This window comes from Anabaena sphaerica FACHB-251 (assembly GCF_014696825.1).
Taxonomy (GTDB): domain Bacteria; phylum Cyanobacteriota; class Cyanobacteriia; order Cyanobacteriales; family Nostocaceae; genus RDYJ01.
The window spans coordinates 346,030-576,715 of record NZ_JACJQU010000002.1 but is presented as its reverse complement, the minus strand read 5'-3'; the positions used below and the strand labels follow the sequence as shown (position 1 = coordinate 576,715).

Below are 230,686 nucleotides of genomic sequence, written 5' to 3'. Positions count from 1 at the left end.
AGGATGCTATTGCTGGGGCTGTGCGGGAGGCGGTGTTGAGGAATGCGTGGTAATGATGTAGTTTTAAAGCCTGTGTTTCAAGTAATTTTACGGAATAATTGGGGCGAATTTGAGGGAAAAGTCAATATTGCGCCTATTGAGTCAGGGAATTTGCAGGTGCATTGGTACAAAGGTAATGTTTTACTAGATAAAAGTAAACGTTCTTTAGAAGGCGTACTAGACTATAACGCCGTAGTACACCTGAAAAAAACTAAGTTAAATATTACAGATTGGAGACAAGTATGTTAGGTGCGATCGCAGGTGATATTATTGGCTCAGTGTATGAGTTTGACAATATAAAAACTAAGGACTTTCCCCTTTTCGACGATAGATGTCATTTCACAGATGATACAGTGTTAACCCTGGCGGTTGCTGAAGTTATTCTCAATGCCGACGAATTCCCGGACAAAACCAAATATATTGATAAATTCCAATATATTCAGCAATTCAAATCTTATTACGGTGAATATCCCCATGCTAGTTATGGCGGTCATTTTATGCAGTGGGCAAATTCCAGTAGTACCGAGCCATACAATAGTTGGGGTAACGGTTCAGCGATGCGGGTTAGTCCGATAGCATCGGCGTTTGATGACCTAAATATTGTCTTGGAAGAAGCCCGACATAGTGCGGAAGTTACTCATAATCATCCTGAAGGCATCAAAGGCGCACAAGCAACAGCCGCATCTATCTTTTTAGCCCGTACTGGCTATGATAAAACTACCATCAAATCTTATATCCAAAATACTTTTGGTTATAACTTAGAGCAAACCTTAGACCAAATTAGACCTAATTATGAATATGATATGTCCTGTCAAGGTTCTGTTCCTCAAGCTATTATTGCTTTTTTAGAATCAATTGATTTTGAAGATGCAATTCGTAATGCTATTTCTATTGGTGGGGATAGTGACACTATTGCTTGTATTACAGGTGGTATTGCCGAAGCATTTTATGGTGGGGTTCCAGAGTATATTGCTGAATGGATATTCACTAAATTAGATGATCATCTTTGGACTATTACCGACAAATTCATGTCTCAATATTATGCCTAAACCATAGCATTCCTATTTGATTTATCTATTCAAAATAGGCAAAAGACAGTGAATAATAAACCGCGATAACTAATAACTGATCTGGCTGGAAATAGAGTTTTATATATCATTTTATGATCCTACCAGGTAACACAAAAAACTACCATTTTTGCATTGAGGTAACAAAGTGTCTGCAACTATTCTCACAGACATGGATTTAGAAACTGCGATTGCTCGTCATCCTTTGACGATCGCACCGAATGCCTGTGTAGTGGAAGCTATCACATTAATGAGTGCAGGTGGTACAACCTGCTCCTATACCTGCAAAATTGATGCTCAACTAGAACTATTACTGGCTCCTTCTCAAAGTAGTTGCGTACTGGTTTTAGAAGATAAGCGGCTGGTGGGGATTGTCACTGAACGGGATCTCGTGAGACTGAGTGCTACAGAACGTAACCTATCAGATTTAACCATCGCTGAAGTTATGGTGTCTCCAGTGATCACCCTGCAAGCTTCAGAATTCACCAACCTCTTTGTGCCACTGAGCATATTTCAGCAGCATCATGTTCGCCATTTGCCCTTAGTAGATGAGCAGGGAAAAGTGCTAGGATTGCTCACCCATGACAGTTTGCGACAACTATTACGCCCTATTGACCTGTTACATCTGCGTGTAGCATCAGAAGTCATGACACCAGAAGTGGTTCACACCCAACCCACCACTACCATCGTTGAAGTAACTCAATTATTGACGGCAAATCAGGTTAGTTCAGTAGTGATTGTAGCAGACGATGAGCATCACCCGATTCCCATAGGAATTATTACCGAGCGCGATATAGTCCAGTTTTTAGCCTTAGAGCTAGATTTTGCCACCATACAGGCACAGACCGTCATGAGTACCCCTGTGTTTTCTGTGCGGGGAGATATTTCCCTCTGGTCAGTGCGGATGTTGATGCAAGAACGACAAATTAATCGGTTAGTAGTGACAGACGAGAAAAATAGGTTATTAGGCATTGTCACCCAAACCAGTTTGTTAAATGTGCTGAATCCGATGGAAATCTACCGCATGGTAGAAACCCTAGAAGAAAAAGTATCCCGATTGGAGTCTGAGAAACTAGAGTTACTGCAAGCCCGCAATACCGAACTAGAACGCCAGGTAAAACAGCGTACCGCCGCATTAGAGACGCAAGTACAACGGGAACGGTTGCTCACCCAAATTTCCACTCAAATTAGGTCTTCCTTGAACTTACAGGAAATACTCAGCACAGCCGTTACAGAAGTACGGGGATTCTTAAAGTGCGATCGCATCATTGTATATCAGTTTGAGCCAGATTGGAGCGGTATCGTTGTGGCCGAGTCTTTAGGTGAAGGTTGGACTGCATCTATCGCCCATCGCATTGAAGATCCCTGTTTTCAGAAGCAAGCTGTAGAACTGTATGGCTCAGGGCGGACTATCGCCATTGATAATATCCATAAATCCGGGTATGCAGAATGTCACGTGCAACTTTTAGAGCAATATCAGATAAAAGCCAATCTAGTTGTACCAATTTTGGTTTCTGGACAGTTGTGGGGATTGTTAATCGGGCATCACTGTACAGATTATCGCCACTGGAATGCTACCGACTTGACTTTGTTGGAAGAGATCGGCATCCAACTAGCGATTGCCATTCAACAAGGCACTGTTTACCAAGCAGCACAAACCCAAATAGCACAACGACAAAAAGCAGAAGTAGCCCTGCGGGACAGCGAAGAGAAGTTTCGACAGTTTGCAGAAAACAGTCACGGAGTCATGTTACTCCGTCAGGTAGACTCTGGAGAGTTACTCTATGTGAACCCTGCCTACGAGGAAATCTGGGGGCAAAGCTGCCAGAGTCTCTATCAAGATTCTGACTCCTGGATGACTGTTCTCCACCCGGATGATCAGGAGCGCATCCATGCTGCCCATCAAGCCACCGACGGACAGGGATTATTTCATCAAGAATACCGCATTATTCAACCCGATGGTTCGATTCGTTGGATATGGGGACGATGTTTCCCCATCAAGGATAGCTCTGGGCAGGTTTACCGCATTGCCGCAATGGCTGAGGATATTACTGAACAAAAGCAAACCGAACTTGCTCTACGCCAAAGTCAATCCCGATTAGCCGAAGCCCAACGGGTAGCCAAGATTGGCAATTGGGAATTTGACATTGAAACCGGGAAAATTACCTGGTCTGCGGAACTATTCCGCATTTTAGGACGTGATCCTTCCCTGGGAGAACCAACTTACCTAGAAAACCTGCAACTTTACCATCCAGAGGATGCCGAAAAACTCCACCAAGCAGTGCAATGGGCAATTTATCAAGGAGAACCTTATCAACTACTGCTGAGAGCATACCAGCCTGATGGGTCTTTTCGGTTCATGGAGGCTGTTGCTAGAGCCGAACTCAATAATCAAGGACTGGTTAAACGGTTGTTTGGCACTGTACAGGATGTTAATGAGCGTGTCCAGGTAGAAAGAGCATTAGCACAGTTAAACCAAGAACTAGAAATCAAGGTTGAACAGCGAACGGCCGCACTGCAAGAGATGAATACGGCCATGCAAAATGCCGTTGAGGGAATCTCACGATTAGACACACAGGGACGTTATCTCTCTGTCAATCCTGCCTATGCCAGTCTGTGTGGCTATGAACCCCAGGAAATGATCGGCATGATGTGGGAGCTAACCTTTCATCCAGAAGACATTGCCAGCATGGAAGCAGCTTATCAGCAAATGCTGAAAACGGGCAAAGTGGAAGCAGAAGCCAGGGGGATACGCAAAGATGGGACAATTTTTTATCAGCAACTGACAATGATTTCTGCCTATAACGAGCAAGGGGAATTCATTGGCCATCACTGCTTCATGAAAGATGTGAGTGAGCGCAAACAAGCTGAACTAGCCCTCAAAGAAAGCCAGCAATTTATTCAACAAATTGCTGAAGCATCACCCAACATTCTCTATCTCTATGACATCCAAGAACAGCGTAATGTCTACGTTAACCGCGAAATTGCTACTATCTTAGGTTACACCCCGGAAGAGATTCAGGCAATGGGATCAAACTTCTTCCAAAATGTCATGCACCCTGATGACCTGATCCAATTACCAGCCCAAAATGCTCGATTAAATGCTATTCAGGATGGGGAAATTTTAGAATTTGAATATCGAATGCAACACGCCAATGGGGAGTGGCGTTGGCTTTATAGTCGGGATTCTGTGTTTAAGCGAGATGATAGGGGCAAAGTTAAGCTGACAATCGGTACAGCCCAGGATATTACCGAACGCAAACAAGCCGAACTGGAAAATCAACTCCTCAAAGAACGAATGCAATTTATCCTCTCCTCCAGTCCGGCGATTATCTATACCTGTAAACCATCAGGTGACTTTAGGGCAACTTTCATCAGTGAGAATATTCAGAGCATTCTCGGTTATACAACAGCAGAATTTATGGAAGAATCAGGCTTCTGGGCTAACCACATTCACCCAGAAGACAAAGCTGGAGTTTTTGCCAAATTACCCAACCTGTTGGAGCAGGGGTATCATGTGTATGAGTACCGTTTTCTCCACAAGAACGGTCATTACCTGTGGATGCGGGATGAACAACGGGTAGTGCGAAACTATGAGGGAGTAATAATTGAGATTGTGGGTTATTTTGCCGATATCAGCGACCGCAAACGTCTAGAACAAGAACAAAACCGACTGATTGCCATCCTAGAAGCCTCAACCGATTACATTGGTATAACCGACGCATCTGGTAAGGTACTCTGGAATAACCGAGAGTTTAGACGACTCTGGAATCTGGATAGCAATGCTTCCGTTAAAGATAAACATATTCCTAATTACCATCCCCAATGGGCGCTAAAATTGGTATTAGAAGCAGGATTACCAGGAGCGATCGCTAATGGCACTTGGGTGGGAGAAACCGCATTGCTAAACGCCCAGGGAGAAGAAATTCCTGTATCCCAATTGATCATCGCCCATAAATCTCCCCAGGGAGAGGTCGAATTTTTCTCAACTATTCTGCGTGATATACGGACTCGCAAGGAATACGAACAAAGATTAGAACTTTCCAATGCTGAACTCACCCGTGCTACCCGCCTCAAAGATGAGTTTCTTGCCAACATGAGTCACGAACTCCGCACCCCCCTTAACGCTATTCTGGGTCTATCAGAAGGCTTACAGGAGGAGGTATTTGGAATCCTCAATGAACGCCAGAAACAGTCCCTCTCAACCATTGAACGCAGCGGGAGACACCTGCTAGAGTTGATTAACGATATCCTGGATGTCTCGAAGATCGAAGCTGGCAAGCTAGAACTGAAGATGGACTCCGTTTCCGTTATCCAACTGTGCAACTCCAGTTTGTCCTTCGTCAAACAACAGGCAATGCAGAAAAGCATTCAACTTAGAACTGCTTTTCAAGAAGACTTTGGAGAAATCATTGTCGATGAACGACGGATGCGGCAGGTATTAATTAACTTGCTCAATAATGCCGTCAAATTTACGCCCTCTGGTGGTAAGGTGACGCTGGCTGTTCATCTGGAACATCTAGAAGTCTGTCAAGCAGATGAAGGTTGTCCTTCAGGTCAGCCGGATTTTCTCTATTCCCTCTGCTTTTCCGTCATTGACACAGGTATTGGTATTGCCCCCGCAGATATGGATAAACTCTTTCAGCCCTTTATGCAAATTGAAAGTAGTCTAAATCGCAAGTATGCAGGTACAGGTTTAGGACTGACCTTAGTTAAGCAAATAGTCGAACTGCATGGTGCTTTCATCAGTATCAGTAGCGAACTTGGCAAAGGCAGTTGTTTTACTGTGCGCTTACCCTATATCCCCAAACGGACTGGAATCCCCACTTTATCCCAATTTCCCACCACCATAGAGCAACTGGGGCAGACTGATATCACCAAATTCCTGAATTCAACCGTCACAGCGGAACCAGTCACCAAGCCACCAATGATTCTACTAGCAGAGGATAATTTGGCCAACATTGATGCCCTCTCGAGCTATCTTGAAGCTCGCGGCTATCAGCTGATTCTGGCGAACAATGGACACCAAGCGATCGCCAAAGCTAACTCTCAAACCCCTGATTTGATTCTCATGGATATCCAGATGCCAGAGATGGACGGTTTAGAAGCAATGCGTCAAATTCGTGCTAATCCTCAACTGGTATCAATTCCCATTATTGCCCTGACAGCATTAGCTATGCCTGGTGATCAGGAAAAATGTCTCCAAGCTGGTGCAAACGAGTATTTAACTAAACCCGTGAAACTAAAACAACTAGCGGAAATGATCCAAAAACTTTTGAAAAACAATAGTTCAGGAGTTTAGAGGGGGCAGGAGGCAGGAGGCAGGGGGCAGGGGGAAGTTAATAACCCAATAGACCTCTCCGGAAATATGGTAGAGACGTTCCGGCGGAACGTCTCTACAAGGGTTTCAAAGCACGCACATTTAATTACCGGAGATGTCTAATGACCAATGACCAATTACCACAAACGCAGATTTAACTATTACGCCGTAAGTCCCCCACTGAATTTGGTACTCCGAATCAGTGGCGGGATATAAGGGACAAGCATGAGAAAAACAAGTCAGTGTGGGTAGTTCACTCATAGTCATAATCTGTTTCATATATCTCAACATCTAGTGAAACCCCAGTATCAGATAAGTCAAAAGTATCATCTGTGAGGCGAATAATTTCCCCAGAGAAAAAATCTGCCAAACTTTTAGCTGCCTTTGCTACTTCATCATTATCCCAAGTTGATACAGGTGCTTGTGATATAGGTCTTGGTGATATAGGTGCTTGACTTGGTGGAGGTGCAAAGTTTTGTACTGGGTCTGTGTTGGTGACTATAGGCTCAATTTTTGGTGGTGGTTGGGTGGGTTGTGGTACTGGTGCTGGCTGTTGTGATACTGGTTGTGGTGCTGGTGCTGGAACTGGCTGGTGATAAATGGGTGTCGTCGGTGGTTGCGGAACACGAGTAGAATCCTGTGGGGGAGGATTTCTTCTGGCTGTGGTAGAAGTTGATGAAGTTGCTTTTTCCAAATTTACTTGGATTTCACGCTGAAAAGTTTGGTGAAAAGCAGTTGTAATTATCGGCAGATCAGATTTGCCCTTCTCATACCATGCCTGTTTAATAGCAATACGAGCAAAAGCGCCATCAAAATCCAGAAGTTGGCTCATTTGACGTAGCATTTCCCTCCTTGATGGTGGTTGAAGATTAGCAAGTACCTGTTGCCAAATCTGAGTTAAGTCATACTGTGATCCTGCCACAACTTCCTGTACGGGTGCTGTAGGTGTTGTCTCTGGTGGCGGAGGAGTATAAACAGGTTCTGGGGTAGGTGCAGATACTGTATTAGGCGTTGAATTATGATTTTGTTGGTTATTATAAGCTGCTGGAGGTGGTGATACTGTATTGGGCGTTAAATTATGATTTTGTTGGTTATTATAAGCTGCTGGAGGTGGTGATACTGGAGAATTGTAATTTGGTTGGCTATAAGCCTGTGGGGGTGAAGATGCTGCTGGGTAAGGAAGTGGAGATACCGCAGGTGTATTGACTGCTTGCGGGACACTAGGCGCTTGTGGCTGAATATTTGCACTGGGTAATAAGCCGAGTAATGTGACTTCTAGCCACAAACGCGGCTGAGTGGTGTTTTTTAGTTGGAGTTCTGCTGTTCTTAAATGTTGCTGTCCGCGCAGAATAGTAGTGATATCTAACCTGTGGCCAAAGTTAACTAATGTTGTCCAGGTTTGTTGAGTACAAGCAACTAAATCTTGACGGTTTGGGGCTGTTTTGGCAATGAGTAAATCTCGGTAGAAGGCGGCAAAATTTTGGAGAATTGTCAGGGGTTCCCGTCCCCGATCTAGGATTTGCCGGGTAGCATCTAATACTACTTCGGAATTATCTTGAGCGATCGCATCTAATAAAGCCAACAAATCTTTTTCACTTACTGAACCCACCAAATCCCACACTTGATCGGGTGAGACTTCCCCAGGAAATAAAGCTAGTTGATCAAGTAAACTTTCCGCATCTCGCAATCCTCCCTGTGCAATTTGTGCTACCAAGGTGAGGGCATCCAGCGCAATACTGATGTTTTCTTTAGAGGCGATCGCACCTAAATGTTTGACCATCGCTTCTAACTGAATGCGTCTAAAATCAAATCTTTGACAGCGAGAAATAATTGTTGGTAATACTCGCTGGGGGTCGGTTGTGGCTAGGACAAAAACAACGTGCTTCGGTGGTTCTTCTAATGTTTTCAGTAACGCATTAAACGCAGCGGTACTGAGCATATGACATTCATCTATCACATAAACCTTATACCGACACTGCACCGGGGCAAACTGTGCTTTTTCGATCAATTCGCGGATGTTATCAACACCAGTATTACTAGCAGCGTCAATTTCAATCACATCCAGGGAATAGCCTTTAGTAATGCCTTGACAAATATCGCAAACGCCACAAGGTTCAGCGGTTGGCTTGTCACTTTTAAGACAATTTAAAGATTTAGCCAAAATCCGGGCGCTAGAAGTTTTACCCGTACCTCTGGGGCCAGTAAACAAATAGGCAGGGGCGATTTTTGAGGAGCTAATTGCATTAGTAAGAGTAGTAGCGATCGCCTCTTGTCCCACTAGTTCAGCAAAACTCTTGGGGCGATACTTGTGGTGTAGGGGTTCGTAAGACATGGAGACTAATCGGTTAACAGTGAACAGTTAACAGTTAACAGTTAACAGTTATGGAGTATCACCACCATTCGATTTTGGGGTCTCACTATTTTAACAACTCATGGCAGTTTCCTTTGGGAAATAAATTCTCTAAATATATTTACAGAAAAATTAAAATAATTGAGGTAGCTTTTTACTCAATAATCAAAAGGCAGAATTTGATTAATTCTCCTCATCTCCCCAACTCCCCAATATGGTCACGGACATCGCTAAAATTTTAATAGGCAACACTCAATGGTGCAGCAGATGCTCAAGCGGGTAATTCAGTGGCTGAAAAGATTGTTTCAGGGTTTGTTTGGTAGTAAACAAAGTCCTGTAAAAAAGAATGTGGAAAAAACAGTAGCACCTCCCCTAAGTGATACGGATCTAGAATTTCTGTTTACAGAACTTTTAGCAGGAGTTCATCAAGCGAGAGGCCAGGCTTGGGCGCAAAACTGGTTACATAAACTTGAGCATCGCGTCAGCACTCAACGCTGGCTAGATTGGCTAAATCGATTTGGGGAGAGATTACTAGCATCCAAAAAACCTAATAACGAATTAGCGGCACGGTTAGTACAGTTTGGTGAGTTGGGCGTTGGTGAAGTTGGCGACTTGGCATATGAAATTGGGATGCAATTGTTGACGCGCACCCAAGGTGAACCGATTTGGGAATATGACGGACCAGATGCTGTCAGCGAAATTACCCCTGATGAAAATTTACCAGAGGAAGAATACCAAACTGTGACTTGGGATGAATTATTGGTGATGTTGCAGGAGAATGAGAACTTGCGCCAGCAAATTACCCAAGATTTGGGAATTGAAACTGATGATCCACAAATAATTATTCAGACACTGATCAATCAATCACAGGCATTTAGTGAATCGTCTCCCCCGGAAAATTGAGAGGAACAGCCGCAGTAATTTCTGTTTACTGATAAAGTTTTGTATAGTTTTTGCGGCTAGATCAACGCATTCCCAACTTAATTGATTAGTCTGTTAGGTAATTAATGATTTTTTTTGACACAACGATGGCTACAATCTAGGAGAAAGAAAATCCAAGAATGTGGCAAATGCTCAGGTGGCTATTGCAGTGGCTTAACAAGTTTTTCAATTATTCCTTTGACAGTCGTCGGACACATGATGCCGACGGCGCGAAGGGATATGAGACCCTAGAGTCTCTACCGGAATTAACCAACGTGGATCTGGAAGTGTTGTTTAACGAGTTGCTTGAAGGTGTACATCAAGCGCGGGGACAACAATGGGCGCTGAAGTATTTGCAGCGGATGGAACCCCGGATTACTGTTGAGCGTTGGATCGATTGGCTGCTGATATTTGGTGAAAAATTGCTGTCTTCACCTGCGCCAAATAGTCAGATCGCAACGCGAATGGTAAAACTGGGCGAACTAAATATAGGCAAAGTTGGTGAACTTGCCTATGAAATTGGCATCCAGTTATTAAGCCGTGAGTTCTTAGCCCAAAGGCATGAGGAAAATCTACAACCAGCAGAGGTGGCAGCCACACCACCAGCAGAACCAGTCTTAAACACTCCGGGACAACAATTGCTGCGGGATTTGGGTGAACAATTATGGGAGCATGATCACCAAGAGCGTGTAAATATCCAGCCAGTATCGATCAGCTTGGAGGAGTCATGGACAAGTAACCTACAACAGTTGAGTTATCAGGATGCAGAGGCATCTGAGGCTGTCATTTATGAGTATGCAGGGGAAGATAACCTGGGGACTTTTGAGGAGGAGGTAGAGCAAGTTTTAGCATCTCCTTTGGCAGAAAATTGGGATCAGTCCTTGGCTAATTTGGAGCCGAAGGTTGCACAAACTCTAGATGAGTTGGTGGTGAGGTTAGAACAAAGTAACAATCTAGTCCAGCAACTTGCTTCGGAACTGGCACTGCGTGATCAACGCCAAACAATTATTCCACGACCTGCTTTTCAACTGACTGTCACTAATCAGGCACAAGTATGGTTTTACCAAGGTTTACAACAAGCTAAATCTGGTGATTTGTTGGGGGCGCTGGCTTTTTACAATCAAGCAACTAAACTGCAACCAGAATCTGCCGAATATTGGTTTAATCAAGGTTTGGCTCTGTTTCACTTACAAAGGTTTGAGGAAGCGATCGCTGCTTATGACCAAGCTATTGGTCTCAAACCAGATTTCTCTAAAGCTTGGTACAATCGAGGGGGAGTTCTCGGCGAGTTTGGGGACTTTGATGAGGCGATCGCTTCTTTTGATAAAGCTATAGAATTTAAACCGGACTACCAAGAAGCTTGGGCTAGTCGCGGTTTGGCAATGCTGAAGTTAGGGCTAATCTGGGAAGCTATTTCTAGTTATGACCAAGCTTTGAATTTACAACCCCAAGATCAGGAAACCTGGTATTACCGGGGGGTAGCACTGGGGGTAGTTGAGCAGTTTGAAGATGCGATCGCCTCCTATGACCAAGCTTTAGAAATTCAACCTGATTATCACGAAGTTTGGATTGACCGGGGTGTAGTCTTATTTAACCTCAAACACTGGTCAGAAGCCATTGCATCTTGGGATCAAGCCCTTGCTATTCAACCTGACTTTTACTTAGCTTGGTATAACCGAGGCATTGCCTTAGAAAATTTAGGCAGACGAGAAGAATCTATTAGTTCCTATCAACAAGCCATAAATATTAAACCTGATTTTCACCTCGCTTGGTACAATCAAGCTGTAGCCCTGTTTTATTTAGACAGATTGGCAGAAGCCATTTCTTGCTATGACAGCGCCTTAGAAATCAAACTCGATTACTGGGAAGCTTGGCTTGGTCGTGGTTGGGCAGTGGGAAATGTAGTTAATAACAAAGCGTCTCTGAGTATACCCAGTAGCATAGCTACATCCAATCCTGCACTCAATCAGCGTGGCTATGAGGGCAAATTAGCCACTTATGAAGAAGGGTTAAAATATCTCCGCCCAGATACCCACCCGGAAGGTTGGGGAAGATTGCATTTAGCACTTGGGAATACACACTACGAACATGGTAAAAAACAAACCATACCTCGTTATTTTTGGCAAAAAGCTATATCTGAGTATCAACAGGCACTATTAACCCTCACAGCCGAAGATTTTGCAGAATTGCACCTGGATGTTTTGCAATCCCTAACCAAAGTGCTGATTGGTTTAGGACAAACATTAGCAGCACAGGAATTACAACAACAAGGTCTAGATTTATTACAACAGTTACTTAATCAAATAACTCGCCCTGAACAAAGTAAAAAACAACTAGCTTTGAAATTTGCAGGATTGAAACAATTAGGAGTTGATTTAGCTGTAGATACAGGTGATTTAGTAGAAGCTTGGGAAATTGCTGAACATTCTAAAAATACCTGTTTAAGATTACTGCTTTCTGGTTGGAGTGATGAAATTTATTCTTCCAACTATCAAGCTATTCAACAACTACTCAATTCTACAACTGCTGTTATTTATTGGCATCTTAGCCCTGTTGCCTTACACACCTTCATTATTAAATATGAAGCCCCATCACCCATACTTTTATTAACACCCATACAAGATATAGGAGGCATCCCTGAAGCAGTACAGCGCCTAGTTGAATTTGAAAATTGGCTAGAAGTTTGGCAAAAAGAATATCAGGAATATCGCCAAAATCAAGACCTAGAAAATCACTGCCATCATTCCTGGTGGTTGGATATACAACAAAGGTTATTACAACTGCAAAACATCCTCAATATTTCCACAATTATTCAGGAACTTGAAGGTATTACCAACCTGATTTTAATTCCCCATCGTGATTTACACAAATTACCCATTCACGCCCTTTTCCCTCTTAATCAGGAGAATTTACTAAATTACACCATCAATTATCTCCCCAGTATTCAAATAGGACTGGAATTAAAAACTGATAGGTTATCAAATTGGCAACAGCAACAATTTCTCAGTGTTGAAAATATAGAACACGCAGCTAATGAGGAAATAAAATTTGCTGACTTTGCAGCAACAATTGTGAGAAAGATGTTTAATAATGCCCAACGCATCCAAGGTTCACAAGCTACAAAAGATAATTTAGAAAATGCCTTATCCACAAATTACAACATCTTGCATTTTACGGGTCACGCTATCAATAATTTAAGTGAAGTTCAAAAATCTGCGTTGGTTTTGGCAGGTGAAGATAAATTGACTTTAGCAGAAATCAGTCAACATACTTTTAGTAATTACAATCTGGTTACTCTGACAAATTCCGAGAATGTTAGTAATAATAATCAGAATATCAGCGGTGAATATGTAGGTTTAGCAACTGGGTTACTCCGTGGGGGTGTTCCTTATGTGTTGAGTACACTTTGGCCAGTTGAATCATCTGCTACGGCTTTAGTCATTATCGAGTTTTACCGCAGATTACTTTTCCATCAATCACCAGTAACTGCTTTATCTGAAGCTACAACATGGTTAAAAAATCTAACTGTTGCGGAACTAATCACATGGTATGAAGACTTACTGACTAATCTGCATCCAGAGGATTCTAGACTGAGGAATTATGTAACGATGCAAGTTGATAATAATAGAAAATTATCACCTCACACACAGCCTTATAATCATCCTTACTATTGGGCAGCATTTATCATCTCAGGATGTGATTACCCATTAGCAAATTAAGGTGTAGAGACGTTGTATGTAACATCTCTACAATGTTATCTATTGGGAATATGTGGAATTTTTCAAAGCATTTTATCATACTAAGTAGGTAGGCACAAATAAACCTAACTATGTAACAAAATGTAAAATCATCAAAACCCTTGCGGTTGCTTCACTCCGCTACGCTCCGTTCGCAATGACATACCTTGAAATTTTCCCGCCTACCTACTTATTTCTTTTCAAGAAGCACAAGCAAAAGCCGCAGCAATGTTAACAACAGTGGGGTTAGGAGAAAGATTGAATTATTATCCTGATCATCTTTCTGGGGGACAAAAACAACGGGTAGCGATTACCTCCGGTACGCTACGCGAACGCACGTGCTTTGGTACTTCATCCCAAGTTAGTTTTAGCAGATGAACCGACAGCAGCTTTAGATAGTAAGTCTGGTAGAGATGTGGTTAATTTAATGCAGCAATTAGCAAAAGAACAAGGTTGTACTATTTTGTTAGTTACTCATGATCATCGGATTTTAGATATTGCAGGTCGGATTGTAAAAATGGAAGATGGATATTTGCTAACTTAGTGATTAAATACCAACAATATTTTCAGAACTACGAATTATAAAACCCTAATTATTGAGGGTGTTAATGCTAATAGTATCAATACGGCATGATATTAACCATTATTAACCATTATTTTAACTATTTCCTAGCTATTTCTTAATATTGCTGAGATAACCTGATTATGGATACAAAAATTCACAGCAAATAAGTAGGAATGCGGTTGTTTTTTAGCACGCATTAGAAATCGCTGTACATAAAACACAATCTTTAAGGATATTCATGGCTGCTACAATTCTTAATCCCGGTGATATTGCGATTATTGGTTACATCACTAATGGTATTCCTGATGTATTTTCATTCGTAAACTTCGTACCAATTAGTGCAGGTACAGTAATTTATTTCACTGATAATGGTTGGACTGGTACAGGTTTTAGAGGTTCATCTGCAACTGACGGTGATGGTAATGAAAATCTAATTCAATTTATAGCTAACAGTGATATTGCTGCTGGTACGGTTATTAGTAGCATTGATATTTCTGCTGATTTTAATTGGACAAAAACAGGGCAAATTGGTACTACTACCGCAGGTAGCTATAATGACCTGTCTTTTAGTCAATCTGGAGAACAAATAGCCGCATTTCAATCTACCAATACATCTAACCCGATGAATTCGGGAATTACAGGTATATATCAAATTGATAACACTGCTACTTTTGAAGATGCGACCAGTTCCACAAGCGGGAGTGTAATTACAGGATTATCTCAAGATAGTAACACCGCAGTTTTATTCAATAGTTCTGCTACTTATGCCGCTTTTAATCTCAACACTTTAAGCAGTGGAACAAAAAATGACTGGATAGCAGCAATTAATAATTCAGCAAATTGGACTTTTAATAATTCTGGAACTGCTTTACCAACTAATAGTATTAGCATTTCTAGTGGTGTAATTAACCCAGTTGCAACTGATCTTTTCATTTCCGAATATGTTGAAGGTAGCAGCTTTAATAAGGCTATAGAAATTTTTAATGGCACAGGTGCAGCGATAGATTTAGCTGCAAGTGGTTATAAACTTGAATTCTATTTCAATGGCAATACAAATCCAGGAACAACTATTAACTTAACAGGGACAGTTGCTAATGGTGATGTATTTGTTGTGGCTGATAATGATGCTGTTGCCGCTATTTTAGCAGTTACAGATCAACAATCGACTAGTAACTTTTTTAATGGTGATGATGCGATCGCTCTCAAGAAAGGTGATATTATCATTGATGTAATTGGTCAAGTTGGATTTGACCCCGGTAGTGAATGGGGAAGCGAATTAATTAGTACAGCAGATAATATAATACGCCGCAAATCAAATATCATTGCTGGAGATACTAATCCTAACGATGCTTTCAACCCTTCTATAGAATGGGAAGGCTTTACTCAAGATACTTTTAATGGATTAGGTAGCCACACAATCGGCGGAGGTGGACAACCTACACCAACTCTAAATTTAACAATTACTCCTGATAATTTCTCAGAAATTGCAGGAGTAAATGCAGCCACAGGTACAATTACTCGCACAGGTGATACAAATAACGCCTTGACTGTCACCTTAAATAGTAACGACACCACAGAAGCAACAGTTGCAACCACAGTAATTATTGCTGCTGGACAAAATAACGCCACCTTTGCGGTCAATGCTGTAGATGATGCTGTGGTAGATGGTTCTCAAAATGTGACCATTACAGCAACTGCAACTGGCTTTATTGATGTTACCGCTGATGTCACAGTTACAGATGATGAATTTGCTATTACCAAAATTCATGATATTCAAGGTAATGCTACAACTTTCAATGCTGCTTTTGGTGGAATTCAAACCATAGAGGGTATTGTTGTTAGTGCTTTCCTTGGTGCTTCTCAACTCAACGGCTTTTATGTCCAAGAAGAAGATGCAGATGCTGATGGTGACTCTACAACCTCAGAAGCTATCTTTGTTTATGATCCTACAGGCTTATTTTCTGGTAACGTTGGTGATCAAGTCCGCATTACCGGAACCGTAGGAGAATTTACCAGCACCAGCAGCGGTATTAGCAGCAGCTTAACTCAACTTTCGAGTTTAACCAATGTTGTAAATTTAGGTGCTAACAACTTACCCACTGTTACTAATATTCAGTTTCCTGTTACTAGCATTGCAGACTTAGAAAGCTATGAAGGAATGCTAGTTAATGTGAGTGCGGGAACTGGTGATTTAACAGTTACTGAACATTTTCAATTAGGTCGTTTTGGCCAAGTTGTACTTTCCGCAATCGGTGCTAGTAATCAACTTGGTACAGATGGCAGACTAGAACAATATACTCAATTTAATGCTCCTAGTGTCAGTGGATATGCTGCTTATCTAGAAGAGATTGCTAACCGTCGCATTATCCTTGATGATGGTCGTTCTACTCAAAACCCTGACCCGATTTTATTCGGTCGTGGTGGTAATCCTCTCAGTGCTACCAACACCTTACGCGGTGGTGACACAGTATCTAGCGTCACTGGAGTTTTAGACCAGCGTTTTGAAGGTTATCGCATTCAAACTTCCACAGGTGTTAACTTTACACCAGCTAATTCTCGTCCAGAAACAGCACCGGATGTAGGTGGTACAATCAAAGTTGCTAGTTTCAACGTTCTCAACTTCTTTAATGGGAATGGTACTGGTGGTGGTTTCCCTACTTCACGGGGTGCAGATACCTCCGCAGAATTCACACGTCAACGAGACAAAATTATCCAAGCCATTATCAACTCTGGGACTGATGTTCTCGGATTAATGGAAATAGAAAATGATGGTTATGGTTCTACCAGTGCGATTCAAGATTTAGTTAATGGACTCAATGACGTTGCTGGTGCGGGAACTTATGCTTTTATCAATCCGGGGATTTCCCAACTAGGAACTGATGAAATTGCGGTGGGGATGATTTACAAACCCGGTCAAGTTACTCCCATTGGTTCAGCAGTGACAGTAGCTAACGGTTTCGGACAAGGAGCATTTGATAATAATAACCGCAAACCTCTAGCGCAGACTTTCTCACAAAACTCGACTGGTGAACAATTTACAGCCGTTGTTAATCACTTTAAATCTAAAGGTTCAAGTGCTGGAGGTGTGGGTGATGCTGATGCGGGAGATGGTCAAGGTTTATCTAATGGTACTCGTACCCGTGCATCTGAAGATTTAGCTGCATGGTTAGCGACAAACCCCACAGGTACATCTGACTCTGATTACTTGATTTTAGGCGACCTCAACGCCTATGCTCAAGAAGATCCGTTGACAACTCTGGCAAATGCAGGATATACCAATCTGCTTGCTGATACCTCTTATTCTTACGTCTTTAATGGACAGTGGGGTTCTTTGGATCATGCTTTAGCTACTGGCAGTTTAGCAGCACAGGTGACGGGGGCGGAAAAATGGCATATTAACGCCGATGAACCAAATGTTTTAGACTATAACACTGAGTTTAAATCAGGAGGACAACAAACCAGTTTATATAATCCTGATCAATTCCGTGCTTCTGACCATGATCCGGTTATTGTAGGATTGAATCTCTACACTGCTCAAAATCCCACTAACATTAACCTCAGTGAAAGTAGTGTAAGTGAAAATGTTCCTGTTGGTACTGTAGTAGGAACTTTCACAACTATTGATCCTAATTTGAATGATTCCCATACTTACAGTTTAGTAACTGGAAACGGAAGCACTGATAATGGTGCATTTACGATTAGCAATAACCAACTTTTGCTCAATGTTTCTCCAGATTTTGAGTCTCAGTCTAGTTACAGTATTCGCGTGCGGACTACTGACCAAAGTAATTTGATTTACGAGCAGGAATTGACTGTTACCATTAACGATGTTGATGATACGCCTTCAGGTTTAACTATCATTGGTTCTCATCGTGCTGATATTCTCATCGGTCGTCAAGATGATGATAGGATTTCAGGACTTAATGGTAATGATATTATTTTGGGACTCAATGGTAGCGATCGCATCAATGGTGGTCATGGTAAAGATATTCTCGTCGGTGGTAATGATGCAGATTTCTTTATCTATCAGGATTTTAGTGATTCAATTTTAGGAAAGAGTGATCTAATTCATGATTTTAACCCGGAAGAGGGCGATGGCGTTCCGCCCACCGGAGGTGATCGCATTGTCCTAAATAATCTACCCACAGCCGTATTCAATGCTGGGATTTTGTCAAGAAAGACTTATTCTACCTTGGGTGCAGCCCTTGATGCTGTTTATACTGATGTTGATCCCAACACTCTGGGAAATCAAGCATTAGATGTCAATCAAGCGGTATTCTTAGGTTGGAATCAAAAAACTTATCTGTCAGTTAATGATGGCTTGACTGGTTTTAATGCCAATAGTGACTTGTTGATTCAGCTGTTAGGAAAACTGGATACCGTGACTACTGAAACATTAACACCCAATAATTACTTCACTGTTTAATTTCTAATTAAAACTCCACACCTCAAAGTGAGTGTGTGGAGTTTTGTGATTGAAACTAAACTAAAACTTGCGCTTTTTCTTCTTCAAGTTTGACCTTAGCTTCTGCTTTCAGAAACTCAGCAACTTGAGCTTCAATTTCATCCCGCACAATTTGACGGTATTCCAAAAAATGCTCAATTTGAGCGCAAACAGATAAATAACTACTAATACCACCAGGATTATGTTTGTACATATTCCACAAATTGCGCCAAAATTGCCAACGGGTATTACGTAATGCACCTTGTCGCCAGCAAATAGTTAACAACGCCCGCAATACTTTCCAATTCACTTGTTTTTTCGCACGTTTGCCTTTTTTTGGATAAGTTGCTTCACCTAAAATGCGGAAGTGACGATAAGCACGGTCTAAAAATCGTGATGGTTCGTATAGTTCCCAAAACGCTTCTACATATTCACTAGCAATTTCTTCTAAAGGCCGTGTAGGGACAAAATTCATCAATGTGGTTTGATTGATATTGGCAGATTTACTGCGGAGTCGGTTTTCCTTTTCTAATCTATGCCACAATGCTGTATCAGGTAAGGCTTGCAGCATACTAAATAAAGCGGTGGGAATTGATGTTTGTTCCACAAATTTAACGATTCTTCTCCCAGCACCTGTTTTTTCGCCATCAAAACCAATAATAAAACCTGCCATGACTCTCAACCCGGAGCGTGTAATTTTATGTACAGCTTCGCTGAGGGAATCTCGCGTATTTTGGAATTTTTGCGTAAAAGCCAGGCTTTCTTCGTCTGGGGTTTCAATTCCCAAGAACACAGACCCGAAATTACATCTTACCATTGCATCCATCAATTCTTGGTCTTGGGCTAAATCAACGGAAGCTTCTGTTGCAAAAGAGAAAGGATAATGATGTGCAACCATCCAAGGTTGGAGTTCTTTCAGGAATAATTTGACGTTGCGTTTATTGCCGATGAAATTATCATCTACCATGAAAATACTGCGTCGCCAACCTAATTCGTAAAGATAATCAAGTTCTGCGAGGAGTTGCGCTGGTGTTTTGGTGCGGGGTTTGCGACCATAGAGGACGATAATATCACAGAATTCACACTGGAAGGGACAGCCACGGGAAAACTGCACCGACATTTCCGCGTAAGCATCAAATTCCAGCAAGTCAAAACGCGGAATGGGAGTGGTGCTAACATCTGGTTTTTCACCACCAGAGCGAAACATCCCTGAAGACTCACCACGGGAAATTGCATCTATAAATAATGGTAGGGTGATTTCTCCCTCATCCAAAATCAAATAATCTGCACCCACGTCTGTGACTTCGTTGGGTAATGCTGTCGGGTAAGGACCACCTACTGCGACACGCTTACCGCGCCGTTTTGCTTCTTGAATCTGTGCAAGCAAATCCTCTTTCTGCACAATCATCGCTGATAAAATTACCAAATCCGCCCAAGCCCATTCTGCTTCTGTGATTTGGCGAATATTCCGGTCTACTAGCTTAAAATTCCATTCTTGGGGTAAAATAGCCGCTACTGTCACCAAGCCCAGAGGTGGTAACATTGCCTTTCTATCTAGCAAAGCCAGGGTTTTTTCAAATGACCAAAAACTTTTGGGAAATAGCGGATATACAAGTAAAACATTCATTATCTTAATGGCAAATCTGAATTTTGCTGATGGGTTTATTTTCAACCAAGACTGAAAAACGTTGTTAATTGTTCATGTTACAGATAATAATATCTGAAATTCGGTCAAAAATAATGTCAAAGCGATGTGATACAATATAATACAATAACAAGAAAATTAATTTCTCGTCATAGCAATTATGACTTATAACGACGTAATTACACAGATAGGAAACAACTAGACCTATTTCTGAGTTATGGGAGAGAATTGAAAGTGAATAATATAAACTCTATCTCAATTATTATAAATAAATATAAAAAAATGTTGGTTTTCCTATTGTCAACCCAACCTACTTAAAAGTTATTTGTTATATTTATCAAATATCTAAATCCATCTTTATTTGCACTCCCACTTCTTTTTGTTTTTCAGCACTTTTTACAACTTCATAACTTAAACGAATATTTAATCTTTGGTTATTTTCAATAATATCTTGAACTGTGATTATCTGAATTTTATCACAACTATGACTCATGTATTTACTCTGATAAAAACCAGCAGATTTGGCAGTTTTAAGCATTTCTTTAGTAGGAATTTCTAAAGTTATAAATATTGCTATACTGGCATTTTCTAGCGTCATTGTTCCTAATAAATCTCGGATATCTCCTGATTTTACTTTTCCAGATTTTACTTGAAAAATTACCTTCTCTGGTTCATTTTTATCACCTTGGAAATAAACAATTCCATCTACTCCTTTATCTGCACCTTTTTTAGTATTAATGACTGCTCGGTTATTAGTATAAGTTAAGATTGCCCATTTTTCAAACTCTTTACGGGTGCGATCATCTACTTTATTTGCTAATGCTCTTGCGCTTTCTATATCTTTAGGAATACCATGCAGTTTTATAGTATCTAAAACTCCTTTACCAAAGCTATCTTCCAATCTTTTTAAGACTAAACTAATACTTTGATAAGTTATATCTATTCTTATCCATTGTCGATCTAATTTTTGACAAACTGCAACGGTTGTACCACATCCACAATAGGCATCTAATACTATATCATTTTCATTAGAACTGGCTTTAATTATTCTTTCTAATAATGATTCTGGTTTCTGTGTTGGATAACCTAGTCTTTCTTTTGCAGAAGGATTAAGAGCTTGAATATCTATCCACCAATCATTAGGTAAAACACCTTTATCTAAATAGTATCTGTATTCTTTACCATTTTTAATATTTCTTTGATATTTATGACCAAATTCATCTTCCAAAACAGGTTCGTGCATAGTGGAAGTATCTCTTTTCAGTCTAACTAAATTATCATTAAATAATCTGTTTTTTGATTTACAATAATATAAAATTGTATCGTGTTTTCTAGGATAAAAATTATTCGATCTCCCACCAGTTTCATAACACCAAATAATTTCATTAATTGAATCTCCACCATTAGGGCAAAAAACAGCATCTAAGACTAACTTTAAATAATGACTTGCAGTAGGATCACAATGTAAATAAAAACTTCCTGTGGGTTTCAAAACTCGATGAATTTCTGTTATCCTTAAAGTCATACTTACTAAATAAGCTAGTAAACTTCCTTTTCCTAAAACATTACTTAAACCTGTAATTAAAGCAATACATTGTTGAGTAAATAAACTATGATAATTAGTAGTAATTTCATCTATTCCATGAATAGCGTGATCATCCCATTCCCAAGTATCAATAAATGCTTGAGCTTGTGCTTTATCTTCTGAACCAATATTGTTATAAATTTGATTGTAATTACGTTTAGAATTAAAAGGAGGATCAATATAACACAAGTCAACAGACTCATCTTTTATATAACGTCTTAAAACTTCTAAATTGTCTCCATAATAAAGTTGATTAACCAGTGTTTTCATCAAATGATTTAACTTGACTACACCTTGATTAATCATTTTTATACTAAATTACTTTTTTGTCATACCTGAAAATCCTTGATATTACTTGATAGTTTATTAAAAAGTATTAAGTAAATACCTGAAAAAACCTGATAATCTGAAAACCAATTGAGTTATAATAGCTAAAAGTATTGACAAATCTAAGTTTTATGACTGTTACAGAAATTTTACAATTTGTAGATAATTTAGTATTTACTAAGACTGATAAACATTTAGATGATCTTCAACAAAAGATAATTGAAGAACTTTTTAAAGGTAAAACTTATAAGCAAATTGCAAATATTTATGATTATGATGAAGGTTATATTGGTGATGAAAGCAGGAAGTTATTTAAGATTTTGTCGGAATCCTTAAATGAAGATATTAAAAAAAATAATTTTTGTTCTACATTAGAAAGGGTATATATTAAATCATCTCCAAATTCTTTAAATATTTATAATATACATGGCAATAATAATAGTTTTTATCATACAAAAACATCAGATCAACCTAATAAAAAATATCAAGAAAGTAATATAAATACTCAATCTAAACCTGCTTACCATGATTTAACTTTAGCACCTAAAATTCATAATTTTTATGGACGAAAAAAAGACTTAGAATATTTATCTAATTGGATATTAAATCAACACACTCCTTTGATCTCTGTTTTAGGATTATCTGGGATTGGTAAAACAACCATAGTTAAAAGATTTGTTGATATAAATTTACAACAATTTGAAGTTATTATTTGGAGAAGTTTAAAATTCCCTAAATCCCTAAATTTACTTATTGATGATTTATTGAATGTTTGTAAACAAGAACCCAAAGAAATTATAGATGATAAATTAAAGCAATTATTTGATATTCTTAAAGATAAAAGATGTTTAATTATTTTAGATGATTTAGAAAATATCTTTATTCATCGTCAATATTCAGGAAAATATAAACATGAACATCAAGATTATCAAACCTTCCTGCAAATGATTACAGTAATAGAACATCAAAGCTCTATCATTTTAATTAGTCAGGAAAAATGCCAAGAAATGATATCTCTAGACAGTGAACTTTATCCTAGTCATTGTTTAGAATTATCAGGATTAGGTGATGCAGCTACAGAAATATTAAAAAATCAAGGATTGAAAAATCAGGAAGTTTGGTTAGAATTAATCAACTTATATGAAACTCATCCTAAATATTTACACTATATCAGCATCTTAATTAAAGATGTATTTCAAGGTGAAGTTTCTGAATTTCTCCAAGAAAGATGTTTGATATTAACAGAAGATATTAAATCTCAACTTGATGTAATGTGGATGAAATTAACAGATGTGGAAAAACAAATTATGGTGAAAATTAGTCAACAAGATCAACCTGTATCTAGAAATGGTCTCAAAGCATCCTTATCATTATCATCAACCGATATAATTAACGGATTACAGTCATTAACGAGAAGATTTTTATTAACCAAATTAGAAAGTGATGAAAAATTATTTCATCTCTCCCCCATTTTGAGAGAATATTGTAAGTATTCAGTAATGGAGTGATAAGATCCCCGACTTCTTTTATTATCGTGTCAATAAATTGTGAATTGATGACAGAAGTCGGGGATCTGGGTATCAACAAATTTTCTAGCTGAATACATATACTTTTAAACTATCAAACAACAATTTTCATTCTTATTATACTCTTATTTTTCTCCTTTTCTTCCTTAGCGACTTTGCTCCTTAGTGTCTTTGCGCGAAACCAAATCAATAATCAGATAATTAACTATCCTAGATCAAGAACAAAACCGCTAAAATAGTACCCTAAAGAAAAATCATCAAAAATGGTAATATGACCACAGCCACACCCGTAAAAACAGAATACGAAGCAATAATCGGTTTAGAAACCCACTGTCAACTCAGCACCAACACCAAAATCTTCTCCAACAGTTCCACCGCATTTGGTGCTGATCCCAACACCAACATTGACCCGGTGTGTATGGGTTTACCTGGAGTTTTACCCGTACTCAACGCCAAAGTCTTAGAATATGCAGTCAAAGCAGGTTTAGCATTAAATTGTCAAATCGCTAGATATAGCAAATTTGACCGTAAACAGTATTTTTATCCTGATTTACCCAAAAACTATCAAATTTCTCAATATGACTTACCCATAGCCGAACACGGTTGGATAGAGATTGAATTAGTAGATGATGCTGGCAACCCAACCCGCAAACGCATTGGTATTACCCGTCTGCACATGGAAGAAGATGCGGGAAAACTCGTACACGCAGGAAGTGAAAGGCTTTCCGGTTCTAGTTATTCTCTCGTAGACTATAACCGCGCAGGTGTTCCGTTGGTCGAAATTGTTTCTGAACCTGATTTGCGTACTGGACAAGAAGCGGCTGAATATGCCCAAGAATTACGCCGGATTGTACGGTATCTTGGTGTCAGTGATGGCAATATGCAAGAAGGATCTCTGCGTTGCGATGTGAATATTTCCGTTCGTCCTGTGGGAAGAAAGGAATTTGGGACGAAGGTAGAAATCAAAAATATGAACTCCTTCAGCGCCATCCAAAAAGCGATAGACTATGAAATTGAGCGCCAAATTGCTGCAATTGAAGCTGGAGAAAGGATAGTTCAAGAAACTCGTCTTTGGGAAGAAGGTTCACAACGTACTAGCAGTATGCGGGTTAAAGAAGGTTCTAGCGATTATCGTTACTTTCCCGAACCTGATTTAGCGCCTATCGAAGTTACTGATGTAGAGTTAGAAACTTGGAAAAGTGAATTACCAGAATTACCCGCGCAAAAACGCCATCGTTATGAAAGCGAGTTGGGACTTTCTGCCTATGATACACGAGTCTTGACAGAAGATAGTTCGGTAGCTGAATATTTTGAAAGTGCCATAGATGCTGGTGCAAATCCCAAAGCTGCTGCTAACTGGATCACTCAAGATATCGCTGCTTATCTGAATAAGCAAAAACTCACCATTTCCGAAATTGCACTGACTCCTGTTAATCTTGCAGATGTAATTACTCGCATTGAAACTGGTAAAATTAGCAATGCTCAAGCTAAGGAAAAACTAGCAGATTTACTAAGTGGTGTTTCTCCTGAAAAAGCTTTTGCAGGTCAGGAATTAATTAGTGATCCTACCGTACTAGAACCCATTATTGATCAAGTCCTAGAAGAAAACCCCCAACAACTAGAAAAGTATCGTGGTGGTAATGTAAACCTCAAAGGTTTCTTTGTGGGACAAGTGCTGAAAAAGACAAATAAACGTGCTGATCCTAAACTGACTAATGAGTTAGTTGAAAAGAAACTTAACGCAAATTAGCGTAAAACCACTTTATAGCAAGGAACTCAAGTTCCTTGCTAATAGCTAAAGTCATCTAAAAGATGACTAAATAATCTCAATACTATAGCAACGGACAAGGCAGTTAGGATGCTACAACTTAAACACTAGAATACTTTTAACACTGTCACCTGTTCCCTGTCACCTACTATATGTTAATTTGATGAAATCCTTAAACTTGGGTTGACAAAACATTACCTAAAAGTGTATTGTGAGACACCCAAAAAAGAAAAAAATTTGGTTAAATTTCATCAAAAAATTCTCAAAAAGGGGCTTCACCCCTCACGCTAAAAATGTTATACTGTGATAAGTAGATGCACCCTGATGATTTGGAGAGCTATTCAATGGCTCTCTTTTTTAGTTTTTTTTTACTCAGTAATAATACAGCTATTGAGTTTAATATGCGTTTGGAAGCCAAATTAATTCCCATCTGGTGCAAGATTGTCATGAACAGATAAACTCACAATAAGAAGAAATAGGCGATATATATAGTTGTGGGGGAAGATTATGGCAGACTGGCAAGAAATTACTGGTGGTGTCACAGCAGTGAGGGGATATCGAGCAGCGGGAATTACAGCTGGACTCAAACCTTCGGGATTGCCGGATTTAGCGTTAATATTATCAGATGTGGATGCGATCGCTGCTGGTGTATTCACCACTAGCCACGTTAAAGCCGCTTGTGTGGACTATTGCCGTCAACGCTTACAAGCCAAGCATAGCGCCAGAGCCATACTTTGTAACGCTGGCCAAGCCAACGCAGCCACAGGTAGTCAAGGTATGAAAGATGCGCTAGAAAGTGCAGACTTATTAGCCAAAGAATTGGGTATTTCCCCGGAAGCTATTTTACTGGCTTCTACTGGTGTAATTGGTCAAAGAATTAAAATGGATGCTTTGCGGGGTGGTATACCCAAGCTAGTAGCCGCACTTTCAGAAGATGGATCGGATGCAGCCGCAGGAGCAATTATTACCACAGATTTAGTCACAAAATCCATTGCTCTAGAAACAAGTATAGGCGATCGCCCCGTGCGAATTGGTGGCATTGCCAAAGGTTCAGGGATGATACATCCTAACATGGCCACCATGCTGGCATTTGTCACCTGTGATGCTGCTGTTTCCTCCACCCTGTGGCAACAAATGTTAACACGAGCAGCAGATAGAAGTTTCAATTCCATCACCGTTGATGGTGATACCAGCACCAATGATAGCTTAATTGCCCTAGCTAACGGTGAATCTCGCACCCCAGCAATTACGGAAATGGGTCCAGAAGCCGAGAAATTAGAGGCGATGTTAACAGCAGTATGCCAGCATTTAGCCAAAGCGATCGCTCGTGATGGTGAAGGTGCAACCTGTTTAGTAGAAGTGCAAGTCAGTGGTGCAAACGATGAAACCGCAGCAAGACAAATCGCCAAAACCATTGCAGGGTCTTCTTTAGTTAAATCTGCAATCTTTGGCCGTGATCCCAACTGGGGAAGAATTGCTGGTGCTGCTGGCCGTGCAGGAGTAGCCTTTGAACAGGATAACCTGCAAATTAAAATCGGAGATTTTCTCCTGATGGAAAATGGTCAACCTTTACCTTTTGATAAAGCATCTGTTAGTGCATATTTAAAACAAGCCGCCGCAGGTGCTTATCTGAAAGAGGATACAGTATTAATTTCCGTTAGCATCGGTAACGGTCACGGAACAGGTCAAGCTTGGGGTTGTGATTTGACTTACGACTACGTGAAAATTAACGCTGATTATACAACTTAGTTTAAAGCCCCCCTTTTTAAAGGAATAACAGTTTTAAAACCCCCCTTTTTAAGGGAGTGCAGACCGTTAAAGCCCCCCTTTTTAAGGGGGGTTGGGGGGATCAAACTTTAACTTTTATTGTTTACTATTGATCCAATCTTCTCCACCAGGTAACTCTATTAACATCTGTGTTACAGCCGCAGATAAATTTTTAGCAACATGAGAATAAGTTAAATCTAAAAATTTCAATGCAGTTTGAATCAATTCATTTCTATTGACAATTTCTGATAGTTTAAATTGACTATATGCACCATTAAAAACTTCCTCACTAGCATCAGCGATCGCATCTTCAATCACTTCTTCTAAAATTAAATTTTCCCATTCATCACGATTCACATAATAGGATTTTTTATTTTCCTTGAGATTCACCTTTTGAATTTCTCTAATAGAATTACGAATAGAGCTTACCCAAGAATTAGTTAGTCTCTGTTCAACTTGATTTTTAATCAAATGAAGCAGCAGAATTCTTAGATAAGATTCAATATTACGCAAAATAGCTTGTTTACTCATCCCCTCTAACTCATCCACAATTGCCAAAGCATCTGCATAGCGTTTCTCGATGATGCTTGTTCTCAGGTCTACTAATTCTTGAGTCATTTTAATTAACCTCAACCTAAAAACTATCTTAGTAAGAATTCAGGAGTCAGGCTTCGCCGTGAGCGTCAGCCGAACGGAGTCAGGAGTCAGAATTTTTAATGAATCAGTGGATGATCAAATAGTGAGTTTAGATGTAAACTTAAAAACCTAACTGCTGACCGCTGTTTCTCAGATGCTTACCTTTCTAATCCTAATTATATAATCAGTTGCCAGTTATTTAATTTTGACTTTTGACCTTCCCTTGTATCACCTGTAGACTACCACCAGCATATAAAATAGGTTCACCGACATCAAACCCATTTTCTCTTAACAAACCAGGTAAATCAGTTTTCAATAGCTCCCAAGCCGTTTCAGTTTCAAACAACCAGAAAAACACCAACAACCCAGGCCAAAATAAGGGATTTGTGGGAGGATGAAAATCCACCAAAGTAAACACTCCCCCTGGCTTTAATACCCGATGAACCTCTTGAATGATTTTTCTTAATTGTTCAGGTTGCATTTCATGTAAAGCCGCGCTAGTATGCACAACATCAAAAGAATTATCTGCAAAAGGCATATCCTCCGCGAACGCTTCCACATAAGTAGCATTAGGCACATTATTTTTTGCCCGTTGTAAAGATAATGGGGAAGCATCCAAACCTGTAACATTTTGTGATAATTTCACCAAAAAATCCGTCGCTTGACCACTACCACAGCATAAATCTAGAATTTTAGTATCTGAGTGCAGCGTTAAGCCTTGCAAAGCAAGTTGGCGGAAACGCCCTTCACCACCCACACTCAGGGCTGCTAACTGGGAGATGCCATCATATAGCCATTGATAGCGGTAACTCAAGTCTCTAAAAATTGTTGCCATTGCATCTTTCCTGCTGATAAAGCTTTATATTTAATTAAAGATATATTGTTAACATTAGTAAAAAAATTGTAAGGATTGGGGGAAAGTAACTGCTATGGGTCGTGTAGGCGTATTATTACTCAATCTCGGTGGACCTGATAAATTAGAAGATGTCGGTCCATTCTTATATAACCTGTTTTCTGATCCAGAAATTATTCGCCTACCATTTCGATGGATGCAAAAACCTCTAGCTTGGTTTATTGCGACGCGGCGCACGAAAACATCTCAAGAAAATTATAAGCATATTGGCGGGGGTTCACCACTGCGGCGCATTACCGAAGAGCAAGGGGAAGCCTTAAAAGCACAACTGGATGCAATGGGTAAAGCAGCGAATATCTATGTGGGAATGCGTTATTGGCATCCATACACAGAAGAAGCGATCGCTCAACTCGCACAAGATCACATTGAAAAGTTGGTAATTCTGCCACTTTACCCCCAATTTTCTATCAGTACCAGTGGTTCTAGCTTCCGGCTGTTAGAAAAGCTTTGGCAGGAAAATCCCCAGCTTCAGCCCCTTGAATATACCGTCATTCCCTCGTGGTACAAACAACCGGGCTACTTGCAAGCAATGGCAGAACTAATCATTGAGCAACTTAATCAATTTCCTAATCCTGATCAGGCACACATCTTCTTTAGCGCCCACGGCGTTCCTAAAAGCTATGTTATCGAAGCCGGAGACCCTTATCAGCAAGAAATTGAGGAATGTACTCAGTTGATCATGCAAACCCTCAACCGCCCCAATCCCCACACATTAGCTTATCAAAGTCGTGTTGGTCCTGTAGAATGGCTGCAACCTTATACTGAGGATGCCCTGAAAGAACTGGGTGCAAAAGGTGTTAAAGATTTGGTAGTTGTGCCGATCAGTTTTGTTTCTGAACACATCGAAACACTGCAAGAAATTGATATTGAATATCGGGAAATAGCTGAAGAAGCAGGAATTCACAACTTCCGACGTGCTGCTGCTCCCAACACTCATCCGGTATTTATTAAAGCACTGGCAGACTTGGTGAATGAGTCTTTAGAAAAACCTAACCTCAAACTCTCCCAAGTTACCCAGATGAAGAAAAGGGTAAAAATGTATCCTCAAGAGCGTTGGGAATGGGGTTTGACAACTAGCGCCGAAGTCTGGAATGGTAGAATTGCCATGTTAGGTTTTATCGCCTTGATCATCGAAATAGTAACCGGTCGGGGCTTACTCCATGCCATAGGGCTTTTACAGTAGGTTACAGGTTATAGGTTACAGAAAGAAATTAACCTATTCCCCATTCCCTATTCCCTATTCTGGCGATTTTCCCAGTACCACTGATACCACTGTTTAGCACTACGAATTGCCAACCAGAGGAGGGTTAAAGCAATTAATCCTCCTTGCCAGGGGGCATCGAGAGCAAAAAGTACCAGTACAATACATAAGCTATCTTGAAGAAAAACTGCCCACAAGGGCAAGCCACGCAAGCGATAAAACCAACCTAACTGAACTAGCTGGAGTACCAAAGCCAACAAACCGCCAATTAAGGCAATTATCCAACTTGGCAATTCTGTTGCCGATGCTACAGCTAACCCCATAATTGCTCCTACTATGGGAGACAAAAATAATTGCACCAATTGTAATATTCTCTGCCCACCGAACTTTTTGGAAGCAAATAGCTCAAATAGTGACCAACTGGTAAATAAAGCGAGTAAAACATAGGGTGAAATACGTGATAAAACGGGAACTTGAGACCAGAGATTACTGCCTTGTAACAGGCCAATGATTAGCAAGGGTGTACCTAATCTCATTCCTGCTGCGGCTCCCGCAGACAATGCGGCAAGGATTTCAATCATGGAAATATCCCAGTATTAATAAATGAACAAAGGGAGGTTATGAATATTTAGTCTTTCTGGAAATAGTTTTTGTACAAAATTGACATTAATCACTGTGTTCATAATAGATACTAAGACACCCCATTGATACTTTATATAAACAGTTGTAGTCTATAGTTCTAAGGTTTGGGTAGATTTAATAGCGTTTTTCAGTCTAATGAAGTACACACCAATTTATTCTCTGTTCCCTAAAACTAAAAAACTTTGTACCTCACTAGCATGGGAACTGCTATAACAGCAAGTTTAAATTTTCCATTTCTGGGAATAAACCAGAAAATTTGTCATGAAGACAGTAATTTGTTTTGTAATAAAGTATTATAAAATACAAACTATATGACATAAGTTTTGATGAGGATGTGGGGACAATACTTGTCGGTTAAGCTCAAAACAATGAAATTATGTAGGTTGGGTTGAAGAACGTATTCCTTCGGGACACTACGTGTTTGCAAAGCGTGCTGTAAGCATACACATAGTATGCCGAAGCCATAACCCAACATTTGCAAGGGTTTGTTGGGTTTCACTTTGTAGCCTACGGGATCTTGCTACAACCCAACCTACTAAAATCCTTAACCGAACAGTATTGGATTAGGGATAGCATTAGAAGCGTGGTGTTTCACTTCTAGTTCGACTCCTAACTCCTGAATTTTAAATTCCCAATCGTTGATAAACCTGATCTAAATGTCTGAGATGTTGCTGTGGATCAAAACAGGCATCTATTTCTGCTGCTGACAACTTTTGAGTAACACGGGGATCTTTGCTAATCAAATCGCGGAAATTGCCTTCCGGTTTGTTCCAAGCAGTGTGGGCGCTTTGTTGAACAATCGCGTAAGCTTCTTCACGGTTAAGTCCTTTGTCGATTAAAGTCAACAGAACTTTTTGGCTGAAAACTACGCCACCATAGCAGTTGAGATTCCGTTCCATGTTCTGGGGATAAACCAGCAGATTTGTCACCAAGTCGGTGATTTCATGCATCATAAAGTGAGTTAAAATGCAAGCATCTGGTAAAACTACCCGTTCTACGGAACTGTGAGAAATATCTCTCTCGTGCCATAAAGCGACGTTTTCTAAAGCTGCACCTGCATGACTTCTCACCAGTCGCGCCATCCCCGTGAGTCTTTCTGACCGGATGGGGTTGCGTTTGTGCGGCATGGCACTGGAACCTTTTTGACCTTTGGCAAAGAATTCTTCAACTTCCAAAACGTCGGTTTTTTGGAGATTGCGGATTTCTACAGCAAAGCGTTCAATGGATGCGGCAACCAGGGCTAACTGCTGCACATAATCGGCATGAATATCGCGGGAAATAACCTGTGTTGAGGCAGTATCGGGTTTGAGTCCGAGTTTTTGACAGGCGATCGCTTCTACACGAGGTTCGATATTCGCATAGGTTCCCACCGCCCCGGAAATCTTACCTACAGCTATAGTTCCCCGGAGGATTCGTAAGCGTTCTTGGTGTCGCAACACTTCTGCTAACCACCCGGCCAACTTAAAGCCAAAAGTCATGGGTTCAGCGTGAATACCATGCGATCGCCCAATCATCACAGTATAACGATGTTCTCTGGCCTTGTTGCGAATTGCCTGTATTAAATCTTCTAATCGTTGCAACAAGATATCCAAACTAGCGACTAATTGCAGTGCTAAAGCCGTATCCAGCACATCCGAACTAGTTAAACCCAGGTGAATATAACGTCCAGCATCACCTACATATTCATTGACATTTGTCAAGAATGCAATCATATCATGGCGAACTTCCGCCTCAATTTCCAGCACCCGCTTCGGGTCAAAATTCGCCTTGGCTTTAATTTCCGCCACCGCTTCTGAAGGAATGTAGCCTAATTCTGCCTGGGCTTCACAAACAGCAATTTCTACTTGTAGCCAGGTTTGTAGCTTATAGGCTTCGCTCCACAGATTGCCCATTTCGGGCAAAGTATAACGCTCAATCACATTCGGGCATATAATACAACCGTCATATTTTACATTTTAATTAGAGTATCTAATTCAATAGTTGTGGGGAATAGGCAATAGGTGATAGGGAATGGAAAACTCCTTGACCAACAACTATCAGTTTAATATCCTGCTTACTAAGCATTATTACGTAAGTATGCGTTGAAACGGATTTTAAATTCAGTGAAACAACGATGGCTTATTTAGTGTTAGCTAGAGAAAATAATTACAGCTTTAAAAAAATTATACTAAATCCATTCTTCGGGAAAAGGGATTACTACAAAGGAATTGATATGGCAAAAAGTGAGTCCTCTGTGCAGTTTGATGGTATAGAGCTATTACACTTATACCACCAAAATCCTTCTATTAAACTGCGTAACCAACTGGTAGAGATACATAAGGGTTTAGTACGGAAGATGGCTTATAAGTTTATACATCTATGTCATGAACCTTATGAAGATTTAGAACAAATTGGTTATTTTGGGTTAATAAGGGCTATTGAACGGTTCAATCCTAACCACGGATATGCCTTCAGTTCCTTTGCCGTACCTTATATTCGCGGTGAAATATTGCATTTTTTGCGCGATCGCTCTACTTTACTCAAGATCCCCCGACGTTGGCAAGAACTTTACAATGAGGGGCAAAAAATTCGTAAAGAATTAACATCTTCTTTAGGCCGTCCTGCCAAAGATACGGACATTGCGGGCAAACTTCATATTTCTTTACAAGAATGGCAAGAATGCAAATTAGCGAATCAAAACCGGATGCCTTTGAGTTTAGATGCTACTCCAGGGAACTATGTTGATTATCAAATCACTTTGGGTGATTTGCTTCCCTGTCCCCGTAGCACTATGCTTCAGCAACAAGAGGAAGAAAGACTGCAACTACAAGGGGCCATGAGTATGTTAGATGATAAACCCCGCATGGCGGTTGAGTTGATACTGGTAAATGAATTTACCCGCAAGGATGCGGCTAAGAAAATTGGTGCTAGTCCGATGACAGTCACGCGGTATCTGCACAAAGGTATTCAAGATTTGATTTGCTATTTGCAACCACAACCTGAGTCAGAGGTGCTGAGTGCTTAATTATTCTTCATCTGAATCAGGATTTACAAGATTAAAGGATGAACAGGATTTGTTTTCATCGTCACATCCTGTAAATATTTCAATCCTCAAAATCCTGATTCTGACAATATATACTATATACTATCTAGGTTTTATCTAGGTTTTATCTAGGTTTTATCGAAAAAATTGGATCTAAAACCGGACTTCGTCCCGCTACGCTAACGCCTTTTCAGGCAAAAAGTCTTTGGAGCGGGGTATAAATCCCCGTTTCAAAAACTGCCTCCTGCCTCCGTTAATACACATTAAAAATTAGCAAAACTAGATCCCCGACTTCTTTTTTGATCCTGTAAATAAATTATAATTTGGTGTCAGAAGTCGGGGATCTATCTATTGATGTTAGTGACAGAATTCCTGTAACTTTAGGTCAAGTTCGTTCTTGGTCTGTGCCAAAATAATCATGAATTAGAATCAGGATTTACAAGATTAGAGGATGAAGAGGATTTATTTTCACCTTCACATTCTGTAAATCCTTAAATCCTCAACATCCTGATTCTGATCATAGACTACTTTGATTTTATATCAGCGATCGCTCCTCTAGTCATAGCAGCAATTGCTTTATCAGTCGCTTTCGGTAAGTGATAATATTTACCTCCGGCTGTCTTAGCTAATTCCTTCGCAAAACCAGTAGAGACAAACTTACTTTCCGTATCAATTACGAGTAATTGCATACCGGAAGCCCGAATTCTCCCCGCAATATCTAGTAATTCGGCTTTAATATCAGGCTTTTCTCCTGGTTCCTGGGGTTCACCTAAAGAACGAGCTAAAGGAATATTACCCCGTCCATCAGTAATTGCCACGATAACAACCTGACCAATATCTCCACCCATTTGAGCATTTATCCCCACTCGCACCGCTTGAGTTAAACCATGTGCTAAAGGTGAACCACCACCACAAGGTAATCTTTCTAACCGATTTTTAGCTAAAGCAATGGAACGGGTAGGAGGTAATAAAACTTCTGCTTGTTCACCCCGGAAAGGAATTAAAGATATTTGATCACGATTTTGATAAGCTTCGGTTAAAAGCTGCATGACCGCACCCTTAGCAGATTGCATTCGGTTTAAAGCCATTGAACCTGAAGCATCAACCACAAACACCACTAAAGCGCCGGCTTTTCTCACCAACCGCTTAGAACGGATATCTCCCTGTTCGACAATGACTTTTTTATCTGGTTGTCTAGCTCGTCGTGCTTTTTGATACGGTGCTGCGGCTCGCAATGTGGCATCTACGGCTATACGTCGTGCTTTACCTTTAGGGATCATCGGCTTGATGTAACGTCCCCTGTCGTCTGAGAAGATAATACTGCGACTACCAGATTTACCTTGCCGTTGTGCCATCTGGGTAAAATAAAGCACTTCAGGATCAAGGATTACCCCTTCAGGATCAAAGATAAACTCTTCGGGAATATCAGGTGGTTCTTGCTGTTCCTGTTCTTCCTGTTGTTCTTCCTGTTCTTCTTGTTCTTCTTCTTGCTGTTCTTCTGAGTCGTCTTGACTTTGGGGTGGTGGGGGAGGTGGTGGTGGTTGGTCTGGTGGTGGGGTTTGAACTATCGTTGTTCTAGGAACTATGACTAATTCTACAGCGCGACGCAAGTCTTCAGCGTTGACGGTGTTGCGTCCTTCTAAAGCTGCTGCGGCTTTTGCAACGCGTACCGAAAATAATTCTGCGCGATGTCCTTCCACACCACCACGAATAGCTTCATTGACAAGATAGGTAATTTGTTCTTGGGTGATGGTGACTTCTTTTAACCATTCCCGTGCGAGGAGAATTTGAGTTTTGAGTGAGTCGATGTCTTCGCTGTATTGTTGCAGGAATTCTGTGGGAGACTTAGAATAAGCGATCGCCTGTTCTACTGCTTGAACCCTTTGATCTAAACCCAGAACTCCATCTGCTGAAAGTGCGATCGCAATTCTATCAAGTAAATGCTCTCTTAACGCTCCTTCCTCCGGGTTGTAAGTCGCAATAAACAACGGTTTACAAGGATGTTGAAAGCTGATCCCTTCCCGTTCAATTTGGTTGCGTCCGTCAGATAATACAGCTAAAAGTTGATTACTAATTTGGTCATCTAATAAATTAATTTCATCCACATACAAAACACCTCGGTTAGCTGTGGCCAGTAACCCTGGTTGAAATACCGTATCACCCTGTTTAACCGACTGTTCCACATCCACAGAACCTAAAAGTCGGTCTTCTGTTACACCAAGGGGGATTTGTACAAAAGGTGCAGGGATAATTTCTGTTTCTATCTCCTGTCTTTCCTCAGCCAAGAGTTGATCATCCCATTCTTCCGGGTGGTTCGGGTCACAGTTGCTAAGTGAATCTTTAACAACTTCAATAGGTGGTAATAAAGCGTGAATGGCACGCGCCATCACAGATTTAGCCGTACCGCGACGGCCTGCAATTACCACACCCCCCAAAGCGGGATCTACTGCTGTTAATAGCAAAGCTATTTTAATTGCTTCTTGACCGACTACAGCCGTCAGCGGAAAAGCAGTCATTGTCGGGGTAATAGTAGGCGCGGGCATTGTTTCTTTAATAGTTATTATATTGTTAGCATAGCAATTTCTGGTGCATTTTTATCTATAAAGTCTGCACACACAGATTTTTAACGCAGGTATACCTCCTGATTACGGAATTATTTATTATGACGAGAATCAAAGTTTTAATTATTGAACATGCTAAGTTAACTACGGCAAAAATTAAAGAAATCATCAATAGGAGCAATATTTTAGAAATCATAGAAGCTAAAGATGGACAAACAGGTATAGAATTATTAACTGAAAATGCTGATAATCTTGCTTTGATTATAGTTGGTTTGTATCTACCTAAAATTAACGGTAAATATGTAATTGAATATATCTAGAATCATAAAAATTTATATTTTATTCCTTTAATTATTATGCTTCAATCAGACCCTCATGACTTATATGAAACATTGAAAGATCAAGAATTAGTGCAAAGAATCATTGAGAAAACTGGCAATTTTGGTGTTTTAATCAAACCTTTTACTAATGAGCAGTTTCGTATAGCATTAAAAGAGGCAATTGATAAAAGAACAAAAGTGCAATAATATGATTTTTTAAACGAATTGCAGACGCAAAAAGAACACCGATAAAAGATTTTTAGAAATATAAAAAATAAATTTTTCCAAAAGGAGTGATTCATGGATATTATCCAAACTAAACGCTTGACTTTAGAAGAATATCATCAACTTATATAAATAGGCTTTTTTCATGATAATGATCAGATTCAATTAATCAATGGAGAAATTTAGGACTTACGCAAGATTGAACTCAAAACCTGATTCTTGCGTAGGGGTAATTCATGAATTACCCCTACTTCCGTTCTGTTTTGCGTAAGTCCTGAAATTATAGAAATGGTCTCAACAGGTAGAGCGAATGAAACCTGTTTGCATAGATTGTTGGGAGAACTTCGCACACTTGTAGGAAACAAAGCAACTTTGCAATCTCAAGCTCCTATTACTCTACCACAAAAAAGCGAACCAGAACCAGATTTTGCTATTATCAACAATCGTGATGATCATTATTTATCTGCTCATCCCACACCTGATAGGGTGTGGAATGTAGTGAAGAAGATCATTCTTTTTCCGATACCCTACACCCTAGTTTTGTAATCTAACCAAACTGACTTGACGGTATTGAAGATTCGACAATCTTAGTTGAGGTCAGACTAACCCTGTTTTGCAAATGTGCTTTATAGTAGCGGCTAGTCAGATAATTGTTCAACACTTTGTCCATTGAACTGAGAATTTTTGCTGCTACTTTGGAAAACAGGCTACCAAAGGGCAATTTATTAGTTAGGGCAGCAATAATTGTTCTATTGCGTCGCCATCCTAACCGTTGATACTTTCTTTTAAAATAATCATCTTCCGTCAGATTCCATTTATCACGTAAGCGTTGGAGACTTGCTAATTCCCAAGCATCACTCCAGCGCAGCATATAGAAATGCAAATCTGTTGATTCCAGGGGTGGGCCAGCTACATAAGTAACGAGAGAATCTGGCTCCAAGTAAATCTCACCCCCAGCTTCAGCTACCTGGATACACAAATCAACGTGTTCTTTAGTATTCAATAATCCTTCATCCAGCAGCCCAATTTTTTGAAATATCTGCGTGCGTACAATCATGCAGTGGAACTCAGCTAAACCAGTTTTGACACGTTGTAGTGTGGATTCTACTTCTGCTACCGGTCGGCCTTGCTTATAAATTTTTTCAATTATTTTTCTTCTCGTTGTCTTGCCTTTCGTTTCCACGACAATGCCAGATTCTCCACCCGCACAATGTACTTCTGTGTGTATAGGTGTTCCTTGACAAACGAGAGGGCTAACTACTGTGGCTCCCGTTTCTTCAGCACACTGTACCAATTTCTCCAGCCAACCAGGGGTGACTACTACATCGTTATCAATGAAAACCACATACTTACTGTTAACTTGGCGCAGACCGATGTTTCTAGCGTGGTTTGGGCAGAGATAGTAATCACAGCGGATTAATTGGAATTGTTTTTCAATTGCTTGTGCTGCTAGATAGTCTTTGATATGAGATGGTGAACCTCCATCAATATAAATTAAATGAAAGGGGTATTCAGTATGCTCGTAGATGCTTTCCAACGATTCTTTAGTATAGCTAAAACGTTCCCTTGGGGCAACAACAATCGTCACTTCCGATTCTATAGTAGATGACTTTTCCATTTTGGGCATTTGGTCTCAATATGCAATCTATTCTGTTTGTGTGAAAGCCATCAAACATGAATATTTCCTATGTGGTCTTTTCATGTTTATATAGCAGTCATCTGTCATTTAGGGATTATGGTTTAATAATCTATTTATCAAGTTAGAGACAAGTCTACTTGATATAGATTATCTGCATCTGGTATTTGTAAGCGAGTCACTGCGGAAAAAAATGAGTGTTTACAATTAATTGCTTTGTATCATATAAAGACCACACTCTCATATATGCCTTTGGTATGAATTTTTTCATGAGTTAGTAATTTCTCGGTTTGTCCGATACCTGTTCAACAACCTATATTTATCAATTTCCTATTTTATTATTCTGTCAAGGCATAAGCCCTAAATGAGGATTTTTTGAAATTTTCAACCCAAAAAGACCAATAAAAATAACATTCTAAAAATTTCTAACTCACCTAAATCTATCCTGAGACGGATTGAAATTAAATACTTATACTATTTTAATAATTTAGTGCCGTATCATAATTTCAAATTCTTACGCAATGCTACGGTTAGTATATACATCTGAGGAAAGTTCGTTAAATTACCTCGGCGTACGATGCTGTTATGAAAATTTGACTTTCCTGACTAAGATAATGCTTACCAAGCATACTTGTGAGGATGGTTGCAAACACTAGTATCAACAAGGTATGGCCAGTCAAATGAAGTTATTATTAGTATCTACATCGGGTGGACATTTTTCCACCATGCAAGGCTTAAAATCTTTTTGGCATCAACATGAAAGAGTCTGGATAACAGATCGCAAACCGGATACAGAAGTTCTTCTTGAAAATAAAGAAAGAGTTAATTGGTTGCCTTATCAAGCTCCAAGAGATGTAATAGCTTTGCTCAGAAATATGCCGTCAGTATTCAGAATTATTTTTTCTGAAAAGCCAGATTTAGTTATTTCTACAGGAGCAAGTCTGGCTGTTGGTTTTGCTTTTGTGGCTAAGTTACTTGGGGTCAGATTTATTTACATCGAGAGTATTTCTCGCGCACAAGAGTTAAGCCTAAGTGGTAAGTTAGTTTATCCTTTTTGTCATGAATTTTATGTTCAATGGCCAAACTTATGCAACAAGTACGCAAAAGCCCAATACAGAGGCATAGTTTATCATAGTTAACATAATTAAGAATTCAGTCAACCTCTGTGAACAACCATTTGAAAGCTAATGATTACTATAACCTTTGGTACTATTCCTTATCATTTTGATAGAGCAGTTAATTGGATATCAATATTGGTAGAAAAAGGTGTGATTTCAGAACCATTAGTAGTTCAATATGGGATAACTGATACAAGTTTATTACAAAATTACCCACAAATTTCTTTGTATTCAATAGTCTCCTCTAGGGAAATGGAAAAATTGGTAGAGAAGTCTCGCTTAGTTATTTCCCATGCTGGCCAAGGTTCTACTAGATTTCTCTCTGAGAAAAAATCATCATTTGTTTTAATGCCTCGACTTGCTACTTATGGAGAACATATTGACGATCACCAGTTGTTGTTTGCTCAATCGGTTGAACCATTAGGTGTCAAACATTGCTTGTCTTTAGAAAGTCTGGAAGAAGCAATAGTAAATCCGCCCTTGCCTTTAACGAAGCCTTTGTTCAATGAGCCAAAATTATCTGATTATCTTTCAGGAATATATTCATGATTCAACATTCATGAGCAAGCTAATTTTGGCAAAAGCTAAATTCTCCACTTTTATCAACTACTTGAGCAGGAACATTAGGTTAATTGAAGCAATATGAATATGTTGATCCCTATTGCGCTGAGGCACTGGAAACCATTACTAGCCTTGAATCTATTTGTAGTGGTAATTGCTGGTTACGCTATGATCACTTCAAAACCTAAATGGCAGGCTAAAGCTCAACTCATTGTACCTAACTCCAGCAGTGATTTAAATGCCAATTTAGGAAAATTAGGAAATGTGAACGATCAAGGTGTTCAGTTTTCTCAACAACTTAATCCGTTAAATATTCTGAGTTCCATTATCAAGAGCAATGAAGCCATCAATCGAGTCAGGGAGTCTGATCCTGAAAAAGATGAGTATCCCCGATTGGATTTATATCAAGATCTATTTGAAGTTTCTCCCGAAGGGGAATCTACCATCATTTCTATTATGGCCCAAGGCTCTACACCCGAATTAGCGGAACAGAGGACTAAAGCTCTTATAGATGTGTTTCAGCAACGTTTAAATGAACTACGTCAAAATAACGCTCAACAGCGATCGCAATTTTTAGAAAAAGAAGTTCAACAAGCACTGGATAACTATAAAAAAGCGCAAACAGCACTAGCTAAGTTTAAAAACTCATCTGGATTAGTTAGTAGCGAAACACAAGCTAATGAAATTACCAAAAGTATTAGTGGGCTAAAAACTCTGCAAGCACAAACTCTTTCTCAAGCACAGTCTCGCAAGCAGGAAGCAGCGGTTTTATCAGCCAAACTTGGTTTAACACCAGTTAAGGCCGTTCAGTCCTTAAAGTTAAAAGAAAATAAAGATTATCAGTATATTCAGCAAAAGATAACTGAAATTGAAGTAGCTTTAGCAGATACACAGACTAAATACTTACCCAGCCATCCGACAGTTATTAGTTTATTAGAGCAGCGGCAGAAACTAGTAAATATACAACAACAGACTTTGAATCAAGCTGCTACTGAAAAGACTCGTAATTTGGTAGTAGATAACAAAATAGGTGAAGACTCAGCATCATTAATACAGCAATTAATTATTGCAGAAAGTCAAGCTAGTGGGTTGCAAACTCAAGCAAATTATTTAGGAAGCCAAATTAATCGGTTCATCGCTGAATTAAACGCCTTTCCCATCAAACAAGCTCGGTTGAATGCACTCCAACAACAGTTAGATATTGCAGAAGGTGTTTATAACGGTGTAGTCGCAAGGATAAAAGAGAGCCAACTAAATGCTTTTAGTGCTTATCCCAGCGTACAAGTTTTGGATGCACCAAGAATCGGTTCTAAGCCAATTGGTGGAGGAAAACGGATTATTGCTTTAGGGGTAATTTTGGCTTCAGGTTTTGGGAGTATAGCTTTAGCTCTGTGGTTAGAAAGTCGTAATCCTTTACTTAGCACCAGAGATCTGCAAACAGTTAATATTCCCGTTCTCATCAGTATTCCCCGCTTTAAAAATTTCTTACCAAATAACGATCCGAGATTAGATACAGCTATCGAATATCAACGGTTAGCTTCAGCTATCAGCATGATATCTTTACCCAATAATCGCTTGCTAATTAGTAGCGCCACTCAGGGGGAAGGGAAAACTACTGTCACAATGGGATTAGCCATAGCATTAAACTCTCTTGGTTTTCGGATTTTAGTTGTTGATGCAGATGTGCATAAAAACCAGTTAAGTAAGCGACTGGGGATAAATATCAATAATTCCCAAGAATTAGAATCTACACCAATTTCTGTGCGTCCCAATATTGATTTACAGAGGATAATGCCTGCATCTGAAAATATCAATAAATTCATTGCTCGTGGCAGCTTTGAAAAGGCTTTAAATCTGGCACAAACACACAATAAATATGACTATGTTTTAATTGATAGCCCGCCCTTGAGCCTAACGAATGAGGCTTTATTCATGACACAAGTTGTAAATAATGTCTTGCTTGTCGTCTCACCGGGAAATAGCTATCGCAACCCTTTCAACGACAGTATTAATCAGCTTAAAAGGCATCAAACTCAGATTGTTGGCCTAGTTGTTAATGGTGTCGAAACACAACACGAAGGCTATCTTTACGAACAACAAATTACTGAGGTAGGCTGATGCGATTGTCACCAAGCTCATGCCAACCTAAAGCTAAGAGCGGCTTATTTAATGGAATTTGGCTTAACTGGGAAGCTCTTTCCCAAGCAGAGCGTGTTTATGCAACTGGTATTGTACTCATTCCTTTATGGTGGATTTGGGGATGGAGCTATTTATTGCTATTACTTGCTTGCGGTGTACTTGTTTATGAATATCGTCAAAAAGGCAGAATTGAATTAAAACCCCCTCATCCCCTCATAATCTTTTTATTTGCTCACAGTGCCTATGGAATAATTGTCAAAATATTGTATGGCTCTGCTCATCCCCATGTAACTTTCAATACTAGAGATTTTACAGGCACGTTAAACGATTTTATCGCGCCAGCTATCCTTATTTGGTACATCATCAGCAAACGCATTCGGGTGCGCCCTCAAGTTGTTGCTTGGGCATTTTCTGTGCTTGTAATTACGATGCTGTTATTTTGGGTAGTGATTTTTTTTGGATGGCGTGAAGCTGAGTTCAATCCACCCCGCAGTATATTTGCGACTTTAACTGGTAAAGGTGCAGAATTTGTCTTTGGTGCAGGTGGTATTAACTATTTACGACCTTACAGAACTGGAGATATTTCAATTGCTGGTTTTGCCCGTTACTTTTTCTTCTTTCCTACACCGGAAGCTTTATCAGTAGTTTTAATCTTTATCAACCTCTTGGCACTGGATATTAAAAATCGCTTGTGGAAATTTTTACTTCTCGTGCCTGGAATCTTCTTGCTGTTGTTAAGCGGTACTCGTTCCGCTTGGGTGGCACTAACTTTGGTTATGGGAGTGCGATTCTTACTGACAACCGGTAAAGTTTGGGGGAAAAGGTTCATCTTTGCCTTAATTGCTATTATCAGTTTTGTTACTCTCTGTCTTCCTCCGGTAACAAATATTATTTTGGATACTTATAACAATAGCGCCAAAGCTACAGCAGAGTATCGGGGTGATTCAACTGATGTGAGAAGTGAAATCTACAAACGAACTATCAAAGAAATTCAAAATAGTTCAGATATTCAATTTGTATTTGGTTTTGTCGAAGAGGGAGAATCGGTATTACCAGGTTACGAACCTGCCAAAGTAGGAAGCCACAGTTTATATTTAGGCTCGCTACTCTACCGTCGGGGAATATTTGGTACAGCGATTTTTGCGGGGTATTGGCTTTCTTTAATACATTATATTTATCAAACCCGTGTTGGTAGACCTCACGCACCGTTATTATTTTTTTTGGCCTTGAGCTTAACTTTTTTTGTGATGTCGTTGGAAGCAGTCTTGATGCCAATGATATTAGTTGCTGTAGGAACAGGTGAACACAAGCCCAAACTAAATTGGCGCAAAACTTTGACGTTTAATGAGGTAGTATGACTACACTACAAGCATCAGAAAAAAACGGATATAATCAGGTTTTTCCCCTAGTTAGTGTAATTATTACTAACTATAATTATGGTCGCTTTTTGCGACAATCGATTGAAAGTGTATTTCAGCAAACTTATCGTAATTTTGAAATCATAGTTGTAGACGATGGCTCTACAGATAATTCTAGAGACATCATAGAGTCGTATGGCGATCGCTTAATTGCCGTATTTCAAGAAAACGCTGGCATGAGTGCCTCTCGCAATGCCGGATATGCTAAGTCTACAGGTGAAATTGTCTGTTTTTTGGATGCAGATGACTATTACCATCCAGAGAAATTACAAAAAGTAGTATCTAGCTTTCTATCCCATCCTGAATGGGTGATGGTTGGTCATCGTTGGACTTGTGTGAATGGAGAAAGTGTACCAGTTGGTAGCAGTGCTTCTGACCGTATGAGTCGAGGAGATGTTAAACCTCTGCTATTGAAATGGGGAAAATATGCCTCTGCAATTACTTCAGCTTCTGCTTATCGCCGTAACGCTTTAGAAAAAGTGATGCCATCAAGAGGTAATATGGGCATTGATACTTATTTAAATGCCTCACTTCCTTTTTATGGAGAAGTAGGGGGAATTAACGAAAATTTAATGTTTTATCGGATACACGGAAAAAATATCCGCGCCCACAGCGATAATATTGACCGTCTAATTAAGCAGCGAGAAGCGATCGCCAACTTTATTAATCAAAGTGCCGAAAATCAAGGCTTAACAGCAAGGTTTGACTTACAACGAGATGCTGATTACCGCACCTATAAAGCCATTGAGAAAGGAGGTGCATCTTGGAGTGAACTCCTAGCGATTATTTGGCTATCAATTCGAGAAGCGATCGCAATTCGTCGCAGTCCCAAAGATACCTTAATCCGACTATTATCTCGAACTATATCCGCTGTTCCCGGACAAGGTATTTTGGTATTGCGCTATGGCTTACGAGGGTATATAAGTTACAAATTCTCCAGTAAACAACCCAAATACTCTAATTAGGCAGTTATTTTTATGAACACACATCCAGAAAAGCAACTTTTAATATTACCCGGCGCTCAAAATACATTGGGTGGAGCTTTAACTTATCTCACTACAATGATCCAAGGGTGTAAACAAATTGGCAAAGCAGCAAACTTAAAAGTTTTAGCTTGGGCAGATTCATTACTATATGAATATATGAAAAAAGCAGGATTAGAAGAATATTTACAAGTAATTCCTGCTGAGAATAAGCAAGAATTTGTTAAAAAAGCATTGCAATGGGTAGATAAGCAGCCTAGAAATTTTCCCCTGTTGTTGGAAAATTGTATTGAACGCAAGTTAATTCCGATTCTAATATTGGCTGCACCAAAATTACGTTACCGTCGTCCAGTTTATTTTACTTTTCATGATTTAGGCTTATCTCATAACCCTTTGGGATTTTTAGCCAGAAAAATCGCCTTTGCTTTACTTAATCCTGGAGCTATTTGCAATTCTAATTATACTGCCAGACACATTAAACACTTTACACCCAATATTAAGGGAATTTTGTATCCCCCCGTTAATGCTGAGAAATTTAATAACAAGCCTTCTAACTCTCAACCCCCAAAAGCCTTACAAACGCTCTTAAAAACTGGTGTAAAGTTAATCCTCATACCCAGCCGCATTAAACTTTCAGGAGATATGAATGATAAAAATTTATTTGCTTTATTACCAGTTTTAGCTCAACTAAAAGCCAAAGGTCATAATTATCATGCTGTGATCGTAGGTGAAGATAAAACAACCAATCATATCGCTAGTCGCCTTTTATATGGAGAAGCACAAATATTACGTGTAGGCGATAGATTCTCTATTGTTCCGCCAACTTTTGAAATAGAAAATTATTATAAATATGCTGATGTTGTTGTTTCTTTAGCACCAAGAGAACCTTTTGGACTAACAGTAGTAGAAGCAATAGCCTGTGGTGTACCAGTTGTTGGCAGTAATACAGGAGGAATTGCCGAAATCTTAAGCCACTTTGCACCGCAATGGACTGTTGATCCTCAAAATCCTTCTCAGGTGGCAGATGTAATTATTAATGCTGTGGAAAATCCCAGCACTGCTTATACTATCAAAAAAGCTCAAAATTGGGTGAAAAAAGAGTGTTCGTTAATAGCTTGCGCCCAAAAAGTTATGGAAATAACAGGTATGTATAGCTTGAGAGATGAAATTCAAGACATACAGTATATTGCAGCTAAATCAAGTACAAGTACAAAATTTAGTTAGACAACCACACACGACGAGGGTTTTACCGTTGTTCGAGTAATAATTAGGAAAAATTTAAACCTTGATGTATCAACAAGTTTTGTCAGCAGAATCAACAATCCAAAAGTCCGATAAATTATCAAAAATACTCGTAATTTCGCGGGCTTTTTTTCCCAAAGAAGGAGGAATCGAAGAGTATGTCTATAATCGCTGTCTCCAAGATCCTCAACAAGTCATTGTCTTAGCATCTAGTTATCCGGGAGATAAAGCCTTTGATCAAGAACAAGCTTTTGCAGTATATCGTTGGTTCCTGCCTACAATTCCTGGTAAATTAGGGAGTTTAATTAAGCAGATATTTAACATGATAGGGTCTTTCTTTCTGGCTATTGGACTCTATTTTCGTTACCGCTACCACTATATTGAATGGGGACATGGTTATGATTTTCCCTCGCTGTTATTGCTGACTTATCTATTACCTGTTAAGTGCTTTGTTTACCTGCACGGTGACGATTTGTTGTGTCCTTTGAAAAATCCTGTCTTCCGTTCTCTGTTTTCATTGACATTGAAACGATCAGCAGGAATTGTCTGCAACAGTGCCTTTACCTGTGATTACCTCAAACAAAACTTTAAAATCAACACACCCACTTACATAATTAACCCAACTGTCAGACCGCAAAAGTTTGGGATTCAAACTCCTGAAGATATCCATCCTGAAGCGCGTTCCCAAGTGCTGCAAAAATACGGCATTCCTGAAACAGCTATAGTCATTCTTTCAGTCGGTCGTTTAGTTAACCGCAAAGGATTTGATCGCATTCTTAAATCTTTACCTCATTTGTTAGCTGAAGGATTAGATGTTCACTACCTGATTGCTGGTAGGGGAGTAATGGAATCAGAACTTAGACTCCTATCCCAGAGTTTAGGAATAAAAAAACGGGTGCATTTTGCCGGATACGTTCCTGATACAGAATTAGCAGAATATTATCTAGCCTGTGACATATTTGCTATGATTACCTTTTTTGATACTCAAGATGCAAGTATTGAAGGATTTGGTATTGTTTATCGAGAAGCTGGTTTTTTTGGTAAACCTGTAATTGCTGCACGCATTGGTGGAGTTGTTGATGCAGTACATCACGAAGAAAACGGGCTTTTGGTAGATTCTAATTCACCCGATGAAATAGTTAATGCTTTCAGCCGATTGTGCCAAGACCCGCAATTGCGAGCCAAATTAGGGGAAAAAGGCAGAGAAATCGCCAAGGAACAAACACCCCATTCCTCTATATATAAATAGCAATTTGAGGTTTATGTCCGGTAAAAATACCACCACAAAAATAGCCAAAAGTGGACTCTGGTTGACAGCTAGTTATGCAATCAGTAGAGTTGCCCAATTAATTGCCCAAATATGTTTAGCACGGCTTTTATCGCCTGAAGATTTTGGTGTTTGGGCAATGGTCTTGGTGGTGACAATTTTGACTGATTTGTTTCAAGATAATGCCACTGCGGCTGTACTCATTCAACGGGGTTTAGAAGATAAAAAACTTGTTGATGCTGTTTATAGCTTAGGTGTGAATATTTCTATATTCATGTTTGTTGTTCAAGCCTTGATAGGTTTACCAATTTCTTGGTTTTTTCAACAACCAGTGCTATTTCCATTAATTGCCTGTGTCTCTTTTAAGTTTGTGATTAATGCGGGAACTGGTACTCGTGCGGCTATACTCCAGCGACAAATGAAGTTTCGAGAGATAGCAATTTCTAATATTGGTAATGGCATCGCCAGAATGTGTGGCACATTAATTTTGGCTGCCTTTGGGTTTGGTGTATGGTCTTTTGCAGGAGGTGAGATATGCAAAGCAATAGTTGATGCTGCTTTAAAACGGTTGTATTGCCGTTACGATTGCACCTATCACTTTTTTCCAGATCAGCAAGCAGTGCGTGAGGTGTGGAGTTTTACAAGTAGTTTAATTGGCATTAATTTAGCAGTCTATGCTAATACCAATGGAGATAATTTCTTAATTGGTAAATTGTTGGGAGCGCAATCTTTGGGTTTTTACAACCTAGCATATCAGTTGGCCATGCTGCCTGCATTTGCTCTATCCCAGATTAACAAAATTAACTTTTCAGTTCTATCACAGCGGGATGATGAGGGAAAAAAATCTTATCTGCGCCAAATGCTCGAATACTACGCCTTATTTTATGCACCAATCTACAGTCTTGGTTTTGTAGTTGCTCCTTGGATTATTCCCTTAGTTTATGGTTCCCAATGGCTAGGAGCGGTTCCTATATTTCAAATAGTGCTAATTTTTGCCTATGCTAGGGGCTTTATGTCAATTTTGGGAACTACTTTAAATGCCCTCAACCAACCTAGAACTAATGCAGTAATCAACTTGGCTTTGGTTCCCCTATCTCTACCTTCTTTCTTCATTGGTGCAAAATTAGGGGGAACAGTAGGTGTAGCGATCGCTGTTGCTATTGTCATGGGTATAGGAGCAACAATTTGGTTTTGGTTTGCTACTTGTCGCGCTGCTAAATGGAATGTGGCAACATTAGCAAGCCCTGTAATTTTACCAACGGTTGCAGCCATTTTTTCGGCTGGGATAGTTATTTTCTCGACTGCTTCTCTAACTTTGCAGATGCAAATTGTACTGCAACCTTTACTCGTAATTTTAATTAATGCTTTTCTGGTCTCTATTTTATCTAAAGGAAGAGTTCCACGCAAAGTCCTGAAACTCATCAAAGAAACCCTGATATCTAAAACTAAATCTGTTAAAACTTAGCCTAGATTCTTACATAAGTTTGAATTTAGATTAATTATTATTTTTATTGTTCAAATTTTATGAGGTAAACACCAATATGAAAATAGCATTTTTTGTTGGAGAATTTCCATTACTATCAGAGTCATTCATTTTAAATCAGTTAACTGGTTTAATTGACCGAGGACATGAAGTTTTTATCTATTCTCTCTATGGCAAACCAAGCAATCTTTCTAAACTACATCCAAATGTAGAAAAATATCAATTGATTGAACGTACTTACTATTGTCCTAAAATTCCTAAAAATTATCTTTTACGCTTATTAAAAGGAATAGGGTTGGTTTTGGCAAATTTCCCCAAATCCCCTTTGATGTTATTGCAATTAATCAACATCTTTAAATATGGAAAACAAGCTGCCTCATTGAATTTACTTTATCAGGCTATTCCTTTAATAGGACAAGCAGCATCTTATGATATTATTCATTGTCAATTTGGCACTTATGGTCTCAGTGGACGGGTTTTTCGCCAACTAGGTCTGATTCAGGGAAAGATCGTTACAACTTTTAGAGGTAAAGATATTAGTAGAGATATTAAAAAATACGGTGATAACTTGTATGAACAGCTTTTTCAAGAAGGAGAATATTTTTTTACTAATTGTGAATTCTTTAGACAGCGTGTATTGAAGTTAGGCTGTGATGAAAATAAAATTGTGGTTCATGGTTCCGGGATTGACTGCAATAAATTTTCTTTTACTCCTCGTAATTTAGCTGCTGGTGAACACATAAAAATTGCTACCATTGGACGCTTAACAGAGAAAAAAGGGATAAAATATTGTATTGAGGCTATTGCTCAAGTAGTAAAAGATTATCCGCATTTGGAATATAACATTATTGGCGATGGTAATTTAAAAGAAGACTTAGAACAACTAATTGAAAATTTGAATTTGCAATCCGTTGTTAAATTGCTGGGAAGTAAACAGCAGAAAGAAATCATTGATATTCTCAATCAATCCCATCTTTTTATTGCCACGAGTATCACAGCTAAAGATGGCGATCAAGATGCACCTGTTAACACATTAAAAGAAGCAATGGCAATGGGTTTACCAGTAATTAGCACATGGCATGGGGGTATCCCTGAACTGGTGGAAGATGGTGTATCAGGTTTTCTAGTTGGTGAAGGAGATTCAGAAGCGATCGCTCAAAGTTTGCTTTATCTGATTGAACATCCCGAAAACTGGACACAGATGGGTCACGCAGGTAGAACAAGGGTAGAAAAAAAATACAATATGCAACACCTTAATGATGAACTAGTGAAAATCTATCAGCACCTTTTATGAAACAACTACGAACCTGGAAATTATTAATATTGTTGTTCCTAGTAACAATATCTATCATCTTCTTTATCTCTGCCTATCAGGATAAAAAGCAGAAACAAATATCGATTGAATTAGCTTCGTATCAAACTCAAAACACAAATTTACCGACAAATCTCACCTTGCGTAACATCGCTGGACTGGTAGGAATGAAGATGGGAACCTCTGTGTTAATAAAACCACTACGTAATGATCCAAAGTATCGGGAAATATTAAGCCGAGAATTTAACCTGCTCACCCCAGAAAATTCCCTGAAATTTGGTTCATTAAGTCCAGAAAGAGGTAAGTATAATTTTGATGCTGCTGATGAGATTGTTGATTTTGCCCAGAAGCATAAGATGCAGATACATGGACAGACTTTAGTTTGGTATCGTAATCTGCCAGATTGGCTTGAAAATGCACAATGGTCTCGTGAAGAGGCAATGGATATATTAAAGCAACACATTTATACTGTTGTGAACCGTTATCGGGACCAAATATCTTCCTGGGATGTAGTTAATGAAGCCATTAATCAAAAAGGAACTTTAAGAGGTTCATTTTGGCTAGATAAAATTGGGGAAGACTATATTGAAATGGCATTTCGCTGGGCAAATGAAGCTGATCCCAATGCTCGTTTATTTTACAACGACCATGAAGGAGAAGAACTAGGAATAAAATCTGATGGTATCTACAAGTTAGTCAAAGAATTACGCCAAAAAAATGTTCCGATTCATGGGGTTGGGTTTCAGATGCACACTAGCATCAAAACCAGACCAGATATAAAAGCAGTTGCTGCTAATATTAAACGTTTAGGAGAATTGGGCTTAGAAGTCACAATTACAGAAATGGATGTGAAAATTGGTGATGATAAACGACCATTATCAGATAAATTAACATCCCAAGCTAACATCTATCAAGATATAGCTAATGTTTGCTTACAAGCCCCTAATTGTAATACTTTAACAACTTGGGGATTATCAGATAATTTTTCTTGGATTCCTATATATTTTAAGCATCCTGATGCTCCCCTACTATTTGATCAATCTTACAAACCTAAACCAGCTTATTTTGCTGTTTTCAGAGCTTTTAGAAATTATTACCGTAACCAAACTAACTAAATAGGTAAAAAGATAAAATATAGGGACATAAACTGCATGAATACGTCTTTTGATATATCTAAGAATGGTGTAAATGGATTCGGGCGATTATTTTTTCTTGACTTTCTCAAAGCAATAAGTATTGCTGCGGTTGTTTCATATCATTCTACTTTTCTACCTCGCTCTAGTTATGAGTCAAGTGCTTTGCTTTTAGATATTATTTTTACTCCCTTAAGATTTTGTGTACCTATAATACTGACGATTTCTTTTATTCTATTAGAACGTGAATTTATTACTAAACCTGAAGAAAATATTTGGAAGTTAATTAAAAAGCGTTTGACAAGATTGCTAATTCCGGCTACATTTTGGTTTAGTCTTGCTGCCATACTAAAAATAGGGACAGGCAATTCTTTAACCAAAATTAGTATAGATATTTTGACCGGAGAAATATTCACAGGCTCATACTATTTTCTTGTGATATTTCAATTGTTGGTTTTGTTCGGAATTCTTAGAAAACAATTAAATAAACCTGCAAAATTAGCTGTATTTTGCTTGCTTCAGATAATAGTTTATATAACACTATATTCTGCATTGCGTGGCAATTTAAGCTCTGACATTATCTCAATATTAAGAATTATCAATCGCCCTTTAATAATTTATTGGTTTATCTATATAGCTTTTGGAGTGTTGATATACAAAAATATTTATGTTTTAGACAAAATCTCCAATAAAATACCTTTTATAGCCAAATTAGCCATCATTATAGCTACTTCATTGCTAATGATTGCTGAATACAGTTACTTAGGTAAGTTAACCGAAGGCAAGATTCCTCCTTTTGATTACTTGATATATTCTTGTATGCTCAGTGTCCCTGGAATGTTCATATGTTTTATTAATATTGAAGAGAATAAAATTTCCTCATTAGTGAGAAATATAGTTTATTTATTATCTAAATATAGCCTGGGAATTTTTTGCTTGAATGGAATTTTTAGCCAAATATTTTTATCTTTTGGTAGTAAAATATTTAGAGAATTCCAATTCAATCTTATCGAAGTTTTGGTGTTTAGATTAGTGGGTTGGATATTCTTACTATCAGTTTGTTTAGGAGTTTCTGTAGTTATTGACAAATTAGGATTCAAAAAATTAGTTTGTTAATAACATTTTCAGGGGCGACGAAATAGGCTGAAAAGCTTTGTAAGTAAAGCGTGTAAGGTTTTGTGGTAGAAAAAGATAGGTCTCTGATTTGCAACAAGGTCAATAAGATTGAAAATGTTACCTGTATTCTACCAACACCACCTAAAAATTCAATCGAGTGTAGCAGAATATCTGTCTTCTTTGTCTTTTACCCCTTTGAGGTTGGCAAATGTGCCTGGATTTACCAGTTCATATGATGTCCGGCAAATTAACCTGAATATGTCATTGCGAGTAGAACGTTCACGTATCCCTGACGGGAGGCGTATGACTCCTACGTCGTCACGCCAGCTATAGCCATAGTCTGCCGAAGGCATAGTAAAACTACGCAATGTCAAGGTTTTTGGGATTGCTTCCCTACGCTTGCAATGACGGTTATTTGAACAGACATGATATCAATCAACCTTGATTCTATCTCTTCACTTGCCGGAGCAGGTAGGCTGAATCGATGCCGAAAGTCTAGATTACCTTGTTTTTTCTGTGGTTTACTCATGGCTTTTTTCAACACCCTTGTGTTATAGCAGAAGGCAAGAGGCACTCTGCAAAAGGCAAAAGTAAAACCCTTGCCATCACTGAGTTTGAGCTTTCAAGACTGTCCTAACCGCCTTGTCCACTGCTATAACTTCTACCATTGAGTTTCTCTCTGTGGACACAAATCCATTTTTCTTAACTTGACACCAATGGCAAGATGCCCACCCTTCCATTAAATTCACAAATAAGATAAGAATAAAATGCACAAACTTCTCATATTCCATAACGAAAAACTCCTCCGTCAAGCACTCACCCATCGTTCCTATGTCAACGAAAACCCAGGAGAAGGAGAACACAACGAACGCTTAGAATTTCTCGGTGATGCTATTCTCAACTTTATCAGTGGACAATATCTTTATCGTCGTCATCCCGAAAAAGGAGAAGATGAATTAACTCGTCTTCGTTCTGCATTAGTAGAAGAAAAACAACTAGCAAAATTTGCTCTAGAAGTAGGTTTAGACTTTAGAATGCGATTAGGAAAAGGAACAATTAGAGATGGAGGTTTTCAAAATCCTAACTTACTGAGTAGCACCTTTGAAGCCGTAGTTGGTGCATATTATTTAGATAATAATTGTGATGTTGAACCACTCCGCGCTATTATTGAACCATTATTTAATTCCGTCTCAGACCTAATTGTAGAACCTCGTTCCAATGTAGATTCTAAAAATCGCTTTCAGGAATGGGTACAAAGGGAAATTGGTGCAAATCCTCCGAAATATGTAACAGAACAAATAGGCGGACCCTCTCATGCACCAGAATTTATCGCTAAAGTATTAGTAGAGGGTAAAGAATACGGAGAAGCCAAAGGAAAGAATAAAAAAGAAGCAGAAAAGGCTGCGGCGGAGGATGCGTTAGCTAAATTGAAAAAACGAGGTTTATTGTAAGAATTCAGTAGTCAGGAGTCTGAAGTCAGAATATTTTTGGGTAACAAAAATATAGAGAAGCCAGTTTTTCAAAAAATTAGCAAAAATAACTCAAAAAATCGGATTTATACTCAATTCGTAATTCTGTATGTTGAATCATTGCTAATCTTAAGAGATATGTCTAACGTACAGTACAAAATCATTATAACTCCTTGATTTCAGTAGTGAAGTAACTAATTTTTATTTTCACTACTGATGTTATTACTGTTAATCAATGTTAGATTTTCGCTGTTACTATTAATTGTGAGTAAGTCAGCCTAATCCAACGTATCAGAGTCAACAGCGTTGGAACGGAGGAACCAAGTTATGGGGCGTATTTTTGTCTTGATGGTTTAATAAATTTCCAACTAAATGTTAGAAAATAAACCAAAATCGAGCAAAAAGGGGTATCTCTCAACCCTAGTCCGTCAGCTAACTTCGTAGGCATTGAGAGGAGACTGAAGAGACAGCATTTTGATAATGTTTTGATCTCATCAGTGTCCAAGGCTGGTACTGCTCAGTTTCAGTGTATCTGTACTGAACTCTGTTGAGGTTACAATATGATTTTACAACTGAATTTAGCTGCAATCTTTGCAGTTACTGGACAATTTGCGTGGAAAAAAGCAAAACCCATCATTTTTCGAGATGAGTTTTTATTACCTGTTGTGGGGTTTTCGGGAATAATTATCCTGTGGTGGATAGTAGCACTTGCTAATCGTGAATTAATGCCTACACCACCTGAAGCTTTAATTGCTAATCTTGACTACATCTTAAATCCCTTTTATGAACGAGGTCCCGGTAACTTAGGAATTGGTTGGTTATTATTAGCCAGTTTACGGCGGGTAATATTAGGTTTTGGGTTAGGTGCATTAGTAGCAATTCCCTTGGGCTTTTTAATTGGGATGTCTAAACCAGCAATGCTGGCTTTTAATCCTATTATTCAGATATTTAAACCAGTCTCACCCCTGGCTTGGTTGCCTATCTCTTTAGCTATCTTCAATTTGGCAGACCCTTCAGCTATTTTTGTGATTTTCATTACTTCCCTTTGGCCAACTATTATTAATACAGCCTTGGGAGTTTCTAGCGTTTCCAAAGATTATTTAGATGTGGCGCAGGTGTTGGAAATGCCACGTTGGCGGCAGATGATCAAAATTATTTGGCCTGCCAGTTTGCCCTATATTTTTACAGGTTTGCGAATTAGTTTAGGTATTGCTTGGTTGGTAATTGTGGCTGTAGAAATGTTGACGGGTGGTGTGGGAATTGGGTTTTTTGTTTGGGATGAATGGAGTCGTTTAAATCTCAGTTCTGTATTTTTGGCTGTGTTTGTAATTGGCTTAACTGGCTTGGTTTTAGATTATGCTGTGGGCAAACTTCAAGAATTTGTTACCCATCGTCCAGGAAGTGTGAAGTAAAAGGGAACAGGGAACAGTGAAAACGGCAAACATTTAGTCAAAGCGATGACAGGCAAGATGCCTGTCCCACATTGAGAGAGAAAACTGATACTAATTTGCAAAATGATTTCAAAATATGGAAGCTTACAAAGCTTATCCATTAAATTTTGCATCATCCAAAATCAAAAATCCAAAATCCAAAATTGTAGACAATTATGAATGAAAATAATTGGACTCGCAGAGATTTTATTAAGGGAATAGGTTTAACTACTGCGGGAATAGCTTTGTCATCCTGTGGGAAATATGGTGATAAGTCTGTTAAAGGACTGACAGAAGCAGCTTTAGCTGTGGAACCTGTAGTTAGACCCCAAGATTTAGAAAAACCCGATATTACTGTTGGTTATGTTCCTGTTAATGATTGTGCGCCATTTGCGATCGCTTGGAAAAAAGGTTTCTTCCGCAAATATGGTTTAAATGTCAAACTCAACCGCGAAGCTAGTTGGGGAAACTCCCGCGACGGGTTGATTTTTGGTCGTCTCGATGCTGCACCTGTGGTATCCGGCGCTGTCACCAACGCCCGAATAGGTGCAGAAGGTGCGCGTCATGCCCCCTTATGTGCAGCAATGACCATACACCGACATGGTAACGCCATGACCATGAACAAAGAGATGTGGGACTTTGGGATACGTCCTTGGTACGAATATCAACAAAAATATGGTGATGGTGCTTTAGAAGCCTTTGGAAGAGATTTTCGCGGCTATTTTAACCAACAACCCCCAGAAAAGAAAATTTGGGCGGTAGTTTTGAGTTCGGCTATTTATGAATACTTTGTCCGCTATTTATCCGCCGCTGCTGGTGTAGACCCCTTCAAGGAATTTCGGGTTATCATTGTTTCCCCACCGCAAATGGTGACAAACATGAGAATTGGCTCTATGCAAGCTTACATGGTAGCCGAACCTTGGAACACCAGAGCAATTACAGGTAACGAAGGCATTGGTTTTACTTTCGCTCAAGGTAAAGAAATTTGGCAAGGACACCCAGATAGACTGCTGGGAGTAATGGAATCTTTCATTAACAATTATCCCAAAACCTACCGTTCTTTGGTGAAAGCGATGATTGAAGCTTGTCAGTATTGCAGTCAACCTGAAAACCGCCAAGAAGTAGCACAATTATTAACAGAAATATCCTTTACTGGGGCAAAACCAAAACAGAAAAATGAGCCTTTAACTAAGTTAACTTCTCCGGGAATTGTTGGCAATTATAACTATGGTGGTTTTGATGGCAAAGACCGCACTATCAAAGCAGATGATACGACCATTTTCTATGATATTCTTGACAGTATTCCCCACGAAATAGGAGAACATTCAACATTTTTATGGCGTTCTCGAAGTATTTGGTTAATGACTCAAGCTGCCCGTTGGGGACAAATCAAAGAAATTCCTAAAAATGCCAATCAAGTAGCCGAAAAAGGGTGGCGAACAGATTTATATCGGGATATAGCCGCAGAAATGGGAATTCAATGTCCCAAGGATGATTATAAAGTTGAACCACCAGAAGTCTTTATAGATAAAAAAGGATTTGATCCTAGTGATCCTGTAGGTTATCTAAACAGTTTTGCCATCAAAGCAAATGCTCCCACTCGTTTTTTCATGTCTTAATTTTCACGATTCAATCTTCTCTCGTTCCCAGTCTCTGACTGGGAATGCTATCACAAAGGCTCCGCCTTCAATAAATTTAGAGGCAGAGCCTTCTAGAATTCATTCCCATACAGAGTATGGGAAAAAGACAATATTTACGCTCCAAAATTTCACTAATTCAGGAATATTTAATCATGCAATATACCTCCTTCTCAAACGAGTCTTATCAAGAAGTTAAGCCACATCATGGATTTCTAGAAATTGAAAATTTGGTTAAGTCTTATCCGACACCAGACAAAGGAGATGCTGTCGTCTTAGAGGGCGTTAATCTGACAATTGGTGCAGATGAGTATATTTCTGTAATCGGTCATTCTGGTTGTGGAAAATCAACATTACTGAAGATTATCGGTGGGTTTCAAAAAGCTACATCAGGCTCAGTCCGCTTAGATGGGAAAGAAATCCGCAAACCAGGTGCAGAGAGGATGATGGTATTTCAAAATTATTCTTTGTTACCTTGGTTAACTGTGCGCGAAAATATCCGTTTAGCTGTGGATGAAGTGCTAAAAAATGCTAATCGTGCCGAAAGAATTAGCGTTGTCAATGAACATTTGGCAATGGTAAACTTAACAGCGGCTGCCGATAAGTATCCCGATGAAATTTCTGGAGGTATGAAACAAAGAGTAGGTATTGCTAGAGCTTTGGCAATTCGTCCCCAAATGTTATTAATGGATGAACCTTTTGGGGCTTTGGATGCCTTAACTCGCGGAAAATTGCAGCGTCAGGTATTGGATATCTGGGAAAATCATCGTCAAGCAGTAATGATGATTACCCATGATGTTGATGAAGCAATTTATATGTCTGATCGCATTGTATTAATGACTAATGGACCATGCGCTACTATCGGAGAAATTCTCCAAGTTCCGTTTAAACGCCCACGCGATCGCAGTGCAATTCGCAATTCTAAAGAATACTTTGAACTCCGTAATCACGCTCTAAATTTTCTAGACCGCTACTTTAATTCAGATGAGTGACTTAACGAAGGCAGGAGGCAGGAGGCCTTTTTTGTAACGGGGATTTATGCCCCACTCCAAAAACTTTGGACGAAGTCCGGTTTTAGACCAGATTATTTCGATAAATTTAAGACTTACGCATAGAGAAGACGATAAATCAATAGTTTGCTCTGGGTATAGGGCAATAAAAAATCACCTATGCGCTATGCCCTATTCCTGCCTTCAATTCATCATCCATTTGCGTAAGTCCTGAAATGATGATTTGATGGGTATACAATTTTGGAAATATAAGCTACAATTCAAAAAGTGAAAAGTTGAGATTTTGAACATCTTGACTTTTCACTTTTAAATTTCGCAAAACTCTGTGGGTAGCCTAATTCAAATTCATGAAAGCTGGATTTGGAGCGGAGGAACCAAATAAATGGGGCTAATCTTAATTGAGAGATACCTTCCAGTCTTAGCCCGTCAGCTAACTCCGTCGGCAATGGAAGGAACCCCCAAAACCTTGGCTGTAATAGCAGTTGTTATTGGGGTTTCCTTAATCAATTGGAGATTTTTGATTAATGGTTTTAGATGGCAGATCAATCTAAAATCCCAAATCTAAAATCCAAAATTGTAATCCCTGCTTCTCATTGATTATTCGTTTCAAGGGAGAGAAGTTAAAGCTGTGAAAGTTAAGCCATTGTTAGCCCGTTTGCAAAGTGCCATTGGTCGATATGACCTGATCGAGCAAATGGTATTACTACCTGATCCTCAAAAATGCGTTAGTGAAAAAGATTCACAAGCAAAATCCCTCACTTTAATGGTTGGCTATGATGCTTCACCTAATAGTCATACAGCCTTAGATATTGCTTTTTGTATTGCTCATCAAACCCATTTAGCTACGAATATTAAAGTCAATGTACAGGCTGTTTATGTAATAGAAGAACAGTCCATTAGTTATTCTCATCGTAACTTAAGTTTGCCCCCAAAGCAGCTTGCTTTAGAATATCCAGATTGTGAAAAACAGCAATCCAATACACTGGTATTAACTCAACCAAAACCAGATTTAATGAGCAATTCATGGCCAGATAAAGCAGATAAAATTCTTTGGCAAGCCAAAAGTTTAGGCCATGAATGGCAGAGCTATTTTAAATCTCATCTGCGGTTTGGCAACTTAGCCACTGAGTTGAAAAAAGTCGTAGAATTAGAAGCTGCTGATGTTCTAGTTTTAGGTTGTCAATCTAGCCATCATCCTTTGATTGATAGTTTAGCCAATGATTTTCCTTGTGCTGTGTTAGGTATTCCCAGTTGTCTTGATTAATCACAAGAAAATTGCAGACATAGATTTTTAACGCCCATACACTAATCATAAATTCCTAAGTCGCCTATAGTAAATATAGGTGACTTTTGGCTGATTTTCAATCAATAACATTATCACGGAGAATCGTATGGAAAACTGGCAAGCTATCCTGAGTGTCATCACATTTATTACTGTCATTATTGTCATCATGACAGAATGGGTTGATTTGACAGTCGCGGCTCTCTTGGGGGCATTAATATTAGTGTTTACTAATATCATGACTTTACCAGAAGCCGTTGGTTATATTGGTAAAAGTTATGGAACTTTGGGTTTATTTTTTGGAGTAATGGTGTTAGTTAGGGCATTTGAACCGACTAATATCTTTAGTTATATAGCGACACAAATAGTTATTCTTGCTCAAGGAAGTGGCAAAAAATTACTATTAGGTATAGTGGCATTAGTTACGCCAATTTGTGCTGTTTTACCCAACGCTACTACAGTAATGTTATTAGCCCCGTTAATTCCCCCAATGGCAGAAGAAATAGGCGTTAATTTTGTGCCTTTATTAATTTTGATGGTGTTTGTTGCTAACAGTGCAGGATTATTGACTTTAGTAGGAGACCCAGCCACATTTATTGTTGGTGATGCTGTAAATATTAGCTTCATAGATTATTTAGGAAAATTGAGTTTCGGGGGAGTAATTGCTATTGCCACTGTTGTAGTAACACTACCAATTTTATTTAGAAAGATTTGGAATACAAACCTAGATAATCTAGCAGAATTACCCCATCCACAAATCAATCATCCACGAGTTTTAATAGTGGGTGCATTTATTGTAGCTTTTGTGTTGATATTTTTCGTGATTGGCGAATCTTTACCAATACCTATTTCCCCGGCTGCGGTGGCTTTGTTAGGTGCAGCGTTAGCTTTATTACTAGCTCACAAAAGCAGAATTGATTCAGTTCATAATATATTGCGAGATGTAGATTGGAGTACCTTAATATTTTTCATGAGCATTTTTGTGTTAATTGGTGGATTAGATAAAACAGGAGTTATTAAAGGTCTGTCAGGTATTTTGGGGATTATTTTGGGTAAAAATATTTTGCTGGGTTCCCTAGTTTTGTTATTTGTGGTGGGGATATTATCGAGTGTTGTACCTAATATTCCTTTAGTGGTAGCAATGGTTCCTTTACTTAAACAGTATCTTGTGAATGTGGGATTAGCACCAGCAGAGATTTTAGCAGCAGATTTTCAAGGACAGTTTCCCCCAGAAGTTTTACCGCTGTTTTATGCCATGATGTTTGGCGCAACTTTGGGAGGAAATGGTACTTTGGTAGGAGCATCTTCTAATATTGTCGCTGCTGGTATTGCTGAACAGCATGGTAAAAGAATTTCGTTTAAAACTTTTCTACATTATGGTGTCCCAATAACGTTATTGCAGCTTGTAACTTCGGCATTGTATGTGTTGCTACGTTTTTTACTTTGAGTTATGAGGCATTCGGAAAGAACATCATAGCAATTTTCAGGTAAATGAACCATGAAGATAGTTCCAAAAAGCATAGACAAATATCTCATGCCATTAGTTTGCCGGGAATAACTCCGACTTTCTCGTACTACAACGCCACGCCACTTGCTACAACGGTGGGAACCCCCGCAACGCAGTGGCTCCTAAATTTATTGATGAAAAACAAAAAAAATATATATTTAGAGACGCGCAGCGCCAGAAATACTAAGTCCATATTAAATCCCCTAAATTTATTGATGGGGATTACCTCCTGCCTCCTTAATTTTCGTTACCTCGTAGAAACAGGATATCCAATCAGTGATGGTTGGAATCACCCCCGTTCAACGGGGGTGAAGATGTCAAGTTAATATCTCAAGAAGTGTAGAACGTCACGGAGAACGCTATAGCCAGCTAAATCCCAAAGTAGGTAGGCTAAAAATCCAATCATTGCCAAGCGTCCATTCCACAATTCTGCTTGAGGATTCCAGCCAAAAATAAAGGCGTTACGATCTACACCATTATAGGCTTTAGCAACAGGTGTTATATCGGTAGTTGAGCGAGTTTCCATTTTTGATCTCCAAAATTAAATGAGTTTGCGGTTTTGAATCTTTTGTCCTAAACAACTTAATGCTTTACTTTAGTGTAACTTCTGCACACAAACCTGTTTTATGCCTACAGGTACAAACTAGTGGCACTTCTTATGGACGATAATTAGAAAGCTATTGACGCAGACAAATCCACCTTGAGAGGGTGACAAAAATCATAATTATAAATAAATGTAAAGTCGGTGTAAAAATCTTGAATTAATAGAATCAGATAAACGAAAACTTCCCCTAAAGAATAGCAATATTTATATTAATAAATAAGCTCAAGTTTAGATAAATTTACAATAAAAATATCTGCAAATTCTATCTAACGTTATATAAGTCTTTCCCACCTTAGATGGATGCTATGATCGCCCAATTTCTTGGATTCTGAAGGCTGGACGAGTTGCATATTGACATAGATACAACTAAATTTCATTTCACAACTTTAAACTTAGAGGCAGGAAATACAAATTATGCACGAACTGTACAAACATTTATGGTGGATGGCACAAATACCTGTAAACACCCCCAACGTCACACCAGCACAGGCATCTGTTGTCACCTCTGGCCCACGCTTTTTTGTGGCTTTACTTTCAGGTGTGATTCTGGCTTTTGCTTTCCAATTAGTCTTAACAAATCTCTCGATTGCTGCGGGTATTTCTTATCTGGGGCGACCATCGGAGTCAGATGAAGTTGAGAGTTTGGGCGGTACGATTCGCAAAATCGGTACGAGTGTGGGGATTTGGACAGTAGTTACGGTAACACTGGCTTTATTAATCGCTTGTTTCTTGGCTGTAAAATTAAGTCTATTAATTTTAGACCCCAGATTAGGAGCGATTTTAGGTTTAGTAATTTGGGGGGCATATTTCTTATTACTAATGTGGGTGAGTACTACTACTGTAGGTTCTTTAATTGGCTCAGTTGTCAATACTGCCACTTCCAGTTTTCAGGCGATTATGGGGACAGCCACAGCTGCTTTGGGCGCTAAGGCTGTGAATCAGCAAGTAGTAGCTACTGCCGAAGCGGCTGCATCTGCGGTGCGGCGGGAATTAGGAAGTGGCATTGACCCGGTAAGTATTCGCAGTAACATAGAAGATTACATTGAGAAGTTACGTCCACCGGAAGTTGATCTTTCTCGGTTGCGGTCTGAATTTGAAAGGTTACTCAATGAACCCCAATTTAAAGCTATAGCCAGCCGTACAGACCTGGGCAAGATTGATCGCCAGAGATTTCTGGATTTGGTTAGCAGTCGCACTGACTTGTCTAAAAAAGATGTAAATCGCATTGCGGAAACTTTACACAATGTCTGGCAACAGGTGGTGAGTCAGCAAGCACCAACAACAAACCCCGTGGGTGAATTGGTTGACTATCTCAAATCTCTTCCGCCAGGACAGACAAAAACAGATGAACTGAATGCCAAACTTGACCAACTAGTTGCAGAAGTTCACTCTGGCAAAGAAGCAGAACAACAGCAAAAGCCCGGTGTTCTTCAACAGACAATATCAGCATTGACTGGAGTGGTCTTGGGTCGAGCAGATTTGTCAGACTGGGATGTGGAAACTATTTTGCGTTCCCTGACTAATGTCAAAGACAAAGTAACAAAACAAGTTACACAACAACCTTATAGTCCCATTCGTGCCGATATTGAAAATTACTTGCTAAATACTTATGCTTGGCAACTAGGTTCAGAGAAAATTGTTCAGGAATTTCGGGATGTTATTTATGACCCGGCTGCTGACCCTGGTGCGGTGCGTAGGGAATTAGAGAAAATTACCCGTCAGGATTTGGTAAATATTCTCCAAGCTAAGGGATTGTTAACTCAAGCACAAATTCAGCAAACTGTTGACCAATTGCTAACGGTACGGGATGAGGTGTTAATCACAGTTACCGCTGCTGAAGAAAAAGAAATTGTCCAAGATTTGCAACGTCAAATTGAAACTTATCTGGTGGTTACTCCCAAAGCGGATTTGACACCGGAAGGGATTGAGCGAGATTTTAAACCTCTGTTAGCAGATCCTGATGCAGATTATGCAACTCTGTCGCGGCGACTGGCACAGGTGAACAGGGAACAGATGGGGGAAATTCTGTTAGAGCGAAATGATATTCAAGAGAGGGAATTAGACCCGATTTTGGATGAGTTGGAAATGCAGCGCGATCGCACTTTGGTTGAAACTCTGGGCATCGCCAAACAGGCAAAATATCAAGCTGAAAGTCTGTGGCTCAATGTAGAGTCCTATCTGCGTAATACAGGCAAGGCAGAATTAAACCCCGATACTATCCGTGCTGACCTGAAAAAACTCCTAGAAGATCCCCAAGCCGGAATGCTTGCTGTGCGGTCCCGCTTGTCTCGCTTTGACAGAGATACTTTGGTCAAGTTGCTCAGTCAACGTCAGGATTTGACTGAACAACAAGTTAATCAAATTATTGATGTGGTGGAAGAAGGATGGCATAGTATTCTCCACACACCGCAACTGGTGAAGGAAAAGGCGCAGGAACAATATGACTCTGTTACTGCCACTATCACAGATTACCTGCGCCGGACTGGTAAGGAGGAATTGAATCCTGAAGGGATTCAGCGCGATTTGACGAGGTTGTTTGCAAATCCTAAACAGGGAGCGATTGCCCTCCGTCGCCGTTTATCACAGATCGACCGGGATACTTTGGTTCAGTTGCTCAGTCAGCGTCAAGATTTGAGCGAGGAGCAAGTTAATCAAACTATTGAGGCTGTGCAGACATCAATTAAAAATATTGTTCTTGCACCCCGCCGTCTTGCAACCCGTACACAACAACGGGTACAAAATTTCCAAACTTATCTGCAAGAATATTTACGGTATACGGGCAAAGAAGAATTGAACCCCGAAGCTATTAAGCGCGATATCCATTTATTGTTGCACGATCCACGGGTGGGGATGGAAAGTTTGAGCGATCGTCTTTCACATTTTGACCGGGGAACAATTATCGCCCTGCTGAAAATTCGGGAAGATATAACTGATCAAGAAGCAGGTAGGATTGCAGACAATATCATCTCCGTGCGTGACCAATTTGTGGAACAGGTGCGGGATATTCAACGGCGCATCCAAGATGTAATTGAGGGAATTTTTGCCAATATTCGCAATTATCTCAATTCTTTTGAGCGACCGGAACTTAATTATGATGGCATTAAGCACGATGTGCGTCAGTTATTTGACGATCCCCAGGCAGGATTTGAGTCCTTGCGCGATCGCCTCTCATCCTTCAATCGTGATACTTTAGTCGCCATTTTGAGTTCACGTGAAGATATCTCAGAGGCAGATGCTAATGGCATTATTGACCAAATCGAACGCGCCCGTAATGGTGTATTACAACGAGCGGAACGTCTACAACATGAAGCTCAACGTCGCCTAGAAGAGATGAAACATCAGGCACAGCGCCAAGCAGAAGAAACGCGGAAAGCGGCTGCTAATGCAGCTTGGTGGTTGTTTGCGACAGCAGTTATTTCCGGGATTTTTGCGGCTTTAGGAGGTGCGATCGCTGTCGTGCTGGTTTAGAGTTATCAATTATCTCTGCTACATTTTTTACCTCCCAACTGGGAGTTTTTTTTTGATTGATAATTCAACAAATAAAGCAAATAAAGCGATCGCTAATTAACATTTGTAGGATTTTCCTTGTCTTCTGCCCAATTTATCGGATTTTTGACAATGTACTGACGAATATTATTTAATGCTTCCTCATTGCGGATAATATGTTCATGATAATTAAGTTGCCAAATCACACTTCCTTTAGCTTTATTGATTCGATTAATTTGGCGTGTAGAAACAGATTTATAATTTTGAATTATTGCAGCCAAAGATTGTGGTTTTGTGCCATTAATTTTAATTGTTTTACCTGTAGGGGCGAAGCATTGGCTCGATAAATTTTGTTGTTGTTGAAAATCTTGATTTGCCAATGCTTCGCCCTCCGCATTAGAATTATTAACTATGATAATAATCCCATGCAAATGATTGGGCATTATTACAAATTCATCTAACTCTACATTTTGAAAATGCCGAGGAATAGATAACCAAGAACCCCTTGCTATTTCACCATTTGTATTTAATTTCATTTCACTATCTACAATTTCACCAAATAAACAATTACGTTGATGGGTGCAAATAGTGACAAAATATGCGCCCTGTTGAGAATAGTCGTATCCTTTTAATCGGATGGAACGGCGGTGGTGAATGTCGGGATTATAGGGCATAAATTAAATTCCTTTTCATAATGGGGAAGGGTGAAGCATTCGCCAATATAGGTGATCTGTTTGTTCCATATTTTTCTGGGGAAGGGTGAAGCATTCGCCAATATAGATGATCGATTTGTTCCATATTTTTATCGTGCGAATGCTTCACCCCTACAGGAATTATGAATTATGAATTATGAATTACCTTTTCACCATTCGCATCAAAGCCGCACCTGTCACCAATCCTGCAAATTGTCCCCAATAACCAAGATTAGTCACACCACCAGAAATATTTAAACTGCCAATTCCATAAAATAACTGCTGGATAAACCACCAAAATAAATACAAAAATGCTGGAATTTCTACGGGAATAAAGACAATAATTAAAGGTAAAATCGAATCAATTTTAACTTTAGGAAACTTCATCATATAAGCTCCTAAAATAGATGCGATCGCCCCATTAGCGCCAATCACTGGTATACTTAACTTAGGTTCCATGAAAATTTGGATCATTCCCGCAAAAACCCCAGCAGCTAAGTAAAGCAATAAATATCTTTGTTGTCCCAAAATTCTTTCTACCGTCTTCCCAAAAACCCATAAAAATAAGAGATTACCCAGTATTTGACTAAAACTACTATGTACAAACAGCGATAATGGTAGAGCAATTAACCGCCAAAATACAACTATCCAAGCCGCTGAATTATAAAAAATAGCATTTGCGATCGCTATATTAGTTTGTTCGGGAATGATGCCCCAACTATTGACAAAATTACCTAACTGTCCACTTACATCTAGTTTTAGTTCCCAGCAAAATATAGCAAGATTAATGCCAATTAACCAATAAGTAATAATTGGTTTTTTCCAACTATAAAAGTTATCACTAATAGGAATCATAGTAATTCATAATTCATAATTCATAATTCATAGTTCGTAACCGATAATTACCAATGATCAGTTACTACCCAGTCACCAGTCACCAGTCACCAGTCACCAGTCCCCAGTCCCCAACCTCCTGTGGCAAGATGTAATGAAGTAATATTACACTCAACTTAGCAACCGAGATGATAGGAAACACACTTGTTGGAAGATACCAGATTATCAGCCACCTGGGAGGAGGGGGATTTGGCGAAACTTACGTTGCTTATGATACCCATTTACCTGGTTCACCCAAGTGTGTTGTCAAAAAACTCAAGCCTCAGTCCAGTAATGCAGCAACCTTGGAAATAGCTAGACGACTATTTGATACTGAAGCGCAGGTTTTGTACAAATTAGGAACTCATAAGCATATTCCCCAGCTTTTAGCGTACTTTGAGGAAGATGCCGAATTTTATCTTGTTCAAGAATTCATTCCCAGTCATGACCTCTCTCAAGAGTTATCACCAGGAAAAACCCTCAGTCAAGATCAGGTAATTTCTCTATTACAAGAAATTTTGGAAATTTTAGACTTTGTGCATCAACAAAAGGTAATTCACCGTGATGTTAACCCACGCAATATCCTCAGACGTGACCAAGATGGCAAATTAATTTTAATTGATTTTGGTGCAGTTAAAGAAATCACTACACAAGTAATTACTCCCGCAGGTGAAACTCAAGCTACTATCGCTATTGGCACACCTGGTTATATTCCTGGAGAACAAGCCCAAGGAACACCAAAATTAAGCAGTGATATTTATGCTTTGGGAATTATTGCCATTCAAGCACTCACTGGATTATCACCTCACCAATTAGACAAAGATGCTGATAATAATGAAATTATTTGGCGTGAGCATACCACAGTCACGCCAGAATTTGCCGAATTTTTAGATAAAATGGTTTGTTATGATTTTCGTCAACGTTATGCTTCAGCAACGGTCGCATTAAAAGCACTGCAAGAATTAAATAAACCGCTCTCTGGAACAATTGTTTTCAGTCCTCCTGCTCCACTTAATCATATCAAACCTCAACAATCTCAAAAATCTCTATTTATCAAATTAGCATTAGGAATATTTTTAATAGGGATGGGGGGAATCGCTTCAATATATATCTTTAATAAAATCAATACTAATAACGCAGGCGATTTATATAACCAAGGCAATACGCTTTTGCAATTACATCGCTATGAAGATGCACTGGCAGTTTACGAAAAGGCAGTGAATATTAAACCAGATTATTTTCAAGGATGGTATGGTCAAGGTAAAGCATTATTTGAATTGAAAAAATATCAAGAAGCATTAACAGCTTATGATAAAGCCATCCAAATCAAACCAGATTATTTAGAAGCTTGGATTGGTAGAGGTTTTGCTTTGGCAAGTTTACAGCAATATGCTGAAGCAATTTCAGCTTTTGATAAAGCCTTACAAATAAAAGATGATTTTCCATCTGTGTGGAATGCTAAAGGTGATGCTTTCAGAAATTTAAGACAATACGATAATGCTATTAAGTCTTATGAGCAAGCAATTGAATTGCAACCGGATAATTATGAATCTTGGTATAAAAAAGGGTTTTCTTTCCAAAATACCAAACAATATGATGATGCAATTACAGCTTATGCAAAAGCAGTAGAGTTAAAACCAGACTATACCTCAGCTTTATATAATTTGGGTAATTCATTAGTAAATTTAAACCGCTATGAAGATGCGTTAAAAGCATATAGTCAAGTATTACAGTATCAGCCCAGTCATTATCAATCTTGGTTCTCTAGAGGTAATATCTTGGTGACGTTAAGACGATATCCAGAAGCAATTGACTCTTTTAAGGAAGTGATTAAATATAATTCAGGTAACTACCAAGCTTGGTATAGTTTGGGATGGTCACTACACCAAAGTCAACGTTATGGAGAAGCAATAGATTCTTATAATCAAGCCATTTCTTTAAAAGAAAATGATTATCAGGCATGGTATAATTTAGGTAACTCGCAATATATTTTACAAAAATATGCAGATGCTTTTGCATCTTATAATAAGGCAGTTCGTTATAAAAAAAACCACCCCGAAAGTTGGTATAGTAGGGGAAATGCTTTATTAAATTTAAAACGATATCAAGAAGCTATAACATCTTATGAACAAGCTATTAAATATAAACCCGATTACCCACAAGCAATAGAAGCCCTCAAAGAGGCGGAAAATCAAATACAACCGGAAAAATCTCGCCCCATCATTGTACCAACTTTGCGAATGCCTAGTTGATTGAAACACTTACTTACAAAATCAAATGGTGTTAATTAATTGAACCATTAACTAAGTAAGAATATTTGCTTCTTGTGGGTAATCTGGTGACAGAAAATATGCGGTTTTAGTATCTGAGTCTATCTGACTAAATCTAGTGGGTTGCTTGACAAAAGAAACTCTTTTGAGTGTGACCATTTCTTGCAGCTTCTCTCGGATCTGTTGCTTTTCCTGATACTCCTTGATTTTGATTTTAGCTTGAGGATAAACATCAGTATCTTCGGGAATCTTTTCGATAAATTTGATTGCACTAGCAAAGTCATTTATTAAAGCTTTACGGTAAGCTGAATGTAGAAAATACTCGGCTCTAATTTGCCGTTTTTGATTGTATTCAGCTAGTTTTTGTTTGACTATAGCACCAGCAGAACTCTCAGAAGGAATTTGGCGCAGATATTCTAAAGCAGCAGAAAAATCTTTGTGTTCTGCGCTGGCGTAAGCTTGGTTTAACAAAGTGCGTGTTTTTGCTTCTATGTTAGTTTGTGTTTTTTCAATTAGTTGTTCTCTTTTAGAACGCCAATATGAAGTGTAGGGAATTTGCGGAACAGCACTCATGGCATCTGATAAATTACCTTCATCTAATGCTTGTTCAGCCACTAAATAATTTTCTGTATCAGCGTGCCATTGCTTTTGCCATTCTGCAATTGTATCTTGAGCCTCTGGATATACGTTGCTATAGGAGGGAATTGATTTAGCTAAACTAATTGCTTTTTCTAAATTCCCGCTTTGATATTCTGTTATTGCGTCAGATAAAGTTGCTGTTTCTGAGTAAGTTTGAGAATTAGTAGCTAAAGAATAAACTCCCAAGCTAACGACCAAAGAATTAATCGTTATTCCCCATCGCATTCCTGCTAATAATGGGTCTAATTTTGTCTTTTTATCTTCAACAGTTTTTTTGACAGCAATGGGAGACGTTGCTGTAACACTTGCTGCTGCTCGATGTTTCCAGGTTATGTGTTTGAATACCCACAGTGCTTCACTGGCAGACTGAAATCGTTCTTGGTAATTATAGCGAATCATTTGGCTGATAAAAACAGCTAGATATTCGTCAATTTCAGTATCTCCACAATTCCAAGGAATGTCATTGTTAGCAGGATCAATTTTTAATTGCAGAGGTGCTAACCCTGTTAAACCTTGGAGTGCAATCATTCCCAAAGCATAAATGTCACTATTGGGTTGTGTTTGACCTAAAAATTGTTCTGGTGGGATGTAACCCAATGAAGTCACGGGAATTTGGGAAATGGGCAATTCGGAATCAGTGCTAAAGTCAATTGGCTGAATTGAGCCAAAATCAATTAGCACTAATTTACCATCACTAGTACGTCTAATTAAGTTTTCTGGTTTGATATCACAGTGGATAAAACCTTGAGAATGAACAAATTCGAGAATACCTAAAGCATCTTCGAGAAATGTCATCGCTTCCTTTGTACTCCACTTACTTCTCCTCTTTTGATTTTTCTTTAATTCCACAGATAAGGGCTGTCCTGAAATATATTCCTGCACCAAGTAAAACTGTTCATTTTCTTCAAAACAGGTGATAAGTTCAGGAATTTGGTCATGTTTTCCTAAATGCTTGAGGGTTTCGGTTTCGGTAAGAAAGCGCAATCTCAGGTAGTCAAAGTAGGAATTAGATTGATAGTTGTTGATTTTTAACTGTTTGACAACATATCTGGGTCTTTCTGGGTAGTCTACATCTTTGGTGTCTTCAGCAACATAAGTTTGCCCAAATACCCCTGCACCAAGGCTTTGAACAATTTGGTAACGACCTTGCAATAGCTGTCTGACGATTTGCTGGCTCATAAGTTCCTTACTGAGACATTTCTTACATTAGTTGTTACCTACCTTTTCAGAATTTCCTTCCTCTTTCCGGAATACTGAGAAATAATTCTTTGTAACTTTAAATTAGAGTTACTTTAATAAACCCCTGCTTTTCAATCTCAATAACTGTTCAAAAACAGCCCATACTAACGTAATATTCAGCTTTTACAGGTTTTTTCTGTTTAAGAACCAAATTGAAGAAGCCGTCAAATAAAATACATCAAATTCATGCTGATTTATAGAATGGATAAAAGCATTTTTTACGTATTTATAACTAAGCTAAAGTGATATTAATTATAATTACATGAAGGGGGTTTGAGGTAGCATGGGTCTGAGGTATTAGGGGTTTGAGGTATCAGGGGTTTGAGGTATTAGGGGTCTAAGGTAGTAAGGTAAGGCACGGAAGGGTTTAGATAGGTTTTGTGCAAAAATAAAAAAGTGATAAGTTACCAGAGCGATCGTGGTTCGCATACTGGCTTAATTAGCTACATCAATATCTCAATCAATTTGGGAATTTTGATTGATGAATTCTTATTGAGTTGATAAATAAATTTAAAGGTTTAAAGTTATGACAGCTTGTACCTCTGGTTATATCTCTGGGATGCTGTTGGTGTCCAGAGACTAGGAACCTCAGGGTGATGGGGTGATGGGAAGAAAATAAATAATTAGGACTTACGAATTACGAATTACCCTTCATATTTCTTTACATTTTTGTGTTCTCTTCGTGATCCTCAAAAGTGTTTGTTAACGGTTTGACGACTTTAGCGATCGCTTCTTGGATAAATACTTTGATAAACTCATCTCGGCGGTTGATCTGAAACTGTTGCTGTACTACTTCCGTCATCCCCCCATCACCCCAATCTTGATCATGGCGAAAATATTCAATAAAGCTTTTGCCGGCAATGCGCGTTAAATAAGCTGCTGTCACTCCTTGAATAGCCCGACCAATAATAAAAGTACCAACATTAAGTTGCAACGCCGTCGAGAGTAATTCAATTGCGCCCTTGACAATACCTAAGCCAGCAATAGTTTTTCCTAAAGATAAGGCTAATTCTCGCCCCCGTTCCATATTCAAATCACAACCGTAAACTTTGCCAATTTCTACCACCATTTGGGCATTAACTGCCGCTGTGGCTAGTAAATCGACAACTGGTAAAGGAGTGACAGATACTACACCAGCCCCAATCCATTGATAACGGTCAACAATCTTATCAGCTTGACGGCGACGCTGGGAATCAATTAATTTTCGGGCTTCTTCCCCTAAGCGTAGAGATTGCAAGAGAATATTATCTGCAACTAAATCTTCACCTTCAGCCCGTAAAATAGCGGCCATGCGTCGTAACAGGGGAATAATATCTGGTTCTGGCTGGAAGGTTTCACCGGTTTCTAATTGTGCGGGTTGGGGATTGGCAGTGATCGCCACTACATCATTACTAGCAATAAAATCCCGTACCCGGTGACGCAACTTGGCCAAGATGGTTTCTTGATCGTCTTCTGTATATAAATCTGTTTTATTGAGAACCAAGAGCGATCGCTTACCAATTTCTGCCAACCCTTTGAGCGGCTCATATTCAGAACGCCGTAAATCATTATCTACCACAAATAACAGCAAATCCGCTTCTGTCGCCAAAGCCCTAGCGAGTTGTTCCCGTTCCGTTCCTGCTACCCCCGCTTCTAAAATTCCGGGCGTATCCGTAATTAAAATTTTCCGTTCTAATCCCTTTAACCGCAAACAATAGGTTTCCCCCACCTGAGTTGTACCCATTGGCGCATTCACTTGGCCGACTATCCGCCCCATAATCGCATTCACCAGGGAAGTTTTGCCAGCACTCCCCGTCCCAAACACCACTACTTGAATTTCCCCCCGTGCTAAATTCGCCTCAATTTCCTGAGTGCGACTCAATAAAGCTTGACGGGTCACTTCATCTTGAATTTGCGCTACCTGTTGACGCACAGCGTGGAGAGTGCTAGAAGCTGCATCAGATTTAGCCGCAGGAATTTGAGCAGGAGTAACTCGTCTGCGATTACGGCGCGATTGCTGCTCACCAGATTTCAGAACCAACACATAATAGATAAAGGCCGCAACCAATCCTGCCAACAGTACAATCAGCAGTAACAGCAGCAGATTTCCTAATAGGGGAGAATAGGATAACTGGTAATAAAGCCGAGAGAGCGAATCAATCAGCCATAGGGCTAACCCCAAAATGATAATCAGACCAACAATGAGCGTGACTAGGCGAGGCAGAGGCATGAATAACAAAAATGAGAGGATATGAAGTAGGCAGATGCTTCTGATCTTAATAGCCGTCATCAACTACGTACACCAGAACGCATGAAAATCTCTTTAAGAGCAGCCTAATTACCAGTAAACCACCCCCTACGAATGAAAGAAACTCCTCCTTCCCTATTCCCTATTTAGTACAAAAAGACAAATTTTGCTAAACTAAGACTCAGTTTGTGTTTAATGTTCCCGTTCCCTTAAATCAATAAACAGTGACAAGTTTTACAAGTGATAACTGTTAACTGTTTAATGACTGGCTGCTGAATTCCCTGTTTTTCATCAAAACCTTCCTCATGGAAAAGTTCAACGGCGAGTTGCACAATGAATTTAAAATCTGAAGTAATGCCTTTTAAATGGTTGCGAAAATTATTCCAGCGACTGAGTATTAGGCAAAAAATTGTTTGTGGGTATGGTTTATCCCTGGGAATCGCGATTTTGGGAACAACGGGCGGCTTAATAATAGGCGATCGCTACTACCAAGCTGCTAGAATCAATATGATATTGGCCGATGAAGAAGGAGCTTTGCTCAGTAGTTTGCAAGGAGTGTTGTTGGAAATCCAGGTTCATCAGCAAGAGCTAGTACCTAATTTAAGTCAGCAGCAAGATTTGCAATATACTACAGATCTAACGGAATTTCAGAAGCATTGCCAAGAATTTGAAACTTTGTTTTCTCGCTTGAAGGAATTTAGCCTCATCGAATCGCAATATAATTTGCAGATTCTGATCAACAAACATGAGAGTAAAATCACAGAATATTTCCAGAAACTCAAGGATTTAAACAGGCAAATTTCTCAACTTCGTCTCCAAGCAGGAGGATTAGCAAAAGCGCAACTGTTAATTTTGGGGTTTCATCAAAGTCAAGCCGCACAGAACTTTTTTGTATTTTGCCATGATTTAACTGATTTCGCCAAAGCCGTTAGTACAAGCCAGGAACAAGCTGATATAGCCCAAAATCAGGCGGCAACAATACAAGCACAAATTATTATTGCTAGTATGCTACTTTCAGTCTCTATTGCGCTCATTCTAGCTCTATACACTAGTACAATCATTGCTAGTCCCATTAATGCAGTCACGAATATTGCCCAAAGAGTTACCAAAGAAGCTAATTTTGAATTGCAAGCACCTGTCACCACAAAAGACGAAATTGGTATTTTAGCTGTTGCCTTAAACCAGCTAATTCAACAAGTGAAAAGCCTTTTAGAAATCCAACAAGCTGAAGCCCAAACCCAACTCATTCAAAGTGAAAAAATGTCAAGTTTGGGACGGATGTTAGCTGGTGTAGCTCATGAAATTAATAATCCTGTCAACTTTATTTCTGGTAATTTAGTACACGCCCAAACATATATTGATGATTTATTAAAACTACTGAAAACATACAAAGAAACAATTCCTGAGCCACCTGATGAAGTCCTAGCGGTAGCTGAAGAAATTGATTTAGAGTTTCTGGAAACTGATCTGCCAAAAATATTAAACTCAATGACACTGGGAACTGAACGCACGCGAGAAATTGTCCGCAGTTTAAAAAACTTCTCTCGTTTAGATGAAGGAGGAAGCAAATTAGTAGATTTGCATCCTTGTATTGATAGTACATTATTGATTTTAAATAGTCGCATAAAAAATAGTATTAAACTTGTTCGCAACTATGGAGAGATACCCTTGCTTCCCGGTTACATGAGTTTACTCTATCAAGTATTTATGAATATCCTCAGTAATGCCATTGATGCCTTAGAAGAAAAATCTCAGAGTCATCCGCAATTTTCACCAGAAATCACCATTATTACAGAATGCTCGTGTAATGATTGGGTAGTGGTGCGAATTGCAGATAATGGATCGGGAATTAGCCCAGAAAATCAAAGCAAGATATTTGAAACCTTTTTCACCACTAAACCACGAGGTATTGGTACAGGCTTAGGTTTAGCCATTACTCATCAAATTGTGGTAGAAAAACATAGAGGTAAAATCAGTTGCCATTCTGAGTTAAATCAAGGTACAGAATTTGCGATCGCTCTACCAATTCATGGAGAAAAAACCTAATGGGACTTTTTGATCAAATTCTTGGTTCAGTTGCTAATTCCAATCAACCAGGTGGTTTGGGTAAACTGGTAAGTATTGCCAACACCATCCAGCAAATAAGTAATAATACTGGTACAGATACCTCAACTATGCAATCTGTTTTGTCAGTAGTTGGTAAACAGGTGCATTCATCTTTGCAAGAAAAGCAAGCTAACGAAGGAACAGAAGCAGTCCAAGGCTTTGTTAATCAATTTGCTGGAACTTCTCCCGATTCTCAAGCTGTCAGTTCCCTATTTTCCCCAGCTATTCAACAACAAGTAGCGGAAATTGCAGCCCAACGCACAGGTTTAGATGCGGGAATGATTCAACAATTACTACCTACTTTAGTACCTTTAGTTCTTAATTTCTTGCAATCTGGCGGAAATCCATTATTGAATAAATTCCTTGATACTGATGGTGATGGGGATCTTGATATTGCTGATGCTATTAAGTTAGCTAGTCGGTTTTTAGGAAGGTAATTAATTAGTTATCAGTTATCAGTTATCAGATGTTACTGTTAGCTGTTAACTGATAACTATTGATTGACTAAGAGAGCATAAACAGTAAACTACGTTTCAGCAAGCTTTACACTTTTTAAATCCCCTTTTGGAAATAAATAGTTTTTATTAATTTTACATGGAAATATCAAAATCATGTCTAACACAGAGTAATAAAGTGTGGCTAATGGGATTTTTTAATCACAAATGGAAATAGCTGTTTTGATACCTTTTTTCTGACTGAGGGTATAACTTTATTTTACTTGATTCTGTGAAAATTTTGCAGGGACTGTCACAATGTCACAATAATGAAAATAACAGCTTGGAGTCATTATCCGTGAACTCTCCTACCACCACACCTGCACAAACTCAAAACCGCAAAGCAGATCATATCCGCATCTGTCTAGAGGAAGATGTCCAATGTCAGCAAGTCACTACAGGACTAGAACGCTATCGTTTTACCCATTGTTGCTTACCGGAATGCGATCGCCACGATATTGATATCAGCACTACTTTTTTAGGAAAAAGGCTCAACGCACCTTTGTTAATCTCCTCCATGACCGGGGGAACAGAACGCGCAGGAATCATTAACCGTCGTTTGGCAGAAGTGGCGCAACAATATAAACTAGCGATGGGTGTAGGTTCTCAGCGTGTGGCATTGGAAAAACCTCAAGTTGCTGATACTTTCGCTATTCGCAAATATGCCCCCGATGTGCTTTTATTTGCCAACTTGGGCGCAGTGCAACTCAATTATCAATGTGGGGTTGATGAATGTCTGCGAATTATTGATATTTTAGAAGCTGATGCGTTGATTTTACACATTAACCCCCTGCAAGAATTCATTCAACCGAGAGGTGATACAAATTTCCGGGAATTGTTTGACAAAATAGCTAACTTATGCAGTAAATTACCAGTACCTGTAATTGCTAAAGAAGTAGGTAATGGCATTTCTGCGACAATGGCAGAAAAACTCATATCTGTGGGAATACAGGCCATTGATGTAGCTGGTGCTGGTGGGACATCTTGGGCGTTAGTGGAAAGCGAAAGAGCAGAAACATCTTTGCAGCGACGCTTGGGAAGAACTTTTGCTGATTGGGGTATACCGACAGCAGAGTGTATTACCAGTATTCGCGCTCAGTTACCCCAAATACCTTTAATTGCTTCTGGGGGGTTACGTCATGGGTTAGATGTGGCTAAAGCGATCGCTCTCGGTGCAGATATCGCTGGTTTAGCAATGCCCTTCCTGCAAGCCGCAGATGTATCAGAAACTGCGCTGCAAGAGTTGACAGAGGTATTAATGGCCGAAATCACTACCGTATTATTCTGTACTGGTAACAGAACTTTGTATCAGTTAAAGCAATCTGACAGTTTGCAACGTATACAATAAAAGTAACATAGATTGTCCTTCGTCAGTCATTGGTTTTTTAACTAATGACTCATGACTAATGACTAATGACCAAAATGACTAATAACTAATAACTAATGACTAACTTTCTTAAACAAACTTTTGCTAGTTTAATTGGTAGCCTACTAGGATTGACTATTTTTGCTGGGGTCGGTACTTTAGGCTTATTGTTCCTGGTTATCGCTGCTGCTACTTCTAAAGATACCGGTCCACAAGTCAAAGATAAATCTATGCTGGTTTTTGACTTGTCAATGAAAATCACCGACAGTCAACCCAGTTCCAGTGATTTTCTGCAAAAAACCTTAGCAGGAGTCGATGAAGATAGAATCACACTCCGCAAAGTTATAGAAACTGTGGAAAAAGCAGAACGCGATCCGCGCATTGTGGGTATTTACATAGATGCTACCAAGTCAGGTGCAGCCAGTGGCCTCGGTTATGCTTCCCTGAAAGAAATTCGCCAAGCTTTAGATAAATTCCGTGCTTCTGGTAAAAAGATTGTCGCATACAGCACAGACTGGAATGAACGGGAATATTATCTCAGTTCAGTAGCTAATAATATTGTACTCAATCCTGTAGGACTGATGGAAATCAACGGTTTGAGTTCACAACCGATGTTTTTAGCGGGAGCATTGCAGAAATACGGCATTGGTGTTCAGGTGGTGCGGGTAGGAAAATTTAAGGGAGCAGTAGAACCGTTTATTCTCGATAAGCTAAGTCCCGAAAATCGCCAACAAACCCAGAAATTATTAGATGATGTGTGGGGAGAGTGGCGGACTACTGTCGGTGCAAGCCGGAAAATTCCACCGCAAAAGTTGCAAGCGATCGCAAATAGTCAAGCTATTTTAGAAGCTAACACAGCTAAAAGCAATGGTTTAGTAGATCAGGTGGCTTACCAGGATCAAGTAGTCGCTGACCTGAAAAAATTAACTGCTAGTGATAAAGACGATAAAAGCTTCCGGCAAATTAACATTACTGATTATGCTGAAGTACCTGGTAAATCAATGGGTGTAGAACGCAAATCAGAAAATAAAATTGCCGTTGTTTATGCAGAAGGGGAAATAGTCGATGGTAAAGGAGAAGATGGACAAATAGGAGGCGATCGCTTTGCGAAAATCTTCAACAAAATCCGCCAAGATGAAGATGTTAAATCTGTGGTTTTAAGAATTAACAGCCCTGGTGGTAGCGCCACCGCATCGGAAATCATTCAGCGAGAAATCAAATTAACTCGACAAGCCAAACCAGTCATCGTTTCCATGGGTGATGTAGCTGCTTCTGGTGGTTATTGGATAGCCAGTGATTCTAATCGCATTTTTGCCGAACCTAACACAATTACAGGTTCTATCGGTGTATTTGGTGTATTATTCAATGGTCAAAAATTAGCCAATAATAATGGCATCACCTGGGATACAGTCAAAACCTCCCAATATGCAGATAATCAAACTGTTGCCCGTCCGAAATCACCCCAAGAATTAGCACTTTATCAACGCAGTGTTAACCGTATTTATAATATGTTTATCAATAAAGTTGCCCAAGGTCGAAAACTACCACAACAAAAAGTAGCCGAAATTGCCCAAGGTCGAGTTTGGTCAGGTGCAGCCGCGAAACAAATAGGTTTAGTTGATGAAATTGGTGGTTTGAATGTTGCGCTTGAATATGCAGCTAAACAAGCAAAATTAGGCAATGATTGGGAAGTGCAGGAATATCCGCAAGTTACTAGCTTAGAAGAACGTTTCTTTGGCAGAAAACTACAAGTAGCCCAAGGAAAATTAGGAATTGAAAAAACTCAAATCCAACCAGCTAACCCGCTTTTAGCAGAATTTGAGAAATTACAACAGGAAATTTCTATTTTGAACAAAATGAACGATCCTCAAGGCATTTACGCCCGTTTACCTTTTAATCTGAAAATTGACTAAGAAGGTAGGGGACTGGGGACTGGGGACTGGGGACTGGGGACTGGGGACTGGGGACTGGGTAATCAATTTTGTTATTCCCAATCACCAATCACCAATCACCAATCACCAATCACGAAAATAGTGTAAAGTAGTTGGAAACCCTAATTCACTTCTCTACTTTACACATCCATCTATGGATAGAAAAACGAGACGCTTGTTACTCCTTGTTGTTTCCTGTAGTGTATCTGGTGTCATTTTAGGCGGAACTTCTAGTTGGGCAGAAAGTAAAATGTGTTTGCGTGCTGATACAATTAGCAGCGAATGTCTGATCCAAAACCCAGCACAAAGAACTATTCAAGGCATGAGTACGGGATTATTAGCCGGGGCTGGGGCTGCTTTTGGTGCAGCCTGGAACCTACATCACCAAGACTAAAAGCGATAATTGCGATCGCCTATCCACATACTTGTTGGTACAGCATTACCTTGAGGATCTACTTTCACTTTAACAACTATCGGTGTTCTACGTCCATCTCGGTTTTGCTGTGCTTGCGACAAATCATTATTAATCAGCTGTCTTTGTTCTTCAGAAACGTAATAATTTTCCAACCCGTAGTTAATCAGCCCATCTTGATAATTACCCTTTAAAGCTACCTGATTATTGGGTAAATACATCGGTCGATCACTACTCACACGCACTGGCCGCCAAGCAGCGGGAAGACCACGATTAAAAGACTGTTGTTCTTGCAAAATCACATATAAGGTGCTTCCTTGATTTATTCTGCCATTTCTCAGAGAATTTTGTGTTACCCAATCTCTCCAACCGGTTAATCTTCTCAAAGTTTCGCTGCGGGAGATATTATAATCAAACGACAAAGAAGACCCCTGCAACAAATTATTAGAATATGCAGGTATAGTTTGCAAAACAACTGTCTTACCAGTCATTTCTGTATACATCGCTTGACTTGGAACTGCCAAAATTAGACCAATTTGCACCATTAGGGGTGCTATTAACCGCCAAATCGGTAACGGTTGATTAGCTTTCTGTTCAGTCGCTATTAAGTAATCACGAAAAGTTAACTTCTCAGAAAACTCTTTTTCTGGAGTTAAGGTTCTATTTTGTTCAGGTGAATTATTTGTCATGATAAGTAATAGGTGATTGGTAATTCAATTTTGGATTTTGGATTTTGGATTGTATTTAGTTAGCACAATCTAAAATCTAAAACCTAAAATCTACAATGACTAATAGGATTTTTAACGCAGAGATTTAATATATCTGTTAATTCTAACTGCACGGCTTCTCTACTGTTTCTTAACCGCAGTACGTTCATGGAAGCGACGTTCAAACCAAAGACCCGCAGAAATCAGACCCGAACCGCACAATACAAACACCAATGATCTAAACAATAAATCGGTGTCGTACTCTAGCACCCGGCTAATAATTTGCAGGATGAATAATAGCATACCACACCAAAAAGAGACTCTGTTAGTTAACTTCAATCCTTCTTGAATCAATCCCCAAGCTAAAGTTATCAACAGGACATTGAAAACAAAAATACCGAGTTCAGTAATCCGACCGATAGCTTGATGCCAAAAAGGTACGATCACAATAAAACTCAGAAAAATACTAATCACAGTGATAGTAAAAAATACATCCCTCCGGTTGGGATGACGATGACGAAACAGAAATAACCATTGCAGCACTGCCAAACCGCTGAGAATTCCTAAATCAATTATTGGCAGAGATTGAAATACATTCGAGACATTGGTTGGTGAATTACCATAACCATAACTAAAAGATTGCCATTGCCAACGGAAAGACAATAAATAAAAGACTACTGCAAAACACCCCAACGCCAAATTACGGGCTATAGGTTGAAATAACCTATAATTAACTGTTGGGAACAACAAATCATCATAACTCCAAAATAATGCAGGTGGGAGTGCTAAAGCAAAAGAAGCCACCCAAGGAATTACATCAGAAAAAGTTAGCAATGGTAAAGGGTTGAGATTGTATTGCAAAGAAAGAGTAAAAGCGATCGCAGCTAATACAAAAATCACTCGTGAACGACAAATATACGCCAAAGGCACAAACAACAACCAGGAAATTAACGGCGTATGTCGCACCGCTAAACGCGCCCAATTAAAATCACTAGTAGAAGACCAAAACTCTCTGAGTCCAAACCAATAGCCAATTTGTAGTAGGATAATAGCCAAAACCCCCAAAGAACTTAAGGATAGACTATAAGCCATCACTAAAACACCAAACCCCCAAGCCAAAAACAACTGCGAAGCTGAACCGCTAATATTGAATATTTGCGCCATCAGCATTAAAGTTGCCCCTAAAATCAAAGCACTGAGAATTAGTAACGCTTCTCCTAATAAACGTTTGCTGCGTTGTGGTTTTTTACCTTCCCCCTTAGCAAGAGTAGGTTCTCTCCAAGTCAAAAAACCAGTGATAGCAGTAGACAAAAACAAACTCATCAACAAGATAAATTTGACTTCTCTTGACCATGTTTGCCAATTTGCTGCTACAAAGATAATGACACCTAAAATTAAAAGTAAACCACCGACCGCAATGGCTATTAACCCAGAACTTTCTTTTGCAGCCGCTTCTATTTTGTTAAATTGATAACGGTCTGCTATTTGCTGGTATTGAGAAGAACTAATAAGTCCTTCATCCCGCCAACGTTGTGCTTCTTGGCGTAATTTTTGCGGAAAATTATCTAAGATCATGACCTCTCCGTTGCAATGGGTTAATTTAACAACTGTCAAAACACGGTTAGCTTCTAGCCAAAGGCCAGAAGCCGCGCTGGACGCGCTTTACAAACGCAATTCTCAATGGTGGTCATTATCTTTTCAGTATGCAGCCAAATACATTGATTGCACTGTTCTGGTGTAACAGTTTCAATACTGTGCTAATTAGCTAAAATTACCCAATTTCTGAATATGGAAAAGCCTTCAAATTTATTACTTAAAGTTGCCCGTCGTTTATTTGATGATGCAGATGAACAAGCAAAGTTTATTGCAGCGTTAGTTAATCCTAAATCTTTTTCACCTTCTATTCTTTGGTGCCAAGACAAGCCTGAAGTTTCACCTTTTGCAGTAGAAATACCAACATCTTGGCAACCAGAATTTGTAGACCGTTTACACATTGGAGAAAAACCCGGTCAACATCCCCTACATCAACAAGGATATTTTTATTGTTTAGATTTTTCTTCTGTATTTGCTGCTTCTGTTTTGTTAACAATTAATCAACCAGTACCTTTAGTGTTTGATATGTGCGCTGCACCAGGGGGTAAGAGTGTGTTTGCTTGGAAAGCGTTACAACCTGATTTACTGATTAGTAATGAAGTGATTGGTAAACGTTTAGGGATGTTAATTTCTAATTTAAAACGTTGCCAAATTCAACCTAGTAGGGTAGTAAATCGAGATTCTAGTATTTTTGCAGAGATGTTTGCAGAATCTAGTAATTTAGTCTTGGTTGATGCACCTTGTACTGGGCAATCTTTACTAGCTAAAGGCGAAAAAGTACCAGGTTGTTTTCATCATACAGCAATTAATAAAAGTGCCAATCGCCAAAAACGGATTATTGCTAATTCGGCGCAAATTGTCGCACCTCAAGGTTATTTGGCTTATATGACTTGCACCTACTCACCTGAAGAAAATGAGCAGGTTTGTGAATGGTTGTTAGAAAGATTTCCCCAATTTCAAGCTGTGGAAGTTAGTCATTTATCAAAATATCAATCACATTTAACAAGCATCCCTTGTTATCGGATGTTTCCGCAGGATGGTTTGGGTGCAGGAGCGTTTACAGTGCTGTTTAAAAATACTGCTGAAGGAGAGATGAAAGAGGTAAATTTAGACGCTATACTTTCTATGTGTAAATATGATAGTTTTACAAAAACCTGATAGATTAGTTCCTATTCTCGTTCCCATACTCAGTATGGGAATGAATTCTGGAAGACTCTGCCTTACTTTAAAGTCGAGGCAGAGCCTCTATCCAGGCATTCCCTGTCTGAGACTGGGAACGAGACAAATCTCATTTTTTATCTGTAAAAAATCTATGTCAACCCCAACTCTGGGATCGAAATTTTGGTGGTGGGTATTTGCCACAACTATTGGCTTTGTTATTGGCTTTTTTCTGGGTTTGTTTTCTAGTTTACTGGCGATATACACTTCTTTATCTGCAATTTCAGGTTTTTGGGGTGGTGCATTGGGTGGTTTATGTGTGGGTATTGCCCAAAAGTTGGTTTTACGCAAGAAAGTATCTGCTAAATGGATATTAGCCACAAGTTTTGGTTTCAGCATTGGTTGTGGGATAGGTGGACTAATAATTGCCAGCACTTCAATACGTCATAATTCCATTATTGGACCAATTTTAGGCATGGTCAGCGGCATAATTTCCCTAAGTTTTGCCCAAGCACGAACTATGGGATGGCAGAAAAACAAGACTATCAAATGGTTAATTGCCACTACTCTCGGTGTTACAGTGGGCGCAGGTACAGGAGCATTAGCTTGTATTCTCGCTGGTGTTATTGCTGGGCAAATATTCAGAGGAGGTTTAGACACTCTAGGGACAGTTTTGCTTGCAGCCACAGTGGCAGGTAGTATGGTGAGTGGATTAACTTACGGTGGCATTACTGGTTTATTTCTGATTAAATTATTGCCAAATTCTCATAATTCACCATAATCCAGTTTTTAGACCTAAAATTGCCAATATTCGGATTTTAAACTAAGTTCATTAAGATCAGACGAGAATAAACAAAGTTTAATCAAGATAGCGTCTTGTTTCCACAAAAATGCGATTTTTAGGGATGATAGGATGCGATCGCTGATATTTATTCCTTGTATAATGTAATCAATATTCTATAGAGTCAGGAGAAATTTTTATGCTGACCACTGATACTAACAAACAATTATATGAACAAGATTTTTACTTATGGATACAAACTACTGTCAAACTTCTGAGAGAAGGAAAACTTGAACAATTAGATATTGAGAATTTGATTGAAGAAATTGATAGTATGGGACGGAGTGAAAAGAAAGAGTTGAAAACTCGCTTAATAGTTTTAATTGAACATTTATTAAAACTGCAATATTGGACAGAAGAAAAAGATTATAATGCTAGAGGTTGGCGTAATACTGTTGTTGAGCAAAGACGACAAATAGCTTATACTCTTGCAGACAGTCCCAGCTTAAAATCTGTTTTAAATGACATATTTTTAGATTGTTATACAGATGCTAGAAATGATACCCTCAGAAAATATCAACTTCCTTATGAGTTATTTCCTGAAGAGTCACCATTTTCTTTCGTTGATGTTCTGAATGCAGATTTTATCCCATAAATTAGATAGATAAATTACTTAATCATCGTGAAAACAGATACAATTTTCCCTAGTTTATTTTAAGCAATAAATTTACATCCCGTGAAGTTAAACAACTGGCTTTTCGCTGAGGCTTAGATGGTTTATTTTTCCCAACTACCAAAGAGCCAATTTTGGGAGCATCCCAAATTTGTAAGTTGATAAATTACCCGCTAGGTATTAGTAACTTGTCTTTTATTAAGCAGTTTTATTTTATGTATGATTGGGATAATGTTGATTATACACTAGTTTCTATTTATAGTTTATTTAAGTAAATATACAGAATTTTGGGAATTTATTAGGGCTACTATAAATAAGTAATTTAGTTCTTACTATTAGCACCTAGCTCAGAAAAAATTGGGGTACTTCCAGAAAACCCAGAAATACCCCAATCTTAAAAACTGATTAACTACTATGCAAAAGCAGCAGTTCTCACATCGTTATTTCCGAGAATTTCTTGCAATTCATCAGCATCAACGGTTTCTTTATCAATCAACATTTGAGCAATTTCATCCAAAATGTGGCGGTTGTTAACCAGCACTTCTTTCGCACGAATGTAAGCTACATCCACTAATTTACGAACTTCTTCATCAATTGCAGCGGCTGTTTCTTCGGAAAAGTCACGCTCAGACATGATATCTCTGCCTAAGAACATATTACCTTGTTGACGACCCAAAGCCACGGGGCCCAAGCGATCGCTCATCCCAAAACGAGTGATCATTTGTCTAGCAACTCGCGCTACTTGTTGTAAGTCGTTAGAAGCACCTGTAGTTACTTCTTCTTCACCAAAGATAATCTCTTCAGCTAAACGACCACCCAAAGCTACAGCCATCTGATTTTCCAGATAAGCACGGCTGTATAAACCTGTATCCATGCGGTCTTCGCTAGGAGTAAACCAAGTCAAACCACCAGCACGACCACGGGGAATAATGCTAATCTTTTGTACAGGGTCATAGTCAGGCATTAAAGCACCAACTAAAGCGTGACCAGCTTCGTGATAAGCGACCAAGGTTTTACGCTTTTCGCTCATTACGCGGTCTTTCTTCTCTGGTCCTGCTAGTACCCGGTCAATAGCATCGTTAATTTCATCCATCGAAATTTCGGTTAAATTCCGACGTGCTGCTAAAATTGCGGCTTCGTTCAACAGGTTAGATAAATCTGCACCGGTGAAACCAGGAGTACGACGAGCGATTTTATCCAAGTCCACATCTTTAGATAAGGTTTTACCCCGTGCGTGAACTTTGAGAATTTCGCTGCGTCCACCGTAGTCGGGACGGTCTACGACAACTTGACGGTCAAAACGACCGGGACGCAATAAAGCTGCATCAAGTACGTCAGGACGGTTGGTAGCAGCAATGATGATGATACCTGTGTTACCTTCAAAACCATCCATTTCGGTGAGTAACTGGTTGAGGGTTTGTTCCCGTTCGTCGTTACCACCACCTAAACCAGCACCCCGTTGACGACCTACTGCGTCAATTTCATCGATGAAGACGATACAGGGAGCGTTGGTTTTAGCTTGCTCAAATAAATCGCGGACGCGGGAAGCACCCACACCAACGAACATTTCTACAAACTCAGAACCGGAGATTGAGAAGAAGGGTACACCAGCTTCTCCAGCTACCGCACGTGCGAGGAGGGTTTTACCAGTACCAGGAGGGCCAACTAACAATACACCTTTAGGAATTTTTGCACCAACGGCGGTAAAGCGATCGGCGTTTTTCAAAAAGTCTACAACTTCGTTTAATTCCAGTTTGGCTTGGTCAATACCCGCCACATCGCCAAAGGTAACTTGGGTTTGGGGTTCCATTTGCACTCTGGCTTTAGATTTACCAAAGTTCATGGCTTGGCTACCAGGACCGCTTTGAGCGCGACGGAGGAGGAAAAATAAGCCAACCAGAAGTAATACAGGGAAGAATAAGCTGCTCAGTGCTTTAAACCAAAATCCCTCGTCGGTTTGGGGTAATACTGCAATATCAACACCTTTAGTTGTCAGAGTATTGATTAAGTCTGGATCGTTAACTAGGGTGACGCGCTTTTTATTTGCGTCGTATTTGGGTGTCACAATTGCTGTAGAACGATCTGAACTCAGACTGACTCTTTCTACTCTGTCTTGTTTAACTTGTTGAATAAATTCACTGTAGCGCCATGTTTCTACTTGAGGGGGTTGGTTGTCAAAAAACGCAGTCCCTAAAGCAATTACTACAATAAACAGCAGTGCATACAGCCCCGCATTTCTCCATCTTTTATTCACTGAGGTCTATCCTCCTGTATATTTTGTGCGTTAGTGTAAGGTCTCTAAAATAAGAGAGGGCTTTATGAGAATTATGTTAACTTATCTTAAGATATACCAAAATGGCGCTCCTGTCATGGTAGAAATAATCCTTTAAGTTCTAAAAAACAAGGATGCTTAGGATTATATTCTAACGAGCCTGTGGGCTGATGTACGGTATGGATGGGAATTATCTCTACAACGCTGTTAGTGTAGGCGATCGCTGCAAATTCTTTGACTAGCTGTGGTGTCCAAGGTTCTTGCTGGACGGTAATTTGATGGTTTTGCAGATGTTTAATGATGTGCGATCGCTCTATTCCTGGTAAAATTCCTACTTCTAAGGGTGGTGTCCACCAATGGCCATCTTTCCATCCCCAAAGATTACCTGTGCTGGTTTCTAGCCAATTTCCCTCACTATCTATTAAAATCGCTTCTTCGGCTTTTACAGCTTGAACAATATTTCTTGCTAACCAAGGACTCAAGTAATTGCCGGTTTTATGGTTGGGGAGAGAACGAGCAAATTCTGGCTTGGTAAGCGCAGCAACTATACCATGATTTTGCTTTTGGGTCAAGTTTTCTGGTAATAATCTGCCTGTGATCCATTCTCTACCATCGGGAAAAATAGTAATTCTGATCACGGGAAAGTGTTGTAAAAGAATTTGTGCGCCATGGCGCACAAAATGCCAATCTGGTTCTGGCCAACCGAAGGTTTGTAAACTAAATTTCAGACGGGAACAATGTGCCTGCCAGTTAGTTAAACTATGATCAAGGGAATGATCATAAACTCTTAAGGTTGTAAAAACTGTAGCCCCATAAATCAAACCTGGATCATTAATATCTAATTCCAGTTTTTGCGATTCGATTAATTTACCACAATACCAATACATAAAGGGGAATGGGGACTGGGGACTGGGGAGAGAGGGAGAGAGGGAGATGGGGAGAGAGGGAGATGGGGAGAATAAATAATTATCTGTTCCCTGTTCCCTGTTCCCTGTTCCTATTTCCTGACAACTGAAATTTAATCTTTTTCAGGTAAAGTTACAGCAGGTACTCCATCATCGTTAATAACTACTTTACCGCCGAGATTTTCAATTTCTTTAATTGCCCGTTTGCGAGTTTTGTCATCTACATTATTTTGTAGAACCATTGTCCAGGTAGCAATGCGGGCGAACTTACTATCAGGGTTTCTTTGGAGAAATTCAGCAGTTTTTTGGGAAATATAAACTATATTTTTACTTTCTGGATCATCATGTTGACTAGCCCATTCTGCTGCTTTGAGGAAGGAATTTCTAGCGGCTTGGGAATCACCTAAAAATAATAACTCGTCTGTGCCTTTATAACGCCAGATATAATAAGATTTTTCTGGTAGGGTAGGAGATAGGGATCTTAAGCCTTTATCTATTAATGTAATAGTCCTTTCTGGCATCCCTGCATATAAAGAACTGCTGACAGAAAGATGAAGATAAGCTTCTAAAAATTTGGGGTCGTGTTTAAGTATGATTTCAAAAAATTCTGGACTTAAACTAAAACCGATTTTCTCTCGGACTTCATTATCACCAAAGTATTGCAAAAAATCAATGTATACCCAATCAGCAATGAGGTTATCATAACTAAAACTGGGTATTTCTTGGAGTAACCCTAGACGTAAACCTTCTTTTTGCTGGTCTTTTTCTAGAGTTTCTACAGACATAGATTGTTTGCTGGTTAGCAATTTTTGTAGTCTGGGGTATTGACTGAAGCTGATTCCTAAGATGCAGAAACAAGCTACCAAAGGGGTAATCAAAAATTCACGAGATAGCAACATATTCAGAAATTCAAAATGACATTTTTTACAAAAAAAGGGAACAGGGAACAGGGAACAGGGAACAGGGAACAGGGAACAGATAAGAAACTTTAGTTTTGAGTTTAAAGCTCAGTCAAAAAAAAAGATTTATTTTGAGATGCGTAACACGAAAAAAAACAGTGTCATTATTTTACTCTCATGTTCTTAAACATGAGTTTTTTCTGTTCCGTCTGAATTTTTTTACTTCTGTAATAACTGCCAACATTGTTGAGCGATCGCCCAATCTTCTTGTGTGTGTATAACTAATACTCTAACATTGGATTCAGGAGTAGCAATATCTACATTAATTAACTGTTGTTGATTTTTTTCAGAGTCTATTTTCAGTCCTAAAAATTCCCAAGCCTCACAAGCCGCTTGTCTTATTAATGAGGATTTTTCTCCGACTCCAGCAGTAAATACTAACACATCTAATCCCCCAAGACTAGCCAGCATAGAACCGATACCAGCCCGCAAACGATGTACGTAAATATCCCATGCTAGTTTAGCGCGATAATTACCTTGGTAAATTGCTTCCATGACTTGAGGTAAATCACTGGAAACGCCCGAAATTCCCCGCAAGCCAGAAGCTTTATTTAAAACATAATCTAAGCTTTCTGCTGAGTAATCAGATTGACGCAACAGATAAATTAAAATCCCAGGATCAATGGAACCGCAACGACTTCCCATCATTAAACCATCTAGGGGTGTAAATCCCATCGTTGTATCAATACTGCGACCATCTTTAATTGCTGCTAAAGAACAACCGTTACCTAAATGGCAAGTAATTAAGCGCAGAGACGTTAAATCTTGACCGAGAATTTGCGCTGCACGATTAGCACAGTATTGGTGACTGATACCATGAAAGCCATAGCGACGAATACCTTGCTCTACCCATTCGTAGGGACCAGGATAGATGGCGGCTGCATCAGGTAAAGTGCTATGAAAGCCAGTATCAAATACTGCCACTTGTTTAACACTTCCCAAGCTTTGCTCAATGGCTTCTATGCCATCTACAGCGCCTGGATTATGTGCTGGGGCTAGGGTAGAAAGACGAGCGATCGCTTTTTTAACATCTTCAGTAATTATCACACTATTGCGGTAATCTTGTCCACCATGTACCACCCGATGTCCGACCACATCAATTTCTGATAACTGACCAATCACCTTAGTAGCACCACGAGTCAGAGTATACAACATATAGGCTACGTGTGCTTTGCGGGAGTCACCATAAATGGATTCTTGCAGTACCTCACCAGTCGCTGTTTTTACCTCAATTTCCGCCACACCCCGGTCTTGAGTCCAGTTAACTTTCCCTTCCCAAAGAGGTTGTGGTGCTTGCTGGGGAAGAGTGTCATCTGTAATTTCATACAGACAACTTTTTTGGCTACTAGATCCGGCATTTAATACTAAGATTTTCATAGGATAATGGGAAACATAACCTGGTTTGATGATGTCATGATTTTACAGTTGCTGATAAAAGTCTGCCACCGGGTAGAAAAAATTTCTTCTTGAAAATAATTACATTCCCATTATGATATTTAAGCAAAATTTAAACTTCTAATACCTAGATCACCGACTTATCAAATAAGTCGGTGATGTGAATTTTTACAATTTCAACTTTTCTCCCCGAATAGAATAATCTAACAATTCCATTGGGTGCATAACTGAAATATTTTTACCCTGCAAATATTTACTAATTTGCAAACTACAACCAGGGTTAGGAGAAGCAATTAACTCAGCACCAGTATTGATTAAATTCTGCGCTTTTTGTTTACCTAATTCTTCAGCAATTTCGGGTTGCAGCATATTATAAACACCTGCACTACCACAACACAAAGCCGCATCTATTGGTTCTCTTAAGGTGACACCGGGAATTTTTCTTAATAACTGACGGGGTTGAATACTAATTTTTTGACCATGCAATAAATGACAAGCATCTTGATAAACCAAGGTTAAATTTTTATCAGTTAACGGTGAAAGTTCAGCAGTTAAACCCACATTAATTAAAAACTCTTGTGCATCTTTTACCTTTGCTGCAAATGCTTTGGCTTTTTCGGCATATTCTGGATCATCAGCTAAAATGTGACCATATTCTTTTAAAGTATGACCACAACCGGCAGCATTGATAATCACAAAATCCACATTTGTATCAGCAAAACTATCAATCATTTGTCTTGCTAAAGCTTTCGCTTGTTCGGTTTGTCCTTGGTGTTCAGGAAGTGCAGCACAACAACCTTGAGATTTAGGAATTACCACCTCACAACCATTTGCAGTTAAAACCCGCACCGTTGCTTCATTCACAGGAGAGAAAAACAGACGTTGCACACATCCCAAAATTACACCAACACGATATCTTTTTTCACCCTGTGCAGGAATGATATCTGGTAAATTATCCTGAAAAGATTTAACAGTAATTTCCGGGAGAATAGATTCCATAGCTGCTAACCGGGGAGATATAGCTTTGATTAACCCAGTAGCACGTAATAACTTAGAAACACCCAACTTTTGATAAACGAATAAAGGCAAAAGTAAAATTCTTAAAACATCAGGATTAGGAAACAGAGAAAAAATTAACTGCCGAATTAACTTATCAGAAAAACTGCGATTATAATTTCTCTCAACCTGATGACGAGTTGCTGAAATCAACTTATCATACTGCACACCAGAAGGACAAGTTGACACACAAGCAAGACAACCCAAACAAGAATCAAAATGTTCAACAGTTGCCGTATTTAAAGCAATTTCCCCCTCATTAATAGCATCCATTAAATAGATACGACCCCTGGGTGAATCCATCTCCTTACCTAACACCCGATAACTAGGACAAGTAGAAAGACAAAACCCACAATGAACACAACTATCAATCAACTTTGGGTCAGGAGGATGACTAGCATCAAACCCCTTTAAATTCTTAATACTAGCAGTATTATTAACAGCACCATCTGAAACTTGCATTTCTTCTTCCCCTCTTTCTTCGTGTTCTTCGTGTCTTTGTGGTATGCGCTGCGCGCACGCTACGCGAACGTTATTCTTAAATATTAAATCCCACCCACAAACCGACCAGGACTTAAAATATAACTACCATCAAACTGTTCTTTAATCCCCCGCATAATATGTAAAGCATTACCATTATAACCCCAAATATCCAACTTTTCTTTTATCTCCACAGGTGCAGATAAAACACTTAAAAAACCAGAATTAGCTTGACAAAAATCACGCAATTTCAAAACCTGGTCTTGATTTTCTAACCGCACCAAACCTAAACCGCTACTGAGATGAATTAAACCGAATTTAATCTGATTTATTATCTCTACCGCAGCAGTTGGTAATACTCCTATTTTGCCAGTAATTTCTGAAATATTCCCAGAAGAATGTATTCTTTCTGGTAATTGTTGCCATAGATTAGCTTCATTTTCTGCGGCATAAATTTCTAATTTTAAACCCAATTTTTGCCCAATTGATACAAGTCGATTTGACTGTTCCTGCACACTTCCGCTAATACTTTGAAAACGGACAATTAAAGCAATTCCGTTACCTAAACCTAAATCAGAAACTAATTGATTTGATATTAAATCTGCTTGAGTTGGTGTTAACTCAGAACTTTGAAGAATTTTAGCAGCTTGGGATATTGCTTCAGCTTTACCAGTTAATATTACTGTTGCGGATGTTTCCGGTAAAGGATAAACTCGAAAAGTGACTTGGCTGATAATTCCTAATGTACCGTAAGCACCGGTGAACAATTTCATCAAGTCGTAACCAGCAACATTTTTTACTACCCTTCCTCCAGCTTTGGCTATTTGTCCATCAGCACGGATAAAAGTTATACCTAAAAGTTGGTCACGTACACCGCCATAACGTTGACGCATAGAACCTGTATCAGCAGTAGCTACAATACCGCCAATGGTAGCAAAATGGGGGAAGCTCGGAGCAAGGGCTAATGTTTGCCGAGATTTGGCTAAAATTTCCTGAATTTCGCCAAATTTCATCCCAGCTTCGACGGTGACAGTTAAATCACCTACAGCGTGGTCTATGAGTTGGTTAATACGTTCTGTACTGATAATAATATCAATATTTTTACTTAAACCACCCCAGTTGAGTTTACTTCCACTACCGCAGGGAAGAACACGCCATTTATTGCGGTTAGCGGTGGCCATGACTGCGGCTAGTTCTGCTTGGCTGTGGGGATATACGATACAACTGGGATGGCTTTTGGTGTCCATCGCTGGTTGGATGCGTTGTTGCTGACTGGGTTCGAGTTTTTGCCAAGGTAAGACAGCGTTTTCTGTGTTGATAATAGATGCTATGGTAGAGGCGATCGCATTCATTGGTTTGTTTTCCTATCCTCCTTATTAATGTACTGGTTAATTTAACAAAAAATGCACACATAAAGAGGAAGGAGGTAAACTAATGTTAGGGAAACCTAGATGGTGTTTAGATCCCCGACTTCTTGCCTATATCTATCATTTATTCACATCAATTATCTCAGAAGTCAAACATCCTCTAAATCAGGTTCAACACCAAGCGCACGGAGTTGGGCTATTAATCTTTCTGTTTTTTGTCTTTCTTGTTCAGCTTTTTGTCGTTCCTGTTCAGCTTTTTGGCGTTCTTCTTCTGCGGGAGTTAACACCCAATTACTATCTTTATCATACCAACGTAACCAAGGCATATTCACATTTTTGTAACTGCCCTGCCAAACTCCCAAACCTAATTCTAATTCAGGAATCCAAAAACGAAAATCTGATAAGTTTACTTCATTATAACGAGCGCCAGTTAACTGAAACATTCTAAATTCAGATTTATAACGATCAAAGATGGCGTAATAGGGTACTCTTAAAATTTGTTCGTAAACTTCCCATTTACCAGGAGGTTTTTCTACATCTCGCAATGTTTGACCTAAATCTTCTTTTTCTGTTCCTGGTGATAGTAATTCAACGACAATATAAGGATTTACTGCTTCTTGCCATACTACATAACTTAAACGTAAATCTTTATTTTCATATAAATATGGTACACCTAAAACCGCAAACCAATCTGGGCGTTTATACCAAATTGGATGTCGAGCATCATAATATAAATTCATATCACTAGCTGTAAATATTTGGTCGCTAGGATAGTTAGGGGGGCGAAATGTGTCTGCTAGTAATTGTGGTTGTAGTAAATGAAATTGATCTGGCAAACCTTTCTCATCCGAGTCCTCGCTAGGAAGATCATACATTGTTGGTAATGTTTCTTTAGGGGAAAGTGGTGGATCTGTTTGATACATTATTGATAATCCTAAAGATAGAATTTCTATTTCTATTATGTAGTAATATGATTTGGTTTATAAAATGGTAGCGACTGTTTTAAATATTCGGTTTTGTGGGGGAGAAAGTTTTGTTTATTGAGAATTTACAAGAATCAAATCTTCCTAATCATGAATTGACCCATCTGGCATTATAGCTCCTTTGAGTATCGCTCCTGTGAGGTCGGCTTCTGCAAGATCAGCTTCTGCAAGATAAGCTTGTACGAGGTTGGCTCCTTTGAGTATGGATTTTGTGAGGTTAGCTTGTGTAAGATTGGCTCTAAAAAGGTACGCTCCTGTAAGGTTAACTTCCTTGAGGTACGCTCCTGTGAGGTCGGCTTCTTTGAGGTACGCTCCTGTGAGGTTGGCTTGTTTGAGTATGGATTTTGTGAGCTTGGCTGCTACGAGGTTGGCTCCTGTAAGGTCAGCTTTTATGAGCTTGGCTTCTATGATATCGGCTCCTGTAAGGTAGGCTCCTATGAGGTAGGCTCCTGTGAGGCAAGCTCCTGTGAGGCAAGCTCCTATGAGGAAGGCTCCTGTGAGGTCGGCTCCTGTGAAATCGGCTCCTGTGAGGTTGGCTTCTATGATATCGGCTCCTGTGAGGTTGGCTCCTATGAGGTTGGCGTTACTAATATCAACATTAGTTAAATTAAGTCTCTTCTTTTCTGGATCTGGGTGTATACGTTCTCCAATTACAGTGAGACACGCTTGAATATCAAGCCTAAGTTTTGGTAATTTTTCTATATCTTCTTGACCTTTTAACTTATCTTCTTTTTTAACAGGTGCATACTCACGGACAAAAGCCGTAAGAACCTCCATAATTGTCCATTGGTCTTGTTCTGAATCTCTAGCAATTCTCTCTAAAGTATAAATCGCCCCTAATCTGACTTCAATTTTTTCACTCGCAAGCTGTTCTATGGCTTTAGCAAAGCGTTCTGTAATTTGCTTGTCTTCTGATATTTTTAAGTTGTGAAGTGCAATTTCAGCATTTTTATTTGCAGCGATCGCACTTTCTTCCATAGCATAAGCTCGTTTAGCAGCAAAGTAAATATTTATAAATACTGCAATTCCACCAATAAATAAACCAGCAGTCTTTAAAATTTCAATGATGTATTCATATTTTTCTTTTACAAATTCTGTCCTCTCAGTAGTTAAAATCATGAAAATTGAATAAATTGTAACTAAAAAAGGTATAGAAGTAATGAATACCACAACAGCAATAATTCTATTTCTTGTGATATTGTTTATATCATCGTTGAACATAATCTTAGTTTTAACACCTGGATAAAAATATATTAGAAATAATAGTTCCCAGTATCAAGACTGGGAATATTATAATATTTCAAAATTCCCTAAATTTCACTTTCTTAAATTCAGCCATCCCATATAATCAGGATGACTATAGATGAAAGTTATTTTATTTTTCAGGAATCGCTGATAATAAGCACCGTAAAGCCCGATTTACTGCTTCTGATGTTTGAAAAATTTCAGCCACATCAGGATCAAGAATGACAGTAATTCTCTTTTCTGAAGTTGACGCAAAACGATTAGGACGGGCTTGGCTATAATCAAAATTATATTCTGGTAATAAATCATCTGATTCAAAGGAGTTTTGCTCAACGGATGGTGTTTTGTTCATAATCTTGTCGTTCTTTTTTAGTGGTTAAACGAGAACTGAAAATACGGATAACATTTTTATTTCTTTCGGTAAAACAAACTAGAAGCAAGCGATTTTGAGTAGAATAACCAATAATAATTTCTCTTTGTTCACCAAAAGAATGAACCGGATCATCAAATATCAAAGCAAACGGATCATCAAATACTGTCTTTGCTTCCTCAAAATTTACTCCATGTTTATCAAAATTTATTTGTGCTTTTTTATCATCCCATTCAAATTCTAACTTCATATAAATTAGAAGACAAATTAGAAATTATTATCTGCGTTTATTATAGGCGATCACTCTCTATTCTGCAAAACTATAACAGTAATAGCACCCAAAATATACAGCTTTTAGTAACTTTATAAATCTTATAAAAAAATATCCCCTACTATTGACAAACGTAGAGGATTTGAGTATTAACACATTTGAGCAATTTTACACATTCAATGGTTGTCTAGTTTTCGCCGGTTGATAATGTTCATTACTTTCAACTGGTACAGGTTTAACAACTTCTTTCCCTGTAATTAATCTCGCGCCACGATTGCGGGTAAAATAACTCCACAACCATTGAATCATCACTACTAATTTGTTATCAAATTCAATCAGGAAGTAGATATGAATAAATAACCAGAAGAACCAAGCAAAGAAACCTCTGAGTTTGATAAATCCTAAGTCAACAACTGCGGCGTGTTGCCCAATCATTGCTAAACTGCCTCTATCCACATATTTAAATTGTGGTAGGGTTTCACCTTTCAGGCGCTTTTGAATTAGTTTGGCTACATATTCCCCTTCTTGCATCGCTACTGGTGCAACACCAGGTAAGGGTTTATCATTTTGATGGGCAAAATTTGCTAAGTCACCAACTACAAATATGTTGGGATGTCCTTTAATGCTTAGGTCTGGTTCAACGATAACACGACCTGCGCGATCGCTCTCAACTCCAGTCTTTTCTGTTAAGATTTTCCCCATCGCTGAGGCTTTTACACCCGCTGCCCATAATACAGTTTTAGCAGCAATTTCTTTCACATCATCACCTTGTTTGATCGTAACAATATCATTTTCAATATGTGTTACTAAGGTTTTGGTTTGCACATCAACACCCAAAGCCTTTAATGATGCTTCCGCTGTTTGCGACAATTCCGGTGCGAAGGGTGGAAGAACTCGATCTAAACCTTCTAACAGTAAAACTCTGGTTTCTGAGGTGTCAATTTTGCGGAAGTCTTCTTTGAGGGTTTTGGTTGCTAATTCTGCGATCGCACCCGCCAATTCTACCCCAGTTGGACCACCACCCACAATTACAAAAGTTAATAAAGCCTGACGTTTTACCGGATCAGTTTCCTTTTCTGCTGCTTCAAAGGCCATGAAAATCCGCCGACGCATTTCAATAGCGTCTTCCACAGTCTTCAACCCAGGTGCAAACTCTTCCCAGTTATCCTTACCAAAATATGAATGCTTCGCACCTGTCGCTACAATTAAAGTATCATAAGGTACAGCTTCACTACCCACCATGACCTTTTGCGCTGTAGGGTCAATATCATTCACTTCACCCAACAATACTGATGTATTTTTGCTCTTGCTGAGGACAGAACGCAATGGAGAAGAAATATCCGCTGGAGACAAAGCACCTGTAGCTACTTGGTACAGAAGTGGTTGAAATAGATGGAAGTTGCGTTTATCTATTAGCGTCACATTGACATTAGCCTTGGATAAAGCTTTTGCTGCATATAGTCCACCAAAGCCACCACCAATGATAACTACCTGATGTGGTGGGTTATTGTCATGTAAATCAACCATAAGAAATGTTTCCTTGTATTACAGGTGCTGTAACTATTCTTAACACTTTTGTATCAAAATTGTCACATTTTTTTCTGTTTATCTTGAACTTCTTAAAAAAAAATTAAAGTAGCGAATAGAACAGGTGAATGGGGACTAGGGACTGGGGACAGGTGACAGGTGACAGTAATAAGGTAAGAGGTTAAGAGAAAAAATTTATCCCCAGTTCCCAATCCCCAATCCCCAATCCCCTATCCCCAATTTGCGGTACAATCATAAATCTGCCAATTTTATAACAACCTTTGTGAACAGGAGATGCTTCTATGGCGCGTATGTATTATGATGAAGATGCTAATTTGGATCTTTTAGCGGGAAAAACCGTTGCTATTATTGGTTATGGTTCACAAGGTCATGCCCACGCGCTGAATCTAAAAGACAGTGGTGTAAATGTCATTGTCGGACTATATCCGGGCAGTAAGTCCACAGCAAAAGCCGAAGCTGCTGGTTTGACTGTAAAAAATGTAGCTGATGCTGCTAAAGCTGCTGACTTCATCATGATTTTGTTACCTGATGAAGTGCAGAAAACAATTTACAAAAACGAGATTGAACCAAACTTAGAAGCAGGTAACGTTTTAGCTTTTGCACATGGTTTTAATATCCACTTTGCACAGGTTGTTCCCCCTGCTGACGTTGATGTGGTGATGGTAGCACCCAAAGGACCAGGGCATTTAGTCCGTCGGACTTATGAACAAGGTCAAGGTGTACCTGCGTTATTTGCAGTATATCAAGATGCTACTGGTAAGGCACGCGATCGCGCAATGGCTTATGCTAGAGGTATCGGTGGTACACGCGCTGGTATTCTGGAAACAACATTCCGCGAAGAAACCGAAACCGATTTGTTTGGTGAACAAGCAGTATTGTGTGGTGGTTTAAGTGCTTTAATTAAAGCCGGTTTTGAAACTTTGGTTGAAGCAGGTTATCAACCAGAATTAGCATATTTTGAATGTCTGCATGAAGTCAAATTAATCGTTGACTTAGTTGTAGAAGGTGGTTTAGCCACCATGCGCGATAGTATTTCTAATACTGCGGAATATGGTGATTATACTCGTGGTCCAAGAGTTGTTACTGCTGAAACTAAAGCCGAGATGAAGAAGATTCTCAGCGAAATTCAATCTGGACAATTTGCGCGGGAATTTGTGTTAGAAAACCAAGCTGGTAAACCTGGTTTCACAGCTATGCGTCGTCAAGAAGCTGAACATCCTATTGAGGAAGTTGGTAAAGATTTACGCGCTATGTTTAGCTGGTTGAAAAAAGCTTAATTCTTGGTAGTTAAAGAGGTAATTGGTGGTTTTTTAATTACCAATGACCTCTGAAACTATTTTTTATTAAATGAACTACATCTAGCTTTTGTTTCGCGCAAAGATAGAAAGGAGCAAAGGCGCAAAGGAAGAAGGAAGTATCTGGGGTGATATTTTTTAACAATCAACACATTTTTAATATTTTAAATTTATTCAATTTCCCAGTCTTCTAATTGTAATTCTGGAATACGTGAAAATTCTCTGGTATTGTGTGTCACTAATATTAAATTGTGAGCTAAAGCAATGGCAGCAATTTGTAAATCATAAGCTCATATGGGTGTTCCTTGAGCAGTAATTTGAGCGCGAATATTACCGAAAATTGCAGCAGCTTGATCATCAAAAGGTAAGGATTGATAATGATCAAGAAATGATTTTTGTCTTTGCCGTATGCGTGTAGGATTATTACTTTTCATTGCACCATAAAAAATTTCTGCTTTGACTACAGAACACACAGCTATATCTTGAATCGGTACTGATAAAATGCGATCGCTAATAGATGCGGAGCGTCCATTCAAGTACATTACACAAACATTAGTATCAATTAGGTAAAGCATTTACTAATCAAATGCTCCTTTCAGTTTTTCATCTAGGTTGTCGAAAATACCTTCATCATCAATGATGATAGGATCATCAGCGCAAATTCCATATAGTGATGCTAGAGATGGTTTTTCAGTTTTCTGTATTGGTTGATAAACAATGATTACTTCTACATCTGTATCTTGAATTTGCGGTAAAGATATATGTAGCATTCCATCATGACCAACATGAGATTTTATTGTCATACTTTGCATAGTCAATTTTTCTCCCTAAATTCTGATTATCCTCATTTGATTATACACAATTAATTTTTTCTTGTTCCCAGTTGCAGACTTTTCTTGTTCCTAGTCTCTGACTGGGAATACAATTTAAGAGTCTCTGACTCTAGTTTACAAACAAGGTAGAATCTTGTTAAGTTCATTCCCATACAGAGTATGGGAACGAGAAACGAGAAAATCTTTTATAAAATTCATTCCCATGCAGAGTATGGTAAAGAGAAACTGTAAATTAACTCAACCGCTGTTTTAACCACAAAGCTAATAAAGGTAAAGCTAAACGATAACCTTGTTCAGCACTGTAAATTAAACCTTTGTGTTGTAACCCAGTTAAAGCACCTTGCAAACTTCCACCTCTAGAAAGTCCATGTTTTTGAATATATTCTTTACTTTGCGGTTTATCTGTAGGATCAACAGCTAAAGATTCTAAAAGATGTATCTGACTTGCTGGTAGTAACATTAATAAAGATTCATAAGTTATAGATAAATCTTTGAGCATTCCTTCAATTACTTGTTGTACTTCTTGTTCGGTAATTAACCCTTGATGATGCTGCAAAGTTGATAACCTGCGAATTAATGCCATAGCATCACCAATATTTCCCTGAACTGCATCTAACAATATTTGCAATGCGTTTGAATGAGGATCAAATTTGAGGTTTTCTGTATGCAGAATCTCTCTTATCCACAATGCTAAAACATCTTTAGCTAAAGGAGCTAATTGAATTGTTTCTATAGAATATCTATGCTCATCTTGATGGTGAATTGTTTCACCAATTGTCGCCAACAAAACATAACTAACATAAGGATTGGCTTTAACTTCTTTTCTAAAAGTTGATTCCCATAAATTATTGCGATCCCAAGAACGAATATGGGGGAAACTTTGCAAAATCAAAATAATTCGCTGATCTAAATTATCAGCCATCATTTGCAATAATTTAAGCAATATTGTAAATGCTTGCCATAGTTGTTGTTGATTCAGAGAACGTAATAATTTAAGTTTACTTTCAGCATTAAAAATAAAAAATTCACTTGCAGTTTGTTTAACCCAAGTTTCAATTTTTTTTGCTTCCCAATTTTGGCTAATCGCTTCTGCTAGTAATTGTACAAATCTTTCCCCATCTGTAGCGCGAATACAGTCTATCTCCAAAACCACCGCACCAACTTCCTGCGCTGCAACCCTCACTAAAGTCCGTCTTCCACTTCCCGGTACTCCAGTAATCAGCAAATCACCATCCTGGGCAAGTATATCTACAATACGCTGAAATTCTAAGGAACGTCCAATTAATTGTAAAGAAGTAGATAAATCGAAATTCACAGGTTTATCGTCTTTATTAGTAGTTCGCGCTGTTAGGGAAAGCATAAATCATTAACTGTAATTATGATTATCATTAGATAAATTTAGTGCTTTTGTGTGATTAGCACTAAAGTTTCGTGCTAATAATAGTATAGCACTTTAGACAACTGAAAAAAAAACCTAATATCCAGATCCCCAGTTTCGTAAAGAAGCCGGGGATACATCCCCTATCCCTTATTTAATAAGTAATTCCCGTGTTAGAAGCGTGCGTACTGGCAACAATATTATGCGGTTTTTTCGGCATCATCCTGAAAAAAAACCTGGTGATGAAGATTGTTTCGATGGATGTGATGAGTACGGGGGTGATTGCTTTTTATGTACTAATTGCATCACGAGAGGGTTTATTTACTCCCATTCTTGATGAGGTAAAAAAAGTAGCTTATGCTGATCCCGTTCCCCAGGCGGTGATTTTGACAGCGATAGTCATCGGTTTTTCGATTCAGGCTTTGATGCTAGTTGGTGTCATGAAGTTAGCAAGGGATAATCCCACATTAGAAAGCAGCGAGATTGAGAAGAACAACACGCCATGAATACTATTACCATTGCTTGGATTGCGATTCCATTTTTTCTAGGGTTCCTCATTTTTTTAGTCCCCAAACTTAACCGACATTTGACACTTTGGGGGGCTATTGCTTCCGCTGCTTATGCAGTGCAACTATTTCTAGAACCATCACCTCTAAACCTGAATTTACTTGACAGTTTCGGAATCACATTAGTAGCTGATCAATTAAGCGCCTACTTTATTTTAACAAATGCCCTGGTTACGGCTGCGGTAATTATTTACTGTTGGAATAGTGAAAAAACAGCTTTTTTCTATGCCCAAACTATTATTGTACATGGTAGTTTAAATGCTGCCTTTATTTGTGCAGATTTTGTCAGTTTATATGTAGCTTTAGAAGTCAGCGGCATTGCAGCTTTTTTATTAATTGCTTATCCTCGCAGCGATCGCTCAATTTGGGTAGGTTTACGCTATCTATTTATTAGCAACACTGCCATGTTGTTTTACCTGGTTGGTGCAGTGTTAGTTTATCAAACACATCATTCTTTTAGTTTTGCAGGTTTAAAGGGATCACCACCAGAAGCATTAGCATTAATTTTTCTCGGATTATTAGTAAAAGCTGGGATTTTTGTATCGGGATTATGGCTACCTTTAACACATTCAGAATCAGAAACGCCAGTTTCTGCGTTGCTTTCAGGAGTTGTGGTTAAAGCCAGTGTTTTACCTTTGTTGCGTTGTGCTGCCATTTCTGAAGAAATTGATTTTATAGTCAGAATTTTAGGAGTAGGAACAGCTTTAATGGGTGTATCCTATGCCGTTTTAGAAAAAGATACAAAACGGATGTTGGCTTTTCATACTATTTCCCAGTTAGGCTTTATTTTGGCTGCACCTGCGGTAGGTGGATTTTATGCGCTGACTCATGGACTGGTGAAGTCGTCTTTATTTTTGACTGCGGGTTCTTTACCCAGTCGCAATTTTAAAGAACTGCAATATAAACCTATTAATACAAAAATTTGGATACCTTTAGTTACCGCTAGTTTATCAATTTCTGGATTTCCTTTGTTGGCAGGTTTTGGGGCAAAGGTGTTAACCATGAAAAATATAGAATCTTGGCAAGTTATCGCCATGAATATTGCTGCTGTAGGCACAGCTATATCCTTTGCAAAATTCATCTTTTTACCCCATAAAAAAGACGAAGAACAAAAAGTAAAACCCGGTTTTTGGTTAGCAGTGATATTCTTGCTGACTGGTTTAGTTGTGGCAAATGTTGTCTATTTCCAGGCTTATAACGTTGCTGATATTATCAAAGCAATTCTAACTATCGCCATCGGTTGGTTAGCATATCATTTAATTTTTAAACAGTTAGCAATCTATCTACCCCGTGTATTTGAAGAATTTGATCATTTGGTTGGTGTAATGAGTTTGACTTTAATCCTGCTATTTTGGATGGCATTTGCATGATTGGACATTTGGTATTACGACTATCAATTTGGTTTTTACTCACCTCTGATGTGAGTTTGATAAATATTATCATCGGCGTAGCTATTGCTATTCTCTTACCACGTGGTTACACATCAAGGGAAAAATTAACAGAATGGTTCAAAGTTATCAGTCAAATCTTGGTTGCAATTTTAGTGGCTTATAAGGAAGCATTTGAAATAATATTGCGTCCCCATAAGCAAGAAGAAATCATCATGGAAACAGTGAAGCTGAAGCGTTCTCCCCTTCTAGTTTTCATAGATATATTTCTCATTACTTTTACACCTAAAACCATAGTTGTCAAACACCACGAAGAAGAAGGATCTTATGAAGTCCACTACATTAAACCTAGAGGTAAATAATCATGAATTTAGAAATAGTTTTAATCGCCATGATTGCAGCTTTGCTCATTCCCATTTATGAAGCTTGGAAAACAGATGATACTTGGCAGATGATGTTAGCTTTTGGCAGTGCTTCTAGCAAATCAGCCATCATGATTTTAGTCATTTCCGTTTTGCGTGATGATTGGATGATAGGTGTAGTAGCAGCAATTATGTTGAGTGTTGGCAATGCCGGCTTCATGTTATTAGCACATATTTTAAGAAGGTTAAATGAAGCATGATTAATATTATTAGTTATACCTTAATAGGTATTGGTATCTTCTTTTGGTTTTGGGGAACATCTCATTTAGTCAGTAACAAATCAGTATTGTTTAAATTACACGGCCTTTCTGTTGCTGATACATTGGGTTCGATGCTGATTATTGTCGGACTATTACTAAAAATCCCCAGTGAATGGCCATTACTGGTTTTGGGACTTATTTCCTTAGCAATTTGGAATACCATGCTTGGTTATGTAATAGCATATTGTTCAACTGAAGAGGCGAAAAATGAATGATTCTTATCTTTATCTAATTATTGCTTTGTTACCCTTAACTGCGGGGATGTTAGTAGCTCAAGTTAACCCCTATCATGCGTTAGTTTTGCGCGGGGTATTGGGTGCAATAGCAGCACTGGTAGATGCAGTTTTAGGGGCGGCAGATGTAGCTTTAACAGAAGCATTAATGGGAACAATGTTATCTATAACTCTCTATGCAATCGCTGTTCGTTCATCCTTAGTTTTGCGTTTGGGTGTGATTGAAAATCAGTCAATAGAAAACAATCAAGATAGCAGTTTTGAAGAACTTATCAACGACTTTCGCAGCATTTTCAAAAAACATTATATGCGTCTTGAACTCGTACCTTATAACAGTAACCAGTGTTTGCAAAAGGCGTTAACGGAAAAAGAAGTTCATGCTACCTGTGCGCCATTAGCAGCAAATAATCAAACACAGGAAACTTACCAAACTGCGATTCGAGTACAGCGCATCTATAAAATCATAGAAAGCGAACTTTCATCACCAAACACCAGTTTAAACTATGTCAATGTTTTAGATTCAGGGGAGAAGCATTTATGAAATGGGTTTACATTTTAGCGGGAATAGCATTGTTTGTAAAAATGCTGATTATGTCTGATTCAGCACCAGACTTAGCAGCTATTTCTATTACGGAAACAGTGGTTAAAGAAAGTGGTGTTGTCAATGCGGTATCAGGTATTATTTTCCGCAATCGTTTATATGATACTATTTTTGAAGTGATTGTATTTACAATTGCGATTCTGGGATGTAGTTTTTTATTAGCTAATGAAAATCCATCCTGCACTATTTATCAATTCAAAGATCAACCATCCATAATTTTAGCTCGTTTGGGGGCGACAATTGCAGCGTTAGTAGGAATTGAATTAGCAATTAGAGGACATTTAAGCCCTGGTGGTGGTTTTGCTGCGGGTGTAGCTGGTGGAACAGCAATAGGTTTAATAGCAATTACTTCATCCTATCAATGGATGCAGGATATTTACCAACGTTATCACGCTGCAATTTGGGAGAAGGTTTCAGTGTTGGTTTTTATCGTTTTATCAGTGATAACTTTGTCGGGATTAGAGTTACCACATGGGGAGTTAGGGGCGTTATTTAGTGGGGGAATTTTGCCGATATTAAATATTATCGTTGCTGTGAAGGTGGCGCTAGGTTCTTGGGCGGTAGTTTTGATTTTTATTCGTTATCGAGGTTTATTGTAGTTTTGAGGGGTTTCGCGCAGAGACGCAGAGGAGCAAAGGCGCGAAGGAAGAAATACATTAACTCAAAATGAAATTACCACTCTCTTCTACGGATTTTGAACATGAATAAACTGATGGTTAATTCTTAATTACGAATTACGAATTTATCTTGCAATTTCGCTACCATTTCCGCACGGGCAGAAACTTCTAATTTTTTAAACATTCTTTTCAATGCTTGTTTAACAGTATTTTGGGTAATCCAAAGTTTAACCGCGATTTCCCCATTTGTTAAACCTTGGGCGACTAATTCCGCAATTTCTAATTCCCTGGCTGTGAGGGGACAGCTAACGGCAGATTGAAGGGTTTTAGGTTTTGCTCGGAGGGTGGCTATTTTTGCTGATAAATGAATACATAAAGCACTTAAATCAGCTAAATCATTAGCATTAAAAGGAGGGTTTCCGGGGTCACGGGCAAAGTTGAGAGTTCCTACTAACCGACCATCACAAACTATCGGTCCAGTCATAACGTGTTCGTGACGGGTACAAAAATTTTTCCAGTCTTCTGGTGATAAGATTAATTGCTCATGGGTAGGGGCGTGACGTTCTACAACATAGCGGCCGATGGGATTAGCTTCTAAGCATACCGCAGGAATTTCGGGAATTTCTACTGATGTTAATAACTCGTTATCTAGAAAAGAAATACCCCAATGCTGCACGCCAAAATGGTCGCATAAGCTGTCCATCAGAGCCTGTTGTAATTCTTGCTCAGTTTCAACATTAGCGATCGCTTCAAAAATGGCGTGGAGTGTTTTAGTCATAAGAGTACCCAGTTGGGGACTATGCGAACTGCGATAATTACCTCTATCCTAATATCATCAACGATAAAACGCTATTATCACTTGTAGCCAGAGGACAAGCATCATGACAGTTACTCAAATCTCTGCCCAAGAACTTTTCCGGGCTGCTTATGAAAACCGTTACACTTGGGATGAAAATTTCCCCGGTTACACCGCAGATATCACTTATAAATATGATGGCCAAGTGTTCACTGGCAAAATTCGTATTGACGCTAATCTCAAATGGGAAGTTACGGGAGTAGAAGACGAAGCCGCCAAAAAATCTATTGACAGCCAAACTTGGGAAATTGCTGTTCACCGTGTCCGTCGCACCTTTGAACAAACTCATGGCGAAAATACTTTTAGCTATGGAGAAACTGATGAAACTGGGGCTGTAGAAATTATCCTTGGTGGAAAATCAACAGGTGATAAATATAAAGTTCGTAACGATGTAGTGACTCTTGTTCATCGTCATATTCATGGAGTTGTTGTGACTATTAACACTTTCAGCATTCACGAAACTGGGGCAGGATATCTATCTCACACCTATGATGCTGTATATCATGACCCCAAAACCAATGTTCAAAAAGGCGGTCGGAGTGAGTTTACAGATGAATATGAAAAGGTAGGGAATTATTACATTCTCAACCGTCGGGAAATTCGCACTGAAACAAATGGAAATGTCTCTATCCAAGAGTTTCTTTTCTCTAATCTGGAATTGTTAGGCTAGATTTTTGAATAGGAAATAATTAGCGATCGCTCTGACTTATGTAGGGGTAATTCATGAATTACCCCTACTTCCGTTCCTTTTTGCGTAAGTCCTGTTATTACTTTGATTCATCAGTTCCTGAAATATTCTTAAACCTTCATCCACACCTTGATTAAGATCCATAAATCTAAACGCAGAAGCCGCTAAATAAGAGGAGTTTTGCTCAAAAGCAATCCAATTTCGCTGCACAACTTCCGCAGCAGCACCAGTAGTATTAGAACCTGCAAATATATCCAAAACTATATCTCCTGGGTCTGTGAGAAAATCAATAAAAAATGCAGGTAATTTTTGCGGAAACCTCGCAGGATGGGGCTTAATTCCCACAGCTTTACAAAGCTGCATATAGCGAGAATTGCTTTCTGTATTGGGAATTTGTAATAAATTAGCAGGAATTGCACCTCCATTATCATTAGCAAAAGCTGAACTAATTTCATGTCCGGAAGGACGTTCTTTAGGTTTATAATATTTTTCAGGATTAGCTTGTAGCTTTTTCATCCTGTCAGAATAAGGAACAAGTACCTTACTGACATTAGCTTTCGGAAAATCAGTTTTTGACAACCACCAAATAGTATTAACTGCATCCTTAGCGCGAATTTTGCGTTTATTTACCCATTCAATTGGTGAAGGTAACTTAGAAGGATTATACCAAAAAAATTCCTCAGCTAAACGAAAATCTAACTCATCACATAATTTTATTAAAATGCGATAATTATAGAGGGAACGCACAGGACGTTTACTTTGATATGCTCCCCCTAAATCTATAACAAAACTTCCTTCAGGTTTGAGAACTCTATAGACTTTTTTACAGAAAGTAAATAGCCAATCTACATATTCTTCCTGTTCAACATTACCATAACTTTTTTCCCGTTGTAATGCAAAAGGGGGAGAAGTCATCACTAAATCAATAGAGTCTGTTTCTAACTTATCTAATAATTCCAAAGAATCTCCCACATAAGCAGAACCATAATCTGTGCTGTATAAAGGCTTTTCCAACAAAATAGATGCCATTTTCAAGAACTAGAATCAATTAATCAACTTGTGAATATTATCCTCCCAATTTGCACCATCAAAAGGTACAATTTCAAAATTATCTATCACATCCCCATCTAAACACCGCACATTTACATCAATACAATCAGGATGACTACGAGGAATATAAAAAGCATGAATTCCGCAAACTTGACAAAATTTATGTTTTGCAACACCCGTATTAAATTGATAGGTTTTCAAAACATCCTCACCTTGCAACAAAGTAAATTTATCTTGAGGAACAATTAAATGTAAAAATCCCTTTTTAGCACAAATTGAACAATTACAGTCATCAACTTTGTGGTTATCAACCACCACCCGAAAACGTACCGTCCCACAGTGACAACCACCTTCATAAGTCACAGTTTTATTAAAATTATTCATATTTTTTATCCTTCTTTATCTGCGTCTATCTGCGTGCATCTGCGTTTAATTATTCAAGATACTTAGATAATAACCCAATAAAAACCCCAGGCGTTTCCAAATGTGGTAAAATCCCAGTATCAGCTATACCTTGAAAATCTCTAATCGCATTTTTATTTAAACTTGCTAATCTTCGTCCTAATTGAATTTTAGTAAATTGTGCTTCTTCACCCCAGAAAAACACAGTCGAAACTTTCAATTGTTGAATATATAAACTCAAATCAAAATAAAGATCACCTCGTAAAAATGCCAAAGCTGAAAACTTCGCATTAGGTTGTTGTGCAGAATATAAATAAGCTTCCACAATTTCTTGAGTCAATCTTTCAGATTTAGCAAAAAGGAAACTTTGTAAAAAATTACTCACAGCAACTTCATTTTCCGCACCCAAACCATAAATCAAATTATCCAAAAAAGGCATATTAATTACTGAAAGCGGTAATCTCCTACCAGCACCCTGTCCAAAATCATCAAACCCAGAGGGAGAAACTAAAAACAATTCTTTAAATATTCCCGGTTGAGAAATAGCAAGACGAATAGCAAAAGCAGCAGTTAAAGAAGAAGCTACCACCGTCACAGGTTGATCACAAGTTCGGTGAATAAACTCACTAATAGTAGTCAAATAATCTTGAACTTGGTAATCTCGTACCGGATGCTCAGATTCTCCCCAACCAATCAAATCTGGTGCTAAAATGCGGTATTCATTTGCAAAAGCTGGATAAACTTTAGACCATTCATAAGCAGAAGCACCACCGCCAAAATTATGTAAAAATAATAAGGGTGGTAATTTTTCAAGTTCAGAAATATCCCAAGGTTCACTTATCTGGGTATAATAAACCATTGAACCCAAAGATGTATTAATGACCTTTTGACCAAAACCAGGAGGTTGAAATTTAAGCATATAATCTCTATCAATTATGAATTATGAATTAGAAAGATTATCTTTGGTAACTGGTACAAGTTGACTGAGGTTATCGGGATTAATATTGTAAATAGTTCCAAACCCAATCACAAAACGTCCCTTAGTGGGAGTGAGTTGAAAAATTCTAAAATCAGCTAAACTGCGGAACATTTCAATAACTTCACCAAAACGCACTTGAAATTGTTCAACAATTTGATTCCATTTATCAGTTTCCCTCTCAATTAAATTAGCTGTACAATAAAAATTTAATCGACGACGGGCAAAAATATTGGGAGCTTTAGCTTCATCTTCAATCAATAAAATACTGACATAAGGATTAGCATGAATATTAGCAGTGTGACTAGCTAAACCACTAACATAAATGTAGATATTTTTAAATTCATCCATCACAAAAGGAGTATAACTAGCGTTAGGCATTCCCTCTTCATTCACTGTACTAATCATAATACTGGCAACTTCTTGAGGAAATTGCTCATACTCAGCTTGAATTTTTTCCAGTTGGCTCATAACAAGTAATTTCCTATTTAGTTTTTACTATCTGATTATAATATAAAATTGCTACAATTAAAATAGAGTACACTATACTAGTTACGAAATAATTATGACTGAAAAAAATCGTTCTCAATGGGACTTGTGCAGATTCATCAAAACTCTCACCTACTTTGAAGTATTTCCTGTCCTGAACTGGGTACAAAATATATTTCAAAGTCGTCCTGAAAATCATCAAAATCAACCAAATGGGGGAAGCAAAATGGGTGTAATTCTAGTAGCGGGTGCAACTGGTGGAGTTGGTAAACGAGTCGTACAAAGATTGTTAGCACAGGGTTACAAAGTCCGCTGTTTAGTCCGAGATATTGATAAAGCGCGGTCAACTCTTGGTAATGATGTTGACTTAGTAGTGGGAGATATTACCAAACCGGAAACCTTGAATAACTTAGTGATGAGTAATATTCAAGCTGTTGTTTGTTGTACAGCAGTGCGTGTTCAACCAGTGGAAGGAGACACACCTGATAGAGCTAAATATAATCAAGGTGTGAAATTTTATCAACCAGAAATAGTAGGAGACACACCAGAAAATGTAGAATATAAAGGAGTCAAAAATTTAGTAACAGCAGCAAAAAGATATTTATCAAACACAGGTGAAAAAACAATATTTGACTTTACCCAACCATCAGAGGAATTAAAAAATATTTGGGGTGCTTTGGATGATGTAGTTATGGGTGGAGTTAGTTCGAGCAATTTTCACATATTAGAAAAAACAGCTTTATTTGCTGGTAATGTTTCCACTGCAAATTCTGGAGGTTTTGCATCGGTAAGAACCAAGAATTTTTCACCAGCAATTAATTTATCAGGTTTTACAGGTGTGAAATTGCGCGTTAAAGGTGATGGACAACGCTATAAAATCTTTTTAAGAACTGAAACAGCATGGGATGGAGTTGGTTACAGTTATTCTTTTGATACTGTAGCTAATTCATGGATAGATATTACCATTCCCTTTGCTAATTTAACACCTGTTTTTAGAGCAAAAACTGTGAAAGATTCTCCAGAGATAGATAAAAATAAAGTTTGTTCATTTCAATTAATGTTGAGTAAATTTGAATATGATGGGGATTTAAATCCTAAATTTCATCCTGGTGGTTTTTCATTAGAACTAGAATCAATCAAAGCTTATGGTGGTGAAGCTTTACCCCAATTTGTTTTAGTTAGTTCTGCTGGTGTAACTCGTCCCGGAAGACCAGGAATTAATTTAGATGAAGAACCTCCAGCAGTGAGATTAAACGACCAATTAGGAGGGATTTTAACGTGGAAGTTAAAAGGGGAAGATAGTTTAAGAGAAAGCGGAATACCTTATACAATTATTCGACCTTGTGCTTTAACTGAAGAAGCAGGAGGTAAAGAGTTAATATTTGAGCAAGGTGATAACATCAGAGGTAAAGTTAGCCGTAATGATATTGCTGAACTTTGCGTTCAATCCCTCAAACAACCAAAAGCGCGTAATATAACTTTGGAAGTAAAACAGGGAGAAAATGATGTTAATTCTATTAATTGGGAACAGTTATTTTCTAGTTTACAACCTGATAAATAAGTGGTAGCTAACCAATCAAGAAAATGTGGAAAAAATTATTGTTTTCTGGGGTTGTAGTGATAATTCTGTGGAGTAGTATTGTATCTCATCCCGCTTCTTCACAGCAAGTAGATTTTCGGGTTAATAACCTAGAATCTGACTTTCGTCGTTTAGAGTTACGATTGAATCAAATAGAATTATTACTGCGTCAAAATCCCCAGATTCCATCCTCTAGAATTCCTGAGACTCCCTCAAAGCCTCAAATTTATAGACGGAATTTATCACAGTCGGAACGGGATAAAATGTTTGATAGATTATCAACTTTAGTTGTTGAATTAAAGCAGCAAGTTAATGATTTAGAAAAGCGGGTTACTCAACTAGAGTCGGGTAAGTAAGAATATATAGTTATTTTCCATGAGATTTTCTCCTAATGGTAATCCACTGCTTTTAACCGCGAATAGGGCTTGTAGCACAGCACCAATTCAAAATTACCTCTCCAACTTTCTCCCACTCTTGACGCATATCTTTATCAATTATGTTAGCAATATGTTTGGGTTCTTTTTGATTGAGTTCATTAATAGCATCTTCTAATATATTATCTCCAAAACCAAATGAAATTGGGCAATTAATACATTTCTCTTTTTTCTCTTTTTGTTCTTTTTCTTTCTTACTACAAGACCAGTTATTGTGACACCATGAGTCTATACGATTGGAAATATCAGGAATTTCTGGAAGTCTTTCTTTCCAATAATCTTTAATATCAGAATTTTTTGCCCTGACTATTTTCTCTAAGCGAGTACCATTTTTTATATCTAAAAATTTTTGTAAGTCCTTCACAGAACTTGTTTCAATAGCTTCAAGAATAGCCAAAGATTTTTGTCTATAACTATTATTTGCTGAACATAAATTATCTAATATTGATTTAGGTATCAAATTTTCAATTTCATGCAAATCAAGAATGATACTTTCTCTAAGAAGATATTTAGGATCATCTTTAATAATTTTTGCTGTTCCACCAATCTCTCCATTAGGTGCAATTCTATCACTGTCCGCAATACACAGGCAAATATTTTCTCTTGCTTGCTGAATCCTAGTATATTCATCACCAATTGTACTGCCACCAGCACCTCTAGGGCTATATTTTAATATTACTGGGATGTTATTCCATACACAATAAACCTTAGCTATTATTTCATAGAAAGTAGCATCATTATTATTTTCACATAGTAATATAGTTGGCTGAATTTTTACTGAATCATTGAAAAATTTTGGAGGAACTTTAATTACTTGCTTACCTGAATAATTAAATAATTGAGGTTCAGTACAAGAGTTAGTCACTTCAATATATTTTGTAACAGCAGAAAGATATAATTTAAAATATTCATATTTGTCTAATAGTTTTTGATAAATCTCCCTTGTAGACTTACTTAAATCAGTACACTTAGAAATTTTCTGTAAAGTATTTCTATCTCCAATCAGTATATGTTTACCTTCGCGTCGAGTAAGTGCAAGTAGTTCCAATGCGGTAACAGTATCTTGAGCCAAAGAGCTTTGGTTTTCATTATTTATTACGGAGCTATCAATTCTAATTAGCATTAGACACTCTCCATATTAAAAAACCCTAATGGCCAATTCATAAGATATCCTTCAGAGTCAAAATGAGAGTTTCTAATTGTTATTTCCCCTGATTGATATGATGGCTCGAATAAAACTATATTGATATCGTCGGGAGAAATTTTTTTATCGTCAATCAGATGTCCAAGTCTGTTAATTAGCACCTCACTATGTGTTTCAATAATTAACCGCAGATCAATATTATTATCCTTAGCTGCTTTAATTGCAGCAACTAAAGCATCTGTAAGACTTCCTTGCAAACGAGGATGAAGATGTAACTCTGGTTGTTCAATAGCATAAGTTACAGTTCCTTTATTTCTTTGATAAAAACCTAGATCAGATTTATGTTTTGTTGAGGAGCTTAAAAACCATAATTGAGTAATAATAGGAAGAATTTGAGAAAAACCAAAGCCAGTATCAGCAATATTAAGTTCCTTATCTGAATCCTTGGAACGTATTTTGAGGGAGATATGACCGAGACTAGATTCAATTGACGGTTGAAATCCAAAGTAACTCAAAGTCCAATCTGAAAAATTCTGCATTTCTGAATCTTTGAGATTATGCAAAAACATTGTGAGATTACGTCCTTGATAATCTACTTCATCAACAGCTAAATCTTGAGTTCGGTAATATCGCTCCGCAGTAGCTCTTACTGGACCCATATAGTTAACCTGTCTTGAAAAGTTAGTCAGCATATCATCACATTTTTCAATGAGCGAAGGAACTATATTTGCAATAATTAAATCTCGCAAATTTTTAAAATCTTTTGTTTGAGTTGTCCATTTTTTTGTTTTTCTCTTCCAACCATTACCTGCAAATTTATTTTCTTGAATATCCTTTAGCATGGTTTCCGAGTCACTAAGACCCAATGAGAGTGCAATTTTAAGAATAGTTTCCGAAGATGTATAGTGGTGAGCAGTATCTTGTATATTTTTTATTAATACTTCAAATAACCCCGTAAACGGGCGCAAACGCGATATAACTGGACGTTCAGAAGGAGAAAATAATTCTAAATTTGACTCTTTTTTTTTAAATTCAGTAATAATTGGTAAAAAGGATCTATTATTAAAATTTTTGGTAATATATTTATTGCTATAATCTAAAATATTAAGAGAATTAACTTTGAAATTTGATACACTTTCATCTTCATTAAATTCCAACTCAACATTGGAATCCTTAAACTGTAAAATTAATTTACTAGCCCTTGTATTTTCTTTTTTATTATCTGCTGATACTTCCAATGTCAGATATATATCCAAGCTATTTAATATTCTTATTTCTCTGGTAAAGAAACTATTATATATCGGTATTGGAAAAACACGAGAATTATCTGCTTCAAGTGTAAATTTAAAAGAGAATGCAATAGTATTTTCTGCTCCAGTTTGATGAGCATCATGAAAGTTACCAAAATCAACAAGACGACCATACCAAAGTATGGGTCCAGTTGTCCGAGACTCTATACTCTGTTTTAGTAAAGGAAAAAACCGCAAAAAGGTACTCTTTCCTGAACTGTTTTGACCAAGAAAAACAGTTAAAGGCTTTATCTGAACATAACCAGTATCAGAAAGACAACGTAATCTTTCAATTCTAATAGCATCCATTGAGATAACGAGACTAATAATTATGTGCTAATATATACGATATCACAGATGTATATATAGTCAAATATTTACCATTCAAAGCTTACTACATCTTAAACTGCTGGTATAGCTATTACTACTATTATATAGAGTAACCATAAATGAGCGATCGCTTGACAAACACAACCAAACTTAATTAACATCAAATTAGATGCTAATTAAACTTACGACCATGATTAACCTTGCCAAAGATATACATTCCCTCACCGAATTTAAGCGTAATACCACTGAATTTATACAACAGATTAAAAAAACACAACACCCCTTAGTTTTAACTGTCAACGGAAAAGCCGAGTTAGTGGTTCAAGATGCAGAGTCTTATCAAGAACTTTTAGAAGCTGCTGAATTAGTAGAAACCTTAAAAGGTATTAAACTTGGACTAGAACAAATGCAGCGTGGTGAAGGTAAAAAAGCCGAAGATTTCTTTAATGAATTTTTTAATAAAATTGCAATCCAACAAAAGTTTTGATTAATGTTGGAGTTTCTTATCCGTTTTTAGCCTTAATTAATTATAACCATGCCTTACAGTGATTTTACACTTAAAAAAGTCCGCCAAGATTTAGCAATTACTATCCATGAAGGAGGAAGATTTTTTCCAGACATTCCTCCCGTAGAAGCAGATGATTTATTACGTCAAGAACTAGAGGATGGTCTACCATTGGTACTTGCACGGGGTAGCGAAAAAGCGCGTTCCGAATGGATTATTAGCCCTGTATTAACAGCAGTGAGAAGATTATTAAATCGTCAAGTAAGCCTGTTTTCTGGAGAAGATTTTACTGTTGATCCCAACCTGGGACTTAATGGTATTTGTGACTTTCTGATTAGTAAATCACCCACTCAATTAGAAATTCAAGCTCCAGTTATTATCATTATAGAAGCAAAAAAAGAAAATCTTAATGGTGGTTTAGGTCAGTGTATAGCAGAAATGGTAGCTGCTCAAAAATTTAATGTTGCTAATAATATAAATGTTCCTACTATTTTCGGTTCTGTCACCAGTGGAACAGCTTGGAAATTTTTAAAATTGGATGGTAATTCAGTGACTATTGATATTACTGAATATCCATTACCGCCAGTTGAGCCAATTTTAGGATTTTTGCTGTGGATGTTATCACCAAATTCAGGAAATAATTAAAAATAATTAATAACTATAAATAATATTCTACCAACCAAAATCCTGTAAATCTTCAAATCCTGGATATCCTGATATGGCTACGCAACGCTACGCTATAAGACAATAAAAATAAGGACACAGCATTGCTGTGTCCCTACAAATTCCCAATTTATCGGAATAAATTAAACCCTTACTTCATCACCTCAGCCATCTTCACTTTATCCAACTTGAGAATCAAAACCCCCAAAGGTGGTAAACACAAATCCAGCGAATAAGGACGATTATGCAAAGACCAATCATCAGTCCATTTACCGCCTAAATTGCCCATATTGCTACCGCCATACTGACGAGCATCACTATTGAACAACTCAGTATAAAATCCCTTCTCAGGTACACCGATGCGATAATGAGAATGAGGTTGAGGTGTAAAATTACAAACCACAATCAAGAATTCATCAGAATCCTTAGCACGACGGACAAAAGCAACTACACTGTGACGGTTATCGCTACAATCAATCCATTCAAATCCTTCCCGCGCAAAATCCTGAGTATACAAAGCAGGTTCAGAACGGTAAATATGGTTAATATCTTTGAAAAAGGCTTTTAACTGTTGATGTGGTTCAAACTCATGTAGTTGCCATTCCAAATCTGCCCAAACATTCCACTCACTCCACTGGCCAAACTCCATGCTCATAAACATGGTTTTCTTACCAGGGTGAGTAAACATATAAGCGAATAAAGCCCGGACGTTAGCTAACTTCTGCCATTTATCACCGGGCATTTTTCCGATGATATTGCTCTTACCATGTACAACTTCATCATGAGACAATGCCAACATGAAGTTTTCGCTGTGGTTATACCACATACTAAAAGTCACATTGTTTTGATGGAATTGACGGAACCAAGGGTCCATGCTGAAGTAGTCCAACATATCGTGCATCCAACCCATGTTCCACTTCAGGTTAAATCCTAGACCACCTGTATAGGTAGGCCAAGATACCATAGGCCAAGAAGTAGACTCTTCCGCAATGGAAAGCACACCGGGAAAATAACTAAAGATGTTGTGATTTACTTGACGTAAAAAATCCGCAGCTTCTAAATTTTCTCTACCACCATACTGATTAGGCAACCATTCCCCTGCTTCACGACAATAGTCGTTGTAGAGCATGGAAGCTACCGCATCAACACGAATTCCGTCAATGTGGTATTTATCAAACCAGAACAGAGCATTAGCTACTAAGAAATTCCTAACTTCGTTACGGGAATAGTTAAATACTAAAGTTCCCCATTCCTTATGTTCGCCTTTGCGGGGGTCAGCGTGTTCATAAAGGTGAGTACCATCAAAGAAAGCTAAACCATGTCCATCTTTGGGGAAGTGACCCGGAACCCAATCTACCAGTACACCAATGCCATGTTCGTGACATTGGTCAACAAAATACATGAAGTCTTCAGGGCTGCCAAAGCGGGAAGTAGGAGCATAGTAACCTGTGACTTGATAACCCCAAGAACCATCAAAGGGATGCTCGGCAATGGGTAGCAATTCTATATGGGTATATCCCAAGTCTTTGACATAGGGGATTAGTTTGGCAGCTAATTCCCGATATGTTAGAAAACGCGCACCGGTTTTAAGTTCAGAAACGATGACGACTGGTTCCGTCTCCCCGTTGGGTAATTTAGCTGGTTCTTCACTAGCAGCGTGTAACCAAGAACCTAAATGGACTTCATAAACGGAAATTGGTTGGGTGAGGGGGTCGGTGTGTCTCCTTGTTTCCATCCAATTTTCATCGTTCCAACTATAAGTTGTTAAGTCGGTGACAATAGATGCTGTTTTGGGACGTGGTTCTTGCTGGAAACCGTAGGGATCGGATTTTTCGTAAATGTGTCCTTCAAAATTTTTGATCTCATATTTGTAATGCTCTCCCACACCGATTTCTGGGATAAATAATTCCCAAACGCCGGTATGTCCTTTCCGCATCTGGTGTTTGCGTCCATCCCAAAGGTTAAAATCTCCTAAAAGAGAAACGTTGCGAGCATTAGGGGCCCAAACCGCAAAATAAACACCTTTGACACCGTCTACTTCTGTGAGGTGCGCTCCCAGTTTCTCATAAATGCGGTGATGATTTCCTTCTGCGAACAAGTGTAAGTCAAAATCAGTTACTCCAGGAGAACGGAAGGCGTAAGGATCATAAGTGACGCGCTCGTGTTCCCCTTCTTTAATCCGCAATTGATAGTTGTTAAGTTCTGCTGTTTCTATGATGCATTCAAAAAAGTGGGGATCATGCACCGTCATCATGGGGTATTCTTTGCGTTCTTCAGGAACTACTACCCATGCTGCGCTGGCATTTGGTAGGTAGGCGCGCACAGCCCAGACTTTCTTACCTTCCCGTTCTATGAGATGTGAACCAAGCACTTCAAACGGATCATGATGCTGATTCCAAATGATGCGATTAACCTGCTCAGGAGCGATCGTGCTGATGGACATGAAGCTACCTACGTTAAATAAGGTGATTAACTAAATTGAGTTTTTAAGAACTATATATATTCTTTACATTTATTTGCATTTTTGTCGTCACGGTTATCCTACATCAGAATGTATCTTATTGGGGAATAGAGATTGGGGACTGGGGATTGGGGACTGGGGATTGGGAACTGGGAAAAGGCAAAAGGCAAGAGAAAGAAAGACAATATTTCTCTCCCTCTGCGACTCTGCTCCTCTGTCCCCCTTGCCTCTTCTACCTTCTAAATACCTAAAAACGGAAAAATCTGTAGTAATGCTTTACGTAACTTTAGCAGGAACACTTGTTCTCGGATTTGAGCATTGAGTTTTGGTGGGGGACTCGTTTGCAGATGTGCTTGTAGTTCTGCGTATTCAGCAGCAGTTAAGGGTTTACCATCAATGGGCGATCGCGCGATCGTAATCATCTCTGTCCGCAATATCTCCTCTGGTATATCCTCCACTGGGGGTAATGCCATCACCTTTGTTCCCCAATAGCTACCAACCACCACTAAAATAACGGTACTAATACTCAAAATCGTCAATAATATTACTTTTCGTTTTTTCATTCTCCCCTGCTCTCCTGCTCCCCTGCTCCCCATCTCAGTTTAGTCCTGGTGGTAGTGCTTCACCACACAATTGATGAATCTGCACAATGCGCTCAAACAACCAAGAATATCTCTGACGGTATTGAGGAATAAGTGCTAAGGGACTCAGCAAGGCAGCTGCGCTAATATCTGCCACGCTTAAACGTTCACCCACTAAATAGTCACTTTTTTGCCAGCGGTTAGATAATTCTGTCAAAGCAATTACTAACCTGTTAGTAGCTAATTCTACATTAGCATTGTTGATACCATACTGTTTCCTGACTACACCAATCACTATCTGACTGGATAATGAGGGATCGATTTGTTTGCCTTCACCAGCACGAAAGTGATAATATACAAACCTTGTTGCCGTACCAATGCTTTCATCTAACCAGTCTTCGAGCATCAAAGCCTCAGTTTGCTGTTCCTGGCTGGTTAAAAATAATGAAGGTTCTGGTTGATAAGATTCTAAGAATTTTAAAATTTGGGTAGAGTCGCCAATCGCTTGCGGTTGTCCCTCGATTTGGGGCAACAAAACAGGCAAGGTCGTTAAACCGGTTAATGGCTTCACTTTGAGGATGTGCAAGCCAGGATTCAGATTTTCTACCTTGTAATCAATTCGCTTATAACCTAGCGCCAGACGGGCTTTGCGACAATAATGAGATGTACTAAATTGCAGTAGCAACATAAAGCTACTTTCCCAGTGGGGCAGTTGTTTGTTAGCTTAAATTAATATATGGAGACTGAGATACGGTATAAACTGGTTTTCTTCTTCTAAAAACAATCTGTCAAAACCACAAGCGGAGCGATTCGATTTGATCAGAGTCGATTCGCTCCGCTTTAGGTCTCATTGTCCTGCCAAGAAGGCTATTTAATTATTATTCCCGTTCTCAGAGGACTGCTGCTTGGAGTTGATGCCTGATCAAATTATGTGATAGCGATGTAGTGAGTATCGCTATCCTAAATAGATTAGGGAGTCTTAGTCGGAGTAGCAGTAGGGGTCGCAGCAGGGGTCGCAGCAGGGGTCGCAGCAGGGGTCGCTTCTGGTGGTGTAGTAGCCGCAGCAGGGGTAGTACCAGTGTCAGTTGGCTCACCCGCTGCTGGTGCAGCCGGAGTAGTAGTAGAAGTACCAGCAGGCTCACCACCACCTTCACAAGCTCCGAGCATGGTAGCCAGACTTAACATGAGAGCCAAACCAAAGATTTTTGTTTTCATAACTCCTCTTTCACCAATAAAGGCCATACTAAAAGATTGCGCCTGTTGAATACGATAGCTTATTTGTTGATTTTTGTTAAATCTTTGAGATTAGAAATTTCAAATGGATGTTTGGTTTTAATCGATATTTGGCAAATCACCCATGATTGCTGCTTCCCCTGCTGCCTGAATATTAAGTAACCAAAGTTGCTTTTATTACAGTGGTGGCAAGATGGTGGGGAGTTGGCGTTAGGTATTGCTTCTGATCGCTACACATTGCCATAATTTTAGATAAGTAGGTCGGCATTCAAAATTGTCGTTATGACAAGGCAGGAGGCAAGAGGTGTTTAGACAACTTTACTTTTTGTTACATACTTCGGTTTTTTCGCGCCTTTCTACTTATTAACCTTAAATACAATATCTATCATTTCCCACAATTATGGCTGTTGCCCGCAAATCAGTTGTTTCTACAAAAAGTTCTTGGTTCAGGCGAAATTCTGCCCCAACGCTGGATCAGCAACGCTCTAGGAAGCTGTTAACAAATATGCAAACCACCTCTATACCGGCCAGTGCATCCACAGTAGTGCGCCCTAGAAGAGAACGTAATTCCACCACAAATTTATCAAATTCCCTGGTCAATGAGGCAGTAATATCGACCTTAGAGAAAAAGTCTGGACAACAAACATCCTCAAACATTCACAGGCAGTCTAATGAACATCTACCCATGATGTCTACTGCTGGGGCTGCACCTATGTGGTTGCTACGCTTGCACACTGTCTATCGTTATTCGTCAGTTACGGCATTTTTGTTTGTGGCTGCAACACTAGTGGTTTATGGTTGGACTGTCTATTCCCAAGAGCTTTGGAGTCAAGCCTACCGCACGCTACAAAGTCTACAACGTCATGAGCGTCAGTTGACGACAACCAATGCAACACTGACCAGTAAAATGGCCCAAGAGGCAGAAGAACCAGGAGCAGGACTGGTATCACCAACTCCAGGGGGGACAATTTTCTTGCCACCGACATCCCATAGTCCTGGTTCAGCATCCTCAACTACAATTTCCAATTCAGAAGCGCAGCCCCAAACTTCCTCGCCACTGGGATATTAAAATCAACAGTTGTGGGGAACTCTTAACAGGGAACAGGAAGATGGGGCTTTGGTGTCAACTTAACGTAAAAGCCTTATAAAAACTGGGTTTCATTCTTCTTGTTCCCATGCTCTGTATGGGAATAAGTTCTAGAAGGCTCTGCCTTCAATGACAGTAGAGGCAGAGCCTCTGTAATAGCATTCCCAGTCAGAGACGGGGAACGAGATAGTAGGTTTTATATAACGGATATTTATAATAATGTATTACCCTCTGCCTTTTGCCTCTTGCCTCTTGCCTTTTGCCACTGACAACCAACAACTGACACAGGACAACTCCAATGCAGAAGTCACCCAGCAGAACGAAATTAAGAAATTTGCAGAATTTAGAATTCACAAGGCAGCGGAAGTTTTCCAAACAAGCTGTTGGGAATGGTTCTTCTAAAACTCAAGCTCAAGCGCCAAATCTTAAGTCTCGACTGTTGATAGTTTGGGGTATCCTCCTTGCTGCTGGAGTGGGGTTGGCTTTCAATTTGTATCGCCTGCAAATTATCGAGGGTTCAAAACTTGCTCAAAAGGCAAGAAACCAGCAAATGGTGAACTTGCGTCCTTTTATGCCCCGTCGTCCAGTGGTTGATCGCAATAACAATATATTAGCCATCGACCGTCCAGTGTATACTTTGTACGCCCATCCCAAGCTATTTGATAAGTCTAATGAGGAGATGGCGCGGCAACTTGCACCTATTCTCAATAAAGATGCAGGTAACTTAGTAAGAACATTTGAAAGCAAAAAAAGTGGGATTCTGCTTGCTAATAGTGTTTCCGAAAATATTGCCGATCGCTTGATTTCATTCCGCTTGAATGGCTTGGAGTTCATTCAAAAATATTCCCGTTTCTACCCTCAAGATGATTTGGTTGCTAATGTAGTGGGCTATGTTAACCTTGATCGGCGCGGTCAGGCAGGGGTTGAATATAGTCAGGAGAAGCTGCTAGAACGCTCTGGACAAACGGTGCGTCTCAGTCGGGCTGGTAATGGCGCACTGATGCCAAATCATGCACCAGAAGGATTTTTGCATTTTGATGATTTGAAATTACAGCTGACTATTGATAACCGCTTACAACGGGCAGCCCGGACTGCGCTCAAAGAACAGATAGAAAAGTTCCAGGCCAAACGCGGGGCGGTAATTGTTATGGATGCCACGGATGGTTCATTACTGGCCTTGGTTTCTCAGCCTACCTATAATGGAAATGAATATTCCAAAGCAGATATTTCACTGTTTAAAAATTGGACAGTCGCGGATCTTTATGAACCAGGTTCAACTTTTAAGCCTTTGAATGTGGCGATCGCTCTGGAAAATGGTGCTATCAAACCAGATGATACATTTAATGACCCAGGTACTATGAAAGTTGCTGACCGCACGATCAAAAATGCGGAAAGGAACGCTTACAGACGACTTAACATTGCTCAAATTTTACAAACTTCTAGCAACGTTGGTATGGTACAAATTATCCAACGAATGAAGCCCACACTATATTACAACTGGTTAGAAAAACTGGGACTAGGGCAAAAAGTTGATACAGATTTGCCCTTTGAAGTCGGTGGTCGTCTCAAAAGTCAAGAAGAATTTCTGTCCTCAACTATAGAACCAGCAACTACCTCTTTTGGTCAAGGCTTTTCTCTTACTCCGTTACAGCTAGTACAAATGCACGGCGCTTTAGCTAACGGCGGTAAACTGGTAACACCACACGTAGTCCAAGGGTTGATTGATAGCCAAGGTAAAATTCACTATTCTCGCACTCTACCAACACCACGCCAAATTTTCTCCAGCACCACTACCCAAAAGGTAGTAGAGATGATGGAAACTGTTGTTTCAAAAGGCTCAGGTAAAGCATCACAAATTAACGGATACAGTATTGCTGGTAAAACAGGCACAGCCCAAAAAGCCAGTCCTAACGGTGGATACATTCCCGGAGCCAGAATTACTAGCTTTGTGGGTATTGTGCCAGCAGAAGCTCCCCGTTATGTAGTTTTGGCAATTGTAGATGAGCCAAAAGGAGAAAATGCCTATGGTGGAACGGTGGCAGCACCCATTGTTAAATCTGTAATAGAGGTACTTATACCAATGCAAAAGATTGCCCCCAGTAACAAGGTGACAGGTGACAGGGAAGGGAGCAGGGGAGTAGGGGAGCAGGGGAGCAGGGGACGCTAATAACCCAATTACCAATTACCAATTACCAATTACCTGCCATAAGTTCTTTTGAGTGTTTCTTCAATTGAACCTAGATTTTCAAACATTTCAATTAGTTGATGAGATTTGGTTTTTCGATGTTCCAGAATCACTTTTAGTGGGGCTAAAAATGCAATATCTGGGTCATTTCTTAGGGCAACTTCAGCAGCTTGCAAAATCTTATGTGCATTCAGAAAAATATCTTCATTTTCAAATCCTGCTTGGGCTGAAATTTGGTGCAAAGCTGCATCAGGTATAATAGCTCTACCCTCTAAAGTTTCATCTAAAGCTAGACCTTTTAATAATGCCAGTAACCCTGCATAAATCGAAAAATCATCACAACTGTCACAGGCTTTAAATTCGATTCGTCCTACTTCCGCAGGGATGCGGGCAATTTTCGTTAATGAAGGGACACTTTTAATTAGTTGCTCTTGTTTTTCTACAAACACTAATGTTGCTGATCTTTTTCCGGTTCTGATAAATGTCCTGACTGACAAACCTTTCCATAAACCGCCATTATAAAAAGGAGAACTGTAACTAAAAGGAACAATAAAAGGACTGTAATAAGTCAGCTTTTTGCCAATATCAATTACATCTCCACTAGGTAAATCTGCTATGGAAATATTTAAATCTGGACCATAGGAAACCATGTAAATATGAGCAGTTTGTTCATCTGGGTAAGCTTGGAATTGCCGAATTTCAAAATCATTTAATGGTGGTTGGGGTTCAAAAATGCCAGTATAGGGATTAAAGCTTACTAAAACAGGTGAAAATCCAAAACTAGCAGCTACCTCACGCAGTAAAGAAAAACTTGCTGTTAATTCATCAATTGCGCCTTGAATAGTAGAATGTATAGTAGTTCTGATTTCGATGCCTTTAGCTAGACAATCGATTACCTCTTCTGAATCAGCAAATCTTTCAAATCCCTCAATATACCATCGCTTCTTTTTAATGCCAGCATCACCAACCCTTAATTGTGGGTAGTCATTGGGGTATAGAGGTAATTTGTCAACTATTTGCTGAAAATCGGCAAATTTTGTACAAGAGAAATCAGCAAACTTTCCTTCATGGTTAAGGAAAGCAACTTCATGTTCAATCCCGAAAAAAAACATATCGTAAATAGAAAGAATTCTCAATAATCCTTGTCAGAGGGATTGTAACGCAAAACTGACGATTAAGGTAGTTTAGTAATGATTCAGAAAATCTTGAGGCGTGAGTTATTATGACAAGTGGTGTTCAAAACCCTTACAGTAGCGAACAAGTTGCGGTTTGGTTACGTGGACTACTAACTATTGCTTGGGCTGATGGTAATTTTGATGCCCAAGAACAGGAGTTAATTAACAGCATTACCAAGGATGAATTAGCCCCTGGTATTGACTGGAATTCTTTAGAGATAATTACACCAGAGGAATTAGCTGCTGTGTTGGGTAAAGGTACACCAGCGGCGGAAAATTTCTTGCGGACAGCGGTGATGGTAGCGATCGCAGATGGAATATATTCTGCCAGCGAAGAAGAGATTTTGCAACGGTTTTGTCAAGTTTTGGAACTAGACACAAAAGCCCTAACAGTCCTAAGTCACACCATAGAAGATATAGAACAAGGACAAGACCTTACTGTACAGCCACCAGATATACTTCATCCGATGAGGGACTGGTTAGATGGGTTGGAAATTCATGATCCCAGAGTTGCCAGATTTTTGTGTAAAATGATTCCTTCCCAGTGTCCCTTTGAAAGAGATGTCACTTTATTCGGACGGAAAATAGTTCACATTCCGCCGATGTGCAAAATTAACCCACTCTATGAACAATTAGTAGGTTTACGCTTTCGCGCTCTTTCCTACCTTGCTGATGACTGCGGTGAGGATGTTTCACCATATATTTAGTCATTAGTCATTAGTTATTAGTCATTAGTCATTAGTTATTAGTTGGGTGAGATAATGGGGAGTGGGAGGTTTCAGGAATTACGGGTATATCAGCTTTCATAAAAATTAGCTGATGACATTTGGAAAATCGTTAACCAATGGGAGTCATTACCGCAAAATACATTAGGTAAACAGATCATCCGTTCAGCAGATAGCATTGGTGCAAATATAGCAGAAGGTGTGGGAAGAGGGAGTTATCAAGACAATCGGCGATTCATTAGAATAGCAAGAGGGTCATTATATGAAACTCAACACTGGCTAAGACGAGCATATAGCCGTAACCTGTTAACGGATAAACAGGTAAACACACTAAAACCTACCATTAATGACTTAGCACCCCAATTAAACGCCTATCTAAACTCAATCGGTAAACGTCCAAAAGAAGAATAACCAATGACCAATGACCAATAGACCTCTCCGGAAATATGGTAGAGACGTTCCGCCGGAACGTCTCTACAAGGGTTTCAAACCACGCACATTTAATTACCGGAGATGTCTAATGACCAATGACCAATAACTAATGACTAAATTATGCAATTTATCGACCAATCAGTAATTGAAGTTGAAGCAGGTAAAGGTGGCGATGGTATCGTCGCCTTCCGCAGAGAGAAATATGTACCAGCAGGCGGTCCTTCTGGTGGAAATGGAGGAAAAGGCGGTTCTGTCATTTTTGTGGCTGATAGCAACCTCCAAACCTTATTGGACTTTCGATACAAACATCTGTTTAAAGCAGAAAACGGAGAACGTGGAGGTCCAAATAATTGCACCGGTGCGGGTGGAAAGGATTTAATTATCGAAGTTCCCTGTGGTACTGCTGTGTATGATGCGGGAACGAGTGCTTTACTATGCGATTTAGTTACACCGGGACAAGTTTTTCGAGTTGCTGAAGGTGGTAAAGGTGGACTGGGAAATCAACATTTTTTGAGTAACCGCAACCGCGTCCCAGAATATGCACTTCCTGGTTTAGAAGGAGAAAAGAAGGTATTACGTTTAGAGTTGAAATTGTTAGCGGAAGTAGGAATTATCGGTTTACCAAATGCTGGTAAATCAACTTTAATTTCTTCTTTATCAGCCGCACGTCCGAAAATCGCTGATTATCCTTTTACTACTCTCATTCCTAATTTGGGTGTAGTTAGAAAACCCACGGGTGATGGTACAGTTTTTGCCGATATTCCCGGTTTAATTGAAGGTGCTTCTCATGGTGCGGGTTTAGGTCATGATTTTTTACGTCACATTGAACGCACAAGGGTTTTATTACACCTAATTGATGCGACAAGTGAAGATGTCATCGCTGATTTCCATACTATTCAAGAAGAACTTAAAGCTTATGGACGGGGTTTAGCTAAACGTCCGCAAATTTTAGCTTTGAATAAAATTGACGCGGTTGATAGGGAAACAGTTGATTTGGAGGCTTTAGCTACTCAATTAAATCATCTTGCTTTAGCGCCTGTTTTCATAATTTCGGCTGTAACTCGCACTGGTTTAGATCCGATGATGCAGGAAATTTGGCGAATTTTAGATGAAGTTAATGCGCTGGAAGCTGCGGAGGTTGCGGTTTAATTGATGGGTTGATTTTGTTGATTTAATTCATGATCGTTATCGTTGTCCCTTACGAACCATTCCTAGTCCATACAAGTACAATTCAGTAACTGCATAGACGCGAGGAGGCGGATCTTTGGGACGAGAACGTTCTGTCAAAATACCAGCTTCAACCATATCCTTAATGTGAAGTGCTAATTCACCATCCTGCACTTTCCATATTTCAGCTAAACGATTTTCATCAATAGGAGAGCGTTCACCTTGAAGTCTGTCTAGAAAGTTTTTCAGTTCAGGATATTCATTCCTGACCTCAGCTACACGCTGCTGGGAAACATTAGGAAAAGCATTAATTAAAGCTTTTGGACGCAAAGTTATTTCTGAGACGTGTTCGGAAAATCGTTTTTCAATTTTGACAGCTTCTTCTAAAAGTAATATTAAACTGCGTGGAAAACAGTTTTTTTGACCATCTGCAATACGAGTTCTAACCCAGTTATAAGTATAGGCTTTATTACCACTGCCCATGCGTTCACCCCACAGGGGATAAAGACTTTGGCGCAATTGTTCCAGCACAATTATATCTAATCTTTCAGCAGTAAGTCCTCCTAAAGATTTGCTTAGAGATGGGGAACTTTTAAGAGCTTGACGGAGTACAAGTCGCCAGAGATCAGCTTCCTCCCAACGTAATTCTAGTGAACGTCCGCTGTAATGTCCTGTATTAGTAAAGTTAAATTGCTTCCAAATATCTTCACGTAAAAATATTTTAGGGACAATTTGTTTGAGATTTGTACCACTTTCTAACCACCATGCCAGCAAAGCTTCTAGAGATCTTCTGCGTCGAGCATAATCTTCTGGGCTAGAACCAAAACCTGCATCTAGTTCATCATATAATAGCCATACTACTTGATTTTTTTCTTGTAATTCTTGGTCAATTAAACGCAGTTCATCAGCAGCTTGTGGTTTCTTTTGTGGTGAGTTGGATCTTTCTACCAGCCATGTAACAATATCAGAATGAGCAGGTTTTTCTTGATTACTTAATGCAACTAATTTTTCATCTAAACCAGGTAGTGAACGTAATTCAGTTGAACGATGACAAAGTTGTAAAAGAGCATAATTGAGCCAGAAAAATTGCCAGTCATTTGTACCAGCTTGATCTTCGTAGCTTTCAAGAGCAAACCTATCTAAAATTGTGGTTGATACTCTAAGTTGACCATGACCAGGAACAAAGTGAACATGATTTAAATTAACATCCGATTGAGCTAGTTCTTTTGCTGCTGTTGGTTGTTCTACAAACAGTCGAAATAAAAGGCTTTTACCTGTTCCTTTAGCACCGCGAATTAACCAGATTCTATTACTCAAAAATCTAGGAAAATCTTCTGTACGTTGAAATATTTCTGAAATGTTTTCTGGCGCTAGTTCTTGTGCTGTAGCGGCTTGAAAATGTAATTCATTAAGAATCTTTTTCCGATCATCAATAGTTTTAGTAACAATACTAGGTTTGAGATCAGGTAAACTAGCATCAATAGTATCCGCAATCGGTAAATACTCATCTAATAAACTTTTTGGGATATCATTAACTAAACTAGATAGAGTTGTAAGGTTAGGATTGTAGAAAATTGTGTGATGTAGCTCCTCAATTTTTGCTCCTGGAGATATAGAAAAATTATCTTCATAGCAATTTTTGTCAATCCAATTTTCAACTGTCCCGATCAAATCTTTATACTGTTCAGGTGTAACTGCTGGTATGGGAGTTAAGAGAAATCTCACATCAGGCTTACCCTGATACTGCTTTTGTTTAAGAATCGCTTTGACTACCCAACGTAATCCTTGAAAACTCTGATCAGTTGGTGAAAAACAAATTATTGCAGTATCGGCTAAATCAAAAAGTGCGATCGCAGCTACATCATTAAATCCTGGACGCGCATCAATTAAAATTACATCTGGTTCTAGTTGTTTTTTAATATCTTCTATAAGTTGCTTAACTGGATTTTTTGCAGACCTGTAAAAAGAACGCATATCCAAATCAGCTAACCGATGAATATAATTTTCGTCATATTCACCTACTGGAACTAAAAAAAGTTCGCCGCGAGTTTGTAAATTTATTTGTTGTATACAGGCAGAAATATTAGGAAAATTTTCTTCAGGCGTTAAAGACCGTTGGTGTAGGTAATCTAAAACTCCAAATTTTTCACCGCTAGTCTTTTCAATATCTTCCTGAAACATAATTGAAATTCCAGGAGCTTCTAAGTCAAAATCTACCATTACAACACGACGATTACGAGTTGCTAGTATCCCTCCTGTTAAACCCAAAGCTGTAGAGCGACCTACACCTCCCTTAAATGAATAAAAAGTAACAACTAAAGGTTTTTTATTAGGAATATCTTCATCTACCTCTACTGGCTGATCAGGTTCTGGAGCCATTAAAATATCTGACCAGAGAGGTAATTTAATATATTGAGGAGGTTGTTCTATTGCTTCCTGGGGTGTTAGTAAATCATAGCCAGAAATAGGATATTGACCTAGATTAAAATTAGGATCAAGATTTGCTAACAATTCATCTATTTTTTGCTCACGTTCAATTAACAATGTACTTTCAAATTTTTTAGTAACAATTCTAATTTTTACCCAACCTAATGAAGTACGCTTGACACTAACTTGTGCTTGTTCATCTTCACGGATTAAACTTTCGTTTAAGTATTTATAAATAACTTCTGGTGTTAAGGTGATATTATCCGTCATGATGCCTCATTTTGTTTTGCTAGAAAAAATGTGTGTAAAATTTTTACTGCTTCTATAAATTCCTGGCTGCTTTTTTCATCACCGTCTCTATTTGAATACCTTAATTCATCATTACGCCAACGTGATGATACTAAATTCCATGCTTGTTGATAAGTACCACTTCTATCTAATGGCATACTGCGTTTAATAGATTCTAGCTCATTCAGTAAGTTTGTTAAATTATGCAAACTAGCACCTTGTACTTTCTGGAAAACGGTTGTATCTTTAAAGTTGTTTTTTCTTTCTTCATAACATATTAGAGATTTTAACGCACATTCAACTGCATAACCACCTAAATAAATAGCACCTGTCCAACGTTTTTGTTTATGCAGTGTTACAGCATCTTCTAGACGACGACGAGAAGCACCTAGTTGACAATTTCTATGATAAGTATTCATGAAAAAATTATACCTGACATTAAAGTATTTTTTCTTAAAATTATTTCATATTTTTTGTCAAAAATCTATCATTATTTTCTGGTATTAAAAAGTGTGTTTTGCAATTTAAAAGCATAGATTTCGGATAAATTTTAAATAGTTTAAAGACGGGCTTTTGCCCATCTTATTATCCTATTTACACTTTAATAAACCAGCGTTGCCGATACATCAAAACCGCCACACCATACCACAACAACACCGTGACAACCCCAAATAAAAATGAACCGTTGAAATTTCCCGCCCAAGATGCAAAGATATTTTGATAAATCCAATTGTAGATACTGATGGCATTTTCACCTGTACCAAGTTGGGTTTTAGCTGTGATTTTGATTAACAAAACAGATGCAACAAAAAGAGCGATCGCATTTAATCCCATAATCTCAAACGGTTTACTCCAGCGTTTTATCACTCTCACTTCTATCAATTCATAACAAGCTGCTAATAACATTAACGCCCATCCAGTTGTAAATACAACATAAGAACTTGTCCATAATTTCTTATTAATGGGAAATGCTAGATCCCAAATAATCCCAATTACCAAACAACACAAACCAAATAAAACTAAATCCATGCTAGTTTGTGAATTAGTCTGTTTTTTATCTCTGATCCATTCCCCTGCAAAATAACCAGCCAAAACGCTAACTATCGCCGGAATGGTGCTGAAAAGTCCTTCTGGATCTCCTAAATAATTAAACCCATCGCCTTTATATAAATGTGCTTTGGGAATAATTAACCTATCAATAAAAGCGCCAAAATTACCTTCCCGTGTCAGCACTCCCGCACCATATTCGGGAACGGGAATATACATCATTGTTAACCAATAACCAATTAGTAATACCCCTGCTAATATCCATTGATTTTTGCGTGGTAATTTTAAAACTATCAAAGATGCGAAAAGGTAGGAAAAGCTAATCCTTTGTAACACCCCCATCAAGCGGAGACTACCTAAGTCAAAAGTCCAAACACCTTTATTCCAAAAACCGTTAAGTAGTAATCCTAATACAAAGAGAATAGCAGCGCGGCGCAGGATGCGTAAGTAAACCTCTTTGGTAGGTTTGTTGTCTGCGGTGTACTTTGACAGCGAGAAAGTCATTGCTACACCAACAATGAACAGAAAGAAAGGAAATACTAAATCAGTGGGTGTACAACCGTTCCACGCAGCATGGTCTAAAAGGGGATATTTATCATCTGCAACTCCCACCATGTTGACAAGAATCATACCCGCGATGGTAATACCGCGAAAAACATCGAGTGAAGTCAGGCGCATAAGCAGAATAATTTCTGTGATGACTATCTACCCTACCCTGCTTGATGCACGTTATCAAGGAAAATCTATAGATGAGGTTACAAGGTAAAATTTTATTAAGTAATGTTTGAATTTTGAATTTTTTAATATGGCTATCAAAGTTGGAGATACTGCGCCTGATTTTAGCCTACCCAACCAAAACGGGTCTACAGTCAGTTTGAAAGATTTTCGCGGTAAAAAAGCTGTCGTCCTTTACTTTTATCCCAAAGACGACACCCCTGGATGTACTGCGGAATCTTGCGCTTTCCGAGATCAATATGAAGTATTTAAAGCTGCTGGTGCTGAAGTTATTGGCGTAAGTGGTGATTCTAGCGAGTCTCACCAAAAGTTTGCAGCCAAGCACAATCTACCTTTTACACTGTTAAGTGATAAAGGTGATCAAGTGCGGAAGCTATACGGTGCAACTACCGCTTTTGGTTTTATCCCCGGCCGGGTGACTTATGTAATTGACCAAAACGGCATTGTTCAATATGTGTTTGATTCCATGTTGAACTTTAAAGGTCACGTTGAGGAAACCCTGAAAACGTTGCAACAGTTGGCTGCAAGGTAACTGGTGATTGGTGATTGGTGATTGGTGATTGGGAAACAAGGGAATAGGCAATAGATAGAAAATTATTCTTCCCAGTCCCCAGTCCCCAGTCCCCAGTCCCCATCACTTAGGCTTTAGACTTTTCTGGTACAGCAACGTTAGCTGTTTTGCCGTTCTTACCGTTAGTTTGACCGTTACCGTTGCGGGGTTGAATGACACCAAAACCGCCGTGGTTACGTTCGTAAATGACGTTTATCTCTCCTGTTTCGGCGTTACGGAACATATAAAAGTCGTGTCCGACGAGTTGCAGTTGTTCTTGGGCTTCTGCAAGGGTCATCGGGGGCATGGAAAAATATTTAGTGCGGACGACTTCTCCTGGTAGTTCGGGAGTGCGATCGCCTATTAAATCAGTTACTGGTTCAGGCGCTACTACCTCATTAGTTGGTATAGGTTGGGTTTTGTGGTCTTGTCGTCTTTCTTTATATTTACGCAGTTGACGGGCTATTTTATCTGCCACCAAGTCAATACTGGCATATAAGTTCTCGCTGCTTTCCTCCGCACGGATAACACTACCATTAGCATAAATGGTTACTTCCGCTGCTTGTTTTGTACTAATTCTGGGATTGCGAGCTACGCTCAAATGGACATCCACTTCGTTGGTGATGTTCTGAAAATGACTAACTGCTTTTTCAATTTTTTGATGCACATATTCGCGGATTGCATCGGTGATTTCAATATTTTTGCCGTGGATGACAAGCTTCATGTAAACTCTCCCGCTCAATATTTATTTGATGTGAATGTGTTTTGTATGAACAGAGATTGCGGTAAGGTCTATCACTGCCGCCAATACAAATTGTAAACTGTTTTTGATGTACGGCTGTTGTATCTGCTATCAGGTTGCTGCATCTTAATTATAAGTACCTCTAGCCTTGATTTACTTTGTTAAACTGCTCTACAAAAATTGATTAAACTTATTCAAAGTTAATCATTCAACTAGAAAAAATTCTAGAAGGTTTGCTTGTTGCTTCACCAAGGGAATCTACTCCAACAGTCTCCAAGCATCAATATGTCGTGATAGCGACACGCTTCGCCAACGGATGGAGCATCGCCCTATCTTTTTTAACAGAGCAATTTTTTGAAGCTTTTAGCCATTGTTCATCCCTTCTTTTCAGCAAATTTAACAAACCGTGGACTCCCGGAAAGACCTTTTTACAGGCTTGCTGGTTTTGAATCAGCTGTGGTTTACAAACCAGATAATTATGCCTTTGTTTTCGGCATTAATTAATTATAATCTACAACAACTAAACTTGCTTAACTCTTTGAAGTTTAGATAGTTTGAATTAGGTTCTTGAGAATTTAGCACTGCTCTGTGCTGCTATCCAACTGATTGCTAGACAATTGGATGTCCAAAGAAAAATCCTCCATCAATCTTAGCTGTTTTGTACCTAATTTCTCAGGTTGAGCAACTTTTACAAATCTAGGAGTAGTTGCTCTTGATCTCCTGCTGTCGGCTTGCTCGCTGTTTATAGAGAATCAAAGCCTTAATCAGCAGATTATATTCTGATAGATGTAAACAACTTTTGAAGATACCATCAGCCATTCCATTCGTTCCTAGTGTCTTGGCGTGATGCTTATTGCAGAGAACTCCTCCTACCACCGTTGAGGTTATATATTCAAACTAGCACTTTGTGGTTAATAAAGTTTATTTCGTTGACTTTCCTTTAAAATCCTTTGCATAGCTTGACATTTGTTGACTCAATCTTTGCTTTTTTGAAATATATTTGATCATTTACCACGTTGATTTTTGGCATGATTCATAGTATAGCACCCAACCAATACCGCTGTTTTTTATATAATCAGTCCTTGATGCCTTATTTAGATGCTCTTCAATGGCAGCGATCGCTACTCACAGAACGCATCAACAACCCCAATCTCGAAGATGTACTCATCTTGCTGGAACATCCCCCGGTCTACACTTTGGGACAAGGTGCAAACCTGGAATTTCTCAAATTTGACCTTGACACAAGTGAGTATCATGTGCATCGAGTTGAAAGGGGTGGCGAAGTTACTTATCATTGTCCTGGGCAACTGGTAGGGTATCCAATTTTAAATCTGCACCGTTATCGTCAAGACTTGCATTGGTATTTGCGCCAACTTGAGGAAGTGTTAATTCGCGTGTTAGCAAATTATGGTTTACAGGGAGAACGCATTTCCGGTTTTACAGGTGTGTGGTTAGAAGGGCGCAAAGTTGCAGCGATCGGCATTAAAGTTAGTCGTTGGGTGACTATGCACGGTTTTTCCTTAAATGTTTGTCCCGATTTAACAGGCTTTGAGCGTATTGTACCCTGTGGTATTGCTGATAAGGCTGTCGGCAGTTTAGCAGAATGGATTCCCGGTATCAAATGTTTAGAAGTACGTTCTTGTATAGCTCAGTGCTTTTCTGAGGTATTTGGCGTACAATTAGTCGATGCTCATCTGCAATGATACAGGAGCTTATGCCTAATGCCAGGGTATGCCTTAAGCGCAGCTATGCCCACAGGGCTAAGTATACTAAAGCAACTGAGGCAAAACCAGCTTGTGGTTGAGACTTTGCAACTAGATTTTTATGCTTTATTTTATACTTAACTTTACTGTAATACCCTGTATATGAGATTTTAGTGAAGGTATGGAAAATTACATAAATTTTCTGAGAAGATTATGATCTAGGTCACTTTTAAATCATAGTATTCACAGTACAATATGCTCATTTGCCAGCAAATATGCTCATTTAGTGTACAAGTTAACTAAAAATCGTGCTTGTGAATTACTCCGATAATCTACAGGTAAACATTTCCTCATACAGCACCCTGAAACAACGGGACTGGGAAGCTTTGAAATCACTGTTTGACAGAGACGATAGTGATGAAATTGAAGCGGAAATCAAAAGTAAACTGGTGTGGTTAGTACCTGAACCATGTTGGGAAGATAATCCTTTTGAGTTTTTACGAGAATTTCTTTAAATCAAAAAAAATTAGGTGGTTGATATGAAACAGCGTGAAAACCAAATTTAGTTCCATTACCTTAGGGTTGAATGTCGAAAAAATTGATGTGTAGAGACGTTACATTATTAGATGTAGAGGTTTAAGGTAAGTAAGTCGGCACGAAAAAACCGAGGTATGTAAAAAAATGTAAAGTTGCGGAAAACCTCTTCCCTCCTGCCTCCTGCCTTCTACCTACTGCCTTGTCATAACGACAATTTTTAACGCCTACCTACTTATGTTAACTATCTTGACACCAAGCGTACTACCTAAAAATGACTGAGAAAAATACACAAGCTATCAACTGATTGCTGTGGCATGAGTCAATGCTATTATCCATTTCTCTAAGGTTGATCATAAATATCTGGAAAGCAGACGCAAAGCAGAAATGGTGAAACTTCCTTTTGGGCGTTGGTTGCGTTGGTGTTTGGTGGTTGGGTTAAGTTGCTGCCTATTAGCCGGTTGTAGTGTGAATCCTGCTGGTGGGAAAACTCTACGGGTAGCGACTGAACCAGCATTTCCGCCATTTGAGTTTCAGGGTCAAGGGGGAGAGTTACAGGGTTTTTCTATTGATTTAATGAGGGCGATTGCTTCCAGCACGCCAGAGGCGAACGCAACTGCGGCTAATTTCCAGGTAGACTTTCAAAGTTTACCTTTTGATGGCATTATTCCTGCACTGCAAGCGAAAACTATAGATGCGGCCATTAGTTCAATTACCATAACTCCAGAAAGGGCGAAAACTGTATCTTTTTCTCGTCCTTATTTTAAAGCCGGGTTAGCAATAGCTATTCGCACAGATAACCAAGACATCAATAGTTTTGACAGTTTGCAAAATAAAAAAATCGCTGTTCAAATTGGTACAACTGGCGCAGAAAAAGCTAAAGGTGTAACAGGGGCGCAAGTGAGAAGTTTTGATTCTGCACCTCTAGCATTACAAGAATTACTGAATGGAAATGTAGATGCAGTCATTAATGATGCACCCGTTACTTTATACGCCATTAATACAGGTAATCTCCAAGGAATTAAAGTTATACAGCAACTACTAACAGAGGAATTTTACGGAATTGCTACTGCTAAAAATTCGCCTTATTTATCTTTGATTAACCAAGGTTTAACAAAAGTATTAGCAAACGGAACTTATCAACAAATTTACCAGAAATGGTTTAAATCCACACCGCCAGGATTACCAGAAAAATTACAATTTGCAAACCAAAATGCAGCTAGGTTAAATTCCTTCAGCTTAATATTGCAATCTTTACCTACTCTATTAAATGGTGTATTGGTAACATTGCAACTAGCCTTTTTATCAGTTTTTCTCGGTTTAATAGGTGGTTCTTTCATTGGGATTATTCGTCTTTCTGCAATTAAACCTGTACGTTGGTTAGCCAGGGCTTATATAGATTTTTTCCGAGGTACACCTTTGCTAGTGCAGATTTTTATGATTTACTTTGGTTTACCAGCAATTTTTCAAGAGTTGGGTTTTACCTGGTCATTAAATCGTCTCCTAGCTGGAGTAATTGCTTTAAGTTTAAATAGCGCCTCTTACATTGCAGAAATTGTCCGTGCGGGAATTCAATCAATTGAACTTGGACAAGCAGAAGCTGCCCGTTCACTGGGTTTAAATTCTGTACAAACAATGCGCCATGTGATTTTTCCCCAAGCCTTTCGGCGGATGATTCCACCTTTAGGTAATGAGTTTATTAGTTTATTAAAAGATACTAGTTTAGTAGCGGTAATTGGTTTTGAAGAATTGTTTAGAAAAGGACAGTTAATAGTTGCAGAAAATTATCGCGCCTTTGAAATTTATGCTGCGGTGGCTATGATTTATTTATGTTTAACGCTGGTTTCTTCTCAAGCCTTTAGTCGGTTAGAAACTTGGATGAATCCAGGGAAAAAGCAAACTTCAAAAATTAAATAAGTATGTCAACATAATGGAGATAGAAACCCAACCTCTCATAGTCGGGGATATTGGTATTACGTTTTTCAAAGTAGCAGATTTAGAAGTATAGAGATGCTTAATGAAAAGTTTCTACATTTACAATTGGATCTACTAAAATTAGCACTTGTTACAAATTCTGTAACAACAATATGATTTCCCTGAACTCTAGTCTAAATTAATGGGAAAGTTAGGGAGAATCCCTGAAGGGGTAATGTTCAAAGATATTCGAGACTATCAAATTCTATTTCTCAGTCTATTCCTAATCTTGGGAATTGGCACAAGAGACTGGACACTGCGGCCTGAATTGATTTTAATAGCGATCGCAACTTGTCTAGTCACACAATCAATATTGTCATTAGTTATCACAAAAGAAGCAAACATAAATCTTCGCAGTCCCCTAATTACCTCTCTGGGACTGAGTTTACTACTACGCGCTGACCATGGGACGACAATGGTTTTAGCTGCTGCAACCGCGATAGGTAGCAAATTTGTCTTCCAAACTGGTGATAAGCATTTCTTCAACCCCGCCAATTTTGGCATTATTTCCGCCTTAGCACTAACCCCTGATGCTTGGGTTTCCCCCGGACAGTGGGGGGAAGAATGGTGGTATGGGCTGTTATTTGCGGGGACTGGGGGCATGATTTTACAACGAGTCGGTCGTTGGGACACCACAGCCGCTTTTTTAGGTGCATACTCCTTACTGGAAGCAGTGCGTAATATTTGGCTAGGTTGGACTTGGGATGTTTACTTACATCGGTTAATGAGTGGGTCTTTAATACTGTTTGCCTTATTTATGGTGACAGATCCCCGGTCTATTCCTAACTCCCCTATCGGTCGTATCGTTTGGGCGGTTTGTATTGCCATAGTCACCTTTATTTTGCGGAATTATTTCTTCCTCTCTACCGCAGTTTTTTGGGCGTTATTTGCCCTCGCACCATTGACCATTCTTATAGATAACCTCTGGTTTGCGCCCAGATTTGCCTGGTTAAACAAAGCTGAAATAAAGACGGAAAATCACTCATTACAAGTTAACAAGGTTTGAAAATGAAAAAATTTAAATTATTCATCCCCTTATTAATTGCACTTGTCGCTGTACTATCTTTTGCACCCACAGCCTGGGCTTTTTGTGGTTTTTATGTTGCCAAAGCTGATACTAAATTGTATAACCAAGCTTCTCAGGTGGTTATTGCCAGAGATGGTAATAAAACAGTATTAACAATGGCTAACGACTTTCAAGGTGAAGTTAAAGACTTTGCAATGGTCGTACCTGTACCCACAGTAATAAAAGAAGAACAAGTGCGCGTTGCTCAACCTAATATTATTGAAAGATTGGATGCTTTTAGCGCCCCCAGATTAGTAGAATACTTTGATGAAGATCCTTGCGCCCCGCTTCAAAAACTACAGTCAATGCCAGTGCCAATGGCAGCAGGAACAAGAGGACGTGCTGAGGAAAGTGCTAGGCAAGATAACAGTTTAGGTGTCACCGTTGAGGCGCGGTTTAATGTCGGTGAATATGATATTTTAATCCTCAGTGCCAAAGAATCTGGTGGTTTAGAAACTTGGTTGAATCGCAATGGCTACAAAATGCCTAGAGGTGCAAATCAGTTACTAAAACCCTACATTCGTTCTTCCATGAAGTTCTTTGTTGCTAAAGTCAACTTAGATAAATTTGAGAAATCTGGTTATCAATTTCTCCGACCTTTGCAAATTGCTTATGAATCACCCAAGTTTATGTTACCCATTCGTTTGGGTATGATTAACGCTACCAATGAGCAAGATTTAATTGTTTATATTCTCTCACCTCAAGGACAAGCAGAAGTTACTAACTACCGCACGGTAAAAGTTCCTTCTAATGTGAATATTCCTGTGTTTGTTAAAAACGAATTTGGCGACTTTTATAAATCCATGTTCCAAACTTCTTATACCAAAGAAGATAAAAAAGTTGCTTTTCTAGAATATGCTTGGGATATGGGTAATTGCGATCCTTGTTCTGCTCAACCTCTCAACCCTGAAGAACTCAAGCAAGCTGGTGTATTTTGGTTGGATCAAAATGGCAATAATAACAATAGAATAGCACCTAGTTTTGGTTTTCCATTCTCTAACAATAATGTTTACGTTACCCGGTTGCACGTTCGCTACACTCGTAATAAATTCCCTGAAGATTTGATGTTTCAAGCAACTTCCAACCGAGAATCTTTTCAAGGACGTTATGTTTTACAACATCCGTTTACGGGTAATTTACAATGTCCTGCGGGTAGAGAATATAAACGGTCATTATCCCGACGTTTTGAAAAAGAAGCGCAGACTTTAGCCCAGTTAACAAACTGGAAAATTCAAGATATTCGCCAAAAAATGCAGCTTAGTGTGGGAAATCTCACAACTTCTTGGTGGGAAAGTCTTTTGATGTTGTTTGGATTTTAAATAATTCTGTAATCACTATATCCCCGATTTCTCAAACAAGTCGGGGATCTATTTTCTATTATTTTCTATTGTTTAATTCTTGGATGGTGGGGACGACAGGGACTTCCCCAACAAACTTGACCTGCTGGCATATCAGTAAATACACTACTACGCGCACCTATCACCGCATTAACACCAATTTCTACTCCTGGGGCTACAAAACAATCTGCTGCTACCCATGCACCGTTACCAATGGTAATACTTGCGGTTTTCAACCCAAACGCCGGATCTTGGATATCATGACTACCTGTACAGAGGTAAGTTTTTTGAGAAATTATACAATGTTCACCAATGTTAATTTGATCCAGACTGTATAAAACTACGTCGTCACCAATCCAACTATAATCACCAATGGTAACTTTCCAAGGGTAGGTAAAACGGGCTGTGGGTCGAATTAATACGCCTTTGCCAATTTTAGCTCCAAACAACCGCAGTAGGGCGCAACGGATAATATTCAGGGGGTGGGGAGTAAGTGGAAAGGCGATCGCTTGCACTAACCACCATAACAAAATATACCAACCTGGACGACCACGATCAAACCAGGATTGGTCATATTTGCTTAAATCTACATAAGGTTTTTCATCTGTCATTGGTGATTGGGGACTGGGGACTGGGGGACTGGGGGACTGGGTTATTAGTTTTTAACTAATGACTAATAACTAATAACTAATGACTAATGACTTAGAGGTTGTTTGAAAAGTATTAGATGAAACCAATAATCTTCAGCAACCTAACCCCCCTTCCCCCCTTCCCTACGAGGGAATGGGGGTTTCAAAGCCTCTCCCCGCGTCGGGGAGAGGTTTGGAGAGGGGTTTATTTATACATTCAAAACTTTTAAAACATCCTCTTAAATTGCCGTTTTTTCAACTTCTTGATTTACAGGTTTGGGAACGGATTTAGAGGTATTGGCAACGTTTAATTTTCCGCCTAAAGTCCGTAATTCGTAAAGCTTAACCCCTATTTGATATTCATATTGACTGAGTAAGCGTCCATAGATATATCCGGCTTTGCCATCTAAAAAACCACGCTGAATAATGTAGAACAAAATAAATCTTAATAATGGTTTAAACGGCAAGCGTACCCACACCGTTTTTAAGAAGCGTTTGCGTTGTACTGCATCACCAAATAGATTTGCGCCAATAGTATTACTGTTATCTTTACCTGCAAGTAAATTAAAATAAACACGGGCTTCCCAGTTAGAATAGCGGTTATGTCTTTCTAACCAGTGATACAAATCTCGGAAGTCTTCATGGAGCATATCATTTTTGAGATACCCTACTTTTCCTTGCAATATTACGTGTTCGTGAACTTCATTATCGCCTGTGTTGGGTATGTCTTCAGTATTGAGATTTTCGTAACGGCCTTTTTGATGTTTAAATAACCGCAAATTCCAATCAGGATATTTACCTCCGTGACGAATCCATTTTCCTAAGAAAAATACGCGGCGATTGATATAATAACCATTAAATTCATCGTTTTTAATGAGTTCGGCAATTTCTGCCCACGATTCTGGTGTAATGCGTTCATCACAATCAACTATTAATACCCATTCATTACGAAAAGGTAGGTTTTCTAATGACCAATTTTTCTTTTTTGGCCAACTGCCATTAAATTTAAATTGTACGACTTTAGCGCCGTAACTTTCAGCTATTTCAACACTGCGATCAGTGCTTTGGGAATCAACCAGAAAAATTTCATCGGCTACTTGTAAACTAGCAAGACAAGCTGGTAGATTTGCTTCTTCGTTTTTGGCGGGAATGAGTACAGATACTGGTATTTTAGATAACATGATAATGTTAATTTTAATTCATTTTTTGTTGTGTTTAGACAGTAGTCCGTGAATGGCAGCATTTAAGTAACCAATCTGACCATAAGCATAGACTAGTTTATCAAATCTTTCGGCTGGGTCAGTAATATATTGTAATGATTTATATAAACCACGTAAAAATTTTTCAGTTCCTCGTTGCAGTTGGTCAACACCTGCTTTACCAGCTAGTTGTTCTCGATAGCACTCACTAATACCTTGCCACCAACCCCGGTTTAAAAACCAGGATGGTTTTAGCCTTTCTGGAGCGACATTATGAGCAACTAAAGCTGCGGGAAGATAAGCGACTTGCCAACCACGCTGGAGGGCAAATTCAGTCATTTGCAGTTCTTCGTTAGATAGTAGGTTTTTGCCAACTCTTCCCAGTTGCGGATCAAAACCGCCTATTTCTTCTAGAAAACTACGGCGGATGGAGTAATTTAAGCCTCTGGGGGTTGAACCTGGTTGTTCAATGTAGAGGTTGTTATCTCCTAAGTCGTAAGCACCTAAGTTAGCTGCTAGTCCGGGAGATAGCCATTTTGGTGGTTGGATGCCTGGAGGCCAGATGAGGGTGACTTTTCCACCTGCGATCGCTAATTTAGAATTATTTTGATATGCAGAATACAAAATTTGCAGCCATTGGGGAGTAGCGACTGCATCATCATCTAAATAAGCAAGAATGTCAGCACTAGCAGATTTAGCCCCTGTATTGCGAGCTACCGATAAGCCGATAGTTGGTTCAAAAATATACTTAAGGTGGGAATGGTGGGATCTTTGTTCTACCACTTCACGAGTGCGATCGCCTGATCCATTATCTACTACCACAATTTCAAATTTAGCACTTAATTCCTGTGCCAGTAGGCTGTCAATTGCTGCACCTAAATAGATATCTCGATTGTGAGTACAAATGATCGCAGAGATTTGGATATCCGGCATCGTCCTGTTTGGTATTGGGAAATTTGAGTTTTTAGTTAAAAATACTCAATTCAAGCGTAGCTGTTTGTTAATCTACCTTAAAATTTACCAAATCAACCAACCGTGTTTGTACTCTGACCAAATTTAATAAAACTTTTTAATTCCTTCATAATTAATTCATCATTAATTCATTGAACGGTTTAGCAAAACTAGACTTGTTGAATATGACTGTGTAAAGCCACAAGAGTTTCAGCTAATTGGCTTAAACGAGTTTCCAGGTATTGTTTACGCCCAAAAAGCTGGCGTAGTTTTTGATACCTGGCAATAGCCATACTTACACCAGGAACTTGCTCAACTGGACATTGACGCGACCAGACTTTACCCGATGCATCGATGCCACAAAGGCGGTAGCCAGTACGGGATGATTCATAGGATACCTTCTCTTCAGATTCGCAAATTTCCTGCACATAATCCATCAGCCGTTCAACTTCCGCATGACGCAGGGTTGCTGTTCCCCCTGGTTCTGGTTCTTGGGGATTGGATTCTAACCAGCCATTAATAACTGGTCCTTCTAAGTAAATATCCTGTATTTGCTGGAGAATTGTTTGTAATTCTGTTTGCCAACCTGCCACAATCTCTTGAATCTCTTGTAAGAGATTCATGGCAAATGCTGGATTTGCACCGTGACGATGGTTACTAAAGCTCGGTGTTTTAAACTTAGGTAAGCTGGGTGTTTTGCCTCCAGTTTCGTGGGAGGGAAAAGTTTGTACGGAATTATGTTTGGGAAACAAATCTGGCTGTAATTCCTGATCCACCTCAGTATTTTTGTTTAAATTAACTGTACCTGTACTGAAACTTTCATCAGCTGAAGTTTCTCTACTTTCTCTAGTTGTGTTAGCTCCGACGCTAATCCTAAAGGAAAATGGGCGTTTTGTGGCATCAGATGTTTCTGATGGCAAGTCTGTATTGCGTATCCCTAAATCATGTAGAGTTGCCTCAATGCGTTTTAAGCCTGGTTTCATAAAGAGATCCTGAAGCTTGTTCTAGTGGTATTGAATTATGTCTATTGAGAATTTGTTAAGAGCGCAAATTTATCGAGAAACTTCTCTTTATTGTATAAGAGATAGTAGTCATTGATAAGAATCTTAACTGGAAATCTGAACTATTGTGAACAGATATATGGCAATATAATTATGAGTAGAGTTATTTTAGTAACAGGCCCAGCACGCTCAGGGAAAAGTGAATGGGCGGAAAATTTAGCCATTCAGTCCGGGAAACCAGTTATTTATATAGCAACAGCTACTGAAAATCTCCATGATCAAGAGTGGCAACAACGTATTGAAAAACACAAACAACGTCGGCCGCAAGATTGGGTAACTCTCACTGTACCTGTGGAACTTGCTGCTACTTTCAGCAATGCAAAATCTGATACCTGTATTTTGATTGATTCTTTGGGAACTTGGGTAGCTAATTTTCTGGAACAAGATGATTTAAGTTGGGAAAAAACCTTGGCAGAGTTGTTACAACTAGTACCTTTAGTTGAGGCTGATTTGCTGTTTGTTGCTGAAGAAACAGGTTGGGGAGTAGTTCCAGCTTATCCCATAGGTAGGAAGTTTCGCGATCGCTTGGGTGGTTTGGTTCGTCAGTTAGGCGCAATGTGTGAGACGGTTTACTTAGTTACTGGTGGTCATGTTCTTAATCTCAGTATTCTGGGTTTTCCCTTACCACCAACAAAGTCTTAATTCAAAATTAAAGATTGATCATGTAAAATTTCGGAATTAAAAACTAAAATCAGGATATGGCAAACAAACAAGAAGTTAAAAAATATCTCGCTCACTGGTTTCAGTTAGGAAAAAAAGTGATAGTAGGTCATAGTGACCAAAGCTTCTTACCTAGCTCAGTCCTAAATGGCGATCGCTATAGTCCAGAATTTGAAGAGTCTTGGGAAACAATTCTTTCCTTAGAAACCCGTGACTGTTATTTAGAAGGTACTCAAGAAACCATAGCTGAACTCCTGACACCAACATGGGAAGTGCTTCCTTGTGGACGCTGTGCGATGTTAGTACCCGTTAAGACTATGGGAATGCCATCAATATTGTGTCCTTGTTATTATTTGGACACCTGGCCTAATAATGAATTACCAGTGCCAAGATGTCCAGTGAATAGTCAAGAACAATTGACAGGAATTCGCGATGCCTGTAGCGAGCGAAGCGATCGCTTGGTTGAAAATGTATCTTCGTAAATTTAGCAACTTATTAACCACATACAGCAGGAGTCAGGAGTCAGGAGTAAAACTGGCGAATGTGTATAGGTTTCAATTTTGATTCTGTACCTCATTGATCTGCAATCTGCTATAAGTTGTTAAATCATTCTTTTGAAGAGATTTTTAAAGAGATTTAAATAAAAGTGTGGTTTTCGCTATAAATAACCACTTCATTTATATATATAGTTTTGCATTTGATTCAAATAAAGTTAAAGACCTCTTTCCAAACCTCTCTCCCACAAGGATAGGGGTTTCAAATTGCTCGCTTCCCATTTCAGGAAGGGGGTTTTGTCTTTTTCAATTCCATCCAGAACCACTATAACAGAGAGTTTTGAATCTGGAATTTTCATCTTTATTATTTTTGCACAATTACTTGTAATTAGCGCGTGTATTTTTCGGAAACGTAGATTTCTAAATCTGGTAATTAAGTTTGCAGAAATTGAGCATGACTTCAAGGGTTACTCCTCGATATTCTATTAACAAGCGAGGAGTTGAGCAGCACGCAAAGACAAATCAACTCCCAGCAATAACTAAGATCAAGATCAAGATCAAGGAGATATCTATCATGTCTAACTTATTTACCGCAGTATCCGTTGAAAATCAAGAAATCGTATCTGGTGGTTTGGAAATTGCAAGTTTTAACACTCGTTTTCGTGGTCGTCGCACTATCCAAGCTGGTCTAGCTGCTTCAGGCTTCGATGGTAGCATTGCAAAAGGTGGACAAGCTAATGAGAATGTCATCACTGCTGCTAGAACTCGTCTGGTAGCTAATGCCTTTCCTGGTTTACGTGGATAGAGTGTAGTATTTCGCTAGAGGATGTCTGAGAAGCATCAGAATTGATTGAGCTACCCCCCAACCCTTAAAAAAGGGGGGGGCTAAATTCCTCCTTTTTAAGGGGAATTTAGGGTGATCTACAAGTGTTGCATACCACACTTAATAGTTTTCAGACATCCGCTGAGAAATTTACTGAAATTTACTTTTTTCAACAGTTAAAAACCTCTCTCCTAATAAGGGGAGGGGTTTTAAGTTTCTCACTTCCCGTGTCGGAAAGGTTATACCATTTCATGAAAAGCCCGATACAAATCATAGATTTTCAATTCTTTACCTCTGCACCCCTTTTATCTCAATGTTCAATAATGGACAATTAACAATGAACAATTGATAATTAGCTCTCCCTTGAAAGGAGAGGATTGAAAGAGCGGACTTTTTTGATTTTTTCCCCTTCAAAGGGGAGGTTTGAAACCTTAAATGAAACAATTGTAAATCATCAATTGCTAAGTCGTTACAAGAACATGATATTACTGGTAATTGGCGCGTGTATTTTTCGGAAATATGGATTTCTAAATCTGGTAATTAAGTTTGCAGAAATTGAGCATGACTTCAAGAGTTACTCCTCGATATTCTATTAACAAGCGAGGAGTTGAGCAGCACGCAAAGACAAATCAACTCCCAGCGATAACTCAAATCAAGATCAAGGAGATATCTATCATGTCTAACTTATTTACCGCAGTATCCGTTGAAAATCAAGAAATCGTATCTGGTGGTGTGGAAATTGCAAGTTTTAACACTCGTTTTCGTGGTCGTCAAACTAGCCAAGCTGGTCGAGCTGCTTCAGGCTTCGATGGTAGCGTTGCAGAAGGTAAGCAAGATAATTTGAATGTCATCACTGCTGCTAGAACTCGTCTGGTAGCTAATGCCTTTCCTGGTTTACGGGGATAGAGTGTAGTATTTCGCTAGAGGATGTCTGAGAAGCATCAGAATTGATTGAGCTACCCCCCAACCCTTAAAAAAGGGGGGGGCTAAATTCCTCCTTTTTAAGGGGAATTTAGGGTGATCTACAAGTGTTGCATACCACACTTAATAGTTTTCAGACATCCGCTGAGAAATTTACTGAAATTTACTTTTTTCAACAGTTAAAAACCTCTCTCCTAATAAGGGGAGGGGTTTTAAGTTTCTCACTTCCCGTGTCGGAAAGGTTATACCATTTCATGAAAAGCCCGATACAAATCATAGATTTTCAATTCTTTACCTCTGCACCCCTTTTATCTCAATGTTCAATAATGGACAATTAACAATGAACAATTGATAATTAGCTCTCCCTTGAAAGGAGAGGATTGAAAGAGCGGACTTTTTTGATTTTTTCCCCTTCAAAGGGGAGGTTTGAAACCTTAAATGAAACAATTGTAAATCATCAATTGCTAAGTCGTTACAAGAACATGATATTACTGGTAATTGGCGCGTGTATTTTTCGGAAATATGGATTTCTAAATCTGGTAATTAAGTTTGCAGAAATTGAGCATGACTTCAAGAGTTACTCCTCGATATTCTATTAACAAGCGAGGAGTTGAGCAGCACGCAAAGACAAATCAACTCCCAGCGATAACTCAAATCAAGATCAAGGAGATATCTATCATGTCTAACTTATTTACCGCAGTATCCGTTGAAAATCAAGAAATCGTATCTGGTGGTGTGGAAATTGCAAGTTTTAACACTCGTTTTCGTGGTCGTCAAACTAGCCAAGCTGGTCGAGCTGCTTCAGGCTTCGATGGTAGCGTTGCAGAAGGTAAGCAAGATAATTTGAATGTCATCACTGCTGCTAGAACTCGTCTGGTAGCTAATGCCTTTCCTGGTTTACGGGGATAGAGTGTAGTATTTCGCTATAAATACACTTGAGTTTCGTTTTTTTCACCTGTTGAATAGAAGTGGTAAAAGAGAAGAAAAACATCGAATCATCCCACTGTATTAGATGCTCGTCAATGTTTTAAACCTACCACTTTTAGTGACCAATTAGGATAAGATTTATGTATCATTTTTGTGATACATAAATCTTATTTTTCAGAAAAAAGAGGTTTTACCATGTCTGATAACATACAAACCAACAAATCCGACCTATTTATAGGTGTATCAGAAAAGGAAATGGAGTCTGCATCTGGGGGCAGATCATCTGTACCCTTGGGAATGTTGTATATCTTCTCCGAACATACAAATATATACACTAGGGGACTGAGTGAAATGAATATTTCTCAAGATAACTTTAGTGGTACATCAAGGAATGAAACTGAATATCAATTTTCTCGGACAACTTTTGTTTTATTTTCATTGTTTGGTGGTGGTAGTCGTCAATTTAACAAATTAACCAAAGGTGGTAGCTTCTTATCAAGGATATTGAATTTTTTCTAATACGAATCAGAATGATAAGTAGGTAGGCGTTAAAATTTATCGTTATGGCAAGGCAAAAGGCAAGAGGGAAGAGACTTTCAGTGATTTTACATTTTGTTACATATCTTGGGTTTTTCGTGCCGACTTACTTAACTACATCATTTTGAACCCAAAATAACGATGATTTATATTTACCAGTGTTTACCAGACATTCAGAAAAAATGAGAAATAATATATTGTCATTTTTTTTATAGTTTTTAATGAAATTATGAAAATACAATTTGTTAAACAGCACAGTGAAGAAGACTGTGGTGCAGCTTGTTTGGCTGCAATTGCTAAATATTACGGTCATAATTTCACCCTCAACCGCATTCGTGAAGCCGTCGGAACTGGACAATCTGGAACTACATTATTAGGATTAAGAAGAGGTGCAGAAAGCCTTGGTTTTAAAGCTAACCCCGTCAAAACCTCACCAGAATTGCTTGATAGAATGAATGAAGCACCCTTACCAGCAATTATTCATTGGAAAGGAAATCATTGGGTTGTTTTATACGGTAAAAAAGGCAAAAATTATCTCATTGCAGATCCCGCAGTCGGAGTTAGACATCTTTCTAGAAAAGACTTAATTGAAGGTTGGAAAGATTGGTTAATTCTGTTACTAGAACCAGATCCCATTCGCTTTTTTGAACAAGAAAGTGATAAAACTGGAGGTTTTTGGCGGTTTTTCAGGAGAGTTTGGATTTATCGCGCTATTTTAGTCCAAGCTTTACCTCTAAATTTACTCTTGGGTTTGCTATCTTTAGCTTCTCCTTTCTTGTTGCAAATTCTCACCGATGATGTGCTGGTGAGAGGTGACACGAAATTGCTTACTACTGTGGCAATTTCTGTAGTAGTAATGAATTTTGTTTCTAATAGTCTTTCATTTGTGCAATCTAACTTAATTGCTCACTTTGCTCAACAGCTACAATTAGGACTAGTTTTAGATTTTGGACGGCAGATTTTACGCCTACCTCTTAGTTATTACGAAGCGCGACGCAGTGGTGAAATTGTTAGCCGTTTGCAAGATATTGAGCAGATTAATCAATTAGTAGCTCAATTAGTTGTCAGCTTACCTAGCAGATTTTTTATTGCGTTAATTTCTCTAGGTTTCATGATTTTTTATAGCTGGAAGCTGACGACAATAGCTTTATTGATTTCGGTGGTCATGACCTTATCTACAATCATCTTCCAGCCAACTTTACAGCAAAAAACTCGTGAGCTTTTAGTTCAAGATGCAGAAACTCAAGGTGTTTTAGTTGAAACCTTTAAAGGAGCATTGACCCTCAAAACAACTACAGCCGCACCACAGTTTTGGGATGAGTTGGAAAGCCGTTTTGGTCGTCTGGCTAATCTCACATACCGAACAATTCAAATTGGCATCATTAATAATACCTTTTCGGGTTTTGTATCCGGTATTGGTGGAGTTATTTTACTCTGGTTTGGTGGCTATTTAGTGATTGAACCTGCGGAAAATCTCAGCATTGGTAAGCTACTTGCATTTAACTCAATGAACGGTAATTTCTTGGGTTTAATTGCTACTGTTATCAGCTTTGTTGAAGAATTTACTCGTGCAAAAACTTCCGTACAACGTCTGACAGAAGTTATTGATGCTACTCCCGAAAATGAAGGAGATGGAAAAAAGCCTTTTGCTAAAATTCCCGCAGATGCTGATATTTGTTGTACAAACATTAACTTTCACTATGCAGGCAGAATTGACCTCTTAGAAGACTTTTCTTTAACAATTCCTGGTGGCCAAGTTGTTGCTTTAATTGGCAAATCTGGATGTGGTAAAAGTAGTCTTGCTAAATTAATAGCTGGATTATATACTCTCCAATCTGGAAATATCCGCATTGGACTTTATAACCTCCAAGACCTTTCTCTAGAAAGTCTACGTCAACAGGTGGTACTTGTTCCCCAAGATGCTCATTTTTGGAGTCGTTCTATTGTCGAAAACTTCCGTTTAGGATCGCCCTATGTTACATTTGAGCAAATTGTGAGAGCTTGTCAAATTTCTGGCGCTGATGAATTTATCAGTAAACTTCCAGAAAAATATCAAACTATTTTAGGTGAATTTGGCGCTAATATTTCCGGTGGTCAACGTCAAAGATTAGCCATAGCTAGAGCTATTGTCACCGAACCCCCAATTTTGATTTTAGATGAATCTACAGGGGGACTTGATCCTGTAAGTGAAGCGGAAGTTTTGGATCAATTATTTAAACATCGTCGGGGTCAAACAACGATTTTAATTACTCACCGTCCCAAGGTAATTAATCGTGCTGATTGGATTGTTTTGCTAGATCAGGGAAGATTAAAACTACAAGGTTCTTTGGAGGAATTAAAAGCAAAAACAGGGGAACATTTAGATTTTTTAAATCCCTAATTCATCTTAATTATCAGGTAAGTATGCTCTACACTCATAATCAAAAATTTATCCCTTCGGTAGAAAATAATGAGTTTCTTCCTCCTATTAGTCGTTGGACATCTTTAGCAGGAATATTTCTCATTGGTACTGTTGCTACTGGAATTACCCTCTCTTCATGGATTAAATATAATGTCACAGTCAAAGTTGATGCTACTGTCCGTCCTACAGGAGAAATTCGTGTGGTACAACCGGAAATGGAAGGAACTATTAAAAGTATCTTGGTAAAAGCAAATCAAGTTGTGAAAATGGGTGATGTAATTGCCCATCTTGATACTGATCAATTGCTGATTAAAAAAAGTCAATTGCAGGGTAATATACAACAAGGTAAATTACAATTAATGCAAATTAATGCCCAAATCCGGATTTTAAATAATCAGATTTTGGCTGAAAAACAAGTTTCAGAAAATGTTGTTGCTTCGGCAAAAGCGGATTTGTTACGCAACCAACGGGAATATCAAGAACGACAAATTAATACCCAAAGTGAATTTTTTACAGCTGAAGCAAGTTGGGAAAAAGCCAAAACGGATTTACAAAAAGCCCAAGCTGATTTAGAATTTGCGAAAATGGATCGCGATCGCTATCAGCAATTATCACAAATTGGTGCCATTGGCCGACGAGAATTTGAGCAGAAACAATTGGTTGTGCAGCAGACACAATTAACATTAGAAGCTGAAAAGAAATCTTTTGAAATAGCCAAAATTAAAGTCAACTCAGCTAAAGCTGCGGTGAATCCAACTACAGCAATGGTGATGATGGCACAAGAACGTATTGCCCAAGAAACTGCTAAAGGTCAAGCTAATATTGCTAGTCTAAATAAAGAAAAACAAGCATTAATTGAGCGTCGAGTGCAATTTCAAACCCAGATTCAGCAATTTCAAAAAGAATTACAACAAATAGACAATCAGATCCACAAAAGCATTATCGTTGCCACTAGTAACGGTATTATCCTCAAACTAAATTTACGCAATCCTGGTCAAGTAGTACGTCCTAGTGAATCTATTGCTGAGATTGTTCCTAATAATGCTTCTCTAGTTATTAAAGCTATAATTCCTACCGCTGAAATTAAAAAAGTTGCCGTTGGTCAAAAAGTCCAATTACGTGTTGATGCCTGCCCATATCCTGATTATGGAACTCTTAAGGGTGTTGTTAAAACGATTTCTCCCGACGTAATTACAACCCAAAGTAATAATACGGGACTGGCAACATCTAGTAGTTATTTTGAAGCAACTATTCAACCTGAAACTCTTCAATTTGGTAACAGTAATCACCAATGTTATATCCAATCAGGAATGCAAGTAAAAGCTGATATTATTTCCAGAGAAGAGACAGCACTAAAATTTATGCTGAGAAAGGCAAGGTTAATTACTGATTTATAAGTGGGTACATTTAAGCTAAGACTAAAAATGTAAACTTAAATAGGTTGGGTTGCAGTTCATTTAACCCAACTTCCTAATTTTTGTCATATAGCTGTAGCCAGGATAATTAGGACATGATTAGTCCTTGAAACCAAAGAATAACAAGGGTTTTACTCTTGCCTATTGCCTATTGACTCTTGCGTTCTGCTATATCAGCAGCTTTACTTAGGGTTTGCTGAAAAAGTTATCTGTGAGGACAGGGAACAGGGAACTCTTAACAGGGAACAGTTTCAAGTGTCTAGTAGGGATAAATTTTCCTCTCCGTCAGATAAAAATGTACAGTTTTGAAGTTCTTTCCCCAAAAAACTTTGCACTTTTTAAAAATCAAAAAAGCTAAAACCCTTTCCCTGTAATGTTTTGAGATTAATTCAGCAAGCCCTACTTAATGACTTATTACTTACACTCAAGTAATAAAAATTGTCAAGTTTATGACCTATGAACAACGAATTAAAGAAGCACTACAATGGTGGTCTTATAGACAATCAATAAAACTATTCCTGGAGTCAGAAAAAATCCGGGACAGCTTGTTACAAGAATCTTTCTCAATCCGTCGCAGCTTAGATGTATTAAAAATAGATAATCCGAATATATCAATTTATGAAATTTCCGAATACATCAAAAAAATTGATAATTTTCATCACTCTTTAGTTCAATTGAGCGATCGCTTGTGTCCAGTGTATATTCAAGATAGCTTACCACTCTCAATTCAGTGCTTATTAGATACCTGGGTAACATCAAATTCTCATGTTTATTTCCTTATTGATATGCCAGTATACTGGCAACATGAGTCTGTAGAATGTAGTCTCATAATTTTAACAGCTTTGGAAGAATTACTGAGAATAACTTTGCGAGAATTTACAACACCTGTGGCTATTCATATCAGTTTGAAACTCAAAGGAAATACAAAAAATTTAACTGTAAAAATCACTTATTCTGATATATCTACCCTGATGTGTTATACCAATCTAACCGAATTAAAATATCTTAGTGATAGTCTTCAATTTTTAATATCTGGTCAATGCTTTTACAACAGTACTAATCACAGAATAGCTTGGTATTTCTGTTGGTAAATGTGATTAGCTGGCAAATATTTTCACCATAAGAATTACAATAATTCAGTAAAAATATACGGGGTAAGGGTGACATACCTCATGGCAAGCGAACCAACATAAATACAATTTAGTAAAAGCTAATCAATTAGATAAGATAACAATAACCAATTAGCTCATAATTCAGTATTGAATATGGAACAAATTTTATCAGCGAATAACTTGCTGAAAATTTTGGTAATTGATGACCACGAATCAGTTTTAAGCGGAACAGTTGATGTCCTGCGAAAAAACTATCCTAGTGCTGAATTTATGACAGCTATTAATGTCAATAATACTCTTGAGCAAGTTACTAGCTTGCAGCCTGATTTGATAGTTATGGATCTTTCTATACCCGAAAAGAAGGGACTCTCAGCGCGACCTGATAACGGTATTCAACTGCTGAAAATATTGATGAAAAAATATCCTAACTTAAACATTGTTGTCCAAAGCGCCCATGGGAGAACATTGGTACGTATTCGGTTGGATATTGATAGTCATAAAGGAGGCTTTACCATCGCTGATAAAAGTCTTTCAACCCAGGAAATGTTAACAAGAGTCGATTGGGCATTACAGGGATTAACTCATACAAAAGATATCAAAGGAATTCACTCAGGATTAGAGGTAAAACCAGAGTGGCTAAAAGTATTATATCTAGCATTTGAGAAAGGATTACAAGATAAAGCAATTGCTGAGGAAATGTGTGTATCTGAACGCATGGTGCGTCATTATTGGAATAAATTACAAGATGCCTTAAATGTTTACCCAGAAGAAGGTAAAAATATCCGCATTCAAACACAAATGCGAGCCAGAGCAGAAGGCTTGATTGATTAATCAATTCAATTAACTACCAATTTTAAATAACTAATTATCTAGACTGGAGCTAAAGCTTATGCAGTCTAAATTTGGAATGAAAATTAAAGCAGGAGGGCAATATATCTGGATGTTGAGAACATATTCAGTAACAAATATTATAGTTATTGGCATTCTCATCTCTAACCTAGTGAGTGCTAGTTATGTCCTATTAACTTGGAAGTGCTTAACTCCAAATTTATCAGCAATTTTAGTTTTGGCTTTAAATGCTATAGCCATCCCTACTTTATATCACTATAGCCAAACCATGAAATCAGAAATTAAATCTAGACAAGCTATCATTGAAATTACATATGAAACAATTCATAACGGACCACTACAAAGTCTAGATAGAGTTTTGAGAATGGTGAGAGGAGAAGACTTATCAATTAAAAAACTGATCCCAGAATTAGAACCAGAACTGGAAAAATTAAACCAGGAGTTACGGGGAATTTATGAATTTTGGCAACAGGAAAACCTCACTCAAGAAGCAAACCTTCACTTAGGAAACAATATAATTATAAATTTACAAGATCCCCTGCACGAAATTCTCTATCAAGTTTATAGTCACACCTTAGAGCGAGATTTTTCCTGTTTTAGAACCATCAAGTTGAAGATTCGTAGTTTTGAACCTGTAGATGAAAGCAGTTTAACTCTGGAAAACAAGCGAGGAATTTGCAGATTTCTGGAAGAAGCCTTGTGTAATGTGGGTAAATATGCTACAGGAGTAACTTGCCTAAAAGTTAATTGTTCTTTATCTATGGGTTGGTACACACTGAGTATCGTAGATGATGGTTTAGGCGTTAACTCCTCCAGGGAAGGCCGGGGAACAAAACAGTTTAAAAATTTAGCAAGACAAATTAAAGGTAAATTTCAACGACTTCCTATTTATCCTCAAGGAACTATTTGTGAGTTATCTTGGCCTGGATGACTTGTGAGTTATCATAGATAAATCATTAAATGTTGGCATTTTACCCCTTTTCAGGTGGCCTATGGCCGAAGCTGTTTTGCTCAAAACCCGTGCCACTATTAGAGAATAAATCCTCATTTTGAGTAAGAGTAAGGCTAAACAACGCTGTGCAGATAACATTTTTAGGGACGAGTTCCGGTGTACCTACAAGATCACGTAATGTTTCCAGTGTCGCACTGAGATTACCACAACGGGCAGAACTGTGGTTGTTTGACTGTGGTGAAGGTACACAGCATCAAATTTTGCGGAGTGAACTGAAAATTAGCCAACTCTCCCGAATTTTTATCACCCATCTCCACGGGGATCATATCTTTGGCTTGATGGGACTTCTGGCCAGTTGTGGTTTAGCTGGTAATGTACAACGAGTTGATATCTATGGTCCATCTGGGCTAAATGAATACCTGCAAGCTGCTTCACGTTACTCACATACTCACTTTTCTTACCCCATCAAGGTGCATACCGTCCATCCAGGGGTAATTTACGAAGATGATGAGTTTATCGTTAGCTGTGGTCTACTGCATCACCGTATTACAGCTTTCGGCTATCGTGTAGAGGAAAAAGACCGCACCGGGCGCTTTGATGTAGAAAAAGCAAAAGCTTTACAAATACCTTCAGGCCCAATTTATGGTCAACTCAAGCGCGGTGAAACTGTAACTCTGGCAGATGGACGGGTAATTGATGGTTCTCAGTTGTGTGGACCCACGGAAATTGGCCGCAAGTTTGCTTATTGTACAGATACAGTTTATTGTGACGGCGCGGTGCAACTAGCACAGGATGCAGATGTATTAATTCATGAAGCCACCTTTGCCCATCAAGATGCTGATATGGCTTTTCAAAGATTGCACTCTACAAGCACGATGGCAGCACAAACAGCTTATGCAGGCGGGGTAAATCAACTAATAATGACTCATTTTAGTCCTCGTTATACTCCAGGAAATGTTATTGAGTTAAAAGATTTACTTCGAGAAGCCCGTGCTATTTTCCCCAACACTATTATGGCTCATGATTTTATGGTTTACGATGTACCTAGAAGGCGAGATGTTGTGAAAAATTAGCTAGTTGTTTCCCAAGACCATTAATATCGAATTTGAATAAAGTTCTTCTAAAAGGGTAAGTTTACTGTATTACGCAAAGTTGTACTTTTTGTTTTACTGGTCATGGTTGCTTTATGCCGGGGAACCCGTCCACCGCAGTGGCTCCTAAATTTATTGATGAAAAACAAAAAAAATATGTATTTAGAGACGCGTAGCGCCAGAAATACTACGTACATATTAAATCCCCTAAATTTATTTATGGGGATTACCTCCTGCCTCCTTAAAGGATACTCTAAATAGGGCGACATACAAGTGTTATATAAGACAGGAAAAAGTTTTCAGAAAACCTCTTAATATATTTCATATTTATCCTTCATTAAATATTTAAAATTCTTATAAATAAATTTACTATCATAGTGCTGACTGGGCATATATCTGGATGAATTGATTATCTAAGAGCTACTTCAGGATATGTTCTGTCAAGTAGTTATATCATCCTGCAAGGAATAACTCTTATTGATTTAAGAAACAAATTTGAGTATAAATTATCTCAAAATTTTTTCTCATCATTATCTTCCCAATATATTGTTTTCATAGTAGAGGGCTTTTATAGTGGCTACAACTGGTCTCAATCGCAAACAGCTGGTTACTACCTCTAAACAAAGCGTGTTTGATATTAGACAAATATCTACAATTCTGTTTTACCGCCGCTTTTTAATCTTGGGGGTTTCTTGTGCAGTGATGTCAGTTACAAGTCTTCTAGCTGTAATCACGAAACCCATGTACCAAAGTTCCATGCAAATCATAGTAAGTAATGATTTGGATCAAGAATTACACTCTCAGCAGATCCAAAGCGATGTTAAAAGTGAGTTAAATAACAAGGAAATTTCATCTGGAGAATATACCAATCAGATGAAATTAATGCTGAGTTCTAAGCTGGTACAAAAAGCAGTTGATTTACTACGTTCTGATTATCCCAATATCACCATAGAAGATATCAAAGGTAAAAGTGCTACTGGCAACCCAGGATATTTACAAGTAAAACCTGTGGAAGAGATATCAGAATTTAATCGTGTTTATAATCAAGTATTTGTCGTCTCTTTCAAAGATCCCAATCCCGTAAAAACCAAAAGAGTATTGCAAGCTCTACAAAAAGTTTATCAAGACTACAATATTGAACAAAAAAATCAGCGTGTCAATCAAGGTTTAGCTTTTGTTAATAATCGATTACCCAAGTTGCAAAATGAGACACTAGCGGCTGAAAAAAGATTAGCCATTTTTCGCAAGAAACATAATTTAATCGATCCGCAAGTACAAAGTAAAATCTTGCTAGAATCTGTAGCTGATATTCAAAAACAACGACAAACAAATCGCTCTCAGATTGAAGATCTCCAGAGTCGCTACAATAGTTTAGAGCAAAAATTAGCATCTTCAAACCAGAATGCACAGTTGGTTGCTAGTTTGGAGCGTACCAGCAGCTATGAAGCTTTAGTAAATGAGATTAGAAACACAGAAATGAGTTTGGCTCAGGAGCGTTTGCGCTACACTGATAATTCCCCAGTCATAGTCAGACTGAAGGAGAAGCGCCAAGTTCAGATGGCTTTATTACAACAAGAATTGAAAGATACAGACATTAATACTAACAGCAAAAACGCAAATTTATTGGAGGTTGATGATAAGTTAACTAACGAGTTAACTGAGTTGAAAAACAAACGAATTGCTCTCATTACTAAAGAAAATAAATTAGCTAAATCTGAACAGGAAATTCGTTCCCAACTAAATACATACCCCAGTTTAATAGCCGAGTATAATCGCTTGTTATCAGATGTAACCATTCAACAGAGAACACTTGAGCAAATGGTGCAGTTTCAACATTCTTTGGGAATGAAAATTGCTCAGGGAGGATTTGAATGGCAAGTTTTTGAAGAACCGGATTTGGGAATTTATATCGGTAATAAAAAATGGTTATTGATTATTGCAGGAGTAGTAATTGGACCTATTTTAGGTGTGATATTAGCCTTGCTTTGGGAAATGTTTAATCAGGCAATTTTTTCGCCTTTAGATTTACAGAAGCTGACGAATATCCAGTTACTGGGATCTGTACCAAAATTGGGTAAACCTAGTTTCAAGAGCAGATTGAAAGAGATATTTAGGCATAAAAGGCAAAAAGCAGCATCTACAATCACCGAAAGCAAAACTAAATTATCCAGTCATGAAACCCTGGATATGATTTATCACAATTTGCAAATATTCAAGAACTCCTTGCCTTTTAAGTCCTTGATGTTGACTTCAGCACTACCAGGAGAAGGGAAAACAACTTTAGCTTTAGGGTTGGGAGCTAGTGCAGCAAATATGCACCAACGGGTATTAGTAATTGATGCTAACTTGCGATCGCCCAATTTACACAAAGTTCTCGAAATCTCCAATGAATGGGGTTTATCTCTGTTATTGCTGGATGACATCAAAACTCAATTTCAAAATTATATCCAACCTATTCATCCATCCATTGATGTTCTGACTGCTGGACCAAAACCAGATGATGTAGTCAATCTGCTGACTTCAGGAAGGCTGAAAGAATTAATTGAGTCCTTTGAAAAAATCTATGACCTAGTAATAATAGATGCTTCTTCTGTCTTAGATAGCGTTGATGCCAGAATTATCGCCTCTGTTTCTAATGGCATTGTCATTGTCGGACGCATCGGGCAGTTAACCCCACAGGAATTAATGCAAACAACGGAAATTTTAAGCCAGTTGAATTTAATTGGTATCGTTGCCAACGAAGTCCATAATTCTCCAAAAGCGACCAAATCCTCAAAACCTTCCGACACGGTTCAATCATAAGAATCAATTATAAGAATTAAGAAGTCAGGAGTTCTAGGAGTTAGGAGTCAGGGGAGGAAAGGAAAAATTAATCAACTTTTGCCTTTTACCTTCTTCCACTGATAACTGCATAATAGGTAGAAGTGGCAACCTCCTAACTAGGAGAACTGTCTGATTAAACTTGTAGAGGCTTGTGATTAGACAATCAGCATGAAAATCCAACTTTATTTAGGCGCTTTATTTTCCCGGATTCAAGGACAACATTGGTGGATAGGTATCCTCTTATGGTTTGTTTTGGTTGCTCCTGCTCAAGCATCTGTGATCCTGCGCGTGGCTATTGAAAGGGGAGTAAATCAGGTCAAAGTTGGTGCTTCCACCACTGCAATAGTTAAAGATAGTTCTGGCCGTACCCTTGGACAACTACCAGGAATGAGTGCTTATGCGGCTCAAACAGTTCCTGGAGGAGTAGCTTTAGATAAATGGCAATCTGGTTTATTTTGGATTGAGCCAACAGGTAAGGGATTTGTTTATATAGGCGATCGCTGGTTTCGAGGTAGAACACTAGTTATCCCCACCGAAAAAGGCTTAACCGCAGTCAACTGGGTAGATTTAGAAGAATATCTCTACAGCGTCCTGGGAGGGGAAATGAACTCTAGCTGGCCGCAAGAGGCCTTAAAAGCCCAAGCGATCGCCGCCCGTACTTATGCCCTCTATGAGCGAGAAAAACAGCGCAACAATCCCGTTTATGACTTAGGAGATAGCCCCGACCGCTGGCAAATCTACAAAGGTGTCAGCAGCGAATCTCGTAACACCTACGCCGCAGTAGATGGTACAGCCGGTCAAGTCCTCACCTACGACAACCGAATTATTCTCTCAGTATTTCATGCCTGTTCCGGTGGACATACCGAAAACGTAGAAGACGTTTGGGGAAATGCCCTCCCATATCTACGTGCTGTCCAAGACTTTGATCAAAACGTCAAAGAATGTAATTGGATCAGAACCTTTTCACCAGGAGAAATCAGCGGCAGAATTTCCGGTATAGGCAACGTCAAAGATATGATGATCGAATCTCTATCCCCCTTCCGCAGCGTTAAAACCTTGAGAATTGTTGGTGATCAAGGTACTAAACTCCTCAAAGGTGAAGCAGTCCGTACCGCACTCAAGCTCAAAAGTACCCGTTTTAGTCTCAGCAAAGACGCAAATGGTAACTTTGTCCTGCAAGGATTAGGCTTTGGACATGGTTTAGGTATGAGCCAGTGGGGAGCCTACAATTTAGCTCAACGCGGAATCAACCACCTGCAAATTTTAGGACACTATTACAAAGGTGTAGCCCTAACTCCTATTCAAGCTAAGTAGTCAGGGGACTGGGGATTGGGGATTGGGGACTGGGGACTGGGGACTGGGGATTGGGGACTGGGGACTGGGACTTCTTCGCTGACTCCTGACTCCTAACTCCTGACTCCTGACTCCTAACTCCTATTCCCTCTCTTCATCTAACTGATTTTGCCTTTTCACCTGGTCAAATTCCTGTTCTAGTAAATCACTGTCACTGGAATAAATTAAATCTTCTTTACCAATAACTTTTTCGGTTGCAAACTGACTCGCAAAAGCCATCTTCTGTTGTAAAGAATCATCCGCATTTGCCAAAAGCCTTGCTCTTTCCAAACGTTCACGGTTACGGGCAGCAAGTTTACCATTGCGCCATTGAATCCAAAAATAACGCACCAAGGGTATACCTAAAAAACCTACACCATAAGCTAATAACAACCAATAAATTCCTTGCACAAAAGCAACCAATCCCCCTATTTGGGCTGCGACTGTGCCACCTTTTAATAAACTTCCTAATATTAAAGCCGCCACCAAATTCACTACACCCAAACCAGCACTGAGCATAATTTGTCCTGAACTAGCCGCACTAAAACGCCAGGGAATTTCATCTAAATATGGCGCTACTGACTGACGCTGCTTTTTACTGGCTTTTACCTGCAACTCTGGAAAATAATAAACAATTTGCCCATCAGGACTTACCTGGGGTTTGCCATTAAATCGCACCAACACAGGTAACATATAATCTTCATATTCTTGTTGATATTTCTCACCCAAATTATCCAAATAGGGCGCAATTTGTTCTGCTACCACTGCCCCTTTATTATTCCTAATCACAGTACCAATATCTTGCCAGCGTCTTTCTTCTAATTTGGCGTTAGGATTACCATCACCAAACAAAAACGAAAATACAGCTTCAAAGAAATTGAACTCACTATTTTCTCTTCTTTCTCGTCGCCTTTCCTGATTACCATAATCTGGGCTAAAATACCAGAATAAATCTGGGAAAAAGAAGAAATTGAAACCACTAGAATTGCTGCTTCTATTATCTCCGTCTCGGTCTGAGTTAGCAGCAGTAATAATGATAATGATGGTGACAGTAATCAACGCAATAGAAGCAACTAACAAAACACCAAAGGAAATGCGAATTAAATAAAACAGCACTCCCCAAATCTTTTTCCACCATTCTTGTAAACGCAACCGCAAGTATTTATTACTTAAAATTGTTCTAAAATTTTGCGGAAATTGATAAACAATATCACCAGATTCTGCTACCTGTAAATGTCCACCAGCATCTGATGCTAGGGCTAATAATCCTTGATTCGCTTCACCCACATTCAAGCCAGCTTGGGTTGCCACATCACCAACAGTAACACGGTAGCCCAATTGTTCCACAGATCGCATAATAGCTGGATTGGGAGTCATCGCTCTCCTCTCCTGTTGTATTTGACAGTTCTTTTCTTAAGTATAAATAATAAATAATTATTTAAAATCCCCGACTTCTTAGCGGATGTCTAAAAACTTTTTCGTGTGGGATTCAACACTTGTAGATGTTAAAATTAATTACCTGCTTGGTAAACCAGCAAATTTTCCCCCCACTATGGTTCAATATACTCTCGCTCAAAGCCCAGAAATTATCCTAACTGTTCCTGGTAAAGATTCTGCTAAAGCCCGTGATAAAGCCATGGATCAGTTGATGGAACTGATGGAGGCTGATCAGCTACCTACAGAACTGGAAGAAGGATTTGGTCCTCAACAGTTAATCGAAGTCAAAGAACCCACTATTGATAATACTAGCGGTGAGGATGCCATTACTCAAGCCGTCCAGATTCTCAGCAATTTGGCTACACTAAAGTTGAAAGTCCAAGAAACGCGGACTGAAGCTTTGGAAATTCGTAAAGCTGTTGATGTACTGTTCTCAGATAATTCTGTGACGGAGGAAGAAATTACCCGCCTCAAGGAAGGTTTTAAGGTTCTCAAAAACTTTGCTCAAGCCAATATCCGTTATCAAGAAGCAAAAACCAAAGCTCAACAAGCTAGAGAAGTTTTAGATCAAGCTCTCAAATCACCGGAAAAATAAAACTCTGACAACACAGACAGATGTGAAAAACCAAAAAGGGCAGATTCTGTAATCTACCCTTAATAATGCTGGGGCGCTAGGATTCGAACCTAGGGATGGCGGGACCAAAACCCGCTGCCTTACCACTTGGCTACGCCCCAATGACTTAGCTTTAAATAATATAGCAGTTATCCTATGGTTTTTGTCAAGTGCTTTTCAGAAAATATTTAATTATTTAAAATCCCCGACTTCTTGGAGAAGTCGGGGATCTGACGAAGGCGCAAAAAAATAGGGAAGGTTTCTATCCCTTCCCTTTGCTTGTTGTTTTGATTGTTTTCTGGCTTTTGAGCTTCTTTGAGTTTGTTTCTCAGCATCTGCCTTTGTTTCTTCAGTTGTCTCTGTCTGGCAGAACCACCCCGGCCTTTATCGTTTCTCCCTTCTTTGCGGGGGGATTCCCATCTTTTTAAGCGCATAGTGTTTTTTGGGTGAGTAATTGACTATGAAATGCTGTAAGCAGCACTTGTCTTATTATACTACACAATTTTCAATTTTGACAGAAACTTGGGACGATAATGGCGATCGCGTTTTGAGATGGAACTTACGCACAGATCACAAAATGAAAGAACCACAGAGGACACGGAGAAAAACATTTGTCATTTTTGAGTAGGACTAGGGTAATATCCTGTACATCCTTTAATCCTAGTTAACCTGATTTTGACTTGATATTTTTCTAAATTTCTGTTTTGAAAATCTGTTCTAAGTAACTTGGCACAATTAAATATAAAACCTCTCTCCAAACCTCTCCCCTACCAGGAGAGAGGCTTTGACTCCCCCTTCCCTAGCAGGGAAGGGGGTTGGGGGGTTAGGTTTATATTATATTTTTTAACGCCCACTTACTTAAATGGTGAGTTTGACTTTCTGCTTCTTTGAGTAAATCATTCCAATCATCTGGAGGATTACCACTTTCTAGCATTTTCTGGAAAACTCGATAAGCGTCTGTTTTACTTTGATATGCTCGCTTGGTGTTTTCGTCATTTACCCAAGCATAAACAATGATTTTACCTTGTTGATGATATCTAAAAAATAATCGGTATTGCTGAAAAAATTTAGCTCTAAACCAGTGTTTGTATTCATCTCCCAGGGTTGTACCTTGGCGATAATCGTTTAATGTTGGATCTTGAGGAATGACGTTAAATGCAAGTTTGAAAATAGCAGCTAGACGTTTTGTGGCGTTTTTCTGTTTGTATTCTTGAGGATATTTCTGACGTAAATTTTCTACCTGTATGATCAGTTCTTCTAACTGTTCCAGAAATAAAGAATGAGCAAATATAGTCCATCCATTAATTACTAAGGGTTGATTTTCAGACACATTTACTCATCCTCATCAGATAAGGGTGCATCAATATCAATCTCTACATCAGCAACTAAGGATTGAATACGGTTTACTAATTCTGGTTTAATTGGTTGTAAATGTTGAGGATTTTTTTGTATATCCTGGGCAATAAAGTTTAAAAATTCCCCCAGTATCGGATCTTCTTCTTTTCGATCAGCGCGAGAAATAACTACTTTACCGTCAGGTTGAATCACATAGCGAATTTTATCACGTTTACCCAAGCCTAGAGCTTTACGCACGGGTTCAGGTATTGTGGTTTGATATCTGTCTGTTAGGGTGGACTCTGATGATGGATTTGGTTTGACAACCATAACAATTTTCAGGTTTATTCTTTATTTTTAAGGTAATGCAGTTGCATTGTGTTGTCAATGTTTACGTTATTGGGTTTTGGGTGATGAGGGCGATCGCTTTTTTGATCTGGGTTTTATGCACAAGTTATGGAATAACGAACCGCAGAGGACGCAGAGGACGCAGAGAAATTGAGATCCCCGACTTCTTTAGTTAATCTTCTCATTCATCACTTCAATTATCTCAGAAGTCGGGGATATTTGACTACCGACTAACATCCTGTACATCCTTAAATCCTGATTATCCTGATTCAGACTTAATATTTTTCTGTAATCTTTAAATTTTACAGTTTACTGTTATGAACGCAAGATCAGAACTATTACAACCGCTTTCCAGTAATCATCTTGAGAATACAAACTAATAACTACTTTCCACCACCATATCCAACCTACGGGAAAAAAAGGAAGATTTTTACGGAATAGTTCCCAGTAAATGCTGATTGAGGTCTATCTACACCCCATTGGTGTCAACTTATTTGGAGAAATGGTTTATCTGTTAGCTTTCACACCCGCCCGGAAATCAATTTCCGGGCTAATAGGGCAAGTGCGTTAAAACGCACTCTAACGAAATCAAAATCAAACCACAATTGATTTGAAAAACATAATCAATGATTTGGAAATAGTCGGTTAAAACCGACTTCAGCTATTAGACTCTTAATTTATTCCCTGGCTTGAAGATATATCAATTTACTTTCTTTAAAATCGCTGACCTATACCGATATGCACCCGACTGTCTCCTTGATCATTAATTCCATAGTCAGCACGAATCAGACCCAAAGGCGAATCAACGCGCACACCTGCACCATAACCAAAACCACTACCAGGCTTATTTCGATCACCGGCTGGATCTCCTATAACTGTGTCACCAGAACCTAAGTCGGAAGCAAAGTCAGCAAAAAGTACACCTCCAGCGATGGGGAAGATGGGAAAGCGATATTCGGCGGAAGCTAATACATAACTGCGACCACTACCCACTTTGCCAGCATCATAACCACGCACTGAATTAGAACCACCCAAGTTAAAGGTTTCATAAGGTGGTAAATCACCAACTACAGTACCAGCTTGCAGGTTTAAAGCAAATACTTGGGGCTGTTTGCTGTTAAATAAATTCACGGGCATATACTGGCTATAATTGCCTCGCAGCCGATTCATGGTAATCTGACCATGACCAACGGGAATAGATTGTTCGGTGCTGAAACTAAGGAGAGAACCTTGAGTTGTTTTAACTGGGTTATCTCGTTCGTCTTTGGTGGCTGTGAAGGATACGGTAGTTAGGTCATCAATTCCAGTATCACTGAAAGATAATTGGTTGTTGTTGGCATCTCTGGGGGTAATATTACCTTGGCGATCGCGAATGGTAACACGAGTATAGTTAAGACCGACAGCAGCATCCCAACCATCAAGTTGTTGCTGAACACTCACGCTACCGCCAATTTTCCCTTCCCGCACTTTGTCACCGTTGGCTAACTTGATCGTATCGTCAAATGTATCGGAAACTTGCCGTCTGCGGAAGGTCTTCATGTTATAGCCGAGGCGTTCAGGATTATTTGCCCGATAGGGACTGGTGAAATTAGTATTAAACAGTACATCTTGTCTGCTTACTTCCACATTTGCTGCCAAGGTATCATTAACACCGCCAACATTTTGATCTCTATAGCTTAACATCACTGATAGCCCATCATCAGCATTGTATCCACCGCCCAAATTAACTGAACGCGCTCCTACTTCTTGCAGTTCGTAGATTAAATCAACTTTTGTAGCATCTCCTTCAAAGGCAACATTAACTGTTTTAAATAACCCCAATTTATATAATGTTTGTACATCTTGCCGAGCTAAATCGTCTTCAAAGACTTTACCCGGCTGTAATTTGAGTTGCTGTCTGAGGAAATCGGCTTTAGTCCGTCCTTTAATGGGATTCCCATTATTATCAACCTTTTGTCCTTCTTCATTCACAAAACGAAATTTGACATCACCCAGCAAACCTTCCGCTACATTAACTGTGAGGATACCTTGGCGGTTGGGTTGAATTGATAGTACCCTAGCTAGGGTATAACCATTTTCTGCATACCACTGGTTAATTTGCTGGACTATTTTTTCAAGTGCAGCTGGACTAATATCTTTACCAATCTGATTTTGAAAATTTTCTAAGGCTACTTTATAGCCGAGAACCTTTGCACCAGATAATTGTAGTGCTTGTACCACTATGGGCTTGACTTGATAGATGACATTCAAACCAGCGGATGTACTAGTACTGTTAAAATTGGCACTAGCAAATAAACCAGTCTCCAAAATTGCTGCTACATCTTTTTGGAGTTGGTTTTGACTGGTTCCTCCCCCGGTTTGGGTTTTAATAACTTTGCGAATTATCTGCTCTAATTCTGGATTAGCGCCAATTATCTGTACATTGGTAGCGGTAACTACTAAATTAGCATCTGTAGTAAAGTTGTTATTATTTTTATTATTGTTATTATTGATATTTTTCGGTACAACTACTGGCTGAGATACGGGCTGAGAGCTAAATTCTATGGCATAAGTAGTTTCTGGCGATGCTAGGGTTTCTACCTGCGCTGTTTCAGTTTCTACATAAGGCACTACTACCACATCTGTTGTTGCAGTTTTATCCTCTTGATTTGTGGTTTGAGTCGGTGCAGCATTGGCTTGCTGGGTGACATTACTAGCAGCTAAAGTAGCTAAGGTAAGAATGGCCGCAGAAGAAACTCGCATAATTAATAATAATTAATATTGGTTAACTTCATCAACTGGTAGTTAGCAAGAAGGGTGTAAGTAGGTTGGCGTTAAAAATTGTCGTTGGGATAAGGCAGGGGGCAGGGGGAAAAAGGGTTTTAGCCTTGTTTACTTTTCTTTACACACTTTGGTTTTATTCTGCCTACCTACTTAGGGTGTAGAGTAAATTGAATGGGATGGGAATCTCTAAGTAACTTGGCACAATTAAATATAAAACCTCTCTCCAAACCTCTCCCCTACCAGGAGAGAGGCTTTGACTCCCCCTTCCCTAGCAGGGAAGGGGGTTGGGGGGTTAGGTTTATATTATATTTTTTAACGCCCACTTACTTACCTGTGGATAAACAGACGGTTAATTGTAATTTTTTGTTTCTGGTCAAACAAGCGGCCAGCAGTCTGCTTTCGCCATCAATAAAATTAGATGAGTATTTATATCTAGAGATTTTTTACCTGATGGGATTTAGGTTTTTTGGTAATCGATAATACTTATTATCAGATTCGATGCTCACAAATTGCAATACCCTGCAAATGTTCCTAATCTCAAATCCAAAATTCTATGAGTGATTTATCCCCATTACCTTTAGTTGCAAACTCTCTAGATACTACTTCTCGGTTACAGTTACTGGTTTTAAGTAATGGTCATGGAGAAGATATTATTGCTGTGCGTATAATCAGGGAACTGCAAGGGCTATCTTCGCCACCTGATATCTTTGCTTTACCGATAGTGGGTGAAGGACTTGCTTACCAACAGTTAAATGTACCGTGTATTGGTGCGGTGCAGACGATGCCTTCTGGTGGTTTTATTTATATGGATAGTCGTCAACTGATGCGGGATGTGCAGGGTGGTTTGGTGCAACTGACTTGGAAGCAGATTCAAGCTGTGCGTCGTTGGGTGAGTTCACAAACCAAATTAGGTAATCAAAAGGCTATTTTAGCTGTGGGGGATATTGTACCGCTGTTATTTGCAGCTATCAGTGGTGCAAATTATGCTTTTGTGGGAACGGCAAAATCTGAATATTATGTGCGGGATGAGTTGGGTTTATTAGCGAGAAAGTCAAAATCGGCACGGTGGGAAAATTTTTCTGGTTCAATTTACCATCCTTGGGAAAGGTGGTTGATGAGTCGTCGTCGTTGTCGTGCCGTGTTTCCTAGAGATGCGCTAACGACGGAAATATTAAGAAAATGGCCGATTCCGGCTTTTGATTTGGGAAATCCGATGATGGACGGTTTAGAATCGACGTTGAGAATCCCTAGATTTTATCATGCTGATGTTGAACAACAAGAGATTGTTCGTCCTTTAATTGTGACTTTGCTTCCTGGTTCCCGTGCAAATGAAGCTTATGCTAACTGGGAAATGATAATGATGGCTGTATCGGCTTTGATGGAGAGTTTCCGGGAACGAGAGATGGTGTTTTTAGGGGCGATCGCTCCCGGTTTAGATAGGAATATTTTATCTCAAACTTTAAAAATTCAAGGTTGGCAAAACTGGGATCAATCTCCTATTCAACTTGCCGATGCTAATGCTTTGATCTTTAAACAAAGAAATGCTTATCTCATTCTCACCCAACAAGCTTATAATGACTGTTTACATTTGGGAGATTTAGCGATCGCTATGGCAGGTACAGCGACCGAACAATTTATTGGTTTAGGTAAACCTGCGATCGCTATTCCGGGTAAAGGTCCTCAATATAACCCTGCTTTTGCTGAAGCTCAAAGTCGTCTTTTAGGAGCATCTTTAATCCTAGTAGACCAACCTGCAAAAGTTCCTCAAGTCATGCAATCCCTGTTCAAAAATCCCGATGTTTTACATGAAATTGCCGAAAATGGAGTTAAGCGGATGGGGAGGCCAGGTGCTGCGAAACGTATTGCCCAATGTTTGCAAGAAAGATTGCGTTGAAATCTTCTTAACCTACTAACCCAGAACGCAAAGCCCGAACCGCTGCTTGAGTTCTGTCATCAGCGCAGAGTTTATTCAAGATGTTGCGAACGTGAGTTTTGACTGTTCCCACTGTAATATAAAGTTTTTCAGCAATTTGTCCGTTACTACAACCTGCAACAATTAATTCTAAAATTTCCAGTTCCCGCTGAGTCAAGGGATAAGTTTCCAAAACTTGCTCATATTCTGTGGCCAAAGCCTCGATTTTTACAGTCTTTGGTTTATCAGAGCCGCTACTCTCTCCTGGTAAACCCAAGCGCATTTTCTTTAATACCACATTGGCGATCGCCGGATCAATCCAAGAGTTACCAGCATAAGTGGCTTGTATGGCTTCGGTCAATTTATTAATGCTTGTCTCTTTCATATAATAAGAATCTGCACCCGCCGCAAAAGCTGCTAGGACGGCATCTTCTGTGTGATCCATTGTCAAAATCAGAATTTTTGTGGCTTGTCCATTTTCCGCTTGATGGCGTTTAAACTTCCGGGTGAGTTCTATCCCATCCATATCTGGTAAACCAATATCCACTACGGCCACATCTGGCTTGGCAGTTTCCAAAAGTTTTAGTCCTTGAGTGGCATTTGCGGCTTCACCAATTACTCTTAACCCACTGTGTGACTGCAATGCAGCCCTTAATCCCATCCGGGTTAAGTCATGATCTTCAATTAAAAGAATGCTAATCTCATTCATTGTTACACCCAACTCTATATCTAACTGCTGATTTGAACTTAAAACCATTGGTCAGTTTTTCATCTAATTTCCCCAAACTAAAGATAGATGATATTTTGACCAAGTTGCATCCATCGGTAGAAATAATAAGTTTCACTTATTTCATAGTTAGATATAAGTAAAAATCTAACTACGGATATATGCCTAATTTTTTTGAATATGAAATAGTGAGACGAATCCAAAATCATACATCCTCTTTCTCAGGACAGTGTCTTTGCTAGTCTCAGTTTTTGTTTAAAAAAATCTTATACCAAGCTTTTTTAAAAGCTGCGGAGACTTCTTTCACCCTATCTGGGAATTTATCTGGAAATTTATGCAATTCATCGAGCCGCATTTTTGCTCTTGGTTCAGTATCTTTGAATAGTTCTCCCATACTTTTGCGAGTTGCTCAAATGTTATAAATTTTTCCTTGACTTCTCATTCAATTCAGTCAACCATCCTGCTAAGAAACATTAAATTACAACTTTTTTAACAGCCGACTGAGGTTTTAGGTGGTAATTTATGAGACAGTAAATTTTGAGCGAGTTTCAATACTGCTCGGTTAAGAAATTCAACACCTCATTTGGCTTGGGGAAAAGGTTAAAGGGTCAAGGTTGTTTCTGCCCTTTTCCCTGTTGCCTTTTCCCCCTTAACCGACAAGTATTGGGTTTCACCGGCTTCAATCATCATTAATATGTCACATTTGCTTACGTTTAATTTGTCACATTCCCAGCCATTACCCTGAATTTAGCCTGTTGGATGACTGATATTAACTTTTTTATCCTAGCACAAGAGGAGATTTTTGTGACATAAATTTACAAACTGAATTACCAACTTGTAACTTCATAATTCGTCATAGTACCGGGCGCAGGCCAATTTCGCTGAGGCTCCCCCAAGGTATACACACAATTCAAAAACTCCTGTCACGAGGGTAAGGGTTTAAGACTAATAGCTCGCGCTTGTATGAAAATGTCCGGATATGAACTTGAAACTTTCTAATATTGAATGAGTCATCACTCACGAATCAAGACTAAGTAAGATTCAAGAGAGTAAAACTGCTCAAGCTTATGGTACACAATGTTTGTATGCAACTCTCACTAATGGGTGAGGACGGTGAATCATCTACTCAATTACAATTGTGTTGAGATGGATAAAGTATTTGATTTTACTTTATCTTGACTCTGCCCAATTTAATAAAGAATCATTTTCAGTGAGGATAATTGCCAATAGTTTCTAAATTATTATTTATTAAACGTGAGCAATTTTCCATTTGCTAGAGTTCCAAGAAAGCATATTCAATGTCATCAACAAATTTGGCAGAAAAAATGAAATACTTGCTTGTGCAACCAGCTAAAGACATAAAAATTCACAATTAGTAGTAGTGGAGGACGATAAATTAAATGTAACGAATATCAATCTCGATATTGTGTAAAATACCTGAATTCCTCAATAGCTATATTTGAGATACACAAAAATTGTCAGTTCTGTAGTTACATAGTTTGAAAATACAAATGCTGTACTTCAATGTTTATTGGACAGCGAAAATAAAAACTGATGAAAGAGACGCTGAAAATTTTGGTTGTAGATGATGATGAAGTAGATCGCATGGCAGTCCGTCTAGCCCTGAAAAATGCAGGTGTCTATATGGAACTGTGTGAAGTCAAGGATAGTAATAATGCGCTTGCTGCTCTCCAACATTCTAACTTTGACTGCGTTTTTCTCGATGATCGCTTACCAAACCAAGATAGCTTCACTTTAATTCACAAGCTACGCTCTTCAGAAATAAAAGTTCCTTTAGTCATCCTCACTGCTCAAGGAGAGGAACAAATTGCTATTGAATTGTTGCAAGCAGGTGCTACAGACTATCTTACTAAGTCTAAGCTAAACCCAGAAAATTTAGTAATGATATTGCAAAACGCGATTCGTTTGTATCGCGCGGAAATGAAAGCCGATTTGGCATATCAACAACTCAAACAAAGTAATGAGCAACTGATTCGTAAGAACCAAGAATTGGAGAAACAACGGCAACAAATTCAGTTGCAAAATTTGAAACTCTTGGAAGCATCACGACTTAAATCGCAATTTTTAGCAACCATATCTCATGAATTGCGAACCCCAATGAATGCTATCATTGGTTTTTCTCAAATACTGTTACGTCCAAAATTTGGTCAACTCTCCCATCAGCAAGCAGATATGGTAGAGCGCATCCTCAATAATGGTAAGCATTTGCTGATGTTGCTAAATGAAGTTCTGGACTTTTCCAAATTGGAGGCAGGTAGATTAGAGTTAAAACCGGAAATATTTGATTTATCGAAGATAGTTAATAATACTGTGGCGGAAATACGTTCTTTAGCAGAAGCCAAAAAGTTATCTTTGCTAGTGGAAATAGACTTACAAAACACTTTAGTATTTAATGATCCAGTGCGAGTACATCAGATTTTAATTAACCTGCTTTCCAACGCAGTTAAATTTACAGAATATGGAGGTATTAGGGTAGAAGTGAAAGAAACTCCCCAAAATCAATTAGCGATTACTATTCGAGACACAGGAATTGGCATTTCTTCTCAAGATCTTAAACATATTTTTGAGGCATTTCGACAAGTAGATCAAGGTATCAGTCGTAAATATCCTGGAACAGGACTGGGTTTAGCAATTATTGATTCATTGGTACAAATGATGGGAGGAAAAATATTTCTAGAAAGTCAATTAGGAGTGGGGTCGGTATTTAAAATTGAATTGCCACGTCAAATTACATTATCACCTGATAGTGGAGACAATTATAGTTTAAATTTAGGTAGTGACGATGGAATTTATTATTCTCATCAAAATTTACCTCACTTGCCATCTCAATTCAATAAAGTGTCGCTAGGATATCCACATTTTAGACAGTAAATTCCCAAGTGTAGATGCCAGAGTAAGTAAGTGGGCGTTAAAAATTGTCGTTATGACAAGGGAACAGGGAACAGGGAACGGGGAACGGGGAAGAGGGTTTTGGTGAATTTACTTTTTGTTACATACTTCGGTTTTTTCCCGCTGACTTACTTAGATTAATTTAGATTAATTTCCCAGAAGTTGATAAACTATGTCTGTTGCCAAAAGTGATAAGGTTGATCGTATCCTCGCCGTTGATGATACAAGAGATAATTTAATTTTAGTGCAAACACTATTAGAAAGTGAGGGGTATGAAATTGACTTAGTATCAGATGGAGCTACTGCTTTACAAAAAATAGCACAATCGCCACCGGATCTGATTTTATTAGATGTGATGATGCCAGGGATGGACGGTTATGAAGTAACACGGAGAATTCGTAGTAATCCCGATCTCAGCTATATTCCCATTTTGTTAATCACAGCTTTTCACGAATCTAGTGTGGTTGAAGGATTAGATGCGGGTGCTGATGATTTTATTCGCAAACCATTTGATACAGATGAATTACTGGCCAGGGTGCGATCGCTGTTGCGACTCAAGCATAGTATTGACGAACAGCAAAAAATGACGCGTCAGCGAGAAGATTTTGTTTCTCGTCTGACTCATGATTTACGCACACCTTTAGTAGCAGCTGATCGAATGTTGGCTTTGTTTCAACAGGAGGTTTTTTGCAAAATATCGCCAGAAATGAAACAAGCGATCGCTGTGATGATTCGCAGTAATCAAAATTTAATGCAAATGGTCAATACCTTACTAGAAGTCTATCGCTTCGAGGCTGGCAAAAAAACCTTAAATTTGGAAAAATGCGACTTAAAAGAAATAGCTGAAGAAGTAATCAGTGAACTCACTCCCCTGGCTATGGAAAAAAACCTGACTCTCAAGTTAGACACTCATGAGTTAAACCAACTAGGAGATCATGGGGGAATGGTCTTCGGAGATAGATTAGAACTACGCCGAGTATTCAATAACTTAATCGGTAATGCCATCAAGTTTACAGATACAGGCGGTGTGGAAATTCGCATTTTTGAAACCTTACCTAGCAAAACAGATCCAGGAGAAGTCTTAATTAAAGTTGCAGATACAGGTTATGGAATTGCACCTGAAGACCAAACAACAATTTTCGAGCGATTTCGTCAAGGGAGAAACAAAAGATCAGGTAGTGGCTTAGGATTGCATCTATCACAACGAATTGTAGAAGCACACGGTGGAAAAATCGAACTTTTCTCAGAATTAGGTAAAGGTAGTATATTCACAATCAGACTACCCACAGAAACTTAAATTTGTAAGGATTCAGAATATAGAATTCAGAATTTAGCATCAATCAGGATTTTCTATTTGAGCTTGATGATTTATTGAAAAACTTGCTCCTCTATATTCATTCCCGATACCAGCAAATATTCTGACTCCTGAATTCTTACTTAATTTCCGTTAGTTCTAACTTTCCTTACATACTTCAACCGCAGAATAAGGCTCAAATTTCTCATTAAGCAAACGACAAATAATTGCCTCTAAATCTTCCAGCATATAGGGTTTACTGAGATAGTCATCAAAACCTGCTGCCAGGATACGCTCTTCCTGTTCCCTGCCAGCCAAGGCCGTAACTGCAATTACAGGAATGTGGCAAGTGAGAGATTCGTGTTTCAAATGTCGCACAACCTCTAGACCGTTCATACCTGGTAACAAAATATCCAACAAAATCAAGTCTGGCTGGTACTCTTTTGCTACTAAGATCGTGCTGGAACTGTCATTTTGACAAATAAATCTACACCCTAGTAACTCCAGAGCATAACTAAGCAGCAGAAGACTATCATCATGATCTTCTACTATCAAAATTAAAGGCGGCTGAGAGCTTTGCTTCTTTTCATCACTCATGAATGAATGTGTCAGATACATCTGTTCTCCAGAAAATTTAATTGGGCTTTATCGTCTTGATAGTCAAACCAGACGATAATCCCACAAGCCATAAGAGAGTGCTGATTCAGGATTAGCTAGTGTTTCGCTGGCGCTCAGTTGATAATCCTTGCCCACATCAAACAGGAAAGAAAAACTCAAACTGAATTGCTTTAGCCGACACCCCTTGATTATATGCAAAATTACAGAATATTTTCCTCATAAGTTCACAATAACTTTATAGAGAAAAATTAAATAGTTATTTACTTTAGTATCACTATTGACCTATAGATTAAGTAAAAGTTCAAATGAAACTAGTGGAATTCAAGAACCTGTTAAGTATGAAAATAACCCCTTAAATCTATAGTGGATGTCTTTTAGGCTGATGATCAGAGCTTATTAAAAATTGCCATAAAACCTCATAAATTAATGGCTATATCCCCTCAGAGGGCGTAAAAATTGGTAAATAAATATTACTTGAATTGCGACGGTACTTAGTCAGTTTGTAAAGAAGTGATATGATCCTTGCTCAAACCAATCTATTTTAAGCATAATACTTGACGTAGCTATATTTATGTAATATATGTATTATAGTACATACTATGCTAATTATTTACCAAGAATTAAGCGGGTTTTACTCCTGACTCCTTCCTGACTCCTGATTTATATATGGATTTTGATTATTTCCGCACTAACGACAATAATTCCGCGAATAACAATCGGCACAACCTACTAGCTAGTGGTTGGCGGCCATTTCAGCGTGATTTTGATTGGGGCTATTTTCAGCAACTAATATTTAATGATACTCAAGAGTTAACCCAAAAAAGTATTAATCTAGTCAGTTTTTATGCGGACGCGTTAGCTAGAAAAGATTTTGCTTGGTGGGCAAATATATTAAATTTAGCATCTGACTATACTCGTGGTGAATTCCAAAAATTTTGGAACTTCATTACACCCGATGCACTTACGCCCGATTATCGGTACAAAGACGTTTTAAGTACCGAAACTCCTATTGTCCAATTTGTTAATCGTAACAGTATTCCTATTGATTACGTACTGAATTTATTACAAGAAATTACAGTGTTGAGGGTTTTACGTTTATTGGAACGTCCTGATATTATTACCCAATATTACTCAGAAAGAGACTTCTATTTTCCAGTAGAAAAGTTTGTTAGCTGGGAACGTTTAGATGTCATCAATACTGTTTATGCTTACTGGGCTAAACACGATATTTGGTTACAAATTGACCCCTATGACCGGGGACGGAGACAATATACTTTAATGTCTAAAAATTTAGCCCCCTTAATTAATAAAGCTACTTATGATTTAGCAGTCATGTTAAGTGGATATCAAAGTCGTGTAGGCAAGGTTCATAATCAGTTTCCCATTCGCACATTTTCTCAAGAAATCCAATATTTTACTGATTCAGTTCAGCAAGCAATTCTCAATCAAAATCAATTAGCAGTTGTGGTACATGGAGAACCAGGTACAGGTAAAACAGCATGGACACAATCAGTAGCCAAAGAAATTCTTGTACCTTTAGGCTATGTAATTTTTATTTTGGATCATGATGCCATAACTAATTTTGTTCCCCCAAGCTACTTAGAAAGAATTTGTATTATCATCAACGAAGCTGATAACTTAGCTCAAGATAGAGCTTCGGAAGTAGCCCAATATAACAACAAAACTGAACATATTTTGGCTTTGTTAGATGGCACTTTGTACCAAAGTGTAATTGATGAATCGGGAGTGCAGATAAAGCAGCGTTTAGTGGTATTAATGACTTGTAACACTACAGAAAGATTAGATCCCGCTATGTTACGTAAAGGTAGAGTGGATTTAATGTGTGAGTTTACACAGCGTTTTGTCTGATAAATAAGTTATTGCTAACAGAAAATTGACCATTAAAAAAGGGACTAGTACCGCAGGGCAAAAGTCAAAACGAAGACAGCATAGGATTGTCAGAGATTTAGAATGGTTGATTTATTTACGCCGTGCTGTACTAGGGGGTTTCAGAGTTTGAGGCAGAAATTGCCTAATTGCTACCAATTTAGGCTTTTTGCTATAATTGTTTACAAAGAAGGCAGGAGGCAGAGGGCTGTCTTGCTGGAGGGAAGAAGTATGAATTAAAACTTTAGTTCTGGGTCTCAAGCCCAGTTTAAAAGAGGAATTGTATCGAGACGCATAGCACGTTAGCGAAGCGGCACGAAGTGCGATACAAAGCGTCCTTGCTTCAATCCCACGTTTTCTCTCCGTGGGTTCCTCCTGCCTCCTACCTCCTATCTCCTGCCTCTTGAAATAAATTCATATTATCTTCCTGCTTTGGGCAGATATCTGAGCAAAAACCCCTATGAAGACAGTTCTCAAATCAGAACAAACGCAAATCACTAGATTATTTTCTCACCTGGAATTTGATGGCAATAAATTAAATCATCAACCAGGTAGTGTCTTAGGAAGCACTGCTTTGATTGCTGGAACTACCATTGGGGCTGGTATTCTTGCCCTACCTGCGGTGACTTTACCATCAGGTATTTTACCATCTACAATTGCCATTATTGTAGTTTGGTTATACACATTATTTTCAGGTTTGTTAATTGCAGAAGTTAGTTTAAATGTTATGGGTGCAGAAGGCATTCCCAGCATAGGGTTTCTGGCAATTGTAGAAAAGACCTTGGGTAAAGTGGGAGCGAGAATTGCAGGTGCTACATACTTATTTATGCACTATGCCCTTTTAGTGGCATATATCAGCAAAGGTGGAGATATTTTAGTATCCACATTCGCTAAAATTGCCGGGTTAGATAATATCTTACCTAATTGGGTAGGAACAACAACTTTTACCTTCTTATTTGGTGGCATTCTGTATTTAGGAAAAGAAAGATTTATTCAGAAATTAAACGGTGCCTTTGTGGCAATTGTGATTATTTCTTTTATAGGTCTATTGTTATTAGGCTCAGGTCAAGTAAAAAGCGAGCAATTCTTATTTCAAAATTGGAATGCTGTTGGTAGTGCCGTTTCAGTTATATGTGTAGCTCTTTTTTACCATAATGTTGTGCCTGTAGTGGTGACACAACTAGAAGGAGATCTACCCAAAATTCGCAAATCAATTATCATTGGTTCTGCCATTCCTCTGATCATGTTCTTGGCTTGGAATGCCGTTATTTTGGGCAGCGTGAATCCTGATATACTACAAAATCCTTCAGAAAGTGGTAGTGTTTTTGATCCGCTGCAAATTCTGCGCTCAGGTGGGGGAGGAGAATTATTAGGATTAGTATTAACTGTTTTTTCAGAGTTTGCAATTATCACATCATTCATCGGTTTTGTGTATGGCTTGGTAGATTTTTTTAAAGATATTTCCCGAATTACCAAAGGTGAACTTTCTCGTTTACCTATTTTCTCACTTGTTCTATTTCCACCAATGAGTTTAGGCACAATAAACCCCAGCATCTTTTTTACTGCTCTAGACTATACGGGCATCTTCAGTATTTCGGTTTTAGGTGGGATTATTCCCGCAATTATGAGTTGGCAACAACGAAACCAACAAAAATTAACAAATGGTATTTATCAATCACTTATACCGGGTGGTAAAATCACGTTAACTCTAATGATTACAGTCGCATTAGCTCTAATAGGAAAACAAATTTTCTCAATTTAATCTCCCTTAAATACCAATTTCCATCTTATGAATCCACAATCTCCCTTACAGTTGACTAAAGGGGCAATCCTACGTTTAAGCCTGTTATTTTTGGCAATGTTCGGGTTTGTTTTGTGGTTAAATCAGTCTGGTTTATGGGAAAATGCCCAACTTTTAGAAACCCTTTACCGTCAGGGAAATTACATTGAGGCAGGATTATGGAGTTTATTTGCTTTAGGGTTTATAATCTATAGCTACAAAAGAGATTCCCTCATTGCTAAACGCAAAAATCAAATTACATCAGTGATTTTTTTATTGTTTGGATTATCCGATCTTGTTGAAGTTCAAACTGGAGCATGGTGGAAACCTTGGTGGTTATTTCTCTGGAAAGCTAGTTGTGTTTTAGGTTTTATAGTTTGCTTTTGGGATTATTTGAAAAACCATCGTTTAAAAAACCATTAAATCACCTTAAATTATTAGCTAATAATGATGAACAATGAGTAATTCTCGCTTAGTCAAAATCAGCAAATTTCTGAGTAAATATCTACGGCACACACCAGAAGAAATAGGAATTAAATTAGCTCCTGGTGGTTGGGTTGCTGTGGATGAATTACTAACGGCCTGTGCTAATCACAAATTTCCTATCACCTTAGAAGAATTAAAAGAAGTAGTTGCTACCAGCGATAAAAAACGCTTTGCTTTTGATTCTACATTTACGCTTATTCGTGCTAATCAAGGACACAGTACAGAAGTTGATTTACAATTAGAACCTGTTGTACCCCCAGATGTGCTTTATCACGGAACAGGAAACAAATCTGTAGATGCAATTATGCAAACAGGACTTTCTAAAATGTCACGTCATCATGTGCATTTATCATCTGATATGAACACAGCTAAAATAGTGGGTGCAAGGCATGGAAAACCTGTTATTTTTACTGTGGATGCTGGTGCGATGTATGAGGCTGGTTACATTTTCTATTGTTCTGATAATGGCGTTTGGTTAGTAGATCATGTACCACCAGAATATTTAAATTTAATTTTTTAGAAGTTTAAAAGATGATTGATAATTGAAAGTTTATTATGAATAATGAATTATTAACTACCCCTTTTGATAGAAGCGACACGAAAATAAAATTTCTAATCTATTTATAGAATTTTAAATTGATTAGACTATGAATATTATTGCTTGGATAATTCTGGGTCTGATTGCCGGAGCGATCGCTAAAGCTATTTATCCTGGTCGCCAAGGTGGCGGAATTATAGCGACAATGGTATTAGGAATTGTTGGTGCTTTAATCGGTGGAACTTTAGTCACTTTATTAGAAACAGGAACATTACAATTTACAGCCGCAACTCTAAGCATTCCAGGCATAATAGTTGCTATTATTGGTGCAATGATCGCAATTTTTATTTGGGGCTTATTTACTGGACGTACCAGTTATTAATGAATTAGCGAATATCTGTGAATAGCTATAGCTGAATTTTTAGCAACTAAGATTAAAATAAAGAAACTAAAATTAATTCAGCTATAAAAGGGTAATGAGTATTAAGTAAGTGGGCGTTAAAAATTGTCGTTATGACAAGGGAACAGGGAACTCTTAACGGGGAACGGGGAAGAGGGTTTTGGTGAATTTACTTTTTGTTACATACTACTCTTCGAGAAGCCGCTACGCGTCTACGGTTTTTTCCCGCCGACTTACTTACCCCATTACCTATTACTTAAACACCAACTTTTGCTCTTGACCAAACACCATTCTCATCTTCATCAAATTGTTGATGAACTGCATCCCAAGCAGATTGTTCAGCCGTAAACTCATCATTGGTTTCATTGAGTACGGCGTTATATCGCTGAATAAATACCCGTTGCGCTTCTTCTGAGAGATGAGCGCCAACTTCAGGAGATAAATCTTCTGGGCTGTTACATGGACCAGGACAAGGACGAGCAAGTGTTTTACCAATGGTGTGAATTTCTTCAGCACCGGCACTTTCTAATAGCAGTTGAAATTCACCTGTGCGATCGCTGGGAATTTCTGCCATTAATAAAAACTCTCCCGCTTGTAAACGGGTTTGATAAATGGCAGCTTTGTCTTCTGGCATCCCCAAAGTAGTGAGAACTGAAACTAAACCAGCACCTGCACTACCAGCGATCGCACCACTAGCAGCCCCCAGCAACACAGCACCAATCGGACCTGCTGCTACAATCGGTCCCACAAAGGGAATAAACAATACTCCTACACCTGTCAGTAAGCTGAGGAAGGAACCAAACAAAGAACCAAAAATTGCACCAGTTCTCAAACCTCCTAAAATTACATCTCGCTTAGTAATGAAACCAGAAATTCGCGTTTCTGACTGGAAATTTCTGCCCATCACCGAAATATGATCTTTGGGTACACCTCTATCTAGTAAACGGCGAATTACATCATCAATTTGCTTCTGTTCTTTAAATACAGCTGAGATGGTACGCTCTGCTTGATATCCTTCTGGCACTTGTTTACTCCTTGTACTTTGTGTTTGGTGTTTAAAATTCTCTACTACACACCCACAGGGACTTTATTTCCTACCGCTTGTTGTTGACTATCTGGTTCTAATGCTTGTCCTTGAACAAATGAGCGCAGCATCCAAGCCATCTCCTCATGTTGTTCCATTAAATCAGTCAAAAAGTCAGCAGAACCCTGATCATGAAGCTCTTCACTACACTGATCTACATGACTTCTTAAATTGCGAATAACCTGCTCATGATCTTCCAATAATCGAGTTACCATCCCCGTTGCTGTGGGAATTTCGCCACTATATTCTTTGAGAGTAGCAATCTTTAAAAATCCTTCCATTGTGCCAGTTGGATAACCTCCTAACTTACGAATCCTTTCAGCTAATGCATCAATATTCTCAGTCAGTGCTTTGTATTGCTCATCCCAAAGTTCATGCAAGGTGCGGAACTGAGGACCAACAACATCCCAATGATACTTTTTAGTTTTTACTACAAGTACATAAGAATCTGCTAAATTTTGATTTAACAAATTCATTACACCGTAACGTTGTTCTTCTGTCAAACCAATATTGATTGCATTCATGGTCATTATTTTCCATCACTATTAACTAATTTCTCAAAATATCGGCATTAATTACATCAATCAAAGGTAAGATTAAACATCAAATTTATTTTGTATATTTAGGAATAATCCTTAAGACATAGCAAGTTATTTACTAATTCAAGCAAGCTAAATATAGCCATAATATTAGATTTTTTTACTTTTTAAATACCTACTAATTAGAAGTCCGACTTCTCGAAGAAGTCGGATCTCTTATTGTTATTGTTATAGGTTATAAATGATATTTACTTGTTGCTACCTGTGACTTTTTCCAAAAAGCCTTCTACTTCCTGTTCTACAGAAGTTGCACTTCGTGAATTTTCGGGACGCTTCATCTTGTCAATATCAGCATCTCCCTGAACTTCATTAAGTCCTCTCTTTGTTTTTTCTTGAGATTCTTTCAGTCCTATCGGTGGAGATTGAGCCGCTTCATCAGTTCTGCGTTGAGTTTCCAATAGTTGTGTTGGTCCTTCTGTTGGTTCACTCTGATAACTACTAATAGCTAAAGCCGGAAAAGCATTAAATAAAAATATGAACGCACAGGCAAAAGCTACAAATATAAATCTAGAGGCTAACCGCAATCTAGAAATAGCAAAATCAAGGATCTTCATCTGAATATTTTTCCGCTCTACTTTCTGCTTCCACCTTAATTGAATTAAAAATTTATTTCATCAATCTTACGAGAGAATTAAATTTCTTGTTGAATTTAAAATTCAATAAAAATCTATCTTTAGATAGAAAATACAATTTCGCCAAATAATGATGAAGCTCTGTATGTGTGTATTCCCTTATTTACATGATATTTTTCATGGCATCACGAAAAATAGAATGATAGAGGCTGTAGTAAATAGTCCCTGCGATAGATTTCTGGGTTAAAAATTCTGACCATTTTTCTAACACCTCTTCTATTTCATATTCATCTGTATCCAGAATTTCCGCTATAGCAGCAACAGAGATAGGTTGTGTTTGCTGTGCTAAAACTTTCAATACTGCTAGAGCAAAATCTTCATCTGTCAAGTCCAGCATTTTTTGTAAATGCTGTTGGTAATAAGATTCCAAACCAGGAGGTAGAGAAGTTTCTGACTGGGAAGGTTCGGCATAGAAACTCGTTGAGTATGAGGCAACACCATGTTTTGGGATTTCAAACTTTTTGATCAATACTTGACGATGGCGTTTAACTCTCATCCCTCGATGCTCGATACCCGACATATCCACTCATTGTTCCCATTATTACAAACAGCAATACCAGCCAGAGTGGATGTCTTCGAGCATCAGTCGTTCTGAAGTCTTCCACTTGCCGCAGATGTTCCATCAGAGAAGCACCCATAATTTTACTCCCTCAACACTTGCTATTTTACCTGTTTTAGGGAATGAAACAGCCCTGCTTTTTAAGGGGGGTTGGGGGAATCAAACCTAAATCAAGAGCAGATTGTTGGTTGCACTACAAAACTCTATTAAACAGTGGGTTAGGGTGGACTTGATGCAATTGAAAAAACTGCATTTTACATAGTTTATAGGTTGGATTGTTTCCAGTGAACAAAATAACCTAACTATGAAATTTGGCAATCTAACAATCTAAAATTGGTGTAAGCCTGTGTCTAATTTAGAACTGTACCAATATCTTCCTAAACTTCCTGATATCGCGCTGCAAGAATTTACGGAATGGTGTGTTTTAGAACAAGCTAAAGCCGCAGGATTAGAATTTAAACCTGATGCGAATAAGTTGAAAAATTTAGCACCAGAAGATTATTTAAAACAACTGATTGACCAATTCATGAAAGTGAAACCAGACCCAATTAGAGCAGGTTTAGTAGCTGTAATTGCTGGAAAACAATCTGATAAACATAATTTGTCAGGTTTAGCAGCTATTGTTGATTTTGTTTCACTTTATGTTAAATTTTTAATTCCTAAAGATGGTACTGACCCAGAGCAAGCAGAAGCAATATTAGCGAAAGCATCGCAACATCAGTATGAGCAACTGACTCAAATTGCTAAAAAACATGATGTGGCTTTATAGTCAGGATACTTGTAAAATCAGGAATCAATAGATATAGCATAAGTTCAAATCCCCGACTTTTTAGAGAAGTTGGGGATTTTATATAAAAAGCAATTACCTGTGATTAATTAACATTTTCACGCCATATTTAGGACGCAATGTAAACGCAGGCCAAGGTACAATTTCCTGATTTGGTACTAAGGTTAATTGGAAATTTTGGGCAATAGTAGCTAAGATTAGCACTGCTTCCATTTTTGCAAAAGATTGACCAATGCATATTCTTGGACCACCAGCAAAGGGAAAATAAGCAAAGGTTGGTAATTTCTTGGCTAAATCATTTTCCCATCGGTCAGGGTTAAAAATTTCAGGTTGGTCAAAATAGCGTGGATCACGATGCATGACCCACTGACTCATAACAATACCATCACCAGCACGTAGAGGATAACCAGCAACTTCGCAATCTTCCACTACTTGGCGACTCATCGCCCAAACAGGTGGGTATAACCGCATTACTTCCGTAATTACCCTTTCGGTGTAAATCAACTTGGGTAAGTCAGCAAAAGTGGGTGTTCTGCCAGCTAATACTGTCTGTAATTCTGTCTGTAATTTTTGCTCAATGTCGGGATGTTGAGATAATAAATACCACGTCCAAGATAATGCTAAAGCTGTGGTTTCATGACCTGCTATCAATAGGGTAATCAATTCATCTCGGATTTGTTTATCACTCATGCTTGTGCCATCTTCATCTTGAATATGCAGCAGCATGGACAGCAAATCACCTGCATCTTCAGCACTTTCTCGCTTTTGTTGAATAATGCGATAAATCAAATTATCAAATTGCTGTACTGCTTTTTGATAACGTAGATTGAGAGGAATTGGAACCCAATCAGGAAGAAAATATAACAACATATTACTGTTGCGGGTTTCAAAGTATTCTATGCTAACCTGCATAGCCTTTTCGACTTGTTTAACTTCTGCTATTAATTCAGTTCCAAATAATGTTTTGGCAACAACTTCTAAGGTGAGGTGCATCATGTCTTCGTGAATATCCCGACTTTCACCTTCATGCCAATTTTTTAACATTCTTTTAGTGTAGTCAACCATCACCTCACCGTAGGAAAAAATCCGTTCTCGATGAAAAGCTGGTTGCATTAGTCGTCGTTGACGCTGCCAAAATTCTCCTTCACTTACTAAAAGTCCATTACCCCAAATTCGCTGCAAGATTTGAAAGGTTTGATGCTTCTTAAATTGACTGTTCTTTTTGACTAGCACCTCTTCAATATAATCAGGGTGGTTGAGTTGATAAACTGAAAATGCAGGTCCTTTCCAAAGAACGATATCACCGTAATCTTTGGCACTCCGACTCATAAAGCCTATGGGATCTGCGGCATAGTCAGGAAGGATACCTAATAAGGGGTGAGATTTTGGTCCCGGTGGATAATTAGCTGTTTTGTTAGTTGGAGATACTGTCACCATGAATATTGTCTCCTTTTTGAATCAGAAATTTTGTAAATATGAGTAGCTATCTTTCCAAAGCACTGGATATTATATTTATCAGCTAGGGTAGTTCTGATTTCTTAAAAGTTACTTTAATTAAATCTTTTCTTAAGTAATTTTTCTTGAATGCCGAGATTTCCCTGTAAACCGCCAGTATGTATTAATAGTAGACGGCCTGGTTGAAAAAATCCCTGCTGTAGTAAGTTCATGACTCCATAGAACATTTTTCCCGTATATACGTAATCTAGGGGTATGTTATGTTCTTGGGTAAATTTTTGGCAAAACATGATTAATTCTTGATTAAATTTTGCATAACCTCCAAAATGGTAATCATATACCAGTTGCCAAGGTGCGGGATTATCAACGGGTGCTGGTAAACCAGATGTGAGATAATTGTTTATTAAACTTTCAATTTCCGCAGCCAGAAATTCTCCACCTTTTAATACAGGAAAGCCAATAATTCTCTGTTTTGAATGTAATGATAGGGCAATACCGGCTAGTGTTGTGGCTGTTCCACAGGTTAGGCAAATAGTATCAAATGCGTCTAAATTTTGCATTATTTCTGTACAACCACGCACACCGTTAAGGTTGCTACCTCCTTCGGGAATGATTAACACTTCACCGAAGCGTTGCTTTAAGTCTTCCTGTAGTTGGGTTGTGTGGCGTTGTCGGTAAGTTGCGCGATCGCAATACACCAGATGCATCCCTTTTTCTACCGCAAAACCCAGTGTAGGATTAAGGGGTAAAGTCTCTTCTCCACGAATTACCCCAATGGTGCGAAAACCAAAAAGATCTCCTGCGGCTACGGTGGCAAAAATATGGTTAGAATAAGCACCCCCAAAAGTGAGTATGGTTGATAAATTTTTCTCCTTGGCTGACAAAAGGTTGTATTTCAGCTTGAACCACTTATTACCGTTAACCTGTGGGTGCATGAGGTCAAGGCGTAATACGTATAACTCAACACCAACACGATCAGCGATTTGACTATTAATTTTTTGTGTAGGTGGAGATAGAAAGATTGACGGCATTTCCATCACGAGTTAAGCTTTGTTGTCATAGTGGAAAAGTAAGAATTCAGAAATCAGGAGTCAGAATGCTTGTCAAATCATGAATATAGAGAAGTGAGTTTTTCTACAAATCATCAAGGTAGACTCTAAAAGCTGTAATTATTTGAATTCTGGATTCTGAATACTTACTTAGAAAATAACAAATCCGCAAAAACTATCACCATCTATTAGACTGTTTATGGCTAAAGTTTTTGACTCTATTACTGAAGAATTGCAAAAATTTATTGCAAATCAACAGATGTTTTTTGTTGGTACTGCGCCTTTAAGTCATACAGGCCATGTTAACCTTTCTCCCAAAGGTTTAGAAAGCTTTCGTATTCTTTCCCAAAATCGCGTTGCTTACTTAGATGTAACAGGTAGTGGTAATGAAACTTCCGCTCATCTGCTAGAAAATGGCAGAATTACATTTATGTTTTGTGCTTTTCAAGAACCACCTTCTATTCTCCGTCTTTATGGTCAGGGAAAGACGATTTTACCTACTTCCCCAGAATGGGATTTTCTCTATTCTTTATTTTCTCCTATACCGGGAACTCGACAAATAATTGTTGCGGATATTGAACGTGTACAAACTTCCTGCGGTTTGGCTGTTCCACTTTATGAATATCAAGGACAAAGAGAAAGTTTAGTTAACTGGGCTAATAAGAAAGGTGAACAGGGAATTAAAGAATATCATCAGCAGAAAAATTTTGTCAGCATTGATGGTTTGTTAACTCCCTTGTCTCAAGTTCATAATCAAAAGTGAGTTGATGAGTAAATGATTATGATTAGGATTCAACTTCAACAAACCCATAGTCATTAAACTAAAAGATTGTCTATGAAAGGCGATCGCATTTCCCAAGTCAGGCGATCGCTAAATTTGCCTCAAGAATCACACAGTATCATCAATTCAAACGCATCAGTGACACCTGCTACTAAACATGATATACCTGATCAAATCAAATGTTTAAATCAAGCAAAGCCAGACGAATTTGTTCCATACGTCTGCGGTTGACACCAAGATCCGACTCTCCCACACGAGATGCTGAACGGATATGAATTACTGACTCATCACCTGGTAAATAAAACTCTACATCATCAACAAATTTAAAGATGCGGCTTTTAGAAAGTGCATGGATATAATTATCTGTTTGTTCTATAACTTCTGTCCGGGGAACAACGGTGAGAACTTTGAGTAAGGTTTCCTTGGCTTGATCACGATCTACATGATAAATAATTGGCTCAATAGCGTGTTTAGCATCAGCATTTTGGCTAACAACACAGTTGTCTGAAGCTGGACAAGAACTAAGATAACCTGACTCAACCCCTAAACCAGTAGCCCAAGTCACCCCAGGAAGTATTAAACAGATAGTCAGTGTTAAGAATATTGCCAAAATAATTCTTTGTAGTGGCCGTGAAAATGCTCTGAGACGGTACATGATTAATTTACTCCTCGATGATTTAGATTTTATTAATGTCTTCAATGATTATCACCTAGTATGTGCAAATTTGGTGCATTTACTCTCATGTAAAAATGAAGGTTATTGTGAAATACTCATATTAGAATGCCAATCACGAAAACTCAAATTTTGAGATTACTTCCATCTCCCTTTTCGCTGATGTGATCCATTCTTGCATTGCAGGAAGTTCATAAATTGCCTTTACATAATTCCTAGAAATTGCATCTAGTGCGACATCGTAAGCAATAAACCGCATGACTACTGGGGCAAACATAGCATCAGCAATGGTAAAATCACCAAATAAAAACTGGCCATTTACACCAAAACTTTGTTGACATTCTTCCCAAATATCAGTTATGCGATTAATATCTTTTTGTACACCCAATGCCAAACCTTTACCTGGATATTTATTGCGGCAATTCATGGGCATATTTTGACGCAAATTTTGAAATCCAGAGTGCATTTCGGCGCTGATAGAACGTGCTAATGCTCTGGCTAGTTTATTTTCTGGCCAGCATGGTAAATGAGAAAATGTTTCCGCTAGATACTCGCAAATGGCTAAAGAATCCCACACTGTTACTTGATCGTGTAACAATACAGGGACTTTCCCAGATGCAGAATATAGCTGAAGTTGAGATGTGGATTCAGGAGTATAGAGAGGAATCCTAATTTCCTCAAATTCTAATCCAAATTGTTTCATTACTAGCCAAGGACGTAATGACCAGGATGAATAATTTTTATTACCGATTACTAAGGTGAGTTGCGTCATTTTGCTATGTTTAATATAATTATTGAATCATTCTATATTTTAGAATAAAATGATCCAAATAATCAACTTGATCCCTAATTTTATGGCTGTGAATTAATTTAATGGAAAATTAACTATGAATTATAAAATTGTTAACCAGTTAAATGAAAAGCAAATTTACGAACTTGTGGAATTATATAAAAATGAATTTTGGAGCAAAGATAGAACATACCAGCGTGTTGTTAAGATGCTAGAGGCATCAGATTTAATTATTGCTTTTGTCAGTGATGAGGAAGAATTAATAGGTTTTTGCCGCTTGCTTACAGATTTTGTTTATCGCGGAACTCTGTATGATGTAATTATTAAACCTGAATATAGAAAAATGGATTTTGGTGCTAAATTATTAGATGCAGTAATTAATCACCCCCAGTTGCAAGAAGTGGAGAATATTTCTCTTTACTGTTTACCTGAAATGATTAGATTTTATGAGCGTTGGGGGTTTATACATGATGTAGATGGAATTAAATTAATGCGACGTTATCACCCATTATCTGCGGAATAAAATCATGATTATTAATCCAGACAATGTACCTCATCGAACAACTTCTGTTTATCCAGAAGTCTTTAAATCTCGGCTCATGGGACGAGTTAAACAAGCTTTAGGAAACGCAGTCGGATTAAACAATTTTGGTGTGAACTTAGTCACTCTAGCACCAGGAAGTTGTTCAGCATTGAGACATTGGCATCTTCAACAAGATGAGTTTATTTATATTATTCAAGGTGAAGCGACTTTGGTTACTAATACAGGTGAGCAAATTCTCACACCGGGAATGATGGCAGGTTTCCCAGCAGCAGAAGCCGATGGACATCAACTTGTCAATAAATCTCAAGCAGTTGTAATTTATTTGGAAGTTGGAGATAGAACCCCAGGAGAAGTAGTATATTATCCAGATGATGATTTAATTGCTAAATCTAGTGATGATGGAAGATGGATTTTCACACATCGAGATGGTGATTTGTATGAAATTTAAATCTAAACATAAATCATAGAAGTTTGCATTATGTCTAGAAATGGTCTTGAAGATATATACAACTTTTTGCAAATTTCCAATTTAATTGCTACTTCTGGACAACCTACGGCAGAACAATTTACAGCAATTAAAGAAACAGGATATCAATTAATTATCAATTTAGCATTGCCAACCTCACCAAATTCTTTACCTGATGAACAAGAAATTTTGGAATCTCAAGGTATGAAATATATAAACATTCCTGTAGTTTGGGAAAATCCTACTGTGGATAATGTAACAGAGTTTTTTAGCATCATGGAAGCTAATGCTAATCAAAAAATATTTATTCACTGTATTGCTAATAAAAGAGTTTCTGTTTTTATGTATCTTTATCGCCGTCTATGTATAGGAATAAGCCATGCAGAAGCAAAACTATCTTTATCTCAGGTTTGGATTCCAAATCAAATTTGGAATGAGTTCATAGAAGAAGTAATAGAGAATTATCAATCATCAATTTAAATTATCAGGAAATTAAAATTTTGCTATCAAATTTATTTAACTGGCAAGCATTGATTTTATTAGGAATCACTACATATCATCTAATTGCCAGTATCCAAGAAAAATCAAAAATACCAACCATAGGAAAATTGATTGATGTAGGTGGACATAAATTACATTTTTATTCTGCTGGAGAAGGAAAGATAACAATAATTTTAGATAATAGTCTTGGGGGAATAGATGGATATTTTTTAGTAGATGAATTAGCGAAAATTTCACGAGTTTGTATTTATGATCGAGCGGGTTATGGTTCGAGTCAATCAAGTAATAAACCACGTACCAGTGAACAGATAGTTAAAGAATTACACATTTTGTTGCAGAAGGCAGAAATTGAACCGCCTTATGTGTTAGTTGGTAACTCCTTTGGTAGTTACAATATGCGTCTTTATGCTCATCTGTTTCCTGAAGAAGTGGTAGGTATGGTTTTAACAGATGGTTTGCATGAAAAACAGATGTTAGCAATGTCATTTAGTCTGCAATTATTGAAATTATTTTTTACCGTTTCTTTTTTAATTGCTTCATTGGGTGCAGCATTAGGAGTTGTGCGGTTTTTAGGAATAATAGGCGCTTTTGAAATTCTCAAAAAAGAACTGCGTCAGTTTCCAAAAACTACCTTAAAAATCGTGAAAAGCTCTTTTTACTCTGGACGACATTGGTTGACAATGTTTCGAGAAATGTGGAGTTTAAATACCAGCAGTCATCAAGTAGAAAAGGCTAATGATTTTGGAAATATGCCAATTATTAATATCAAAGCTGCTACCTTTCTTAAACCTGGTTTGGGTAGGTTTTATTTTTCGATTCAACCAGCCGATAAACTGCGCGATGCAATACAATCTAATTTGCTTTTACTTTCGACTGACTGTGAACAATTCTTAGCTCTCAAAAGCGGTCATTTTGTTTGGATAGACCAGCAGGAAGTAATTTTGGCAGCCGTTAGAAAAATTTTCCATAAAAATTTTCCATAAAGTTGAAAAACGTGATTATTAACTATAATAGCCTGGATATTGTTGACAACAATTTCTCACTACTCCTTTTTTTGTTATTGTCCCTTGCGGTTTCATACTTCCACTATGTCTACCCAACGCATAATTCAAAGCATATATACTGATGGTGCTTGCACTGGCAACCCTGGCCCTGGTGGTTGGGCTGTAGTTGTTTACTTCAATGATGGTTCAATTCATGAAATGGGGGACGCATCGCGCCATACCACCAATAATAAAATGGAAATGCAAGCTGCGATCGCTGCCCTGGAATTCTTTGCCACATCTGGACAAACTCAACCCATCACCCTTCACACCGATAGCGAATATCTGATTAACAGTGTTACCAAATGGATGCAAGGCTGGAAAAAGAAAGGCTGGAAAAAGTCAGATGGAAACCCAGTTCAAAACCAAGACTTGTTAGAAATTCTCGATCAACTCAACAGCAAACTCGTAAAATGGCAGCACGTGCGCGGCCATTCTGGTAACATAGGTAACGAAAGGTGTGATGTGATTGCTCGCTCCTTTGCCAGCGGCAAAATTCCATCTCTTCAACAATTATCGCCTGCCAATCCTTACCCAACCTTAACCAATACAAACGAAATCAATGTAACAAAAGTATCTGATTCTCCAAAAAACTCTACAAAAATTAACGAAAACATCTCGGAAAGCAGTACTTTTTCATCAGACATAACCACTATGGAAATATCTACAGCGTCAGCTGCGACTACAAACGAAGAAAAACCTCCTGAGATGAGGATTTTGCAACTCCGCAACTTGGTTGAAACTTTGCGGGTTGCTGACGAAATTGCAGAAAAAGGCTACTTAATCACCAGTTCCGAACTAGCAGATTTAATGGATGTCCACGCTAGTGCTGTCACCAGTCGGGGAGATCAGTGGCGTTGGCGAAACTGGATAGTTTCACGGGTACGGCGTGAAGGTAATCAAATTCTTTGGGAACTTGAAAGAGGTGATCAAATAGAAAGTGATCCTGACTAAAGATACCAATTTAACCCCAGTTACCAGTTATAACCGTTATTGGGAGATGGGGAGAAAAATTAATTCTTTCTCCTGACTCCTGAATTCTGCTGTAATTACCACTGAGGTGCAGACGCAAGTAAATCTACAATTGATTTGGCTGCTAAAGGTTTGGAAAATAGATAACCCTGACCAAAATCGCAGCCTAAATCCCGTAATTGAGCTAATTTTTCTGGGGTTTCTATGCCTTCAGCGATCGCTTTCATTTCACTTGTATGAGCAAGGTTAATGATAGTAGAAATCAAACCTGTATTCCTGGGATTTGGCTCTACAGCATTGATGAATGATTGATCAATTTTGAGGATATTTACCGGAAATCTATGCAAATAGCTTAAAGAAGAGTATCCCGTCCCAAAATCATCAATAGATAATTGAATTTGGCATTTTCGCAGTTGCTGTAAAATTACTGCTGCGGCTTCGCTGTTGTCCATGATAGCACTTTCAGTAATTTCAAGTTTTAAGTTTTGCGGATTTAATTGAATTTTTCGCCAAGCTTGATCAATTATTTCTAATAAATTCGGTTGAGAAAATAATCTGACTGAAAGATTAACGCTAATTGAAACATCTTCATCAATTACTTTTTGTTCTTGCCAATTGCGTAACTGACGGCAGGCTGTTTTTAATACCCAGGTATCTATAGACGCAATTAAACCGGTTTCTTCGGCGACTGGAATAAATTCCACAGGAGAAACCATACCCAAACTGGGATGCTGCCAGCGTACAAGTGCTTCAAATCCACTAATTCTACCTGTAGATAAAGAAACTATTGGTTGATAATAAACGATAAATTCTTGCCGTTCAATGGCTCTTTTTAAATCATTTTCTAACTGTAAAAGCTTGATTGCTTGTTGATACATATCATAAGTAAAGACACAATATCTAGACTTACCTTGTGATTTAGCCCGATACATTGCTGTGTCAGCATCTCGCAGTAATTCTTGAGGATTATTATAATTTTTATTACCTAAGACAATACCGATACTTGCACTAATAAACACCTCAGTTCTAGATAGTTTAAAAGGAGCAGAAAGCCCTTGTAAAATTGTGTCAGCAAATCTTTTTGCATAGCTAATATCTGTAACTGTGTCTAAAAAAATAGCAAATTCATCGCCGCCTAATCTAGCTAAGACATCAGTAAATTTCATCAACGTTTGTAATCTCTTCCCAATAGCAATCAATAATTCATCTCCTACCAAATGTCCCAGAGAATCATTAATAACTTTAAAGCGATCACAATCTAAAAATAAAACAGCAAACTGATAATCAGATTTGAATTTAGCCAGCTTAAGTGCATCATCTAACCGTTCCATAAATAAAGTGCGATTAGATAAATTAGTAAGTGGATCATGTAAAGCTCGATATAATAATTGATTTTGCAATTCTTGACGCTCATTGAGTTCTCGCTTCAGTTCTTGATTAGCTAATTCTAGTTGCAAAGTTCGCTCTTGGACTCTTTTTTCTAATTCTATATTTAAATCTAAAATTTTCTGTTCTGCTGCTCGCAGTGATAGTTGATTTTCCACACGGATAAAAACTTCTTCTGCTTGAAATGGCTTGGTAATATAGTCAACACCACCAACTTCAAAAGCTTTTACTTTATCTAAAACATCATCTATAGCACTTAAAAATATTACGGGAATTTTTCTAGTATGTTCACTAGACTTTAATAATTGACAAACTGCATATCCATCCATTTCTGGCATCAGAATATCCAATAAAATTAAATCTGGCACCAGATTTTGACACGCTGTTATAGCCATTTGCCCATCTAAAGCTTTACGCACAGAATAACCCTGATCACTTAAAATTGTAGCTAAAAACCTTAAATTATTCGGTGTGTCATCAACTATGAGAATATCTTTTTTCTCAGCATTCAATTTGGTTGTTTTACTCATCGTTACCCTGGGTCAACTGCATAATTTTTTTGAATTGAAAATTTAGTGTTAATTCCCTAAGAGTATTAGCTAAAATCTGATTGTCTGGAGTTATCTGTGCAATCAATTCTAAAATACTTTCATCACTACATTGAGCAGCAGCAGTATTTAACTGCCTCAACCATTCACTGGACATTGTTAATAAAAGAGCAACTAATTCTGATTTGGAAACTTTTTGGTAATTGTGAGTTGGAGAATTTATTTGACTATGATGATGGTCATAGATATATTGTACTCCTAGATGTTGGCTAATCTTGTCTAATAAAATTGCTTCTCGAAAAGGTTTAGAAACAAAATCATCACAACCACACGCTAAAATAGCTTGACGATCTTTCTCAAAAGCACTGGCAGTTAAAGCTACAATTTTAGTAGCTTGACCTTGGGCTGTGGCTTTAATCTGTTGTGTAGCTATAAAACCATCCATCACAGGCATCCGCATATCCATAAAAATCAGATGAGGTTGCCAAGTCTGCCAACAACTAACTGCTTCTTCTCCATTTTTAGATTCACGGGTGCTAAAACCAATCGCTGTTAGCAATTTCGCTAATAATAGACGACTATCTTTAACATCGTCAGCTATTAAAATCCGATATTCAGGTTGATTAGGTGCTAAATTAATGGTGGTATAATTTAAATCTGGCATGGGAATTTCGTTAGCATTAGCTTCATGAATGGGAATATCAAAAGTAAATAAACTACCATTACCTAGACGACTGCTAACTCGAATATCACCTCCCATGAGTTGTACATATTTGCGGCTAATAGCTAAACCTAATCCGGTTCCTTGTTTATATTGACTACCTTTGTTTGTTTGTTTGAAAGGTTCAAATATTAAGTTAATTTCTTCAGCATCGATACCATAGCCAGTATCTTCAACTTCAAAAATCAGATGGGAATCAAGAATTGATAATAAAGTTTCTGTGTTTTCTTGTTGAGCGATTTTGACAAATTTAATTCTCAATTCTACCCTACCTGTTTCCGTGAATTTAATGGCATTCCCTAAGAGATTGAGCAATATTTGTCGTAATTTACCTTCGTCTGTACGCACATAATTAGGTAAGTCTTTATCATAATTGAATATCAATTGCAATCCTTTAGATTCAGCTTTTAATTGCAACATTTTATGTAAACAATCTAGAAAAACTCTTAAATCAAAGCTGTATTCATTAAGCGTAGTTCTACCAGCCTCAATTTTGGACATTTCTAGAATGTCATTAATGAGGCTGAGTAAATATTCACCAGCACGATTAATAATTCCTATTTCTTCCTGATGTTCTATAGATAACGATTGATCACGACTCATGATTTGTGTAAAACCAAGGATAGCATTGAGTGGCGTTCTCAATTCATGACTCATATTCGCCAAAAATTCTGATTTAGCACGGTTGGCTGCATCGGCGGCTAATAATGCCTGTTGTAGTGCTATTGATTGTTTTTGAGTTTGTTCTAGTAATTCAGCTTGTTGCAAAGCTATTCCCAACTGATTAGCAATTTGCACAACTATATTAATTTCGGACTCTTTCCATTGTCGGGGAGCAGAGTTTTGATAAATTGCCAATAATCCCCAAAGCTTATTACTAGAAACAATCGGTACAATAATATAGGCTCTGGCCTGAAATTGCTGCAATAGTTGAATATAACAATCGTCAAATCCAGCTTGATAAATATCTTCTACTACTCGGTAACTTGTGCCTTGGCTGTAAAGGCCACCTTGAGTTTGTTGTAGATACGTATCCTGTATTAATAACGAATTTTTTTGAAAATTATCATCTTCATTTGTACTGTCGAAATATTTAACTGTACATCGCTCATTTGATATTGCGTTTTCCTGTAATTTGGGATTATTATTTTGTTCTTCCCATAAAGATATCCAACCGCTACCTACAGACTCGGCGACAAATTCTCCACTCCAATCAGAATTGAAACTATAAACCACGACGCGATCGCAATTGATAACTTGCCTTAATTCAGACGTTGTAGCGGCAAAGATGGTTTTAATATCTAATGTTTGCCGCATCCTGTGAATTGCTGTAGCTAATGCTTTTTCCCGTTCGGCACTCTCTCGCAATGCTGCTTGTGCTTCTTTATCTGGAGTGATATTGCTAAAAGTGCAAACTAATCGCTCTAATTTTTGATGTTCAGATACTTGTGGTTCGATATTTATTAATAACCACAATATATCTGTTGTGGAATTCCGAGATAAACCAATTACATAGTTATGTACAGGTTGCCGTTTGGCGATCGCTTCTCTGATGGGTAAAGTTTTAGCAGTTAATAGTTTCCCATCTTCGTCTAGCATTTGCCAGTTGAGTGCAAAAACACTTTTATTTTGTAAATCATCATCTGTCAGTAACAGCAGTTCTCTAGCAACGTGATTACTCAAAATGATTTTGCCATCAGCATCCAAAAGCAACACACCTACAGGCATTTCCCGAATTAAAGACCGAAATAATTTTTCACTTTCTTGTAATGCTTCTTGTCGGACTAATTGATCTGCATATCTCCGACCTAAGATTGAGATGACTAAAGTAACAAGTAGTATAAATAAAATCGTCATACAGATTTGAATTTCCCACCAGGAATTTGGCGTACTAGCTAGTATAAAGAAGTACATCAACCAAATCCCAGCCACCATGACCACATAACCGCCTAAGATCCAAAGTAATTGTGCTGATGGCAACCCCAAAGGTGAACTTAGGGATGATTTGGCACTGACTCGCCCTACTAAATCTAATGCCATATAAGAGGCAGTAGCAGCGACCATAAATGATAGAGCTACTAACAGCGGTTCATAACTGCCAAAAATTATGTCATACATAGTAGAGTTAGGCACTAGCAAGGAAAGTGCAAATTTTATATAAATTATGGCAGGTCTAGCTGATAGTTATGAATCAATAGTTCCTTCCTCGCCATTCTCGCGGAGTGCGGAAGGCAGATAAAAAGATTCGCAGCACAGCCAAAGGATCAGCTAACGGGGAAAGCCAAAATAACCAACCACCCCTGGCATTTTTGCGGTCATAGGAAGGAGCGATCGCCAATAATAAAGCAAAGCGAATTATCAATAAAAATATATTCAGTCCCCATAAAAGACGCAGGGGGAGCAGGGGAGGTAGGGGGAGCAGGGGGAGAAAACCAAGTAATATCAATATGGGTAAACCTTGTACCGCTGACAGTAGCCATAAATCACCCCAAACTTGAGCGCGGTCAGACGCATCCTTCAAATCAAGACTGCGCCCCCATTCCTTCCAAGTTTCCATTGCTCCCTCATACATCCGCACCTTCAGCACTTTTGCCCCATCCAAAAACCCCACCTTAAAACCAGCAGCGGCAATATTTCGCGCCAAAGTCACATCATCACAAAAAGAACTACTGGCACTGCTATAACCATTTACAGCCGCTAAAACCGAGCGCCGACACAAAAAACACTGCCCATTGGCCATCACCCTTTCTGGTTGTTCGGTGTGAATACCGGCAGGGTCAAATCTATATAACAGTGTCATCAACAAAGCCGGTTGTAACCAGCATTCGCCCGGATACTTGAGAATAAACTGAGGGGAAAGGGAAACCAAATCATAACCCTCTGCTGCGGCTGTTTTGACCAAACTGGCCACCAAGCCAGGATGGGGTTGAATATCCGCATCCATACCCAAAAACCACTCACTTTCTGGGGAAGTAAACAAAAAGCCGTTATGTAGCGCCCAAGGACGACCCACCCAACCAGAGGGTAAAGGGTCATCTGTTATCACTCTAAACCTGGGATCTTTTTGCTGTGCAGCTTTTACCAAGTCGGGAGTGCCATCTTGGGATCTGCTATCAACAACAATAATTTCTCTGACTTCGTAGCTTTGCCGACTTAACCCAGCTAACAGCGGACTAATGCGTAATGCCTCATTCAGCGTCGGTACAATCACACTGACAGTACCCAACATCTCAGGCGTTGGTTGTTGTGGTTCCAGGGGTGGATACCGTCTTGGACCTTTGAGCAGCCGTGACAGCAGAAGCGCCGTTGCTGGTACTTGGATAAGTAGTAATAGGAGGGAAATAGTGCTTTGTATGATCAAGATATTGAGTAAATGCAATAGATACTATAAATTATTAAATTTTCTCATAATTTATACCTCAATGGCCTGTCTTTAGATGACAAATTTCTGACACCGTTTTTGAACCCTAATACACGGTTGTCTCATCACCAATTACGAATTACCAGTTAGTGCTGAGTATCATATCTAATTAGTTTACTCAGCACTAGTGAAGTTACTTGAAAGCAACTTTAACACTGGCAACGGAAACTTCCTTGGTTGCTGGTTCAACAGCTACAGGAGTCGATGCACCAGGTCCTCTCAACCACAGTGCTACAGCAGGTGCAACGCCCAGCAGCACACCTAGTAATACAGGGATGGAGAAGCCAGCAGCCAAGCTCATCACTGTCGCAAAACCAAAGTTACCCAAATAAACTACCAAAGGAACATTGAGTTGCGATCGCTCTAATTTAATCGGGTTGTTTCTCCACAACAGCGCCGCTACTGTCATAAACAGTGAACCAGTACCCATCCAGCCGGCAAAGTTTTGGTAAGGCATCCCGAAGAAAGCCCCTGGTTGTTGCCAATACCAGAAGGGAAGAGAAGTTTGGCTCATGGCAGGATCAAGCACAAAATCCCAAGAAGTTAGCAATAACGCACCCAGCGCGATCGCACCTGCATGACGGACTAAGCTGGGTTTTTTATCTACCTCTAAACCTACACGCGCCAACAGGTAGGAAACACATCCTACATAAAACCAGGACAAGGGAATTGTAAACGGTACTAAACCCGCAATTTTATAACCCAAACCACTCAGGTAGCTGTAGTGACCAAAAGGAAAACCTGTGCTAGTTCCTAGTAATTCACTCGTCAAAGAAATTAACACAGACGGAACCAGAAAACACAAAGCCCGGCCTAAGCCCAGTGTCCGGTAAGCATACAGAAAAACACCCACTGCACCCAAAATCATATAAGCCACGCCGCCACCAGCCATGCTCCACTGCATGACAGTCTGACCAACCTCAGATAAGCTCAAAATTACTTCTGCATTAGGAATAACTAATAATATCCCTACCAGTCCAAACACCATAGACACGATATGACCAATCAGGCATACGCGCTCAATCATAACAATTTGTCTCATGATCACTCCTTAACCTTCCTAAAATGTGACACGCGGCTACTCAACTGCTAATAGTTTACAAATGTTTAAGATCATAATTTAACTAATTTTTACAAAATAATCCGGGAAGATTGACAGTTGATTCACGTCTTAATTGAAAAAAGTATAAATACCCAGAACTTACTCACCCATATTCATTCTTCGCCGATAAGTAGATCAACATAGTTAAACATAAAACGCTGAGGATACATATACCCGACTGCTCAAAGAAGTCGGGGATCTGGTTATTACGTTGTTTGACACTTGAGATACTTATCAGTTGAGGGGTGTGGGCTGTAGAATTGCTTAACCTACACCCTTATTTAACTGTATCAATCTGCGAAAATTGTGAAATAATAACTGCACCCGTCACTGGGAACACCAATCTATGTCAATCTTGAAAAGAATTCCTTGGTTTTCCCTAGCACTAGTGCTACTAAGTTATAGTACGTTGGGCTGGGTGATATCCGAAACCAAACCCCCCTGGTTTGTGTGGTTAATAGTTGTAGTTGCTATATTGCTGTTACTAGCCAGTTTGACTACTCCTTGGTCAAAAATAGCAGAGTATTACAGCATCTTGTTTAAATCCAATATCAGGAGTTTTGGTGTCACCATTTTAGCAGCCTTCCTCTTTTTTGTGATGCTCGCCTGGTTCCGGGCATTTCTGGATATTTTACTCATCCTCTCAGCGACTATCTTAGCTAAGATCGACTTTCAGGCATCGGGCTTTAAAGAAGCTCTAGGTTTTTGGTTGACATCTATCTTTGCACTATCAGGTTTAGCCGCAGGTGCTTTATTCCATAGATTTATTTAAATAGGTTGTCAGTGGTCAGTTGTCAGTTATCAGTTGTTTTCTCTTAACCACTGACTAATGACTAATGACCACTCACTAATACTTAACTTGCTACTGCTTCAGCAGCAACAGGTGGATAAACGCTGACTTTTTTCCGAGTTTTGCCATTTCTTTCAAAGGTAACAACACCGTCAACCAAGGCAAACAAGGTGTCATCACTACCAATACCGACATTATTGCCGGGGTGGAACTTAGTGCCGCGCTGACGCACAAGAATGTTTCCTGCACGCACAACTTGTCCACCAAAACGCTTTACACCTAGTCGTTGAGCATTAGAGTCACGACCGTTACGAGTACTACCTGTTCCTTTCTTATGAGCCATGATTTCCTCTTAATTTATCGACTTCTATTTATTATTCAGCAGCAACTTCTTCAGCGGGTGCGTTATCCACCTGATTGGGAACTTCTGGAGTAATTGGTGCTTCTTGATACGCCAATACCTCACCATTGAGGTTGATGGAGTTAATCAAAAGTCTGGTAGTTTCCTGGCGATGTCCCCGTTTTTTGCGGGTTTTCTTCTTGGGCTTCATTTTGTAAACCAGGACTTTACGACCTCTAAAGTGTCGCATCACCGTCCCCTCTACAGTCGCACCTGCTACACGTGGCTGTCCAATCGAGACTCCGCCCTCGTGCTGCACCAGTAATACTGCGTCTATTGTAACCTTTTCATCTGGTTCGGTACTCAGCAGTTCAATGTCGTAAAATCGACCTGCTTCGACTTTTATTTGTTTACCACCAGTTTCAATAATTGCGTAAGTCATGAAATTGTCCTTGAAGTTGCCGTACAGGTAGCTGGCTTTAATCTCCTGTAGAGACCTAATTTATGTCTTTTGCCAGCTTTTGCAGTATGTCTACCTGATCCGAGCAGGAATTAGACAGACAATCTAACATCTTATCTTACTCAATATCATTAAGTCAAGGTTTTGCTTGATGAGAAATTTGTCGGGAAAATTTGACTTGATTACCGGAATGATGATGTGTGGGTGTGTAGCTAGATCAGACACAGACAGAAAAAAATTCAACCATCTGGGCAGCGGCTAGAGTTGCTCGGATTTTTTTTATTCTCTGGATATAATACAGTTTAATTTAATCAATCCCAATTAGGACTTACGCAAGTGTCACATCAAACATCTCTTGTAGAGTGCGTCATACTGCATAAATCCTGTCAATAAACAGATTTTTGACATCTGACTCACCCTACTAATATGCCAGTTGCGTAAGTCCTGCCCATAAATCCAAGTTCCTCGTAAAGACTTTTCCCTGGCGGATTTTTACAAGCAGACTTTGACAAATTTAAAATTATTGCTATAAGGTTTCATGAAAAGAATCGAAGTTGAACAAAGAACGATTTTTATTGGTTTGGCAGGTAGTCACGGTTATAGTTTAAATCGCCCAGATTCTGATTACGATTATAGGGGCGTATTTATCGCGCCTAAACGTTACTATTTAGGATTTGATAGCATAGAACAAAAAGATAGCGGTTGGGATGAACCGGGCATTTTCCCATTTATAGATGGTAATCCAGATACAGTTATTTATGAATTAAGGAAAGTGCTGCATTTATTAGCAGGTGCAAATCCCAATGTTTTAGAATTACTCTGGTTGCCCACATATCCTATTTTAACAGATATTGGACAGCATTTAATTAACCATAGAAAGCTATTTTTAAGTAAAAAAGTTAAGCATACTTATTCTGGTTATGCTTTCGCGCAAATCAAAAAAATGGAAACTCATCGCAAGTGGTTGTTAAATCCACCTGCTAAAAAACCAATACCTTCAGATTTTGGTATAGAAGATGAGCCGCCATTAAGTAAAGATGAAATCAACGCTTTTTTGGAATATCTTTATTTATTAATTAGGGGTAAAATTGAATTCTTAGAAGAATCTGAGCAATTGTACAAATTGCTGACAGCAGATATTGATTTTAAAGGTATATTGAAACAATATGCCTTAGCGGATGAGGCGTTGGAATATAGCCAAAATTTAACTAATAGCCGTAAAGATTTTATTCGCTTACTGCAAAAAAGTCAAAGTTACCAAATTGCGTTAAGAGAATGGAAAGCTTATATATCTTGGCAGCAAAATCGAAATCCGGCTAGGGCTGAAATGGAAAGAAAGTCAGGTTATGACTTGAAACATGGAATGCACTGTATTAGATTACTGCGTAGCGGGTTAGAAATATTGCAGAGAGGAGAAGTGATTGTAGATAGAGTAATTGCAGGTGATGTTGATGATTTAAAAGCTATTCTCCGAGGAGAATATACTTATGAGCAGTTGATGAAAATGGCTGAAGATTTAGTTGCTAAAATGGATATTTGTTCTGAACAATCAACTTTACCTCACAAACCAGATTTAGAACATATCAATGGTTTGTGTATGGAATTAGTTGAGATGCAAGGTTGGGAATAAATAGGTTAAACTAAGTGGTTAGTTATAACTGTGATAGGGAGATGGGGAAAATGATGAATCGAAATGCCAGATTAATCCGCCAAAAAATGATGGCATACTGGCGCTCATTTAATCGCTGGTTTTTAGATACTCCAGAAAGAGCAATTCTAGAAGCTTATCAAGCTGCTCAAGCCATTCAAAGTATCGAAGTTGATAAATTTGGCGGGAAGAAAATTTCTCCGGAATCAGGTGATTATAGTGAAAATGTGATGGCTTTTTGGCAAGGAAATCTCAATAGGAATTTAGCTATTATCAAAGTGAGACTAGCCGAATTTCAATTGGGTTTAACTTTTGCCAATCCTTCAGATCCAAACTTATTAGAAAAACTCAAGTTTATTGATGAAGTTATATCTAAGTATAACACAAAAGATAAACCAAAGATAGCACCCTTAAGCATTACTCGTCAACCAGTTGAAAACCAGTCAGATTCAACCATTACAGATATTACTAGAGATACATATACCACTCAAAAAAATAGTGCTTTTCCCAGAACAATTGGCAGAACATTTAAAACAATTGCCCAAGAGCTTAGACCAAAAGCAGAAGAAGAGTTTGTCAGAAATTATCGAACTTCTAGAAATAGGACAAGGAGAGCCGTTAAATTTTTATTACTGCTGATTATTGTACCAATATTAACTCAACATTTCTCTAAAAAATTATTAGTAATCCCTCTATTAAAACCCTTAATTAGTGAAAATACAACGCGAATTTTTTTAAATGTAGAAATGGAGGAAAAAGCACTGCATGAATTAAAAAACTTTGAGAAAAAAATGGAATTTCAAAACCTAGTGCGTCAAGCACCAGAACTTTCACCAGAAAAAATAGAAGCCAAAGTAAAAAACAAAGCCATTGAGATAGCAGAATCATTTCGCTATAAAAGTATCACTGCTATTAGTAATTTATTTGCTGATGTGATATCACTAATTTCCTTTGCTATGGTTATTGTTTTTAGCAAAAAAGATATTGTTTTTCTTCAGTCTCTTCTAGATAAAATAGTCTATGGTTTAAGCGACAGTGCTAAAGCTTTTTTAATTATCTTAGTTACAGATATATTTGTCGGGTTCCACTCCCCACATGGCTGGGAAATTCTTCTAGAAGGTTTAGCATCCCATTTAGGTTTACCAGCAAGTAGAAACACCATATTTCTTTTTATTGCCACATTTCCAGTAATTTTAAACACTATATTTAAATATTGGATATTCCGTTATCTTAGTCGCTTGTCTCCTTCAGCATTAGCAACATTAAAAGAAATGGATGAATAATTTATAATTCGTAATATCCGCTCCCCGACTTCTCTGATAATTCGGGTTTCGTAGGGAGAATGCGTATTAAGAGAATGCGTATTAGATGGACGAGTCATTTCCAATAATTGCTTGGGCGCGGGGTTCTTCTTGGTAATGCAGTTATTAAGCGGGTTATATGTGGTAAACCCAGGCTGACAGGGATACTGGTCATAGTTTTGTGATATGGTTTTAATATTACTGATGATTTAACGGGAAAGTGCGATTAGTTACAGTAAAATTTGTTGCTATTTTTGTAATATTTACTCATTGACAGGCACATAAAAAATTATATTAGTAATTTTGTCAAGATCTGAAGAATTTTTCATGAATCCATAGAAAGATTTAGTGCAGAATCTCAGTTTATCTGCTACTAATTGGGGTTAATCATTGCTTTTGTTGTTAGAGATAAAAGTGATTACTAATACAGATGTGTGATGCAATATTAAGCATTACTCTAGGATAAAAATCAATTTAGAAGTTTAGTTCCCGACTTAGGCTTATGAGTATCTTATTCAATCGCAGATTCCAAATTTTAGCAGGTATTATTACTTTCTTTCTGGTTATTTTAGCTCATCAACATCTATATGCAAAATCAGAAACTCCGCAACTAATCACGCAACAACAAATTACACAAACTCAACCTAATAACCAAGCTACATCTATATTCTATTCTGTCATTGATGAATGGCAAAAATATAAATACAGTGTTAATGGCAAACACGTCTTAAAATCTGTAAAATTGCCAAATGCTCAAGTTAATTTTAATCAAGCCGATTTGTTAACTGTTCTCACTAATACGAGAAAATATTTTCAAGATTACGAGCAGAAAGATCTAGATATTGCCAGAAATGGACTGCTATTAAGTCAAGGAGTTACTGTACAAGACGTTATCAAAACATTGGATTTTATGATTACTGTCTTAGATGAAGATATTAGCAATAATAGACCTACTCGTTTACAAGATCCTAATTTTATAAATGCTAATTTCCGAGTAATTAAATGGTCTGCTTATAACCCTGAACAACCAAGACAAAAACAACTAAGAATTACCAAATATGCCGTTTTTACTCACACTGGATCTCGTACCAAAACATCTAAATATAACATACCGATTTATAGCTTAAAAGACAATAAAGACAATTTATCTACCGATAAGTTCTACACTCAATACACAAAACAAGATGTTTTATCAGGAATTTATGAACCTGGTGGTAAAGAATTTGGTAAAGTCGAACCTTTGGCATATCTAACCCGTGAAGGTTTAGAAGAAGCATTAATGCAGGGAACAATCTTGATTAATTTTACAGATGGTTCAAAAGCATATTTTAATGTAGATAGAAACAATGGAATATCTTATGTAAGAGGAGTAAAACCCACAGCACAAAAACGTTATTGGTATTTTAGACAAGTTGATGAAATCAAAGGTTATGGACACAAAATAGATGCGAAAATTTCTATTAAACCAGGTGTAACTTTTGCAGGTGATGTGCTTAACATTGGCTTAGGAAGAGTTATTGTCATGGAGTATAATCAAGGTGGAAATAAGCGACTGCGAATGGGAGTAATGGCAGATACAGGCGGTGCATTTTTACCAAATTTGCATCAACTAGATTACTTAGCAGGTATTTTCCAGAATCAAAAAGAATTTAGGCAGCATATCCAACAATTACCTGAATATGCTACCACGTATATTTTGGTGAAAAAATGAAAATTATGTAGGAATTCAGGAGTCAGGAGTCAGAAAAGAATAAAATAGCCCCCCTTTTTAAGGGGAGCCACTTGCTTAGAGCAAGTGCCGTGGGTTCGGGGTATCTTCCAGATATTAATAACGTCAGGTAACTGTATTGCCTATTCACTATTCACGGGTTAACAGTTCCAAATTATGACCATCGATGTCATAAAAATAAAAGCCGCGACCTCCCTTTCTATGGTTCATCTCACCTTTATTTTCGTGCATGGGATCGCTACTGTATTCTAAACCTGCTTGTTTTACCCGTGCAAAAATTTCATCAAATTCTTGTTCACTGACATGGAAAGCATAATGATGTGATTCAAAATCTTCTCTATCAGCAAAATCTAAAGTTAGCTTATCGTTAACATGAACAGCAGCAAAGTGACCAATAGGAGACTCAACTTTTAGTCCAAAAATTTCCGCAAAGAAACTTGCTGCTGCTTCCTTGTCCCGTGCAGGTACTATGGTATGATTGAGGGTAATTGTCATTTCAAACCTCCGTTTTCAATAGCTAAATTAGGCTTTGAGCCTGGAAGTTGTAACTTGGGTAAGGGAAAAGCTTAAAGGGCTTTAACTCCTGACTCCTGCTGTAATGTTAGTTCATTCTTCCAATGATTTGACTGGGACTTCAATTGCTGTCACATCAATTGTACCTTCTGGCGCGAAGCGGCTAAATTGACTATTTTTTACTACTAGCTTTTCTCCGCAATTTTGACACTGCAATTGGCTATTATTTAAACCTGTTGATTCAAATCCACAGACGGGACACTTATCAATAACTAAGTTGCCTTGTAGCCACCAGCGAAATCCGAAGAATGCTATAACTGGTATTATTAACAACAGCCCAAAAATAATTAGTAAAGAATTCACTAACCAGCCTAAGCCTAATGATGCTAATAACCAAGCCACCGCTAACAGAGTCAGCCAAGGACGGAGTTTATCAAGATTCAGTTGGAAGTTATTAAGGCTCATTTCGCAAATTTTTTCTACTCTAGTTTTATTTTAGTTATCAGTTATCTCTGGTCATAGGGAATAGGTAATAGGTAATGTTTATCTTTCTTCTGACTCCTGACTCCTGACTCCTGATGATTGGAGCATTTGTTGTAGGCGTTGTTGAAATGCTTCTATGCCAAATATAGCGATCGCTTGTTCTCGCAACCATTTACCATCACAACGTTGATCATTACCCTGGAGAATTTCTATACAAGCTGCTGCGACTGCATCGGGGTTGCGGTGTGGTACTCTCCATCCTAGTTTACCATCTTGCAAGGGATCAGCCGAGCCATCATCATCACCAGATAACACTGGTATACCACAGGCCATTGCTTCTAGATAAACGATACCAAAACCTTCTTGAGAAGGCATAATATAGGCATCTGCTAAACGATAGTGTAACATTAATGCTTCTGTAGGCACAAAACCGGCAAAAATGACGCGATCGCTCACACCTAAATCTTTTGCTAACTGCGCTAATCTTGGTTGGTCATCTCCTCGACCAATCACCAAATATTTTACCTCTGGAAACACCTGGATAATTTGCGGTAAGGCTCTAATTGTTACATCCACACCCTTGTAAATATCCCCAGACCACAACCGCGCTACTGTCATTAATACCTTGGCATTATTCAAGCCATATTTCTCAACCAGTTCCGGTGCTTTATCTCCCGGAGTAAATTTATCCCCATCGATAGCACAAGGTAGCATCTGTACCTTTTTCGGGTCGATTCCATTAGCAGCACAAGCTTGATCTCGACTATAGCGGCTAATTGTCCAAATTCCAGAAGCTGAAGCTAAAGCTCGTCTTTCTTGATTTTTAAGCGGTTCCCAGACTTCTTTACCATAGGTGAGTACAGTATAGGGAATGCCCAAAAGCTGACAAAAGGTTTGTATGAGTCCTGCTAACTTAATGTGACCACAGAAAACCTGTTGCGGTCGTTTTTGCAGCAGATATCGAAGTAAAGCTAAAGCCATTTTAACTCTGCCTATTTGGGGAGAGTCGCTTTTAAAATAATGAAATTTTAAATTTTCTGATGCAAAAGGATTAACACAATCAGGACTATCCCGCAACAAAAACACATCCGCTTTGCCGGTTTCGTTTAATCCCTGATAGGCGCGAAAAATATCCTTAACATAGGATTGAATCCCACCTTCAAGGCTAAAAATTTCTAAGAACACAAATAGATGATTAGCTGCCACTTGATTAATTAGCGTTTTTGAATATGTAACGTAATTTGCTAGTTAGGGACTAGGGACTGGAAATAACAATTACCGATTACCTGTTCCCGACACCCCAAATGGTGTAACTTTACCACTTTGTAACTGCTCCAAATCGCTTTTTACCATGTTTCCTAAAAGTTGCTCAAAACTAACGTGAGGTTCCCATCCCAGATTCTTTTTGGCCTTACTGGGGTTAGCTACAAGTTGAAAGTGTTCGTCCGCTCGTAATAAATTAGTATTAACAATTACATATTTTTCCCAGTCCAGTCCTACAGAATCAAATGCTGTGGCGATTAATTCCCGGACGCTGTGGAGTTTACCTGTACCAATTACGTATTCTTCCGGCTCATCAGCTTGCAGCATTCGCCACATAGCATCTACGTGATCTCCCGCAAAACCCCAATCACGTTTGGCATCTAAGTTACCCATTTCTAAGGTTTGAGCTAAACCCAATTTAATCGATGCTACGGCTAGAGAAACTTTCCGTGTCACAAACTGAGGAGGACGTAAAGGCGATTCATGGTTATATAAAATACCACTACAAGCGAATAGACCATAACGCTGTCGGTGATGTACCATCGTCCAGTGAGCGTGTAATTTTGCTGCTGCATAAGGATTTTTGGGACGGAAGGTGGTTTCTTCATCCTGGGGAGCAGTAGTCACATCACCAAACATTTCCGAACTGCTGGCTTGATAGAACCTTGTAGATAAACCAACTTGCCGAACTGCGTTTAATAATCTGGTAGCCGTACCTGTGATCAAATCAAGGGTTCCCAGAGGATCATCCCAAGAATCGGGAACGAAACTAGGTGCAGCTAAATTGTAAATTTCCTGCGGTTGTAGTTGTTCGACAGCAGTTAATAAAGCCGCACTATCTCTTAAATCAACGGTGTAAATTTCTACTTTATCTGCCAAACTTCCCAATTTTGACAGGTTAGGTTGTCGGTGTGGAGATACCAAGCCGACAACTCGGTAATTTTGATTGAGAAGCAAATGGCCAAGATAGTAGCCATCTTGACCTGTAATGCCTGTAATAAGTGCTGTTTTTGTCATAACTATACTTACTTTATACTTAGATAATTTTTGCAGATCAATTGCCTATGAGTTGGTAAAGTTTTGCAAATTTATTAAAATATTAATTTCTGATTGTTCATTATTAAAGATTTGACTAAATTTTTACATATGGGAGACTGACCCCTACAGATTTTTTTTGGCAAATAACAGTTTCTTCTTTGTAAATGGGAAACATAGTAAGGTTCATTTAAAATCAGGTTATACCTATGGCTGGAAGTTTTATCCTTGCTTGTAAACTTGTAACGTATATTCATCATGGTGCTAGTCATTTAAGTAAGTCGGTGGGAAAAAACCGGAGTATGTAACAAAAAGTAAATTCACCAAAACCCTCTTCCCCGTTCCCCGTTCCCTCTTACCTTGTCATAACGACAATTTTTAACGCCCACTTACTTATGATTTTAATAATACTTCATTCTCTCAGTAATAACAGTATCTTTAATTGATGGCTATTATTTATGGTTTTAGTCCCTTTACAGGAAATGACTGCATTTGAGGAGGTAATCATAAACTCTCCCTTAACGGTTTCATCAGATACAAGCTTTACTGAGGCAATTTTGCAGATGAGTGCAGCCAGGGGAAGCTGTTCCTTGGCAGATGATACCACTTTAGATAGGGAGAGGTTTCTAGCAGAAGCTCGCGCCAGTTGTGTCCTGGTGGTTGATGGAACTAAAGTTTTAGGAATTTTTACACAAAGGGATGTTGTCCGTCTTAGCGCCAATGGCTATCAACTGACGGAGAAATCGGTTGCGGATGTTATGGCTTACCCAGTAATCGCATTGAGGCAATCGGACTTTACAGATATATTTGCCGTCCTCACCCTGTTTAAACTTCATCACATCCGTCATTTGCCCATAGTCGATGACAATGACCAATTAATCGGGTTAGTCACCCATGAAAGCCTACGTCAGATGCTGCGTCCAATTGATTTACTGCGATCGCGTCTGGTGTCAGAAGTGATGACTACCAATATGGTTTATACCTCATCGACAACATCAGTGTTAGACCTGACCCGGTTAATGTCAGAAAATCAGGTCAGTTCAGTGGTAATTGTGGCAGATGATGATGAGACTCGTGCTATCGGTATTGTTACTGAAAGGGATATTGTTCAATTCCATTCCCTAGATTTGTCATTTGAGAAAATTCCAGCCCAGGAGGTGATGAGCAGCCCTCTGTTTACCGTCAGTCCTGATGATTCTTTGTGGAAAGCGCGATCGCTGATGCAGGAAAAACATTTAAATCGGGTGGTAGTCACAGACGCTGATGGCCAATTACTGGGTATTGTGACTCAGAGTACACTGCTGCAAGGCTTGAACCCTGTCGAACTTTACAAATTAGTGGAAACCCTGGAGCAGAAAGTTTCCTCTCTAGAAAAAGAAAAGCTGGACTTACTGGAAAACCGCAATACTCAATTGGAGCAGGAGATACAGAAACGGACAACAGAATTGACAAACCAGGCAGAAAAGGAAAAATTATTGAGTTCCATTGCTGGTCGTATCAGGTCTTCACTGGACTTACAGCAGACACTAAATGCCATTGTCCAGAAAGTGCGGACATTTTTGCAGTGCGATCGCGTTTTTATCTATCAGTTCCACCAAGATTGGAGTGGTGTGATAGTTGCAGAATCAGTGATTGAAAATCACGAATCTTTCCTCAATCAAGAGATTAACGACCCTTGTTTTGCGCCAGATTGGGTAGATACTTATATTAATGGACGGATTCGGGTTGTACCTGATATTTATCAAGCTAACTTAGCTCCTTGCCACATTGAGCTACTAGAACAAATCCAAACCCGTGCCAAAATCCTTGTACCCATTGTTCAAGAAGGGCAACTTTGGGGATTATTAAGTGCTACACAAAAAGATCATCCACGAGATTGGCAGGAGTCAGAGGTAAATCTCCTGCAACAACTTTCCACACAAATAGTGAACAGCTTGCAGCATCGCTGCTCTATCGCTATCCAGCAAGCAGATATTTACAAACAACTGCGATTGGAACTAGCCGAGCGCAACCGCACTGAAGAAGCTCTGCGACAGAGTGAAAAACGGTATGCAAGTTTAGCGGAAGCGGCTCCTGTTGGTATCTTCCGCACCGATGCCCAAGGGAATTGTATTTATATCAATGAGCGTTGGTGTCAGATGACCGGACTTAGCTATGAACAAGCAATGGGAACCGGTTGGATCAATGCTTTGCATCTAGAAGACAGAGAAAAAGTTGCACAGGAATGGTATACAGCAGCCCAAGCAAACCGACCTTTCCGTTTAGAATATCGTTTCCAAAGACCCGATGGACTAGTAACTTGGGTTTTTAGTCAAGCAGTAGCAGAACGGGGAGAAAATCAACAAATTATTGGTTATGTAGGCACAATTACCGACATCAACGATCGCAAACAGGCAGAAATAGCCCTACAAGAACGGAAAGAACTGCTCTCTTCCATTGCTGAAAATATTGCCGATGGCTACGCTTATAGATTGGTGATACACCCTGATGGCACAGTGGAAGTTCCTTATACCTCCACATCAGCCACAAAGCTGTTTGGACAGGTCAAACAGTCTTTATCGTGGCAGGATACCTTTGCCACCATTGCTCCTGAAGATAAAGAGCGTTGTGAACAAGTGATGCGGGATGCTATGCAAGGTTCAGGACATCTGGACAACGAGTATCGCATCAGGGACATCACCGGGCAGATCCGCTGGATGAACTCACGGGGTCAGGTTCGCACCCGTGAAGACGGATGTGTAATTATTGAAGGTGTCACCCTAGACATTACTGAACGCAAACAAGCACAAGCTGATCTACAGGCTCTGGTTGAAGGTGCAGCCGCAGTCACAGGTAATGACTTATTCACCTTACTGCTGGAGTATATTGCCACCTTCTTGGACTGTCGCTGCGCCCTCATAGTCACAAAAAACGGGGAATATTTCCAAACATCTGCATTTTGGGCAGACGGAAACCTACAAACTAATATCTCTGGCTTGTTAGAAGAGATGCCTTGTAATTTGACCATAGCACAAGGCGCGTTTTGCTGTGTCAGCGACCTCCAGCAGCATTTCCCCAATGAAAGTTTCAAAGAATTGGCAGCCCAGAGTTACGTGGGTGTAGCTATAAAGTCTACCGAAGGGGAGACTTTGGGCAGCCTTTGCTTATTAGATGATAAACCCCTGGCAGATTCCTCTAGAGCGATCGCTATATTACAAGTCTTTGCCGCGCGAGTAGGGGCAGAATTAGAGCGCCAGCAGGCAATGACAGCACTCGAACAACTCAACCAGGAATTAGAAATCAGAGTTGAAGAACGCACAGCCGAACTGCGCGAAAGTCAAGAACGCTGGGAACTGGCACTGCGGGGTAGTAATGATGGCATCTGGGATTGGAACATCAAAGCCAATCAAGTTTTCTATTCCACTCGCTGGAAACAAATGCGGGGATTTGCGGATGATGAAATCGGTTCTAATCTGCAAGAATGGTCAAATCTGATTCATCCTGATGATTACGACCGGGTAATGATTGCAGTTGCAGATCACCTAGCTCACAAAACTCCTTTCTTCCAAGAAGAATATCGAGTACAGCGCAAAGATGGCTCCTATATGTGGGTGCTAGATCGCAGACAGGCTTTGTGGGATGAGACAGGTAATGTCCTTCGCATGGTCGGTTCAGAAAGCGATATTACCAGTCGTAAACAAGCTGAAGCTGAGTTACTTGCTGTCACAAGTCTGCAACAAGCCATTTTCGATGGCATCGATTATTCTATTATTTCCACCAACCCAGAAGGTATCATCCAAACCTTCAACGCCGCTGCGGAAAAGATGTTAGGCTACACCGCAAAAGAGGTAATTGGTAAAGTTAGTCCCCTACAGTTTCATGATCACGACGAACTGCAACAGCAAGCAGCTAACATCTCAGAAATATGGGGTAGGAATATCACACCGGGTATGGCAGTTTTTATCACCACAGCTATACAAGGAATTCCTAACGAACAAGAGTGGACTTACATTCGCAAAGATGGCTCCCGGTTTCCGGTGTTGCTTTCTGTGACAACTCTCTACGACGACAAACAACAAATTATCGGCTTTGTCGGTATTGCTAAAGATATTACTGCCAAAAAGCAAGCAGATGAAAAACTGCGCCGGACTATCAAAGAATTATCGGATTTTAAATATGCCTTAGACCAAGCGGCAATTGTGGCTATTACCGACTCTCAGGGTACTATTACTTATGCAAATGAAAAGTTTAGCCAAATTTCTCAATATTCTCAGGATGAATTAATCGGCCAAACCCACAAACTTGTTAATTCTGGCTATCACTCCAGGGAATTCTTTGCCGAACTTTGGTCTACTATTTCCAGTGGTAATGTTTGGCGAGGTGAAATTCAAAATTGCAGCAAGGATGGGAGTTTCTACTGGGTAGACACTACCATAGTTCCCTTTGTCAATGACCAGGGACAGCCTGTACAGTATTTGTCCATCCGCACTGATATCACCGACCGCAAACAAGCAGAAATTGCTCTACAAGAAAGCCAGCGTTTTGCTCAAAGTATTGCTGACAGTTCCCCTAATATCCTCTATATCCACGATTTGACAACTGGACACAACCTCTACATTAACCGGGAACTAACAAGCATCCTGGGTTACACACCAGGGGATCTGGCGCGAATGGGTTCCCAGGTGTTACAACAGCTATTACATCCAGAGGACTTGGTAGCTTACTTTGCACACCAACAACAATTACAAGCAGCGACTGATGATGAAATTCTAGAAATTGAGTACCGTGTCCGTAATATTAATGCTACATGGCGCTGGCTTTCTGCTCGTGATGCCGTTTTTAAGAGAAATAGCGAAGGAAGGGCGATTCAATATATTGGTGTAGCACAAGATATTACTGAACGCAAAGATGCCTCAGAAGCTTTAGAGAAATATGCACGGGAGGTTGAGGATCTATACAATAATGCCCCTTGTGGTTATTATTCCCTGGACTCTGAAGGTATAATCACTGGGATTAATAATACTCAGTTGCAATGGCTAGGTTACACCCGCGAGGAGATGGTGGGACAAAAATACATTAATTTTCTGACTGAACAAGGTTGCCAAATCTTTCATGAAAACTATCCAAAATTTAAAGAGATCGGCTTTGTGAAAGATTTAGAGTTTTCTCTGATACGTAAAGATGGCACAGTGTTACCAGTCCTCATCAATGCTACGGCTGTCAACAGTGCTGATGGTACTTACCTACATAGTCTCTCCACTGTTTTTGATATTACTGACCGTAGAGAAGCTGAGAAAAAACTAAAACACCAATTAGCTGTGATCGAGGCCGCTGTGGATGGGATCGCTATCCTGGAAAATAATATATTCACCTATGTGAACCAAGCACATCTGCAACTTTTTGGGTATGAAAATTCCGAAGAATTACTCGGTAAAACTTGGCAAGAATTATATTCTTTAGAAGAATCTAGCCGCTTTGAGCAGGAAGTTTTTCCTGTCTTGATGCAGCAGCATCACTGGCAGGGTGAAGCAACTGCAACCCGTAAGGATGGTAGCACTTTTACTGAAGGTCTGTCTTTAACGCTGACAGAAGGAGGAAATTTGATTTCTGTCTGCCGAGATATTACTGATGTCAAAAAGGCAGAACAGGAATTACGGACAATTAATGAACGGCTAACTCTCACCAATGCTGAGTTAGAACGTGCCACTCGCTTGAAAGATGAGTTTTTGGCAAATATGAGTCATGAATTGCGAACGCCATTAAATGCGATTTTAGGAATGTCTGAAGGCTTACAGGAAGAGGTCTTTGGTGTCATTAACCAAGGGCAGCAGAAAGCGATCGCTACTATTGAACGTAGCGGTAGACACTTACTAGAGTTGATTAACGATATCCTTGACCTGTCTAAAATTGAGTCTGGTAAGTTAGAACTCCAACTAACATCTGTGCCAGTTAAAAACCTGGCTGATTCCAGTTTGCCCTTTATCCGGCAACAAGCTATTAAAAAGAACATTCATTTAACTGTTGGTATTCCCGATACTTTGGGGGAAATTGTCGTTGATGAACTTCGTATCTGTCAGGTGCTGATCAACCTGCTAAATAATGCCGTCAAATTCACACCTGAAGGTGGTAATGTACGGTTAGAAATTGAGTTAGAAGGTTCTTACCTGGTTATTTCGGTGATTGATACTGGTATTGGTATTGCCCCAGATGATGCTAGTAAACTATTTAAACCCTTTGTGCAAGTAGATACAAAATTAAGCCGTCAGTATAGTGGAACTGGTCTGGGACTGGCTCTGGTGCGCCGCTTGGTTGAGTTACATGATGGCACAGTTGGGGTAACTAGCGAGATTGGTCAAGGCAGTCGTTTTACTGTCAAGCTACCCTATCGCCAGTCCAGCACGCCTGATTTGTTGCCCCACCCTGCTGTCTTTCCTCAATGTAGTTTAGCGCCAGAAAATAGGAAGGTATTAATCATTGAAGATACACCTACAGCGGCTGAACAGGTGACACGCTACTTAGATCAGATAGGTATGGAGGGGGTAGTTTATCCGCAAGGTGAAGGAGCGATCGCTCAAATTCTTGCACACCAACCAGCATTAATAATTCTCGATATTCAGCTTCCTCATAGGTCAGGTTGGGAAGTATTAGCACAGATTAAGGCTCATGCAGAAACCCAAACTATTCCTGTAATCATCGTTTCCGTAGTTGATGAGCGATCGCGCGGTCTGGAATTAGGTGCTGCTGAATATTTAATCAAACCGATTATCCGTCAACAACTCCATCAGGTAATTAACCAACTCCGCCAACCTCCTACTGCCGCTACACATCTGGAGAGTATCACTGTTGAGGAGGAATTACCACCAACTCAACAACAACCTCTAATCTTGATAGCGGAAGATAATGAGGCGAATATTGATACCGTATCTAACTATTTAGAGAGTCGCGGTTATCATCTGCTGGTGGCTGGAAATGGACTGGAAGCCATTGACCTAGCTAAGACTCATGCTCCTGATTTGATATTGATGGATGTGCAAATGCCACTAATGGACGGTCTCGAAGCTATTCGTTTGATTCGCGCTGATGACGATATAGCTAATATTCCCATTATTGCTTTGACTGGTTTAGCTATGCCTAACGATCATGAAAGATGCCTTCAGGCAGGAGCTAATGAATATCTGGCAAAACCTGTAAGATTAAAGCAACTTACAAAAATGATTCAAAACTTATTAAATAAATAAAATCTACTCAATAAATATGAATACTTTATCTTCTATCTTGATCGTCGATGACGAGCCTAACAATTTTGATGTAATTGAAACTTTTCTTTACAACGAAAACTATCAATTGTACTACGCTCAAAATGGACACAAAGCTATCACTTCTCTAGAAAGGGTTCAACCTGATGTGATCTTAATGGATGTAATGATGCCAGAAATGGATGGACTGGAAACCTGTCAGCTAATTAAGCAAAGCGCCCGTTGGCAGCCGGTTCCTATTATTATGGTTACTGCTCTCACTTCCAAAGAAGATTTAGCTCGATGTCTGAGCGCAGGGGCTGATGATTTTATCAGTAAACCTATACATGGTATGGAATTACGATCTAGGATTCATTCAATGTTACGCATTAAACACCAATACGATCAGGTGCAGGAATTATTAAAGTGGCGAGAAGATATGGTCAATATGATGGTACATGACCTGCGGAATTCTCTCACCAGCATGATTTTATCGGCTCATATACTAAAATATCCCAAGTTATCTCCAGAAAAACAACAAGTAAAAGTTGATCAGATTATTAGTGCTGGAGAGGAATTACAGTCAATGATTGATGGTCTACTAATAATGGCAAAGTTAGAATCTGGTAAGATGATTCTCAACTATTCTGAAGTAGATATTTATAGCTTGTGTCAGTCAGTAGTAGAAGAATTTTCTGCGATCGCAGAAAAGAAAAATATTCAATTCATCAGCGAGCTACCAGAACCTGGTGGTAGTCTTAAGGTAGATGTGGCTATTTTTCGTCGGATCATCAATAATCTTATTTCTAATGCAATTAAGTTTTCTCCTGTTAACAGTCAAATTATTTTACGTGCCAATTATATAGAAACTGGATCAGCAAAATTTGAGATTGCTGACTTTGGACCCGGAGTTAAAAAAGAACTGCGAGAGAAGATTTTCGACAAGTATGAAATAGGAACTACGATTAATAATACCAGCCAGACGGGTTTAGGATTGGCATTCTGTAAAATAGCCATTGAAGCTCATGGCGGCAAAATTACATTACAGGATAATCATCCTCAAGGCTCTATTTTCACCGTTGAAGTCTCAGAGGTTGTTACATCTTTCTGAAACACAAGATCTTCAGTCTTCAACTGAATCTTGAATTCTTTAATAATTTTCATCAAAACATTTTACATTTTTACATAAAAAAAATAACCTATTAATCATTTAAGTTTTATAATTATCCTGGAGCAGCTAAGAACACGGGTAATGAAAAATGGGCTGAAATAGGTTGTATAAAACCTGTCTCGATATGGGATTTTCTCACAATTTTAGATGTTGGCTCATTTACCCTAGTTTAAAAGTTTGTTTTTCCCATCAAATATCACTTCGTCGGCACGTAAAAATTATGGATTTGTCAAATTTTACAACACTAAACAACTTAGAAGCCGCTTTCGGTGGTGAATCGATGGCAAATCGCAAATACTTGTTTTTTGCAAATGTGGCACGGAAACTGGGGTTTACAGACTTAGCAAAACTTTTTAAGGAAACAGCAGATCAAGAAACTGAACACGCTTTTGCACATTTTGAGTTATTACATCCAGAACTAGTTGTGAAAGATGGAGCTAGTTTGACTGATGAACAAAAACGGGAAATTGTCTCTCGCTGTTTGTCTTTGGCAATTGAAGGTGAAACCTATGAATACACTACGATGTATCCTGAATTTGCTGCTGCTGCTCAAAACGATAGAGACAATCCCGCAGCAGAAGAATTTCTCAAACAAGCCCAAGAATCTAGCGAACACGCTAACACATTCCGCGCCGCAGCACACCGTTTTGGTTTGCTAAAATTCATTGAAAATTACCATGCAGATCGCTACGCTGAAGCTTTGGAAGTATTAAACGGAGGACAAGCTGTAACCAGAGTAGCAAGTGAAGATCCCCAAACTCAAAAATGGATTTGTAGACAATGCAGCATGATTTATGATCCTGTTGTTGGTGATCCTGATTCGGGAATTGCACCTGGTACACCTTTTGCCGCAATTCCTGATGATTGGAGTTGTCCTATTTGCGGTGCTACTAAAAAGACTTTTAAACCTCTGGAAGAAAAGGTTGCTGCTTAAAACAACAGGTAGATTTAGCAGTTAAATAAATTTAATCCCTCTTCCCTGATAACGTATAAAATACGGAAGAGGGATTTTTTTACTTCCCATTACAAAAAAAGGGAGCAGGGAACAGGGAACAGATAAGAAACAAAAGTTGCTGAGTTTAAAGCTCAGTCAAAAAAAAAGTGTCATTATTTCAATTTCATGTTTTTAAACATGAGTTTTTTCTGTTAAGAGTTGCCCGTTCCCCGCTCCCTCTGAATGGATTGTATTTCTGAACATAGCAATAAATATGCACTTAAAAATCAGAAAAATATACAGATTTGAAGAATATTCAACACCAGATATATTCTATCATGCTTTTATTCCTACTTTGGGAATATTATTATCTATCTTGGCTGGTGGAGAAATAATTATTTTTTATTTATTATTGATGTTAGGTTTGTGTGTTAGCACTTTAATTTTAGATATTGATAATTGCTATGAAGTAATAACCTGTGATTTTAATTCATCATTTGGTCGAATTACCTTGAAACAACGAAATATATTTGCTCAGGGAGTTATTGAAATACCACTTTCTGAAATTGAAACAGTCCTAATTAACTCGCATAGTTCTTCGTTTATTACTAAAACTAGGTTTGGTAAAAAAGTCCAAATTGATAGTCAGTCATATTGGATGGTTGTTGTTTTATATTCCGGTGAACATCGCCGCTTGACTTATTATGAAACCAGTCTTTTTAGTAGCAAGCAAAAAATGGTTGATTATATTTTGTTTTTGAAAGAAAATACATAAGCTTAATTAGCCAATCATCATGCGGATTTCAATTAATCATCTACAGGTGCATCATTATGAGTTCATCAGAAGAACAGTCAGAATTTGAAAGCCGCAAACCTATTTATCAAGAGTTAAATTTTCAGATCATTTGTGCAGTCACTCTCATTGCCGTGATTGGTGTTTCTAGCATTACTCCTGCTTTTCCTTACTTAGCTAAATCTTTAAATATTAATCCCAAAAATCTGGGATTGTTAATTACAGTATTTACATTACCAGCATTGATTTTAGGTCCTGTAATTGGAGTATTAGCTGATAGATGGGGTAGAAAGAAAATTATTGTACCTTCTCTATTTTTATTTGGGATTGCTGGTACAGCTTGTGCTTTTGCTCGTGATTTTAATTTATTGTTGTTTTTACGCTTATTGCAAGGACTTGGTGCAGCTTCATTAATGTCTTTAAGTATTACTTTAATTGGTGATTTATATACAGGAGATAGACGTGCTGCTGCCATGGGATATAATGCCAGTTTTAGCAGTGTTGGTACTGCAAGTTATCCGTTAATTGGTGGTGCATTAGCGACAATCGGTTGGTATTATCCCTTTATGTTACCTGTGATAGCGATTCCTGTAGGGTTGCTGGTATTAGTGGTTTTAAAGAATCCAGAACCAAAAGGCGATCGCAACCTCAAAGAATATTTAATTAATGCGGGAAAAATAATCAAAAATCGGCGATTATTTGGGCTATTTATTGCCAGTGCATCTAACTTTGTTCTGCTTTATGGCGCTCATGTAACTTATTTACCACAATTAATTAATGATACTTTTAAAGCACCACCTTCTACCATTGGCTTAATACTTTCAAGTGTATCTGTAGCCATTACAATTACATCATCTCAGTTGGGAAAATTGGCAAGAAGATATCAACCGACAACTTTAATTAAGGCATCTTATGTTTTTTATGCTTTAGCAATGTTAATTGTTCCCTTTGTTTCCAGTATTTGGTTGCTATTAATCCCGGCTACAATATTTGGTATTGGGTTAGGAATTGGTTTTCCCAGCATTCAAACTTTGTTAGCGGAGTTAGCACCCAGAGAATATTTAGCAACGGTTGTATCAGTGAATGGGACATTTTTTGGTTTAGGGCAAACTTTGGGACCTTTGTTGATGGGTGTTGCGTTTGGGTTTGGGGGAATTAATAGCGTATTTTTTGCAGCGGTGGGTTTTGCAATTTTGATATTTTTCGTGTTTAGTTATTTTACTTGTGGGTGATGTATATAGCAATCTTATTTGATTTGTGATAGCTTGCGTGGCGTAGCTATACAGAAACAGTATACCTTTATTCCTTCTTTCCTGTTCCTTCTTTCCTGTTCCCTGCTTCTACATTTTCAGGACTTTGTTGGGTTTCGCTGTCGCTCTACCCAACCTACAATTATCCTTAACTTATTTTAATTTTTAATAGGTATTACCCCCAAAAAAGAGAGTGGGAGGAGGCATTATCAAGCGCCATTCTCTCCCACTCTACTTTTTGCTGCTGAAGCGATTCAGGAATATACACATAACGCCAATCGTTAATTAGGGGGGTAATTAAAAATTTAACGATCACGTTTCTACTCAGTGAGTATTCCTATTGCAGCAAACGATCATTTTATTTAATTGTCCGACAAACTTAACAAGAAGCTCAAGCTAATTTGTTTAACTTCTTAGCAACTGCCTTGCTTTCGTTTGTCTCATTTAATTTAACTTGCTTCTTGAGGCTGTGGTTGCCAAGTTGGCATTTTTCTGAAAATTTTTAATTGTCCATTGCTAACATAGGATTATAGAGATTTCTGTTAATGCGACTGGTAAAAGTGCCAGGCAAAAACAAAGATACTGTTAGTAAAGCAGTAGGGGGTAACACCCATCAAGCGCATTGGCATTTGATTTCAGTGGCTTTTAACAAACTTTATTTGTGAGTTAAGAACTTATTTTCAAGTCAGTTTACCATGCAACAGGAAGGTTTTTGGATGAGGGGTTTAACCCTTCCTTAATCAACTAACAGTTTTCCAAAAGTCGTAATTAGATAAATTTAGATTTTTAACCCAATTCCGCCAGCAGCGAAGTCAATAACAGTTTGATTAGAAAATTCATGAGTGGCCATAGCTTGCAACATAGCTAAAGGTAAAGTGAGATGATCTGCACCAGCTTGGAGAGATGCGGCTGCTTCTTCTGGTGACTTGATACTAGCTGCGAGAATTTCCACACCGCTACCTTTGAGAATGCTGGCCATATCTCGCACCAAAGCGATACCATCGCCTAAAAAGCGTGTAGCGCGATTGACGTAGGCTATGGCAATTTTTGCGCCGGCTTCCTTGGCCACTGCGGCTTGTGTGGGGCTGTAAATCCCGGTAACGGAACAGGTAATTTCTGGTGAAACTGTGGCTACGACTTCAAACCCTAGCGGTGTGGCAGGAATTTTCAAGATTGTTTGAGAACCGATAATGCTAAAAGCTTTGATTCCTTCGGCGATCATGCTGTTTTTATCAGCGGACAAAAGTTGGTAATACACTGGACCCGAAGTTAAGGAAACCAGGGTTTTCAGGGTGGTTTCTGGTGGGGTATTGGCTTTTGCTAACAAAGTGGGATTGGTGGTGATACCTTTTACCCAACCCCAATGTTTAACTATTTCGGCTTCGGATGCGATCGCTGAATCTAGATAAAGTGCCATAAGAATTTTACCAAAGAAATGGGTTTGAGGTTCCTCGCCCTTCTAGGGCGACTTTGATATAATATTGTCATGAAAACACTGAAGTTTAAGCTATACGAACACAAAAGGAATAGACACCTTTGGGGCAGAAAAATATCAGACTTAGCGTTTGGCGAATTTCTCCAAATATTACAATGGGTAGCCAAAAAGAAAAATAAACAAGTTATTTTTGTAGATAAGTGGTATTATCCATCTAGTAAAACTTGTTCTGGTTGTGGGTATATTTTAGAAAATCTAGATCTATCTGTTAGACAGTGGCGTTGTCCATCTTGTCACTCAATTAATGGACGCGATGAAAACGCTGCTAAAAATATTCAAATGGTTGGGGCATCAAGCATTAGACATCTCCGGTAATTAAATGTGCGTGGTTTGAAACCCTTGTAGAGACGTTGCGGCGGAACGTCTCTACCATATTTCCGGAGAGGTCTATTGGGTTAGGTGATGTTAGACTGGCTACGCCAGCAATTGCTGTTTGACCCCACAATCCCCACGCCTTTAGGCTGGCGAGTATGTCAATTAATCAGCGATCGCCCACCGCACATAAGGACGAGAACCAGCTATAGTTTTGTAGGTAATTTCCTGGGCGGGGGCGTTGATTTTTCGCAAATCTACCCGAAAATAGGCTTTTTTATCCTTAAATTGCACTGTGTAAAATTTATATTCCTGATTGCGAGTTTGCCCAACACAGGAAGCGTAGTTACTGCGTAAGGGGGCAACAAATTCTACAAATTGCTTGTTAGCTGATACTAACTTAACCGAATCTGCAAATGCACGAGTATCCGCAACTACTGTATGTTCTGCCCCACCTTCATAAGGTAGAGTAATCCACCATAAACCCACTGTTTGCGGACAAGTACCGCTACTGCGTTGTACGGTTAGCTTAACATTGGGTGCAGCAATCGGACCTGGTGTTGTTTGCGCTGAAGCTGGATGAGAAATTGTTGGTGCTACTAATAAAAAAGTAACAATCACACCAAGTTTTGTAAGTTGTAATAAATTGTTCATGACTGACTGAATAATTACTAGTTTACAATTGTATGGACAGGGTAACTCATTTGATTGTTGCTTGAATTTTTAATATTGAAATTTACAAAGGTGTATATCGTGTGTTCAGTTACAGTTCTATTTGCAGAAATCAGGCAACAATAGAGATTAATAACTGATATGCAGATTTGTCTGTAAATTATGCTGCTGTTTCATGAAACCTCGAATTATTGTTTGCGGCTTAGGACGTACCGGATATAAAATCTTTCGTCTGTTGAGACAACAGGGTGCTTTGGTTGTTGGTATTCATCGGAAACCCATACCTGGTGAAGCTACGGGAGATGTAATTGTTGGTGAATTATGTGCAGCTTCTACCCTGCAATCAGCAGGAATTGAACAGGCACATACTTTAGTAATTGCTGGTTCTGATGATGCCCTAAATTTGTCAATTATGATGCAAGCGCGAATTCTGAATCCTCATATTCGCATTATCAATCGCTTTTATAATACAAATTTGGGTGAACGTCTAGATCATACTCTCATAGACCATTTAAGTATGAGTGTTGTGGGTTTGGCAGCACCAGTATTTACTTTCGCAGCTTTGGGAAATCAAGCAATCGGACAAATCAAATTATTTGAGCAGACTTGGCCAATTCAAGAAGAATATATTCATGAAGATCATAATTGGAGAGGTAGAAAAATAAGTGATTTGTGGGAAGATAAGTCACGGATGCTGATTTATTATCTACCTGTAATTGGGAAGATAAATTTAGTAACAGCCGTGTTAGCAGAACAACGTTTAAAAGTAGGCGATCGCTTAATTATTGGTACTCAACCCCGCATCAACCAAACACGCAAATCATGGGGAAGAAAACTGCTCAAAATCTTCACAAGTATCCGGCAATTTCAGAAACACGCCAGATCAGTCCTAGCCATGGCTATGGCAGTAATAGTAATTATTTTAATCGCTACATTTACTTATGTTTCTACAAAATTAAATATCTCATTTGTTGATGCTTTATATTTTGCTGTGGGCATGATCACAGGTGCTGGTGGTAATGACAAAGTAGTAGAAAACGCACCCAATAGTATTAAATTATTTACCGTTTTCATGATGCTGGCAGGAGCAGTAGTCTTTGGTATTTGGTATGCTATGCTTACGGATTTTGTGTTAGGAACTCGTCTCAAACAATTTTGGGATGCAGCCAGAATTCCCCAACGTAATCATTATATTGTCTGTGGTTTAAGTGGAATTGGCATTAGAATTATTCAGCAACTGCACGCGGGTGGACATGAAGTAGTCGTGATTGAAACAGATCCTAATAATAGATTTGTCAACACTGCTAGGGGAATGAGTATTCCTGTAATTCTGGCAGATGCAAGTTTCCTAACCACTCTAAAAACAAGTAATATAAATACCGCAGCCGCAGTTTTAGCTGTTACTAATAACGATGCTACTAATTTAGAAATTGCCCTCAAAGCCAAAGGTTTAACACCAAAAATTCCTGTTATTGTTAATTATGCTGATCCTGATTTTGCCGGGATGGCACAACAGGTATTTGATTTTGAAGCTGTACTCAGTCCAGCAGAATTAGCCGCACCAGCTTTTGCAGCTGCTGCCCTGGGAGGTAGAATTATTGGTAATGGCATTATTGCTGATAATTTATGGGTTGCTTTTGCAACTTTGATTACTCCTAAGCATCCTTTTTGTGGTCAGTGGGTGAAAGATGTAGCTAGATATGCCGATTTTGTCCCTTTGTATGTAGAGACGAATCACCAAACTTTACACGGTTGGGATTTGTTGGATACTAATCTGAGTGCGGGAGATATTTTGTATATGACAATTCCTGCAAATCGGTTATATCAATTATGGCGTGAAGAGCAAGAGATGGTAAGTTAAGAATATCCAGGAGTCAGGAGTTTTGGATTTTGGATTGTCTTTCATGAACTCCAATCTAAAATCTAAAATCTAAAATTTTTTTTCCCAGTCCCCAGTCCCCAATTCCTCATTAATGACAGTTCAGAGGGAACAGGGAACGGGCCACAGGGAATAGAAAAACTCATGTTTAAAAACATGAGATTGAAATAATGACACTGTTTTTTTTCGTTGCTCGTCATCTCAAAAAACATCTTTTTTTTTGACTGAGCTTTAAACTCAGAACAAAAGTTTCTTATCTGTTCCCTGTTCCCTGTTCCCTGTTCCTTTTTTTGTAATATTACAAGTGAATCACACCATAATAGGTGAGAACGATATAAACTATGAATGCAAAAAAGACGAGATGTGCTATGAACAAAAGAGGTGATGAAATCAATAGGGAAACTGGATTGTAAGGAGGTTTGTGCTGATTCCACCAATATCCTAGAGGTGCTTTAGCTTGGAAATATCCTAAGTTCTCTAGTTGTTGACGATGGTATTGATCATAACGAGGAAATTGGCTAAAAGGTAACTCTCCTATACTATGTTGAGCAATAATTCTCCGCCGTTGATAGGGAACAGTGTTATCACCAAAATTACTTTGATATTCTTCACTATTGAGTAGTGCATCAATGAAACCTTGTCTTCCTTTTGTACCCAGAATTATAGACCAGGCCATTGTTTCTTCTTTACTGTAAACATTCCTGCCTAAAACTCTTTGGATACACATTTCTACGAAGCGGTAATTGTTGTTTGTGTCGTAGTTGCGTAAGCGGAATGTTTCTGATAATAGCAATCCTCTGATAAAATCCCTAACGGTGATACTTTTGTGTTTTAATTGGGATTCTAGGGCTAATTGACGGTTGCTAACCAGAATTTGTTGTTCGTTAAAAATTTGACGATATGCAGCCCAAATTAACTGATCAATTTCCGCTGTGTCAGGAGTTCCTTCTGTGGTGTAAATTCTGGGTTGTTCGTCTCCAGGAATTTCAAAACTTTTAACTCTTTGGTTTTGACTGGAGGGAGAGTATTTTAGTAGAGGAATAGTCATGGTTATCCTGTTGAAGTTGTAAAAATGATGTTTTCAGGATTTACGCAATAACTTTGGTTTGTCAGGTTAGTTGGTAGAACTGTACTTACCAACTTTTGTTAAATCTAAAAGTTAAAATTCTTATTCAATATTGTGAAAATCAGGGTCTAATTTTACAAGTAAATAATTGTTAAAAAATCAAAGATTGTGAAAAAATTAAATAATGATGCTCATAATTGTCTTCCTAACCACAAAGTAGCATAATATCTAATTCGATTATCTTCTGTATCTAAAGTAGCTGTAGGATTGAAAAAAGGTGTTAATGATTGATTAAAAAATAAAAAATCCCCTACTTTTGGCAGCAGTTGGGGATTTAATATTCTTGAATTTATGTGAAATTTATGTGAAATTTATGTGAACAAATTTAATCAGCAATGCCAGCATCTCGGAGGCGTTTTTCTAACTCCTCTAGGCGTTTTAAGGCCGCTTCTTTAGCAAGTCGTTATTGCTGCACTAACTCAGAACCCCAAAGTAGCAAATTCCCGTCTTGATCCCACCATCGTAACCAGTAACTTTGACGGTTTTCGCACTACATCACAATTATTTATTTACACCCTCAAGAAGTCTAGGAGAAATTTCTAACTCAAACTCAGATTGTATAAGATGCGAAATATTGTTAATTTGTTCAGGTAGTGCAAAAGTCATAAGAGTATTGAGTTTAGTTTTTCCAATTCCCCCTGTTTGAGGTTCTGGATGACCTATCTTTCGTAGAATATCAGCAAGTTTTATTGAGGGGCGAGAGTGAACGCTGAAAGTCAGTTGATCTTCATTAGCAAAACGTGTATACCAATCATAATCTGCCAGAGTATTTAGTTTAATATCTTGGTTTCCGCTCAGGAATTCGACGTGTTCAATATTGGGCTTAAATAATTCTCTTAACTCTTGCATTCCATCATCCCAAATCACTTCTTCTGCTGAGAAAATCACTTCAGAATCTACTTGGCTCTTTAAATGATTTCCTCTACAAATACTCCGATTCAATAAAGCGTACTGGTAGAGAATTTCTGGCATTTCTACACCAAGAGTATATAAACTACGTCCCTCACAGAATGCGTAAGCCTCATCATGAAGTTGATTTATTAGTAGAGAAATATCTTTGTTAGCAAAAGTTGTATAATCTCCTCCCTTAGCTTCAAAAGCATCAGCTTTTGCTCTTACACTAAAAGAAAGAGCTACCAGTAATGGTAATCTTTCAGGCTTTCCTATATCAATACGATTCAATTGAGTTCGTATCCAAGCTTCTAAATCTTCGGCTCTTTCAATTAATTGATCTGCTTCTAGTAATTCAGGCAATATATAGCTAAAACGCTCATAGGTTTTAAGTAATTTAAAGGTTCGAGTTTCAAACTCTTCTCTACGTCTGCGAGCTTCTACATCTTTTATCTCTTCTACAATATTTTGAAATCCTGTAAGCATTTCCTCACGGAGTATATTCATTTGCTGAGTTACATTATACTGATTACACACCAGTACCTCAAGGGTTCTATGTTGAGCAGATAAAGCACTCTGAATACTTTTAAAGCATAACTGAATCTGTTCTTTATCCCGTTCTAATTTATCAAATTGTGATTGAATCTGCTCCTGATTTTGGTCTAATTTGTCAGAAATTAATTGAAGTTGATTCTGATTTTGATCTAATTTATTTTTAACTTTATGAATTTGGACAATATTATAAATACCTATACCAAGATTAAGTATATTTAGTCCAAGATTAGCAATTTGAATCATATTACCACTTGAGGGTTGAACAGATTGAATTGTCTCTCTACTTTCACGATGGCGTGTACACCAAGTACCAACTTTACCGATAACTACTTCGTAATCGGAAGGTTCTCCTCCCTTAAATGGATATGGATCTGGCTTTTGGCTGAAAGGACTAACCATATTTATTAGATAACCTTTATCTGGACAAAATTATCATATCGCGATTATTACCACCAGCCACAAATCAAAAAAATACTTTTATTTCTTGAAAGCGGGTTAGTAATAGTATTACACAAAATGCCATTTCGTTGAATGACTGCTTCCCCATACAAACAAAATTATAGTGGGCTTAGAGCTTACGCTCATGTATGACAATAAAATTGCCGTACTACTATGCCAATATACTTATACTTTGGTGAAAACGAATTTCTTCTGAGTCGCACCATCAAACAACTAAAAACCCACACTCTAGATCAACAATGGTCAAACTTCAACTATACAGAATACCCCCCAGAATCTAAAGAAACCATTTCTCAAGCATTATCCGATATCATGACACCACCAGTTGGCAGTGGAGGAAGATTAGTACACCAACAGCACATTACTGGGAGTTTGTTCAAAAGAAATTTTGTTGTAATTGGAGTCCATTCTCCCCAAAATTCTCTCAACAAATATGATACTTATCACCAACATTCACAAACCTGACGCGAGAAATAAATCAGTCAAACTACTAAGGGACATTAAATTTCTGGAGATCTCTAATCAACAATTTGTCCGCAATTGAGAATTTAATAAATCGTTGCTGTCAAAATTGCGATTTTTTGTTAAAAAGTTTACTTCTACAAATCAATAGCCAAACTCTGTTAAAATACAGTGCTGCGGCTTATGCTCTCAGTCTTGGGGTACTTTGCCTATGCAGCCCTTCAAACCCACATTCCGCCTAAGACTGACGCTGTAATGAGCGACAGGCCGATGTTATTTACGGAGTTCTATGTCTTTTTCTAATCTCGGCTTGTCCAATGAAATTATTCGCGCAGTTACAGAACTAGGATACACCAAACCCACGCCAATTCAAACACAGGCGATTCCAGCAGTATTAGCGGGTGGTGATTTACTAGCGGGCGCTCAAACAGGTACGGGAAAAACCGCGAGTTTCACTTTGCCACTTCTACATCAGTTGTCGTCAAACAACAACGTTAAAAGTAATCCTACTGGATGGATGCCTATTCGGGCGTTGATTCTCACCCCTACACGGGAACTCGCCGCCCAGATACAGGAAAATGTGCATGATTATGGTAAGTATCTGAAACTAAAATCAACGGTGATATTCGGTGGGGTAAGTATTAATCCGCAAAAACGGCAGTTGAAAAGCGGTGTCGATATTCTGGTTGCTACTCCTGGAAGACTGCTAGACCATCTGCAACAGGGAACGGTGAACCTATCACGGGTTGAGGTTTTGGTGTTGGATGAAGCTGATCGAATGCTGGATATGGGCTTTATTCGTGATATCCGGCGGATTCTGGCGATTTTGCCTAAGCAGCGTCAAAATTTGTTATTCTTTGCTACCTTCTCCGATAAAATCAAGGAACTAGCCGCAGGGTTGCTGAATCGCCCGACGATGATTGAGGTAGCACGCCGCAACGTTACCGCAGATACGATCGCACAAAGAGCTTATCAGGTAGACCGTGATAAAAAGCGTCACTTACTAGCACACTTAATTAAACAAGATGATTGGTATCAAGTTCTGGTGTTTACTCGGACTAAATACGGTGCTGACCGTCTGGTGAAGCAGTTGAATGAAGACCGCATTCAAGCATTGGCAATTCACGGGAATAAAAGCCAAGGGGCGCGTACCCACGCTTTAGCAAAGTTCAAGGATGGTAAGTTACAGGTACTTGTAGCCACCGATATTGCAGCTAGGGGTCTTGATATTAGTGAATTACCCCATGTTGTCAATTTCGATTTGCCCAATGTACCAGAAGATTATGTTCATCGTATCGGTCGCACAGGCCGCGCTGGTGCAAAAGGTGAGGCTGTGTCTCTGGTCTGTGTCGATGAGTTACATTTGTTGGCAGATATCGAAAAACTGATCAAGCAGCCGTTGTCATTAGAAGTGCTTGCTGGCTTTGGAATTAACCCGGATATTAAGCCTGAACCAATTCAAAATGGACGCAGACAAAAACCCCAACCTGGAGGTGATCAGGAGACGGCTGGCGCTACTGCTAAACGGAAAACGACACCACGGAGATCGGGTTATAAGGCAGCAAAAAAGTCTGGTGATAGTTCCTCTGCATCACACTATGGGAAAAAACGCGATCGCTAGGATAACAGGTGACAGGTGACAGTATATATTTTTCTGTTCCCTGTTCCTTAAATTACCGTACAACATCCAAACCCAAAGCCACAGCCCCCCACAATGGGGCTTCATCCCCCAACAACGCCCGCACAACTTCAAAATTCACTTCTGGTAATGCGGTTTCGTGTGCCACTTTGCGTACTGTAGCCCAAAAACTATCCCCGGCTTTGGTGACTCCACCACCTAAAACAAAGCGTTGGGGGTTCATTAAGTTGGCCACGTTACCAATTCCTACACCCAGCGCCCAAGCGGCTTTGTATAATACTTCTCTGGCTAGTTCATCACCATGCGCTGCGGCTACACTCACTATTTGCCCGGTAATTACGTTCAAATCGTTGCCTACCAAATATTTAAGTATTTCTCCTCTGGTGCTGGTTGGGGAATTATGGGTTTCTTTCTCCAGTAGTTCCCGTGCATTTTGTGCCATGTAAGGCCCAGAAGCTAAACGTTCTACACATCCGCGCTTTCCACATAGGCATACTGGACCGGCTGGATCTACAACTATATGGCCAATTTCTCCGGCCATGCCACCAGCACCCTGCCAAGGTTTACCGTTGAGTATCCAACCGCCACCTACACCTGTACTGATGGTGATGTAAAACAAACTATCATATCCACGACCAGCACCAAAGCGATGTTCGCCAACAGCAGCAACATTAGCATCATTATCTATGCTAACAGGAGCATTATATTCTTCTTCTAGCAGTTGTTTAAGGGGTATATTTTCCCAACCAGGAACATGATGAGAAAGTCGGACGAGTCCGGTGGCTGCGTCTACTGGTCCGCCAAAACTGACACCAATAGCATCTGGTTTGCGTCTATCTAATACAGATTCAATGAGCGATCGCATAATTTCTACATCACTCAAGGCATCTGCATTTGCAGGTGAAAGACGATTTTCATAACACAACCACTCCCTAGAACCAGCTTCCACTGTCGCTGCTGCTAGTTTAGTTCCACCAAAATCAAGAGCTAATATTAATGTCATAACATTTTCCAAATAGGGCATTAATTATATATTGGGTATTGGGCATCGGCAAATATATACCCCATTCCCTATTCCCTATTCCCTCCCCATTATCTCGGCAATAAAATTTTGCAGTCGTGTATAGTGTGACCCTTTCCAATAAATTTGCGTGCAGTCTTGACAGCGATGAAATTCATTTATCTGTAATTCTATATTTGCTGGTAATTGATCAATCACAGATTCTTTATCAACAGATACCAATAACCCATTACAACGCAAACATCTTTTAAAAGGTGATACTACTGTAAATAAATCGAAACGTTGCATAACTTCCAAAATTTGCTGTTGCGGTTGGGTATTCCTGACATAATAGCCATGAGTCACCAAACTTCGCATCAAAAGACCTTTATCACGAGTTAACAGAATTCTCTCTTGGTTAGAAGATATTTGTGCTAATTCTTCATCCCCATAGTCATTACTATATAAAGTATCAAAACCTAACAACCTTAAAGATGTAGCCAACTTACCCAAATGAACATCTAGCACAAAACGGATCACACTGGGTGCTTTTGGTCGTAGGGAAATGCTTGATGTATTCAGACTGGCAGAAATGGGATAGACATTAATATTGTCCTCATCCTGAATTATATAAGAAAAATTGACATATTCCCCATTAACTTCTATAGAATTAACTTCTGTATGAGGAATTCCAAAAGACTCAATCGTATCTTTAATAGAATTTCTTTCCTCAAAATAATGGGATATTTTTACCTGCTTCTGATGTTTGGGTAAAAAATAATTTAATTCAGCATTAAAACAGAAATATGCAACAGCCATAATTAGTAATTAAAATTTATCAATCAGAGGATGTTTTAAAAGTTTTTTATGTATAAATTAACCCCTCTCCAAACCTCTCCCCTGCAAGGGAAGAGGCTTTAAAATCCCCATTCCCTTGTAGGGAAGGGGGTAGGGGGTTAGGTTTCTGGCAATTGCTGGTTTCATACAATACTTTTCAAACAACCTCTCAAATGCAATGTTTCGTAATAAGTAGAGCAACATAACCAGATAGATCCCCGACTGCTCAAAGAAGTCGGGGATCTGGGTATTACGTTTTTTGAAGTCCAAGCTCTTTATAGCCTTTTGCCTATTTATTGGATTGGAAACTCTAATGATTATTGTATTAAATAATGATTAGACTTAGGTAATCCCGATCTAATGACAAAGATTAGTAAAAGTGAGAAATTTTCTCAAATACTTGCTTTTCTGATTAAATTCTGTTACAGTTGATACAGATGCTCAAAAATCAATCATAATAAGACTTTTAGCATCTTCGTGGTTGATGAACTTTGAGTACAGCACCACAGATAAAAACTCTTATCCCTCTTGCCATCTGCCTTTGGGCTGATCAGTTCAATTTCCTGATAATTCCTCCTGGGAATAGCTTTATAGTTTATATTTTTTTCGTAAAAAGTTGAGAATTATTATCAATATGAATACATCAATTGATACAATCCAACCTTGTCCAACTATGTCCTTAGATATAGAGACAACAGCTATTGAGGAGGATATAGATAATTTAGATTTAAGCAAAACTTCACAAATTAACCTTGCGGTGGGCAATATCGAAGCTTGTAATATTAATTACATTAATGTAAAGTATAAATCCAGGGCTAGTTGGTGTGACTCGACTGCAAAAAGGTTTAATTTATTTACCAAGAGCGTAAAATCTAATTTTATAAAAATCAATTTCCAGCAGGTAAAATTTTCTGAATGGCTTAATAAAATCATATACATAATAACCGTGTTTACTACGGAAGTAATAATCCTATTGATGCTGAGATTTGTAAATAGAGGATTTATTAACCGGAAATACTTTCAAAAACCAGAAGCTTATAAAGTGGAAAGTTGTTTTTACTTGTTTAATTTATGAACATCGACAGTAGTAGCTAGAAACACAATTTTACTTTTTCATTATCTTTGTCTATAAAATCGATTCTTGAGCAAATTAATATGAATACATTTTTCTGTTCTGACTATTCCCGACAAGTAGGAGAAGAAATTATTGGTAGTGCTACAAACTACCAAACTTATATTTTAGTAGAATGTCCTACACCTTGGATGTCAGAAGCCTTTAATTCCAAATGGGTTCCTGATAATTTACGGGTTTTAGTCTCTGAGGTGCAGCGTAGTAAATTACCGATTCGGTTTTTGTTAATTGCTAATGATGAATCACATAAAGTAGAACAAACAACTTTGTTGATTTATCAAAAACAAGAAGGTTTAAGTAATGGCTACCGCAAGCAAGAATTTAAGTTACCAAATATTGAACAAGTCGCGGGAGTTGTGCGGAAATGGTTATCAGGTGGAAATGCTGATTATCAAGTAGAAAATAGTATAACTAGAGATATTTTAGTTTGTACACATGGTAGCCATGATCAATGTTGTGCGAGATATGGCAATCCTTTTTATTTTCATGCTAAAAATACTATTTCTGAATTGCAATTTGATCATGTGAGAATTTGGAGATCCAGCCATTTTGGCGGACATCGGTTTGCACCAACAGCGATAGATTTACCAGAAGCAAGATATTATGGTGTACTGGATCAAGATTCATTCAAATCAATTTTAACTCGAACTGGTGATATACAATTTTTAAATAAAGTCTATCGTGGTTGGGGAATTTTGCCCCCGGTATTACAGGTTTTGGAAAGAGAAATAATTTTTAGTCAAGGTTGGAATTGGTTTAATAATAAAGTAGCAGGTAAAATTTTAGAGCAAAGCATGGATAATAATACAATGTTAGCAGAGCTAACTTTTGAAAATCCTGCTGGTTCTCTCTATACATACCAGGCTAAACTTGTGAAAGATGCTGTGAAAACGCAAGTTTTAAAGAGTTCTTGTCATGCTACACAAGAATGTTTGGTTGTTAAATATGCTGTAGCTAATCTTGTATTAGTTGATAGGAAGGTGGCTAGTTATGCGAATAATTATTAGTGTAATCAGGTAGAAAGTAGGAAGAAAAAAGTTTATTTTGTAGGGGTTTAGCATTGCTAAACCCTTATTTATTGAATCAAACGAT

192 protein-coding genes, 1 tRNA gene, 4 pseudogenes and 2 riboswitches are annotated in these 230,686 nt (G+C 38.7%); of the genes and pseudogenes, 112 read left to right on the top strand and 85 right to left on the bottom strand.

Going from position 1 to position 230,686, the window contains the following annotated elements; genetic code table 11:
* The first annotated feature begins 42 nt into the window (after positions 1-42).
* The 3 genes from H6G06_RS27970 to H6G06_RS06220 all read left to right on the top strand — a co-directional run bounded on the left by H6G06_RS27970 (position 43) and on the right by H6G06_RS06220 (position 6,408).
* On the top strand, positions 43-288 hold the full coding sequence (locus H6G06_RS27970) for a hypothetical protein (protein ID WP_190558108.1): 246 nt from the start codon (positions 43-45) through the stop codon (positions 286-288).
* Positions 282-1,088 (top strand): ADP-ribosylglycohydrolase family protein, encoded by an 807-nt coding sequence (locus H6G06_RS06225; RefSeq protein WP_190558106.1) that lies wholly within the window; start codon positions 282-284, stop codon positions 1,086-1,088. Before H6G06_RS27970 ends, H6G06_RS06225 begins: the two co-directional genes overlap by 7 nt.
* Before the next feature lie 166 nt (positions 1,089-1,254).
* Positions 1,255-6,408: a PAS domain-containing protein gene (locus H6G06_RS06220; protein ID WP_190558104.1), complete on the top strand. Its 5,154-nt coding sequence runs from the start codon at positions 1,255-1,257 to the stop codon at positions 6,406-6,408.
* Positions 6,409-6,528: 120 nt separating this feature from the next.
* Here the strand turns inward: H6G06_RS06220 and H6G06_RS06215 are convergent, their stop codons facing one another.
* Positions 6,529-6,693, bottom strand: coding sequence for a hypothetical protein (locus H6G06_RS06215; RefSeq protein WP_190558102.1), 165 nt, complete (start codon positions 6,691-6,693; stop codon positions 6,529-6,531).
* Positions 6,680-8,758, bottom strand: a complete 2,079-nt coding sequence (locus tag H6G06_RS06210; RefSeq protein WP_190558100.1) for a DNA polymerase III subunit gamma/tau — start codon at positions 8,756-8,758, stop codon at positions 6,680-6,682. The genes H6G06_RS06215 and H6G06_RS06210 overlap by 14 nt, the downstream gene beginning before the upstream one ends.
* 273 nt (positions 8,759-9,031) lie before the next feature.
* On the opposite strand from H6G06_RS06210, the gene H6G06_RS06205 reads away from it, so the two are divergent.
* The 4 genes and pseudogenes from H6G06_RS06205 to H6G06_RS06190 all read left to right on the top strand — a co-directional run bounded on the left by H6G06_RS06205 (position 9,032) and on the right by H6G06_RS06190 (position 18,425).
* Positions 9,032-9,679 carry a hypothetical protein gene (locus H6G06_RS06205; RefSeq protein WP_190558099.1) on the top strand — a complete coding sequence of 216 codons (648 nt, stop codon included), beginning with the start codon at positions 9,032-9,034 and terminating at the stop codon, positions 9,677-9,679.
* A 158-nt stretch (positions 9,680-9,837) separates the two neighbouring features.
* On the top strand, positions 9,838-13,416 hold the full coding sequence (locus tag H6G06_RS06200) for a CHAT domain-containing protein (RefSeq protein ID WP_190558097.1): 3,579 nt from the start codon (positions 9,838-9,840) through the stop codon (positions 13,414-13,416).
* Positions 13,417-13,626: 210 nt separating this feature from the next.
* A pseudogene (locus H6G06_RS06195) lies at positions 13,627-13,978 on the top strand (ATP-binding cassette domain-containing protein); the annotation flags it as partial.
* Between the two features lie 259 nt (positions 13,979-14,237).
* Positions 14,238-18,425 (top strand): ExeM/NucH family extracellular endonuclease, encoded by a 4,188-nt coding sequence (locus H6G06_RS06190; RefSeq protein WP_242039602.1) that lies wholly within the window; start codon positions 14,238-14,240, stop codon positions 18,423-18,425.
* A gap of 55 nt (positions 18,426-18,480) precedes the next feature.
* Here the strand turns inward: H6G06_RS06190 and H6G06_RS06185 are convergent, their stop codons facing one another.
* Together H6G06_RS06185 and H6G06_RS06180 are read right to left on the bottom strand one after the other, a co-directional pair.
* Entirely contained in the window at positions 18,481-20,070 is a 1,590-nt protein-coding gene (locus H6G06_RS06185; protein WP_190558094.1) for a B12-binding domain-containing radical SAM protein, read from the bottom strand.
* 355 nt (positions 20,071-20,425) lie between these two features.
* Complete coding sequence (locus H6G06_RS06180; protein WP_199306590.1) at positions 20,426-21,979, bottom strand: DNA methyltransferase; 1,554 nt, start codon at positions 21,977-21,979, stop codon at positions 20,426-20,428.
* Between the two features lie 152 nt (positions 21,980-22,131).
* Here H6G06_RS06180 and H6G06_RS06175 point away from each other — a divergent pair, with 152 nt between their 5' ends.
* From H6G06_RS06175 to argJ, 3 genes are all read left to right on the top strand, one after another.
* A complete protein-coding gene (locus tag H6G06_RS06175; RefSeq protein ID WP_190558092.1) occupies positions 22,132-23,508 on the top strand; it encodes a helix-turn-helix domain-containing protein in 1,377 nt (458 codons plus the stop codon).
* A gap of 289 nt (positions 23,509-23,797) precedes the next feature.
* Positions 23,798-25,276, top strand: a complete 1,479-nt coding sequence (gene gatB / locus H6G06_RS06170) for an Asp-tRNA(Asn)/Glu-tRNA(Gln) amidotransferase subunit GatB (RefSeq protein ID WP_190558090.1) — start codon at positions 23,798-23,800, stop codon at positions 25,274-25,276.
* 525 nt (positions 25,277-25,801) lie between these two features.
* A complete protein-coding gene (gene argJ, locus H6G06_RS06165) occupies positions 25,802-27,043 on the top strand; it encodes a bifunctional ornithine acetyltransferase/N-acetylglutamate synthase (protein WP_190558088.1) in 1,242 nt (413 codons plus the stop codon).
* A 114-nt stretch (positions 27,044-27,157) separates the two neighbouring features.
* Here the strand turns inward: argJ and H6G06_RS06160 are convergent, their stop codons facing one another.
* Together H6G06_RS06160 and H6G06_RS06155 are read right to left on the bottom strand one after the other, a co-directional pair.
* Positions 27,158-27,679: a DUF29 family protein gene (locus H6G06_RS06160; protein ID WP_190558086.1), complete on the bottom strand. Its 522-nt coding sequence runs from the start codon at positions 27,677-27,679 to the stop codon at positions 27,158-27,160.
* Positions 27,680-27,896: 217 nt separating this feature from the next.
* Entirely contained in the window at positions 27,897-28,532 is a 636-nt protein-coding gene (locus H6G06_RS06155; protein ID WP_190558084.1) for a class I SAM-dependent methyltransferase, read from the bottom strand.
* 94 nt (positions 28,533-28,626) lie between these two features.
* On the opposite strand from H6G06_RS06155, the gene hemH reads away from it, so the two are divergent.
* Positions 28,627-29,793, top strand: coding sequence for a ferrochelatase (gene hemH, locus H6G06_RS06150; RefSeq protein WP_190558082.1), 1,167 nt, complete (start codon positions 28,627-28,629; stop codon positions 29,791-29,793).
* Positions 29,794-29,840: 47 nt separating this feature from the next.
* Here hemH and H6G06_RS06145 read toward each other — a convergent pair whose 3' ends face one another.
* Both H6G06_RS06145 and purB read right to left on the bottom strand, forming a co-directional pair.
* On the bottom strand, positions 29,841-30,392 hold the full coding sequence (locus tag H6G06_RS06145; RefSeq protein ID WP_190558080.1) for a DUF4126 domain-containing protein: 552 nt from the start codon (positions 30,390-30,392) through the stop codon (positions 29,841-29,843).
* A gap of 684 nt (positions 30,393-31,076) precedes the next feature.
* Positions 31,077-32,372 (bottom strand): adenylosuccinate lyase, encoded by a 1,296-nt coding sequence (gene purB / locus H6G06_RS06140; RefSeq protein ID WP_190558078.1) that lies wholly within the window; start codon positions 32,370-32,372, stop codon positions 31,077-31,079.
* 293 nt (positions 32,373-32,665) lie between these two features.
* Here purB and H6G06_RS06135 point away from each other — a divergent pair, with 293 nt between their 5' ends.
* Positions 32,666-33,457, top strand: coding sequence for an RNA polymerase sigma factor SigF (locus H6G06_RS06135; protein ID WP_190558536.1), 792 nt, complete (start codon positions 32,666-32,668; stop codon positions 33,455-33,457).
* 542 nt (positions 33,458-33,999) lie between these two features.
* Here the strand turns inward: H6G06_RS06135 and bchD are convergent.
* A complete protein-coding gene (bchD, locus tag H6G06_RS06130; RefSeq protein WP_190558076.1) occupies positions 34,000-36,018 on the bottom strand; it encodes a magnesium chelatase ATPase subunit D in 2,019 nt (672 codons plus the stop codon).
* Between the two features lie 119 nt (positions 36,019-36,137).
* On the opposite strand from bchD, the gene H6G06_RS06125 reads away from it, so the two are divergent.
* The 3 genes and pseudogenes from H6G06_RS06125 to H6G06_RS06115 form a co-directional block, all read left to right on the top strand.
* Positions 36,138-36,356, top strand: coding sequence for a response regulator (locus tag H6G06_RS06125; protein ID WP_190558074.1), 219 nt, complete (start codon positions 36,138-36,140; stop codon positions 36,354-36,356).
* A gap of 36 nt (positions 36,357-36,392) precedes the next feature.
* Positions 36,393-36,563, top strand: a complete 171-nt coding sequence (locus tag H6G06_RS06120; RefSeq protein ID WP_190558072.1) for a hypothetical protein — start codon at positions 36,393-36,395, stop codon at positions 36,561-36,563.
* A gap of 294 nt (positions 36,564-36,857) precedes the next feature.
* A pseudogene (locus tag H6G06_RS06115) lies at positions 36,858-37,085 on the top strand (Uma2 family endonuclease); the annotation flags it as partial.
* Between the two features lie 43 nt (positions 37,086-37,128).
* On the opposite strand, the gene H6G06_RS06110 reads toward H6G06_RS06115, so the two are convergent.
* On the bottom strand, positions 37,129-38,199 hold the full coding sequence (locus tag H6G06_RS06110; RefSeq protein WP_190558069.1) for a glycosyltransferase family 2 protein: 1,071 nt from the start codon (positions 38,197-38,199) through the stop codon (positions 37,129-37,131).
* 686 nt (positions 38,200-38,885) lie between these two features.
* Between H6G06_RS06110 and pssD the strand changes: the two genes are divergently transcribed.
* From pssD to H6G06_RS06025, 17 genes are all read left to right on the top strand, one after another.
* On the top strand, positions 38,886-39,356 hold the full coding sequence (pssD, locus tag H6G06_RS06105) for a PssD/Cps14F family polysaccharide biosynthesis glycosyltransferase (protein ID WP_242039601.1): 471 nt from the start codon (positions 38,886-38,888) through the stop codon (positions 39,354-39,356).
* A 48-nt stretch (positions 39,357-39,404) separates the two neighbouring features.
* Positions 39,405-39,884 (top strand): glycosyltransferase, encoded by a 480-nt coding sequence (locus tag H6G06_RS06100; RefSeq protein WP_190558067.1) that lies wholly within the window; start codon positions 39,405-39,407, stop codon positions 39,882-39,884.
* Between the two features lie 93 nt (positions 39,885-39,977).
* Positions 39,978-42,014, top strand: a complete 2,037-nt coding sequence (locus H6G06_RS06095; RefSeq protein WP_206754708.1) for a GumC family protein — start codon at positions 39,978-39,980, stop codon at positions 42,012-42,014.
* Entirely contained in the window at positions 42,014-43,393 is a 1,380-nt protein-coding gene (locus H6G06_RS06090; protein ID WP_190558063.1) for an O-antigen ligase family protein, read from the top strand. The genes H6G06_RS06095 and H6G06_RS06090 overlap by 1 nt, the downstream gene beginning before the upstream one ends.
* A complete protein-coding gene (locus tag H6G06_RS06085) occupies positions 43,390-44,418 on the top strand; it encodes a glycosyltransferase family 2 protein (RefSeq protein WP_190558061.1) in 1,029 nt (342 codons plus the stop codon). The genes H6G06_RS06090 and H6G06_RS06085 overlap by 4 nt, the downstream gene beginning before the upstream one ends.
* A 12-nt stretch (positions 44,419-44,430) precedes the next feature.
* Positions 44,431-45,660, top strand: a complete 1,230-nt coding sequence (locus tag H6G06_RS06080; protein ID WP_190558059.1) for a glycosyltransferase family 4 protein — start codon at positions 44,431-44,433, stop codon at positions 45,658-45,660.
* Positions 45,661-45,724: 64 nt separating this feature from the next.
* Positions 45,725-46,927 carry a glycosyltransferase family 4 protein gene (locus H6G06_RS06075; protein WP_190558532.1) on the top strand — a complete coding sequence of 401 codons (1,203 nt, stop codon included), beginning with the start codon at positions 45,725-45,727 and terminating at the stop codon, positions 46,925-46,927.
* A gap of 13 nt (positions 46,928-46,940) precedes the next feature.
* A complete protein-coding gene (locus tag H6G06_RS06070) occupies positions 46,941-48,410 on the top strand; it encodes a lipopolysaccharide biosynthesis protein (protein ID WP_190558057.1) in 1,470 nt (489 codons plus the stop codon).
* Between the two features lie 76 nt (positions 48,411-48,486).
* Positions 48,487-49,722: a glycosyltransferase gene (locus H6G06_RS06065; protein WP_190558055.1), complete on the top strand. Its 1,236-nt coding sequence runs from the start codon at positions 48,487-48,489 to the stop codon at positions 49,720-49,722.
* Entirely contained in the window at positions 49,719-50,855 is a 1,137-nt protein-coding gene (locus tag H6G06_RS06060) for an endo-1,4-beta-xylanase (RefSeq protein WP_190558053.1), read from the top strand. Before H6G06_RS06065 ends, H6G06_RS06060 begins: the two co-directional genes overlap by 4 nt.
* 36 nt (positions 50,856-50,891) lie before the next feature.
* Positions 50,892-51,989 carry an acyltransferase family protein gene (locus H6G06_RS06055; protein ID WP_190558051.1) on the top strand — a complete coding sequence of 366 codons (1,098 nt, stop codon included), beginning with the start codon at positions 50,892-50,894 and terminating at the stop codon, positions 51,987-51,989.
* A 767-nt stretch (positions 51,990-52,756) separates the two neighbouring features.
* Positions 52,757-53,440, top strand: coding sequence for a ribonuclease III (rnc, locus tag H6G06_RS06050; RefSeq protein ID WP_190558049.1), 684 nt, complete (start codon positions 52,757-52,759; stop codon positions 53,438-53,440).
* 283 nt (positions 53,441-53,723) lie between these two features.
* Positions 53,724-53,920: riboswitch (cyclic di-AMP (ydaO/yuaA leader) on the top strand.
* 98 nt (positions 53,921-54,018) lie between these two features.
* Positions 54,019-54,870, top strand: coding sequence for a nitrate ABC transporter permease (gene ntrB / locus H6G06_RS06045; RefSeq protein ID WP_190558047.1), 852 nt, complete (start codon positions 54,019-54,021; stop codon positions 54,868-54,870).
* Positions 54,871-55,064: 194 nt separating this feature from the next.
* Positions 55,065-56,507: an ABC transporter substrate-binding protein gene (locus H6G06_RS06040; protein WP_190558045.1), complete on the top strand. Its 1,443-nt coding sequence runs from the start codon at positions 55,065-55,067 to the stop codon at positions 56,505-56,507.
* 173 nt (positions 56,508-56,680) lie between these two features.
* On the top strand, positions 56,681-57,517 hold the full coding sequence (locus H6G06_RS06035; protein ID WP_190558043.1) for an ABC transporter ATP-binding protein: 837 nt from the start codon (positions 56,681-56,683) through the stop codon (positions 57,515-57,517).
* A gap of 360 nt (positions 57,518-57,877) precedes the next feature.
* Positions 57,878-57,995: riboswitch (cyclic di-AMP (ydaO/yuaA leader) on the top strand.
* 168 nt (positions 57,996-58,163) lie between these two features.
* Positions 58,164-58,799 carry a universal stress protein gene (locus H6G06_RS06030; RefSeq protein ID WP_338422916.1) on the top strand — a complete coding sequence of 212 codons (636 nt, stop codon included), beginning with the start codon at positions 58,164-58,166 and terminating at the stop codon, positions 58,797-58,799.
* Between the two features lie 127 nt (positions 58,800-58,926).
* Positions 58,927-60,264 carry an SLC13 family permease gene (locus H6G06_RS06025; protein ID WP_190558041.1) on the top strand — a complete coding sequence of 446 codons (1,338 nt, stop codon included), beginning with the start codon at positions 58,927-58,929 and terminating at the stop codon, positions 60,262-60,264.
* 382 nt (positions 60,265-60,646) lie between these two features.
* On the opposite strand, the gene H6G06_RS06020 is transcribed toward H6G06_RS06025, so the two are convergent.
* Entirely contained in the window at positions 60,647-60,850 is a 204-nt protein-coding gene (locus H6G06_RS06020) for a chlorophyll a/b-binding protein (RefSeq protein ID WP_190558039.1), read from the bottom strand.
* A 492-nt stretch (positions 60,851-61,342) separates the two neighbouring features.
* Between H6G06_RS06020 and H6G06_RS06015 the strand changes: the two genes are divergently transcribed.
* Positions 61,343-64,396, top strand: a complete 3,054-nt coding sequence (locus H6G06_RS06015; protein WP_190558038.1) for an MFS transporter — start codon at positions 61,343-61,345, stop codon at positions 64,394-64,396.
* Positions 64,397-64,488: 92 nt separating this feature from the next.
* Here H6G06_RS06015 and H6G06_RS06010 read toward each other — a convergent pair whose 3' ends face one another.
* Together H6G06_RS06010 and H6G06_RS06005 are read right to left on the bottom strand one after the other, a co-directional pair.
* Complete coding sequence (locus H6G06_RS06010; protein ID WP_190558035.1) at positions 64,489-65,088, bottom strand: transposase; 600 nt, start codon at positions 65,086-65,088, stop codon at positions 64,489-64,491.
* Positions 65,089-65,268: 180 nt separating this feature from the next.
* Entirely contained in the window at positions 65,269-65,961 is a 693-nt protein-coding gene (locus tag H6G06_RS06005; protein ID WP_190558033.1) for a rhomboid family intramembrane serine protease, read from the bottom strand.
* A gap of 167 nt (positions 65,962-66,128) precedes the next feature.
* On the opposite strand from H6G06_RS06005, the gene H6G06_RS06000 reads away from it, so the two are divergent.
* Positions 66,129-68,231, top strand: coding sequence for a serine/threonine-protein kinase (locus H6G06_RS06000; RefSeq protein ID WP_190558031.1), 2,103 nt, complete (start codon positions 66,129-66,131; stop codon positions 68,229-68,231).
* A 51-nt stretch (positions 68,232-68,282) separates the two neighbouring features.
* On the opposite strand, the gene H6G06_RS05995 is transcribed toward H6G06_RS06000, so the two are convergent.
* From H6G06_RS05995 to H6G06_RS27755, 3 genes are all read right to left on the bottom strand, one after another.
* A complete protein-coding gene (locus H6G06_RS05995) occupies positions 68,283-70,067 on the bottom strand; it encodes a serine/threonine-protein kinase (protein WP_190558028.1) in 1,785 nt (594 codons plus the stop codon).
* A 721-nt stretch (positions 70,068-70,788) separates the two neighbouring features.
* Complete coding sequence (locus H6G06_RS05990; RefSeq protein ID WP_190558026.1) at positions 70,789-72,336, bottom strand: YcjF family protein; 1,548 nt, start codon at positions 72,334-72,336, stop codon at positions 70,789-70,791.
* Between the two features lie 227 nt (positions 72,337-72,563).
* Positions 72,564-72,686, bottom strand: coding sequence for a hypothetical protein (locus H6G06_RS27755; RefSeq protein WP_277875172.1), 123 nt, complete (start codon positions 72,684-72,686; stop codon positions 72,564-72,566).
* Between the two features lies 1 nt (position 72,687).
* On the opposite strand from H6G06_RS27755, the gene H6G06_RS05985 reads away from it, so the two are divergent.
* The 5 genes from H6G06_RS05985 to H6G06_RS05965 all read left to right on the top strand — a co-directional run bounded on the left by H6G06_RS05985 (position 72,688) and on the right by H6G06_RS05965 (position 78,645).
* On the top strand, positions 72,688-74,400 hold the full coding sequence (locus H6G06_RS05985) for a sensor histidine kinase (RefSeq protein ID WP_190558024.1): 1,713 nt from the start codon (positions 72,688-72,690) through the stop codon (positions 74,398-74,400).
* Positions 74,400-74,897, top strand: coding sequence for a DUF937 domain-containing protein (locus H6G06_RS05980; RefSeq protein WP_190558022.1), 498 nt, complete (start codon positions 74,400-74,402; stop codon positions 74,895-74,897). The genes H6G06_RS05985 and H6G06_RS05980 overlap by 1 nt, the downstream gene beginning before the upstream one ends.
* A gap of 355 nt (positions 74,898-75,252) precedes the next feature.
* The gene (gene fni / locus H6G06_RS05975) at positions 75,253-76,302 is read left to right on the top strand and encodes a type 2 isopentenyl-diphosphate Delta-isomerase (RefSeq protein WP_190558020.1); all 1,050 of its coding nucleotides are present in this window, start codon (positions 75,253-75,255) and stop codon (positions 76,300-76,302) included.
* A 95-nt stretch (positions 76,303-76,397) separates the two neighbouring features.
* Entirely contained in the window at positions 76,398-78,233 is a 1,836-nt protein-coding gene (sppA, locus tag H6G06_RS05970) for a signal peptide peptidase SppA (RefSeq protein ID WP_190558018.1), read from the top strand.
* A 172-nt stretch (positions 78,234-78,405) separates the two neighbouring features.
* Positions 78,406-78,645 (top strand): hypothetical protein, encoded by a 240-nt coding sequence (locus H6G06_RS05965; RefSeq protein WP_190558016.1) that lies wholly within the window; start codon positions 78,406-78,408, stop codon positions 78,643-78,645.
* On the opposite strand, the gene H6G06_RS05960 is transcribed toward H6G06_RS05965, so the two are convergent.
* A complete protein-coding gene (locus H6G06_RS05960; RefSeq protein WP_190558014.1) occupies positions 78,642-79,352 on the bottom strand; it encodes a GDYXXLXY domain-containing protein in 711 nt (236 codons plus the stop codon). The genes H6G06_RS05965 and H6G06_RS05960 overlap by 4 nt on opposite strands.
* Before the next feature lie 159 nt (positions 79,353-79,511).
* Positions 79,512-80,945, bottom strand: coding sequence for a DUF2157 domain-containing protein (locus H6G06_RS05955; protein ID WP_190558012.1), 1,434 nt, complete (start codon positions 80,943-80,945; stop codon positions 79,512-79,514).
* On the opposite strand from H6G06_RS05955, the gene H6G06_RS05950 reads away from it, so the two are divergent.
* From H6G06_RS05950 to H6G06_RS05935, 4 genes are all read left to right on the top strand, one after another.
* Positions 80,944-81,111, top strand: a complete 168-nt coding sequence (locus tag H6G06_RS05950) for a hypothetical protein (protein ID WP_190558010.1) — start codon at positions 80,944-80,946, stop codon at positions 81,109-81,111. The two genes, H6G06_RS05955 and H6G06_RS05950, sit on opposite strands and share 2 nt — an antisense overlap.
* Before the next feature lie 47 nt (positions 81,112-81,158).
* Entirely contained in the window at positions 81,159-82,121 is a 963-nt protein-coding gene (locus H6G06_RS05945; RefSeq protein WP_190558008.1) for an RsmB/NOP family class I SAM-dependent RNA methyltransferase, read from the top strand.
* 154 nt (positions 82,122-82,275) lie between these two features.
* Positions 82,276-82,902: a hypothetical protein gene (locus H6G06_RS05940; RefSeq protein ID WP_190558006.1), complete on the top strand. Its 627-nt coding sequence runs from the start codon at positions 82,276-82,278 to the stop codon at positions 82,900-82,902.
* A gap of 199 nt (positions 82,903-83,101) precedes the next feature.
* Positions 83,102-83,557 (top strand): DUF29 domain-containing protein, encoded by a 456-nt coding sequence (locus H6G06_RS05935; RefSeq protein WP_190558004.1) that lies wholly within the window; start codon positions 83,102-83,104, stop codon positions 83,555-83,557.
* Positions 83,558-83,987: 430 nt separating this feature from the next.
* On the opposite strand, the gene ftsH3 is transcribed toward H6G06_RS05935, so the two are convergent.
* The 11 genes from ftsH3 to H6G06_RS05880 all read right to left on the bottom strand — a co-directional run bounded on the left by ftsH3 (position 83,988) and on the right by H6G06_RS05880 (position 96,405).
* On the bottom strand, positions 83,988-85,829 hold the full coding sequence (ftsH3, locus tag H6G06_RS05930; RefSeq protein WP_190558002.1) for an ATP-dependent zinc metalloprotease FtsH3: 1,842 nt from the start codon (positions 85,827-85,829) through the stop codon (positions 83,988-83,990).
* Between the two features lie 113 nt (positions 85,830-85,942).
* On the bottom strand, positions 85,943-86,734 hold the full coding sequence (locus H6G06_RS05925; RefSeq protein ID WP_190558000.1) for an aminotransferase class IV: 792 nt from the start codon (positions 86,732-86,734) through the stop codon (positions 85,943-85,945).
* A 131-nt stretch (positions 86,735-86,865) separates the two neighbouring features.
* Positions 86,866-87,651 (bottom strand): tetratricopeptide repeat protein, encoded by a 786-nt coding sequence (locus tag H6G06_RS05920; RefSeq protein ID WP_190557998.1) that lies wholly within the window; start codon positions 87,649-87,651, stop codon positions 86,866-86,868.
* Between the two features lie 219 nt (positions 87,652-87,870).
* On the bottom strand, positions 87,871-89,088 hold the full coding sequence (locus H6G06_RS05915; protein ID WP_190557996.1) for an acetate kinase: 1,218 nt from the start codon (positions 89,086-89,088) through the stop codon (positions 87,871-87,873).
* A 186-nt stretch (positions 89,089-89,274) separates the two neighbouring features.
* Entirely contained in the window at positions 89,275-90,624 is a 1,350-nt protein-coding gene (locus tag H6G06_RS05910) for a (Fe-S)-binding protein (RefSeq protein WP_190557994.1), read from the bottom strand.
* Positions 90,625-90,707: 83 nt separating this feature from the next.
* Positions 90,708-91,994, bottom strand: a complete 1,287-nt coding sequence (locus tag H6G06_RS05905; RefSeq protein WP_190557992.1) for an FAD-binding oxidoreductase — start codon at positions 91,992-91,994, stop codon at positions 90,708-90,710.
* 164 nt (positions 91,995-92,158) lie between these two features.
* Positions 92,159-92,932 carry a Uma2 family endonuclease gene (locus H6G06_RS05900; protein ID WP_190557989.1) on the bottom strand — a complete coding sequence of 258 codons (774 nt, stop codon included), beginning with the start codon at positions 92,930-92,932 and terminating at the stop codon, positions 92,159-92,161.
* A gap of 144 nt (positions 92,933-93,076) precedes the next feature.
* Positions 93,077-94,111, bottom strand: coding sequence for a pentapeptide repeat-containing protein (locus H6G06_RS05895; RefSeq protein ID WP_190557987.1), 1,035 nt, complete (start codon positions 94,109-94,111; stop codon positions 93,077-93,079).
* 256 nt (positions 94,112-94,367) lie between these two features.
* Entirely contained in the window at positions 94,368-94,589 is a 222-nt protein-coding gene (locus tag H6G06_RS05890) for a hypothetical protein (protein ID WP_190557985.1), read from the bottom strand.
* Entirely contained in the window at positions 94,567-94,857 is a 291-nt protein-coding gene (locus H6G06_RS05885) for a BrnT family toxin (RefSeq protein ID WP_190557983.1), read from the bottom strand. The genes H6G06_RS05890 and H6G06_RS05885 overlap by 23 nt, the downstream gene beginning before the upstream one ends.
* A 189-nt stretch (positions 94,858-95,046) precedes the next feature.
* Entirely contained in the window at positions 95,047-96,405 is a 1,359-nt protein-coding gene (locus H6G06_RS05880; protein ID WP_190557981.1) for an NAD(P)/FAD-dependent oxidoreductase, read from the bottom strand.
* Positions 96,406-96,707: 302 nt separating this feature from the next.
* Here H6G06_RS05880 and ilvC point away from each other — a divergent pair, with 302 nt between their 5' ends.
* The gene (gene ilvC / locus H6G06_RS05875; RefSeq protein ID WP_190557979.1) at positions 96,708-97,703 is read left to right on the top strand and encodes a ketol-acid reductoisomerase; all 996 of its coding nucleotides are present in this window, start codon (positions 96,708-96,710) and stop codon (positions 97,701-97,703) included.
* Positions 97,704-98,011: 308 nt separating this feature from the next.
* Here ilvC and H6G06_RS05870 read toward each other — a convergent pair whose 3' ends face one another.
* The 3 genes from H6G06_RS05870 to H6G06_RS05860 all read right to left on the bottom strand — a co-directional run bounded on the left by H6G06_RS05870 (position 98,012) and on the right by H6G06_RS05860 (position 99,914).
* Positions 98,012-98,296 (bottom strand): type II toxin-antitoxin system VapC family toxin, encoded by a 285-nt coding sequence (locus H6G06_RS05870; RefSeq protein WP_338422915.1) that lies wholly within the window; start codon positions 98,294-98,296, stop codon positions 98,012-98,014.
* 3 nt (positions 98,297-98,299) lie between these two features.
* The gene (locus H6G06_RS05865; protein WP_190557977.1) at positions 98,300-98,533 is read right to left on the bottom strand and encodes a hypothetical protein; all 234 of its coding nucleotides are present in this window, start codon (positions 98,531-98,533) and stop codon (positions 98,300-98,302) included.
* A gap of 253 nt (positions 98,534-98,786) precedes the next feature.
* The gene (locus tag H6G06_RS05860) at positions 98,787-99,914 is read right to left on the bottom strand and encodes an ATP-binding protein (protein WP_190557975.1); all 1,128 of its coding nucleotides are present in this window, start codon (positions 99,912-99,914) and stop codon (positions 98,787-98,789) included.
* Between the two features lie 188 nt (positions 99,915-100,102).
* Here H6G06_RS05860 and H6G06_RS05855 point away from each other — a divergent pair, with 188 nt between their 5' ends.
* From H6G06_RS05855 to H6G06_RS05825, 7 genes are read left to right on the top strand one after another with little or no spacing between them, the layout of a single operon-like run.
* Complete coding sequence (locus H6G06_RS05855; RefSeq protein ID WP_190557973.1) at positions 100,103-100,438, top strand: NADH-quinone oxidoreductase subunit K; 336 nt, start codon at positions 100,103-100,105, stop codon at positions 100,436-100,438.
* Positions 100,435-101,868, top strand: coding sequence for a cation:proton antiporter (locus H6G06_RS05850; RefSeq protein WP_190557971.1), 1,434 nt, complete (start codon positions 100,435-100,437; stop codon positions 101,866-101,868). The genes H6G06_RS05855 and H6G06_RS05850 overlap by 4 nt, the downstream gene beginning before the upstream one ends.
* Complete coding sequence (locus H6G06_RS05845) at positions 101,865-102,248, top strand: Na+/H+ antiporter subunit E (protein ID WP_190557969.1); 384 nt, start codon at positions 101,865-101,867, stop codon at positions 102,246-102,248. Before H6G06_RS05850 ends, H6G06_RS05845 begins: the two co-directional genes overlap by 4 nt.
* A gap of 2 nt (positions 102,249-102,250) precedes the next feature.
* Positions 102,251-102,508: a hypothetical protein gene (locus H6G06_RS05840; RefSeq protein WP_190557967.1), complete on the top strand. Its 258-nt coding sequence runs from the start codon at positions 102,251-102,253 to the stop codon at positions 102,506-102,508.
* Entirely contained in the window at positions 102,505-102,783 is a 279-nt protein-coding gene (locus tag H6G06_RS05835; RefSeq protein ID WP_190557964.1) for a monovalent cation/H(+) antiporter subunit G, read from the top strand. The genes H6G06_RS05840 and H6G06_RS05835 overlap by 4 nt, the downstream gene beginning before the upstream one ends.
* Positions 102,776-103,342, top strand: coding sequence for a DUF4040 domain-containing protein (locus H6G06_RS05830; RefSeq protein WP_190557963.1), 567 nt, complete (start codon positions 102,776-102,778; stop codon positions 103,340-103,342). Before H6G06_RS05835 ends, H6G06_RS05830 begins: the two co-directional genes overlap by 8 nt.
* A complete protein-coding gene (locus H6G06_RS05825; protein ID WP_190557962.1) occupies positions 103,339-104,001 on the top strand; it encodes a Na(+)/H(+) antiporter subunit B in 663 nt (220 codons plus the stop codon). Before H6G06_RS05830 ends, H6G06_RS05825 begins: the two co-directional genes overlap by 4 nt.
* 124 nt (positions 104,002-104,125) lie before the next feature.
* On the opposite strand, the gene H6G06_RS05820 is transcribed toward H6G06_RS05825, so the two are convergent.
* Positions 104,126-104,797, bottom strand: coding sequence for a LuxR C-terminal-related transcriptional regulator (locus H6G06_RS05820; RefSeq protein ID WP_190557961.1), 672 nt, complete (start codon positions 104,795-104,797; stop codon positions 104,126-104,128).
* A gap of 103 nt (positions 104,798-104,900) precedes the next feature.
* Between H6G06_RS05820 and H6G06_RS05815 the strand changes: the two genes are divergently transcribed.
* Complete coding sequence (locus H6G06_RS05815) at positions 104,901-105,545, top strand: DUF3386 domain-containing protein (RefSeq protein ID WP_190557959.1); 645 nt, start codon at positions 104,901-104,903, stop codon at positions 105,543-105,545.
* A 51-nt stretch (positions 105,546-105,596) separates the two neighbouring features.
* On the opposite strand, the gene H6G06_RS05810 is transcribed toward H6G06_RS05815, so the two are convergent.
* Genes H6G06_RS05810 through H6G06_RS05795 form a run of 4 tightly spaced genes read right to left on the bottom strand, consistent with a single transcriptional unit; the run spans position 105,597 to position 108,462 of the window.
* Positions 105,597-106,592, bottom strand: coding sequence for a DNA-methyltransferase (locus H6G06_RS05810; protein WP_190557957.1), 996 nt, complete (start codon positions 106,590-106,592; stop codon positions 105,597-105,599).
* 15 nt (positions 106,593-106,607) lie between these two features.
* Positions 106,608-106,997 carry a GFA family protein gene (locus H6G06_RS05805; RefSeq protein ID WP_190557955.1) on the bottom strand — a complete coding sequence of 130 codons (390 nt, stop codon included), beginning with the start codon at positions 106,995-106,997 and terminating at the stop codon, positions 106,608-106,610.
* 49 nt (positions 106,998-107,046) lie between these two features.
* Positions 107,047-107,934 (bottom strand): alpha/beta fold hydrolase, encoded by an 888-nt coding sequence (locus H6G06_RS05800; protein WP_190557953.1) that lies wholly within the window; start codon positions 107,932-107,934, stop codon positions 107,047-107,049.
* A 21-nt stretch (positions 107,935-107,955) separates the two neighbouring features.
* Positions 107,956-108,462, bottom strand: a complete 507-nt coding sequence (locus H6G06_RS05795) for a HugZ family pyridoxamine 5'-phosphate oxidase (RefSeq protein WP_190557951.1) — start codon at positions 108,460-108,462, stop codon at positions 107,956-107,958.
* Positions 108,463-108,556: 94 nt separating this feature from the next.
* On the opposite strand from H6G06_RS05795, the gene H6G06_RS05790 reads away from it, so the two are divergent.
* Positions 108,557-110,041: a CIA30 family protein gene (locus H6G06_RS05790; RefSeq protein ID WP_190557949.1), complete on the top strand. Its 1,485-nt coding sequence runs from the start codon at positions 108,557-108,559 to the stop codon at positions 110,039-110,041.
* Positions 110,042-110,064: 23 nt separating this feature from the next.
* Positions 110,065-110,415, top strand: coding sequence for a type 2 periplasmic-binding domain-containing protein (locus H6G06_RS05785; RefSeq protein WP_190557947.1), 351 nt, complete (start codon positions 110,065-110,067; stop codon positions 110,413-110,415).
* A gap of 52 nt (positions 110,416-110,467) precedes the next feature.
* Here the strand turns inward: H6G06_RS05785 and H6G06_RS05780 are convergent, their stop codons facing one another.
* Complete coding sequence (locus H6G06_RS05780; RefSeq protein ID WP_190557945.1) at positions 110,468-111,616, bottom strand: hypothetical protein; 1,149 nt, start codon at positions 111,614-111,616, stop codon at positions 110,468-110,470.
* Positions 111,616-113,235 (bottom strand): AAA family ATPase, encoded by a 1,620-nt coding sequence (locus H6G06_RS05775; protein ID WP_190557943.1) that lies wholly within the window; start codon positions 113,233-113,235, stop codon positions 111,616-111,618. Before H6G06_RS05775 ends, H6G06_RS05780 begins: the two co-directional genes overlap by 1 nt.
* 190 nt (positions 113,236-113,425) lie before the next feature.
* On the opposite strand from H6G06_RS05775, the gene H6G06_RS05770 reads away from it, so the two are divergent.
* Positions 113,426-113,743, top strand: a complete 318-nt coding sequence (locus tag H6G06_RS05770; RefSeq protein ID WP_199306589.1) for a type II toxin-antitoxin system Phd/YefM family antitoxin — start codon at positions 113,426-113,428, stop codon at positions 113,741-113,743.
* 48 nt (positions 113,744-113,791) lie between these two features.
* The gene (locus tag H6G06_RS05765; RefSeq protein ID WP_190557941.1) at positions 113,792-114,406 is read left to right on the top strand and encodes a hypothetical protein; all 615 of its coding nucleotides are present in this window, start codon (positions 113,792-113,794) and stop codon (positions 114,404-114,406) included.
* Positions 114,407-114,575: 169 nt separating this feature from the next.
* Here H6G06_RS05765 and glgB read toward each other — a convergent pair whose 3' ends face one another.
* The 4 genes from glgB to H6G06_RS05745 form a co-directional block, all read right to left on the bottom strand.
* Entirely contained in the window at positions 114,576-116,867 is a 2,292-nt protein-coding gene (gene glgB, locus H6G06_RS05760) for a 1,4-alpha-glucan branching enzyme (RefSeq protein WP_190557939.1), read from the bottom strand.
* A 257-nt stretch (positions 116,868-117,124) separates the two neighbouring features.
* A complete protein-coding gene (locus tag H6G06_RS05755; protein WP_190557937.1) occupies positions 117,125-117,448 on the bottom strand; it encodes a hypothetical protein in 324 nt (107 codons plus the stop codon).
* A 34-nt stretch (positions 117,449-117,482) separates the two neighbouring features.
* Positions 117,483-118,154 carry a glutathione S-transferase family protein gene (locus H6G06_RS05750; protein WP_190557935.1) on the bottom strand — a complete coding sequence of 224 codons (672 nt, stop codon included), beginning with the start codon at positions 118,152-118,154 and terminating at the stop codon, positions 117,483-117,485.
* 281 nt (positions 118,155-118,435) lie between these two features.
* Entirely contained in the window at positions 118,436-118,681 is a 246-nt protein-coding gene (locus tag H6G06_RS05745) for a hypothetical protein (RefSeq protein ID WP_190557933.1), read from the bottom strand.
* A gap of 523 nt (positions 118,682-119,204) precedes the next feature.
* On the opposite strand from H6G06_RS05745, the gene H6G06_RS05740 reads away from it, so the two are divergent.
* Entirely contained in the window at positions 119,205-119,768 is a 564-nt protein-coding gene (locus H6G06_RS05740) for a hypothetical protein (protein ID WP_338422914.1), read from the top strand.
* Between the two features lie 316 nt (positions 119,769-120,084).
* Entirely contained in the window at positions 120,085-121,953 is a 1,869-nt protein-coding gene (locus H6G06_RS05735) for a peptidoglycan D,D-transpeptidase FtsI family protein (protein WP_190557929.1), read from the top strand.
* 29 nt (positions 121,954-121,982) lie between these two features.
* Here H6G06_RS05735 and H6G06_RS05730 read toward each other — a convergent pair whose 3' ends face one another.
* The gene (locus H6G06_RS05730; protein WP_190557927.1) at positions 121,983-123,083 is read right to left on the bottom strand and encodes a glutamate--cysteine ligase; all 1,101 of its coding nucleotides are present in this window, start codon (positions 123,081-123,083) and stop codon (positions 121,983-121,985) included.
* Positions 123,084-123,193: 110 nt separating this feature from the next.
* Between H6G06_RS05730 and H6G06_RS05725 the strand changes: the two genes are divergently transcribed.
* The 3 genes and pseudogenes from H6G06_RS05725 (at position 123,194) to obgE (ending at position 125,452) form a co-directional block, all read left to right on the top strand.
* Positions 123,194-123,853 (top strand): Mo-dependent nitrogenase C-terminal domain-containing protein, encoded by a 660-nt coding sequence (locus tag H6G06_RS05725; RefSeq protein WP_190557908.1) that lies wholly within the window; start codon positions 123,194-123,196, stop codon positions 123,851-123,853.
* Between the two features lie 114 nt (positions 123,854-123,967).
* Positions 123,968-124,282 (top strand): annotated as a pseudogene (locus H6G06_RS05720) (four helix bundle protein); the annotation flags it as partial.
* Positions 124,283-124,423: 141 nt separating this feature from the next.
* Positions 124,424-125,452, top strand: coding sequence for a GTPase ObgE (gene obgE / locus H6G06_RS05715; protein WP_190557906.1), 1,029 nt, complete (start codon positions 124,424-124,426; stop codon positions 125,450-125,452).
* 36 nt (positions 125,453-125,488) lie between these two features.
* Here the strand turns inward: obgE and H6G06_RS05710 are convergent, their stop codons facing one another.
* The 3 genes from H6G06_RS05710 to H6G06_RS05700 all read right to left on the bottom strand — a co-directional run bounded on the left by H6G06_RS05710 (position 125,489) and on the right by H6G06_RS05700 (position 129,910).
* Positions 125,489-128,167 (bottom strand): tyrosine-protein kinase family protein, encoded by a 2,679-nt coding sequence (locus tag H6G06_RS05710; protein ID WP_190557904.1) that lies wholly within the window; start codon positions 128,165-128,167, stop codon positions 125,489-125,491.
* The gene (locus H6G06_RS05705; protein WP_190557902.1) at positions 128,164-128,604 is read right to left on the bottom strand and encodes a hypothetical protein; all 441 of its coding nucleotides are present in this window, start codon (positions 128,602-128,604) and stop codon (positions 128,164-128,166) included. The genes H6G06_RS05710 and H6G06_RS05705 overlap by 4 nt, the downstream gene beginning before the upstream one ends.
* Positions 128,605-128,779: 175 nt before the next feature.
* The gene (locus H6G06_RS05700; RefSeq protein ID WP_190557900.1) at positions 128,780-129,910 is read right to left on the bottom strand and encodes an acyltransferase family protein; all 1,131 of its coding nucleotides are present in this window, start codon (positions 129,908-129,910) and stop codon (positions 128,780-128,782) included.
* A gap of 127 nt (positions 129,911-130,037) precedes the next feature.
* Here H6G06_RS05700 and H6G06_RS05695 point away from each other — a divergent pair, with 127 nt between their 5' ends.
* On the top strand, positions 130,038-130,499 hold the full coding sequence (locus H6G06_RS05695) for a peroxiredoxin (RefSeq protein ID WP_190557898.1): 462 nt from the start codon (positions 130,038-130,040) through the stop codon (positions 130,497-130,499).
* Positions 130,500-130,605: 106 nt separating this feature from the next.
* Here the strand turns inward: H6G06_RS05695 and hpf are convergent, their stop codons facing one another.
* A complete protein-coding gene (hpf, locus tag H6G06_RS05690) occupies positions 130,606-131,241 on the bottom strand; it encodes a ribosome hibernation-promoting factor, HPF/YfiA family (protein ID WP_190557896.1) in 636 nt (211 codons plus the stop codon).
* A 1,046-nt stretch (positions 131,242-132,287) separates the two neighbouring features.
* Here hpf and lipB point away from each other — a divergent pair.
* The 5 genes from lipB (at position 132,288) to H6G06_RS05665 (ending at position 137,855) form a co-directional block, all read left to right on the top strand.
* A complete protein-coding gene (gene lipB, locus H6G06_RS05685; RefSeq protein WP_190557894.1) occupies positions 132,288-132,962 on the top strand; it encodes a lipoyl(octanoyl) transferase LipB in 675 nt (224 codons plus the stop codon).
* Between the two features lie 314 nt (positions 132,963-133,276).
* Positions 133,277-133,477, top strand: coding sequence for a hypothetical protein (locus H6G06_RS05680; RefSeq protein ID WP_190557892.1), 201 nt, complete (start codon positions 133,277-133,279; stop codon positions 133,475-133,477).
* A 406-nt stretch (positions 133,478-133,883) separates the two neighbouring features.
* The gene (locus H6G06_RS05675) at positions 133,884-135,413 is read left to right on the top strand and encodes an ABC transporter permease subunit (RefSeq protein ID WP_190557890.1); all 1,530 of its coding nucleotides are present in this window, start codon (positions 133,884-133,886) and stop codon (positions 135,411-135,413) included.
* Between the two features lie 232 nt (positions 135,414-135,645).
* On the top strand, positions 135,646-136,476 hold the full coding sequence (locus tag H6G06_RS05670; RefSeq protein WP_190557888.1) for an RnfABCDGE type electron transport complex subunit D: 831 nt from the start codon (positions 135,646-135,648) through the stop codon (positions 136,474-136,476).
* Between the two features lie 2 nt (positions 136,477-136,478).
* Entirely contained in the window at positions 136,479-137,855 is a 1,377-nt protein-coding gene (locus tag H6G06_RS05665) for a DUF2330 domain-containing protein (protein WP_190557887.1), read from the top strand.
* A gap of 65 nt (positions 137,856-137,920) precedes the next feature.
* On the opposite strand, the gene hpsU is transcribed toward H6G06_RS05665, so the two are convergent.
* The 4 genes from hpsU to H6G06_RS05645 form a co-directional block, all read right to left on the bottom strand.
* Positions 137,921-138,484, bottom strand: a complete 564-nt coding sequence (gene hpsU / locus H6G06_RS05660) for a hormogonium polysaccharide biosynthesis acetyltransferase HpsU (protein WP_190557885.1) — start codon at positions 138,482-138,484, stop codon at positions 137,921-137,923.
* 257 nt (positions 138,485-138,741) lie between these two features.
* Entirely contained in the window at positions 138,742-139,683 is a 942-nt protein-coding gene (locus tag H6G06_RS05655) for a glycosyltransferase family 2 protein (protein WP_190557883.1), read from the bottom strand.
* Positions 139,684-139,701: 18 nt separating this feature from the next.
* A complete protein-coding gene (locus tag H6G06_RS05650; protein ID WP_190557881.1) occupies positions 139,702-140,634 on the bottom strand; it encodes a glycosyltransferase family 2 protein in 933 nt (310 codons plus the stop codon).
* Positions 140,635-140,822: 188 nt separating this feature from the next.
* Entirely contained in the window at positions 140,823-141,635 is an 813-nt protein-coding gene (locus H6G06_RS05645; protein WP_190557879.1) for a hypothetical protein, read from the bottom strand.
* 171 nt (positions 141,636-141,806) lie between these two features.
* Between H6G06_RS05645 and cobU the strand changes: the two genes are divergently transcribed.
* The 14 genes from cobU (at position 141,807) to H6G06_RS05575 (ending at position 158,032) form a co-directional block, all read left to right on the top strand.
* Entirely contained in the window at positions 141,807-142,355 is a 549-nt protein-coding gene (cobU, locus tag H6G06_RS05640; protein WP_190557877.1) for a bifunctional adenosylcobinamide kinase/adenosylcobinamide-phosphate guanylyltransferase, read from the top strand.
* 56 nt (positions 142,356-142,411) lie between these two features.
* Positions 142,412-142,855 carry a hypothetical protein gene (locus tag H6G06_RS05635; protein WP_190557875.1) on the top strand — a complete coding sequence of 148 codons (444 nt, stop codon included), beginning with the start codon at positions 142,412-142,414 and terminating at the stop codon, positions 142,853-142,855.
* Between the two features lie 586 nt (positions 142,856-143,441).
* On the top strand, positions 143,442-143,672 hold the full coding sequence (locus H6G06_RS05630; RefSeq protein WP_190557873.1) for a CTB family bacteriocin: 231 nt from the start codon (positions 143,442-143,444) through the stop codon (positions 143,670-143,672).
* A gap of 693 nt (positions 143,673-144,365) precedes the next feature.
* The gene (locus H6G06_RS05625) at positions 144,366-144,596 is read left to right on the top strand and encodes a CTB family bacteriocin (protein ID WP_190557872.1); all 231 of its coding nucleotides are present in this window, start codon (positions 144,366-144,368) and stop codon (positions 144,594-144,596) included.
* 693 nt (positions 144,597-145,289) lie between these two features.
* Entirely contained in the window at positions 145,290-145,520 is a 231-nt protein-coding gene (locus H6G06_RS05620) for a CTB family bacteriocin (RefSeq protein ID WP_190557872.1), read from the top strand.
* A 213-nt stretch (positions 145,521-145,733) separates the two neighbouring features.
* Positions 145,734-146,057 (top strand): hypothetical protein, encoded by a 324-nt coding sequence (locus H6G06_RS05615; RefSeq protein WP_190557870.1) that lies wholly within the window; start codon positions 145,734-145,736, stop codon positions 146,055-146,057.
* Positions 146,058-146,304: 247 nt separating this feature from the next.
* Entirely contained in the window at positions 146,305-148,455 is a 2,151-nt protein-coding gene (locus tag H6G06_RS05610) for a peptidase domain-containing ABC transporter (protein WP_190557868.1), read from the top strand.
* 23 nt (positions 148,456-148,478) lie between these two features.
* Positions 148,479-149,873 (top strand): HlyD family secretion protein, encoded by a 1,395-nt coding sequence (locus H6G06_RS05605; protein ID WP_190557866.1) that lies wholly within the window; start codon positions 148,479-148,481, stop codon positions 149,871-149,873.
* A gap of 467 nt (positions 149,874-150,340) precedes the next feature.
* The gene (locus H6G06_RS05600; protein ID WP_190557864.1) at positions 150,341-150,982 is read left to right on the top strand and encodes a hypothetical protein; all 642 of its coding nucleotides are present in this window, start codon (positions 150,341-150,343) and stop codon (positions 150,980-150,982) included.
* A gap of 174 nt (positions 150,983-151,156) precedes the next feature.
* The gene (locus tag H6G06_RS05595; RefSeq protein ID WP_190557862.1) at positions 151,157-151,834 is read left to right on the top strand and encodes a response regulator; all 678 of its coding nucleotides are present in this window, start codon (positions 151,157-151,159) and stop codon (positions 151,832-151,834) included.
* A gap of 58 nt (positions 151,835-151,892) precedes the next feature.
* Positions 151,893-152,783 (top strand): sensor histidine kinase, encoded by an 891-nt coding sequence (locus tag H6G06_RS05590; protein WP_190557860.1) that lies wholly within the window; start codon positions 151,893-151,895, stop codon positions 152,781-152,783.
* A gap of 146 nt (positions 152,784-152,929) precedes the next feature.
* Positions 152,930-153,877, top strand: a complete 948-nt coding sequence (locus H6G06_RS05585; protein WP_190557858.1) for a ribonuclease Z — start codon at positions 152,930-152,932, stop codon at positions 153,875-153,877.
* Positions 153,878-154,468: 591 nt separating this feature from the next.
* Positions 154,469-156,697, top strand: a complete 2,229-nt coding sequence (locus H6G06_RS05580) for a nucleotide-binding protein (RefSeq protein WP_190557855.1) — start codon at positions 154,469-154,471, stop codon at positions 156,695-156,697.
* 189 nt (positions 156,698-156,886) lie between these two features.
* Positions 156,887-158,032, top strand: coding sequence for a SpoIID/LytB domain-containing protein (locus H6G06_RS05575; protein ID WP_190557853.1), 1,146 nt, complete (start codon positions 156,887-156,889; stop codon positions 158,030-158,032).
* Between the two features lie 120 nt (positions 158,033-158,152).
* Here H6G06_RS05575 and H6G06_RS05570 read toward each other — a convergent pair whose 3' ends face one another.
* Positions 158,153-159,427: a hypothetical protein gene (locus tag H6G06_RS05570; RefSeq protein WP_190557851.1), complete on the bottom strand. Its 1,275-nt coding sequence runs from the start codon at positions 159,425-159,427 to the stop codon at positions 158,153-158,155.
* 175 nt (positions 159,428-159,602) lie between these two features.
* Here H6G06_RS05570 and H6G06_RS05565 point away from each other — a divergent pair, with 175 nt between their 5' ends.
* Positions 159,603-160,082: a hypothetical protein gene (locus H6G06_RS05565; protein ID WP_190558526.1), complete on the top strand. Its 480-nt coding sequence runs from the start codon at positions 159,603-159,605 to the stop codon at positions 160,080-160,082.
* A gap of 68 nt (positions 160,083-160,150) precedes the next feature.
* On the opposite strand, the gene H6G06_RS05560 is transcribed toward H6G06_RS05565, so the two are convergent.
* The 5 genes from H6G06_RS05560 to H6G06_RS05540 all read right to left on the bottom strand — a co-directional run bounded on the left by H6G06_RS05560 (position 160,151) and on the right by H6G06_RS05540 (position 164,525).
* A tRNA-Gln gene (locus tag H6G06_RS05560) sits at positions 160,151-160,222 on the bottom strand.
* 66 nt (positions 160,223-160,288) lie between these two features.
* Positions 160,289-160,534 (bottom strand): hypothetical protein, encoded by a 246-nt coding sequence (locus tag H6G06_RS05555; RefSeq protein ID WP_190557849.1) that lies wholly within the window; start codon positions 160,532-160,534, stop codon positions 160,289-160,291.
* A gap of 395 nt (positions 160,535-160,929) precedes the next feature.
* Positions 160,930-161,430, bottom strand: coding sequence for a type II toxin-antitoxin system YhaV family toxin (locus tag H6G06_RS05550; RefSeq protein ID WP_190557847.1), 501 nt, complete (start codon positions 161,428-161,430; stop codon positions 160,930-160,932).
* 2 nt (positions 161,431-161,432) lie between these two features.
* Complete coding sequence (locus tag H6G06_RS05545) at positions 161,433-161,765, bottom strand: type II toxin-antitoxin system PrlF family antitoxin (protein ID WP_190557846.1); 333 nt, start codon at positions 161,763-161,765, stop codon at positions 161,433-161,435.
* Positions 161,766-162,497: 732 nt separating this feature from the next.
* Positions 162,498-164,525 carry a BamA/OMP85 family outer membrane protein gene (locus H6G06_RS05540; RefSeq protein ID WP_190557844.1) on the bottom strand — a complete coding sequence of 676 codons (2,028 nt, stop codon included), beginning with the start codon at positions 164,523-164,525 and terminating at the stop codon, positions 162,498-162,500.
* A gap of 574 nt (positions 164,526-165,099) precedes the next feature.
* On the opposite strand from H6G06_RS05540, the gene H6G06_RS05535 reads away from it, so the two are divergent.
* Positions 165,100-166,440 carry a lipid-A-disaccharide synthase-related protein gene (locus H6G06_RS05535; protein WP_190557842.1) on the top strand — a complete coding sequence of 447 codons (1,341 nt, stop codon included), beginning with the start codon at positions 165,100-165,102 and terminating at the stop codon, positions 166,438-166,440.
* A 7-nt stretch (positions 166,441-166,447) separates the two neighbouring features.
* On the opposite strand, the gene H6G06_RS05530 is transcribed toward H6G06_RS05535, so the two are convergent.
* Positions 166,448-167,167, bottom strand: a complete 720-nt coding sequence (locus H6G06_RS05530; RefSeq protein WP_190558524.1) for a response regulator transcription factor — start codon at positions 167,165-167,167, stop codon at positions 166,448-166,450.
* A 1,572-nt stretch (positions 167,168-168,739) separates the two neighbouring features.
* Here H6G06_RS05530 and H6G06_RS05525 point away from each other — a divergent pair.
* Positions 168,740-170,077 (top strand): ATP-binding response regulator, encoded by a 1,338-nt coding sequence (locus H6G06_RS05525; protein WP_190557840.1) that lies wholly within the window; start codon positions 168,740-168,742, stop codon positions 170,075-170,077.
* Positions 170,078-170,267: 190 nt separating this feature from the next.
* Positions 170,268-171,392, top strand: coding sequence for a hybrid sensor histidine kinase/response regulator (locus tag H6G06_RS05520; protein WP_190557838.1), 1,125 nt, complete (start codon positions 170,268-170,270; stop codon positions 171,390-171,392).
* Positions 171,393-171,548: 156 nt separating this feature from the next.
* On the opposite strand, the gene H6G06_RS05515 is transcribed toward H6G06_RS05520, so the two are convergent.
* The gene (locus tag H6G06_RS05515) at positions 171,549-172,007 is read right to left on the bottom strand and encodes a response regulator (protein WP_190557836.1); all 459 of its coding nucleotides are present in this window, start codon (positions 172,005-172,007) and stop codon (positions 171,549-171,551) included.
* A gap of 666 nt (positions 172,008-172,673) precedes the next feature.
* On the opposite strand from H6G06_RS05515, the gene H6G06_RS05510 reads away from it, so the two are divergent.
* The 5 genes from H6G06_RS05510 to H6G06_RS05490 all read left to right on the top strand — a co-directional run bounded on the left by H6G06_RS05510 (position 172,674) and on the right by H6G06_RS05490 (position 177,080).
* Complete coding sequence (locus tag H6G06_RS05510; protein WP_190557833.1) at positions 172,674-173,876, top strand: AAA family ATPase; 1,203 nt, start codon at positions 172,674-172,676, stop codon at positions 173,874-173,876.
* A gap of 478 nt (positions 173,877-174,354) precedes the next feature.
* Positions 174,355-175,656: an amino acid permease gene (locus H6G06_RS05505; RefSeq protein ID WP_190557831.1), complete on the top strand. Its 1,302-nt coding sequence runs from the start codon at positions 174,355-174,357 to the stop codon at positions 175,654-175,656.
* Between the two features lie 27 nt (positions 175,657-175,683).
* Positions 175,684-176,097 carry a hypothetical protein gene (locus H6G06_RS05500; protein ID WP_190557829.1) on the top strand — a complete coding sequence of 138 codons (414 nt, stop codon included), beginning with the start codon at positions 175,684-175,686 and terminating at the stop codon, positions 176,095-176,097.
* 34 nt (positions 176,098-176,131) lie between these two features.
* The gene (locus H6G06_RS05495) at positions 176,132-176,680 is read left to right on the top strand and encodes an RNA 2'-phosphotransferase (protein ID WP_190557827.1); all 549 of its coding nucleotides are present in this window, start codon (positions 176,132-176,134) and stop codon (positions 176,678-176,680) included.
* A 127-nt stretch (positions 176,681-176,807) separates the two neighbouring features.
* Positions 176,808-177,080 carry a GlsB/YeaQ/YmgE family stress response membrane protein gene (locus tag H6G06_RS05490; RefSeq protein ID WP_190557825.1) on the top strand — a complete coding sequence of 91 codons (273 nt, stop codon included), beginning with the start codon at positions 176,808-176,810 and terminating at the stop codon, positions 177,078-177,080.
* 274 nt (positions 177,081-177,354) lie between these two features.
* Here the strand turns inward: H6G06_RS05490 and H6G06_RS05485 are convergent, their stop codons facing one another.
* From H6G06_RS05485 to H6G06_RS05465, 5 genes are all read right to left on the bottom strand, one after another.
* On the bottom strand, positions 177,355-178,122 hold the full coding sequence (locus tag H6G06_RS05485; RefSeq protein WP_190557823.1) for a ChaB family protein: 768 nt from the start codon (positions 178,120-178,122) through the stop codon (positions 177,355-177,357).
* Positions 178,123-178,166: 44 nt separating this feature from the next.
* A complete protein-coding gene (locus H6G06_RS05480; RefSeq protein WP_190557821.1) occupies positions 178,167-178,706 on the bottom strand; it encodes a Dps family protein in 540 nt (179 codons plus the stop codon).
* A gap of 263 nt (positions 178,707-178,969) precedes the next feature.
* Positions 178,970-179,335, bottom strand: coding sequence for a hypothetical protein (locus tag H6G06_RS05475; protein ID WP_190557819.1), 366 nt, complete (start codon positions 179,333-179,335; stop codon positions 178,970-178,972).
* Positions 179,336-179,516: 181 nt separating this feature from the next.
* A complete protein-coding gene (locus H6G06_RS05470) occupies positions 179,517-179,933 on the bottom strand; it encodes a hypothetical protein (RefSeq protein WP_190557817.1) in 417 nt (138 codons plus the stop codon).
* A complete protein-coding gene (locus H6G06_RS05465) occupies positions 179,899-180,036 on the bottom strand; it encodes a transposase family protein (RefSeq protein WP_422387045.1) in 138 nt (45 codons plus the stop codon). Before H6G06_RS05465 ends, H6G06_RS05470 begins: the two co-directional genes overlap by 35 nt.
* Positions 180,037-180,318: 282 nt before the next feature.
* On the opposite strand from H6G06_RS05465, the gene H6G06_RS05460 reads away from it, so the two are divergent.
* The gene (locus H6G06_RS05460) at positions 180,319-180,741 is read left to right on the top strand and encodes a hypothetical protein (RefSeq protein WP_190557813.1); all 423 of its coding nucleotides are present in this window, start codon (positions 180,319-180,321) and stop codon (positions 180,739-180,741) included.
* Between the two features lie 93 nt (positions 180,742-180,834).
* Here the strand turns inward: H6G06_RS05460 and H6G06_RS05455 are convergent, their stop codons facing one another.
* Both H6G06_RS05455 and H6G06_RS05450 read right to left on the bottom strand, forming a co-directional pair.
* Positions 180,835-182,196, bottom strand: a complete 1,362-nt coding sequence (locus tag H6G06_RS05455; RefSeq protein WP_190557812.1) for a cytochrome P450 — start codon at positions 182,194-182,196, stop codon at positions 180,835-180,837.
* Positions 182,197-182,309: 113 nt separating this feature from the next.
* Entirely contained in the window at positions 182,310-183,245 is a 936-nt protein-coding gene (locus H6G06_RS05450) for a 1-aminocyclopropane-1-carboxylate deaminase/D-cysteine desulfhydrase (RefSeq protein ID WP_190558522.1), read from the bottom strand.
* A gap of 217 nt (positions 183,246-183,462) precedes the next feature.
* On the opposite strand from H6G06_RS05450, the gene H6G06_RS05445 reads away from it, so the two are divergent.
* Complete coding sequence (locus H6G06_RS05445; protein WP_190557810.1) at positions 183,463-184,026, top strand: pyridoxamine 5'-phosphate oxidase family protein; 564 nt, start codon at positions 183,463-183,465, stop codon at positions 184,024-184,026.
* Positions 184,027-184,219: 193 nt separating this feature from the next.
* Here H6G06_RS05445 and H6G06_RS05440 read toward each other — a convergent pair whose 3' ends face one another.
* Together H6G06_RS05440 and H6G06_RS05435 are read right to left on the bottom strand one after the other, a co-directional pair.
* Positions 184,220-184,699: a DUF1499 domain-containing protein gene (locus H6G06_RS05440; protein ID WP_190557808.1), complete on the bottom strand. Its 480-nt coding sequence runs from the start codon at positions 184,697-184,699 to the stop codon at positions 184,220-184,222.
* 133 nt (positions 184,700-184,832) lie between these two features.
* The gene (locus H6G06_RS05435; protein WP_190557806.1) at positions 184,833-185,489 is read right to left on the bottom strand and encodes a glutathione S-transferase family protein; all 657 of its coding nucleotides are present in this window, start codon (positions 185,487-185,489) and stop codon (positions 184,833-184,835) included.
* A 115-nt stretch (positions 185,490-185,604) separates the two neighbouring features.
* Between H6G06_RS05435 and H6G06_RS05430 the strand changes: the two genes are divergently transcribed.
* From H6G06_RS05430 to rnhA, 5 genes are all read left to right on the top strand, one after another.
* Complete coding sequence (locus tag H6G06_RS05430) at positions 185,605-186,030, top strand: GNAT family N-acetyltransferase (protein WP_190557805.1); 426 nt, start codon at positions 185,605-185,607, stop codon at positions 186,028-186,030.
* 4 nt (positions 186,031-186,034) lie between these two features.
* Complete coding sequence (locus tag H6G06_RS05425; protein WP_190557804.1) at positions 186,035-186,499, top strand: cupin domain-containing protein; 465 nt, start codon at positions 186,035-186,037, stop codon at positions 186,497-186,499.
* Positions 186,500-186,529: 30 nt separating this feature from the next.
* Positions 186,530-186,997 (top strand): protein tyrosine phosphatase family protein, encoded by a 468-nt coding sequence (locus H6G06_RS05420; RefSeq protein WP_190557803.1) that lies wholly within the window; start codon positions 186,530-186,532, stop codon positions 186,995-186,997.
* Between the two features lie 20 nt (positions 186,998-187,017).
* Positions 187,018-188,001, top strand: a complete 984-nt coding sequence (locus H6G06_RS05415) for an alpha/beta fold hydrolase (protein ID WP_190557802.1) — start codon at positions 187,018-187,020, stop codon at positions 187,999-188,001.
* A 105-nt stretch (positions 188,002-188,106) separates the two neighbouring features.
* A complete protein-coding gene (gene rnhA, locus H6G06_RS05410) occupies positions 188,107-189,015 on the top strand; it encodes a ribonuclease HI (RefSeq protein ID WP_190557801.1) in 909 nt (302 codons plus the stop codon).
* A 95-nt stretch (positions 189,016-189,110) separates the two neighbouring features.
* Here rnhA and H6G06_RS05405 read toward each other — a convergent pair whose 3' ends face one another.
* The 4 genes from H6G06_RS05405 to cruF all read right to left on the bottom strand — a co-directional run bounded on the left by H6G06_RS05405 (position 189,111) and on the right by cruF (position 196,151).
* Positions 189,111-190,949 carry a two-component system response regulator gene (locus H6G06_RS05405; protein WP_190557800.1) on the bottom strand — a complete coding sequence of 613 codons (1,839 nt, stop codon included), beginning with the start codon at positions 190,947-190,949 and terminating at the stop codon, positions 189,111-189,113.
* Positions 190,942-193,806: an ATP-binding protein gene (locus H6G06_RS05400; protein ID WP_190557799.1), complete on the bottom strand. Its 2,865-nt coding sequence runs from the start codon at positions 193,804-193,806 to the stop codon at positions 190,942-190,944. The genes H6G06_RS05405 and H6G06_RS05400 overlap by 8 nt, the downstream gene beginning before the upstream one ends.
* A 73-nt stretch (positions 193,807-193,879) precedes the next feature.
* Positions 193,880-195,049, bottom strand: coding sequence for a 2'-O-glycosyltransferase CruG (gene cruG / locus H6G06_RS05395; protein ID WP_190557797.1), 1,170 nt, complete (start codon positions 195,047-195,049; stop codon positions 193,880-193,882).
* A 193-nt stretch (positions 195,050-195,242) separates the two neighbouring features.
* Positions 195,243-196,151 (bottom strand): gamma-carotene 1'-hydroxylase CruF, encoded by a 909-nt coding sequence (gene cruF, locus H6G06_RS05390; RefSeq protein WP_190557795.1) that lies wholly within the window; start codon positions 196,149-196,151, stop codon positions 195,243-195,245.
* Between the two features lie 406 nt (positions 196,152-196,557).
* Here cruF and H6G06_RS05385 point away from each other — a divergent pair, with 406 nt between their 5' ends.
* The gene (locus tag H6G06_RS05385; RefSeq protein WP_190557793.1) at positions 196,558-196,983 is read left to right on the top strand and encodes a hypothetical protein; all 426 of its coding nucleotides are present in this window, start codon (positions 196,558-196,560) and stop codon (positions 196,981-196,983) included.
* A gap of 82 nt (positions 196,984-197,065) precedes the next feature.
* Here H6G06_RS05385 and rpmA read toward each other — a convergent pair whose 3' ends face one another.
* Both rpmA and rplU read right to left on the bottom strand, forming a co-directional pair.
* Complete coding sequence (rpmA, locus tag H6G06_RS05380; protein WP_190557791.1) at positions 197,066-197,344, bottom strand: 50S ribosomal protein L27; 279 nt, start codon at positions 197,342-197,344, stop codon at positions 197,066-197,068.
* A 31-nt stretch (positions 197,345-197,375) separates the two neighbouring features.
* Positions 197,376-197,783 (bottom strand): 50S ribosomal protein L21, encoded by a 408-nt coding sequence (gene rplU, locus H6G06_RS05375; protein WP_190557789.1) that lies wholly within the window; start codon positions 197,781-197,783, stop codon positions 197,376-197,378.
* 556 nt (positions 197,784-198,339) lie between these two features.
* Here rplU and H6G06_RS05370 point away from each other — a divergent pair.
* From H6G06_RS05370 to H6G06_RS05360, 3 genes are all read left to right on the top strand, one after another.
* Positions 198,340-199,431 carry a nucleotidyltransferase domain-containing protein gene (locus H6G06_RS05370; RefSeq protein ID WP_190557786.1) on the top strand — a complete coding sequence of 364 codons (1,092 nt, stop codon included), beginning with the start codon at positions 198,340-198,342 and terminating at the stop codon, positions 199,429-199,431.
* A 53-nt stretch (positions 199,432-199,484) separates the two neighbouring features.
* Positions 199,485-200,732 (top strand): proton extrusion protein PcxA, encoded by a 1,248-nt coding sequence (locus H6G06_RS05365; protein WP_190558520.1) that lies wholly within the window; start codon positions 199,485-199,487, stop codon positions 200,730-200,732.
* Positions 200,733-201,252: 520 nt separating this feature from the next.
* A complete protein-coding gene (locus tag H6G06_RS05360; protein WP_190557784.1) occupies positions 201,253-202,461 on the top strand; it encodes a hypothetical protein in 1,209 nt (402 codons plus the stop codon).
* 147 nt (positions 202,462-202,608) lie between these two features.
* Here H6G06_RS05360 and H6G06_RS05355 read toward each other — a convergent pair whose 3' ends face one another.
* The 4 genes from H6G06_RS05355 to H6G06_RS05340 form a co-directional block, all read right to left on the bottom strand.
* The gene (locus tag H6G06_RS05355) at positions 202,609-202,974 is read right to left on the bottom strand and encodes a VOC family protein (RefSeq protein WP_190557782.1); all 366 of its coding nucleotides are present in this window, start codon (positions 202,972-202,974) and stop codon (positions 202,609-202,611) included.
* Positions 202,975-203,085: 111 nt separating this feature from the next.
* Positions 203,086-203,457, bottom strand: coding sequence for a hypothetical protein (locus H6G06_RS05350; RefSeq protein WP_190557780.1), 372 nt, complete (start codon positions 203,455-203,457; stop codon positions 203,086-203,088).
* Positions 203,458-203,535: 78 nt separating this feature from the next.
* Positions 203,536-204,690 carry a glycosyltransferase gene (locus H6G06_RS05345; RefSeq protein WP_190558518.1) on the bottom strand — a complete coding sequence of 385 codons (1,155 nt, stop codon included), beginning with the start codon at positions 204,688-204,690 and terminating at the stop codon, positions 203,536-203,538.
* Positions 204,691-204,750: 60 nt separating this feature from the next.
* Positions 204,751-205,755: a GDP-mannose 4,6-dehydratase gene (locus H6G06_RS05340; protein WP_190557778.1), complete on the bottom strand. Its 1,005-nt coding sequence runs from the start codon at positions 205,753-205,755 to the stop codon at positions 204,751-204,753.
* Positions 205,756-206,231: 476 nt separating this feature from the next.
* On the opposite strand from H6G06_RS05340, the gene H6G06_RS05335 reads away from it, so the two are divergent.
* The 5 genes from H6G06_RS05335 to H6G06_RS05315 all read left to right on the top strand — a co-directional run bounded on the left by H6G06_RS05335 (position 206,232) and on the right by H6G06_RS05315 (position 217,117).
* A complete protein-coding gene (locus tag H6G06_RS05335) occupies positions 206,232-212,990 on the top strand; it encodes a PAS domain S-box protein (RefSeq protein ID WP_190557776.1) in 6,759 nt (2,252 codons plus the stop codon).
* A 16-nt stretch (positions 212,991-213,006) separates the two neighbouring features.
* A complete protein-coding gene (locus H6G06_RS05330; RefSeq protein ID WP_190557774.1) occupies positions 213,007-214,098 on the top strand; it encodes a hybrid sensor histidine kinase/response regulator in 1,092 nt (363 codons plus the stop codon).
* Between the two features lie 280 nt (positions 214,099-214,378).
* Positions 214,379-215,092 (top strand): rubrerythrin family protein, encoded by a 714-nt coding sequence (locus H6G06_RS05325; RefSeq protein ID WP_190557772.1) that lies wholly within the window; start codon positions 214,379-214,381, stop codon positions 215,090-215,092.
* 274 nt (positions 215,093-215,366) lie between these two features.
* Positions 215,367-215,867 carry a hypothetical protein gene (locus H6G06_RS05320; protein ID WP_190557770.1) on the top strand — a complete coding sequence of 167 codons (501 nt, stop codon included), beginning with the start codon at positions 215,367-215,369 and terminating at the stop codon, positions 215,865-215,867.
* Between the two features lie 56 nt (positions 215,868-215,923).
* Positions 215,924-217,117: an MFS transporter gene (locus H6G06_RS05315; protein WP_190557768.1), complete on the top strand. Its 1,194-nt coding sequence runs from the start codon at positions 215,924-215,926 to the stop codon at positions 217,115-217,117.
* A gap of 796 nt (positions 217,118-217,913) precedes the next feature.
* Here H6G06_RS05315 and H6G06_RS05310 read toward each other — a convergent pair.
* Complete coding sequence (locus H6G06_RS05310) at positions 217,914-218,552, bottom strand: transaldolase family protein (protein WP_190557766.1); 639 nt, start codon at positions 218,550-218,552, stop codon at positions 217,914-217,916.
* A 111-nt stretch (positions 218,553-218,663) separates the two neighbouring features.
* Between H6G06_RS05310 and H6G06_RS05305 the strand changes: the two are divergent.
* Positions 218,664-218,945 (top strand): annotated as a pseudogene (locus H6G06_RS05305) (zinc ribbon domain-containing protein); the annotation flags it as partial.
* Between the two features lie 162 nt (positions 218,946-219,107).
* Here the strand turns inward: H6G06_RS05305 and H6G06_RS05300 are convergent.
* Positions 219,108-219,596: a hypothetical protein gene (locus tag H6G06_RS05300; protein WP_190557764.1), complete on the bottom strand. Its 489-nt coding sequence runs from the start codon at positions 219,594-219,596 to the stop codon at positions 219,108-219,110.
* A gap of 193 nt (positions 219,597-219,789) precedes the next feature.
* Between H6G06_RS05300 and H6G06_RS05295 the strand changes: the two genes are divergently transcribed.
* Positions 219,790-221,475, top strand: coding sequence for a potassium channel family protein (locus H6G06_RS05295; RefSeq protein WP_190557762.1), 1,686 nt, complete (start codon positions 219,790-219,792; stop codon positions 221,473-221,475).
* 316 nt (positions 221,476-221,791) lie between these two features.
* On the opposite strand, the gene H6G06_RS05290 is transcribed toward H6G06_RS05295, so the two are convergent.
* Both H6G06_RS05290 and H6G06_RS05285 read right to left on the bottom strand, forming a co-directional pair.
* Complete coding sequence (locus H6G06_RS05290; protein ID WP_190557760.1) at positions 221,792-222,541, bottom strand: phycobilisome rod-core linker polypeptide; 750 nt, start codon at positions 222,539-222,541, stop codon at positions 221,792-221,794.
* Positions 222,542-223,120: 579 nt separating this feature from the next.
* Positions 223,121-224,308: a hypothetical protein gene (locus H6G06_RS05285; RefSeq protein WP_190557758.1), complete on the bottom strand. Its 1,188-nt coding sequence runs from the start codon at positions 224,306-224,308 to the stop codon at positions 223,121-223,123.
* Positions 224,309-224,677: 369 nt separating this feature from the next.
* On the opposite strand from H6G06_RS05285, the gene H6G06_RS05280 reads away from it, so the two are divergent.
* A complete protein-coding gene (locus H6G06_RS05280) occupies positions 224,678-224,989 on the top strand; it encodes a hypothetical protein (RefSeq protein WP_242039600.1) in 312 nt (103 codons plus the stop codon).
* 286 nt (positions 224,990-225,275) lie between these two features.
* Positions 225,276-226,607: a DEAD/DEAH box helicase gene (locus tag H6G06_RS05275; protein WP_190557756.1), complete on the top strand. Its 1,332-nt coding sequence runs from the start codon at positions 225,276-225,278 to the stop codon at positions 226,605-226,607.
* Between the two features lie 52 nt (positions 226,608-226,659).
* Here H6G06_RS05275 and H6G06_RS05270 read toward each other — a convergent pair whose 3' ends face one another.
* Both H6G06_RS05270 and H6G06_RS05265 read right to left on the bottom strand, forming a co-directional pair.
* Positions 226,660-227,628 carry an ROK family protein gene (locus H6G06_RS05270; RefSeq protein WP_190557754.1) on the bottom strand — a complete coding sequence of 323 codons (969 nt, stop codon included), beginning with the start codon at positions 227,626-227,628 and terminating at the stop codon, positions 226,660-226,662.
* Positions 227,629-227,703: 75 nt separating this feature from the next.
* On the bottom strand, positions 227,704-228,444 hold the full coding sequence (locus H6G06_RS05265; RefSeq protein WP_190557752.1) for a Mut7-C RNAse domain-containing protein: 741 nt from the start codon (positions 228,442-228,444) through the stop codon (positions 227,704-227,706).
* Positions 228,445-229,096: 652 nt separating this feature from the next.
* On the opposite strand from H6G06_RS05265, the gene H6G06_RS05260 reads away from it, so the two are divergent.
* Positions 229,097-229,537 (top strand): hypothetical protein, encoded by a 441-nt coding sequence (locus H6G06_RS05260; protein ID WP_190557750.1) that lies wholly within the window; start codon positions 229,097-229,099, stop codon positions 229,535-229,537.
* An 80-nt stretch (positions 229,538-229,617) separates the two neighbouring features.
* Positions 229,618-230,601, top strand: a complete 984-nt coding sequence (locus H6G06_RS05255; RefSeq protein WP_190557748.1) for a sucrase ferredoxin — start codon at positions 229,618-229,620, stop codon at positions 230,599-230,601.
* Positions 230,602-230,686 lie beyond the last annotated feature (85 nt).

Coding starts and splice junctions, on each gene's coding strand:
- H6G06_RS27970 (WP_190558108.1), top strand. CDS start 43: ATGCGTGGTAATGATGTAGTTTTAAAGCCTGTGTTTCAAGTAATTTTA.
- H6G06_RS06225 (WP_190558106.1), top strand. CDS start 282: ATGTTAGGTGCGATCGCAGGTGATATTATTGGCTCAGTGTATGAGTTT.
- H6G06_RS06215 (WP_190558102.1), bottom strand. CDS start 6,693: ATGACTATGAGTGAACTACCCACACTGACTTGTTTTTCTCATGCTTGT.
- H6G06_RS06210 (WP_190558100.1), bottom strand. CDS start 8,758: ATGTCTTACGAACCCCTACACCACAAGTATCGCCCCAAGAGTTTTGCT.
- H6G06_RS06205 (WP_190558099.1), top strand. CDS start 9,032: ATGGTGCAGCAGATGCTCAAGCGGGTAATTCAGTGGCTGAAAAGATTG.
- H6G06_RS06200 (WP_190558097.1), top strand. CDS start 9,838: ATGTGGCAAATGCTCAGGTGGCTATTGCAGTGGCTTAACAAGTTTTTC.
- H6G06_RS06190 (WP_242039602.1), top strand. CDS start 14,238: ATGGCTGCTACAATTCTTAATCCCGGTGATATTGCGATTATTGGTTAC.
- H6G06_RS06185 (WP_190558094.1), bottom strand. CDS start 20,070: ATGAATGTTTTACTTGTATATCCGCTATTTCCCAAAAGTTTTTGGTCA.
- H6G06_RS06180 (WP_199306590.1), bottom strand. CDS start 21,979: ATGATTAATCAAGGTGTAGTCAAGTTAAATCATTTGATGAAAACACTG.
- H6G06_RS06175 (WP_190558092.1), top strand. CDS start 22,132: ATGACTGTTACAGAAATTTTACAATTTGTAGATAATTTAGTATTTACT.
- gatB (WP_190558090.1), top strand. CDS start 23,798: ATGACCACAGCCACACCCGTAAAAACAGAATACGAAGCAATAATCGGT.
- argJ (WP_190558088.1), top strand. CDS start 25,802: ATGGCAGACTGGCAAGAAATTACTGGTGGTGTCACAGCAGTGAGGGGA.
- H6G06_RS06160 (WP_190558086.1), bottom strand. CDS start 27,679: ATGACTCAAGAATTAGTAGACCTGAGAACAAGCATCATCGAGAAACGC.
- H6G06_RS06155 (WP_190558084.1), bottom strand. CDS start 28,532: ATGGCAACAATTTTTAGAGACTTGAGTTACCGCTATCAATGGCTATAT.
- hemH (WP_190558082.1), top strand. CDS start 28,627: ATGGGTCGTGTAGGCGTATTATTACTCAATCTCGGTGGACCTGATAAA.
- H6G06_RS06145 (WP_190558080.1), bottom strand. CDS start 30,392: ATGATTGAAATCCTTGCCGCATTGTCTGCGGGAGCCGCAGCAGGAATG.
- H6G06_RS06135 (WP_190558536.1), top strand. CDS start 32,666: ATGGCAAAAAGTGAGTCCTCTGTGCAGTTTGATGGTATAGAGCTATTA.
- bchD (WP_190558076.1), bottom strand. CDS start 36,018: ATGCCCGCGCCTACTATTACCCCGACAATGACTGCTTTTCCGCTGACG.
- H6G06_RS06125 (WP_190558074.1), top strand. CDS start 36,138: ATGACGAGAATCAAAGTTTTAATTATTGAACATGCTAAGTTAACTACG.
- H6G06_RS06120 (WP_190558072.1), top strand. CDS start 36,393: ATGCTTCAATCAGACCCTCATGACTTATATGAAACATTGAAAGATCAA.
- H6G06_RS06110 (WP_190558069.1), bottom strand. CDS start 38,199: ATGGAAAAGTCATCTACTATAGAATCGGAAGTGACGATTGTTGTTGCC.
- pssD (WP_242039601.1), top strand. CDS start 38,886: ATGGCCAGTCAAATGAAGTTATTATTAGTATCTACATCGGGTGGACAT.
- H6G06_RS06100 (WP_190558067.1), top strand. CDS start 39,405: ATGATTACTATAACCTTTGGTACTATTCCTTATCATTTTGATAGAGCA.
- H6G06_RS06095 (WP_206754708.1), top strand. CDS start 39,978: ATGAATATGTTGATCCCTATTGCGCTGAGGCACTGGAAACCATTACTA.
- H6G06_RS06090 (WP_190558063.1), top strand. CDS start 42,014: ATGCGATTGTCACCAAGCTCATGCCAACCTAAAGCTAAGAGCGGCTTA.
- H6G06_RS06085 (WP_190558061.1), top strand. CDS start 43,390: ATGACTACACTACAAGCATCAGAAAAAAACGGATATAATCAGGTTTTT.
- H6G06_RS06080 (WP_190558059.1), top strand. CDS start 44,431: ATGAACACACATCCAGAAAAGCAACTTTTAATATTACCCGGCGCTCAA.
- H6G06_RS06075 (WP_190558532.1), top strand. CDS start 45,725: ATGTATCAACAAGTTTTGTCAGCAGAATCAACAATCCAAAAGTCCGAT.
- H6G06_RS06070 (WP_190558057.1), top strand. CDS start 46,941: ATGTCCGGTAAAAATACCACCACAAAAATAGCCAAAAGTGGACTCTGG.
- H6G06_RS06065 (WP_190558055.1), top strand. CDS start 48,487: ATGAAAATAGCATTTTTTGTTGGAGAATTTCCATTACTATCAGAGTCA.
- H6G06_RS06060 (WP_190558053.1), top strand. CDS start 49,719: ATGAAACAACTACGAACCTGGAAATTATTAATATTGTTGTTCCTAGTA.
- H6G06_RS06055 (WP_190558051.1), top strand. CDS start 50,892: ATGAATACGTCTTTTGATATATCTAAGAATGGTGTAAATGGATTCGGG.
- rnc (WP_190558049.1), top strand. CDS start 52,757: ATGCACAAACTTCTCATATTCCATAACGAAAAACTCCTCCGTCAAGCA.
- ntrB (WP_190558047.1), top strand. CDS start 54,019: ATGATTTTACAACTGAATTTAGCTGCAATCTTTGCAGTTACTGGACAA.
- H6G06_RS06040 (WP_190558045.1), top strand. CDS start 55,065: ATGAATGAAAATAATTGGACTCGCAGAGATTTTATTAAGGGAATAGGT.
- H6G06_RS06035 (WP_190558043.1), top strand. CDS start 56,681: ATGCAATATACCTCCTTCTCAAACGAGTCTTATCAAGAAGTTAAGCCA.
- H6G06_RS06025 (WP_190558041.1), top strand. CDS start 58,927: ATGGAAAACTGGCAAGCTATCCTGAGTGTCATCACATTTATTACTGTC.
- H6G06_RS06020 (WP_190558039.1), bottom strand. CDS start 60,850: ATGGAAACTCGCTCAACTACCGATATAACACCTGTTGCTAAAGCCTAT.
- H6G06_RS06015 (WP_190558038.1), top strand. CDS start 61,343: ATGCACGAACTGTACAAACATTTATGGTGGATGGCACAAATACCTGTA.
- H6G06_RS06010 (WP_190558035.1), bottom strand. CDS start 65,088: ATGCCCTATAATCCCGACATTCACCACCGCCGTTCCATCCGATTAAAA.
- H6G06_RS06005 (WP_190558033.1), bottom strand. CDS start 65,961: ATGATTCCTATTAGTGATAACTTTTATAGTTGGAAAAAACCAATTATT.
- H6G06_RS06000 (WP_190558031.1), top strand. CDS start 66,129: ATGATAGGAAACACACTTGTTGGAAGATACCAGATTATCAGCCACCTG.
- H6G06_RS05995 (WP_190558028.1), bottom strand. CDS start 70,067: ATGAGCCAGCAAATCGTCAGACAGCTATTGCAAGGTCGTTACCAAATT.
- H6G06_RS05990 (WP_190558026.1), bottom strand. CDS start 72,336: ATGCCTCTGCCTCGCCTAGTCACGCTCATTGTTGGTCTGATTATCATT.
- H6G06_RS05985 (WP_190558024.1), top strand. CDS start 72,688: ATGAATTTAAAATCTGAAGTAATGCCTTTTAAATGGTTGCGAAAATTA.
- H6G06_RS05980 (WP_190558022.1), top strand. CDS start 74,400: ATGGGACTTTTTGATCAAATTCTTGGTTCAGTTGCTAATTCCAATCAA.
- sppA (WP_190558018.1), top strand. CDS start 76,398: ATGACTAACTTTCTTAAACAAACTTTTGCTAGTTTAATTGGTAGCCTA.
- H6G06_RS05965 (WP_190558016.1), top strand. CDS start 78,406: ATGGATAGAAAAACGAGACGCTTGTTACTCCTTGTTGTTTCCTGTAGT.
- H6G06_RS05960 (WP_190558014.1), bottom strand. CDS start 79,352: ATGACAAATAATTCACCTGAACAAAATAGAACCTTAACTCCAGAAAAA.
- H6G06_RS05950 (WP_190558010.1), top strand. CDS start 80,944: ATGACCTCTCCGTTGCAATGGGTTAATTTAACAACTGTCAAAACACGG.
- H6G06_RS05955 (WP_190558012.1), bottom strand. CDS start 80,945: ATGATCTTAGATAATTTTCCGCAAAAATTACGCCAAGAAGCACAACGT.
- H6G06_RS05945 (WP_190558008.1), top strand. CDS start 81,159: ATGGAAAAGCCTTCAAATTTATTACTTAAAGTTGCCCGTCGTTTATTT.
- H6G06_RS05940 (WP_190558006.1), top strand. CDS start 82,276: ATGTCAACCCCAACTCTGGGATCGAAATTTTGGTGGTGGGTATTTGCC.
- H6G06_RS05935 (WP_190558004.1), top strand. CDS start 83,102: ATGCTGACCACTGATACTAACAAACAATTATATGAACAAGATTTTTAC.
- H6G06_RS05925 (WP_190558000.1), bottom strand. CDS start 86,734: ATGTATTGGTATTGTGGTAAATTAATCGAATCGCAAAAACTGGAATTA.
- H6G06_RS05920 (WP_190557998.1), bottom strand. CDS start 87,651: ATGTTGCTATCTCGTGAATTTTTGATTACCCCTTTGGTAGCTTGTTTC.
- H6G06_RS05915 (WP_190557996.1), bottom strand. CDS start 89,088: ATGAAAATCTTAGTATTAAATGCCGGATCTAGTAGCCAAAAAAGTTGT.
- H6G06_RS05910 (WP_190557994.1), bottom strand. CDS start 90,624: ATGCAAGTTTCAGATGGTGCTGTTAATAATACTGCTAGTATTAAGAAT.
- H6G06_RS05905 (WP_190557992.1), bottom strand. CDS start 91,994: ATGAATGCGATCGCCTCTACCATAGCATCTATTATCAACACAGAAAAC.
- H6G06_RS05900 (WP_190557989.1), bottom strand. CDS start 92,932: ATGTATCAAACAGATCCACCACTTTCCCCTAAAGAAACATTACCAACA.
- H6G06_RS05895 (WP_190557987.1), bottom strand. CDS start 94,111: ATGATTTTAACTACTGAGAGGACAGAATTTGTAAAAGAAAAATATGAA.
- H6G06_RS05890 (WP_190557985.1), bottom strand. CDS start 94,589: ATGAACAAAACACCATCCGTTGAGCAAAACTCCTTTGAATCAGATGAT.
- H6G06_RS05885 (WP_190557983.1), bottom strand. CDS start 94,857: ATGAAGTTAGAATTTGAATGGGATGATAAAAAAGCACAAATAAATTTT.
- H6G06_RS05880 (WP_190557981.1), bottom strand. CDS start 96,405: ATGGTTGATTTACATGACAATAACCCACCACATCAGGTAGTTATCATT.
- ilvC (WP_190557979.1), top strand. CDS start 96,708: ATGGCGCGTATGTATTATGATGAAGATGCTAATTTGGATCTTTTAGCG.
- H6G06_RS05870 (WP_338422915.1), bottom strand. CDS start 98,296: ATGCTTTACCTAATTGATACTAATGTTTGTGTAATGTACTTGAATGGA.
- H6G06_RS05865 (WP_190557977.1), bottom strand. CDS start 98,533: ATGCAAAGTATGACAATAAAATCTCATGTTGGTCATGATGGAATGCTA.
- H6G06_RS05860 (WP_190557975.1), bottom strand. CDS start 99,914: ATGCTTTCCCTAACAGCGCGAACTACTAATAAAGACGATAAACCTGTG.
- H6G06_RS05850 (WP_190557971.1), top strand. CDS start 100,435: ATGAATACTATTACCATTGCTTGGATTGCGATTCCATTTTTTCTAGGG.
- H6G06_RS05845 (WP_190557969.1), top strand. CDS start 101,865: ATGATTGGACATTTGGTATTACGACTATCAATTTGGTTTTTACTCACC.
- H6G06_RS05840 (WP_190557967.1), top strand. CDS start 102,251: ATGAATTTAGAAATAGTTTTAATCGCCATGATTGCAGCTTTGCTCATT.
- H6G06_RS05835 (WP_190557964.1), top strand. CDS start 102,505: ATGATTAATATTATTAGTTATACCTTAATAGGTATTGGTATCTTCTTT.
- H6G06_RS05830 (WP_190557963.1), top strand. CDS start 102,776: ATGAATGATTCTTATCTTTATCTAATTATTGCTTTGTTACCCTTAACT.
- H6G06_RS05825 (WP_190557962.1), top strand. CDS start 103,339: ATGAAATGGGTTTACATTTTAGCGGGAATAGCATTGTTTGTAAAAATG.
- H6G06_RS05820 (WP_190557961.1), bottom strand. CDS start 104,797: ATGACTAAAACACTCCACGCCATTTTTGAAGCGATCGCTAATGTTGAA.
- H6G06_RS05815 (WP_190557959.1), top strand. CDS start 104,901: ATGACAGTTACTCAAATCTCTGCCCAAGAACTTTTCCGGGCTGCTTAT.
- H6G06_RS05810 (WP_190557957.1), bottom strand. CDS start 106,592: ATGGCATCTATTTTGTTGGAAAAGCCTTTATACAGCACAGATTATGGT.
- H6G06_RS05805 (WP_190557955.1), bottom strand. CDS start 106,997: ATGAATAATTTTAATAAAACTGTGACTTATGAAGGTGGTTGTCACTGT.
- H6G06_RS05800 (WP_190557953.1), bottom strand. CDS start 107,934: ATGCTTAAATTTCAACCTCCTGGTTTTGGTCAAAAGGTCATTAATACA.
- H6G06_RS05795 (WP_190557951.1), bottom strand. CDS start 108,462: ATGAGCCAACTGGAAAAAATTCAAGCTGAGTATGAGCAATTTCCTCAA.
- H6G06_RS05790 (WP_190557949.1), top strand. CDS start 108,557: ATGACTGAAAAAAATCGTTCTCAATGGGACTTGTGCAGATTCATCAAA.
- H6G06_RS05785 (WP_190557947.1), top strand. CDS start 110,065: ATGTGGAAAAAATTATTGTTTTCTGGGGTTGTAGTGATAATTCTGTGG.
- H6G06_RS05780 (WP_190557945.1), bottom strand. CDS start 111,616: ATGCTAATTAGAATTGATAGCTCCGTAATAAATAATGAAAACCAAAGC.
- H6G06_RS05775 (WP_190557943.1), bottom strand. CDS start 113,235: ATGGATGCTATTAGAATTGAAAGATTACGTTGTCTTTCTGATACTGGT.
- H6G06_RS05770 (WP_199306589.1), top strand. CDS start 113,426: ATGCTAATTAAACTTACGACCATGATTAACCTTGCCAAAGATATACAT.
- H6G06_RS05765 (WP_190557941.1), top strand. CDS start 113,792: ATGCCTTACAGTGATTTTACACTTAAAAAAGTCCGCCAAGATTTAGCA.
- glgB (WP_190557939.1), bottom strand. CDS start 116,867: ATGTCCATCAGCACGATCGCTCCTGAGCAGGTTAATCGCATCATTTGG.
- H6G06_RS05755 (WP_190557937.1), bottom strand. CDS start 117,448: ATGAAAAAACGAAAAGTAATATTATTGACGATTTTGAGTATTAGTACC.
- H6G06_RS05750 (WP_190557935.1), bottom strand. CDS start 118,154: ATGTTGCTACTGCAATTTAGTACATCTCATTATTGTCGCAAAGCCCGT.
- H6G06_RS05745 (WP_190557933.1), bottom strand. CDS start 118,681: ATGAAAACAAAAATCTTTGGTTTGGCTCTCATGTTAAGTCTGGCTACC.
- H6G06_RS05740 (WP_338422914.1), top strand. CDS start 119,205: ATGCAAACCACCTCTATACCGGCCAGTGCATCCACAGTAGTGCGCCCT.
- H6G06_RS05735 (WP_190557929.1), top strand. CDS start 120,085: ATGCAGAAGTCACCCAGCAGAACGAAATTAAGAAATTTGCAGAATTTA.
- H6G06_RS05730 (WP_190557927.1), bottom strand. CDS start 123,083: ATGTTTTTTTTCGGGATTGAACATGAAGTTGCTTTCCTTAACCATGAA.
- H6G06_RS05725 (WP_190557908.1), top strand. CDS start 123,194: ATGACAAGTGGTGTTCAAAACCCTTACAGTAGCGAACAAGTTGCGGTT.
- obgE (WP_190557906.1), top strand. CDS start 124,424: ATGCAATTTATCGACCAATCAGTAATTGAAGTTGAAGCAGGTAAAGGT.
- H6G06_RS05710 (WP_190557904.1), bottom strand. CDS start 128,167: ATGACGGATAATATCACCTTAACACCAGAAGTTATTTATAAATACTTA.
- H6G06_RS05705 (WP_190557902.1), bottom strand. CDS start 128,604: ATGAATACTTATCATAGAAATTGTCAACTAGGTGCTTCTCGTCGTCGT.
- H6G06_RS05700 (WP_190557900.1), bottom strand. CDS start 129,910: ATGCGCCTGACTTCACTCGATGTTTTTCGCGGTATTACCATCGCGGGT.
- H6G06_RS05695 (WP_190557898.1), top strand. CDS start 130,038: ATGGCTATCAAAGTTGGAGATACTGCGCCTGATTTTAGCCTACCCAAC.
- hpf (WP_190557896.1), bottom strand. CDS start 131,241: ATGAAGCTTGTCATCCACGGCAAAAATATTGAAATCACCGATGCAATC.
- lipB (WP_190557894.1), top strand. CDS start 132,288: ATGATTCATAGTATAGCACCCAACCAATACCGCTGTTTTTTATATAAT.
- H6G06_RS05675 (WP_190557890.1), top strand. CDS start 133,884: ATGGTGAAACTTCCTTTTGGGCGTTGGTTGCGTTGGTGTTTGGTGGTT.
- H6G06_RS05670 (WP_190557888.1), top strand. CDS start 135,646: ATGTTCAAAGATATTCGAGACTATCAAATTCTATTTCTCAGTCTATTC.
- H6G06_RS05665 (WP_190557887.1), top strand. CDS start 136,479: ATGAAAAAATTTAAATTATTCATCCCCTTATTAATTGCACTTGTCGCT.
- hpsU (WP_190557885.1), bottom strand. CDS start 138,484: ATGACAGATGAAAAACCTTATGTAGATTTAAGCAAATATGACCAATCC.
- H6G06_RS05655 (WP_190557883.1), bottom strand. CDS start 139,683: ATGTTATCTAAAATACCAGTATCTGTACTCATTCCCGCCAAAAACGAA.
- H6G06_RS05650 (WP_190557881.1), bottom strand. CDS start 140,634: ATGCCGGATATCCAAATCTCTGCGATCATTTGTACTCACAATCGAGAT.
- H6G06_RS05645 (WP_190557879.1), bottom strand. CDS start 141,635: ATGAAACCAGGCTTAAAACGCATTGAGGCAACTCTACATGATTTAGGG.
- cobU (WP_190557877.1), top strand. CDS start 141,807: ATGAGTAGAGTTATTTTAGTAACAGGCCCAGCACGCTCAGGGAAAAGT.
- H6G06_RS05635 (WP_190557875.1), top strand. CDS start 142,412: ATGGCAAACAAACAAGAAGTTAAAAAATATCTCGCTCACTGGTTTCAG.
- H6G06_RS05630 (WP_190557873.1), top strand. CDS start 143,442: ATGTCTAACTTATTTACCGCAGTATCCGTTGAAAATCAAGAAATCGTA.
- H6G06_RS05625 (WP_190557872.1), top strand. CDS start 144,366: ATGTCTAACTTATTTACCGCAGTATCCGTTGAAAATCAAGAAATCGTA.
- H6G06_RS05620 (WP_190557872.1), top strand. CDS start 145,290: ATGTCTAACTTATTTACCGCAGTATCCGTTGAAAATCAAGAAATCGTA.
- H6G06_RS05615 (WP_190557870.1), top strand. CDS start 145,734: ATGTCTGATAACATACAAACCAACAAATCCGACCTATTTATAGGTGTA.
- H6G06_RS05610 (WP_190557868.1), top strand. CDS start 146,305: ATGAAAATACAATTTGTTAAACAGCACAGTGAAGAAGACTGTGGTGCA.
- H6G06_RS05605 (WP_190557866.1), top strand. CDS start 148,479: ATGCTCTACACTCATAATCAAAAATTTATCCCTTCGGTAGAAAATAAT.
- H6G06_RS05600 (WP_190557864.1), top strand. CDS start 150,341: ATGACCTATGAACAACGAATTAAAGAAGCACTACAATGGTGGTCTTAT.
- H6G06_RS05595 (WP_190557862.1), top strand. CDS start 151,157: ATGGAACAAATTTTATCAGCGAATAACTTGCTGAAAATTTTGGTAATT.
- H6G06_RS05590 (WP_190557860.1), top strand. CDS start 151,893: ATGCAGTCTAAATTTGGAATGAAAATTAAAGCAGGAGGGCAATATATC.
- H6G06_RS05575 (WP_190557853.1), top strand. CDS start 156,887: ATGAAAATCCAACTTTATTTAGGCGCTTTATTTTCCCGGATTCAAGGA.
- H6G06_RS05570 (WP_190557851.1), bottom strand. CDS start 159,427: ATGACTCCCAATCCAGCTATTATGCGATCTGTGGAACAATTGGGCTAC.
- H6G06_RS05565 (WP_190558526.1), top strand. CDS start 159,603: ATGGTTCAATATACTCTCGCTCAAAGCCCAGAAATTATCCTAACTGTT.
- H6G06_RS05555 (WP_190557849.1), bottom strand. CDS start 160,534: ATGCGCTTAAAAAGATGGGAATCCCCCCGCAAAGAAGGGAGAAACGAT.
- H6G06_RS05545 (WP_190557846.1), bottom strand. CDS start 161,765: ATGGTTGTCAAACCAAATCCATCATCAGAGTCCACCCTAACAGACAGA.
- H6G06_RS05540 (WP_190557844.1), bottom strand. CDS start 164,525: ATGCGAGTTTCTTCTGCGGCCATTCTTACCTTAGCTACTTTAGCTGCT.
- H6G06_RS05535 (WP_190557842.1), top strand. CDS start 165,100: ATGAGTGATTTATCCCCATTACCTTTAGTTGCAAACTCTCTAGATACT.
- H6G06_RS05530 (WP_190558524.1), bottom strand. CDS start 167,167: ATGAATGAGATTAGCATTCTTTTAATTGAAGATCATGACTTAACCCGG.
- H6G06_RS05525 (WP_190557840.1), top strand. CDS start 168,740: ATGAAAGAGACGCTGAAAATTTTGGTTGTAGATGATGATGAAGTAGAT.
- H6G06_RS05520 (WP_190557838.1), top strand. CDS start 170,268: ATGTCTGTTGCCAAAAGTGATAAGGTTGATCGTATCCTCGCCGTTGAT.
- H6G06_RS05515 (WP_190557836.1), bottom strand. CDS start 172,007: ATGTATCTGACACATTCATTCATGAGTGATGAAAAGAAGCAAAGCTCT.
- H6G06_RS05510 (WP_190557833.1), top strand. CDS start 172,674: ATGGATTTTGATTATTTCCGCACTAACGACAATAATTCCGCGAATAAC.
- H6G06_RS05505 (WP_190557831.1), top strand. CDS start 174,355: ATGAAGACAGTTCTCAAATCAGAACAAACGCAAATCACTAGATTATTT.
- H6G06_RS05500 (WP_190557829.1), top strand. CDS start 175,684: ATGAATCCACAATCTCCCTTACAGTTGACTAAAGGGGCAATCCTACGT.
- H6G06_RS05495 (WP_190557827.1), top strand. CDS start 176,132: ATGAGTAATTCTCGCTTAGTCAAAATCAGCAAATTTCTGAGTAAATAT.
- H6G06_RS05490 (WP_190557825.1), top strand. CDS start 176,808: ATGAATATTATTGCTTGGATAATTCTGGGTCTGATTGCCGGAGCGATC.
- H6G06_RS05480 (WP_190557821.1), bottom strand. CDS start 178,706: ATGAATGCAATCAATATTGGTTTGACAGAAGAACAACGTTACGGTGTA.
- H6G06_RS05475 (WP_190557819.1), bottom strand. CDS start 179,335: ATGAAGATCCTTGATTTTGCTATTTCTAGATTGCGGTTAGCCTCTAGA.
- H6G06_RS05470 (WP_190557817.1), bottom strand. CDS start 179,933: ATGTCGGGTATCGAGCATCGAGGGATGAGAGTTAAACGCCATCGTCAA.
- H6G06_RS05465 (WP_422387045.1), bottom strand. CDS start 180,036: ATGGAACATCTGCGGCAAGTGGAAGACTTCAGAACGACTGATGCTCGA.
- H6G06_RS05455 (WP_190557812.1), bottom strand. CDS start 182,196: ATGGTGACAGTATCTCCAACTAACAAAACAGCTAATTATCCACCGGGA.
- H6G06_RS05450 (WP_190558522.1), bottom strand. CDS start 183,245: ATGCCGTCAATCTTTCTATCTCCACCTACACAAAAAATTAATAGTCAA.
- H6G06_RS05445 (WP_190557810.1), top strand. CDS start 183,463: ATGGCTAAAGTTTTTGACTCTATTACTGAAGAATTGCAAAAATTTATT.
- H6G06_RS05440 (WP_190557808.1), bottom strand. CDS start 184,699: ATGTACCGTCTCAGAGCATTTTCACGGCCACTACAAAGAATTATTTTG.
- H6G06_RS05435 (WP_190557806.1), bottom strand. CDS start 185,489: ATGACGCAACTCACCTTAGTAATCGGTAATAAAAATTATTCATCCTGG.
- H6G06_RS05430 (WP_190557805.1), top strand. CDS start 185,605: ATGAATTATAAAATTGTTAACCAGTTAAATGAAAAGCAAATTTACGAA.
- H6G06_RS05425 (WP_190557804.1), top strand. CDS start 186,035: ATGATTATTAATCCAGACAATGTACCTCATCGAACAACTTCTGTTTAT.
- H6G06_RS05420 (WP_190557803.1), top strand. CDS start 186,530: ATGTCTAGAAATGGTCTTGAAGATATATACAACTTTTTGCAAATTTCC.
- rnhA (WP_190557801.1), top strand. CDS start 188,107: ATGTCTACCCAACGCATAATTCAAAGCATATATACTGATGGTGCTTGC.
- H6G06_RS05405 (WP_190557800.1), bottom strand. CDS start 190,949: ATGAGTAAAACAACCAAATTGAATGCTGAGAAAAAAGATATTCTCATA.
- H6G06_RS05400 (WP_190557799.1), bottom strand. CDS start 193,806: ATGTATGACATAATTTTTGGCAGTTATGAACCGCTGTTAGTAGCTCTA.
- cruF (WP_190557795.1), bottom strand. CDS start 196,151: ATGAGACAAATTGTTATGATTGAGCGCGTATGCCTGATTGGTCATATC.
- H6G06_RS05385 (WP_190557793.1), top strand. CDS start 196,558: ATGTCAATCTTGAAAAGAATTCCTTGGTTTTCCCTAGCACTAGTGCTA.
- rpmA (WP_190557791.1), bottom strand. CDS start 197,344: ATGGCTCATAAGAAAGGAACAGGTAGTACTCGTAACGGTCGTGACTCT.
- rplU (WP_190557789.1), bottom strand. CDS start 197,783: ATGACTTACGCAATTATTGAAACTGGTGGTAAACAAATAAAAGTCGAA.
- H6G06_RS05370 (WP_190557786.1), top strand. CDS start 198,340: ATGAAAAGAATCGAAGTTGAACAAAGAACGATTTTTATTGGTTTGGCA.
- H6G06_RS05365 (WP_190558520.1), top strand. CDS start 199,485: ATGAATCGAAATGCCAGATTAATCCGCCAAAAAATGATGGCATACTGG.
- H6G06_RS05360 (WP_190557784.1), top strand. CDS start 201,253: ATGAGTATCTTATTCAATCGCAGATTCCAAATTTTAGCAGGTATTATT.
- H6G06_RS05355 (WP_190557782.1), bottom strand. CDS start 202,974: ATGACAATTACCCTCAATCATACCATAGTACCTGCACGGGACAAGGAA.
- H6G06_RS05350 (WP_190557780.1), bottom strand. CDS start 203,457: ATGAGCCTTAATAACTTCCAACTGAATCTTGATAAACTCCGTCCTTGG.
- H6G06_RS05340 (WP_190557778.1), bottom strand. CDS start 205,755: ATGACAAAAACAGCACTTATTACAGGCATTACAGGTCAAGATGGCTAC.
- H6G06_RS05335 (WP_190557776.1), top strand. CDS start 206,232: ATGGTTTTAGTCCCTTTACAGGAAATGACTGCATTTGAGGAGGTAATC.
- H6G06_RS05330 (WP_190557774.1), top strand. CDS start 213,007: ATGAATACTTTATCTTCTATCTTGATCGTCGATGACGAGCCTAACAAT.
- H6G06_RS05325 (WP_190557772.1), top strand. CDS start 214,379: ATGGATTTGTCAAATTTTACAACACTAAACAACTTAGAAGCCGCTTTC.
- H6G06_RS05320 (WP_190557770.1), top strand. CDS start 215,367: ATGCACTTAAAAATCAGAAAAATATACAGATTTGAAGAATATTCAACA.
- H6G06_RS05315 (WP_190557768.1), top strand. CDS start 215,924: ATGAGTTCATCAGAAGAACAGTCAGAATTTGAAAGCCGCAAACCTATT.
- H6G06_RS05310 (WP_190557766.1), bottom strand. CDS start 218,552: ATGGCACTTTATCTAGATTCAGCGATCGCATCCGAAGCCGAAATAGTT.
- H6G06_RS05300 (WP_190557764.1), bottom strand. CDS start 219,596: ATGAACAATTTATTACAACTTACAAAACTTGGTGTGATTGTTACTTTT.
- H6G06_RS05295 (WP_190557762.1), top strand. CDS start 219,790: ATGAAACCTCGAATTATTGTTTGCGGCTTAGGACGTACCGGATATAAA.
- H6G06_RS05290 (WP_190557760.1), bottom strand. CDS start 222,541: ATGACTATTCCTCTACTAAAATACTCTCCCTCCAGTCAAAACCAAAGA.
- H6G06_RS05285 (WP_190557758.1), bottom strand. CDS start 224,308: ATGATTCAAATTGCTAATCTTGGACTAAATATACTTAATCTTGGTATA.
- H6G06_RS05280 (WP_242039600.1), top strand. CDS start 224,678: ATGCCAATATACTTATACTTTGGTGAAAACGAATTTCTTCTGAGTCGC.
- H6G06_RS05275 (WP_190557756.1), top strand. CDS start 225,276: ATGTCTTTTTCTAATCTCGGCTTGTCCAATGAAATTATTCGCGCAGTT.
- H6G06_RS05270 (WP_190557754.1), bottom strand. CDS start 227,628: ATGACATTAATATTAGCTCTTGATTTTGGTGGAACTAAACTAGCAGCA.
- H6G06_RS05265 (WP_190557752.1), bottom strand. CDS start 228,444: ATGGCTGTTGCATATTTCTGTTTTAATGCTGAATTAAATTATTTTTTA.
- H6G06_RS05260 (WP_190557750.1), top strand. CDS start 229,097: ATGAATACATCAATTGATACAATCCAACCTTGTCCAACTATGTCCTTA.
- H6G06_RS05255 (WP_190557748.1), top strand. CDS start 229,618: ATGAATACATTTTTCTGTTCTGACTATTCCCGACAAGTAGGAGAAGAA.